The sequence below is a fragment of the Blautia sp. TM10-2 genome, from assembly GCF_003480845.1.
Taxonomy (GTDB): Bacteria; Bacillota; Clostridia; order Lachnospirales; family Lachnospiraceae; genus Fusicatenibacter; species Fusicatenibacter saccharivorans.
In genome coordinates this window covers 113,210-280,857 of the sequence record NZ_QUJZ01000001.1, presented here as the reverse complement: position 1 = coordinate 280,857, position 167,648 = coordinate 113,210, and the positions used below count along the sequence as shown (strand labels likewise).

The 167,648-nt window shown below is 49.0% G+C and carries 150 protein-coding genes, 1 tRNA gene, 1 other RNA gene and 6 pseudogenes (1 of these 158 cut by a window edge); 140 read left to right on the top strand and 18 right to left on the bottom strand.

The window, feature by feature from the left end; translation table 11 throughout:
- The 9 genes and pseudogenes from DXD92_RS01485 to DXD92_RS01440 form a co-directional block, all read left to right on the top strand.
- Positions 1–412: pseudogene (locus DXD92_RS01485) on the top strand (ParB/RepB/Spo0J family partition protein); the annotation flags it as partial.
- Between the two features lie 12 nt (positions 413–424).
- Entirely contained in the window at positions 425–715 is a 291-nt protein-coding gene (locus DXD92_RS01480; RefSeq protein ID WP_118639936.1) for a DUF5720 family protein, read from the top strand.
- 67 nt (positions 716–782) lie between these two features.
- Positions 783–935: pseudogene (locus DXD92_RS01475) on the top strand (helix-turn-helix domain-containing protein); the annotation flags it as partial.
- Positions 935–1,501: pseudogene (locus tag DXD92_RS01470) on the top strand (DUF4368 domain-containing protein); the annotation flags it as partial. The pseudogenes DXD92_RS01475 and DXD92_RS01470, both read left to right, overlap by 1 nt.
- A complete protein-coding gene (locus tag DXD92_RS01465) occupies positions 1,498–1,842 on the top strand; it encodes a TnpV protein (RefSeq protein WP_118639935.1) in 345 nt (114 codons plus the stop codon). The pseudogene DXD92_RS01470 and the gene DXD92_RS01465, both read left to right, overlap by 4 nt.
- A 374-nt stretch (positions 1,843–2,216) precedes the next feature.
- Complete coding sequence (locus tag DXD92_RS01460) at positions 2,217–2,969, top strand: heparan-alpha-glucosaminide N-acetyltransferase (protein ID WP_117509146.1); 753 nt, start codon at positions 2,217–2,219, stop codon at positions 2,967–2,969.
- A 545-nt stretch (positions 2,970–3,514) separates the two neighbouring features.
- Positions 3,515–3,874: a DUF3847 domain-containing protein gene (locus DXD92_RS01450; RefSeq protein WP_117509145.1), complete on the top strand. Its 360-nt coding sequence runs from the start codon at positions 3,515–3,517 to the stop codon at positions 3,872–3,874.
- Positions 3,840–5,336, top strand: coding sequence for a MobQ family relaxase (gene mobQ, locus DXD92_RS01445; protein ID WP_118639934.1), 1,497 nt, complete (start codon positions 3,840–3,842; stop codon positions 5,334–5,336). The genes DXD92_RS01450 and mobQ overlap by 35 nt, the downstream gene beginning before the upstream one ends.
- Positions 5,333–5,748, top strand: a pseudogene (locus tag DXD92_RS01440) (AAA family ATPase); the annotation flags it as partial. The gene mobQ and the pseudogene DXD92_RS01440, both read left to right, overlap by 4 nt.
- Positions 5,749–6,006: 258 nt before the next feature.
- On the opposite strand, the pseudogene DXD92_RS19145 reads toward DXD92_RS01440, so the two are convergent.
- Both DXD92_RS19145 and DXD92_RS01425 read right to left on the bottom strand, forming a co-directional pair.
- Positions 6,007–6,207: pseudogene (locus tag DXD92_RS19145) on the bottom strand (transposase); the annotation flags it as partial.
- Between the two features lie 177 nt (positions 6,208–6,384).
- Positions 6,385–6,540: pseudogene (locus DXD92_RS01425) on the bottom strand (winged helix-turn-helix transcriptional regulator); the annotation flags it as partial.
- Positions 6,541–6,813: 273 nt separating this feature from the next.
- Here DXD92_RS01425 and DXD92_RS01415 point away from each other — a divergent pair.
- Complete coding sequence (locus DXD92_RS01415; RefSeq protein WP_442857661.1) at positions 6,814–6,951, top strand: hypothetical protein; 138 nt, start codon at positions 6,814–6,816, stop codon at positions 6,949–6,951.
- A gap of 95 nt (positions 6,952–7,046) precedes the next feature.
- On the opposite strand, the gene DXD92_RS01410 is transcribed toward DXD92_RS01415, so the two are convergent.
- Genes DXD92_RS01410 through DXD92_RS01400 form a run of 3 tightly spaced genes read right to left on the bottom strand, consistent with a single transcriptional unit; the run spans position 7,047 to position 9,048 of the window.
- Positions 7,047–8,069, bottom strand: a complete 1,023-nt coding sequence (locus DXD92_RS01410; RefSeq protein ID WP_118639933.1) for a helix-turn-helix domain-containing protein — start codon at positions 8,067–8,069, stop codon at positions 7,047–7,049.
- Positions 8,066–8,452, bottom strand: a complete 387-nt coding sequence (locus DXD92_RS01405; protein WP_055228485.1) for an ArsR/SmtB family transcription factor — start codon at positions 8,450–8,452, stop codon at positions 8,066–8,068. The genes DXD92_RS01410 and DXD92_RS01405 overlap by 4 nt, the downstream gene beginning before the upstream one ends.
- A gap of 53 nt (positions 8,453–8,505) precedes the next feature.
- Positions 8,506–9,048, bottom strand: coding sequence for an Rrf2 family transcriptional regulator (locus DXD92_RS01400; protein WP_243104816.1), 543 nt, complete (start codon positions 9,046–9,048; stop codon positions 8,506–8,508).
- 127 nt (positions 9,049–9,175) lie between these two features.
- Here DXD92_RS01400 and DXD92_RS01395 point away from each other — a divergent pair, with 127 nt between their 5' ends.
- From DXD92_RS01395 to DXD92_RS01380, 4 genes are read left to right on the top strand one after another with little or no spacing between them, the layout of a single operon-like run.
- The gene (locus DXD92_RS01395) at positions 9,176–10,156 is read left to right on the top strand and encodes an NAD-dependent protein deacetylase (protein ID WP_173829423.1); all 981 of its coding nucleotides are present in this window, start codon (positions 9,176–9,178) and stop codon (positions 10,154–10,156) included.
- Complete coding sequence (locus DXD92_RS01390) at positions 10,153–11,034, top strand: NAD-dependent protein deacetylase, SIR2 family (protein WP_118639932.1); 882 nt, start codon at positions 10,153–10,155, stop codon at positions 11,032–11,034. The genes DXD92_RS01395 and DXD92_RS01390 overlap by 4 nt, the downstream gene beginning before the upstream one ends.
- 16 nt (positions 11,035–11,050) lie before the next feature.
- Positions 11,051–11,887: an NAD-dependent protein deacetylase, SIR2 family gene (locus DXD92_RS01385; protein ID WP_118639931.1), complete on the top strand. Its 837-nt coding sequence runs from the start codon at positions 11,051–11,053 to the stop codon at positions 11,885–11,887.
- A 33-nt stretch (positions 11,888–11,920) separates the two neighbouring features.
- Positions 11,921–12,484 (top strand): DNA-3-methyladenine glycosylase I, encoded by a 564-nt coding sequence (locus tag DXD92_RS01380; protein ID WP_118639952.1) that lies wholly within the window; start codon positions 11,921–11,923, stop codon positions 12,482–12,484.
- 85 nt (positions 12,485–12,569) lie between these two features.
- Here DXD92_RS01380 and DXD92_RS01375 read toward each other — a convergent pair whose 3' ends face one another.
- Entirely contained in the window at positions 12,570–12,923 is a 354-nt protein-coding gene (locus DXD92_RS01375; protein ID WP_117800764.1) for a winged helix-turn-helix transcriptional regulator, read from the bottom strand.
- Positions 12,924–13,077: 154 nt separating this feature from the next.
- Between DXD92_RS01375 and DXD92_RS01370 the strand changes: the two genes are divergently transcribed.
- The 10 genes from DXD92_RS01370 to DXD92_RS18415 all read left to right on the top strand — a co-directional run bounded on the left by DXD92_RS01370 (position 13,078) and on the right by DXD92_RS18415 (position 21,616).
- Positions 13,078–13,581 carry a flavin reductase family protein gene (locus DXD92_RS01370; RefSeq protein ID WP_118639930.1) on the top strand — a complete coding sequence of 168 codons (504 nt, stop codon included), beginning with the start codon at positions 13,078–13,080 and terminating at the stop codon, positions 13,579–13,581.
- A 254-nt stretch (positions 13,582–13,835) separates the two neighbouring features.
- Positions 13,836–14,753, top strand: coding sequence for a radical SAM mobile pair protein B (locus DXD92_RS01360; protein ID WP_118639929.1), 918 nt, complete (start codon positions 13,836–13,838; stop codon positions 14,751–14,753).
- 302 nt (positions 14,754–15,055) lie between these two features.
- On the top strand, positions 15,056–15,946 hold the full coding sequence (locus DXD92_RS01355; protein WP_022462480.1) for a LysR family transcriptional regulator: 891 nt from the start codon (positions 15,056–15,058) through the stop codon (positions 15,944–15,946).
- Positions 15,947–16,059: 113 nt separating this feature from the next.
- Positions 16,060–16,254: a DUF4224 domain-containing protein gene (locus DXD92_RS01350; RefSeq protein WP_022462481.1), complete on the top strand. Its 195-nt coding sequence runs from the start codon at positions 16,060–16,062 to the stop codon at positions 16,252–16,254.
- 20 nt (positions 16,255–16,274) lie between these two features.
- Entirely contained in the window at positions 16,275–17,618 is a 1,344-nt protein-coding gene (locus DXD92_RS01345; RefSeq protein ID WP_117760428.1) for an MATE family efflux transporter, read from the top strand.
- Positions 17,619–17,756: 138 nt separating this feature from the next.
- On the top strand, positions 17,757–17,921 hold the full coding sequence (locus DXD92_RS19230) for an oxidoreductase Fe-dependent alcohol dehydrogenase family (protein ID WP_022462483.1): 165 nt from the start codon (positions 17,757–17,759) through the stop codon (positions 17,919–17,921).
- 467 nt (positions 17,922–18,388) lie between these two features.
- Positions 18,389–19,405, top strand: coding sequence for an O-acetyl-ADP-ribose deacetylase (locus DXD92_RS01335; RefSeq protein WP_118639928.1), 1,017 nt, complete (start codon positions 18,389–18,391; stop codon positions 19,403–19,405).
- Between the two features lie 186 nt (positions 19,406–19,591).
- Positions 19,592–20,242 carry a vWA domain-containing protein gene (locus DXD92_RS01330; protein ID WP_117814036.1) on the top strand — a complete coding sequence of 217 codons (651 nt, stop codon included), beginning with the start codon at positions 19,592–19,594 and terminating at the stop codon, positions 20,240–20,242.
- A gap of 4 nt (positions 20,243–20,246) precedes the next feature.
- The gene (locus DXD92_RS01325) at positions 20,247–21,281 is read left to right on the top strand and encodes an alcohol dehydrogenase (protein WP_055228476.1); all 1,035 of its coding nucleotides are present in this window, start codon (positions 20,247–20,249) and stop codon (positions 21,279–21,281) included.
- Positions 21,282–21,454: 173 nt separating this feature from the next.
- Positions 21,455–21,616 (top strand): hypothetical protein, encoded by a 162-nt coding sequence (locus tag DXD92_RS18415; protein WP_158565074.1) that lies wholly within the window; start codon positions 21,455–21,457, stop codon positions 21,614–21,616.
- A gap of 49 nt (positions 21,617–21,665) precedes the next feature.
- Here the strand turns inward: DXD92_RS18415 and DXD92_RS01320 are convergent, their stop codons facing one another.
- Positions 21,666–22,508: a 4Fe-4S binding protein gene (locus tag DXD92_RS01320; protein ID WP_118639951.1), complete on the bottom strand. Its 843-nt coding sequence runs from the start codon at positions 22,506–22,508 to the stop codon at positions 21,666–21,668.
- Positions 22,509–23,125: 617 nt separating this feature from the next.
- On the opposite strand from DXD92_RS01320, the gene DXD92_RS01315 reads away from it, so the two are divergent.
- The 15 genes from DXD92_RS01315 to DXD92_RS01235 all read left to right on the top strand — a co-directional run bounded on the left by DXD92_RS01315 (position 23,126) and on the right by DXD92_RS01235 (position 38,632).
- Positions 23,126–24,427, top strand: coding sequence for an MFS transporter (locus DXD92_RS01315; protein ID WP_118639927.1), 1,302 nt, complete (start codon positions 23,126–23,128; stop codon positions 24,425–24,427).
- A gap of 134 nt (positions 24,428–24,561) precedes the next feature.
- On the top strand, positions 24,562–24,930 hold the full coding sequence (locus tag DXD92_RS18825) for a hypothetical protein (protein WP_243104815.1): 369 nt from the start codon (positions 24,562–24,564) through the stop codon (positions 24,928–24,930).
- Positions 24,931–25,200: 270 nt separating this feature from the next.
- Positions 25,201–25,416 (top strand): hypothetical protein, encoded by a 216-nt coding sequence (locus DXD92_RS01300; RefSeq protein ID WP_022462490.1) that lies wholly within the window; start codon positions 25,201–25,203, stop codon positions 25,414–25,416.
- A gap of 416 nt (positions 25,417–25,832) precedes the next feature.
- Positions 25,833–26,828, top strand: a complete 996-nt coding sequence (locus DXD92_RS01290) for an asparaginase (protein WP_117509129.1) — start codon at positions 25,833–25,835, stop codon at positions 26,826–26,828.
- Between the two features lie 333 nt (positions 26,829–27,161).
- On the top strand, positions 27,162–27,434 hold the full coding sequence (locus DXD92_RS01285; protein WP_191892600.1) for a hypothetical protein: 273 nt from the start codon (positions 27,162–27,164) through the stop codon (positions 27,432–27,434).
- 48 nt (positions 27,435–27,482) lie between these two features.
- Positions 27,483–28,127 (top strand): pyroglutamyl-peptidase I, encoded by a 645-nt coding sequence (gene pcp, locus DXD92_RS01280; RefSeq protein ID WP_117509128.1) that lies wholly within the window; start codon positions 27,483–27,485, stop codon positions 28,125–28,127.
- Positions 28,128–28,266: 139 nt separating this feature from the next.
- Positions 28,267–28,749 carry a LeuD/DmdB family oxidoreductase small subunit gene (locus tag DXD92_RS01275; protein ID WP_055218301.1) on the top strand — a complete coding sequence of 161 codons (483 nt, stop codon included), beginning with the start codon at positions 28,267–28,269 and terminating at the stop codon, positions 28,747–28,749.
- A gap of 5 nt (positions 28,750–28,754) precedes the next feature.
- Positions 28,755–30,005: a 3-isopropylmalate dehydratase large subunit gene (locus DXD92_RS01270; protein ID WP_117509127.1), complete on the top strand. Its 1,251-nt coding sequence runs from the start codon at positions 28,755–28,757 to the stop codon at positions 30,003–30,005.
- A 45-nt stretch (positions 30,006–30,050) separates the two neighbouring features.
- Positions 30,051–30,542 (top strand): LeuD/DmdB family oxidoreductase small subunit, encoded by a 492-nt coding sequence (locus DXD92_RS01265; RefSeq protein WP_022462500.1) that lies wholly within the window; start codon positions 30,051–30,053, stop codon positions 30,540–30,542.
- A gap of 18 nt (positions 30,543–30,560) precedes the next feature.
- On the top strand, positions 30,561–31,808 hold the full coding sequence (locus DXD92_RS01260; RefSeq protein ID WP_117509126.1) for a 3-isopropylmalate dehydratase large subunit: 1,248 nt from the start codon (positions 30,561–30,563) through the stop codon (positions 31,806–31,808).
- Positions 31,809–31,842: 34 nt separating this feature from the next.
- A complete protein-coding gene (locus DXD92_RS01255) occupies positions 31,843–33,369 on the top strand; it encodes a Na+/H+ antiporter NhaC family protein (protein WP_117509125.1) in 1,527 nt (508 codons plus the stop codon).
- 330 nt (positions 33,370–33,699) lie between these two features.
- Positions 33,700–35,472 carry an ABC transporter ATP-binding protein gene (locus DXD92_RS01250; protein ID WP_158554957.1) on the top strand — a complete coding sequence of 591 codons (1,773 nt, stop codon included), beginning with the start codon at positions 33,700–33,702 and terminating at the stop codon, positions 35,470–35,472.
- A 2-nt stretch (positions 35,473–35,474) separates the two neighbouring features.
- Positions 35,475–37,373: an ABC transporter ATP-binding protein gene (locus DXD92_RS01245; RefSeq protein ID WP_117509123.1), complete on the top strand. Its 1,899-nt coding sequence runs from the start codon at positions 35,475–35,477 to the stop codon at positions 37,371–37,373.
- A 249-nt stretch (positions 37,374–37,622) separates the two neighbouring features.
- Positions 37,623–38,315, top strand: coding sequence for a YoaK family protein (locus DXD92_RS01240; protein WP_242991102.1), 693 nt, complete (start codon positions 37,623–37,625; stop codon positions 38,313–38,315).
- A 35-nt stretch (positions 38,316–38,350) separates the two neighbouring features.
- Positions 38,351–38,632 carry a hypothetical protein gene (locus DXD92_RS01235; protein WP_022462506.1) on the top strand — a complete coding sequence of 94 codons (282 nt, stop codon included), beginning with the start codon at positions 38,351–38,353 and terminating at the stop codon, positions 38,630–38,632.
- Positions 38,633–38,731: 99 nt separating this feature from the next.
- Here the strand turns inward: DXD92_RS01235 and DXD92_RS01230 are convergent, their stop codons facing one another.
- Positions 38,732–39,619, bottom strand: coding sequence for a LysR family transcriptional regulator (locus tag DXD92_RS01230; RefSeq protein WP_117509122.1), 888 nt, complete (start codon positions 39,617–39,619; stop codon positions 38,732–38,734).
- A 253-nt stretch (positions 39,620–39,872) separates the two neighbouring features.
- Between DXD92_RS01230 and DXD92_RS01225 the strand changes: the two genes are divergently transcribed.
- The 3 genes from DXD92_RS01225 (at position 39,873) to DXD92_RS01215 (ending at position 44,106) form a co-directional block, all read left to right on the top strand.
- A complete protein-coding gene (locus DXD92_RS01225; RefSeq protein WP_117509121.1) occupies positions 39,873–42,413 on the top strand; it encodes a heavy metal translocating P-type ATPase in 2,541 nt (846 codons plus the stop codon).
- Between the two features lie 193 nt (positions 42,414–42,606).
- Positions 42,607–43,773, top strand: a complete 1,167-nt coding sequence (locus DXD92_RS01220) for a GNAT family N-acetyltransferase (protein ID WP_117509120.1) — start codon at positions 42,607–42,609, stop codon at positions 43,771–43,773.
- Between the two features lie 27 nt (positions 43,774–43,800).
- The gene (locus DXD92_RS01215) at positions 43,801–44,106 is read left to right on the top strand and encodes an acylphosphatase (RefSeq protein WP_022462510.1); all 306 of its coding nucleotides are present in this window, start codon (positions 43,801–43,803) and stop codon (positions 44,104–44,106) included.
- Here the strand turns inward: DXD92_RS01215 and DXD92_RS01210 are convergent, their stop codons facing one another.
- A complete protein-coding gene (locus tag DXD92_RS01210; RefSeq protein ID WP_022462511.1) occupies positions 44,107–44,358 on the bottom strand; it encodes a YlmC/YmxH family sporulation protein in 252 nt (83 codons plus the stop codon).
- A 142-nt stretch (positions 44,359–44,500) separates the two neighbouring features.
- On the opposite strand from DXD92_RS01210, the gene nrdR reads away from it, so the two are divergent.
- The 12 genes from nrdR to metA all read left to right on the top strand — a co-directional run bounded on the left by nrdR (position 44,501) and on the right by metA (position 55,542).
- Positions 44,501–44,953 carry a transcriptional regulator NrdR gene (gene nrdR, locus DXD92_RS01205; protein ID WP_022462512.1) on the top strand — a complete coding sequence of 151 codons (453 nt, stop codon included), beginning with the start codon at positions 44,501–44,503 and terminating at the stop codon, positions 44,951–44,953.
- Between the two features lie 14 nt (positions 44,954–44,967).
- Positions 44,968–45,603, top strand: a complete 636-nt coding sequence (locus tag DXD92_RS01200) for a DUF3786 domain-containing protein (protein ID WP_117509119.1) — start codon at positions 44,968–44,970, stop codon at positions 45,601–45,603.
- Positions 45,604–45,733: 130 nt separating this feature from the next.
- Positions 45,734–47,092, top strand: a complete 1,359-nt coding sequence (locus DXD92_RS01195) for a citrate/2-methylcitrate synthase (protein ID WP_117509174.1) — start codon at positions 45,734–45,736, stop codon at positions 47,090–47,092.
- Between the two features lie 104 nt (positions 47,093–47,196).
- Positions 47,197–48,084 (top strand): patatin-like phospholipase family protein, encoded by an 888-nt coding sequence (locus DXD92_RS01190; RefSeq protein ID WP_055218274.1) that lies wholly within the window; start codon positions 47,197–47,199, stop codon positions 48,082–48,084.
- 74 nt (positions 48,085–48,158) lie between these two features.
- A complete protein-coding gene (locus DXD92_RS01185) occupies positions 48,159–48,683 on the top strand; it encodes a YqeG family HAD IIIA-type phosphatase (RefSeq protein WP_117509173.1) in 525 nt (174 codons plus the stop codon).
- A gap of 84 nt (positions 48,684–48,767) precedes the next feature.
- Positions 48,768–49,325 (top strand): elongation factor P, encoded by a 558-nt coding sequence (gene efp, locus DXD92_RS01180; protein ID WP_022462517.1) that lies wholly within the window; start codon positions 48,768–48,770, stop codon positions 49,323–49,325.
- 269 nt (positions 49,326–49,594) lie between these two features.
- Positions 49,595–50,506 carry a DUF5688 family protein gene (locus DXD92_RS01175; protein ID WP_147399280.1) on the top strand — a complete coding sequence of 304 codons (912 nt, stop codon included), beginning with the start codon at positions 49,595–49,597 and terminating at the stop codon, positions 50,504–50,506.
- 127 nt (positions 50,507–50,633) lie between these two features.
- Positions 50,634–50,706: transfer RNA gene (locus DXD92_RS01170), tRNA-Arg, on the top strand.
- 144 nt (positions 50,707–50,850) lie between these two features.
- On the top strand, positions 50,851–51,729 hold the full coding sequence (locus DXD92_RS01165; RefSeq protein ID WP_118639925.1) for a hypothetical protein: 879 nt from the start codon (positions 50,851–50,853) through the stop codon (positions 51,727–51,729).
- A gap of 75 nt (positions 51,730–51,804) precedes the next feature.
- Positions 51,805–52,506 (top strand): pseudouridine synthase, encoded by a 702-nt coding sequence (locus DXD92_RS01160; RefSeq protein WP_118639924.1) that lies wholly within the window; start codon positions 51,805–51,807, stop codon positions 52,504–52,506.
- Positions 52,503–54,458: an NAD-dependent DNA ligase LigA gene (ligA, locus tag DXD92_RS01155; RefSeq protein ID WP_055228463.1), complete on the top strand. Its 1,956-nt coding sequence runs from the start codon at positions 52,503–52,505 to the stop codon at positions 54,456–54,458. The genes DXD92_RS01160 and ligA overlap by 4 nt, the downstream gene beginning before the upstream one ends.
- 151 nt (positions 54,459–54,609) lie before the next feature.
- On the top strand, positions 54,610–55,542 hold the full coding sequence (gene metA, locus DXD92_RS01150; protein WP_055228462.1) for a homoserine O-acetyltransferase MetA: 933 nt from the start codon (positions 54,610–54,612) through the stop codon (positions 55,540–55,542).
- 88 nt (positions 55,543–55,630) lie between these two features.
- Here the strand turns inward: metA and DXD92_RS01145 are convergent, their stop codons facing one another.
- Positions 55,631–55,864 carry a helix-turn-helix domain-containing protein gene (locus DXD92_RS01145; protein WP_022462523.1) on the bottom strand — a complete coding sequence of 78 codons (234 nt, stop codon included), beginning with the start codon at positions 55,862–55,864 and terminating at the stop codon, positions 55,631–55,633.
- A gap of 237 nt (positions 55,865–56,101) precedes the next feature.
- Between DXD92_RS01145 and DXD92_RS01140 the strand changes: the two genes are divergently transcribed.
- The 27 genes from DXD92_RS01140 to rny all read left to right on the top strand — a co-directional run bounded on the left by DXD92_RS01140 (position 56,102) and on the right by rny (position 87,031).
- The gene (locus DXD92_RS01140; RefSeq protein WP_117509116.1) at positions 56,102–56,875 is read left to right on the top strand and encodes a DUF6062 family protein; all 774 of its coding nucleotides are present in this window, start codon (positions 56,102–56,104) and stop codon (positions 56,873–56,875) included.
- Positions 56,876–56,906: 31 nt separating this feature from the next.
- Complete coding sequence (locus tag DXD92_RS01135; RefSeq protein ID WP_118594690.1) at positions 56,907–58,976, top strand: LTA synthase family protein; 2,070 nt, start codon at positions 56,907–56,909, stop codon at positions 58,974–58,976.
- Between the two features lie 121 nt (positions 58,977–59,097).
- Entirely contained in the window at positions 59,098–60,729 is a 1,632-nt protein-coding gene (locus DXD92_RS01130; RefSeq protein ID WP_022462526.1) for an ABC-F family ATP-binding cassette domain-containing protein, read from the top strand.
- A 2-nt stretch (positions 60,730–60,731) separates the two neighbouring features.
- Positions 60,732–63,095 (top strand): DUF2298 domain-containing protein, encoded by a 2,364-nt coding sequence (locus DXD92_RS01125; protein WP_118639923.1) that lies wholly within the window; start codon positions 60,732–60,734, stop codon positions 63,093–63,095.
- A 116-nt stretch (positions 63,096–63,211) separates the two neighbouring features.
- Positions 63,212–63,886 (top strand): polysaccharide deacetylase family protein, encoded by a 675-nt coding sequence (locus tag DXD92_RS01120; RefSeq protein ID WP_158581749.1) that lies wholly within the window; start codon positions 63,212–63,214, stop codon positions 63,884–63,886.
- A gap of 113 nt (positions 63,887–63,999) precedes the next feature.
- Complete coding sequence (locus DXD92_RS01115; protein ID WP_118639921.1) at positions 64,000–65,322, top strand: replication-associated recombination protein A; 1,323 nt, start codon at positions 64,000–64,002, stop codon at positions 65,320–65,322.
- A 14-nt stretch (positions 65,323–65,336) separates the two neighbouring features.
- The gene (locus DXD92_RS01110) at positions 65,337–66,284 is read left to right on the top strand and encodes a TIGR01212 family radical SAM protein (RefSeq protein WP_118639920.1); all 948 of its coding nucleotides are present in this window, start codon (positions 65,337–65,339) and stop codon (positions 66,282–66,284) included.
- Positions 66,281–66,799 (top strand): DUF4364 family protein, encoded by a 519-nt coding sequence (locus DXD92_RS01105; RefSeq protein ID WP_022462531.1) that lies wholly within the window; start codon positions 66,281–66,283, stop codon positions 66,797–66,799. Before DXD92_RS01110 ends, DXD92_RS01105 begins: the two co-directional genes overlap by 4 nt.
- A gap of 107 nt (positions 66,800–66,906) precedes the next feature.
- Entirely contained in the window at positions 66,907–68,499 is a 1,593-nt protein-coding gene (locus tag DXD92_RS01100) for a peptide chain release factor 3 (RefSeq protein ID WP_022462532.1), read from the top strand.
- Between the two features lie 38 nt (positions 68,500–68,537).
- Positions 68,538–69,221 (top strand): L-serine ammonia-lyase, iron-sulfur-dependent subunit beta, encoded by a 684-nt coding sequence (gene sdaAB, locus DXD92_RS01095; protein ID WP_055218253.1) that lies wholly within the window; start codon positions 68,538–68,540, stop codon positions 69,219–69,221.
- Complete coding sequence (gene sdaAA / locus DXD92_RS01090) at positions 69,211–70,083, top strand: L-serine ammonia-lyase, iron-sulfur-dependent, subunit alpha (protein WP_055228454.1); 873 nt, start codon at positions 69,211–69,213, stop codon at positions 70,081–70,083. The genes sdaAB and sdaAA overlap by 11 nt, the downstream gene beginning before the upstream one ends.
- 70 nt (positions 70,084–70,153) lie before the next feature.
- On the top strand, positions 70,154–70,546 hold the full coding sequence (locus DXD92_RS01085; protein ID WP_022463352.1) for an Asp23/Gls24 family envelope stress response protein: 393 nt from the start codon (positions 70,154–70,156) through the stop codon (positions 70,544–70,546).
- A gap of 127 nt (positions 70,547–70,673) precedes the next feature.
- A complete protein-coding gene (gene nusB, locus DXD92_RS01080) occupies positions 70,674–71,111 on the top strand; it encodes a transcription antitermination factor NusB (RefSeq protein ID WP_022463351.1) in 438 nt (145 codons plus the stop codon).
- The gene (gene xseA, locus DXD92_RS01075) at positions 71,101–72,327 is read left to right on the top strand and encodes an exodeoxyribonuclease VII large subunit (RefSeq protein WP_118639919.1); all 1,227 of its coding nucleotides are present in this window, start codon (positions 71,101–71,103) and stop codon (positions 72,325–72,327) included. Before nusB ends, xseA begins: the two co-directional genes overlap by 11 nt.
- A 22-nt stretch (positions 72,328–72,349) precedes the next feature.
- On the top strand, positions 72,350–72,595 hold the full coding sequence (xseB, locus tag DXD92_RS01070; protein ID WP_226906307.1) for an exodeoxyribonuclease VII small subunit: 246 nt from the start codon (positions 72,350–72,352) through the stop codon (positions 72,593–72,595).
- Positions 72,573–73,487 (top strand): polyprenyl synthetase family protein, encoded by a 915-nt coding sequence (locus DXD92_RS01065; RefSeq protein WP_330410087.1) that lies wholly within the window; start codon positions 72,573–72,575, stop codon positions 73,485–73,487. Before xseB ends, DXD92_RS01065 begins: the two co-directional genes overlap by 23 nt.
- Before the next feature lie 11 nt (positions 73,488–73,498).
- Positions 73,499–75,376 (top strand): 1-deoxy-D-xylulose-5-phosphate synthase, encoded by a 1,878-nt coding sequence (dxs, locus tag DXD92_RS01060; RefSeq protein ID WP_118594694.1) that lies wholly within the window; start codon positions 73,499–73,501, stop codon positions 75,374–75,376.
- Positions 75,373–76,182 (top strand): TlyA family RNA methyltransferase, encoded by an 810-nt coding sequence (locus DXD92_RS01055; RefSeq protein ID WP_022463346.1) that lies wholly within the window; start codon positions 75,373–75,375, stop codon positions 76,180–76,182. The genes dxs and DXD92_RS01055 overlap by 4 nt, the downstream gene beginning before the upstream one ends.
- 19 nt (positions 76,183–76,201) lie before the next feature.
- Entirely contained in the window at positions 76,202–77,059 is an 858-nt protein-coding gene (locus DXD92_RS01050; RefSeq protein WP_117804022.1) for an NAD(+)/NADH kinase, read from the top strand.
- A 29-nt stretch (positions 77,060–77,088) separates the two neighbouring features.
- Entirely contained in the window at positions 77,089–77,565 is a 477-nt protein-coding gene (gene argR, locus DXD92_RS01045) for an arginine repressor (RefSeq protein ID WP_022463344.1), read from the top strand.
- 64 nt (positions 77,566–77,629) lie between these two features.
- A complete protein-coding gene (gene recN, locus DXD92_RS01040; protein ID WP_117509106.1) occupies positions 77,630–79,321 on the top strand; it encodes a DNA repair protein RecN in 1,692 nt (563 codons plus the stop codon).
- Between the two features lie 165 nt (positions 79,322–79,486).
- On the top strand, positions 79,487–80,707 hold the full coding sequence (spoIVB, locus tag DXD92_RS01035; protein WP_158554956.1) for a SpoIVB peptidase: 1,221 nt from the start codon (positions 79,487–79,489) through the stop codon (positions 80,705–80,707).
- Positions 80,708–80,913: 206 nt separating this feature from the next.
- Positions 80,914–81,714 carry a sporulation transcription factor Spo0A gene (spo0A, locus tag DXD92_RS01030; protein WP_055218233.1) on the top strand — a complete coding sequence of 267 codons (801 nt, stop codon included), beginning with the start codon at positions 80,914–80,916 and terminating at the stop codon, positions 81,712–81,714.
- 192 nt (positions 81,715–81,906) lie between these two features.
- The gene (gene glgA / locus DXD92_RS01025) at positions 81,907–83,349 is read left to right on the top strand and encodes a glycogen synthase GlgA (RefSeq protein WP_117760400.1); all 1,443 of its coding nucleotides are present in this window, start codon (positions 81,907–81,909) and stop codon (positions 83,347–83,349) included.
- A gap of 273 nt (positions 83,350–83,622) precedes the next feature.
- Positions 83,623–84,690: a recombinase RecA gene (gene recA, locus DXD92_RS01020; RefSeq protein WP_022463338.1), complete on the top strand. Its 1,068-nt coding sequence runs from the start codon at positions 83,623–83,625 to the stop codon at positions 84,688–84,690.
- Positions 84,691–85,317, top strand: coding sequence for a regulatory protein RecX (locus tag DXD92_RS01015; protein ID WP_055218226.1), 627 nt, complete (start codon positions 84,691–84,693; stop codon positions 85,315–85,317).
- 148 nt (positions 85,318–85,465) lie between these two features.
- A complete protein-coding gene (gene rny, locus DXD92_RS01010) occupies positions 85,466–87,031 on the top strand; it encodes a ribonuclease Y (protein ID WP_117800851.1) in 1,566 nt (521 codons plus the stop codon).
- Positions 87,032–87,143: 112 nt separating this feature from the next.
- On the opposite strand, the gene DXD92_RS01005 is transcribed toward rny, so the two are convergent.
- Positions 87,144–87,974, bottom strand: a complete 831-nt coding sequence (locus DXD92_RS01005) for an AraC family transcriptional regulator (RefSeq protein ID WP_118639918.1) — start codon at positions 87,972–87,974, stop codon at positions 87,144–87,146.
- Between the two features lie 187 nt (positions 87,975–88,161).
- On the opposite strand from DXD92_RS01005, the gene DXD92_RS01000 reads away from it, so the two are divergent.
- The 3 genes from DXD92_RS01000 to xerD all read left to right on the top strand — a co-directional run bounded on the left by DXD92_RS01000 (position 88,162) and on the right by xerD (position 92,527).
- Positions 88,162–90,744: a glycoside hydrolase family 3 protein gene (locus DXD92_RS01000; protein ID WP_118639917.1), complete on the top strand. Its 2,583-nt coding sequence runs from the start codon at positions 88,162–88,164 to the stop codon at positions 90,742–90,744.
- A 214-nt stretch (positions 90,745–90,958) separates the two neighbouring features.
- The gene (locus DXD92_RS00995; protein WP_055267028.1) at positions 90,959–91,534 is read left to right on the top strand and encodes a stage II sporulation protein M; all 576 of its coding nucleotides are present in this window, start codon (positions 90,959–90,961) and stop codon (positions 91,532–91,534) included.
- A 111-nt stretch (positions 91,535–91,645) separates the two neighbouring features.
- A complete protein-coding gene (gene xerD, locus DXD92_RS00990) occupies positions 91,646–92,527 on the top strand; it encodes a site-specific tyrosine recombinase XerD (RefSeq protein WP_117509101.1) in 882 nt (293 codons plus the stop codon).
- A 98-nt stretch (positions 92,528–92,625) separates the two neighbouring features.
- Here the strand turns inward: xerD and DXD92_RS00985 are convergent, their stop codons facing one another.
- On the bottom strand, positions 92,626–93,660 hold the full coding sequence (locus DXD92_RS00985) for a 3-deoxy-7-phosphoheptulonate synthase (RefSeq protein WP_118639916.1): 1,035 nt from the start codon (positions 93,658–93,660) through the stop codon (positions 92,626–92,628).
- Positions 93,661–93,827: 167 nt separating this feature from the next.
- Positions 93,828–95,189 carry a polysaccharide biosynthesis protein gene (locus tag DXD92_RS00980; RefSeq protein WP_055218215.1) on the bottom strand — a complete coding sequence of 454 codons (1,362 nt, stop codon included), beginning with the start codon at positions 95,187–95,189 and terminating at the stop codon, positions 93,828–93,830.
- Positions 95,190–95,347: 158 nt separating this feature from the next.
- Between DXD92_RS00980 and DXD92_RS00975 the strand changes: the two genes are divergently transcribed.
- The 26 genes from DXD92_RS00975 to DXD92_RS00845 all read left to right on the top strand — a co-directional run bounded on the left by DXD92_RS00975 (position 95,348) and on the right by DXD92_RS00845 (position 125,035).
- Complete coding sequence (locus tag DXD92_RS00975; RefSeq protein WP_022463329.1) at positions 95,348–95,803, top strand: RrF2 family transcriptional regulator; 456 nt, start codon at positions 95,348–95,350, stop codon at positions 95,801–95,803.
- A gap of 6 nt (positions 95,804–95,809) precedes the next feature.
- Positions 95,810–96,991, top strand: coding sequence for a cysteine desulfurase NifS (gene nifS / locus DXD92_RS00970; RefSeq protein ID WP_022463328.1), 1,182 nt, complete (start codon positions 95,810–95,812; stop codon positions 96,989–96,991).
- A gap of 107 nt (positions 96,992–97,098) precedes the next feature.
- Positions 97,099–97,536 (top strand): Fe-S cluster assembly scaffold protein NifU, encoded by a 438-nt coding sequence (nifU, locus tag DXD92_RS00965; protein ID WP_022463327.1) that lies wholly within the window; start codon positions 97,099–97,101, stop codon positions 97,534–97,536.
- Between the two features lie 2 nt (positions 97,537–97,538).
- On the top strand, positions 97,539–98,633 hold the full coding sequence (mnmA, locus tag DXD92_RS00960; RefSeq protein WP_117509091.1) for a tRNA 2-thiouridine(34) synthase MnmA: 1,095 nt from the start codon (positions 97,539–97,541) through the stop codon (positions 98,631–98,633).
- Complete coding sequence (locus tag DXD92_RS00955) at positions 98,630–99,430, top strand: histidinol-phosphatase HisJ family protein (RefSeq protein ID WP_022463325.1); 801 nt, start codon at positions 98,630–98,632, stop codon at positions 99,428–99,430. Before mnmA ends, DXD92_RS00955 begins: the two co-directional genes overlap by 4 nt.
- Positions 99,431–99,693: 263 nt before the next feature.
- Positions 99,694–100,707 carry a type I glyceraldehyde-3-phosphate dehydrogenase gene (gene gap / locus DXD92_RS00950; RefSeq protein WP_022463324.1) on the top strand — a complete coding sequence of 338 codons (1,014 nt, stop codon included), beginning with the start codon at positions 99,694–99,696 and terminating at the stop codon, positions 100,705–100,707.
- Between the two features lie 214 nt (positions 100,708–100,921).
- On the top strand, positions 100,922–102,115 hold the full coding sequence (locus DXD92_RS00945; protein WP_022463323.1) for a phosphoglycerate kinase: 1,194 nt from the start codon (positions 100,922–100,924) through the stop codon (positions 102,113–102,115).
- A gap of 35 nt (positions 102,116–102,150) precedes the next feature.
- Positions 102,151–102,903, top strand: coding sequence for a triose-phosphate isomerase (gene tpiA, locus DXD92_RS00940; RefSeq protein WP_022463322.1), 753 nt, complete (start codon positions 102,151–102,153; stop codon positions 102,901–102,903).
- A 246-nt stretch (positions 102,904–103,149) separates the two neighbouring features.
- Entirely contained in the window at positions 103,150–104,430 is a 1,281-nt protein-coding gene (locus DXD92_RS00935; RefSeq protein WP_442859502.1) for a type I restriction endonuclease subunit R, EcoR124 family, read from the top strand.
- An 84-nt stretch (positions 104,431–104,514) separates the two neighbouring features.
- Positions 104,515–106,023, top strand: a complete 1,509-nt coding sequence (locus tag DXD92_RS00930; RefSeq protein WP_117814072.1) for an ATP-binding protein — start codon at positions 104,515–104,517, stop codon at positions 106,021–106,023.
- A 347-nt stretch (positions 106,024–106,370) separates the two neighbouring features.
- On the top strand, positions 106,371–106,754 hold the full coding sequence (locus DXD92_RS00925; protein ID WP_055218381.1) for a RidA family protein: 384 nt from the start codon (positions 106,371–106,373) through the stop codon (positions 106,752–106,754).
- Between the two features lie 11 nt (positions 106,755–106,765).
- On the top strand, positions 106,766–108,055 hold the full coding sequence (locus tag DXD92_RS00920) for a homoserine dehydrogenase (protein ID WP_055267016.1): 1,290 nt from the start codon (positions 106,766–106,768) through the stop codon (positions 108,053–108,055).
- 180 nt (positions 108,056–108,235) lie between these two features.
- Positions 108,236–109,777 (top strand): 2,3-bisphosphoglycerate-independent phosphoglycerate mutase, encoded by a 1,542-nt coding sequence (gene gpmI / locus DXD92_RS00915; protein ID WP_022463319.1) that lies wholly within the window; start codon positions 108,236–108,238, stop codon positions 109,775–109,777.
- Positions 109,778–110,330: 553 nt separating this feature from the next.
- On the top strand, positions 110,331–111,674 hold the full coding sequence (gene eno, locus DXD92_RS00910) for a phosphopyruvate hydratase (protein WP_022463318.1): 1,344 nt from the start codon (positions 110,331–110,333) through the stop codon (positions 111,672–111,674).
- 86 nt (positions 111,675–111,760) lie between these two features.
- A complete protein-coding gene (gene secG / locus DXD92_RS00905; protein WP_117760392.1) occupies positions 111,761–111,997 on the top strand; it encodes a preprotein translocase subunit SecG in 237 nt (78 codons plus the stop codon).
- Between the two features lie 223 nt (positions 111,998–112,220).
- Positions 112,221–114,050, top strand: coding sequence for a ribonuclease R (gene rnr / locus DXD92_RS00900; RefSeq protein WP_442859501.1), 1,830 nt, complete (start codon positions 112,221–112,223; stop codon positions 114,048–114,050).
- 19 nt (positions 114,051–114,069) lie between these two features.
- Positions 114,070–114,540 (top strand): SsrA-binding protein SmpB, encoded by a 471-nt coding sequence (gene smpB / locus DXD92_RS00895; protein WP_022463315.1) that lies wholly within the window; start codon positions 114,070–114,072, stop codon positions 114,538–114,540.
- Between the two features lie 128 nt (positions 114,541–114,668).
- Positions 114,669–115,026, top strand: a transfer-messenger RNA (tmRNA) gene (gene ssrA / locus DXD92_RS00890).
- A gap of 199 nt (positions 115,027–115,225) precedes the next feature.
- The gene (locus tag DXD92_RS00885) at positions 115,226–115,702 is read left to right on the top strand and encodes an LURP-one-related/scramblase family protein (RefSeq protein ID WP_022463307.1); all 477 of its coding nucleotides are present in this window, start codon (positions 115,226–115,228) and stop codon (positions 115,700–115,702) included.
- A 186-nt stretch (positions 115,703–115,888) separates the two neighbouring features.
- Positions 115,889–116,797 (top strand): aminoglycoside phosphotransferase family protein, encoded by a 909-nt coding sequence (locus DXD92_RS00880; protein ID WP_118639915.1) that lies wholly within the window; start codon positions 115,889–115,891, stop codon positions 116,795–116,797.
- Positions 116,798–117,110: 313 nt separating this feature from the next.
- Entirely contained in the window at positions 117,111–118,661 is a 1,551-nt protein-coding gene (locus DXD92_RS00875; protein WP_118639914.1) for an ATP-binding cassette domain-containing protein, read from the top strand.
- 223 nt (positions 118,662–118,884) lie between these two features.
- Positions 118,885–120,174 (top strand): ATP-binding protein, encoded by a 1,290-nt coding sequence (locus DXD92_RS00870; RefSeq protein ID WP_118639913.1) that lies wholly within the window; start codon positions 118,885–118,887, stop codon positions 120,172–120,174.
- Between the two features lie 550 nt (positions 120,175–120,724).
- A complete protein-coding gene (locus DXD92_RS00860) occupies positions 120,725–121,828 on the top strand; it encodes a glycerol dehydrogenase (protein WP_118639949.1) in 1,104 nt (367 codons plus the stop codon).
- Positions 121,829–122,087: 259 nt separating this feature from the next.
- Complete coding sequence (locus DXD92_RS00855; protein ID WP_117804030.1) at positions 122,088–122,771, top strand: response regulator transcription factor; 684 nt, start codon at positions 122,088–122,090, stop codon at positions 122,769–122,771.
- Entirely contained in the window at positions 122,768–124,366 is a 1,599-nt protein-coding gene (locus tag DXD92_RS00850; RefSeq protein WP_243104813.1) for a sensor histidine kinase, read from the top strand. Before DXD92_RS00855 ends, DXD92_RS00850 begins: the two co-directional genes overlap by 4 nt.
- A 120-nt stretch (positions 124,367–124,486) precedes the next feature.
- Complete coding sequence (locus tag DXD92_RS00845) at positions 124,487–125,035, top strand: TetR/AcrR family transcriptional regulator C-terminal domain-containing protein (protein ID WP_055218182.1); 549 nt, start codon at positions 124,487–124,489, stop codon at positions 125,033–125,035.
- 21 nt (positions 125,036–125,056) lie between these two features.
- Here the strand turns inward: DXD92_RS00845 and DXD92_RS00840 are convergent, their stop codons facing one another.
- Positions 125,057–126,079, bottom strand: coding sequence for a hypothetical protein (locus DXD92_RS00840; protein ID WP_118639912.1), 1,023 nt, complete (start codon positions 126,077–126,079; stop codon positions 125,057–125,059).
- Positions 126,080–126,375: 296 nt separating this feature from the next.
- Here DXD92_RS00840 and DXD92_RS00835 point away from each other — a divergent pair, with 296 nt between their 5' ends.
- The 11 genes from DXD92_RS00835 to DXD92_RS00785 all read left to right on the top strand — a co-directional run bounded on the left by DXD92_RS00835 (position 126,376) and on the right by DXD92_RS00785 (position 141,450).
- Entirely contained in the window at positions 126,376–127,176 is an 801-nt protein-coding gene (locus DXD92_RS00835; protein ID WP_055218178.1) for a PHP-associated domain-containing protein, read from the top strand.
- Between the two features lie 93 nt (positions 127,177–127,269).
- Positions 127,270–128,442, top strand: coding sequence for a metallophosphoesterase (locus tag DXD92_RS00830; RefSeq protein ID WP_118639911.1), 1,173 nt, complete (start codon positions 127,270–127,272; stop codon positions 128,440–128,442).
- Between the two features lie 387 nt (positions 128,443–128,829).
- The gene (gene aspS, locus DXD92_RS00825; protein ID WP_330425640.1) at positions 128,830–130,164 is read left to right on the top strand and encodes an aspartate--tRNA(Asn) ligase; all 1,335 of its coding nucleotides are present in this window, start codon (positions 128,830–128,832) and stop codon (positions 130,162–130,164) included.
- Between the two features lie 323 nt (positions 130,165–130,487).
- Complete coding sequence (locus tag DXD92_RS00820; protein ID WP_117800885.1) at positions 130,488–130,946, top strand: hypothetical protein; 459 nt, start codon at positions 130,488–130,490, stop codon at positions 130,944–130,946.
- A 230-nt stretch (positions 130,947–131,176) separates the two neighbouring features.
- Positions 131,177–132,634 carry a radical SAM protein gene (locus tag DXD92_RS00815; protein WP_118594711.1) on the top strand — a complete coding sequence of 486 codons (1,458 nt, stop codon included), beginning with the start codon at positions 131,177–131,179 and terminating at the stop codon, positions 132,632–132,634.
- Positions 132,635–132,819: 185 nt separating this feature from the next.
- The gene (locus DXD92_RS00810; protein WP_117800888.1) at positions 132,820–133,731 is read left to right on the top strand and encodes an AAA family ATPase; all 912 of its coding nucleotides are present in this window, start codon (positions 132,820–132,822) and stop codon (positions 133,729–133,731) included.
- A gap of 11 nt (positions 133,732–133,742) precedes the next feature.
- Positions 133,743–135,530 carry a cobaltochelatase CobT-related protein gene (locus DXD92_RS00805; protein WP_118639910.1) on the top strand — a complete coding sequence of 596 codons (1,788 nt, stop codon included), beginning with the start codon at positions 133,743–133,745 and terminating at the stop codon, positions 135,528–135,530.
- Between the two features lie 236 nt (positions 135,531–135,766).
- A complete protein-coding gene (locus DXD92_RS00800; protein WP_242991099.1) occupies positions 135,767–136,228 on the top strand; it encodes a MarR family winged helix-turn-helix transcriptional regulator in 462 nt (153 codons plus the stop codon).
- Positions 136,222–137,970, top strand: a complete 1,749-nt coding sequence (locus DXD92_RS00795; protein WP_118639909.1) for an ABC transporter ATP-binding protein — start codon at positions 136,222–136,224, stop codon at positions 137,968–137,970. The genes DXD92_RS00800 and DXD92_RS00795 overlap by 7 nt, the downstream gene beginning before the upstream one ends.
- 3 nt (positions 137,971–137,973) lie before the next feature.
- A complete protein-coding gene (locus DXD92_RS00790) occupies positions 137,974–139,899 on the top strand; it encodes an ABC transporter ATP-binding protein (protein WP_118639908.1) in 1,926 nt (641 codons plus the stop codon).
- A 240-nt stretch (positions 139,900–140,139) separates the two neighbouring features.
- On the top strand, positions 140,140–141,450 hold the full coding sequence (locus tag DXD92_RS00785) for a M18 family aminopeptidase (protein WP_118639907.1): 1,311 nt from the start codon (positions 140,140–140,142) through the stop codon (positions 141,448–141,450).
- 94 nt (positions 141,451–141,544) lie between these two features.
- On the opposite strand, the gene DXD92_RS00780 is transcribed toward DXD92_RS00785, so the two are convergent.
- The 3 genes from DXD92_RS00780 to DXD92_RS00770 form a co-directional block, all read right to left on the bottom strand.
- The gene (locus DXD92_RS00780) at positions 141,545–145,138 is read right to left on the bottom strand and encodes an ABC transporter ATP-binding protein/permease (protein ID WP_118639906.1); all 3,594 of its coding nucleotides are present in this window, start codon (positions 145,136–145,138) and stop codon (positions 141,545–141,547) included.
- A gap of 189 nt (positions 145,139–145,327) precedes the next feature.
- On the bottom strand, positions 145,328–145,651 hold the full coding sequence (locus tag DXD92_RS00775) for a helix-turn-helix domain-containing protein (RefSeq protein WP_117800904.1): 324 nt from the start codon (positions 145,649–145,651) through the stop codon (positions 145,328–145,330).
- 215 nt (positions 145,652–145,866) lie between these two features.
- Complete coding sequence (locus DXD92_RS00770) at positions 145,867–146,235, bottom strand: DUF1292 domain-containing protein (protein WP_118639905.1); 369 nt, start codon at positions 146,233–146,235, stop codon at positions 145,867–145,869.
- Between the two features lie 278 nt (positions 146,236–146,513).
- Here DXD92_RS00770 and DXD92_RS00765 point away from each other — a divergent pair, with 278 nt between their 5' ends.
- From DXD92_RS00765 to DXD92_RS00730, 8 genes are all read left to right on the top strand, one after another.
- Complete coding sequence (locus tag DXD92_RS00765) at positions 146,514–147,578, top strand: branched-chain amino acid aminotransferase (RefSeq protein ID WP_117509070.1); 1,065 nt, start codon at positions 146,514–146,516, stop codon at positions 147,576–147,578.
- A 114-nt stretch (positions 147,579–147,692) separates the two neighbouring features.
- Entirely contained in the window at positions 147,693–149,153 is a 1,461-nt protein-coding gene (locus DXD92_RS00760; protein WP_158576401.1) for an aminotransferase class I/II-fold pyridoxal phosphate-dependent enzyme, read from the top strand.
- Between the two features lie 81 nt (positions 149,154–149,234).
- A complete protein-coding gene (locus DXD92_RS00755) occupies positions 149,235–149,990 on the top strand; it encodes an exodeoxyribonuclease III (protein ID WP_117509068.1) in 756 nt (251 codons plus the stop codon).
- A gap of 96 nt (positions 149,991–150,086) precedes the next feature.
- Positions 150,087–151,982 carry an alpha-amylase family glycosyl hydrolase gene (locus DXD92_RS00750; protein ID WP_117804038.1) on the top strand — a complete coding sequence of 632 codons (1,896 nt, stop codon included), beginning with the start codon at positions 150,087–150,089 and terminating at the stop codon, positions 151,980–151,982.
- Positions 151,960–152,577: a DUF5662 family protein gene (locus tag DXD92_RS00745; RefSeq protein WP_243104817.1), complete on the top strand. Its 618-nt coding sequence runs from the start codon at positions 151,960–151,962 to the stop codon at positions 152,575–152,577. The genes DXD92_RS00750 and DXD92_RS00745 overlap by 23 nt, the downstream gene beginning before the upstream one ends.
- A 387-nt stretch (positions 152,578–152,964) precedes the next feature.
- Entirely contained in the window at positions 152,965–154,083 is a 1,119-nt protein-coding gene (locus DXD92_RS00740; RefSeq protein ID WP_118639903.1) for a GntR family transcriptional regulator, read from the top strand.
- A gap of 32 nt (positions 154,084–154,115) precedes the next feature.
- Positions 154,116–155,708 carry a xylulokinase gene (locus DXD92_RS00735; protein WP_334294899.1) on the top strand — a complete coding sequence of 531 codons (1,593 nt, stop codon included), beginning with the start codon at positions 154,116–154,118 and terminating at the stop codon, positions 155,706–155,708.
- A gap of 34 nt (positions 155,709–155,742) precedes the next feature.
- Entirely contained in the window at positions 155,743–156,438 is a 696-nt protein-coding gene (locus DXD92_RS00730; RefSeq protein WP_022461490.1) for an L-ribulose-5-phosphate 4-epimerase, read from the top strand.
- Positions 156,439–156,552: 114 nt separating this feature from the next.
- On the opposite strand, the gene DXD92_RS00725 is transcribed toward DXD92_RS00730, so the two are convergent.
- A complete protein-coding gene (locus DXD92_RS00725) occupies positions 156,553–157,581 on the bottom strand; it encodes a LacI family DNA-binding transcriptional regulator (RefSeq protein ID WP_055266684.1) in 1,029 nt (342 codons plus the stop codon).
- A 312-nt stretch (positions 157,582–157,893) separates the two neighbouring features.
- Here DXD92_RS00725 and DXD92_RS00720 point away from each other — a divergent pair, with 312 nt between their 5' ends.
- The 11 genes from DXD92_RS00720 to DXD92_RS00670 form a co-directional block, all read left to right on the top strand.
- Positions 157,894–159,267: an ABC transporter substrate-binding protein gene (locus DXD92_RS00720; RefSeq protein WP_117760371.1), complete on the top strand. Its 1,374-nt coding sequence runs from the start codon at positions 157,894–157,896 to the stop codon at positions 159,265–159,267.
- Positions 159,268–159,294: 27 nt separating this feature from the next.
- Positions 159,295–160,167 carry a carbohydrate ABC transporter permease gene (locus DXD92_RS00715; RefSeq protein ID WP_022461493.1) on the top strand — a complete coding sequence of 291 codons (873 nt, stop codon included), beginning with the start codon at positions 159,295–159,297 and terminating at the stop codon, positions 160,165–160,167.
- Positions 160,167–161,027 (top strand): carbohydrate ABC transporter permease, encoded by an 861-nt coding sequence (locus DXD92_RS00710; RefSeq protein WP_022461494.1) that lies wholly within the window; start codon positions 160,167–160,169, stop codon positions 161,025–161,027. The genes DXD92_RS00715 and DXD92_RS00710 overlap by 1 nt, the downstream gene beginning before the upstream one ends.
- Before the next feature lie 117 nt (positions 161,028–161,144).
- Positions 161,145–162,464, top strand: coding sequence for a glycoside hydrolase family 32 protein (locus DXD92_RS00705; RefSeq protein WP_117801219.1), 1,320 nt, complete (start codon positions 161,145–161,147; stop codon positions 162,462–162,464).
- 134 nt (positions 162,465–162,598) lie between these two features.
- Positions 162,599–163,918, top strand: coding sequence for an aspartate kinase (locus DXD92_RS00700; protein ID WP_117800910.1), 1,320 nt, complete (start codon positions 162,599–162,601; stop codon positions 163,916–163,918).
- 9 nt (positions 163,919–163,927) lie between these two features.
- Complete coding sequence (locus DXD92_RS19595; protein WP_118639901.1) at positions 163,928–164,245, top strand: helix-turn-helix domain-containing protein; 318 nt, start codon at positions 163,928–163,930, stop codon at positions 164,243–164,245.
- Between the two features lie 58 nt (positions 164,246–164,303).
- Entirely contained in the window at positions 164,304–165,002 is a 699-nt protein-coding gene (pyrH, locus tag DXD92_RS00690) for a UMP kinase (RefSeq protein ID WP_022461497.1), read from the top strand.
- A 210-nt stretch (positions 165,003–165,212) separates the two neighbouring features.
- Positions 165,213–165,731, top strand: a complete 519-nt coding sequence (gene frr, locus DXD92_RS00685; protein WP_373141022.1) for a ribosome recycling factor — start codon at positions 165,213–165,215, stop codon at positions 165,729–165,731.
- A gap of 67 nt (positions 165,732–165,798) precedes the next feature.
- A complete protein-coding gene (gene uppS / locus DXD92_RS00680) occupies positions 165,799–166,536 on the top strand; it encodes a polyprenyl diphosphate synthase (protein ID WP_118639900.1) in 738 nt (245 codons plus the stop codon).
- Positions 166,537–166,541: 5 nt separating this feature from the next.
- Positions 166,542–167,333 carry a phosphatidate cytidylyltransferase gene (locus tag DXD92_RS00675; RefSeq protein WP_022461500.1) on the top strand — a complete coding sequence of 264 codons (792 nt, stop codon included), beginning with the start codon at positions 166,542–166,544 and terminating at the stop codon, positions 167,331–167,333.
- 50 nt (positions 167,334–167,383) lie between these two features.
- Positions 167,384–167,648, top strand: the start of a protein-coding gene (locus DXD92_RS00670; protein ID WP_117760369.1) for a 1-deoxy-D-xylulose-5-phosphate reductoisomerase. It continues 890 nt past the right edge of the window; 265 of the gene's 1,155 nt are visible here — the first part of the coding sequence; its start codon is at positions 167,384–167,386; its stop codon lies beyond the right edge, outside the window.

Below are 167,648 nucleotides of genomic sequence, written 5' to 3'. Positions count from 1 at the left end.
TCAGAGTAAAAACCAGATTTTTCGCTATATCCGTCTGACAGAGCTGATTTCTGAATTGATGGATATGGTGGATGAAAAGAAGATTGCCCTGAACCCTGCCTATGAGCTGTCCTTTCTCAAAAAGGAGGAACAGGTAGACCTGTTGGACGCGATGGACAGCGAACAGGCTACCCCTTCTCTTTCTCAAGCCCAGCGGCTCAAGAAATACAGTCAGGAGGGGCATCTGACCCTCGATATGATGCGTGTCATCATGGGTGAGGAAAAGAAAAGCGATCTGGACCGAGTGACATTTACCTCTGACACCTTGCGGAAGTATTTCCCTAAAAGCTATACGCCCCAGCGGATGCAGGAAACCATCATCAAGCTGCTGGAGGCATGGCAGAAAAAGCGTCAGAGAGACCAGGAACGATGAAAGGAGCCGCCTATGATGGATATTTCAGCAAGGGAGCTGAAAGGACATAACATTCTTGCCGTGGAACGCTTTGAGGACAGCACCCGATGGATGATTGAGTTTGTTGTTCTCCATCCGTGTAGTGCTTACGGGAGCAGAGGTGATGAAATGCGTCTGTTTCTTGCAGAGGACAGCTATCAGAATGCTCTCCAAGACCAGCAGCGCCGGAAAATCAAAATCAAGCGGTATGCCCGTGTTGTTGAGGGACACATCCTCGACTTTAAGCCGGGAAAGAAACGCACAAGAAAATATAGAGAAAGTTGAACGCCACAATTCTTTGATTTGGGATTGTGGCTTTTTTTATATCCAAAAGTCGGAAGGAGTGAGGTCGATGGCCGTTTTTCGCATTGAACGGACCCGTGATTATACTGTGATGAGCAATCATCATTTACGAAATGCAAACCTGTCGTTAAAAGCCAAGGGGCTGCTTTCCATGATGCTGTCTTTGCCAGAGGACTGGAATTACACCACCCGTGGTCTTGCAAGCTGTCCGACAGCAGATACGCCACTCTGGACGCTCAATACGAAAAGGAACAGTCCGAGCTTACCGCTGAAATCTCTGTTCTGGAAAAGGCTGTCAAGAGCTATGAGAAGCACGAAAAGGACGCTGATCGTTTTATCGCTCTGATTGACAAGTATGAGAACTTCGACAAGCTGACCATTGCTATGCTCAACGAGTTTATCGAGAAAATCCTTGTGCATGAGCGTGACCGTAAAGGCAGTATACAGACCACACAGGAGGTCGAGATTTACTTCAATTTTGTTGGGCGATTCGTTCCCCCGGCGTTTGGAGAAGCGGAGCTTACCCCGGAGGAATTAGAGGAAATCCGCAAGCGTGAGGAACGCAAGGACAGGCTTCATCAGAACTACTTGAAGCGGAAAGCCAGCGGAGCGCAGAAGCGATACGAGGACAAAATCAAGAAGCGGAAAAAGGCAGAAATTGAAGCTAAGAAAGCCGCCATTCGTGCGGAGGACATTGCAAAGGGCGTGTTCGTCCCTGTCAGCAGTTTACCGCAGAGAGAGCCGATGAAAGGAGTACAAACAGCATGAATATCACTTACACACGGAACGGAGATTATCTTATCCCGAACATCGTTATCCGCAAGACCAAGCCCATCGGACACTACGGCAGACTTCGCAAGGCGTATCTGGAAATGCACCGCCCGATACTGTTCAATGAACTGGTGCTATCCGACAAGCTCTTTGAACATTGTGCCGAGATTGACGAAGCGGCACGAAACCGCATGGAGCAGATCGTGCGGTCACTGGCAGAGCAAAACGGTGTGACTGAGCAACTGAAAGCCGATAATCAAATGGAATGGGTGCGGCAGATGAACGCTTGCAAGGCACAGGCAGAGGAGATTGTGAAAGCGGAATTGATTTATGATTGAGCGAGGAAGTCCGGGCAGAAAACTGTTCGGACTTTTCTCATATAGTCCAAAGTTGCGGTAGAACTGTTCACAAGTTTTATGGTACAATTTGAATACGAAAAGTGAGCAACAAATGGAGGCTGGCTGACACATTTGTCTGCGGGCGTGATGTCCCAATCGGAAATTTCGTCAGACCATATCTCCATTTTAAAAGAAAAGAGCAAGGCCGGATAGACCTTACTCTTACATTATGAATCGGAATTTACGAAAGAGGTACAGAACATGAAGAAAATCAGAGGATTGCGTAGCTCCGGCAGAGCCGGAACGGCAGCAGCCAGAGTCGCCCCGGAGCTGGTGGAGCCGATTTTGGAGTAAATAAAAGGGGTGATGAAATTTTGCTGGAAACAACGCAAATAAAGCAGCGTTTACCGTTTATTGATTTGATAAGAGGTATAACCATTATTGAAATGATTTCGTATCATTTCTTATGGGATTTAGTTTATCTGTATAATGCAGATATTCCATGGTATAAGTCCCACGGTGCCTATATTTGGCAGCAATCCATTTGCTGGACTTTTATTTTGCTGGCTGGGTTCAGCTGGCATTTAGGAAAAAAACACATGAAAAGGGGATTGTGGGCGTTTGGTGGTGGTGTGGTCGTTTCGCTCGTTACCGCCATAGTTCTTCCCAATGATCGGGTGCGCTACGGTGTTCTAACGCTTATTGGCAGCTGTATTTTGATATGGATTTTACTGGATAAGGTTCTGAAAAAAATCCCGGCTGGGGTTGGGGTAAGTGTTAGTTTTGTGCTATTCCTCATTCTCAGAAGTTGGACGAAGCAAGACCCTATCCAACTATCTGATAATTTGCTGAATGTTACATGGTTGAAATCGGTATTAGCTTATATTGGATTTCCGCAAGCTGGCTTTTCATCTACCGACTATTTTCCGTTGCTCCCATGGATTTTCTTATTTGCAACAGGATATTTCCTGTACAGTTTCTTACAGGAAAAGGGGCTGATTAACCGGCTATTTGGAAAATGGAAAGTTCCAGGTATTAACTTTTTAGGGAAACATTCGCTTATTATTTACATGATACACCAACCGATCTGCTATGTTGTAGCGTTCTTGGTTTCGGAGATTTTTTAATATTGAGCCGTTGATCGGTGGAGTAAACAAGAAAGGAAGCCCCCAAAAAGGGGGCTTCCTTTCTTTAATATCGGCAAATGTGTTTATTTTTGATTATCACAGTTTGTAGCCGGTGATGTATCGGTCGCTACCAACTTCGCCAGCGAAGAAATCGTTAAGGGAGCTGCAAGCGAAGAATCTCTAATACGACAGATTCAAGTTTGGCGAACTGATAAAATCCCTTTAGGAACTAAAGGGTGCACTTCTATACTCTCCTATCGGGAGTATCGTGCGTCCTGCGGAGCTTCATTCTCTGTCAGCAGAAAAAAGCTGCATGACCGAGAATGTTTCGTCACTTCGTTCCGTCAAGGTGGCTACACCCCCTTGCGCTGCTAATGCGGCTATCCCTTGTGTACTTGCCGTCCGCAAACGGTTTTGACAAACCGTTCGCCGCCAGCAAGTTTGGAAAAACAAATACCGAAAATCAGACCGTTGACTGGTCGCACTATGCGAAAAGTTGACGGTCTTTTTTTATCCCCAAAATCAAAAATAGGAGGTCAATCACAATGACAAAACCGAAAACCCTTGACCAGCTCCGAGCCGAAAAGGAACGGGCCGAGACGCAGCTTGCACAGGAACAGCACAAGCTCAACCGTCTTGAGAACAGAAAGAAATATCTGGAGAAAGGCGAAAGGCAGAAACGCACCCATCGTCTTTGCAATCTGGGCGGCACGATTGAGAGCCTTGCCCCGGAGGTCAAAGATCTCACACGCACCGAAATGACAGAGCTGATGGAACAAATCTTTTCTTTGTCCGAAGTCCAGCGAGCCGTCCGTCACATGACGATTACCCACATCAGCCAAGCAAACGGAGAAAAGGAGTTGAAAGCCGATGGCACTATTTCATCTGAGCGTCACGCAGACTAAGCGAAGCGCAGGACAGTCCGCTATCGCTTCTGCTGCCTACCGAGCCGGGGAGCGATTGTATAGCGAGTATTACGGCGAATACAGCGACTACACCCGCAAGGGCGGCGTGATCTGCTCTGACATTCTCTTGCCGTCCCATGCACCGCCAGAATACGCAGACCGCCAAACCCTATGGAACGCCGTGGAAAAAGCCGAGCGTGGAAAGAACGCCCAGCTTGCATACAGCTTTGACATTGCCTTGCAGAATGAATTTTCCCTTGAGGAAAACATCGCTCTTGCAAGGCAATTTTTATTGGAGAACTTTGTGAGCCGTGGCATGGTGGTTGACTTCGCCGTACACCAGCCAGACCGGGAGGACGGCGGCGTACCCAATCCGCATTTTCATGTGCTTTGCCCCATCCGCCCCATCGAGCAGAACGGCAAATGGGGACTAAAGCAACGCCGGGTGTATGAGCTGGACGAGGACGGCAACCGTATCCGAGACGCAGACGGAAAGTTTGTGTTCAACGCCGTTCCCACTACCGACTGGGGCAGTCCCGAAACGCTGGAACATTGGCGTGAAGCATGGGCGGAGCTATGCAATGCCAAGTTTGCGGAAAAAGGTATTGATGTTCGTATCGACCACCGGAGCTATGAGCGTCAGGGCGTGGAGCTTTTTCCCACCGTCCATGAGGGCGCAACCGTCCAGGCAATGGAGAAGAAAGGCATACGCACCGAGAAAGGCGAGTTCAACCGCTGGATCAGAGCCACCAATGCCGTTATCCGGGACATCAAGAAGAAAATCGCTCTCCTGTTTGATTGGATTGCCGAAGCAAAAGCGGAGCTTGCCAAGCCGCAGGCACCCGACCTTGTTTCGCTGCTGAGCGCCTATTACACCCAGCGCAGAGCCGGGGCATATTCGCAGAAAGGCAAGGTCAGCAATCTAAAGGAGATGAACGAGACTTTCAATTATCTCCGGGCAAACGGCATTTACTCCCTTGAAGATTTGGAAAGCCGTGTCAGCGAACACAGTGCTGCCACAGAGAGCTTGAAGAAAACGCTGGACGAACAGACCGCCCGAATGAAAGCAATTAAGCAACTCTATGACAGCTCCGCCGCTTTCCAGAACTTGAAGCCTGTCTATGACGGCTTGCAGAAAATCAAGTTTGAGAAGCCCAGAGCCAAGTACAAGGCAGAGCATGAAGCGGAACTGATACAGTTCTACGCCGCCAGACGAAAGCTGACCGAGGAGTTCCCGGACGGCAAGGTGGATATGAAAAAGCTGTCCGACGAGTATGACGAGCTGGAACAGGCACACGAAAGCACCTACGGCGAGTTTAAGGCTGTCAGAGACGATTTACACCGCCTTTGGAAGGTCAAGTCATGTGTAGATACTGCCGCCCGATTTAACGAGCGTACAGAGGAACAAAAGCTCCAAAATCGACCCCAAACACGACAGAAAAAGGAGGAACTATCCCGATGAATTATACCCAAGCGCAGATTGACCGGGCAAATGCCGTCAGTCTGGAAGATTTTCTCCGCACACAGGGAGAGACACTGATAAAAAGCGGACGAGAATACCGCTGGAAAGAACATGACAGTCTGACCGTCCGGGGAAACAAGTGGTTTCGCCACAGCCAGAGCAAGGGCGGCTATCCCATTGATTTTGTCATAGAGTTTTACGGCAAGTCCTTTCCCGAAAGCTGACAATTATCCAGGGTAATCCCGGCGAGGGCAAGACCTACTTTGCCATGCGCCTTGCGGCGGCTTGCACCAATCGAAAGCCTTTGCCCGGTATGGAGACACTTGAACCTTTCAATATCATCTATCAGACCGCCGAGGACGGTCTGGGCGATACGGTCAAGCCCCGATTGATGGAAGCAGACGTAGCCCTTGCGCTGTAATTCTTTTTCAAGTTTTCTGCGTTCTTTCTCAGAATCCTTAAGTTCGCGGTTAAGCCGGGAAGCTTCTTTAGCGATGCCACCATTGGCATTCATGCAGGCATCTTTCCAGGCTTTGATCTGCTCGATATAAAGACCTTTTTTACGGGCATACTCGGCAAGTTCCGTTTCATTCATACCTGCTGTTTCAACAACAACTAAAAATTTATCCTGTGTACTCCAGTCATCAGGAACAGCATCCGTACCAGGAGCAGCATAGCCTTCCTTTCTGGCTTTATCCCGCCAGTTACGAAGTGTCTGTTCAGAGATTCCTTCTTCTCTGGATATCTTGGTAATAGATTCATTGTTTGGTGGAAGCATCCTCCTGAGGAGTGCATCCTTTAATTCTGGACTATCCTTTCGACATTTGCCCTGTCTCTTTTTTTGCCAATACCATAGACAGTTTTCTTTCATTTGCTGTTGTCTCCAATCTCCATACACTGATATGGATAAAGCCTGCCAAGTATCATGCTGATACAGCACCCGGCAGTGCTTTCTGAAAATATGGTTTCTCTGTACTTTTTCTTATCACCCCAGAGATGTAGGATTTCTCACAGGCGGCAGTGTGCTTCACTGCTCCATTGGAAGTTGTCACTCTGTCAGTCGATTCTCCTCGCCCCAGACACAGAGCTGATCCAGCACAGTCATCAGCGTTTTTCCTCGTTCCGAAAGCGTATATTCCACCTTCGGCGGAATCTGCGGATACTCGGTGCGGACGATCAGTTTATCCGCTTCCAGCTCCTTGACAGTCTACATCTGCATTTTTAAAAATATGCGTTTCAAGATTTTTTGAAAGTAAGCGCAAAATAATTCGACGGATTGTGTTGCCCTAAAAATCAATTCATAATAATCATTAGAGAATGCAAGCATTTCACTTCATTTTCTCTTGCTTGAAATGATAGATGCGAGCATTTTACTCTATTCAAGTTATCCCTGTGTGTTAGGATAGTTGTCAGTGAAAGATAATTACTTTTGTGGTAGTATGTAGCTATCACAGGAAGGGAGCTTTCGCTATGAACTATGACGAAGAAGGCGATGGATAAACTGATTACAAGGAAGGAAGCAGCCAGTATACTGGGAATCAGCGTAAAAACACTGGATGCTGTAAGAACAGACGGTTTGATCTCCTATGTTCAGTATGTGGAAAACGGCTGCTGATGCAGTCAGCACAGATTAGGATGACAACGCTGATTGACTATACATCAAAAGTGAAGAACTTGGCTTTGTTGGCAGTAGTCTACCAGAATTTTTCATTACAGTGTTTTGCTAAAGGAATCCGATGGAGCTATACCCTGGATTTTTCTGTATTCTCTGGGTGACATTTTGACTATAGACTGAAAAGCGCTTGAAAATTTCCCCTGGGTTTGGTAGCCTACCTGGGAAGCAATATCCGCGATAGTGTCATTTGTTTCCCGTAATAATTTCATAGCCTGACGCACTCGAAATTCCTTCATATAGGTGGCGATAGGCTGGCCGTAGACTGCCTTGAATATCTCCTTTAGAGTGGAGGTATTTATCAAATACTGTTTGGAAAGTTCTGCGATCGTAAATCGTTGATCCAAGTGCTCTGTCAACTGTTGATGAATTTCTTTTATCAATTCGGTTTGCTGGGAGAAGTATTGAGTCAATTCTTTATGCTCCGATTTCATGTTGCTCAAATAAATCAAAATTTCCAGCACCTTCAATTTCAAGAGGGAAATTCGAACGGATACAGGAGCAGAAAAGAGTGGGGCAAAAATGTGCTCTAAATCGGAACAGGACGGGATTGCGGATGGTTTTCCGGAGCAAAATCGATCCCGTAACTGGTCTGCCTCCACACCGGCATTCTTTAAAACTTCCGGGCAAATGGAAGAGAGCTGTTTCAGATCCACGGAAATGGAAATTCCCTCTGAATATCCTAGGGGAAACATCATGGCGGAATCCGCGCAGCAGGCCATACTGTGTGCTGTCACATCACCTGTACCTAAATAGACGGCAGTACCGTCTTGCATATTCCAACCCACGCGACCACTGCGACAATAGTAAATTTCTAAAACAGAATCCGAAGCATCATGCTGAAACTTGATCTCTGAAGCAAGAAAAACATTGAAGGATACCTCTATTCCAGGAAAAGTTTCATATGCCTCCATACCCCCTTTTCCAGCGGTAACCGCTCGAAACTGTTCTCCAAAGAGTGTGGTACCCGTTCCGCCAGCACGGCAATGCTTCAAGGCGAGTGTGCCGTTTGGAATCTTTTGAAATTTTTGAGCGATAACTTTGGATTCTTCTTTTTTCATGGCGTTCCTTTTTGTTTTTCTACTTGCGACGGACAGGCGATTTTTACAAGCCACTCAATCATGTGATGGAAATTTCGGGCCTGCTCGGTATCGGCCGCTTTATAATAGACCTCTTTTCCGTCCCGGCGGCTAACGATCAGACCTGCTGATTTCAACTGCTTGAGATGGTGAGAAACTGCAGGACTGCTCATATTTACCATGGCTGAAAGATTGATAACACATTCCTCACAGTGGCAAAGCAACCAAAAAATGCGAATACGGCTGCCATCCCCCAGCTGCTTGAAAATATCAGCTACGGTTTGAAAGTTTTCTACGCTGGGCATATGTTCCAGTTCCTGCTCGATAGTTTGTCCGTGGTCGTGTGGTAAGGGGTTCTGAATCATTTAGCACTCCTCCTTAAAGTCTATCTTACCATAGGCTGAAGGAAAAAGAAACTTTACTTCTGAAATATTTCTGGTTCAGGACCAGCGTCATGGGTGTAATCCAAGATACGGACACCATCACCTATCTCTTTCTGCACCAGCTCCCGCATACGTTTGGCAAAAGGACAGGGGTAACCAATGGGAGTCATGTGATATTGTTCCAGCACATCTTTCAACGTGATTCCTTGCATTCTTTGTTCCGCTGTTTTTTGAATGTCCAAGTAAAAATCCCGCAGCACCAGTTGAATATTTACACTCACGCCACAGGCAGGATTGGTGTGGATGTCCTGATGGAGCAGGGGCTTGTTGCCCTCTACTGCCCGATAGGCATCCAGCAGAGTGATTTTCTCCGGCTCACGAGCCAGAGCAGGTCGGGGATGTCCCTTCACGCTGACCAGCAGTCCTCCCTTCCGCAGGGCGGACATGAGCTGGCGCACATAGGCAGGATTCGTCTGAATGCTCTCTGCCAGCTTGTTACTGGTCAGGTCGCAGTTTGGGTACAGAGCGATAAAAGCCAGAATATGAACAGCATCGCTAAGGCGGGTAGAATATTTCATAGCCTGATCTCCTTTTTTACTTTGATGTTATTTTTATTATAACAACATATTGACAGTGACGCAAGAGGATGCTAAAATAATTTGAAGTAAGAATAAAAATAACACCCACTTGAAAGGAATGGTGACAATGAACTTCTATGATGATCTGGTCATGCAGACCCAGATGAATTATTCCAGGCACTATCATATCTATGCTTCCGGCGGTACGCCTTATCAGCTGACTGACAAAAAGCCGCTGCCGTATAGCGAACAGATCCATCGTTTGGTACAGGAGGTAAAGGAAGCTGACTGTGTGGTAGTGGGCGGAGCCTCCGGCCTGTCCGCTGCCGGTGGTGGAGATTTTTACTACGAGGACAACGACTCTTACCGCAAATACTTCCGCCCTTTTGCCGAGAAGTACCACTTCAAAGGTGCTTTTGCAGGGATGATGCACCCCTGGAAGACAAGGGAAGAGTATTGGGGGTATCTCGCCACATTCCTTCACACCACCCAGACCGCACCTGTGCGTCATTCCTATTTGGATTTAGACGCTTTGCTGAAAGGCAAGGACTTCTTCATCCTCACCACGAACCAGGATACCCAGTTTGTCAAACTCTACCCGGAGGAGAAGGTGGCAGAGATTCAGGGGGATCACCGCTTCTTCCAGTGTGCCGCCTGTTGTACCGATGACACTTGGGATGCGGTAAAGCCGGTGGCTGATATGGTAGCCGCTATGGGGAGTGACACGAAGATTCCCACGGATCTCATTCCCCGATGCCCCCACTGCGGCGGCGAGGCATTCCCTTGGGTGCGAGGATATGGGAATTTTCTGCAAGGAAAGAAATACGAAGAACAGTACGAAAAAATTTCTCGCTATGTGCTGGAACACAAAGACAGCAAAATTTTGTTCCTGGAGCTGGGCGTGGGCCGAATGACTCCCATGTTTATCCAAGAACCTTTCTGGAACATGACCCTCAGCTTTCCCCATGCTCGATATATTGCTGTCAACAACAAGTATAACTTCCTGCCCAAGCAGTTGGAGGACAAGGGCATGACCATTGTGGCCGACATTGCTCAAGTGCTACGGGATGCACGGGATACCATGGACAGCGGAGATAACGATCGATGAGGGGTGGAAACCAAGCGACGCTTCAGGAACTTGCTGAGCGTATTGATCAAGCAGATGCCGTTGTGATCGGAGGCGGCTCCGGCCTGTCAAGCGCGGCTGGATACGACCACTACCATTGGTCCCCGGCACTTTCGGAGGCATTGGCTCCCTTTCGCGAACAGTATGGCTTTACCTCTCCGCTGGCTGGATTCTACCATTGCTTTTCCAGCTATGGGGAACAGTGGGGGTATTACAGTCAATATATCCGCTTCATGTGGGAAGCCCCTACTGGGCAGCCCTATCTGGACCTGCAGGCGCTTGTTGCGGACAAACCTGCTTTTGTTCTGACCACCAATGTGGATCAGCAGTTTTTTCGAGTATTTCCCCAGAAACAAATTTGCGCCTTTCAGGGAGAATTTAGCTACTGCCAATGCAGTCAGCCCTGCCGGGATGATATTGGGGAAAACCGCGAACTGGTGAAGGAACTGACTGGTTGCCTGGCAGGTGTTCGCCTGCCGGAGGAGGCTGTTCCTCGTTGCCCGGATTGCGGGCGGGTGCTGGTGCCCTGGGTACGAGATGATACCTTTCTGGAGGGAACCTTCTGGCAGGATAGTCTGCATCGCTACCATAGATTCCTGCGACACTGGATAATGGATCAGTCCGACAAAAAAGTCCTGCTGTTGGAACTTGGCGTGGGTGAGATGACACCCAGTATCATCAAATTGCCCTTCTGGGAACTTACTGCCAAAAACGAAAACGTCTTTTATGCATGTCTTAATCGAGAGGCAGCTCATAGGCCAGAGCATCTGCGGGGACGCAGCCTGTATCTGCAAGGAGATTTGGCGGAAACTCTGGCTGCCCTCCGGCAGGAGCGATCCATCGCAGCAACCATAAAATAGAAAGGAGCGAACAAATATGGTTGATTGGAACCCTATTGCGAAAAAATTCAGAGAAGCGGACGCTATCCTGATCGGAGCCAGTAACGGCCTGTCCATCACCGAAGGACTGCATTTGTTTGCGGACAATGCGACTTTTGAAAGACTGTTTGGGGATTTCAAACAAAAATACGGCTTACGTTGTATTTTGCAGGGCATGATGGCCGGATGGCCCAGCGAGGAGGAAAAATGGGCCTTCTGGGCCCGGCTCATCCATCGTTACTGTGGGCAGTACCAGCCTACGCCGGTGATGAACGATTTGAAGGCCATTGTAGGAGAAAAAGATTACTTTGTCGTCACATCAAACGGAGAAGGTCACTTTGAACTGTGTGGCTTCGATCCGACGAAAATCTATGAGATTGAGGGCAACTGGATTACTATGCAGTGTGCCCGCCCCTGCCACGATACCCTCTATTCAAGTTTAGAGGTGGCCGAAAAATTATCGGCTGCCGAACAGGGCGGCCATGTGCCTACAGAGTTGGTGCCGCGTTGTCCCAAGTGCGGAGGTCCCATGGACATCCACATGGGCGCGGGTCAGAGAATGATCCCGGATACCTCTGCCCAGGCACGGTTCCAAAACTTTCTGAAAACCTACCACGGAAAGAAACTGGTGGTTCTGGAGCTGGGCATTGGCTGGCGCAATCAGCTGATCAAGGCCCCGATGATGCGCCTGGTGGCCGGCGAGCCAAACGCCACTTATGTGACCCTCAATCTTGGTGAGATCTACATTACGGACAATATCAAAGAAAAGTCCTTCGGTCTGGACGGGCGGCTGGATGAGCTGCTGCCTGCTCTCCGGGAGGCGTGCGAGGCATAACGATTTCGGAGCAAGTTCAAAATGACTATACGAATGCAGTGGACAGATGGAAAGATTCGATGCCATTGGGTGAGCCCGACTAATACCACTTATCTGCGATACCATGACGAGGAATGGGGCAGACCGGTCCACGATGACCAGTTGCTGTTTGAAATGTTGATTTTGGAGAATTTTCAGGCAGGCCTCACCTGGGAATGTGTCTTAAATAAACGAGAAGCATTTCGCCGTGCTTTTGCCGGGTTTGATTTACGGAAGGTGGCATCTTATAGCGAAGAAAAATTGACGGCTCTGCAAGCTGACTCTGGAATCATCCGTAACCGGCTGAAAATACGAGCTGCAGTGGTCAACGCACAAGCGTTTCAAAAGATACAGCAAGAGTGGGGCAGTTTTGACCGATACTTATGGCATTGGACAGATGAAAAGAGCATCCAAGAAGTAGACAAGGTCAGCTCACCATTATCGGATGCTATCTCAAAAGACTTGAAAAAGCGAGGCATGAAGTTTGTGGGGACCGTAATCATCTATGCCTATTTGCAGGCGGTGGGAGTTATCAACTCTCATGAATCAGGTTGCTTCCTGAATCCTTTGCAGCAGTAGAAAATGCAGAAAATAAAACGCCGGGAAGTTGACTCAAATCGTCAATGCCTCCCGGCTATTATCTTGCGGATTAGTATAGTTAGAATCATGGTATATATTTCATTCCCCATTGGGAAATGGCGTAAAAGACCGGCAACAGATCCCGTCCTTTCTCGGTGAGGGAGTATTCCACTCGTAGGGGCATTTCATTATATTGGATGCGCTGGATCAATTCATCCGCTTCCAGCTCCTTCAGGGCGTTGGTCAGGGCTGTATTGGTGATGGGCTTGAGAACTTTTTTCAGTTCCCCAAACCGCATGGGACACTTGATGCATAGTTCATAGAGAATTTGGAGTTTCCATTTGCCCTGCAGCATTTGAACCACCGGTGTGACCGGGCAGTTTCCATCATCGGTTAGAATGACACTGCCAACCTTTTCTTTGAATTCTTCATAAGTCATGATTGGATCTTTCCTCGTCTTTTGCAGTATACTTTTTGATACCAGGTACAAATAATTTGCGTACTTGAACAAAAATTGCTGTCAAGTATAATAAATATATCACTGGTTGGCCATGCAGTCAACGACTGAAATTTCTCAGAAAGGTCTGAATGATATGAAAGAACTGAACATTATGGAGGCTACTGTTCTGACCTCCCCCAATCCGCTGACATTGATCTGCTCTAAAAAGGAGGATGGTTCTACGAACCTGGCTCCCATTTGCTTTGTGTCTTACCTCTCCTTCAATCCGCCTATGGTGGGTTTCGCCACTGGCAAACAGTCCCACACCGGCAAGCGTGTGCGTGAGACCGGCAAAGTCATTGTCACTGTTCCCTGTGAGAGTCTGGCAGGCGCAGTAATGGCCTGCGGAGCATCTACCGGTGCCGAGACCGACAAGGTGGCCGCCAACAACATCGAGATGATGGCTGTGGATGGCAGTGATATCCAGATTCCGGTGGATACTCGTCTGGCGATGGTGGCCACCCTGCAGCAGTCGGTGGAAGTTGGCGACCATATCCTGCACATCTGTCAGGTGGACAAGTTCCTGGGCGATGAGGACAAGAAGGGGCTGTATGCCTGGAACGGCTTCGGGAAAGTTGCACCTGCGGCAGAAGGCTAAATCTTAAAACGGTAAGGAGGCATCAGCGGTGGCCGTTTGTATTAAATTGAGTGGATCGTCATTGGGACTGAGACCGGACATAGGAAGGGCAAAGCCGTATCGAAACCGGAATGGGTGTGGAACCTGACACATCAGGCCCATGAGCTTGGCATCCCTGTATTTATGAAGGAAGATCTGCTTCCTATCATGGGAGAGGCACAGATGGTACAAGAATTTCCCCCGGCTTTTTACCGGGTATTGGAGGAACAGAAGACATGACAGAAGTAAAAGAGAGCAGCATTCTGATTCAGGATGTAGAAACCAAAAATATTATGACAAAATCCGCCCTGCCGGTGGGAGGCTATTCCGTCAATCCTTATGTGGGCTGTACCCATGGCTGCAAATACTGCTACGCCTCGTTTATGAAGCGATTTACCGGGCACACCGAACCGTGGGGTACATTCCTGGATGTGAAACATTGGCCAGCAATCAAAAATCCGCAAAAGTACAAAGGGCAACGCGTAGTCATCGGTTCTGTGACCGATGGCTATCTGCCCCAGGAGGCTCAGTTTCAGAACACCCGAAAGCTTCTTGAACAGCTCCGGGGCAGCGAGGCGGAAATTCTCATCTGCACCAAGTCAGACTTGGTAATCCGTGACATCGATCTTCTGAAAGAACTGGGAAAGGTCACGGTCTCTTGGTCGATCAATACGCTGGACGAGGATTTCAAAAACGATATGGACAATGCCGTCAGCATCAAGCGACGGCTGGATGCCATGAAGCAGATCTATGATGCGGGCATTCGCACCGTCTGCTTTATTGCCCCTGTCTTTCCGGGTATCACGGATTTTGAGGCTATCTTCCATCAGGTCAGAAATCAATGCGACCTGATATGGTTAGAAAATCTAAACCTGCGAGGCGGATTCAAAAAAGACATCCTTGACTATATACGTAAAAAACATCCTGACTTGGTTCCGCTGTACGACGCTATCTACAACAAGAGAGACAGAAGCTACTTCCGTGGTTTGGAGGATCAAGCGGAACGGCTGGCGAAAGAAAACAGCTGTCCCTTCGTGGACAACGAGCTGCCCTACGGACGAGCAGAGCCTGGGCACCCGGTCATTGTGGATTACTTTTACCATGAGGAAGTGCGTGGCTCGGAAAACACCGGGCGACGCAACCCCCAAAAATAATTTGTGAAATAAATGGGTTCTGACATGGAGCTGTGCTTCAATGTCAGAACCTTTTTTAGCACTGTTTACCCATTCAGAAGTTTTCTTATCCCTCTTGGAAGGACTTGTACTCCGTCCATTGTTTTTCGATTTTCCCCGCTCTACAATGTAGACAGAACGATTAAATGATAGGTGTTTATCAAGTTTTACATAAAATTATATTACCGGTAAGCATACGATGAGCAGATGTTTTTTATTGCCTTTCGAGTATAGATACGTTAAAATATACTTATTAAGCATGATGAATTTGGGAGGTATTTTTCGTGGAAATTAGAGTTCTTCGATATTTTCTGACTGTAGTAAGGGAAGAAAGTATCACAAAAGCCTCAGAAGTTTTACATATCACGCAGCCGACACTTTCACGTCAGCTTGCACAGATGGAGGAAGATATTGGTGTAAAGCTGTTTGATAGAGGGACACGGAAAATCAAATTGACAAATGAAGGAATACTTCTTCGCCGTCGTGCGGAAGAAATTTTGCAGCTTGTAGATAAGACAGAAAAAGAATTAGTGGAGCAAGAGGAACAGGTGGAAGGTAAAATTTCCATTGGGTGTGGAGAAATTGCTGCTGTACAACTTCTTCCTAAAATAATTGAGTCCTTTCGTCGGAAATATCCCCGTGTTACTTTTGACATTTTTACAGCCACAGCAGATTTGGTAAAGGAACAAATGGAGAAGGGACTACTGGATATTGGTTTGCTTCTTGAGCCGGTTGATATGGAAAAATATGAATTTATTCGCTTGAATATAAGGGAAAAATGGGTGGTTCTGATGAAATCGGATGATCCACTCTCCAAGAAAGAAACGGTAAGCGCAAAAGATTTGTCTGTACTGCCTTTGATTCTTCCTAGGCGTATGAATGTGCAGAGTGAGTTGGCAAGTTGGTTTGGCAACTACTATGAGAAACTGGATATTGTTTTTACCAGCAATTTAAGTACGAACAGCGCAATTATGGTGAATGGAGGCTTGGCATATTCATTGGTGATTGAAGGGGCTGTACCGTTCTGGAATCAATCAAAGGTTACATTCAGACCGCTTGATCCGCCACTTACAGCAACAAGTGTATTAGCATGGAAACGTGGTCAGCCGTTTAGCTTAGCAACCACAAAATTCATCAAACATATTCAATGCTTTTTAGGCATGGACAAACCATAAAAACTAAGTATTTGATATAATTCAATTAGAAAATTATAATATAGGTGTAGAGATAAAGCAAACAGCTTTAATTTCTGCACCTATATTTTTTATTGAGGAGGGAGTGCCATTTCATGAAACCGGATTATGATTCCCGTATAAACGCCGGATTAAGCAAAGAAGAAATCGCAAAAATTTCAGGATGCGAAGATCAAGAAATGCAGATAAGGATGTTGCGAAAATATCGGTACAAATTGCTTGATGAGGTACATGAAAAGCAGCAGTCACTTGATGCAATCGATTATATGATCTGTAAAACAAAAAAATAACAATAAGAGGAGGAAAAGGCGTGAATCAGCAAACAACTCTGTTTTCAAACGAGAAGTTGATGGCTATGATTATTCCCCTGTTTTTAGAGCAGCTGCTGATAATGCTTGTAGGGATGGCGGACACACTGGTGGTCAGCTACGCAGGAGAAGCGGCAGTATCCGGTGTTTCACTGGTAAATCAGTTCAATACTATTTTTATTTATCTGTTTACAGCATTGGCATCTGGAGGGGCGGTTGTGATCAGCCAGTATATTGGTAGAAAGAAAAATGATGACGCTGGAGAATCCGCCAGTCAGCTTCTTTCATTTTCTGCGATTTTTTCCATACTGATCGTAGTGATGGTTCTAATTGGAAATGAAGGGATGCTTCGTCTGATGTTCGGTAAAGTGGAAGATTCTGTGATGCACTCTTGTATTACATACCTTAGGATTTCTGCATATTCCTATCCGGCATTGGCGGTTTACAATGCTGGCGCTGCCCTTTTTCGCAGTATTGGAAAAACCAGTGTGACCATGTATTTGTCGGTAATTTCCAATATCATCAATGTTATTGGAAATTTCATTGGTGTACTTGTTTTGCGTGCAGGTGTTGCAGGTGTTGCATACCCTTCACTGATCGCTCGGACATTTTCAGCCGTGATGATTACAGTACTTTGTTTTCAGAGAAAAAATGAAGTGTTCTATCGCTGCAAGTGGATTTTCCGGTGGAATGTGGATTTCATGAAACAAATTCTAAAAATCGCTATTCCAAATGGGATGGAAAACGGTATATTCCAGTTAGTCAAAGTAGCATTAAGCGGTATCGTTGCACTTTTTGGAACATATCAGATTGCTGCAAATGGTGTTGCACAAAGTATCTGGTCATTGGCTGCGCTGGCGGGAGTCGCTATGGGTCCCGTATTTATAACGGTCATTGGACAGTGTATGGGAAATGGGGATGCAGATGCTGCGGAGCATTATTTTAAGAGATTGACAAGAATCACATTGCTGATTTCATCGGCATGGAATCTTTTGATTTTTCTTCTGACTCCATTCTTTATGAAATTTTATGCTTTGCAGCCGGAGACCAAACGGCTTGTAATCTGGCTGGTTTTAATCCATAACGTGTTTAATGCAGCAGCATATCCCTTTTCCGGTGCGCTTAGTAATGGGCTGCGGGCAGCGGGTGATGTGAAATTTACCATGTATGTTTCGGTTATCTCCACGATAGCGGTGCGTCTGCTTTTATCATGGCTCTTGGGAATTGTTTTGAAAATGGGCGTGATCGGGATTGCTATTGCAATGGTTTGTGACTGGAGCATTCGGGCGGTCATTTTCTTCTGGAGGCAGAAGTCCGGAAAATGGAAAACATTTCAGGTGATATAGATTCATTTATAATAAGTTCAATATCGGTATATTATGCCTTATGGTCTTAGCAAGTTTTGCCGTTTTGCTGTGAATGTGTGGGAGGTCAATCCTGCTGGAAAAGCTGATGAACAGGTTGCCAGAGAAGGGCTTTCCTGTATGGAAGTTTGGATGAAAGAACTGGGACTTACAATGAATCTCCATGAGTTGGGGGCAACAGAAGAAATGTTGCATGGTATTGCAAATGGAACCATCATCATGGAAGGTGGATATAAGGTGTTGAATCATGATGAGGTATTGGAGATTTTGAAGAACAGTTTGTAAGCATTCAAGTAGGAGCTTTTATAACGATAATATAATAGAAAAAGGCAAGTGCTGTGAAAGAAATTTTTCTTTGATGTTGCTTGTCTTTTTTTAATTCATCACTTGACATTGTGGCAAAGAAATCCTGAAAGGGGACGAGTAGAAAAAAGAGCAGCTGCATGAGCAGGAAGAAGAAAATAGACAGAGCAGTTGATGATGTGGAATGTCCGGTGCAGTGTGGGTGTAATGCTCATGTTGCATCGGACTTTTTTCGAAAATGATTTTTAATAATGTTGATTTTCAACTACTTTTAACTCAAATATTGCATCTTAACTTAAAAAGAGTTAAGATTGCAAGTAATGACATGGAATATCTCGATAAAGTTCCTGGAGTCAAGAATCAAAGTGTTTTTAAAGAAGCTTATGTTATGGGATATTTTATTTACTAATGTTGATTTTCAACTGCTGGACGAATGGGAGGGGTGCTTCATGCCGTTGCAAATGATCAGAAACGATATTACAAAAATGAGTGTTGACGCAATCGTCAATGCTGCCAACACGTCCCTTTTGGGCGGCGGAGGTGTGGACGGCTGCATTCATCGTGCGGCCGGACCGGAACTGCTTGCAGAATGCCGTACGCTGCATGGCTGCGAAACCGGCAGTGCAAAAATTACAAAGGGATACCGTCTGCCCTGCAAATATGTGATCCATGCAGTCGGTCCGCGCTGGCGGGATGGCAGGCATCGGGAGCAGGAGCTTCTGGAATCCTGTTATCGGACATCTTTGAATCTGGCGAAAGAAAATGGCTGTCAGTCTGTAGCCTTTCCGCTGATTTCCTCCGGTGTTTACGGCTATCCAAAAGACCAGGCTCTGAAGGTTGCAGTCGATACCATCAGCGAATTTTTGCTGGAAAACGAGATGATGGTCTATATCGTTATTTTTGACCGAAAGACATATCAGATTAGCGGAAAGCTGTTTGATGACATCGCAGTGTACATAGATGACAGGTATGTGGAAGAACATACCGACAGGAGGGCAGAACAGAGTCGGTGTTCCGAAGCATGGCAAGAGGAATCCTGCTTTGAAGCTGCATCTGTCCCGCTGCCGCCCGAAGCAATCTGTAAATCCTGCAGCAGTCAGTCTCTGGAAGAGGCGCTGGGGCAGATGGATGAGAGCTTTTCAGAAATGCTGCTTCGAAAGATTGAGGAAAGCGGTATGACGGATGCACAGTGCTACAAGAAAGCAAATATTGACAGAAAGCTCTTCTCAAAAATCCGTTCGGATAGATTCTATAAGCCATCCAAACCTACGGTGCTGGCATTTGCCCTCGCTTTGGAGCTACCGCTTGCCCAGATGCAGGAGATGCTCGGCAAGGCAGGATTCACATTGTCCCATTCAAGTAAATTTGACATCATTGTAGAATATTTTGTCGAACGGGGAAACTATAATGTGTATGAAATTAACGAGGCACTGTTTGCCTTTGACCAGAGTCTGATCGGTACATAAGGAAAAAGAAATGTCGCTTTCCATGCGACCACTCCGCAAAAGAAAATCGCTATACTATGGCTGTAAGGTACGAAATCGAGCAGTCATTTGCGTGAGGAATGAGCCAAAGCTCGAGCTTGCTCGAAACCTTGGCGAATACTGCGACAGCGAGCCCGTAAGGGCGAGATCTTTTAGGAGGATAAGCATATGAGAAAGAATTTAACAGAGATCGTTTTTATCTTAGACCGCAGCGGTTCTATGAACGGACTGGAACGGGATACCATCGGCGGATTCAATTCCATGATTGAGCAGCAGAAAAAAACAGAGGGCGAAGCACTGATTTCAACGGTACTGTTTGACAATGTGAGTGAAGTCCTGCACGACCGTGTAGATGTAAAGAAAATCCGACCGATGACCGACCGGGATTATACAGTTCGCGGATGCACAGCGCTCTTAGATGCCATCGGCGGTGCGATTCATCACATTGGAAATGTTCATAAGTATGCAAGACCGGAGGATGTACCGGAACACACCATGTTCGTAATCACTACGGACGGAATGGAAAATGCCAGCCGCCGGTACAACAGCGAAAAAGTGAGGCAGATGATCGAGCGGCAGAAAGCGAAATACGGTTGGGAGTTTTTGTTCCTCGGTGCTAATATTGACGCGGTAGAGACCGCAAGCCAGTTCGGAATCGGTGCAGACCGTGCAGTCAACTATCAGTGCGACAGCGAAGGAACTGCGTTGAATTATGAGGTGGTCAGCGAAGCAATCAGCTCTGTCCGGTGCAGTGCCCCGTTGAACGCAGACTGGAAAAAACGTATAGATGAGGATTATAAAAAACGTGGAGGAAAATAGAAATATGCAGGCGTATACCTACGTTTCAAAAGGAAAATTCGAATTAAGAGAGAAGCCAAAACCGACCCTGATGCAGGAGCGGGATGCTATTGTCAAAGTGACACTCGCCAGCATTTGCTCCAGCGATCTGCATATCAAGCATGGCAGCGTTCCGCGGGCAGTACCCGGGATCACGGTTGGCCATGAGATGGTGGGGATTGTGGAAGAGGTTGGAAAGGCAGTTACCAAGGTAAAACCGGGAGACCGGGTGACAGTAAACGTGGAGACCTTCTGCGGTGAATGCTTTTTCTGCAAGAAAGGGTATGTGAATAACTGTACAGATGAAAATGGCGGTTGGGCGCTGGGCTGCCGGATTGATGGCGGCCAGGCGGAATATGTGCGTGTGCCCTTTGCAGATCAGGGACTGAATAAGATTCCGGATGGCGTTACGGATCGACAGGCATTGCTGGTGGGCGATGTTCTGGCTACCGGTTACTGGGCAGCGCGTATTTCAGAGATCTCAGAGCAGGATACGGTGCTGATCATCGGAGCCGGCCCCACCGGTATCTGTACCCTGCTTTCGGTAATGCTGAAAAAACCAAGACGGATTATTGTGTGTGAAAAGGATAAAAATCGTCTGCAGTTTATCCGACAGCATTATCCGGAGATTTTGTTGGTTTCTCCGGAGAAGTGTGAAGCGTTTGTACGGGCAAACAGCGATCATGGGGGAGCTGACGTTGTGCTGGAGGTTGCGGGGGCGGAAGCTACCTTCCGTCTGGCCTGGGAATGCGCGAGACCCAATGGTCTGGTGACGGTGGTTGCTCTTTATGATCAGGCACAGATCCTGCCGCTTCCGGATATGTATGGAAAAAATCTTACCTTTAAAACCGGAGGGGTGGATGGCTGTGACTGTGAAGAAACATTACGGTTGATTGCAGAGGGAAAACTGAACACAGAGCCGCTTATCACCCATACCTATCCATTAGAAAGGATAGAGGAAGCCTATGAACTCTTTGAAGGTAAGCGGGACGGTGTAATTAAGGTAGCAGTAGAATGCTAAAAGAAGATATAGATAATTCCAATCATTAATGTACTATATATGGTATGATAATGATTGGAATTTTGTTATAACAGGGGGGATTTCCAACCATTAGTATATACGATCCATGAAAAATCAGGTAAAATTATGTATAGGTAATTAAGGGATCGGTTTTATGAATCCGCTGGGTCCGGATGTGGCGACAATCCGTACTTCTGGCTGTATCGTCTTTTCGCATGGAGGCAATGGCTGCCGGAGGATTTGCCGGAGAATATGAACGATGGATGGATATGGCAGATCTGCCGACCGAAGAGGAAGAGAAGGAATTAATTGCCACGCTGTTTTCTCTGAGCTGAATGATCTGACGGCCGAAGCGAGGAATAAATTTACGGAAGAGAAAAACGGTTAATGCAGTGCTTTTGAGGGACAAACTTTCGTGCATTCATAGCAGAGAATACACTCTGTTCCGTTTTTCCGCTTGCGGGTTTCCTTATTAACCTCCACGTTCATGGGGCAGACCTGCAGACACTTCCTGCAATGGACACACTTATCCTCATCACAGTGGACGCGCAGAAGAGAGAAATAGCTCATAGGTTTGAGAAAAACCGTAATGGGACACAGGTACTTGCAGAATGCCCGGTTATCTTGAAACAGGAAGGCGAACACAATACCGACAAGGTAATAAAGCGCATTTCCGGCCAGGAAAAGCCAGAACATGATTTGCTCCAGATGTGCCACCTGCATCAGAAACAGCCCAGACACCAACGCCAGAGACAGAAGAAACATCACATAGCGAAGGAAGCCCAGCTTTTCTTTTCGTGGCTTCTGCGGCTGATTGTAGGGCAGAAAGTCCAGCACCATAGCTGTCCAGCAGGCGTAACCGCACCAGCCACGCCCAAAAAGCAACGGTCCGAAAATTTTTGCAACCGCGTAGTGGATAGTTGCTGCTTCGAAAACGCCGAGAAACAGGTAGTACCAGAACCCTTCGATCTGCATATTTTCACGGGAAATCACGCCAAGGTACAGCAACATATAGCTGCCCACCGCCAACTGGACGAAATGCCGGGCATACCGTTTCCCGGCGGTAAACAGTGCCGTTCCAAGCCCAAGGCAGGCTCCGATGTAGCTGAAATTCAGCAGATAGAAAAAATTGTCCTTTGTGAGCCACAGCGTAACTGCCACTGCTTCAAACAGCAGAAACAGCAGCATAGATGGCACGTATTTGTGAAGTCTGTGATAGATTCTCATGTTCTCTTTGATCCTCTGCTTTCTTGCTTTTTTCAATACACTGACTGCCGGGCCGGTGCAACGCCCGACATCTTATTATAAGTATAGCAGAGAAATGAAAAAATAGTAATCAGATTCTTATAAAACATCTGCAAAAAAAGTGAAACGATTACAGGCGCAGACGGTTATGACCGCCTGCGCCTGTAATCGTTTGGAGTCATGCCAGACTGTTTTTAAAAGCTGTCTGGAAATGGCCTGGACTGGAAAAGTTTGATGTATTCCTATGCATAGGGTATAATGTCTTTAGGAAAAAAGATATGATTACGAAAACAAAATATTCCGCAAACATGATAGAGAAAGCAGGTATGCTATGAAAAGAAAAATTATGATTGCTGCAGTGGCAGCTGCTGTGATTTTTGCGGTGATTGCGATTCTTTCCGTTTTGGCGCAGACACCGGCATTAATCTGAGAAATCGAAATGATCTGCTGTGAAATTTCCGGCGGATCATGGAAGGATGGGAAAACTGGCGTTTCGCAAATGATTTTGCCTGTTTTCATACAAAAAATACTTTGAATATCAAGAAATCTATGCTACACTGATACTGCACGACAAAATAAAAGAAAGTGGGGATTGGAGTATGAGTGGTCTGTTTCGTGCTCTTCATCGGACAAAAGTGTTTCGAAATCTGACGGAGCAGGAGTTTGCATGGGTTTTATATGATGTGGGAAATTCGGCATTTATTATGCTTGCCTGTTCGCTGATTCCGATCTGGTTTAAGAGTCTGGCAATCGGTACAGGGCCGGGAAAAATCAGTTCGGATCAGGCGACGGCGTATTATTCGATTGCCATTTCCATTGTTACGGTGGTGGTGGCACTGATCGGTCCTGTCTGCGGTGTGCTGGCAGATCATAAGGATAAGAAAAAGATCTTTTTTACCACAACGGCAGGTCTTGGCATCACAGGATGTGTGCTGAATGGCGTTGCAACGAGCTGGGTGCTGTTTCTGGTCATTTACATTGTGACAAGAGTCTGCTATAATGCATCGCTGACGATTTACGATTCCATGCTGAATGACGTGACGACGGAGGAACGTATGGATGAGGTATCCTCCTATGGCTATGCGTGGGGATACCTGGGATCCTGCATTCCGTTTCTTGTAGCACTGATTGCTTATGTGTTGGGGCCGGATATGGTCGGGGTGTTGCCGGATTTTGTCTCTAAGATGATTGGCTTTTGCGTAACGGCTCTCTGGTGGCTGGTGGTGACGCTGCCGTTGCTGAAGGAGTATCGGCAGAAGAATTACGTGGAAATGAGAACGGTTACCGTCGGTCAGACATTTGGAAAAATATTCAGAACTCTGAAAAAAATCGCAGTTTCGGACCGGAAAGTATTTTTCTTTCTGATTGGATTCTTTCTCTATATTGATGGGGTCGGAACTATCATTGACAACTGCATCAACATCGGAACCGATCTGAACCTGAATACGGTCGGACAGGTTGTTTTTCTGCTTGCCACGCAGGTTGTCGCTTTTGGAGGATCTCTGTTTTTTGCAAAACTGTCGCGGAAAAAAGATACGGTATCCCTGATTCTGATCTGCATCGCAGGCTATTTTGTCATCTGCCTCTATGCGCTGACACTGCGGACGCTGGTGCACTTTGCGATTCTGGCATTTGGAGTGGGATGCTTTCAGGGATCAATTCAGTCGTTGTCGCGGTCGTATTATTCCAAAATTATTCCGGCGGAGAATTCGGGAGAATATTTTGGCATCTACGATATTTTTGCCAAGGGCGCTTCCTTCCTTGGATCTGTAGTCATTGCAGTTGTAAAGCTGGCGGGAGGAACGATCAACGTAGCGGTTGCATGTCTGGCGGTTTTCTTTGCACTTGGATTTGTTTTTCTGAAAATTGCAGACCATCAGCCGATGGCGGGTGAAAAATAAAAGATACACAGCATAAAAAAATCTCAAAACCAGGAGAACAAGAGCAACTGGTTTTGAGATTTTTTACTTTTGACTCCGGGGTTTCACAAAGAGAGGTTACGTGTTACGATAATCAGTGAGTCGGGCTGCCGGGAATGTGGCTGCCTGAAAAAAGCACAGACAGGCCAGATCCGGAAAGCCGGAAGAGTCGATCACAAGGATGCGTTTCTGGACAACGAGGAGCTGCACATTGGTACCAGACCCCATTACACTTCTATCTGCAGACCCCGATTGCACAGATTCATGATTACAGCATGGCGCAGTTTGAGCATTGGACGAAAGAAACATTCTCTGCCAATTTTCGCAAAATGCTGACGCTGGAACAATACCGCGATCCAAAACTTGCGCAGCTTCATCATGATTATCTGGCGGGCGGACCATTGAAATATATGGCGGTGATTTTTCGTAAGCTGGCGGATTCTGATGAAACGGCCATGCAGCTGGCGTTGGAGTTTTATCTGTGACAAGAACCCGGAAGCTTTTGAAAAATTTGAAGCCGCATTCCCCAAAAAGGAAAAGCTGAAACTGCTGGGGCAGCTGTTCTGATTCGAGCGATAAAGTTTGGCAGCAGAACGATGCTGAGGGGTAAGCAGGTGTGTGATAAAAGGAGAACAGGACAATGGGGGAATCCCGTGTCCTGTTTTTTTGCCCCTGAAAAGTGGAAATTTCCTATCCCCTCTGCATACAATACAGGTAGAGTATCTTTTCAAACCCGTTCAGAAAGGATGATCATTATGACGAAAGGCATTGTAAAAATAAAGAAAAACCGTGCATTTGTAGAGCAGCAGAACGGCGAGGTGGAAGTGGCTTCCGGGCAGTATGTGTATCTGAAAGTGGAAAATTGCTGGATTCCGGTGGTGGTGCGGTATTCGGCGCGGAGGAAGAAGTGGTATTTTAAGTATCTCGAGGAAATCCCGGTCTGCGGGCAGAAGGTGTTGCTGAAGGCGTAGCCGGTAAAGGGCGTTTCACGTATGTTTAACATGTGTTTAATCTTTCTGAGTCAGAAATTCATTATGCAGCTCCTGGATTCTGCGCTGTTCGGCAGCTTCCTGTTTTTCACGCTCCGATCAATACGAAGATCCCGCAAGCAGAGCGCAGATCAGCGTCAGACCGAAAACAAGAAGAAAAGAATAAAGATATGGATGACCGGGATGATTTTCATGATTCATAGGAAGCCTGGCTTTCTGAATGTAAAATTCGTAGATAAGGATTTTCTGTGTCTAAAATTCAGTATAGCAAACGGAATTTTTCGCGTCAATGGAAAGGATTGGTTTCTCGATTTCCAAATTCATCATTTACGCCGTCCCCAAAGTCTGCTAAGATAAAGAAAACTTGTTACCAAACGAGAAAACAGGAGTGATTTACATTGAAAAAGATTTTATTTATCGCAACCGGCGGCACAATCGCTTCGAAGAAGACGGAAAATGGTCTGACTCCGCAGATTACGCCGGAGGAGTTATTGTCTTATATTCCGGAGGTGGAAGGCCTCTGTGAGATTACGGCGGTGAATCCGTTTAATCTGGACAGCTCGAATGTGGTTCCGGAGAACTGGAGCACGCTGGTGAAAGTGGCGAAGGAGCATTACGAGGATTACGACGGTTTCGTCATCGCGCACGGAACTGATACGATGGCGTACACCGCGGCGGCGCTTTCCTATATGATTCAGAATTCGGAAAAGCCGATCGTCATCACCGGAGCACAGCGGCCGATCAATTTGGATATCACGGATGCAAAGACAAACCTGTCCGATAGCTTTTATTACGCCTGTGATGATGCATCCCAGGGTGTACAGATTGTGTTCGACGGAAAAGTCATCGCGGGAACGCGCGCGAAGAAGGTGCGGACGAAGAGCTACAATGCCTTTTCCAGCATCGATTTCCCGTACCTTGCGGTAATACAGGACCGCAGGATTCTGCGGTATCTGCCGATGCTGCCGTATGAAAAGCCGGTTCGTTTTTATGAAAACTTAAGCGATAACGTTTTTCTCTTGAAACTGATCCCGGGAATCAGCCCGGTATTGCTTCCGGCGATTTTTGAGCACTACGATGCGATCATTGTGGAGAGCTTCGGTGTCGGCGGTATTCCGGCGAGCATCAAGGAGCCGTTTTACGAGCTCTGCCAGAAGTACCCGGAAAAACTCATCATCATGTGTACCCAGGTTTCTCACGAGGGAAGCGATATGACCGTCTATGAAGTCGGCCATGAGATGAAAACCCTGTGCAACATTCTCGAGTCATACGATATGACCCCGGAGGCAGTCGCAACTAAAACCATGTGGCTTCTCGGCAACCGTCCGGATGATCATGAGAGCCGGGAAAAAGCATTCTATAAACCGATCAACTACGATACGGTCTGGAAATAAGAAAAAGAAAGACGGCAAAAAGGCTGTCACGGTCCGCAGGAAAGAAATGTTTCTGCTGGCTGTGAACGCCTCTTTTTCTTTTTGAGGAAAAAGAAATTTTCTGCAAAATTTTCAGACAGTACGGACGCAAAATTGATTTTTATTGGAAGAATTGTGCAAATTTCATAGAAAAATCAGAAACAGGTTGATATCTTTTGAACATTTTAGTAGAATTGAATTCATGATGCAGTGCGGAAAACGGCGGATTTTGGATGACGAATCCAACCGCTGGTTACAGTTACAACATATGTCGATATCGAGGAGACACCGACCGGCATCCGCTTAAAGAAGTATATGGAGAAATATTTCGATCCACGGATTTATATCGCAGGAGAGCTTGGCATCGGACTGAATTCGTGCTCGAACTGCCTCGGCAACTGCTACATTGAGGATGAATCCGCGTATGGAACTTTCCACGTAGGGCTTGGACGCAATATCGCGCTCGGCGGCGTGCAGAATGCGAAAGGCCACTTCGACCTGGTCTGCCGGGAACCCGATATTTTTACCGATAACCGTCAGATTATGGACCGGGGAAAGATTATTGCACCCGAGCCTGTGTTATACTAAAGGACAGAACCAGGAGACAAAAATTAAGAGACAAAAGGAGAAAAGACGATGAAAGTTTTATTAACAGGATTTGACCCATTTGGAGGAGAGAGCGTGAACCCGGCATTCGAGGCCATCAAACTTCTGCCGGATACCATCGCCGGAGCAGAGATCGTAAAAGTTGAGATCCCGACCGAGTTTACCAGAAGTATTTCCTGCGTGGAAGCAGCCATCAAAGAGCACAATCCGGACGTTGTCATCGATGTCGGACAGGCAGGCGGACGCGCATGCGTAACCGTAGAGAAAGTCGGCATCAACCTTGCAGACGCAAGAATCCCGGACAACGCCGGAGAGCAGCCGTCCGATGAACCGCTGCAGGCAGACGGCCCGACCGCATACTTTGCAACGATTCCGGTCAAAGCAATGGTTCAGAACGTCCGCGAACACGGCCTTCCGTGCCACGTATCCTTCACCGCAGGCACCTACGTATGCAACTGCGTCATGTACAATGTGCTTCACCTGTGCGCAACGAAATATCCGAACATCCGCGCAGGCTTCATCCACGTACCGTTCGCATGCGAGCAGGTAGTCGGAAAAGCAAGCACCATGGCAAGCATGCCGCTGGAAACGATTGCAAAATCTCTGGAATACTGCATCGAGGCAGTCGTAACCAACAAAGAAGAAGTAGAAGAAGCAATGGGAACTACCCACTAAAACAGACTTTCAGACCGTCGTACCGGAATTTTGGTGCGGCGGTCTGCTTTTTTTGCTATTTTCTCTTTTGCAAACTATATCTTTTGTGATACAATAAGATTCGTCAGAATTTTTATGCGAAAGGAACGAAAGAAAGAAAATGGAACAGGGTAAAATTTTTAAATTTCATAATGACCTTGATACAGACCAGATCATCGCATCCCAGTATCTGCTTCTGCCGAATCTGGATGAGATGAAAGGTCATGCGTTTGAATCGTTAGATCCGGACTTTGCAAAAAAAGTAAAACCGGGAGATTTTGTCGTAGGAGGAGAAAACTTTGGCTGTGGTTCCTCAAGAGAGCAGGCACCGGGCGTTTTAAAGGCACTTGGTGTACAGGCTGTTATCGCAAAATCCTTTGCCAGAATCTTTTTCCGCAACGCCATCAACATCGGTCTGCCGGCGATTGTCTGTAAAGACCTGCCGGATGCCGTAGAAGACGGGGACACCATGGTCCTCCATATGTCCGAGGGAACCGCAGAGGTGAACGGCAAAACGTACACCTGCACCAAACTGCCGGAATATATGCAGAACATACTGAATCAGGGAGGCTTGATTGCCTCTTTGAACCGCGAGGAGGAGTAAGAACCATGGGAATGACAATTGCAGAGAAAATTATCGCCGCTGCAGCCGGCGTTCCGGAAGTAAAACCGGGAGATATCCACACCGTAACACTGGATCGTCTGATGAGCAACGACGGAACAACTCATCTGACGGTTGATATGTACCGCAACAAATTAAACCACCCGCACATTGCGGATCCGAAAAAGCTCGTTTTCATCGTCGACCACAACGTGCCGTCCGACAGCCCGAAAACAGCAGCATCCCAGAAAAAGATGCGTGATTTTGCAAGAGAGAACAACATTGACTTCTGGGAAGGAAAAGGCGTATGCCATCAGGTGATGATCGAGAACTATGTCCGCCCGGGCGAGCTGATCTTCGGCGCTGACAGCCATACCTGCTCTTACGGAGCACTCGGCGCATTCGGCACCGGTGTCGGCTGTACCGATTTCCTGTACGGCATGGTAACGGGAACTTCCTGGGTACTCGTACCGGAAAGCGTAAAATTCAATCTTGTAGGAAAACTGCCGGAGGGCGTTTATGCGAGAGACCTGATCCTCACCATCATCGGCGAGGTCGGCGCAAACGGATGCAACTACCAGGTGATGGAGTTTACCGGTGAGGGTGCAAAAACGCTGAGCATCAGTGACCGTATGGCACTTTGTAATATGGCAGTCGAAGCCGGCGCCAAGACCGGTATCTTTGAGGCAGATGAGAAAGCCATGGAATACCTGAAAGAGCACGGAAGAGAGCCAAAAGAAGTCTTCCACAGCGACCCGGATGCAAAATACGTCCGAGAGTATACCTTTGACCTCTCCAAAGTCCGCCCGGTTGTTGCAAAGCCAGACTTTGTGGACCGCGTTGTTCCGGCAGAGGAAACGTGCGGAACGCCAATCAATGAGGCATTCCTTGGTTCCTGCAACAACGGAAGAATCGAAGACCTCCGTGTCGGCGCAGAGATCATCCGCGGAAAGAAGGTCGCAGAGGGTGTCCGTTTCCTCGTTGTTCCGGCAAGCCAGACGATCTACCGTCAGGCATTAAAAGAAGGCATCATCGACACCTTCATGGAGGCCGGAGCCATCGTCATGAACCCGAACTGCAGCGTCTGCTGGGGAAGCTGCCAGGGTGTCATCGGCGAGAACGAAGTGCTGATCAGCACCGGAACCCGTAACTTCAAGGGCCGTGCCGGTCATCCAAGCTCCAAAGTATACCTGGGATCCGCTGCTACGGTAACCGCATCCGCGATTGCCGGAAAGATTGCGACGGCAGATCAGATCTGACCATTTTCTTTGAGGGATACATAATATTTTTGGGAGAATAAACATATGGAAGCATTTACAGGAAAAGTATGGGTGCTTGGAGACGATATTGATACCGATATCATTATCCCGACCGAGTATCTTGCTTTAAAGACAATTGACGATATGAAACAGTACGGCTTTTCCCCGCTCCGCCCGGAACTGGCCGGACAGATCGAAAAGGGCGACATCATCGTGGCAGGAAAGAACTTCGGCTGCGGCTCCTCGAGAGAGCAGGCACCGGAGATCATCAAGGCGCTCGGCATTTCCTGCGTTATCGCGAAATCCTTTGCTCGGATCTTTTTCCGCAACTCCATCAATAACGGCCTTCTTCTGATCGAGCAGCCGGATCTGCACGATGATATCAAAGAGGGCGACACCATCACCGTCAAGATGAATGAGCATGTTGATTACAACGGAAAAACATACCCGATCGCAGCTCTGCCGGAGAACCTGATGGATATCATTCAGGCAGGCGGCCTGGTAAAGGCAATGCGCAAGCGCAACGGATTGGATTAAGAGCGGGAGGAAGAAACGATGGGCAATACAGTAATTGAAAAAATCATCCGCCACAACACCGGAAAAGACGTAAAACCGGGCGACATTGTGACGGTCAACGTGGACAGAGTCATGATTCATGATATCTTCATCCCGTTTGTCGGCGATAAATTCGAGGAGATGGGCTTTACCAAACTGTGGGACCCGGATAAAGTCGTTCTGATCTACGACCACCTCGTTCCGACAAGCCAGGTGGACGATACGAGACATTTCCACAAAGGCGATGAATTTGCAAAGAAATATGGCATGAAAAACGTACACAGAAGCGACGGAATCTGCCATCAGTTAATGACAGAGGCAGGTTACGTAAAACCGGGCGACGTTGTTTTCGGAACCGACAGCCACACGACGACATACGGCTGTGTCGGTGCATTCTCTTCCGGAATCGGCTACACAGAGATGGCGAGCATCCTTGGAACGGGTACGATGTGGATCAAAGTGCCGGAGACGATCAAAGTTGTCATCGAAGGCGAGCTGCCGAAAAATGTGATGTCAAAAGACATTATCCTGCGTCTGATCGGTGACCTCGGTGCAGACGGCGCAACGTACCGCGCACTGGAGTTCTCAGGAAGCACCGTAGAAAATATGACCGTGGCAAGCCGTATGACGATTGCCAACATGGCGATCGAGGCAGGTGCCAAATGTGCACTTTTTACCCCGGATGAGAAGACCGCAGAATACTGCGAGATCGAACTCAATGACTATCAGAAGAGCTTAAAAGGCGATGAGGATGCAAAATATCTGTGCACCATCACCTACCGCGCCGAGGATTTTGTGCCGGTTATGGCATGCCCGTCCCAGGTAGACAAGATCCGTGATACCAGCGTTCTCGAGGGAACCCCGATCGATCAGGTCTTCATCGGTTCCTGTACGAACGGCCGTCTCGAGGATCTGCAGGCGGCAGCCGAGGTTTTAAAAGGCAAAAAAGTAGCCGACTACGTAAAACTGATCGTAACACCGGCAAGCCGCAAGATTTATCTGCAGGCAAGCAAAATGGGCATTCTCGATACACTGGCAGAGGCAGGCGCCATGATTACACATCCGGGATGCGGCCTGTGCTGCGGAAGAGCGGGCGGAATCCTCTCTGACGGCGAGCGTGTTGTAGCAACGAACAACCGAAACTTTCTTGGAAGAATGGGTACTTCTAAAGTTGAAATTTATCTGGCATCTCCAAAGACAGCGGCAGCATGTGCAGTAGCTGGAAAAATTGTGACGCCGGAAGTGTAAACGAACTTAACAGCAGAAAGGGAAAACAGACGACATGAATGGTTCAATGTTTATCGGAACCTGGTGGGCACTCGTCCCGCCGCTGCTTGCAATTCTGCTTGCATTTGTCACAAAAGAAGTTTACAGTTCCCTGTTCATCGGATCGGCAGTCGGTGTCCTTTTGTACACCGGCTTCCATCCGTGGGATGCGTTCACAAGCTTCTTTGAAATTTTACGGAACAGCATGAACATCAACATTCTGATCTTCGATATCCTGCTTGGCATGGTTGTCGTGCTGATGGCGAAATCCGGCGGCTCGGCGGCGTATGGAAAATGGGCGGGGACGAAGATCAAAACGAAGCGGAGTGCGCTTCTGGCAACGATGGGGCTTGGTGTTCTGATTTTTGTGGATGACTATTTCAACTGTCTGACAGTCGGCTCTGTCATGCGCCCGGTCACGGACAGCCACAAGGTTTCCCGCGCGAAACTCGCATACATCATCGACTCCACCGCAGCGCCGATCTGTATTATCGCGCCGATCTCAAGCTGGGCGGCAGCCGTCAACTCGTATGTGCCGGCGGATGCGGGAATCAGTGGATTCCAGCTGTTTCTGCGGACAATTCCGTATAACCTGTATGCGATCCTTACAATTGCGATGGTCTTTTACATCTGCTACACCGGCTTTGATTTTGGTCAGATGAAGCTCCACGAGGATAATGCCGCCAAAGGTGATCTTTTCACGACCGGAGGCGAGGAGTTTGAGCAGGTTTCCGAGCAGGAGGTCAATCCGAACGGAAAAGTCATCGACCTCGTGCTCCCAGTTGCCGTGCTGATTGTATCAGCGATTGGAGCGATGGTTTACACTGGCTTCCTCGGCGGCGCGGACAATGTGATTTCCGCGTTCGCAGGATGTGATGCAGAGACGAGTCTGATTTTTGCCTCCGTCGTGACGATCCTGTTTATGATGGCGCTGTATCTGCCGCGGAAGGTCATCACCTTCAAGAGCTTTATGGACAGCCTGTCCGAGGGCTTCAAGCTGATGGTTCCGGCGGTTACGATTCTCGTCTTTGCGTGGACCTTAAAAGGCGTCGGTGATGCGATGGGCCTGGCCCAGTTTGTCGGAAGCGTCGTGGGAGACCATGCATCCGCAAGTATTTTTATCCCGGTGGTGCTGTTCGCCGTGGCGGTGTTCCTTTCCTTTTCGACGGGAACCTCCTGGGGAACGTTCGCGATTCTTGTGCCGATTGCAACGGGCATGTTCGCCGCCGGAACAAATCTGGAGATGATGATTATCTCGGTATCCGCCGTCCTGGCAGGGGCGGTCTGCGGTGACCATATTTCGCCGATCTCGGATACGACGGTTATGTCAAGTGCGGGTGCGCAGAGCAACCATCTGAACCACGTATCGACGCAGATGCAGTATGCGGCCGTTACGGCGTGTGTCTGCCTGGTGGGATATCTGATTGCAGCCGTGACCAGAACGTGGTGGATCACACTTGGCGTCAGCCTTTTTCTTCTTTTGGCTGTTTTAACCGGAATGCGCAGATTTTGCGCAAAAAAAGCGGAAAACGGCAAAAAATAAAAAAGAAAACAGAAAAACGCGTGAAATGCTTGACGGGAGAGAAAAAGAACCGTATACTAAAAAATAGAACAAACATTCACAGGACAACGGTGTCCTGCAAAGAAGAAGCGGAACGCTTTTGGAGCAGGAATGTGAATTGGAACAGAAGGAATTGGATTTTTCAAAGTCCAGTTCCTTCTGTTTATCTCTGTTAAAATTGCATCGGAGCTGTGAAATGCAGGAGAAGAAAGGAGGCATTCCGGGGCGAAAACGCTTTGGAAAAGGGAAGGACTGTTATGGTCAGAAAGATCATAGCAGACAATGGCAAAAACAAAAAGAGGGAGAAAATATATGATATTTGGAAAGTACATTAACAAATACTACCTGAAGAATGCGCCCATTCTGATTCTCGGTCTTGCAGCGCTGATTCTCGTAGATTATTTCCAGCTTTTCATACCGGAGCTGTACCGCATGGTCATCAACGGCATGAACGGCGACCCTGTTCTGGTCAACGGCCAGGCGGCGGTGTTTGATATGGAATTTCTGCTGGATCAGGTCTGCCGGCCCATGATTATTACCATTATCGTCATGGTAGTCGGCCGTTTCCTGTGGCGAGTCTGCTTTTTCGGCTCCGCGATCCGCGTGGTGACCGATCTTCGTACCTGCATGTTCGCGCACAGCAAGGAGCTGTCCCAGGAGTATTATCAGGTCAACAAAGTCGGAAACCTGATGAGTCTTTACACGAACGATCTCGATACCGTGCAGGAGTGCTTCGGCGACGGTATTCTGATGTTCTGCGATGCGCTGTTTTTAGGCCTGCTTGCCGTGATCAAAATGTGGCGCATGAACCACTTCCTGACCGGCCTTTCCATGATCCCGATGGCATTTCTGATGGCCGCCGGCACAACGCTCGGCAAATACCTGATGAAAAAGTGGGAAGAGCGCCAGGCGGCCTTTTCCGAGCTGTCCGATTTCGCGCAGGAAAACTATTCCGGTCTTGCTGTCATCAAAGCATTCGTCAAAGAGACGAAAGAGCTGATGATGTTCCGCAGACTGAACCGCGAGAACGAGGACATCAACGTAGAATATACCAAAATTTCCACACTGCTGAACATTATGGTAACGCTGTTCGTCGAGTCCGTCATCTGCGTAATCTTAGGCTACGGCGGCTATCTCGTTTACTGCGGAAGCTTCGACGCCGGCCAGCTTGTCGAGTATATCGGCTATTTCTCGGCCGTTGTATGGCCGATCATGGCGGTCTCCATGCTGATTGAGAAGACATCCCGTGGAAAAGCGTCCTTAAATCGTATTACGGAACTGCTTGACGCAAAAGTCGATGTGAAGGACCGCGGCGGTGTGCAGGATCTGCCGTTCATCCATGGAAAAATCGAGTTCCGCAATCTGACCTTCCGCTATCCGGACGGGGAGTACGATGTGCTGAAAAACGTATCGTTTACCATTGAGCCGGGCGAGAGTGTCGGCATCGTCGGAAAGACCGGTTCCGGAAAAACGACCATCGTCGATCTGCTGCTCCGCACCTACAACGTGCCGGACGGAATGCTGTTTATTGATGACCACGATGTCAACACCGTTTCCATTCACTCCGTGCGTGAGGGCTGTGCCTACGTGCCGCAGGACAACTTCCTGTTCTCCGACACGATTTCCGGCAATATTTCCTTCGCCTTTGATGACGAAAACCAGGAGGCCATTGAGGATGCGGCGATGATGTCCGATGTCCATGACAATATCGCAGAGTTCAAAGAGGGCTACCGCACCGTTCTTGGCGAGCGCGGTGTGACGGTTTCCGGCGGACAGAAGCAGCGAATCTCGATTGCGCGTGCGCTGATGAAACACGCACCGATTCTGATTCTCGACGATTCCGTCTCTGCGGTCGATACCAAAACAGAGCGCACGATTCTCGACAATCTCAAAAAACGTGAGGGACTGACGACAATTCTGATCGCACACCGGATTTCAACGGTGGAGCAGATGGACAAGATCGTGTTCGTCGAGGACGGAGAAGTCCATGCAGTCGGAAAACACGAGGATCTGTACCGGACCTGCACGGCGTACCGCAAGATGGTCGATCTGCAGAAACTTGAAGAGGAAGCGGGGGAGGAGTAGAAATGCACAATTATTATCCGATTCTCTGGGTCGGCGCGATCATCGGCGTGATTTCCACCCTGCTGATTGTGGCCGCGTTTGTAGTGAAAGATGGAGAAAAAGAAACCGGCTTTGAGCGGAACATGAAAGACAGTGAAATCATGCAGCGTCTGATGGATTACGCAAAGCCGTTTTACCGCCAGTTTATCGTTGTTGGTTTTCTGATGCTGTTTTCGATCGCGTACGATATCATTTCGCCGCTGATCGTCGGCAAAATTGAGGAGCTCGTCGTTGGAAAATTCGCGCTGAATGCCCTGTTTCTGTGGGTAGCGGGCTATGCGGCAATCCTTCTTGTCTCGATGGCGTGCACGTATTTCCAGGCCGTGATTCTGCAGAAGACGGGTCAGAAAATTATTTCCAATATGAGGGAGGATCTGTTCGTCCACATCGAGCGCCTTTCCCACGAGCAGTTAAATGAGATTCCGGTCGGAAAGCTTGTCACGAGAACGACAAACGATACGAACGCGATTTCGCTGATGTTCACCAACCTTCTGGTCAATCTTCTGAAGAACTTCTTCGTGATCATCGGTATTCTGATTGCGATGCTGTTTCTGAACTATGAGCTGACGCTGATGGTGCTCTGCTTCGTGCCGTTTATCATGCTGTTCTCGATTATTTTCCGCAAATTCTCGCGAAGAGCACACCGGAAAGTAAAAGACTGTACTACGGACATCAACACGTATCTGTCGGAGAACCTTTCCGGTATGAAAATCACACAGATCTTCAATCGCGAGGATGCCAAGATGCGCGAGTTTACCGACAAGAGCAACGCACTCGGCCGCGCACAGCAGGAGCAGATTTTCGTGTTTGGTATTTTCCGTCCGCTCGTCTACATGCTGTATATCAGCTCCGTGCTCTGCCTTTTGTATTTAGGCGGCAAGGGCTATCTGGAGGGAACGTCGTTCCTCGGCCAGACGCTTACCAGCGGTATGATCGTCAGCTTTTACATGTATATTTCAAAATTCTTCAACCCGATCCAGAACCTGGCGGAGCAGTTCAACTGGCTGCAGTCCGCATTTGCATCCGCCGAGAAAGTATTCTCGATTCTGGATCTCGAGCCAAAAATGCAGGATGCGCCGGATGCGATCGAGCTTACCGACATCAGGGGCGAAATTGAGTTCCGCGACGTATGGTTTTCCTATATCCCGGGCGAGTGGGTGTTAAAAGGCGTTTCATTCCACGTCAACCCGAAAGAGACAATCGCATTTGTGGGTTCCACCGGTTCCGGAAAATCGACGATTCTTTCCCTGATCTGCCGGAACTACGAGTTCCAGAAGGGTGAGATTCTGATCGACGGCATCGACATCCGAAAGATCAAGATCGATTCCCTGCGGAAAAAATTCGGCCAGATGCTGCAGGATGTCTTCCTGTTCTCGGGAACGATCCGTAGCAACATTATTCTCCGCGAGGAGGGGATTTCCGATGAAGAGATCATGGACGTCTGCCATTACGTGAATGCTGACCAGTTTATCAACAAGCTGGATTACGGCCTCGACGAGCCGGTGCGGGAGAGAGGAAACAACTTCTCCGCCGGACAGCGCCAGCTTCTCTCGTTTGCGCGTACCATCATCCATAAGCCTTCGGTCATGATCCTTGACGAGGCGACGGCGAACATCGACACCGAAACCGAGCTTCTGATCCAGGATTCCATGGAAAAGATGAAGAACATCGGAACGATGCTGATCGTAGCGCACCGTCTTTCGACGATCCAGCATGCGGATGAGATTATCGTACTGTCCCACGGAAAAATCGTGGAGCATGGAACGCATCAGGAGCTTTTAACAGCGCAGGGAAGATATTACCAGCTCTACACGCTGCAGTACCACCGCGAGCAGAGTGAGAAACAGAGAGGAAGAAAGTAAGAAAATTTTAGAACAATAAAGACAATTTACAAAAAGGGAGAAATTTTGTTTGTGCAAAGTGACAAAATTTCTCCTTTTTTTACGGTGTATCATATTAAAATGATTTTAAATCAATATAGTCATATGAAAAATATATGAGCATAATACGATATCCGTTTTTCCATCTCAAAAAGCGGGCGGTTATAATAAGGGAAGCAAAACGGCAGGCACCAAAAAGCCGGGCCGTCTGTTGAAAGAAAGGGAAAATTTATGGAAAAGAAAGCAAGCCTTGTAGGACGCCTGCTCTCGGAAAATCAGATGTCGGAAGCATTTATCAACAGTATGTTTCTGGCGCTGTCCGGCGGTTTTCAGGATGCCTACACGTACAATTGCAGAGATGAAGTATTCTCAAATGCCCAGACGGGAAACGTTGTGCTGATGAGCCAGAACTTTCTGGAAGGAAACTTTACGGCAGGTCTTCGGTATCTCTTCCCGATCCTCTTTTTTGCGATGGGTGTATTTCTGGCAGAAAATTTCCAGGAGCATTACCGGTATGCAAAGAGGCTGCACTGGCGGCAGGTACTTCTCGCGGCGGAAATTGTGATCCTTGCGATCGTCGGATTTATTCCGTCTTCTTATAATATGCTCGCGGCGATGCTTGTATCGTTTGCGTGCGCGATTCAGGTACAGACCTTCCGCAAGGTCGGCGGTTATTCGTATGCAAGCACCATGTGCATCGGAAACCTGCGAAGCGGAACCGCAGCGCTGTCTATGTATATGCGGGATAAGAAAAAAGAACAGCTCCGTCAGGCCGGATACTATTTCGGCGTGATTCTGGCTTTCGCCATCGGCGCCGGAATCGGAGGCGTGTTCTCCATGCTGTATGGAATCCATGTAATCTGGATTTCCTGCGGACTTCTTCTGGTGAGCTTCCTTCTGATGTCACTGGAAAAGTACCGCTGAGAAATAAGAGAGAGTGAAGAAAGAAGGCTGAAAAAATGGAAGTATTTCTGGAGTGCTGTATGACACTATTCTTTTCAGCGGCCATGCTGCTGCTGATCGTCCGCCTGGCAAAGGGTGAGGAGAAAAACATGATGTTTGCGCGTGTGTTCTCCCTGGCGTCCAACGTCGGTTTCTGGATTGGAATTGTCCGCATCGCTGTGCTGAACCGGAGCGGATTTCTGATGTTCTTCTACATCACAGGCGCAATGCTTTCCTACACGGCGATGGTATTTGCCATGCCGCATAAAAAAGAGCAGATTGCCGGACAGCAGGCATAAATAAAAAAGAGACCCTGTATACGGGAAGGATGGAGCAGCGATGTTCCGTCCGCCGGTAGACAGGGTCTTTTTCTGTTTCAAACAAAAGTTCATAAAATCTTATACGCGTTCCAGAAGCTCCTCGATCAGCTCTTTTGCCGCCGCGTTCTGGTGCTGCCGCGGGTTGATGATAAGACAGATTTCACGTTTGGGGGCCTCCTCGATGAGCGGAATCCGACAGACGGTACGGCTCTTTAAGGCATCGCGTGCCAGCTCCTCCGGATAAAATCCGATGCCGAGGTTATACTCGACCATAGGAAGAATCTGATCCGTTGTCGCCGCCTCCATATCGGGGTGGAAGGCGAGGTTGTGATTCAGAAAGTACTCGGCGTACAGCTCCCGCGTGCCGGTGTCTTTGGCAAGCGAGATAAAAGGATATTCTGACAATTCGCCGAGATGATGCGGCTCTGCGGAAAGGGATGCATATTTCGATCCGCCGATCAGAATTTCCTGGAATGGGAAAATCGGGATCTTGTGCAGCGGTTTGCGGATTTCCACCGGGCTTGTGACGACTGCGAAGTCGACCAGACCGTTTTCGAGCGCCTGGATGGCCTGCGGCGTCGAGTGGTTGGAGATGCGCAGGCGGACGTGCGGATAGCGGGTGTGGAAGTGCTCCAGGCGGGAGAGCAGCATCAGACGAAGTGCCGTCTCGCTCGCACCGATTGTGATAAGGCCGCTCTCAAGAGACCGCTCAAGAGCCAGCTCCTCCTCAACCGTGCGGAGCTGTTCGTAGGCAACGGCCACACGCTCATACACCTTTTCGCCCTCCGCTGTCAGTGTGACACCCTGGTGGGAACGGATAAAAAGTTTGCAGCCAAGCTCACTTTCCAGATTGTTCATGCACCGTGTGATGTTGGGCTGGTTGTTTTTCAGAATTTCCGCGGCTTTTGTAAAGCTGTGATATTGTGCTACGAAGTAAAAAATGCGATAATAATCATATGTAATCATAAAAACCTCCGAAGGATGAAGAAGAAAAAATCATCCATGATTGCTTCAATATAAAATACATGCGCCGGGTTGTCAAGGGATTTCTGAGGATGGTCCGGCCGGATTGTGCGGGGGATGGCAGAAGAGAAGTGGAAATTTTTTGAAAAAACACTTGCAAAATACCCGGACAGGGTATATAGTGTAGAAGAAAACAAGATACCCCATTAGGGTATATGAAATAGAAAATCCAGAACTACAGAAAGGAAGACATACGATGGAACAGTACAATGTAACCGGCATGAGCTGCGCCGCCTGCCAGACCCGTGTCGAAAAAGCCGTGTCAAAGGTACCCGGTGTCACATCCTGCGCAGTCAGCCTTCTGACAAATTCCATGGGCGTGGAGGGAACGGCCTCCCCGGCAGAGATTATTGCCGCCGTGGAAAATGCAGGCTACGGTGCGTCGAAAAAAGGCGAGAAGGGAAGCACATCACAGTCGGCTTCCACAGCAGAATACGAAGAGATGCTGAAAGACAAGGAAACACCGGTCATGAAACGCCGTCTGTTGAGCTCCGTTCTTCTTTTGATTCCGCTCATGTATTTCTCCATGGGCCATATGATGTGGGGATGGCCGCTGCCGAAATTCTTTGAAGGAAATCACATCGCAATGGGACTGGTACAGCTCCTGCTTACCATTGCGGTCATGGTCATCAACCAGAAATTCTTTATCAGCGGTTTCAAGAGTCTCTGGCATAAAGCACCGAACATGGACACGCTGGTAGCGCTTGGTTCTACCGCATCGTTTGTATACAGCGTCTACGCCCTGTTTGCCATGACGGGAGCGCAGGTACAGGGGGACATGGATGCAGTCATGAGCTATATGCATGAATTTTACTTCGAGTCCGCAGCCATGATTCTGACCCTGATTACCGTCGGAAAAATGCTGGAGTCGATTTCCAAAGGAAAAACGACCGATGCGTTAAAGAGTCTGATGAAGCTGGCTCCGAAGACCGCCGTTCTCTTAAGAGACGGAAAAGAAGTGGAAGTCGGCATTGATCAGGTGAAAAAGGGCGATCATTTCATCGTCCGCCCGGGCGAAAATATTCCGGTGGACGGCGTTGTCCTGGAGGGAACGAGTGCCGTCAACGAATCCGCGCTGACTGGCGAGAGTATTCCGGTGGATAAAGAGGCCGGCGACCGCGTATCGGCGGCGACCTTAAACCAGTCCGGTTTCCTGACCTGTGAGGCGACGAGAGTCGGAGAAGACACAACACTCTCCCAGATCATTCAGATGGTCAGCGATGCGGCAGCGACAAAAGCGCCGATCGCCAAAGTGGCCGATAAAGTTTCCGGTATTTTTGTGCCGGCCGTTATCTGCATTGCACTTGCTACGATTGTGATCTGGCTGTTTGCAGGAGAGAGCGTCAGCTTTGCTCTTGCAAGAGGTATTTCCGTTCTCGTTATCAGCTGCCCGTGTGCGCTCGGCCTTGCAACACCGGTTGCGATCATGGTCGGAAACGGAATGGGAGCAAAACACGGAACGATGTTCAAAACCGCAGTTTCTCTCGAGGAGACAGGAAAAACACAGATCGTTGCACTCGATAAGACTGGAACCATCACAAGCGGAGAGCCGCAGGTAACCGATCTTGTCCCGGCGGACGGTGTAAGTGAGGAGGAGCTTTTAAAAGGTGCCTTTGCACTGGAGCAGAAAAGTGAGCATCCGCTGGCCCGTGCGATTCTTGCACTTGCAGAGGAAAAAGGCCTGGCCCGCGAAGAAGTCAGTGATTTCTCTGCGCTTCCTGGAAACGGCCTTGTGGCAAAACGGAACGGAAAAGAGCTCTGCGGAGGCAACCGCGCACTGATTACGAAAAAAGCGGTTCTCTCGAAACAGATGGAAGAGCAGGCAGCAAAACTTTCCGAAGAAGGAAAGACACCGCTGTTCTTCAGTGAAGACGGAAAGATGCTCGGTATGATCGCGGTTGCGGATGTCATCAAAGAGGACAGCCCGCGTGCGGTGAAAGAGCTGCAGAATATGGGAATCCGTGTCGTGATGCTGACCGGAGACAATGAGCGCACCGCGCGTGCCATCGGCGCTGAGGCAGGTGTGGACGAAGTCATCGCAGGCGTTCTGCCGGATGGAAAAGAAGCGGTCATCAGCCGCCTGAAAGAAAAAGGAAAAGTAGCGATGGTAGGAGACGGCATCAACGATGCACCGGCTCTGACCAGTGCGGATATCGGTATTGCCATCGGAGCAGGAACCGATATCGCGATCGATGCGGCAGACGTTGTCCTGATGAAGAGCCGCCTCTCCGATGTACCGGCAGCGATCCGCTTAAGCCGTGCGACCCTCAGGAACATTCACGAGAATTTGTTCTGGGCCTTCATTTACAATATCATCGGTATTCCGCTGGCTGCGGGCGTATGGATCCCGCTGTTCGGCTGGAAGCTGAACCCGATGTTCGGTGCGGCGGCGATGAGCCTTTCGAGCTTCTGCGTTGTGACAAACGCCCTGCGTCTGAATCTGTTTCGGATGCACGACGCGTCAAAAGATAAAAGAATCAAAAACGAAATTCTAAAGGAGGATCTGAACATGACAACAGAACAGGGAATGGTAAAAACCATGACAATCGAGGGCATGATGTGCGGCCACTGCGAGGCAAGAGTGAAGAAAACACTTGAGGCAATCGAGGGTGTTGCATCCGCAGAAGTAAGCCATGAAAAAGGAACAGCCGTTGTAACACTGACAGCTCCTGTATCAGACGATGTGCTGAAAACAGCCGTAGAGGCACAGGATTACACCGTAAAAGGAATCCAGTAAAACAGGAAACGTTGAGAAAAGGGAAACGCGCCTGGAATGAAAATTTCCGGGCGCGTTTCTTTTTTTTACCAGATATAGCAAAAATATTGCAATTTGTTCGGAATTTTCGTGACAAAAGGACAAAAATCCGTTAGGATAGAGAAAAAGAAGAGCAAAAACAAAAGGGTTTTTAGGATCAGGAGGTTTTTACATTATGACAGAGTACAGACTTGCAAAGCCGGAAGAGTGGGAGGACTGCATCGAACTTGCAAACTACGTGTTCAGCACGGCACACCGTCCGCACGACTTTGAGCAGTTAATTCCAAGGGTTTATCAGGCAGGACCGGAAATGGCACGGATCCACCGCGTCGCTGTTGCGGAAAACGGCAGACTCCGGGCCGAGATTGCGGTGCTTCCGCAGCAAATGGCAGCAGGGGGTAAGCTGCTCCGCGCAGGATATGTGGGAAGCGTTTCCGTGCATCCAAAGGCAAGGGGCGAAGGCCACATGAAGCGTCTTCTTGGCGACTGGATTACGGATCTGGAAGGAACGTGTGATCTTCTGGCACTGGACGGCCAGAGACAGCGGTATGCCTACTTTGGCTTTACGCCGGGAAGTGAAAAATACACGTTTTACCTGGATGTGGCAAATGTGCGCCATACCTGGAAAAACGGGGAACTCTCCGCTTACACCTTTGCGCCGCTGTTTCCGGAAAACGGCGAAGCGGACGAAGAGGCGGCAGCCTTTGCAAAGAAGCTGAATGAGGAAAAACCGCTTTACGTGGTAAGAGAGGATGTGAAAGCCTGCCTGAAAACGTTCGGCGAGCAGGCAATTGCAATCTGGAAAAACGGTGAGCGGATCGGATATCTGGCACTTTGCGGCGGAAACCAGGTTGTGGAAGCAGAAGTGTTGGAGGAACAGGATTTCGTTCCTGCACTTGCCGCTTATTTAAAAGAAAATGCGCTTGACTCTCTTTTCATTTCCATTCCGGTGTATGAGACCGGAAAAGCAGCAGCGTTATCGGAAGTCTGCGAAAGCTTCACAAAAGAGCGCTGCGGTTCCGCGATGTACCGTATTTTCCAATTTGCAGACGTCATCGAGGCAATGCTGACCATGAAAGCAGAGACGATGGGCATCAGCGATGGAACGTGGTCTGCCGTACTGGAGGGACAGCCGCTGACCGTGACGGTAAAAGATGGAACTGTGACCGTGACACGGGAAGCCCATCCGGGGGCAGATGTACTCAACCGGGAGCAGGCGCAGGAACTGCTTCTTTCACCGCTGGCAAGTAAGGGAAGCAAGGTTCCATCTGAAATCTGGAAGAACATTCCATCCGACTGGTTCCCGCTTCCGCTGTACTGTGCGACGGCAGACGAATTTTAGGCAATGACTGTTGGGAGGCAGAGAAATATGAACGAGACAGCGAAACGAGACAGAAGAGACGAAAAAGAAGAAATCCGGTACCATGTGATTTTCTACGGCCAGGTGCAGGGCGTGGGGTTCCGTTACCGGGCGTATTATGCTGCCTACCAGCTCGGGCTGACAGGCTGGGTGAGAAACTGCTGGGATGAGACGGTGGAGATGGAGGTGCAGGGTGATGAGGAGACGATCACGGAGATGATCAAAAGGATCCGCACCTCCAGCTACATCGAAATCACGGATGCAAAATGGACGAAGATTCCGCTGGAATCGGAATTCGGTTTTCATATCCGTTGATCAGGGCTGTTTTTTCTCTTTTTCCGGAATTTCGACGAGAATGATATCGTTGCCGATCTGGCAGATGCGGTCCCATGGGATCACAAAATCCTCGCCGTGGCAGAAAAAGCCGCAGAATTTCACAGGACCCGGAAGAACGAGTCCGGTAAGATGTCCCGTTTTTGGATTGAATTCCACATCAATCGGACAGCCGAGCGTTTTGCAGGTGCAGATATTGATAACTTCTTTCTGGCGGAGATCTACAACGCGCATGCGGTGCTCCTTTTTACTGATTCCTATGGAAAAACATATGCGAAAATGTTGCTGCAGTTGACTTGAATTTCACGGAAAAATGCGTATACTGTAAAAGTAGAAAACTTTCCGAAATACTTATTTAGAAACGAGGACGAAAGATATGAGATGTCCATTTTGTAATCAGGATAATACCCGGGTTGTGGATTCACGCCCGATTGAAGACAGCAATGCGATCCGCCGCCGCCGGATGTGCGATGTCTGCGGCAGACGCTTTACGACATACGAAAAAGTGGAGACGATCCCTTTGATCGTCATCAAAAAAGATATGAACCGCGAGCAGTATGACCGCTCGAAAATCGAGACCGGTATCCTGCGCGCCTGCCACAAACGGCCGGTGTCCGCCGAGAAGATCAACGAGATGGTCAACAAGGTGGAGACGGAGCTTTTCAACGGCGAGGAACGCGAGATTCCAAGCTCTGTGATCGGAGAGAAGGTCATGCATTACTTAAAAGACCTGGATCAGGTGGCGTACGTCCGCTTTGCGTCGATTTACCGTGAGTTCAAGGACGTCAACACGTTCATGGACGAGCTGAAAAAGATGCTCGACAAATAGCGGGAGGCAAAAAAATGGAAGTGTCGAACTATATTAAAATGCGTGATCAGATGCAGGAACGTTTTCTGACATACGATCAGAAGGAGATCGAAGGAAAGTATGGCTTTGCGTTTGATGGCGATTATTTCTATGTGCCGTATCTTTTTGAAGAATGGAGAGTGAACCGCCATACCGGCGTTGTAGAGGGATCAAAAGACCATTTTCTTCATGTACATCAGGGCAGTTTCAATGAGACGCTGACGATTTTCGACCTGCTCTGCTGCGGAAAGAAGGAGATTGTGCTCGCCGGCACGTATGCGCGTACCAATTCCTTAAAGGGAACGATCAAAGGCCGCACGATTGCGTCCGGCGTTCACGACAGCCGCGCCGCACGGTATGACGGGCATGTGGAACAGCTGAAAAAAGCATGCGTTTCCCTTGGCGGAAAACCATATTTCCCGGGAGACGCTGCTTTTGTTTTTCATGTCTTTCCGTTTCTGCCGCTCGTCTTCCAGTTCTGGGAGTCCGATGAGGAATTCCCGCCGGTGCTGAAGTTTATGTGGGATGAAAACGTCCTCGATTATCTGCGGTTTGAGACGCTGTATTACGTGATGGGAGATTTCCTGGACGCACTGGATCAAGCCTTCGATGCATGTAAAACAGAAGCCTGATACCTTTTGTGAGACAAAATCTTACGAAAATTTTTCGAATGTTTATAAAAATTTCAGTATACGAATCCCTTGGTTTAATGCTATAATGAGCGAAAGTGAGTAAAAAAAGAGAAGAGAAAGGGGAATGCATATGGCTTTTAGCATGAAAGTAACACCGGAAATAGAGGAACTGACAAACATCTGTCTGGATAACTCCAAAATGGATGTTTCGCTGTATGGGCAATACGATGTAAAACGCGGACTGCGCGATGTCAACGGCGTTGGCGTCCTTGCGGGACTGACACAGATTTCAAACGTTGTGTCTTCGGATATCATTGACGGCGTCAAAACACCGTGTGACGGACGTCTGTACTACCGCGGCATCAACGTGGAAAAACTGACCCAGGGATTTTTGAGTGAAAACCGTATGGGATTTGAAGAAGTCGCTTATCTGCTCCTGTTTGGAAATCTGCCGAATGAAGAGCAGCTTAAGCATTTTAAGACGATTTTAAAACAGCAGCAGTCCCTGCCGAAGAACTTTGTGCGTGACGTTGTTATGAAAGCGCCGACCAAGGACATGATGAACACTCTGTCCCGAAGCGTTCTGACCCTGTACGCGTACGACAACCACGCAGATGATACCTCCCTTCCGAATGTGCTTCGCCAGTGCATTAACCTGATTTCTGTTTTCCCGATGCTGTCCGTCTATGGCTATCAGGCGTACAACCATTATATCAAGGGAAAAAGTTTATATATCCACAATCCGTCGAAGAAGCTTTCCACCGCAGAAAACATTCTGCTGATGCTCCGCCCGGATCAGAAATACACCCCGCTGGAGGCGAAGATCCTCGATCTTGCCCTCGTCCTCCACATGGAGCACGGCGGCGGTAACAACTCAACCTTTACAACACATGTTGTTTCTTCTTCCGGAACCGATACGTACTCCGCAATTGCAGCGGCGCTCGGCTCCTTAAAGGGACCGAAGCACGGCGGTGCAAACATCAAGGTTGTGCGGATGTTCGACGATATGAAGTCACACGTCAAAGACTGGACGGATGAGGAAGAAGTATCGAATTACTTAAGAAAGCTGCTGCACAAAGAGGCGTTCGACCAGAAAGGTCTGATTTACGGTATGGGCCATGCGGTTTACTCCATTTCCGACCCGCGTGCGCGCATCTTCAAGACCTTCGTTGAGCAGCTGGCAAAAGAAAAACACAGAGAGAAAGATTACCGGCTGTACGCTATGGTCGAGGAACTGGCTCCGAAGATCATCGGCGAGGAGCGCCATATTTACAAAGGTGTATCCGCAAACGTCGACTTCTACAGCGGCTTCGTTTACAGCATGCTGGATCTTCCGCTGGAGCTCTACACCCCGATGTTCGCCTGCGCGCGTATCGTCGGCTGGAGTGCACACCGGATGGAGGAACTGATCAACACCGACAAGATCATCCGCCCGGCGTACAAGAGTGTCAAAGATGAAGTGGACTATGTTCCGCTGGAAAACAGATAAAACAGGCAGAAGGGCCGGAGCGTGTCGGGATTTTCCGATCTGCTCCGGCATTGCTCTGTGCAGGAAGTAATGTGTCATTGTGAAAAATAGGAGAGTGCAGGAGAATGAATGAGACAAAAAATTACAGCATAACAAAATCCGGAGCAGTCATATTGGAAGGAGGGGCCAATCGCGGCGTCTTTACAGCAGGAGCGCTGGACTTTCTGATGGAGCAGGAGTATTATATCCCTCATGTGATCGGCGTTTCCGCCGGAGCCTGCAATGCGCTGGACTATGTATCGCGCCAGATTGGCAGAACGAGGGACTGTATGATTGTCACGGATGAGAAAAACCGCTACGTCAATAAGAATATCAAGACAATCGTTGAGAAAAAAGCACTGCTCGACATGGATATGGTGTTCGAACGGTATCCGTATGAGATTTTTCCATTTGATTTTGATACGTATTTTGCATCGCCGCAGACGTGTGAGCTGGTTGTGACAAACTGTGAGACGGGACGCGCGGAATATCTGGATGACCGCGAAAATAAAGAACGTCTGCTTGCAATTGGCCGTGCATCATCGAGCATGCCGATCGCCTGCCCGATGGTGGAGATCGACGGAAACGAGTACGTCGACGGCGGTGTTGCCGATTCGATCCCGATTATCCGTTCCTTAAAGACGGGACACCGAAAAAATGTCATTATTCTGACACGGAATTTCGGTTACCGCAAAAAAGAGGGAACGAGAGGCTGGGAGCTGTATGTGGCGGCATTCCGCAAATACCCGAATCTCGTGCGTGCGCTTGTAAACCGCGCGAAACATTATAACCAGGTACTCGAATGCATCGAAAAATGGGAAGAAGAAGGCTCCGTCTTTGTGATCCGCCCGGAGATACCGGCGGTATCGCGTCTCGAAAAGGACGAGGAGAAGCTGCGGGAATTTTACCAGCACGGCTATGACCAGATGAAAGCAAATTTTGAGGCTCTGCAGGAGTTTCTGAAAGAAGAATAAAGTTACTGTATAAACGAAAAGAGGATTGGAGAAAGAAGATGAGTGGAAAAAACCAGAAGAACCGGGGAACTATACTGATGCGGATGTTTTACCCGGACCGGAGAGAAAAAAGTGCCTATACGATCGATTACGCGGATCTGTACCGGAAAGGATACCGGGGCGTGATTTTTGATATCGATAATACGCTTGTTCCGCACGGTGCGCCGGCAACGAAGGAGGCGGCTGCGTTCTTTGCGTCTCTTCGGGAGACTGGTTTTTCCACCTGTCTGCTTTCCAACAATCAGAAACCGCGTGTGGCTCCGTTTGCCGATGCGGTCGGTTCTATCTATATCGAAAATGCGCACAAGCCTTCGGTGAAAAACTACCAGGAGGCATGCCGGAGAATGGGGATCAAAGAGGAGCAGGCGGTCTTTGTCGGGGATCAGCTTTTCACCGATGTGTACGGTGCAAAACGGACCGGACTTTACAATATTCTGACCGAGCCGATCAATCCGAAAGAGGAAATTCAGATCGTTCTGAAACGGTATCTGGAGCACATTGTACTGTTCTTTTATGAGCGTGATCTGGCCCGCGGCAGGATTACGAAAAAAAACAGTTGAAAAATCGGGAAAAATATTATATTATAAGATAAGCCTATGGTGCGCATTTGGCGCATCGTACTATGTTAAGGAGGAAAAATCAGAATGATTTCAGCAGGAGATTTTAGAAACGGCGTTACCCTCGAGATCGATGGTCAGGTCGTTCAGATTCTTGAATTTCAGCATGTAAAACCTGGTAAAGGAGCTGCATTCGTAAGAACAAAATTAAAAAATGTCATCAACGGTGGTGTGGTAGAGCGTACCTTCCGTCCGACTGAGAAATTCCCGCAGGCTCGTATCGAGCGTGTAGACATGCAGTATCTGTACAGCGATGGTGATTTATTCTACTTCATGAACGTAGAAAACTATGAGCAGATCGCTCTGAACGAAGAGACCATCGGAGATGCTCTGAAATTTGTAAAAGAAAACGAAATGGTTAAAGTATGTTCCTACAACGGAAATGTATTCGCAATCGAACCGCCTCTGTTTGTAGAGCTTGAGATCACCGAGACTGAGCCAGGCTTCAAGGGAGATACCGCACAGGGTGCTTCCAAACCGGCTACCGTTGAGACTGGTGCTACCGTAAGCGTTCCGCTGTTCGTAAACCAGGGAGACAAAATCAAAATTGATACCAGAACAGGTGAATATCTGTCCCGTGTATAAGTAAGACTGTTCCCGCCGTTGTCCGTCACAACTTTCTTTGTGGCGGACACGGTTTTCTAAATAAATAGAATATTCGTCTGAAAAATGGCTGATAAAGGCTGTCGGAAGCAGTCCGGGCCCGTTTTTCTCATCGTTCGAAGTTCCGCGAACCAACGAATCTCTGGCATATACAGATCTGTACAGAGGTTTTTAAGTTGTGTTTTTCGGAGCTTTTTTTGTTCCGTAAAGCAAAAATACAAAAGGCAATCAAACAGGAAAGGTGGGAAAAAATGGACTATCAGATGTTCAAAGAGCAGCTTGCCGCGCTGCTGAAAAGAAAAGCCGGCGATGATTTTGAGGTGAAGATAGAATCGGTGCAGAAGCTGAACGGTATCGAAAAAGAGGCGTTTGTCATCAGCAGAAAGAAGGACTGGATTGCACCGACGATTTACGTGGAGCTTCTGTATGAATGCTGTCTGCAGGGCGTGCCGCTTTCTCAGATTGCAGAAAAGGTACTGGAGCAGTACCGGAAGGTGGAAGCGGAGGCGAGAAGACCGGAGAAAGCTGTCTTTTTTACCAACTGGAAAAATGCTGCGCCGCAGATCTACTGCGAGCTCATTCATGCGGAGAAAAACCGTACGCTGCTCTCCGAAGTTCCGCACAGAAAATTTCTCGATCTCGCGGTCGTGTACTATTACCAGATGCGGGGAAACCGCGTGCCGGATGCGACAATTCTGATCCACGAGACGCACCGGGAGCTGTGGGGAATTTCGGCGGAGGAGCTGGATGCCCGTGCCTGGGAGAACACCCTGCGGGATCTGCCGGTGCGCACAGACAGCCTTATGGTGTATTTGAAAGAGGAGTACGGGGTAACGTTTCCCCGGTTCGAGCTTGGTCCGCTGGCGGAACAGTTTTACCTGGTCAGCAACCGCAGAGGAAAGCTGGGTGCAATCTGCATGTGCTATCCCGGCGTGCTGGAGAGTCTTTCGCAGCGCTTTGAGGCAAGTCTTTATGTGATTCCGAGCAGTATCCACGAGTGCATGGTGATTCCGGATTATGATGTGTTCCCGGAGGAGTGTCTTTCCGACATGGTACGGGACGTGAATGAAAAGACGGTCAAGCCGCAGGAGATTCTGTCGGATCACGTTTATTATTACCACCGGGAAAGCGGGGAACTGACGCTGTGTGAGGAAGAAACGTAAGCTGTGTGGCAGAATAGTCTGCGAATAATTTAAGAAAAAAATGGGCGGCTGGGTGGGAAAAATACTTTACAATTGCAGGAGTCTGTGGTAAACTGTCATAGTGTGGTTGAGAAAACAGATCACATCAGCGTCTGTAGCTCAGGGGATAGAGCAACGGTTTCCGGTACCGTGTGTCGGGGGTTCGAATCCCTCCAGACGCGTTTTTGCTACATGGCATGCTGCGGCGGGCAGGACCGGCGCAGGACAAGGAAAGCCCCTGCTTCGGTGTGAAGTAGAGGTTTTTTTGCTTACTGAGCATATCAATAACTGATCCGGCGGATCAGTTTTGATGAAGGAGGAAAAATATGGCAAGACCAATGACAACAAAAGATAAAATTCGGGAATGGATTTCCGATAATCTGCGCTACATGCTTCTGATCGGAGCAATTCTCCTGATTGTGGCAGCGGTTCTTCTCATCGTTCATCTGGTATCACCAAAAAACGATGGAAAATCGAGCGGCGGAACCGTAACAAGCAGCAGCACCGGAAACAATGTGCCGGATAAAAAGACACAGGTAAAAGCAGACAGCAAAGCAGATTCTGAGGACAGCACAGGCATTTCATCGGACGTTTCGGATTCCGCGAATGATTCCAGTGCAGATGCTTCCAGTACCGATACTGCCAGCGCGCCGGATGCAGAGGCTGAGCCGACAAGTGAGCCGGAAGCGGCAGACGATACCAGTAATACAGAGAATACCGATAATACGGCTGTCTCCTTTGACGCGGACAATGTCCCGGAAGTAAGCACCGTGCTGGAGCAGTATTACACCGCGCTCGGTGCAAGGAATATCAACGGTCTTTTTGCAGTAACAGATAATCTGACCGCGGAGGAGCAGGCGCAGATTGAGGCAGAAAGCGATGTGGAGTCATACGGAGATGTAAAGGCCTACACGATCAGCGGTCCAAATGACGGAACGTACATCGCGTTTGTCAGCAGCAGATGCAAATATCTGGGAATCAACCAGACCCTGCCGATGCTTTCGGAGTATTATCTCTACACGACAGAAGACGGCAGCCTGAAAATCATGGATGATACCGACAGCGATGCGGCCGTAACCGAGGCTATGAAAGCGGCGCTCGAAAACGAAGAAGTCAAAAATCTGATCGAACAGGTTCAGAACGATTATCAGAATGCACTCGATGCAGATGCTTCCCTGAGAGCATATGTAGAGAGCATTCAGTAGGAACAATAGAATAATACAAAACAAAAAAAGCAGTTTCTGGTTTTTATGAAACTGCTTTTTTGGAAGGATAAAACTATGCGCTTAAACAAATACTTAAGTGATGCGGGCGTCTGCTCGCGGCGGGAGGCGGACCGTCTGACAGAAGCGGGCGAGATTACTATAAACGGAAAACGCGCGGAAACCGGCATGCAGGTGGAGCCTGGCGACGTTGTTGTTGTGAAAGGCAAAACCGTTGTCCCGGAGGAGAAAAAAGTCTATCTCGCCTTCAACAAACCGCGCGGCATCGTCTGTACTGCGGAAAAACGGGAGAAAAACAACGTCATCGATTATCTGTCCTACCCGGTGCGGATTTACCCGGTGGGAAGACTCGATAAAGATTCCGAAGGCCTCCTTCTGATGACGAATGACGGTGCGATTGTAAATGGTATCATGCGTGCCAGAAACCGCCACGAAAAAGAATACCAGGTCGAGGTAAACAAAGAGATTACACCGGAATTTCTGAAAAAAATGGCATCCGGCGTGCCGATTCTCGATACCGTGACGCGCCCGTGCCGGATCCAGAAAACGGGAGAGCGCAGCTTTACGATTATTCTGACGCAAGGGCTGAACCGTCAGATCCGGCGGATGTGCGAAGCATTAGGATATCGTGTCACAAAGCTGAAACGTGTGCGGATCATGAATATTCACTTGAAAGACCTGAAAACAGGGGAGTACCGCCCTTTAACGGAAAAAGAATTAGCAGAACTGAAAAAGCAGATCGGGGAGGAAAAGCGATGAACGAGACAGAACGGATGAAGGAACTGGTCAAAAAGCTGAACGAAGCGGCAAAAGCCTATTACCAGGAAGACCGGGAGATCATGAGCAACCTGGAGTACGACACGCTGTATGACGAACTGCAGGTATTAGAGGAAAAAACAGGCGTAACACTCGCCGGAAGCCCGACCACAAAAGTCGGCTACGAGGCGATGGACGAACTGCCGAAAGAAGCGCACGAGTCACCGATGCTTTCCCTTGATAAAACGAAAGATGTGGAAGTGCTCCGCAGCTTCATCGGGGATCACAAAACGCTGCTATCCTGGAAGATGGACGGTCTGACCGTCGTTCTGACGTACCGCGGCGGTACCCTCGCAAAGGCCGTCACCCGTGGAAACGGCGTGATCGGAGAGGTTGTCACGAACAATGCAAAAGTGTTTGAAAATATTCCCTTAAAAATCCCGTACCAGGGAGAGCTGGTTCTGCGCGGCGAGGCGATCATCCGCTATTCCGATTTTGAGAAGATCAACGAGGAGATTGAGGATGTCGATGCGAAATACAAGAATCCGAGGAACCTCTGCAGCGGTTCTGTGCGCCAGCTGAACAATGAGATTACGGCAAAACGCCACGTTCATTTTATGGCATTTGCGCTTGTGAGCGCTCCGGAACAGGATTTCGAAAATTCCAGAATCCGTCAGATGGAGTGGCTGAAAGAGCAGGGCTTCGAGGTGGTGGAATACAAGGTTGTCACCAAAGATAACCTCGACGAGGCGATGCAATATTTCTCCACGAAAATCGAGACAAACGATTTCCCGTCCGATGGCCTTGTCGCGTTGTATGACGATATCGCCTACGGAGAATCACTCGGCACAACCGCGAAATTCCCGCGGAACGCTTTCGCCTTCAAATGGGCGGATGAACAGAAGGAGACCACTCTGCTTGAAATTGAGTGGAGCCCGTCGAGAACCGGTCTCATCAATCCGGTTGCGGTTTTTGAGCCGGTCGAGCTGGAAGGAACTTCGGTTTCCCGCGCAAGCGTCCACAACATCAGTATCATGCGTTCGCTGGATCTCGGTGTGGGTGATAAAATCCTTGTCTACAAAGCAAACATGATCATTCCACAGATCTCAGAGAATCTGACGAGAAGCGGTGTGCGCGATATTCCGGAAACGTGTCCTGCCTGCGGCGGTGCCACCCGGATTCAGATGATGAACAATGTCGAGACCCTCTACTGTACGAATCCGGAGTGCCCGGCAAAATTCATGAAGGCATTCACCCTGTTTGTAAGCCGCGACGCGATGAACATCGACGGCATGTCGGAGGCAACGCTCGAAAAATTCGTGGGCCACGGCTTCATCCGTGAGTTTGCCGATATTTTCCGTCTCGACCGCTACCGCGACGAGATTGTGGAGATGGACGGTTTCGGTGAAAAATCATACCAGAATCTGATCGATAGCATCGAGCGCGCGAAAAATACAACGCTGCCCCGTCTGATTTTCGGACTTGGCATCTTAAATATCGGTCTTGCAAACGCGAGAATGATCTGCAAAGCCTTCGATTTCGATCTCGACCGGATCCGGAATGCATCGGCGGAGGATTTCGCGCAGATCGACGGTGTCGGAGAAGTGATTGCAAAAAGCATCGTGGATTACTTTGCGGATGAGGAAAATAAAGAACGCCTTGAGCGCCTTCTGTCGTATCTGACGATTGAGAAGCCGCAGGCAAGCCAGGAAGAACAGAAATTAGCCGGTCTTACCTTCGTTATCACCGGAAGTGTGGAACATTTCCCGAACCGGAATGCATTAAAGGCAAGAATCGAGGAGCTCGGCGGAAAAGCCACCGGAAGTGTAACGGGAAAGACGAGCTATCTGATCAACAACGACACGACATCCAGTTCCTCCAAAAACCGGAAAGCGCGCGAACTCGGCGTGCCGGTGATCTCAGAAGAGGAATTTCTGAAGATGACAGAAGAATAACGAAATATCTGCAAAGGCGGTTTGCATCCCGCGCGGGAATCTGCTATAATCGGAAACAGACGGCAGAAATTCCTGCCGGAAAAAGCAAACCGCCTGTCTGCGCAGAGAAAAGCGCGGCAGATCAAGAAGAATAGAAACGAGGAAAAAGAATATGCCGGTTAAAGTTCAGGCAGATTTACCTGTAAAAGAAATACTCGAAAGCGAAAATATATTCGTCATGGACGAGACAAGAGCGGTTCATCAGGACATCCGTCCGCTGAAGATTATGATCCTGAATCTGATGCCGCTCAAAGAAGATACCGAGCTGCAGCTTCTGCGCTCCCTTTCCAACACCTCCCTGCAGGTTGATGTCACCTTTCTGATGGTGGCAAGCCACGAGGCGAAAAATACATCGACCAGCCATCTGAACACGTTCTATGTGAAATTTGAGGATGTGCGGAAAAATTATTACGACGGTATGATCATCACCGGTGCACCGGTCGAGCAGATGGAATTTGAAGAAGTTGACTACTGGGATGAACTGACAAAGATCATGGACTGGACGAACACACACGTTACCTCCACGATGTTCCTCTGCTGGGGAGCCCAGGCGAGTCTGTATCATTTCTACGGACTGAAGAAACGGATGCTTCCGGAGAAGAAATTCGGGCTGTTCTGGCACAAAGTCAACAACCGCAAGATCCCGCTTGTGCGAGGCTTCGATGACGAGTTTTTGGCACCGCATTCCCGCCACACAGAAGTACCGATCGACGATATCCGTGCCTGCAAAGATGTCACGATTCTCGCAGAGTCCGACGAAGCCGGATTCTATCTTGGCATGGCGGAAGAGGGAAGAAAGATTTTTGTGATGGGTCATCCGGAGTACGACCGTATGACGCTCGACGGCGAGTACCACCGCGATAAAGACAAAGGACTCCCGATTGAGATTCCGAAGAACTATTATAAAAACGACGATCCAAATACAAAACCAGTGCTTTTATGGCGGTCACATGCGAACAATCTGTACACGAACTGGCTGAACTACTATGTATACCAGGTGACCCCGTATAATCTTGACGGAACTCCGGATTTTTCGGGAAAATAAGAGAGAAAAAGCCCCCCGCACCGGGCGCACACCGGCTGCGGGGGGTTGCTGTAAAAATCTGCTATAAAAAACGGAAAGCTTTCCGGGCTTACCGTTTGAAATCAAATAATGTTTTCAGCGGAATTTCGAGTGCTTCCGCAATATCCATCAGCTTGTTTAGAGACAGAGAGGTATGACTGTTTGGCGCTTCGATGTTGCTCATATGTGTACGGCTGATCTGGACAGCTTCGGCAAGCTCACTTTGCGTTAATCCGCGTGCTCTGCGATAAAAAGCGATGGTAAGACCGAGGAGGCGCATCTCCTCCGTATGACGTTCTCCCATTGCTATGGCTCCTTTCTGAACAGAGTGATACAAAGACTTATATAATATTTATCTTAAACGATTAAATACCAAAAAGAAACAACTTTAAATTTTTATAATGCACATGTAAATTGTGCAAAATATAGAAATTATCCATCAGAATAATAGGAAAACAGGAAAAAGAGTTCTTTTGACAAATGAGAGGTTTTTGTGTATGCTGTAGAAAGCACCAACAAATAAAATCGGAGGTTTTTGCATATGAAAGAGTCGATCCATACCATTCCGCTGATGGATGCATTCAAGGCGGAAGATGAGTGCCCGTTCTGCTATCTGGAGCGGGAAGCAGAGCAGCATGCGATTTCGTTTGCGCTCGGTTCCGGCGCATCCTATATGGAGGATGATGTGCGTGCGGAAACAGACGCGATGGGATTCTGCCGCCACCACTATAAAATGATGTACGATTACGGAAACCGTCTCGGAAGCGGTCTGATTTTATCCACCCATCTGAAAAAACTGAACCAGGAGCTTGCCGCACAGATGGATCTGTTTGCACCGGGAAAATCCTCGGTGTTCAAGCGGATGCAGAAGACATCCCTCGACAAACAGGGCCGTGAGACTGCGATCGGCCAGTGGATTGATGAGAAGACGCATTCGTGCTACGTCTGCGATCACTTCAAGGCAAACTATAACCGCTATCTTGATACGTTCTTTGATCTCTACAAAAAAGACGAGGAGTTTGCAAGACTGTTCCGCGAGGGAAAAGGCTTCTGTCTGCCGCATTTTGCGGATCTGGTAGAAACGGCGGAGAAAAAGCTGAATGATAAACAGAAAGCGGAATTTTACCCGACTCTGTTCAAAATCATGAAAGAAAATTACCAGCGGCTGCAGGAAGAGGTAACATGGTTTACTGACAAATTCGATTACCGCAACAAGGATAAGGACTGGGGAAATTCAAAAGATTCCATCCAGCGCTGTATGCAAAAATTAGGCGGCGGCTATCCGGCGGACGAGCCGTTTACGGAAGGATTATAATTCTTGTTTATAAAAGGAGCATAAAGTTTCGATGCAGAAGTTTTATCAGAGATTAAAAGAGAATCAAAAGGAGCGCGCCCGGTGCGCGTTTCTTGTTTTGTATTTCGGCGTGCTGGCGGTGCTGCTGTTTCTGGCGCGCCCGCTGCTGGATACGACGGCGGCAGACCGGGAGTGGAGTATTCACTTTCTGTTCCCGTGCCTGCTGGCGTGTATCATACTGACGACAGTCGTCAGTTTCTGCCGGTTTGCTGCAAAGCCGGACCAGAAACCAAAACCGCGCTATGTGGGATGGAAACAGCCGATTCTGATGCTGGCAAACGCAGCCTATCTGTTTGCCACACTGGAATTTGTCACAAACAGCCAGTTCCGGGAGATGAAATGGTATTATGCGTTGTTGAATATCGGTGTCATTTTCGTACTTTCCATTCTCGTTTCCCTCTTTCTGAACTCCATCCGCCGCGCGATGATTTTCATGAACATCTTTTATTTCTGCATGAGTCTGGTATTCTACTATGTTTATCTGTTCCGCGGAGAAGCGTTCCAGCTCATCGATCTGTACAGCATTGCGACGGCGGCGGACGTAGTCGGCGGCTACAAATTCGAGATCACAGGTGAAATCGTGACTTCGTTTATCACGATGATGCTCGTTGTGCGCCTCTGGCTGCAGAGCCGGGAATACCGTTTTGCACGGAAAACGAGAAATAAAATTCTGCTCCGCGTGGCTGCTGCTGCGCTGACGCTCGGAACATACCTGGCGTACATGAATCTGAACTGGAACGCCGAGTTCGGTGTCATCAGTGACCTCTGGAATCCGGCGAAGACATACCGCCAGTACGGAACGACAGTCGGTTTTACCGCGGTCGCCAAATACATGCGCCTGACACCGCCGGACGGCTATTCGAAAGACGAAGTGACAGCGATTGCCGATACGAGCGAGAAAGAGACGAAAACAGAAGATCTTCGAAAAGATAATGCGGATAGCGTGACACCCGTCAACATCATCGCGATCATGAACGAGTCGTGGTTTGACTACCGTTCCGTCGGCGATCCGCAGACGAGCGAGAGCTACATGCCGTTCCTCGACTCGCTGACCGAAAATATTATCAAAGGGCACACGCTGACGTGTACCAAGGGCGGCGGAACAGCAAAAACGGAGTATGAGTTCCTGACCGGAAACTCCTGCAAGCGGTTCCCGGGCATGGTGCCGTACGTCAGCTACTTTACGCACAGCCAGTATTCCCTTGTCACGACGTTAAAAGACCAGGGTTATCAGGCAATTGCGATGCATCCGAACAAGGCGACAAACTGGAAGCGGAGCACGGCATACCGTTTCCTTGATTTTGATGATTTCATCTCGATTGATCAGTTCTCCGATACGGCCAAGCGGTACCGCGGCATGATCAGCGATCAGGCGAACTATGAGAAGATCGTGGAAACCTACGAGAACAAGGAGCCGGGCAGCCCGTTCTTCCTCTTTGATGTGACGATGCAGAACCACAGCGGCTACACGAACCGTTATTTCCAGGCGGATATCAACTGCAACGGCTACGACAGTGATGAGGCCGATCAGTATTTCTCCCTGTTAAAGCTTTCCGATGAGGCAATTTCCTATCTGATCCGGTATTTCCAGCAGGTGGACGAGCCGACAATGATCATTATGTTCGGCGATCATTCCCCGAAACTGCCGGATGCGTTTGAAACATGGATTGCCGGAGACGCTTATCAGAATCTTTCGGTCGAGGATCAGGAGAAGTTCTATGGAACCCCGTTCTTCATCTGGACCAACTACAGCATGAAATCCGAGAGCAATGTCTGGATCAGCACAAACTATCTCTCAAGCTATGCGTTAAGCCTTACCGGCCTGGAACTGACACCGTACAACGAGTATCTGCTTGACCTGCGCGAGAAGATGCCGGCGCTCAATCACCTCGGCTTTTTAGCAAGTGACGGAACCTGGTACCGCTGGAACGACAGCGATGCGCCGGAGGAGGATCTCGAGTACGAACGGCAGTATGAATGCCTGCAGTACAATGAACTGATCGACAAAAAAGACCGGGATGACAGCTTTTTTACAATTTCCGGTGAAAAAGACGAAGAATAAGGGCTTTCCCTACTTGCCAGAAAACGGAAACCTATGGTAGACTATACTCCGTATGACCGGGAAACCCCGGCGGTAACTTCACGATTACAATTAAGAATAAGAAAATGAGGTTTTAAAAAGTATGATTGCAGCAAATAATGTGACACTTCGTGTCGGAAAAAAAGCGTTGTTTGAAGATGTCAATATCAAATTCACCGAGGGAAACTGCTACGGCATGATCGGTGCCAACGGAGCGGGAAAATCAACCTTTCTGAAAATCTTGTCCGGCCAGCTTGAACCGACAAACGGAGACGTAACCATTACACCGGGCCAGCGTCTTTCCTTCCTCGAGCAGGACCACTTCAAATACGACAGCTATCCGGTACTCGACACCGTTATCATGGGAAATGCTCGTCTCTATGAGATCATGAAAGAGAAAGAGGCGCTGTACGCAAAAGAAGACTTCACCGATGAGGACGGTATCAAAGCGAGCGAGCTCGAGGGTGAGTTTGCAGAGATGAACGGCTGGGAGGCAGAGACCGATGCAGAGCAGCTCTTAAACGGCCTTGGCATTGAGCCGGAACTGCACTACGCACAGATGGCAGACCTGACCGGCAGCCAGAAGGTCAAAGTTCTTCTTGCAAGAGCCCTGTTCGGAAATCCGGACATCCTTCTTCTCGACGAGCCGACCAACCACTTGGATCTCGATGCGATCGAGTGGCTTGAGGAGTTCCTGATCAACTTCGAGAATACCGTTATCGTTGTATCCCACGACCGTTACTTCCTGAATAAAGTCTGCACCCAGATCGCAGATATAGATTACGGAAAAATCCAGCTCTATGCCGGAAACTACGACTTCTGGTTTGAGTCCAGCCAGCTGCTGGTAAAACAGATGAAAGAGGCGAACAAGAAGAAAGAGGAGAAGATCAAAGAGTTACAGGACTTCATCTCTAGATTCAGCGCCAACGCATCGAAGAGTAAACAGGCTACTTCCCGTAAGAAAGCCCTGGAGAAAATCCAGCTCGACGATATCAAACCGTCCAGCCGGAAATATCCTTACATCGATTTCCGTCCGAACCGTGAGATCGGAAACGACGTTCTGCAGGTAGAGGGACTGACCAAAACCGTAGACGGCGTGAAAATCCTGGATAACTTAAGCTTCACCCTCGGAAGAGAAGATAAAGTTGCTTTCGTCGGAAGCAACGAGCAGGCGATCACCATGCTGTTCAAGATTCTGACCGGAGAAGAAGAGCCGGATTCCGGTTACTACAAATGGGGCGTAACCACCACACAGGCTTACTTCCCGAAGGACAACACCGCAGAATTCGACTGCGACCTGACGATCGCAGACTGGCTGACCCAGTATTCCGAGATCAAGGACGTAACGTATGTCCGCGGATTCCTCGGAAGAATGCTTTTTGCCGGTGAGGACGGTGTGAAACGTGTCAGAGTCCTTTCCGGAGGAGAGAAAGTGCGCTGCCTGCTCTCCAAGATGATGATTTCCGGTGCAAACGTTCTCGTTCTTGATGAGCCGACCAATCATCTGGATATGGAGTCCATCACTGCACTGAACAACGGTCTGATCAAATTTCCGGGCGTGCTCTTGTTCACCTGCCACGACCATCAGTTTGTACAGACCACAGCAAACCGTATCATGGAGATCCTTCCGAACGGCGCGCTGATCGATAAGATGACCACCTACGACGAGTATCTTGCAAGCGATGAGATGGCAAGAAAACGTCATGTCTACACAATGACAGAGGAAGATAATTAAAGATGAGCAAAAAGACGACAGTTTCCGGCATTCTGCTGGTGTTGCTTGTGCTGGCCACAACGCCGCTTCTTGGAACGGACAACGTTTCGTTCCTGAAGTGGTGGCTTATGACCCTGGTGCTCGGTATTGGATTTTATCCGGCTGCCGCAGCGCTGTTTCCGCGGTTTCATGACCGGGGATGGATGTTTTCTAAAGTGCTTGGCATCGTTGTTTCCGGTTTTGCTGTATTTGCTCTTGGAAGCTTCGGACTGGTTCCGTTTACCGCACCGGTCTGCCTGATCACAGTCGGTGTACTGATCCTGGCTTCTTGGATTTTCGGATGCTTTAAGGTACGCGTCCATGCGCCGGAAATCGACTTCCTGATGATGGAAGAAGTGTTGTTTTTCGCCTTTTTCCTTCTCTGGACCTACCTTGCGGGCTTTCACCCGGAGGCACACGGAACCGAAAAATTCATGGATTATGGTTTTATGAAGGCCATGATGCGCAGCACCGCCGTTCCGGCAGAGGATCTCTGGTACAGCGGAAGCGGTATTAACTACTATTACGGCGGCCAGTTCTATGCCGTATTTCTGACGAAGATTACCTTCACGGATGTAAAGCAGACGTACCATCTGATGCGTACGATGGTGGCATCGTTCGCGTTTGTTCTGCCGTTTTCGATCACCTACCATCTGGCAGAGTCGCGTGCGTGCCACTGCATCCGGAAAGAGGGCGGCAATAAAAGCCAGATTGCACCGGTGATTGGCGGTCTTCTTTCGGGAGGCGCCGTTTCCCTTGCAGGAAATATGCACTATGTGATTTACGGCTGCATCCGACAGTGGCTGGGACTGAACGAATCGGCTTACTGGTTCCCGAGTTCGACCCGCTATATCGGGTATGACCCGCTTGTGGAAAATGACCGCACGATTCATGAGTTTCCATCGTATTCCTTTGTGCTCGGCGACCTGCATGCCCATGTGGTGAATGTCATGTTCGTCCTGCTGGTGCTGGGCCTTTTATATTCCTACGTGAAAAATACCTGCCGTGATCCGGAAAAAGAGTGGAAATGGTCGTTAAAAGACGTTCTGCTTCAGCCGCAGATCATCGCGGCGGGCTTTCTGATCGGTGTGTTCCACTGGTCCAACTACTGGGATTTTGTTATCTATTTCGTCGTGATTGCAGGCTTCTCTCTGTACGGTGCGCTGTACCGGTATCATGCGCGGGCGAAAGAGACGATCGGAACGGTTCTCCTGCAGGCTGCAGAAGCTTTTGCAATTGGAACGATTGTCGCCCTTCCGTTTACAATGAAGTTTGAGACGATGGTTTCCGGTGTCGGCATTGCCAAGCACCATTCGATGCTGTATCAGCTGGCGATTCTCTGGGGCCTTCCGACGGTGCTCGTTGTGCTGTTTATCGCAGCCGTTCTGCTAGCATGGCGGAAAAACTGTCATCTTCCGGGCATGGAGCGGCAGGGACAGATTGTACTTGCCGATGGAAAGACGCAGGAAGAGGTGGAAGAGCAGGCCGTTGCCCTGATTCTGGGAGAGAAAAAACCGGAGCCGGGCGAAAAAGAAACGGCGGAAAAGCCAAAAAAAGTTTCTGCCTTCTGTAATTTCTGGAGAGAGATTGCGGTGAGCGATATGGTGATCGGTATTTTAGGCCTCTGTGCCATCGGCCTTATCATCATTCCGGAGCTCGTCTATGTGCGCGATATCTACGAAGAATCGTATGCGCGCTCCAACACGATGTTCAAGCTGACGTATCAGGCATTTATCCTGTTCGGTATCTGCATGAGCTACATCATCACGCGGTTCCTGCTCTGGAAAAAAGAGCGGATTCTGCAGGTGTTCGGCGGAATCGGGCTGGTACTGCTTTTATGGACGTTCGGCTATTTTGGAACGAGCGTGTACTCTTGGTTCGGAAATGTTTTCGATCTGTCCGAGTACCGCGGACTCGATGCGACAGCATATCTGGAAAATGTCTTTTCCGAGGACGCAGGTGCCATCCGCTGGCTGGATGAAACAATAGAAGGACAGTCGGTTGTGCTTGAGGCGAACGGCGACAGCTACAGCGATTACGAGCGTGTTTCCGCAATGACCGGCCTTCCGACCGTGCTTGGATGGTATGTCCATGAATGGCTCTGGAGAGGGGATCCCGCAGACTTAAATGTCCGCGCCGAGGACGTGAAACAGATGTACACCTCGACCGATACGAATGAAGTGCTGCGCCTGCTGGAGCAGTATCATGTGACCTACATTTTTGTGGGAAGCAAAGAAAAGGAGAAATACGGCGATGCACTGAACGAATCGCTGCTGCAGTCCATCGGAGATATCGTTTACCAGGATACTGCGTCCGGTACGTATATTCTTCAGGTGCAGGATACATAAAGAACAAAAACAGGAGAAAAGAACCGCCGGGTGCGGCATCTTTTCTCCTGTTTTTCATATAATACAGGGAATGCAGAAGAAAGTGCGAAGGGCAGACCATGCGGAGATTCCGAAAAGTGCGGCACGTTCCTCTGCCGCTTCTGGCTGTGATGATGGCGGCTATTCTGTTTGCAGAGCTGGCACGGTGTGAAAGAGAAGGCGCGAAAGAGACAGCGGCGGAAGCAGAAAAAAGTGTGCCCCGCCGTGCGGCGCTGACATTTGATGACGGGCCGAATGCGTGCTATACGCCGGAGGTGCTTGAAATTTTAAAAGAAAATGAAATTCCGGCAACGTTTTTTCTGCAGGGGCAGTGTCTTGCCGGAAACGAAGAAATCGTCCGCCGGATGCATGCGGAAGGCCATCTGATCGGAAATCATACGTTTCATCATGTTCAGCTTACGAAAGTATCAGAAGAGGAAGCGAGGGAGGAGGTCGTGAAAACAAGCAATGCAATCTACGAGATCACAGGGGAATATCCTGTCTATATCCGTCCGCCGTTCGGGGAATGGAGAGAGGGGCTGGACCTTGTAGTGACGATGATCCCGGTACTCTGGGATGTGGATTCCCGCGACTGGGAGAGCCAGAACACCGCGTCGATCTGCAGCGAGGTGCTTCCGAATGTGAAGGATGGCAGCATTATTCTCATGCATGACGGCTACCGCGCGACAGTGGAAGCGCTGCGGCGGATCGTAAAAGAATTAAAAGAAGAGGGATACACGTTTGTGACGGTGCGTGAGCTGATTGAAGAATAGCTTCCGCGGATTCCATCGAACATAGTTGCGGAGAATCCGAGATTAAGGGGTTGAGGATACCCGCCAAAATGTGATAAGATAAATGGCAGGAAGAAAAATGGGGTGAAAAATACATGGATTTGTTTGATTATATGAAAGAAACCACAATGGAAAAAGAGTCCCCCCTCGCATCGCGCATGCGCCCGACAACGCTGGACGAGGTGGTTGGACAGGAGCACATCATCGGCCCTGGAAAGCTGTTGTACCGTGCGATCAAGGCGGATAAACTCGGCTCCGTCATTTTCTACGGCCCTCCGGGAACGGGAAAAACGACGCTTGCCCGCGTCATCGCCAATACGACAAGCGCAGAGTTTACCCAGCTGAATGCCACGACAGCCGGCAAAAAGGATATGGAAGAAGTCGTAAAAGAAGCGCAGCAGCGGATCGGCATGTACGGCAAAAAGACGATTCTTTTTGTTGACGAGATCCACCGCTTCAACAAGGGGCAACAGGATTATCTGCTTCCGTTTGTGGAGGACGGCACACTCGTTCTGATTGGCGCGACGACGGAAAACCCGTATTTCGAGGTCAACGGGGCGCTGATTTCGCGTTCCATTATCTTTGAATTAAAGCCGCTCGAAAAAGCGGACATCGAAAAACTGCTGGAGCGCGCGGTGACGGACCCGGTAAAGGGGCTCGGGACGTACAACGTTGTGCTCGATGAGGATGCAAAAGAGTTCCTCGCCGACATCGCAGGCGGTGACGCGAGAGCGGCCTTAAATGCAATCGAGCTGGGCGTCCTCTCGACGGAACGTCAGGCGGACGGAAAAATCCATATCGATCTCGAAACGGCATCGGAGTGCATCCAGAAGCGCGTCGTGCGGTACGACAAGACGGGCGATCAGCATTACGATACGATCTCTGCATTTATCAAGAGCATGCGCGGTTCTGACCCGGATGCGGCGGTCTTTTATCTGGCCAAAATGCTGTATGCCGGGGAGGATATCAAGTTTATCGCCCGCCGCATCATGATCTGCGCGGCGGAGGATGTCGGCCTTGCCGATCCGAATGCCTTAAATGTAGCAGTTTCCGCGTCCCTTGCCGTGGAACGCGTCGGCATGCCGGAGGCGCAGATTATTCTGGCGGAGGCAGCCACGTATGTTGCCTGTGCACCGAAGAGTAATTCTTCGTGCGAGGCAGTCTTTGCGGCGATGAAGACGGTCGGAAGTGTGCGGACGTCGGTTCCGCCGCATCTGCAGGACGCCCATTACAAAGGTTCTGCCAAACTCGGCCACGGTCAAGGCTATCAGTATGCACATGATTACCCGAATCACTACGTCGAGCAGCAGTATCTGCCGGACGAGATCTTAGGAAGCCGTTTCCTTCATCTTGGAACGAACGGCTATGAGCAGAAAATCCGGGAAAACTTCAAAAAAATTGGAAAAGACATCGAATAAAAGGGGAAGAAACCATGACAGACTGGCTTGGAAAGCCGTATTATTCGCTGGACGCCTATCTGAAAAAGACGTTCGGGGAAAAAGTGTACAAGCTCTCGCTCGACGGCGGGATGACGTGTCCGAACCGGGACGGCACCTGCGGTGACCGGGGCTGCATTTTCTGCAGTGCGGGCGGCTCCGGTGATTTTGCCGGGGACAGAAACAAATCCATCCCGGAACAGATCCGGGAGCAGAAATCCCTCCTGCAGCAAAAGCGGCCGGTGCATAAGTTCATCGCCTATTTCCAGGCGTATACGAACACGTACGCGCCGGTGGAATATCTGGAAAAAATTTTCCGGGAGGCAATTTCGGACGAGGAGGTCGTGGTCCTTTCGATCGGAACGAGACCGGACTGCTTAGGGGAAGAGGTTCTTTCTCTGTTAGAAGAGCTGAACCGGATCAAACCGGTCTGGTTGGAGCTGGGACTGCAGACGATGCATGAAAAAACGGCACAGTATATCCGAAGGGGCTATCCGCTTTCCTGTTTTGAACAGGCAGTAAACGATCTGCACAGGCGGGGGATTCCCGTGATTGTCCACACGATCCTCGGTCTGCCGGGGGAGGGACAGGAAGAAGTCTTTGCAACAATGGATTACCTGAATGGACTTTCCATTTCCGGCATCAAGCTTCAGCTGCTTCATGTGCTGAAAAACACGGATCTTGCGGCGGACTACGCGGCCGGAAAATTTGAGGTGCTGGAGCAGGATGCGTATCTTACCCTTGTCATCGACTGCCTGCGGCGCCTCCGTCCCGATCTTGTGATCCACCGTGTGACGGGAGACGGCCCCGGGGATCTTCTGATTGCACCAACATGGAGCCAGGCAAAACGCGCCGTCTTAAATGAGCTGCATCATCGCATGAAAGAAGAACATGCGTATCAGGGACAGCTTCTGGACGAAGAAAAAGGAGGAAACACACCGTGATTGAATCATCCTTTACGTTATACAAACTGATTATTCTCTACATGCTGCAGAATGTGAATTTTCCGCTGTCAAATACACAGATTTCGGATTTTATCCTGGAAAAAGAGTACACGAACTACTTTCATCTCCAGGAGGCGTTAAGCGAGCTGCAGGATACAAAGCTGATCGAGATCGAGAAGGTGCGCAACACCTCGTACTACCACATGACTGAGGAGGGCAGCAAGACGCTTTCCTTCTTCGAAAACGAGATCTCTCCGGAAATCCGGGAGGAAATCGACCGCTATATGAAGGAACACTCCTATGAACTGCGAAAAAAAGCGTCCGTTGTGGCCGATTACTACAAGACCGCGGGAGATGACTACGAGGTCCGCTGTCAGGCAAGAGAGCGGAAGACGACTATTTTTGAGATTGTCGTGACGGTTCCGTCCGAGGAGGCGGCCAAAAAGATCTGCAGCAACTGGGAAAACCGGAGTCAGAAGATTTATGCTTCGATTATGAATGAACTGTCAAGATAACGATTGACAGGAATGGTGGCATATAATAGAATAAATTAGTATGTCTAAAAAGCATAAACATGGAAAACATAGTAAATAAGATTTTATATTCCAAAGGAGATAAAACTGTGCCTGATTATACAAAAGAAATTGAAAGACGGCGTACCTTTGCCATCATTTCCCACCCGGATGCCGGTAAAACCACACTGACTGAGAAATTCCTGCTGTACGGAGGAGCGATCAATCTCGCCGGTTCCGTAAAAGGAAAAGCGACTGCGCGCCATGCCGTATCCGACTGGATGGAGATCGAGAAAGAGCGTGGTATTTCCGTTACCTCTTCCGTTCTGCAGTTCAATTACGACGGCTACTGCATCAACATTCTGGATACCCCGGGACACCAGGACTTCTCGGAGGATACGTACCGTACCCTGATGGCAGCCGATTCCGCCGTCATGGTTATCGATGCATCGAAGGGTGTCGAGGCACAGACCAGAAAGCTGTTTAAAGTCTGTGTCATGCGCCACATCCCGATCTTTACCTTCATCAACAAGATGGACCGCGATGCGAACGATACCTTCGAGCTGCTCGACGAGATCGAAAAAGAGCTCGGCATTGCAACCTGCCCGATCAACTGGCCGATCGGTTCCGGAAAGAAATTCCGCGGTGTTTACGACCGTGACAAAAAGAAAGTCCTTACCTTCTCCGATACAATGAAGGGAACGAAGGAAGGTATCGAGGAAGAAATTGATATCGACGATCCGCATCTTCTCGATGTGGTCGATGAGGACCAGAAAGAACAGCTTATGGATGAGATCGAGCTGCTCGACGGCGCAAGTGCAGAGTTTGACCAGGAGCTTGTCAGCAAGGGAGAGCTCTCCCCGGTATTCTTCGGATCTGCGCTCACCAACTTTGGTGTGGAGACTTTTCTGCAGCACTTCCTCACGATGACGATGCCGCCGCTTCCGCGTACGGCAGACTGCGGCGTGATCGATCCGGTCAAAGAGGATTTCTCTGCGTTTGTCTTTAAAATCCAGGCAAACATGAACAAAGCACACCGTGACCGTATCGCATTCATGCGCATCTGCTCCGGCAAATTCGACGCCGGAATGGAAGTCTTCCATGTGCAGGGAGGAAAGAAAATGCGTCTTTCCCAGCCGCAGCAGATGATGGCGAGTGACCGTCATATTGTTGATGAAGCATACGCCGGCGATATCATCGGTGTATTTGACCCGGGTATCTTCTCCATCGGAGATACGATCTGTATGCCGGGCAAAAAATTCGCATACGAGGGAATTCCGACCTTCGCGCCGGAGCATTTTGCAAGAGTGCGCCAGCTCGATACGATGAAGAGAAAACAGTTCGTCAAGGGAATTTCCCAGATTGCACAGGAAGGTGCGATCCAGATTTTCCAGGAGTACAAAGGCGGCATGGAGGAGATCATCGTCGGCGTTGTCGGCGTCCTGCAGTTTGACGTTTTAAAATACCGTCTGGAGAACGAGTACAACGTGGATATCCGTCTGGAGAACCTGCCGTATGAGCACATCCGCTGGATCGCAAACAAAGAGGAGATCAACCTGGACCGTATTCAGGGTACATCCGATATGAAGAAGGTCATGGACCTCAAGGGAAATCCGCTGCTTCTCTTTGTCAATCCGTGGAGTGTCGGCATGGTACAGGATCGAAACAAAGACCTTGTGCTGACCGAATTCAGCAAAAACTAAGAACAAAAGCGCGGGATGCCGCTTAAAAAGGAGAAGGAATGAACTTATTCGATATTCTGGGCCCTGTGATGGTCGGTCCGTCGAGTTCGCACACAGCGGGGGCAGTGCGGATTGGATGGATGACGCAGAAACTTCTCGGGGAACAGCCGGTGGAAGCAAAAATACTGATGTACGGTTCCTTTGCCGCAACGGGAAAGGGCCATGGAACGGACCGCGGTCTCGTCGCGGGTCTTCTCGGCATGCGGCCGGATGACGAGCGGATTCCGGACAGCTTTGAAATTGCCCGGAAGATGGGTCTTTCCTATTCATTCGGCATCGCCAATCTGACGAGTGCCCATCCGAACAGCGTTGTTCTGGAAGTAAAGGGAAAGAGCGGCCGGACGCTCGAGGTGCAGGCGTGCTCCCTTGGCGGCGGCCGTATCATGATCAACCGCCTCGACGGGCTGGATGTCAACTGCAGCTGCGAGATTCCGACCCTGATCGTCCACAATCTGGACCAGCCGGGCCACGTAGCCGAGGTTACGTCGATGCTGGCACATAAGTCAGTCAACATTGCGAATATGTCCCTCTACCGCGACAAGAGAGGCGGATCGGCCGTCATGGTCGTGGAGATGGATCAGCCGCTTCCCAAAGAGTCGCTGGAATGGCTGGAGCATCTTGAGGGCATTGTAAAGGTAACATACATCAACGTAACGGAAGGAGAAGAGGACGATGTCTTATAATTCACTGGAAGAAATTGTCCGGGAGTGCCAGGAAAAAGACCTGCCGTTTGATGAAGTCATCCTTCTGGACGATATGAATGAGAGAAATGTAAGCCGCGAAGAGTCCATTGAGACGATGCGCGGCATGTGGGAAGCCATGAAAGGCGCTGAACGGAATTATGACGGTTCGCTGCAGTCGAGAAGCGGTCTTGTGGGCGGCGCCGGAAAGACGATGCGCGCGTATGTCGAGAGCGGGAACACGCTCTGCGGACCGTTTGTCGGAAAAGTTATGGCATCTGCACTTGCGATGGGTGAGTCAAACGCCTGCATGAAGCGGATCGTTGCAGCACCGACCGCAGGAGCGTGCGGTGTGCTTCCGGCTGTGCTCGTGAATTACCAGAAAGAGAAGGGGACAGCGGATGAGCAGATCGTGCGTGCGCTCTACACGGCAGCCGGTATCGGCCAGGTCGTTGCGGCGCGGGCCTACATTGCGGGCGCTTCCGGCGGCTGCCAGGCCGAAATCGGAACAGCAAGCGCGATGGCGGCAGGCGCACTGACCGCACTTGGCGGCGGCACTCCGTCCCAGATCACGCATGCGGCAGCGATGGCATTAAAGAACCTGCTCGGTCTCGTGTGTGACCCGGTCGGCGGTCTTGTCGAGGTCCCGTGCGTCAAGCGGAATGTGATCGGTTCCGTGAATGCACTTTCTGCGGCGGACATGGCACTTGCGGGAATCATAAGCCGCATTCCGCCGGATCAGGTGATCGATGCGATGCGGGAAGTCGGCGACCAGATGCATCCGAGTCTGCGCGAAACCGGCCAGGGCGGCCTTGCCAACACGCCGGCAGCACGCGAGTGGTGCGCGGCACAGGAAGAAGAATAAAAAAAACTTTTATTTTCGGAAAACTTTTGGTATAATAAAGGAAAGTCAGCCAAGGAGGAGGTTCTTTAAGATGGCAGAGGCAAAAATTCAGAAAAGAAACACTTATACGATATATGATGACGAAGGAATCGGAACCGTGCAGATTGCAGACGAGGTGGTAGCTATTATCGCAGGACTTGCGGCAACGGAAGTGGACGGGGTAGCCTCCATGGCCGGAAATATTACCAACGAACTAGTCAGCAAGCTTGGCATGAAAAATCTTTCCAAGGGTGTCAAAGTTGATGTACTCGACGGCGTTGTCTGCGTGGATCTTGCCCTCAATCTCAAATATGGATACGAGATTCCGGCAACCTGCAAAAACGTACAGGAAAAAGTAAAAACAGCGATCGAGAATATGACAGGCCTGGAAGTTTCCGATGTCAATGTAGCCATTGCAGGCGTGAATATGGAACAGACGAAATAAAAAACAACGAACCGCGAGGGAATAAGGCGACCCCTTACAACCCCGCGGTTCTTGTTAACTATTCAGAGCCAGATGAAATGGAAGAAAAATAGTTAATTAACTATACAGGAAGGAATTAAAACAGACAATGAACAGAAGCAAACTTCGCGAAAATATTTTTAAACTTCTCTATACCGCAGAGTTCCAGGAGAAAGAGGAGATGCCGCAGCAGATGTCTCTTTACTTTACGTACTCTGACGACAACGACGAGGATGAAGAAGTAACCGTAAGCGAAAAAGATCAGACCTATATGGAAGAGAAATACCATCATGTGACCGAGCACATCCCGGAAATCGACGAGATGCTGAACCGTACTTCCGAGGGCTGGAAAACGACCCGTATGGGAAAAGTAGACCTGGCGATCCTGCGTCTTGCCGTTTACGAGATGAAATTCGACGAGGACGTTCCGGTCGGTGTAGCCATCAACGAGGCCGTTGAGCTGGCAAAACGCTTCGGCAGAGACCAGTCTCCGTCCTTTATCAACGGTATTCTTGGAAAACTGGCAAGAGAAGAAGATGAGAAATAAAAATCAGAATGTTTACACCGTAGGCCAGGTCAATTCATACATCAAAAACATCTTTGACCAGGACTATATGCTCTGCCGGATTTGCGTCAGCGGAGAAGTAAGCAACTGTAAATACCATCCGTCCGGCCATATCTATTTTTCCTTAAAAGATGCGGAAGGAACCATTTCCTGTGTCATGTTCGCCGGTTCGCGGCGCGGCCTTGCCTTCCCGATGCGGGACGGCGATAACGTGATTGTCGGCGGCAGCATCAGCGTCTATGAGCGGGACGGAAAGTATCAGATCTATGCAAAAGAGATCACAAAAGAGGGCGCCGGCCTTTTATACGAAAAGTATCTGGCCCTAAAAGCAGAACTGGAAGAGATGGGCATGTTTGCCCCGGAGTACAAGCAGCCGATTCCTGCGTATGTAAAGAAAATCGGCGTTGTCACAGCACCGACGGGAGCTGCTGTGCAGGATATCAAAAACATTGCACTCCGCCGGAATCCCTTTGTCCAGATCATCCTCTACCCGGCCCTGGTGCAGGGAGAGGGAGCGGCGGACAGCATCGTGGAGGGCATACGCCGTCTGGACGTACTGAATCTGGATGTGCTGATCGTGGGCCGCGGAGGCGGTTCGATCGAGGATCTTTGGGCGTTCAATGAGGAAAAAGTAGCGCGTGCCGTTTTTTCCTGCCATACGCCGGTGATCTCCGCCGTCGGCCATGAGACCGACACAACGATCATCGATTTCGTGGCAGATCTGCGCGCCCCGACCCCGTCCGCAGCGGCGGAGCTGGCGGTCGCTGATGTCCGCGCGGTACTCAACACACTGGAAAATTATAAAAGCCGCATGAACCATGCGATGGCAAACCAGACGCAGAGAGCGAGAAGCCGCCTTCTGCAGTACGAGACAAAGTGGAAGTATCTCGGACCGGAAAATAAGATCCGTGACCAGAGAGCACGCCACGCCGAGCTGGAGCGTCGGTATACAGATGCGATGGAAGAAAAGCTCAAAGAAGCGCGCCACCGCCTTGCCCTTTACATTCAGGCGATGAAGGGTCTGTCCCCGCTGGACAAGCTGAACCAGGGCTATTCCTACGTGGAAAAAGAAGGAAAAGCCATCACTTCGGTGCAGGATGTCAAAGAAGGTGATCTGCTCGAAATCTGTGTATCAGACGGAAAGATCACAGCGCGCGCAGAGAAGACATCGGCCGTATCCTGGATGGAACAATCGTGAAAAAGCAGAGAATCGAGAAAACATGGGAAATATGGAAGCAGAAGAGAGAAAAGAAGAAGGAACCCCTTCCGGTGAGACACTGGAAGCAGCATTTGGAAAACTGGATCAGATGCTCGAAACGCTGGAGAGCAGCGATGTCAGCCTGGAAGACTCCTTTCGTTTATACAAGGAGGGAATGGAGCTTTTGAATGAATGCAGTCAGAAAATTGACCGCGTCGAGAAAAAAATGCTCCAGATGAATGAGGATGGAACATTCAGAGAATTTTAAAGCGGTACTCGAAGAAAAAACGCGGGAAACGGAAAGTATCATTGCCGCTTACCTGCCGAAAGAGGAAGGCTTTGCAAAGGAACTGGCAAAAGCCATGAATTACAGTATGACAGCGGGCGGAAAGAGGCTTCGTCCGCTGCTTTTGCAGGAGAGTTTCCGTCTGTTCGGCGGAACCGGGGAGGCAGTAAAACCATTTATGGCAGCCATGGAGATGATTCATACCCATTCCCTGATCCACGATGATCTCCCTGCGATCGACAACGACGATTACCGCCGCGGCAGAAAAACGACCCATGTCGTCTTCGGGGAGGCCGTCGGCGTGCTGGCAGGAGATGCCCTTTTAAACTATGCATACGAGACAGCCTGGAAAGCCTTTCCACTGGAGGAGCACACCGACCGCGTAGTGCGTGCTTTTGGCATTCTCTGTCAGAAAACCGGAATTTCCGGCATGTTGGGCGGTCAGAGTGTTGACGTGATGAATGAAAAAGCCGGCCATTTCGCCATCGACCGTGAGATGCTGGACTACATTTACGAGAACAAGACTTCGGCGCTTTTAGAGGCTGCCATGATGGCAGGTGCGGCACTTGCAGGAGCAAACGACGATGATCTTGACGCGCTCTGCCGGATTGCCTCCAAAGTCGGAATCGCGTTCCAGATCCGGGACGACATCCTGGATGTCACATCCACGATGGAGGAGCTTGGAAAGCCGGTTTTCAGCGATGAAAAGAATGAAAAAACAACGTATGTGACGATGTTTGGCACAGACGGGGCGGAGCAGGAGGTAAAACGGCTCACGAAAGAGGCCGTGGACGAACTGAAAAATCTGTCCTGTCCGGGAGATAAAATATTTCTGGAAGAGCTGTTTGAATCTCTGACTTCCAGAAAAAAGTAAGGGATGATTTCATGTTAGAAAAAATACAGAAACCAAACGATATTAAGAAGATTCCGGCGGACCAGCTTCCGGCGCTTGCAGAGGAAATCCGGGAATTTATTATCGAGTCTTTGAGTAAAACCGGCGGCCATCTGGCGTCCAATCTTGGTGTCGTGGAACTGACGATTGCGATGCACCGCGTCTTCGATCTTCCAAAAGACAAGCTGATCTGGGATGTGGGACACCAGTCCTACACGCACAAGATTCTGACCGGGCGGAAAGACGGGTTTGAAACGCTGCGCCGGGAAGGCGGCATCAGCGGATTCCCGAAGCGGAGCGAGAGTGACTGCGATGTATTCGACACCGGCCACAGCTCGACCTCGATTTCCGCAGGCGTCGGCTATGTGCGTGCACGGGAACTGAAAAAAGAAAATTATTCCGTTGTTTCGATCATCGGAGATGGTGCGCTGACCGGCGGCATGGCGTACGAGGCGCTGAACAATGCGGCCAGCCTGAAATCGAATTTTATTATCGTTTTAAATGACAACGAAATGTCGATCACCGAGAATGTCGGCGGTATGTCATCGTACCTGTCCGGCCTTCGGACGGCATCGGCGTACACGGATTTCAAGATGGACGTCACAAAGGCATTGAACCGCATTCCGGGCATCGGACCTGGCATGGTGGATGCGATGCGGAAGACGAAAAGCAGCATCAAACAGATCATCATTCCGGGCATGCTGTTTGAGGATATGGGACTTACGTATTTAGGTCCTGTGGACGGCCACAACATTCCGCAGCTGATCAAGACCTTCCAGGAAGCAAAACGGTTTGAAGGACCGATTCTGGTGCATGTCCTGACACAGAAGGGCCGCGGCTATGAGCCGGCGATGCGCCACCCGGCAAGATTCCACGGTGCGGGTCCGTTCGATGTGAAAACAGGATTGCCGGTTGGAAAATCCAATCCGACGTACACGGATGTCTTTTCCACGGTCATGCGGAAAATGGGAGATCGAAGAAAGGATGTTGCGGCAGTCACGGCGGCGATGATGACCGGTGTCGGACTGAAACGCTTCTCCAACATGTTCCCGGACCGCTGTTTCGATGTGGGAATCGCAGAAGAGCACGCGGTGACATTTGCAGCGGCACTGTCACTCGGCGGCATTACGCCTGTCGTTGCGATTTATTCTTCATTCCTGCAGCGGGCGTACGATCAGATCATGCATGACGTTTGTATGCAGAATCTCCATGTCGTCTTTGCGATTGACCGCGCCGGTCTTGTGGGCTACGACGGGGAGACACACCACGGCATTTTCGACCTTTCCTATCTGGGTTCGATGCCGAATATGACAATTCTTGCACCGAAGAACCTCTGGGAGCTTTCGGATATGATCAAATTTGCGGTCGATTACGACGGCCCGATCGCGGTGCGCTACCCGAGAGGGGAAGCGTATACGGGATTAAAAGAGTTCCGTGCGCCCATCTGCCTCGGAAAATCAGAAGTGATCCATGAGGGAAGCCGTGTTGCACTTCTTGCCGTCGGCAGTATGGTAAAAATGGCAGAAGAAGTGCAGAAACAGTTAAAAGAGCGGATGGATATGGATGCGGCGCTTGTGAATGCGCGGTTCGTCAAACCAATCGATGAAGAACTTCTTCGAAGCTTTGCCGATACGTATGAGCTTGTCGTAACACTCGAGGAAAATGTAAAAGACGGCGGCTTTGGAGAGCGCGTCCTTGCTTTTGCCGAGGAAGAAGACCTTCCGTTCGGCGTGGAGATCATTGCACTGCCGGACCGCTTTATTCCGCACGGAAGTGTATCATACCAGATGAAACAGGTCGGCTTTACGCCGGAAGATATCTGCGGCAGAATTGAGGAATACTACAGAAAACAGGGGCAGGAAGAAAGATGAAAAAACGATTAGATGTATTACTGGTAGAACGGGGCCTTGCCACATCGCGGGAAAAAGCGAAAGCCATGATTATGGCAGGAGAAGTTCTGGTGGACAATGAGCGGGAGGATAAAGCCGGTTCCATGTTCCCGGAAGAAGTGGAGATTGTCTTAAAAGGAAAACCACTGCCGTATGTGAGCCGCGGCGGCTTAAAATTAGAGAAAGCAATGAAAAACTTTAACCTTACCCTGGATGGAAAGGTCTGCATGGATGTCGGAGCATCCACCGGCGGCTTTACCGACTGTATGCTGCAGAACGGCGCCGTCAAGGTATATTCCGTGGATGTCGGCCACGGCCAGCTCGACTGGAAGCTGCGGAACGATCCGCGCGTTGTCTGCATGGAGCGCACGAACATCCGTTACGTCGTGACGGAGGATATCGAGGAGAGACCGTCCTTCGTATCGATCGACGTATCGTTTATCTCCCTGACCAAGGTGCTGCTTCCGGTCCGGAATCTGATGGAAGAGAACGGCGAAATTGCAGCTCTGATCAAGCCGCAGTTTGAGGCAGGACGCGAAAAAGTCGGCAAAAAAGGTGTTGTCCGTGATCCGGCTGTACACAAAGAAGTCATTGAGATGGTCATTTCCTATGCGAAAAGCATTTCCTTCGGCGTGCGCCATCTGGAATTTTCTCCGATCAAAGGACCGGAGGGAAATATCGAGTATCTCGTTCACCTTGTCCGGCTGCCGGACGGCGTGACAGAGGAAGAGACCAATGTCGATGTAGACGCCGTTGTAAAGAGCGCACACGATACACTGGATAAATAAAAGGGTTAAGGAGCATGATATGGAGCGATTTTACCTGATCACAAACAGAGCAAAAGACCCGGACCTTACCGTGACAGACCAGATCAGGCAATATCTGGAGGAGCGCGGAAAAACGTGTCTTCTCTGCGATAACAGCGAAAAAGGGGAAAAATACCATTATACGGATCCGGCGAAGGTTCCGTCAGATATCGACGGCATTCTGGTGCTCGGTGGTGACGGCACGCTTCTGCAGGCAGCAGGCGACGTGGTGGATTTACAGATTCCACTGCTCGGCATCAATCTGGGAACGCTCGGCTATCTTGCGGAAATCGACCGTGACACGCTTTATCCGGCGCTGGATCATCTGATGGCGGATGAGTATACGATTGAGCACCGCATGATGCTCTGCGGATCGATTTACCGGGACGGAAAGCTGATTGCGGAGGACACGGCACTCAACGACATTACGATCACCCGTGAGGGAAACCTGCGTGTCGTCCGGTTCGACAATTACGTTAACGGGGAGTTTTTAAATTCCTACAGCGCCGATGGCATCATCATCGCAACGCCGACCGGTTCGACCGGCTACAGCCTCTCCGCGGGCGGCCCGATCATCTCACCGTCAGCCAGCCTGATGCTGATGACACCGCTTGCCCCGCACACCCTGAATACGAGAAGCATTGTCTTTCCGGCAGAGGATGTGATCGAGGTGGAGCTCGGGCCTTCGAGAGACGGCGGCATTGAACAGGGCATGGCATATTTTGACGGCGACACCCGCGTTCCGATGAAAACCGGCGACCGGATCGTGATCAAAAAGGCCAGACGGGACACTCTGATTGTGAAGATCAGCAACATCAGTTTTCTGGAGACATTAAGAAAGAAAATGGCAAACATTTAAGATATAGTTACTGGGGAAGGATGCTTGAAATGAAAATCGCGAGACATGCACAGATTATCAAATTAATTAACCAATATGACATTGAAACACAGGAGGAGCTGGCAAAGAAGCTGGAGGAGAGCGGCTTTGCCGTAACGCAGGCGACGATTTCGAGGGATATCCGCCAGCTGAAGCTCACAAAAGTACCAAAAGAGAACGGCGGAAGCCGCTATGCGGTTCTGCAGAACGCACCGTCCGAGGTTGGGAGCCGCTATGCGCGCGTGTTAAAAGACGCGTATATTTCCGTTGATCTTGCCAAGAATATTCTGGTCATCAAAACCGTGTCTGGAATGGCGATGGCGGCGGCAGCGGCTTTCGATGAGATGAACTGGAATGAAATTGTCGGCTGCATCGGCGGAGACGATACGATTCTCTGCGTGGCAAGAGACGATGATGCGGCGCTTGTGGCAGCAGAACGACTGAAAAAAATGGTGGACGGCATGGAGGAGACGGGCGAAGAGTTCTAAAGAACGCACGTCTCTGCAAAAAGAGACAAAAAGATGACAGCAGGTGTGACACCGGAGGAAAAGAATGCTCACAAACTTACACGTAAAAAATCTGGCCCTGATCGACGAAGCGGAAGTGGAGTTCGGTCCGGGCCTGAATATACTGACCGGAGAAACCGGAGCCGGAAAATCCATCCTGATCGGTTCGATCAACGCGGCGCTTGGAAAGAAGATATCCCGCGAGATGATCCGGACGGGAGAGACAAGCGCGCTGGTGGAACTGGTCTTTGAAACCGAAAATCCGCATGTGCTGGAGCTGTTAAAAGAGATGGATCTCGAGGCGGAGGAGGGTCAGGTGATTATTTCCAGAAAGATCACCGGATCCCGCAGCGTCTGCCGCATCAATGGCGAGGCATGCAATATCTCGCAGGTAAAAGCTCTTGCGTCCCTGCTGCTCGACATCCACGGCCAGCATGAGCACCAGTCGCTGCTCTATCCGGACCGGCAGATCGCGATTCTTGACGCGTTTGCGGGAACCGAGGCGGCCACGGCAAAAGGAGAGGTCCGGGCGCTGTACCAGGAGTGGAAGAATGTCCGAAAGGAGCTCTCGGCGTACGAACTCGACGAGGAGGCAAGAAAGCGGGAGGCAGCATTTCTTACGTTTGAAATCAACGAGATTGATCAGGCAGAGCTAAAAGAGGGCGAGGACGAAGCGTTGGAAACTGCGTACCGGAAAATGGGCCATGCGAAAAAGATCGCGGAATCTCTGCAGACGGTATATGCGATCACCGGCTACGGTGCAGAGAACAGCGCTGGGGAGCAGGTCGGCCGCGCAATCCGGGAGCTGCAGCAGGCCGCGGTGTACGACGATGCACTTTCCGGTCCGTCGCAGACCCTTTCCGATATTGACGGACTGCTGAATGATTTCAACCGCGAAATTTCCGCATATCTTTCCGAACTGACCTTTTCCGAAGAAGAGTATTACGAGACGGAAAAGCGGCTCGACGAGATCAACCGCCTGAAAGCAAAGTATGGAAAGACGATGGAAGAGATCGCCGCATACCGCGAAGAACAGCAGAAAAAACTGGAAAAACTGGAAAATTTTGAGAGCTGCCGCGCCGCACTGCAGGAGCAGTTACAGAAAACGGAGCAGAAACTGGATGCGGCCGCACATAATCTGTCCAAAATCCGCAGAAACTATGCAAAACGGCTCGAAACACAGATTATCGAAGGTCTGCGCGACCTGAATTTCCTGCATGTCGCATTTGAAATTTCATTTGAAAAGACAAAAAGCTACACCGAAAACGGAACCGATGCTGTGGAGTTCTTAATCTCCACAAACCCGGGCGAAGCGATCCGTCCGCTGGCGAAAGTTGTTTCCGGCGGTGAACTGTCGCGAATCATGCTTGCAATCAAGACGATTCTTGCCGACCGCGACGAGACAGAAACCCTGATTTTCGATGAAATCGACACCGGAATCAGCGGAAGGACGGCGCAGAAAGTTTCCGAAAAAATGGCACAGATCGGGCAGCGCCATCAGGTCATCTGCATCACCCATCTGCCGCAGATCGCAGCGATGGCAGATTCTCATTTTGAAATCGAAAAAAACGTCGAAGAAAACGAGACCGTCACATCGATCCATCCATTATCCGAGGAAGATTCTGTCAGAGAACTGGCAAGAATGCTTGGCGGCGCGAAAATTACGGATTCTGTTCTGGCAAATGCCAGCGAGATGAAGGAATTGGCACAGGTACAAAAATCTGCAAGACTCAAATAAAGAGAAGTCCGCATACTAAGAGGGAAATCACGAAACAAAGCGTGGTTTCCCTCTTTTTCGCGGGCGGCGAGTCAAAGTCCGTGCCTGCACGAGAACTTGACGACCGCCGCGAAAACAAAAGAAATGCCGCAGTTCTGCCCTGCGGCGGAAAGGATGGGAATGCAAATGACGAGAAAACAAAAATACCGAAGAGTCCTGCTTGCGCTGGCGGCGCTGTTTCTGATCCTCGCTGTTCTTCTTGGCTACGATGCCATGCGCGAATCCCTGCCGGATACGATGTATGTGGATGAGAACAGCGAAAGCCCGTTTCAGCCGCTCACGAAACATCCGCTTCTGACAATTTCGGAAGATACGAAGGAAGCAGAAAAAAACGAATTCGGAGAAACGGGTGAAACGGTTGTAGAATGTTCCGCCGCCGGGATCCCGCTGAAAAAGATCCGTGTGATCCAGGAAGAACGGCCGAAAGTTGCCGTCTGCGGCGCGCCGGTCGGTATCTATATGGAGACCGACGGTGTGATGGTGATCCGTACAGCCGAAATCCGTTCGTCCGACGGAACCGTCAGCCGTCCGTCAGAAAATATTCTGCGGGAAGGCGACTATATCACAAAAGTAAACGGACAGAGCATCCGCAGCAAGCAGGAGCTGATTGATGCAGTAAAAGTATCAAACGGTTCCCCGGTGTGTCTTTCCCTGCTTCGGGACGGGGAAACGATCGAAGTGCAGGTGACACCGCAGAAAAGCCAGGACGGCACCTGCCGCCTCGGGGCCTGGGTCCGCGACAATATGCAGGGAATCGGAACACTGACTTTCGTGGAACCGGACGGAACCTTTGCAGCGCTCGGCCATGGAATCAGTGATGTCGATACCGGAAAAATGCTCCAATTGAACGGCGGAGAACTGTATCTGACACAGATTCTGTCTGTGATCCCGGGAAAAGCGGGTGTACCGGGTGAACTGCAGGGTGTGATCCATTACGAAGAAAAGAACCGTATCGGATCAGTGGCGGAGAATACCATCTACGGTATCCACGGCGTTCTGGACAGGGAAAAAAGCAGTGCACTGCCGCTTACCGTGACGGAAATTGCCTATCGGCAGGAGATCGAGACGGGCCCGGCCACCGTACGGATGTGCGTGGACAATACGGTAGAAGAGTATGAGGCGGAGATTACAGAAATCGATCTTGGAAGCGAGAATACGAACAAAAATTTTGTGCTCGAAATTACCGATCAACGGCTGCTACAGAAAACCGGCGGCATCGTACAGGGAAATTCCGGCTCGCCGGTGCTCCAGAACGGAAGGCTGATCGGCGCCATTACCCATGTTTTCGTAAACCATCCAGAAAAAGGCTACGGTGTCTTTGCGGAAAACATGCTTGCACGGAACTGAAAAAATATGCGTTAATTTGGTTGGAATTGTTACAAACTTCCGAATTTTTACGGAAAATGTCGATCGAATTTTCAAAAAATTACGGGAAATATATTGAAAATGCGAAAAAATAAAATTATAATGTCTGTGTGATTGGAAAAAGTTCAGAAGAAAACGGATGCAGTGAAATTCCGGAAAGACTATGAGTTTTTGCAAAGGAGAGCTTTATGGAAAAGATCAACATTGCCATCGCGGATGATAACGAACGCATGCAGGAAATGCTTGGGAACGTCATAAAACAGGATGACACGCTTGAACTGATCGGGCAGACCGGAAACGGAAATGATATCTACAGTATCATCCGCGACAAAGAACCGGACGTCGTACTGCTTGACATTTTCATGCCGAAGATGGATGGTCTGACTGTAATGGAGAAAGTCAATGAGGATAAAAATCTGAAAAAAAGACCTGCCTTTATCGTTGTCTCCGCCGTAGGAGAGGAGAGGATCACCGAAGATGCGTTCCGGCTCGGCGCTTACTATTACGTCTTAAAACCGTTCGACAACGAAACTCTTCTGAACCGGATCAAAGCAACAAAAGGAATGACAGCAGTAAGAAGATACCATCCAAGAAATTTTACAAACCCCGGAAAAGAGCCGATCTGTCCGCCGGAAAACAGTCTGGAAATCGATGTGACAAATATGATCCACGAGATCGGCGTTCCTGCCCATATCAAAGGATACCAGTACCTGCGCGATGCGATTCTGCTTTCCGTAGAGGACACGGAAATGCTCAATTCCATTACCAAGATTCTCTATCCGACCATCGCGAAACGCCACCAGACAACGTCAAGTCGTGTCGAGCGTGCCATCCGCCATGCGATTGAAGTGGCCTGGAGCCGCGGCAAAATGGACACAATCGACGAGCTGTTCGGCTATACCGTGAACAACCGCAAGGGTAAACCGACAAATTCTGAATTTATTGCATTAATTGCAGATAAAATACGTCTTGAACTGAAAAATCAGTAAAAAGTAACAAAAAAATCCGAACAAACGGAGAAATTACAGAAGTTTAGACTTTTTTTTCTGGACAAAGTACGGTATAATACAGACAGGACGTTGATTATCCTTTCGCGTTTCATAGGATCGTGACAAAAAGGAAGGAATTACAGAAAAACAAAGATGCGATAATCAGCATGAAATTACAGGAGGATTCTTTTCATGAAAAATATTTTGTTCGTGGCTTCAGAGTGTGTACCGTTCATCAAAACAGGCGGTCTGGCGGATGTAGTAGGTTCTCTGCCGAAGTACTTCCCGAAAGAGTATTTTGATGTGCGCGTGGTGATTCCAAAATACGCAGGAATCAAAGAACAGTTTAAAAATCAGATGCGGTATGTGACAAACTTCTACATGGATCTGAACTGGAGACAGCAGTATGTCGGCATTTTCGAGATGGAATATGAAGGCATCAAATTCTACTTTATCGACAACGAGGAGCATTTCGGAGGAAGCACTCCATATGCGGGCATGCCGTGGGATCTGGAAAAATTTGCTTACTTCAGCAAAGCAGCGCTTTCCATTTTACCGACCATCGGCTTCCGCCCGGACCTCATCCACTGCCACGACTGGCAGACCGGTCTCGTTCCGGTTTACCTGCACGAGCGTTTCCAGGCAGATGAATTCTATCGGGGAATCAAAACCGTCATGACGATCCACAACCTGAAATTCCAGGGCATCTGGGACCGCAAGACGATTCAGAGCATTACCGGCCTTTCCGACTACTACTTCACACCGGATAAGCTGGAGTTCAAACACGATGCCAGCTACTTGAAGGGCGGTCTGGTTTACGCAGATGCGATCACCACCGTCAGCAATACATACGCGCAGGAGATTCAGACCCCGTTCTATGGCGAAGGACTCGACGGTCTGATGTGTGCAAGAGCAAACGATCTGCGCGGTATTGTAAACGGACTCGACTACAATGAGTGGAACCCGGAGACAGACGCTCAGATTGCAAAGAATTTCAATGTAAAGAACTTCCGTAAAGAGAAAGTGAAAAATAAACTGGCACTGCAGGAGGAGTTAGGACTCGAGGTCAATCCGAAGACGATGATGATCGGTATCGTATCCCGGCTGACCGATCAGAAGGGCTTCGACCTCATCAGCTATATGATGGATGAGATGTGCCAGGATGCCGTACAGTTTGTGATCCTTGGAACCGGCGAGGAGCGCTACGAGAACATGTTCCGCCACTTCGCATGGAAATACGACAAGAAGGTTTCGGCAAACATCTACTATTCCGATGCAATGTCACACAAGATCTATGCATCCTGCGATGCCTTCCTGATGCCGTCCCTGTTTGAGCCATGCGGACTCTCCCAGCTCATGAGCCTCCGCTACGGAACCCTTCCGATCGTCCGCGAGACCGGCGGCCTCAAAGACACCGTAGAGCCGTACAATGAGTACGAGGGAACAGGAACTGGATTCAGCTTCACAAACTACAATGCGCATGAGATGATGGGTACCGTGCGGTACGCAGAGCGCATCTATTACGACAAAAAACGCGAGTGGAACAAGATGATCGACCGCGCAATGGCACAGGATTTCTCCTGGGCGAATTCCGCAAAACAGTACGAGGAAATGTACAACTGGCTGATCGGATAAGCTGGTCTGCATTCTGAAAAATAAGAAAAAAATCCCGAAATGGCAGAAGAGGAAAGAAAAGCCGTTTCGGGATTTTTTTGCAGTATTTTTGGGTTGCGGCAGGAGAGTGGAATATGCTACACTTGTGCATAAGGATATATTCGAAGCAGCTCCGGTGCAGAGGATTTGGGGGCTGAAAAAAGACACAAGAAAAACAGTTGACAACAAAGCAGATTTGTAATAGTATGTATACAGAAGCGAACGAACGTTCGCATGGTAAGGAGAATATTCAGTATGGGAAATAATAACGAAGATAAACTGCGTGCACTCGATGCCGCACTTGGACAGATTGAAAAACAGTACGGAAAAGGAGCTGTCATGAAGCTCGGAGATTCCGCAGCAAACATGAACGTGGAAACCATCCCGACCGGCTCTTTAAGCCTGGATATCGCACTCGGCCTTGGCGGTGTGCCGAAGGGAAGAATCATCGAGGTATATGGACCGGAGTCTTCCGGTAAAACAACCGTAGCGCTCCACATGGTAGCCGAAGTACAGAAACGCGGCGGAATCGCCGGCTTCATCGATGCAGAGCATGCGCTCGATCCGGCCTATGCCAAAAACATCGGTGTTGATATTGAAAACCTTTATATCTCACAGCCGGACAACGGCGAGCAGGCACTTGAGATCACCGAGACGATGGTTCGTTCCGGTGCGGTAGACATCATCATCGTGGACTCTGTTGCAGCCCTCGTTCCAAAAGCCGAGATCGACGGCGACATGGGAGATTCCCACGTCGGACTGCAGGCGCGTCTGATGTCTCAGGCACTCCGGAAACTGACTGCAGCGATCAGCAAATCCAATTGTATTGTTATCTTTATCAACCAGCTGCGTGAAAAAGTCGGTGTCATGTTCGGAAATCCGGAGACTACAACCGGCGGCCGTGCACTGAAATTCTATTCTTCCATCCGTCTTGATGTCAGAAGAATTGAAGCCTTAAAGCAGGGCGGAGAGATGGTCGGAAACCGTACCAGAATCAAAGTCGTGAAAAACAAAGTAGCTCCGCCGTTCCGCGAGGCAGAATTTGATATCATGTTCGGAAAAGGAATCTCCAAAGAAGGAGACGTTCTGGATCTGGCAGCTTCCGTCGGCATCGTACAGAAGAGCGGCGCATGGTTCGCATACGGCGGCGACAAGATCGGCCAGGGACGCGAAAATGCGAAAGCATACCTGCGCGAGCATCCGGAAATCATGGATGAGATCGAGCACAAAGTGCGCGTGGCTTACGGCCTGATCAAGGAAGAAGCGCCGGAAGGCACAGAAGAAACAGCAGCAGTTCCGGAAACCGAAGGAGACGACGAATAAATGTTTGTGACAGAGATTCGTCCTCTGAATAAAAAGAAATCACGGATCCTCTTCGATGACGGAGAGGATCTGGTTCTTTATAACGGGGAAATCCGCGCTTCCCGCATCAAAGAGCAGGAGGAGCTTCCCGATGAGGTTTACGAAAAGCTGGCAGGGGAAGTGCTGACTAAAAGGGCCAAACACCGCGCGATGTATCTGCTGCTCGGACAGATGCGGACGAAAAAAGAGCTGGAAGATAAGTTACGAAAAGACGGCTATCCCGAGAGAGCCATTGAAGAGGCTGTCTCGTACGTGGAGAGCTTTCACTATATCGACGACCGCGCATACGTGGAGCAGTATCTTGCGGGCAGCGGTGCGAAAAAAGGGAAAAAGGCAGTCCTCTATGCGCTGGCACAGAAAGGCGTGGACCGGGAACTGGTGGAATCCGTCCTGGAAGAGCAGGAGGATGCCCGCGATGAGTATGAACTTGCAAAAAGTGCCGCCTTCGCAAAGCTCGGCACGCCGCACCGGCTGGATGAAAAAGAGTACCGCCGTGCTGCCGGTTTTCTGACGCGGAAGGGATTCGGCAGTTCCGAAATCCGTCGGGCACTGGAAGAATACCAAGATTCCGCTGACGAAGAATCCTGAATATTCCCGGCGATTCCGCCACATGCCGCGAAATTATGTGCAATAAATTACATGAATATTTTTAAAACATTGACAAATTTGTGAAAACAGTATAAAATTGTAGTGTTGTAAATGTGCAATGAAAACTAAATAAGGAGGTGCTCCGGTAATGAGTACAGGTATTACAATTCTGCTGGTATTCATTGCTGTAGTAGTCACGCTGCTTATTGCGGTTCCTGTTACCAGGAAAATTGCTGTGGACAATAAAATCAAGCAGGATGCTGAAAAAATTGGCACAGCGGAAGAAAAGGCGAGAAACATCATAGATGAAGCACTGAAAACTGCCGAAACTAAGAAACGGGAAGCCCTGCTGGAGGCGAAGGAGGAGTCTCTTCGTACCAAAAATGAAGTAGAAAAAGAGACCCGAGAGCGCAGAGCGGAACTGCAGAAATATGAAAAGCGCGTTTTATCGAAAGAAGAATCTGTAGATAAGAAAGCGGACGTATTGGAGCGTCGTGAAAACGAAATTGCAGCAAAAGAGGCAAGCGTCAGAAAGAAAGAAAAGGAAGTAGACGGTCTACACGAAAAAGGAGTACAGGAACTGGAAAGAATTTCCGGTTTTACCTCCGAGGAAGCAAAAGAGTATCTGTTAAAATCTGTGGAAGACGAAGTAAAAATCGACACAGCAAAGCTCTACAAAGAGCTGGAGAGCAGAGCAAAAGAGGAAGCAGGCCGTAAGGCAAAAGAGTATGTGGTAACAGCTATTCAGAAATGTGCTGTCGATCACGTATCCGAGAGTACCATCTCCGTGGTACAGCTTCCGAGCGATGAAATGAAAGGCCGCATCATCGGCCGTGAAGGACGAAACATCCGTACACTCGAAACCATGACAGGCGTTGACCTGATCATCGACGATACACCGGAAGCAGTCGTTCTTTCCTCGTTCGATCCGATCCGCCGTGAGGTGGCAAGAATTGCTCTGGAAAAACTGATCGTAGACGGAAGAATCCATCCGGCCCGCATCGAAGAGATGGTAGAAAAGGCCCGCAAAGAAGTAGAACAGAATATTCGTGAGGAAGGCGAGGCAGCCGCACTGGAAGTCGGTGTACACGGACTTCATCCGGAGCTGATCCGTCTCCTTGGAAGAATGAAATTCCGTTCCAGCTACGGACAGAATGCATTAAAGCATTCGATCGAGGTAGCACAGCTTTCCGGTCTCCTCGCAGGAGAGGTAGGATGCGATGTCCGCATGGCAAAACGTGCCGGGCTGCTTCATGATATCGGTAAATCCATCGACCATGAGGTAGAAGGATCTCACATTCAGATCGGTGCAGATCTCTGCAAAAAGTACAAAGAATCTCAGATTGTGATCAACACAGTAGAATCACATCACGGGGATGTAGAGCCCCAGTCTCTGATTGCATGTATCGTTCAGGCAGCGGATGCAATTTCCGCAGCAAGACCGGGTGCAAGAAGAGAAACACTCGAAACATATACCAACAGATTAAAACAGTTGGAAGACATCACGAATTCGTTCAAGGGTGTCGAAAAATCTTTTGCTATTCAGGCTGGTAGAGAAGTCCGCATCATGGTTGTTCCTGAGCAGGTATCCGATTCTGAAATGGTACTGCTCGCAAGGGATATCTCGAAACAGATCGAAGCTGAACTGGAATACCCGGGACAGATCAAGGTCAATGTTATCCGCGAGAGCCGTGTAACGGATTATGCGAAATAAAAGACTTTCTACAAAACAATTTAATAACGAAATCAAAAAGAGGCTGTGGACATGAGCAATCATGTTCCACAGCCTTTTCAGTGTGTATAAGAACAGTAAGTTTCAAAAGAATTTATACGTGCCGTATCCGGTTCGAGCGCATTTTCTGAGGTGTAGAGCCATACAGCTTTTTGAAGGTCCGCATAAAAATTTTGTAATTCGACAGCCCGTTTTTCTCCATCAGTACCGTGATCGTTTCGTCGGAATTCTGTAAATCTTCGTACAGGTGCATCGTGCGCACATCGTTCAGATATTCGAGAAAGGTCTGTCCGGTATACTTTTTAAAGAGCCGGCAGAAATACTCCTTCGAGAGTGCCAGGGAATCTGCGGCTGTTTCGAGGCTTAACGGTTCCGGGTAATGCACTTTCACCCAGTTCATAACGTGTGTCACGCGCTGCAGATCGCGCTGTGAACCCGTGAGGGATGCCGAAGGGATCTGGTGGGAATACGACCGGCAGAGATGGTACAGAAATTCGTACAGTCGTGAGGTAAAGAGAAGCTGGTATGAATCGGAAGGATTCTGCCGGATCTCGTTCATCTCCGAGAGCAGTGCGGGGAGCGGAGCCGGCTGTTCCGAGCAGGGAATGATCGTGTCGAAACGCATCGTATCAAAGTCCGGCAGATATTGGCGCATCTGGCTTGCGGAAATCTGCAGCAGAAGATATGTACAGGTGTTGGAGCGCGTCATATGGAGGTCGCCGGAGTTGATGATAATCAGATCACCCTCGTTTAACTGATACTCCGTTGCCTGGACAATCGCGGAAAACTGTCCCCTGATCAGATAGAGAATTTCCACATATTCATGCCAGTGCGCGGGAAAAACAAAAGTGAGTGCATCCAACTGTTCAAAACGGACATGCAGCAGATCGGTTTCGTGGATTGTTTCGTAAAAGCAGGATTCCATAAGTACCTCCAGGATGTGATAGAAATATACGTCAATTATAATCAAAAAAGATAAGAATATTGTACCAGAAATTGGGCGAAATATCAATATCAACCAGAGAAAGGACAAGAAAGGAACTAGAAGTTACACGAAAAAGGGAAGATAATGGAGACATTAGCACGAAACAAAGTTTGGGAGGAACAAAGACATGAAAGCAAAGGTAAGAACCTTTAACGGAACTACATCTCCGGAAGTAACCCAGCGTGAAACAGATCACCGCAAACTTGCCCGCGAGGCAGCAGCAGAGGGATTCGTTCTTCTGGAAAACAAAGATCATTTCCTGCCGCTGGCAAAGGGCAGCAAGGTAGGTCTTTACGGAGCAGGTGCGATCCGCACCATCAAAGGAGGCACCGGTTCCGGCGATGTCAATGAGCGTGACAGCGTTAATATTTTCCAGGGCATGAAAAATGCAGGCTACGACGTAACAAGCAGTGAATGGCTGGAGGATTACGATAAACTCTACGTACAGGCAAGACTGGACTGGAAAAATGAGATTTTCACAAAATTGAACGGAGACGACACAAAATTCTTTGATGCTTACTCTGCAACCCCGTTCTTTATGCCATCCGGAAACCCAATCGATGAAGAGAAAGCAGCAGCCGACGGTGCAGACACCGCATTCTTCGTTCTGGCACGTATCGCAGGAGAGAACAAAGACCGTTTTGATACGGAGGGTGACTACTTCATCTCCAAAGAAGAGAAAGCTATTCTGGCACAGGTTTCCAGATGCTATAAAAACGTTGTTCTTGTTATCAACACCGGCGGCCTGATGGATCTGGCATTCGTAGAAGAATTTGACAATATCCGCTCTATTTTACAGTACGTACAGGCAGGCCAGGAAGGCGGAAATGCATTTGCTGATGTTGTAAGCGGCGATGTAACCCCATCCGGAAAAATGACAGATACCTGGGCAAAAGATTACTATGATTATCCGGGTGCAGAGGTTTACAGCTACAAGAGCGGCGACCTCATGAAAGAAAAATACGAAGAGGGTATCTTCGTTGGATACCGTTACTTCGATACCTTTGAAGTACCAGTCCGTTACTCCTTCGGTTACGGTATGTCCTACACCGATTTCGAGATCAGAACCGATGACATCAAAGTAAGCGGCCGCGGTATGATGAATCCGAAAGTAAGCGTGACTGTTACCGTTACCAACACCGGCGATACTTATGCAGGAAAAGAAGTTGTACAGATCTACGCTTCCTGCCCGCAGGGCAGACTGGTGAAAGAGTTCCGCCGTCTGGCAGGCTTTGGAAAAACAAAACTGCTGGCTCCGAAGGAATCCCAGACCATGACCATCACCTTCCCGCTGTATCAGCTGACTTCCTATGAGGAGGAAAGCGCATCCTGGATTCTGGAGCCTGGCATGTATGGTATCTGGATTGGAAATGATCTGAATACATCTGTTCTCTCCGGCGCGCTGGAGCTGGACGAGAAAGCAGTCATGACAGCGTGTGAAAATATCTGCCCGCTGAAAGAGAAATTGAATGAGATTGTTCCTGATGCAGAAAAAGTTCAGGCAAGAGAGGCTGCATGGCAGAAGGAAGTAAAAGAAAAGAGAATGAGCGTGATCGAGCTCAAAGCATCTGAGATCCCAACTGAGAAAGTAGATTACCAGCCGGTACCGGAAGAGCTTCCTGGAAAAGCAGGAAAGATTGTGGAATCCCTTTCTGTGGATCAGCTGGCACTCCTTGCAACCGGTGATCCGGGAAGAGCACAGGGCAACGCGCTTGGCTCCGCAGGAATTTCTGTTCCGGGAGCAGCAGCGGAGACATCCCCGTGTGCTTCGGAGGAGCCGTGGAATGTAACCACGATTGCTCTGGTCGACGGACCTGCAGGTCTTCGTCTGAAGAGAGAATACCAGGTAGACAACGGAGAGATCGTAGCGAGCGATTTCCTGGCGGCACTGGAAGGCGGATTCTTCAGCAAACCGCAGGAAAAACGCGGAACAACCTATTATCAGTTCTGTACCGCAATTCCGGTTGGAACACTTCTGGCACAGAGCTGGGATGTAGAACTGATCAAGAGAGTCGGCGAGATGATCGGCCATGAGATGGAGCTGTTCAACGTAACACTGTGGCTGGCACCTGGCATGAACATCCACAGAAATCCGCTCTGCGGAAGAAACTTTGAATATTATTCCGAGGATCCGCTGCTTGCCGGTATGATGGCGGCTGCTATGACGCTCGGTGTACAGAAGGTACCGGGCTGCGGAACCACGATCAAACACTTCGCATGCAACAATCAGGAGGATAACCGTATGGGCTCCGATTCCATCCTGTCCGAGCGTGCACTGCGTGAGATCTATCTGAAAGGCTTTGAAATCGCAGTCAAAGATGCACAGCCGATGTCCATTATGACATCTTACAACCTGATCAATGGTGTGCACACTGCAAACTGCTACGATACCTGCACGAAAGCAGCGAGAGATGAGTGGGGATTTGCAGGAGCTATCATGACCGACTGGACAACCACCAACGTACAGATCCAGGGCGAGTGTACGGCAGCGGGCTGCATGAGAGCCGGAAATGACATGGTAATGCCGGGTCTGCCGGAGGATCACGAGAACATCAAAAAAGAACTTGCAGATGGAACTCTGACGATGGCAGAACTGAAACGCTGCATCTATAACACGGTAAATATCGTACTGCAGTCCAATATGTACGAGGGCGCAGTCAGCTACCTTGATCAGTTCGATGATCTGGATACCTATCTTGTCGTGAAATAAAAGAAGTGAAAAATATCTTATGGGGATATACAAAAAGCAGGGTTTGAAATGAACGGACATTTCGGTGCGTGAGACATTGGGGGACCCTGAAAAGAGGAAAGAAGTGCCATTCGCAGATGGGGGTCTGCGGAGCAGGCACTTCTTTTACGTATATTGTCTATGAACCGTGAATACATTGACAGTAAGGCAGAAAATAAGGAGGCGCAAAAAGCAAATGAGAGAACGGGATGAGAATGCATATATTCGTTTTTTTGCCCTCTGGTTTGCGGCCGGTATGACTCTCGGTGTACTGCTGCTGCTTGCGGCATCCCACACGGGAATGAAGGAGGGAAATAGCGTCCGCCTCTTTCAGGCGGAGGCGTTTTTTGGAAGAAAAATTTCCGCAAAGGCCTGCTTTTCCTATCTTCTAAAGGTACGGTTAGCACCGGCATTTGCGGGACTTCTCTTTGGATTGACGGCAATCGGTGCGTATTTTGCCACTGCTGCCGTTTGGGCATATGGTTTTCTGTGTGGCGTCTTTCTCTCGGCTGCCTATCTGCAGAACGGAATGGCAGGTCTTTTATTCTTTTTTCTGGCTCTTTTTCCGCAGATTTTCCTCTACCTTGCCGCGTTATTTCTGATGGCTGCTGCGTGCAGCCGGATGGCAGAGACGAATCACCTTGCCGGCGGCATACAGAAAAAGGAATATTTTTGCTTCGGCGTGCGCTACTTCTTTGCAATGATCCTGCTTCTGTGGGGTATTCTGCTTGAGAGTTATGTCAATCCGTGGTTTCTTGCGAAAATCCTGTAAAAACGGTCTGAAAAGGGAATTGCATTTTTGAAAAAACGTGTATATAATTAAAAGCATTGTTACCCTTTATCGGGCAGTGAGAGGGAGAAAAAAGCAAAAAGGAAAAAAGCTATGCAGGAAACGATACAGTCATTTACGGACTATCTACAGACGGAAAAGAAAGCGTCAAAAAATACAGAAGTCTCCTATCAGCGCGATCTTCGAAAGCTGGCAGTTTTTTTGAAGGAGCACGGAATAGAAAAACCGGAGCAGATGAATGCAACGGTTTTAAATTCTTATTTATTATATCTGGAGCGGGAACACTTCTCCCCGGCAACGATCTCGCGCAGCATTGCGGCGATTCATATGTTTTGCCAATATGCATGTCAGGAGGGAAAAATGGTATCTGACCCGTCGAAAGCACTGCAGCCACCGAGGGTTGAGCGGAAAATGCCGGAGATCCTTTCCATCGCAGAGGTCGATCTGCTGCTTCGCCAGCCAAAAACCGACACGCCAAAGGGGATCCGCGACAAAGCAATGCTGGAAATGCTGTATGCGACCGGTATCCGCGTCAGTGAGCTGATCCATTTGAAGATACAGGATGTCAACCTTATGATGGGCTACATCACCTGCCGCGATGAAAAGGAGCGGATCGTTCCGTTCGGCGGACCGGCGAAAAAGGCGTTGGAGCAGTATCTGGGGAGTGCGCGCGCAGCCCTGATGCATGGACGGGATGATGATGTATTGTTTGTCAACTGCTCCGGAGGTCCGATGAGTCGTCAGGGATTCTGGAAAATTCTGAAATCCTATGCGAAATCCGCAGGCATTACGGCGGATATTACGCCGCATACCCTGCGTCATTCGTTTGCAACCCATCTGCTGCAAAACGGTGCGGACTTAAAGAGTGTCCAGGAGATGATGGGACACGCCGATATTTCGACGACGCAGATGTATCTCCACCTTGGTGTGAATAAAATCAGGGATGTGTACCGGAAGGCACATCCGAGAAAGTAAAGGTGGAACAGAAAAGTAAAACGATAGAAAAACCTCCGCCGCAGACTGGTGAAAAACTGCAGCGAAGGTTTTTGATGTTTTTAGGGTGTTGAGAAAATTTAGCACTCCTCAGCGATATCATAAATCAGGCGTTCGGTCTGATCCCAGCCAAGGCACGGGTCAGTGATGGATTTACCATAGACATGATTTCCGCATCCGATTTTCTGATTGCCAGGCTCCAGATAGCTTTCGATCATAACACCTTTTACGAGACTTTCGATATCCTTGTTGCATCGTCTTGTGTGCAGAACGTCTTTGACGATACGGATCTGCTGCTCGTATTTCTTTCCGGAGTTGGAATGGTTGGCATCGATGATGGTAGCCGGGTTTACGAGATGTGTTTCGTTGTATTTCTCCAGCAGAAGCTGAATGTCCTCGTAGTGATAGTTCGGCACGGAGTTGCCGTGCTTGTTGGTTGCACCGCGGAGAATGGTGTGCGCCAGCGGATTTCCGCTTGTCTTTACCTCCCAGGTACGGTAAATAAAGGAGTGGGAGCCCTGTGCGGCAATGACGGAGTTGATCATAACAGAAAGATCACCGCTGGTCGGGTTTTTCATGCCGGCCGGAATGTCGATGCCGGAAACAGTCAGACGGTGCTCCTGGTTTTCTACGGAACGTGCGCCGACCGCAACATAGGAGAGAATATCGGACAGATAGCTCCAGTTGGACGGATACAGCATTTCGTCTGCAGAAGTCAGATCAGTCTCTTCTACTACACGCATATGCATTTTACGCATGGCGATCAGGCCGTGCAGCAGGTCCGGCTTTCCTTCCGGGTCCGGCTGATGAACGATACCTTTGTAGCCTTCACCTGTGGTACGCGGTTTGTTGGTATAGACACGCGGGATGATGATCAGTTTGTCGGATACTTTGTCGGCAACCTTTGCCAGACGGTGATTGTACTCCAGAACAGCGTCTTCGTTGTCTGCGGAGCAAGGTCCTACGATAACAAGAAATTTATCGGAATCCCCGGTAAAGACTTTTACGATTTCAGCGTCACGCTGTTTTTTGATTTCGGTTGCGCGGGCGCTTAAGGGATATTGTTCCCGGATCTCTGTTGGGGTGGGAAGTTTTCTTACAAATTCAAGGCTCATTTTCGTTCTCCTTTATCTTAGATGCACTTCTTTTCTAGCTGCGGACAGAGGAGCGTTCTTGTGTGCCCCGTCGCAAACTATCTATAAATTATAATACATAACGCGAAGATTGTCGATATTTTTTCGGCGAAAATTCTGTTTCTCTTAAAAAAGATAGAAAAAAGGTATCAATGAACAGCAAATCCGTTTGCAGATTCCCGATGCAGGAACAAAAGTGCCATTGTCATAATGGTAAGTTCACTTGCAAGAATACCATAGAGATAGCCACGGATGCCGAAAACCGGGACGAGAAAAAGAATTGCAAGAATACGAATTACATCTCCGGCAAGGTTCTGGAAAAAAACGAGAGAAGTTTTTCCAAGGCCGTTTAAAATGCTTCCAAGTGTCGTTTCTAGATAGAGAAAAGGACTTAAAAATGAAAGGATACGCAGAAAAACGCCGACTTCTTCGTTTTGAAAAAGGAAACGTCCAAGCCACGGACCGAAAAAGAAAAAGGCAAAAACAGCGGAAGTGCCAAGCAGCACACAGAAAGAAATTGTATAACGGATCGTGTCTGATATTTGCTCCGGCGTACCGTCGGCCTGCTGTTTTGCTACGCCGGGCAGAAGCATGACGGACACCGCGTGGGTGATGGCAGATGGAAAAAAGATCATAGGAAGTGCCATACCGGTGAGAATGCCATACTGCGAGAGCGCTGCTTTCCGGGAAAGACCGAAGGTGACCAGACAGCCGGGGAGCAGAGCACTTTCAATGCTGTGGAGGACATTCAGAAGAATACGGTTCAGCGTAAGCGGAAGATTCAAAACGGCAAGCTCTCGGAAGGTATCGTACCAGAGGGTCTTTTCTTTGAAAAAAACAGAAATCGGGCGGTGTTTCTGAGGGGACCTGCTGTGCGAGACGGACAGGCAGGCCATCAGAAAGAGACACGAAAAGAGTTCGCCGGCGGCAGTACCGAATGCAGCGACAGCGGCAGAGGGGAGGCTTGTGGAAAGACAGAAAAGCCAGGCAAGGTAGGAAGCGCCCATGCGCACGAACTGTTCCAAAAGCTGGCAAAAAGAAGGCAGTGCCGTCTGATTCTGGCCAAGATACCATGCCGAGAGACAGTTGTGGATCCCGGAGGGGAGAATGCCGAGTGATAAAATCCGGAGGAGCAGAATCGTCCGCGGCTCAAAAAGAAGCCGTGTTCCGATAAAATCCGCGCTGAAAAAGAGAAAGATGGAGGCGGAGAAGGAAAGTATCACTACAATGCCGCATCCGGCCGCCAGACAGATCTTTGCCCGTCTGGAATCCTTTTTGGCAAGGTACGATGCGACAAAGCGCGAGAGCACCGTCTGCATGCCGCCTGCGCCAAGGGAGAGCATCAGTGCGTAGAGTGGTGTGGCGAGCTGGTAGATACCAAAGGCTTCCGCACCGATCCGGCGCGACAGGAATATTCTATAGAGAAATCCAAGAATTCTGCAGATGATCCCGGACGCGGTCAGGATCAGTGTGCCAAGAAGAAGCGTGTTCTTTCTTGTGATTTTCAGCATGGGATAGACTCCTTTCACGGCATTGCGCAGATAGTCTAAAATATGCGAAAAAACTCCTTGACAGAACCCCGTGATAGGTGCTATTCTGAGTGAGAAATAAATCCGATTAAAACTGTCGGAATTGGAAAACGACAGCACAGGAAAAAGGAGAACCAGGAATGAAATTATCGACCAAGGGAAGATATGGCCTGCGTGCCATGATCGATCTGGCGAGTCACGAAGAAGAGGGTGCAGTGTCCATTGCCAGCATTTCAGAACGCCAGAATATCTCAGAGAGCTATCTGGAGCAGCTGGTGCGTCCGCTTCGAAAAGCCGGATTCATTGAGAGTGTGCGGGGAGCAGGCGGTGGATATGTACTTGCAAAACCGGCAGATTCCATTTCGGTAGGAGATGTTCTCCGTGTGCTGGAGGGCGGACTCGAGGCAGTCACGTGCTCGGTCAATGAAGGCCTGGGCGGCTGCGATGCGGCCGATTTCTGCGTCACGCGTTTTGTGTGGCAGAGGATCAATGAGGGAATTACGAACGCTGTGGATTCCATCAGCCTCGGAGAGCTGGTTCAGCAGAGCCGGCAATTAGAGAAAAACAGAAACAGCGATAGAAATGACAAGGAGTGAACAACAATGATTTATCTGGACAATGCGGCAACAACAAAAACAGCCCCGGAAGTTGTCGAGGCTATGCTTCCTTATTTCAGCGAATACTACGGAAATCCATCCAGTATTTATGCAATTGCAGGAAAAAGCAAAGAAGCCATCACCAAAGGAAGAGAGCAGATCGCAAACGTGCTCGGCGCAAAACCGGAGGAAATTTATTTCACAGCCGGCGGCAGCGAGTCCGATAACTGGGCGTTAAAAGCTACCTTTGAAGCATATAAAAATAAAGGAAACCACATCATCACCACAAAAATCGAGCATCATGCGATTCTTCATACCTGTGAGTATCTGGAAAAAGAGCGCGGTGCGAAAATCACCTATATCGGCGTCGATGAGAACGGCGTTGTCAATCTGGATGAACTCGAAGCAGCCATCACACCTGAGACCATTCTGATTTCCGTTATGGCGGCAAACAACGAAATCGGAACGATTCAGCCGATCAAGGAAATCGGAAGAATTGCAAAAGAACACAATATTTTATTCCACACAGATGCCGTACAGGCATTTGGTCAGATCCCGATCAATGTGGATGAGTGTAATATTGATATGCTCAGTTCCAGCGGTCATAAGATTAACGGACCGAAAGGAATCGGCTTCCTTTACATCCGAAAGGGTGTGAAAATCCGCTCCTTCGTACACGGCGGTGCGCAGGAAAGAAAACGCCGTGCCGGAACAGAAAATGTACCGGGCATCGTAGGATATGGAGTTGCGGCAGAGCGTGCGGCAAGAACTATGGCGGAGCGTACCGCAAAAGAAATCGAAGTACGTGATTATCTGATCAACCGTATTTTAACCGAGATTCCGAACTGCCGTCTGAACGGCGATCCGGTAAAACGTCTGCCGAACAACTGCAACATCAGCTTTGAATTCATCGAGGGAGAGTCCCTTCTGATCATGCTGGATATGAAAGGTATCTGCGCATCCAGCGGTTCTGCATGTACTTCCGGATCCCTGGATCCGTCCCATGTACTGCTGGCCATCGGACTGCCGCACGAGAAAGCACACGGTTCCTTACGTCTGACTTTAAGTGAGGAGATCACAAAAGAGGACGTTGATTTTGTTGTAGAGCAGATTAAAGCGATCGTAGACCGTCTGCGCAGCATGTCCCCGCTGTATGAGGATTACATCAAAAAACAGCAGGGTAAATAAGTTTAAAAAAATAAGACAGTCCATCCAGAAAGCCGGTACAGAAAAATTCAGGTAAAAGCTGTGCCGGAGGAGGACTGCTTTGAAATAGTTCAGGAGGAAGAATAACAATGTACAGTGAAAAAGTAATGGATCATTTCCAGCATCCGAGAAATGTAGGAGAAATTGAGAACGCAAGCGGTGTAGGTACCGTTGGAAATGCAAAATGCGGCGATATCATGAGAATGTATCTTGACATCGACGATAACGGCATCATTCAGGACTGCAAATTCAAAACCTTCGGCTGCGGCGCCGCAGTTGCAACCAGTAGTATGGCAACCGAGCTGGTAAAAGGAAAAACCATCCAGGAAGCTCTGGAAGTAACCAACAAAGCTGTTATGGAAGCACTCGACGGACTTCCGCCGGTCAAAGTTCACTGTTCTCTGCTTGCAGAAGAAGCAATTCACGCTGCACTCTGGGATTACGCAGAGAAACACCACATCAAGATCGAAGGTCTTGCAAAACCGAAGTCTGATATCAGCGAGGGCGAGGAAGAGGAAGAATACTAAGTATGGGAAAAAAGAAAGTAGTCGTTGGAATGTCCGGCGGCGTAGATTCCTCGGTGGCAGCGTATCTCCTGAAAAAAGCAGGATACGATGTCATCGGGGTGACCATGCAGATCTGGCAGGATGAGGCCGAGACAGTCCAGGAGGAAAACGGGGGCTGTTGCGGCCTTTCTGCTGTTGATGATGCAAGGCGCGTGGCACAGGTGCTGGACATTCCGTATTATGTCATGAACTTCAAAAAAGAGTTCCGTGAGAACGTCATGGACTATTTCACGAACGAATATCTCTGCGGCAGAACACCGAACCCGTGTATCGCCTGCAACCGTTATGTGAAATGGGAAGCGTTGCTTCAGCGCAGTCTTTCCATTGGAGCGGACTACATTGCGACTGGACATTATGCAAGAATCGAACAGCTTGCCAATGGACGGTATGCGATTGCAAATTCGGTAACAGCGGCAAAAGACCAGACGTATGCACTGTATAATCTGACCCAGGAGCAGCTTTCGCATACGCTGATGCCGGTCGGAGACTACACAAAAGATCAGATTCGTGAGATTGCAGCAAAAATCGGTCTTCCGGTAGCAAAAAAGAAGGATTCCCAGGAAATCTGCTTCGTGCCGGATCAGGATTACGCTTCCTTTATCCGGAACGAGACAGGAATCGTGGCACCGAAAGGCAATTTCGTGAATACAAAGGGTGAAATCCTCGGTACCCATGAGGGGATTACCCATTACACCGTAGGACAGCGCCGCGGACTCGGCCTTCCGATGGGACACCGCGTGTTCGTACTGGAAATCCGTCCGGAGACGAACGAGGTTGTGGTCGGCGAAAATGAAGAGGTTTTCGCAAAAGTAGTAAAAGCAAACAAAGTAAACTATATGGCAATTCCGCCGCTGGAACTTGGAGAAGAGCTCTCCTGCACCGCAAAAATCCGGTACGGGCACAAAGGCTCCCCGTGCGTGATCAAACGGACCGGGGAAGATGAGATTACCTGTACCTTCCCGGACGGCGTGCGTGCTCCGACACCGGGACAGGCTGTTGTCTTCTACGTGGACGGCTGTGTCGGCGGAGGCGGAACGATTACGGAGGCCGAAAGATGAAAATAGCGGACTGTCATATGCACAGTTTCTTTTCAAGTGACAGCGAAGCACCAACAGAAGAGATGGTAAAACGGGCAGTCGAGCTGGGACTTCCGGCAATCTGCCTGACGGATCACTACGATATGGATTACAGTACCGGCGAGTTCCAGCTCGATACACCGGCATATGCGGCAAAAATCCGGGAACTGCAGGAAAAATACCACGACAGAATCGATATCCGATTCGGCGTGGAACTGGGACTGCAGCTCCACTTAAAAGAACGGATGGAAGAGTATGTAAATGCGTGGCCGTTCGACTATGTGATCGGCTCCATGCATGTCATTGACGGAAAAGACCCCTATTATGAGGATGCTTTCCCGGACTGGACAGCAGAAGAGCTGTACCGGGCGTATTTTCGGGCTACAGCAGAAAATATCCGGTTCTTCCACAATTTCCAGACGCTTGGTCATCTGGATTATGTGGTACGCTACTGCAGAGAAAAGGGAAAAGATTACAGCTACCGCGCATTTGCGGACGAGATCGATACCATTTTAAAAGAGCTGATTCAGTACGATATCGCGCTGGAAATCAACACCGGCGGCTACAAGGCAGGCCTTGGCGTGCCGAATCCGACGCCGGATGTCATCAGAAGATACCGGGAACTGGGCGGCGAAAAGATCACCTTCGGTGCCGATGCCCACAAACCGGAACATATAGCGTTTCATTTCGCGGACGCGGCAGCTATCGCGCAGGAAGCCGGATTCCGGTACTACGTGCGGTTTAAAGAGAAAAAGCCGGAATATCTGCCGATCCAATAGAAAATACGCAGGAAAAGCCGGAAAAAGCCCCAGAAAGGCTGGATTCCGGCTCTTTCTGCAATAGACGGATCTTTCGAAATTTTGCAGAAATACGGATTGGCATCCGGCTTCTTCACAAATTTTAGAAATAATTTCGTATTTTCTTGAAAATAGAACTTGAATTTTCCGACGAAATTAGGTATTATACAGATAAGGTTGATGTTTCTTTAACAAAGTACAGAGACTCAAAATTAAAATTCACTTTTTAGGAGGAATTGAAAATCATGGCAGTAAAAGTAGCAATCAATGGTTTTGGCCGTATCGGACGTCTTGCATTCAGACAGATGTTTGGAGCAGAAGGTTATGAAGTAGTAGCAATCAACGATTTAACATCCCCGAAGATGTTAGCTCATCTGTTAAAATATGACTCTTCTCAGGGAAAATATGCTCTGGCTGATACCGTAACATCCGATGAAGATTCCATCACAGTAGATGGCAAAAACATCAAAATCTATGCTTTCCCGGATGCTAACAACTGCCCATGGGGAGAGCTTGGCGTAGACGTAGTTCTGGAGTGCTCCGGATTCTACACCTCCAAAGCAAAAGCTCAGGCACACATCAATGCAGGCGCTCGTAAAGTAGTTATCTCCGCTCCGGCTGGTAACGACCTTCCGACCATCGTTTACAATGTAAACCATGAGACCCTGACAGCAGACGACAACATCATCTCCGCTGCATCCTGCACCACAAACTGCCTTGCACCTATGGCAAAAGCTCTGAACGAACTGGCTCCGATCAAATCCGGTATCATGGTTACTATCCATGCTTACACTGGAGATCAGATGACTCTGGACGGACCGCAGAGAAAAGGCGATCTGAGAAGATCCCGTGCAGCTGCAGTTAACATCGTTCCAAACAGCACCGGTGCTGCAAAAGCAATCGGCCTTGTTATTCCGGAACTGAACGGCAAACTGATCGGTTCTGCACAGCGTGTTCCAACCCCAACCGGTTCTACCACAATCCTTACAGCAGTTGTAGAAGGAACTGTAACTGTTGACGAGATCAACGCAAAAATGAAAGCATCTGCAACCGAGTCCTTCGGATACAACACAGATGAAATCGTATCCAGCGACATCGTTGGTATGAGATATGGTTCTCTGTTCGATGCAACTCAGACCATGGTTCTTCCGCTGGACAACGGAACAACAGAGGTACAGGTTGTTTCTTGGTATGATAACGAGAACTCCTACACAAGCCAGATGGTTCGTACCATCAAATACTTCAGCGAGTTAGCATAATTTAACAAACTGAACGGCAAAATTTCAGAGCCCAAAGGGTCCGGTCTGTTAAGGACCGGGCCCTTTTTGCGAATGCGGCGGAAAAATACGGCACAAAAACAGCCCTTTTCCGTGTGCAAAAATTATAAACTGCATTTTTAAATAAGGACCGCGATGCCGCAAAAACAAAGAAACGGCGCGGCAGATGCAGTTGGATATATGGAGGGAAACGCCCATGTTAAACAAAAAAACCGTAGATGATATCAACGTAAAAGGAAAAAGAGTCCTTGTAAGATGCGACTTCAACGTTCCGCTGATCGATGGAAAAATCACAGATGAGAACCGTCTGGTAGCTGCTCTTCCGACGATCAAAAAACTGATCGCTGACGGCGGAAAAGTAATTCTCTGCTCTCATCTTGGAAAACCGAAAGGAGAACCAAAACCAGAGCTTTCTCTTGCACCGGTTGCAGTTCGCCTTTCTGAGCTTCTCGGACAGGAAGTTAAATTTGCAGCAGATCCTGAGGTTGTAGGACCGAACGCAAAAGCAGCTGTTGAGGCTATGAAAGACGGAGATGTAATCCTTCTGGAGAACACCCGTTACCGTGCAGAAGAGACCAAAAACGGTGAGGAGTTCAGCAAAGAACTGGCTTCCCTGTGTGACGTATTCGTAAACGATGCATTCGGAACCGCACACCGTGCTCATTGCTCCAATGTTGGTGTTACCAAATATGTTGACACTGCTGTTGTTGGTTACCTGATGGAGAAAGAGATCGCATTCCTTGGAAATGCTGTCAACAATCCGGAGCGTCCGTTTGTTGCCATCCTTGGTGGATCCAAAGTATCCAGCAAGATTTCTGTTATCGACAACCTGATCGATAAAGTTGATGTCCTGATCATCGGCGGTGGTATGGCTTATACCTTCGCAAAAGCAGCAGGCGGCACCGTTGGTGATTCTCTGCTTGAGATGGATTATCTGGATTATGCAAACAAAATGAAAGAAAAAGCAGCAGCAAAAGGCGTGAAACTGCTTCTTCCGGTAGACAACGTTGTTGCAGATGCATTCTCAAACGACGCAAATACACAGGTTGTTCCGGCCGGACAGATTCCGGATGGCTGGGAAGGTCTGGATATCGGACCGGAAACTGCAAAACTGTTCGCTGATGCTGTTAAAACTGCTAAAACCGTTGTATGGAACGGACCGATGGGATGCTTCGAGATGCCGAATTTTGCAGCAGGAACCAAAGCAGTTGCAGCAGCACTGGCTGAAACAGATGCAGTTACGATCATCGGCGGCGGAGATTCCGCAGCAGCTGTAAACCAGCTTGGATATGGCGATAAGATGACTCATATCTCCACTGGCGGCGGCGCTTCCCTGGAGTTCCTGGAAGGAAAAGAACTGCCGGGCGTTGCAGCAGCAAACGACAAATAAGAATTTATATTCAAAACTAAGGAGATCAAACGATCATGGCAAGAAAGAAAATTATCGCCGGAAACTGGAAAATGAACATGACTCCGAGCGAGGCAGTAGAATTAGTCAATACATTAAAACCACTGGTAGCAAATGACGACGTTGACGTTGTTTTCTGCGTACCGGCCATCGATATCATCCCGGTTGTAGAGGCTGCAAAAGGCTCCAACATCCAGATTGGTGCTGAAAATATGTATTTTGAGGAGAAAGGTGCTTTCACAGGCGAAATCTCCCCGGCTATGCTGACAGACGCTGGCGTGAAATACGTTGTACTTGGCCACTCTGAGAGAAGAGAATACTTCGCAGAGACCAGCGAGACCGTAAACAAAAAAATGCTGAAAGCTTTCGAGCACGGCATCACCCCGATCATGTGCTGCGGAGAAACTCTGGAGCAGAGAGAGCAGGGTGTAACGATGGATTTCATCCGTCAGCAGGTAAAGGTTGGATTCCTGAATGTAACAGCAGATCAGGCAAAAACAGCCGTTATCGCTTACGAGCCAATCTGGGCAATCGGAACCGGCAAAACTGCTACAACAGAGCAGGCTGAGGAAGTTTGCAAAGGCATCCGCGAGTGCATCGCTGAAATCTATGATGATGCAACAGCAGCAGCTATCCGTATCCAGTACGGCGGCTCTGTAAACGCAAAAACCGCACCGGAACTGTTCGCACAGGAGAACATCGACGGCGGCCTGGTAGGCGGAGCATCCCTGAAACCAGATTTCGGAGCTATCGTAAACTACAATAAATAATTGATTTTGTACGAAATCAATCAATAAAACGGGCTAAAACGTCACCAAACACGGTGAATTCGGCAGAAATGCTGAAGGTGAGATGTTTGGTGGCGTTTTGCTGTTTTTTATGCAACATATAACCCTTGATTTAGCTATAGAGAGTGCCAGTTTGTGCAAAAAGAAATCACTTCGTTTCTGTGTTTTGAAGCGGAGTGATTTTTTGCGCGGATTGAAAAATTCACGTTTTCGTGATATGCTTGTTTTATATCTGTCGACCAGCCGTCCAGAGAGTTTCTGGAAGAAGTAATCAAGGATTATAACAAAATGTTCCATACGAACTACGATACCTCAAGTGATAAATTCCAGAATTATTATAAAGATGTGTCGCTTCGCATGAAGAATAAGGAATTGGACATTCTGATCGTAGTCAATATGTTTCTTACCGGTTTTGATGCGACGACTATGAATACGCTGTGGGTAGATAAAAATCTGAAAATGCACGGACTGATACAGGCGTTTTTCCGTACAAACCGTATTCTGAATTCTATCAAGACCTTTGGAAATATTGTATGTTTCAGAAATCTGCAGAAGCGAGTAGATAGTGCCATTTCCTTGTTTGGGGATAAGAATGCCGGGGGCCTTGTTTTGCTGCAGAGCTTTAAGGATTACTATTACGGATATGAATCCGTAGATGGTAAGCCAATGCCAGGGTATGTGGATCTGATGGAGGAATTGAATCATAAGTTTCCGCTGTCAGAACCGCAGATTGTCGGAGAGCAGAACCAGAAGGATTTTATTGCTTTGTTTGGTGCTATTCTTCGTATGAGAAACCTTCTGCTTTCCTTTGACGAATTTAAGGGGAATGAGCTGATTTCTGAGCGCAATTTGCAAGACTACCTTGGACGTTATCAGGATTTGCGTGACGAGTGGAAACGGAAACGCCGGGAAAGTACGGATATTACAGATGATGTGGTGTTTGAAATTGAATTGATCCGGCAGGTAGAAATCAACATTGATTATATTCTGATGCTTGTAAAGAAGTATCATGATACCCACTGTGAAGATAAGGAAGTGCTGATAACCATCAATAAAGCGATTGATGCCAGCCCGGAGCTGCGCAGCAAGAAACAGCTTATTGAAACCTTTATTGCAGGAATCAATGATGTGGACGATGTTATGGATGAGTGGCATGAATTTGTTGTGGAACAGCGTGATTATGATCTTAATGTAATTATTGCGGAAGAAAAATTGAAGCCGAAAGACACACGAAAGTTCATAGAGAATGCGTTTCGGGACGGAGAGATCAAAACAGCGGGAACGGATATAGATAAAATCATGCCGCCAATTTCTCGTTTTGGTGGTGGCGGAAGAGCCAAGAAAAAACAGAGAGTCATTGAAAAACTGAAAACGTTTTTTGAAAAATATTTCGGTATCGGTGGTTCGTATTCCTTTAATGAGCCAGAGCATAAAGCCGTGACATACGATCTGAGCGATCAGGAAACAGTGTTGATGGCGGCAGAATCTGAAGCACCATACGGAAAATAGTCATAAATGAATGGAACCACATTGGAAGCAAAAAGCAAAATAATAGAGTCATCATGGACAAAACTTAATCATGGAGGTGATCGGATGACAATAGAAGAAATCCTTGCTGGAGAATCCAAGAACGTTGAATTCAAAGTACAACGTCCAGACAAGAGCATGAAATATATGAAAACGGTTGTTGCTTTCGCTAACGGAAAAGGTGGGAGGATTATATTTGGTATTGACGATAAAACAAGAGAAGTTGTTGGCATTCCGGAGGATAAAGTTTTTCGGGAGATTGATGCGATTACGAATGCTATTTCTGACAGTTGTGAACCTACAATTATCCCGGATGTTTATTTGCAAAATATAAATGATAAACCTGTAATTGTTGCAGAAATCAGGACGGGACGTCGGAAACCATATTATATTAAGGCAGAGGGGCTGGAGAATGGCGTATATATTCGAGTTTCTGGAACAACACGCCCTGCTGACCGTGATATGTCAAGAGAATTATATTATGAATGCGATGCCCGCTCTTTTGATTCAATAATCCGCAGAGATATAGAAGTGACCGATGAAGATATTAAAAGTCTCTGTGAACAAATGAAGGAAGTTGCTATTGCCAACTGCAAATCCAATCTTCAGCGATCAGCAGTTAAAGATGTAACGAAAAATGTTTTGCTCAGTTGGGGAATTTTGAAAAAAGATGAGAATGAAAAAATCTATCCGACAAATGCGTATATTTATTTAACGGGACAAGGTGGACTCCGTTCCATGATACAGTGCGCTGTGTTTAAGGGAACGACGCGAGCTGTCTTTTTGGATCGACGTAATTATGAAGGACCGCTTTGGAAGCAAGTAGAGGAAGCGGTGCAGTTTGTCCTTAGAAATATTCGTATGGGATGTCGGCTGGAAGGAGTATATCGACAGGATATTTATGAACTGCCGCCGGATAGTATCCGTGAGTTGATCGTTAATGCAGTTATGAATTGCAGTTACATTCAGAATTCTAATATTCAGGTGGCAATTTATGATGATCGCTTGGAGATCACATCTCCTGGTGGACTGCTTCCTGGCGTAACGATTGAGTTGATGAAGGAAGGATTTTCAAAAATCCGAAATCGTTCGCTTGCCAATGCTTTTGCCTATATGAACCTTGTGGAAGCATGGGGAAGTGGTATTCCGAAACTTATGCAGGCTATGCAGGAATACGGATTGCGTGAACCGGAATTTATTGATATGGAAGTAGCTTTCCGCATCAATCTTTATCGCGGCCAGAATGAGGTCATTGAGGTCAAAAATCGAGATCATGACCTCAATCATGGGTCAAATGATCTCAATCGTGAGCCCGATAATCTCAATCATGAGCCTGTTGACCTCGATCGAGATCCCAATGACCCCAATCATGATCCCAAAGATGACCTTGAAATTCAATTGTCAGAAATGATTTATAAAAATCCGAAACTGACTCAGAAAGAATTAGCAAAAGCGCTTGCAGTTTCTACGGCAACGATTAAGCGTATGCTTACAAAAATGCAGCATGAAGGTAAAGTTATCCGTGAGGGGTCTAATCGAAAAGGAAAATGGATATTGACGGATAAAATGAAATAGGATTGATGATTTGATTGGAAAAGGCAAATGAATTTACCGGCTTTTTTAAGAAAATCAGACGAACTTACAGAACAGTTATCAAAGAAACAAGTGATTGCTGTTATGTCGACATATCACAAAAGATATCCTAGACGGAGTGCGTTCATATATGAATTAATAGAATTTGGATATGTGAAATGAACGATTCTGAACTTTTCTTGTGTCCGGGAGCGGCTTTTTCGCACTTGCGGACATCTCCCACATGTGATATGATGGGAACGACAAAAGTGTCGGAAAAACCGCATGATAGAGGGAAAAAACGCGGCAAATCAGACGACGCGAAAGAAAGCATAAAGGAGAATATGATTATGGCAAGAGAAATCATTAATACAGAAAAAGCACCGGCAGCAATCGGACCTTATGTACAGGCGGTCGCAGACAACGGCCTTTTATTTATTTCCGGACAGCTTGGCTTTGATGTAGAGCATGGCAGCGTGATCCCGGAAACCGTAGAAGAGCAGGCAACCCTCTCTTTAAAGAATCTGGACGCAATCATGACAGCAGCAGGAACTGACCGCACGAAAGTGATGAAAACAACCATTTTCCTGACCGATATGAACGATTTTGCCAAGGTAAATGAAGTATACGGTGCTTTCTTTGGTGAGTCCAAACCGGCTCGTTCCTGTGTAGCAGTTGCCGCTCTTCCGAAAGCAGCAAAAGTGGAAATTGAATGCATCGTATCCCTGAAATAAGAGAGATGAGTATGGCAGAGGAAAGAGTAATTAAAATCGGAATGCTGGGTCTTGGTACTGTCGGTACCGGTGTGTATAAAGTGCTGAAAAGCCAGCAGGAGGAAATGCTTCCGAAGCTGGGAGCACGTGTAGAGCTGAAAAAAATTCTTGTGCGCAATGTGGAAAAAGCAGCTGCAAAGGTTGACGATCCCTCCATCATTACCACCAGCTTCGAGGAGATTGCCAATGACCCGGAAATCGAGATTGTTGTTGAGGTTATGGGTGGAAAACAGCCGGCCATGAATTACATTCTTGCCTGCCTGGATGCTGGAAAGAATGTTGTAACGGCAAATAAAGATCTGGTGGCATCCGAGGGCAAAAAAATCCTTGCAACAGCAAAGAGAAACGGAAAAGATTTTCTCTATGAGGCATCCGTGGCGGGAGGAATTCCGATCATCCGTCCGGTGAAACAGTGCCTTGCCGCCAATCATATCACAGAGCTGATGGGTATTTTCAACGGTACCACAAATTTCATTCTCACAAAAATGTCGCAGGAAGGCATGGAGTTTGGTGATGCGCTCCGTCTGGCGCAGGACATGGGCTATGCAGAAGCAGACCCGACCGCAGATGTGGAAGGTCTTGATGCCGGCCGCAAGGTAGCAATCCTGGCTTCGGCAGCGTTCAACTCCAGAGTGACATTTGAAGATGTTTACACCGAAGGCATTACCAAAATCACGGCGACCGATATCGAGTACGCAAAAGAGATGGGATGCACGATCAAGCTGCTCGGCGTGGCAAAAGATACCCCGGAAGGAATCGAAGCCCGCGTTCATCCGATGCTGATCGACAGCAATCATCCGCTTGCGACTGTCAATGATTCCTACAATGCCGTATTCCTGACAGGCGATGCCGTACAGGATACGATGTTTTACGGACGAGGTGCCGGAGAGCTTCCGACTGCGAGTGCCGTTGTGGGCGATATTTTCGATGTTGTGCGCAATATTTTATGGAACTGCTGCGGCAGAATCGGCTGCACATGCTACCGGGAATGCCCGATCAAGCGTGTCGGCGAAATTAAGTCGAAATATTTTGTACGCATGCAGATTGAAAATCGGTATGGAACGCTGGCATCGGTAGCTTCTGTCTTTGGAAACAACAAGGTTTCGATTGCACAGATGCTTCAGAAACGTGTCAATGGAAAATACGCCGAGATCGTCGTCATTACGGACGAGGTCAAAGAGCGCCATTTTGAGGATGCCATGCAGATTTTAGGCGGAATGTCGATGATCCAGGAGATTTCTTCGACAATCCGGGTATACTAACAAAATGTAACAATTCAGAGCCATGCGAAATGGAAGAAAAATCGCGAATCCTGCTTGCATGAAGGAGCGCTTTTTCTGGAGTTTCATATGGCGAAAAGCAACATCGAGATGCAGCGTAAGCGGAATCGAGACGGGGCTCTGGATTGTTACCCAAAATTTAAGTAAAGAAGGGAATTCACAATGAGTAAAAAACCAACCGTATTAATGATTCTTGACGGATATGGACTGAATGACAAATGCGAGCATAACGCTGTCTGCGAAGCGAAAACTCCGATTATGGACCAGCTGATGAGCCAGTGCCCGTACGTAAAAGGACAGGCCAGCGGACTTGCTGTAGGTCTTCCAGACGGACAGATGGGTAACTCTGAGGTAGGCCATCTGAACATGGGCGCAGGCCGCGTTGTATATCAGGAGCTGACCAGAATCACGAAAGCAATCCAGGACGGCGATTTCTTCGAGAATGAAGAGCTGGTAAAGGCTGTTGAAAATGCAAAAGCAAATAATTCCGCACTGCACCTGTTCGGACTTCTCTCTGACGGCGGTGTTCACAGCCACATCACCCACGTATTCGGACTTCTGGAGCTGGCAAAACGTAAGGGTCTCGAGAAAGTTTATGTACACTGCTTCCTGGATGGCCGTGACACTCCTCCGGCATCCGGAAAATCTTATGTAGAGCAGCTGCAGGCAAAAATGGATGAGATCGGTGTCGGCGAAATCGGCGTAATCTCCGGCCGTTACTATGCAATGGACCGTGATAACCGCTGGGATCGTGTCGAGCTGGCTTACAAAGCGCTGACAAAAGGGGAAGGCGTAGAAGGAACTGATGCGGCAGAGGCTGTTCAGGCTTCCTATGATGCTGAAAAAACTGATGAGTTCGTTCTGCCGACCGTTCTGAAAAAAGACGGAAAACCGGTTGCAACGATTCAGGATAAAGATTCTGTGATTTTCTTCAACTTCCGCCCGGACCGTGCAAGAGAGCTGACAAGAGCATTCTGTGCAGATGAGTTCACCGGATTTGAGAGAGAAAAACGTCTGGATCTGACCTACGTATGCTTCACGGAATACGATGAGACTATCCCGAACAAATCCGTTGCATTCAAAAAAGAAGAGATCACCAACACCTTCGGTGAGTATCTGGCAGCACATAACATGACTCAGGCACGTATTGCTGAGACCGAGAAATATGCACATGTAACCTTCTTCTTCAATGGCGGCGTTGAGGAGCCAAATAAAGGTGAGGATAGAATCCTTGTAAAATCCCCGAAGGTTGCTACTTATGACCTGAAGCCGGAGATGAGTGCTTACGAAGTATGCGACAAGCTGACGGATGCTATTCGTTCCCAGAAATATGATGTTATCATCATCAACTTTGCAAATCCGGATATGGTTGGCCATACCGGTGTTGAGAGCGCAGCAATCCAGGCAGTTGAGGCTGTTGATGAGTGCGTAGGCAAGGCAGTTGATGCATTAAAAGAGGTTGACGGACAGATGTTCATCTGTGCGGACCACGGAAATGCAGAGCAGCTTGTAGACTATGAGACCGGCGAGCCATACACCGCTCATACTACCAATCCGGTTCCGTTCATTCTGGTTAATGCAGACCCATCCTACACGTTAAGAGAGGGCGGATGCCTGGCAGACATCGCACCGACCCTGATCGAGCTGATGGGAATGGAGCAGCCAAAAGAAATGACAGGAAAATCCCTGCTGATTAAGAAATAAAGAGAAATCGTGAAAATGTCCCTGCCGGATTCGTTTTGAAACGGGTTCGGCAGGGATATTTTATTATAATAATCTGAAAATAAAAATAATTACGCAATAAGAGACGGAATAAAAATGAAAAACAGATAAAAAATCAAAATAAAGTGTTGACAAACGGTGAGAAAACTGATATAGTAAAGTCAACAAAAGAAAACGGAAGAAAAAAACAGAAAGAGAGGACGGACCACCGAGAACATAACGAATTACCCCATAAACTAAGAAAGCGAAGGTATGGACCCAAGAAAACGTAACGAAGTACCCCAAAGCGAAACAAAAGAACAAAAAAAGAAAGGATTCAGTCCAATGCACAGTTCTAACTTATGAAAGCCATCCGAAAATGGAAAAATCGGATGGCTTTCATATTGCGTTTTTTTATGTTTGAAAAGAATAAGGACTGGAAAAAAGAGGTTTCGACAGAGAGAGCAACATATTTTTCCCATAGCACGGTCATACTGTGAACGCAGAGAAGAAACTTGGTTACTGTTCACTTTGCAGCAAAACAGGAGGGAAAACTATGTTTCGATATTTACCAATTCGAAGCGTGACAGGAAGAGAAATTCTGGATTCGCGCGGAAATCCGACCGTAGAGGTGGAAGTGGCCGTCGGGGAGGGGATTCTCGGGCTGGAAGGCCATATGGGGCGTGCCCAGGTGCCGTCCGGGGCATCGACAGGAAAATTTGAGGCACTGGAAAAAAGAGATCAGGAAGTGCGCTATCTGGGGCAGGGCGTGAGAAAGGCTGTAGAAGCGGTCAATACCGTGCTGGCCGATGCCGTTGTCGGCGAGAATGCGCTCGAGCAGGAGCGGATTGACCATATCCTGTGCCAGGCAGACGGAACCGAAACGAAAGAAAACCTCGGGGCAAACGCCATTCTCGGTGTCTCACTTGCTGTGGCGCGCGCGGCGGCAAATGCGCTTCATCTGCCGCTGTACCAGTACCTGGGCGGCTGCCACACAAGCCGTATGCCCGTGCCGATGATGAATATTTTAAACGGCGGCCGTCATGCCGACAACACCGTCGATCTGCAGGAATTTATGATTATGCCGTGCGGCGCTCCCTCATTCCGGGAGGGTCTTTCCATGTGCGCGGAGATTTACCATACGCTGAAGCAGCTCCTGAAGGAGAAGGGATACTCGACTTCTGTCGGCGATGAGGGCGGCTTTGCGCCGGATTTAAAGGATTCCGATGAAGCACTGCAGCTCATTGTCAATGCGGTCCAGAAAGCCGGCTATGCGCCCGGAAACGACGTGATGATCGCGATCGATGCGGCGGCAAGCGAGCTCTACGAGGAGAGCAGGAACGTCTACTACTTTCCCGGGGAATCCCGTCAGTGCGGAAAGACAGTATTTCGGGATACCGCAGAAATGGTTGCCTACTATGAGGAACTGATCGAAAAATACCCGATCGTATCCATCGAAGACGGGCTGTGCGAGGACGATTTCGAAGGCTGGAAACAGATGACGGAAGCGCTCGGGAACAGAGTACAGCTGGTCGGGGATGATCTGTTTGTGACGAATGTAAGAAGGCTTTCCTGCGGCATTGCACTTGGCACGGCAAATGCGGTTCTGATCAAGGTAAACCAGATCGGAACGCTCTCTGAGGCGCTGGATGCGGTGGAGATGGCGCAGAGAGCAGGGTACCGCGCCGTCATTTCCCACCGGTCCGGAGAGACAGAGGATGATTTTCTGGCAGACCTTGCCGTCGCGACAGGCGCCGGCCAGATCAAAACCGGAGCACCGTGCCGGTCGGAGCGGAATGCGAAATACAATGAGCTTCTCCGCATCGAGGAACGCCTCGGTGAGGAAGCGAAATACCGGAATCCGTTCCCGCAAAAGGGAACCGGCGTAAGAGAATGGTGAAAAACGGCGTAAAATAGGCAAATAACAGTTGAAATCGTTCTTCCGCTATGGTAAAATAATATAAGTTGGCCGTAGGAGGTGTAATTGTGGAAATTTTAAGAACGATTTTGACAGTCATTTATGTCATTGATTGTATTGCTTTAACCGTTGTTGTATTGATGCAGGAAGGAAAACAGCAGGGTCTCGGTGCTATCGCAGGTATCTCAGACACTTACTGGGGAAGAAACAAAAGCCGTTCTGCAGAAGGAACTCTGATCCGTGCAACAAAAATCATGGCAGTTCTGTTTGTTGTACTGTCGGTTGTATTAAACATGAATTTTTAGCAAAGTAAAGACATCCTTATTCCCACGAGAAGGCGTAAGGGTGTCTTTTTCTACAAAGAGGAGATAATAGATGAAAGATAATAAGAAGAAAAAAGATCGGAGGAAATATCCGCAGGGCAGCGCGGCGTCCCATGCAGGACAGAACAGCGGGAACCATGGCGGTCATGCGGGCCATCCGCGTTCCAGAAGTTCGAAACTGCTGAAAAACCGCAAGACGCTGCTCATGGATCTCGTAAGCTCGAAAAACTATGAGCCGATGCGTCTGAAAGACATTGCCATGCTGCTGCAGGTGCCGAAAGCAAAACGGTCGGAGCTTGCGGAGGTTATGGAAATCCTGATAAAAGAAGGAAAAATCGATGTGATCTCCGACGGCCGTTACCAGAAGAGCCGCGGTGCATCCACAACGACGGAAAAACGGGAAAAAAGAGACCGCCGCGCCGGAGAGCAGGGCAGAAGAGGACGCGATGACCGATTCCGCAGAAAGAATGGAAAGGACGGCGACACAGAGAAGAAGCCGCGTATCCAGACTGTCGATATCCAGGCAGTCGTGGACGCTTACCAGATCCCGGAGGAGTTCCCGGCACGCGTGATCACACAGGCAGAAAAATGCCCGGAGGAAGTAATTCCAAACGATTACAACGGCCGCCTCGATCTAAAAAGCTGGCAGATGGTGACAATCGACGGCGAGGATGCCAAAGACCTCGATGACGCCGTATCCGTCACAAAAGCGGGCGATACGTGGACGCTTGGCGTTCATATCGCTGATGTCAGCAACTATGTGCAGGAAAATTCCGCCCTCGACCGTGAGGCGTTAAAGCGCGGCACCAGTGTCTATCTGCCGGACCGCGTCATTCCGATGCTGCCGAAGCGTCTGTCAAACGGCATCTGTTCCCTGAATGAAGGACAGGAGCGCCTGGCACTCTCCTGTATTATGACGATCAACGAGAAAGGCCGCATGATCGGCCATCAGATCGCTGAGACGGTGATCCGCGTGGACCGCCGCATGACCTACACCGCCGTCAATGCAATCCTGACCGAGCCGGAAGCACATCCGGAGCTGCTGGAGGAATATCATGAGCTGGTTCCGATGTTCCGCCAGATGCAGGAACTGTCTGCACTGATCCGGAGCTGTCGGAAAGAACGCGGAGCAATTGATTTTGAATTCCCGGAGAGCAAAGTAATTCTTGATGCAGAAGGGACGCCGGTGGAGATCCGCCCGTATCCGTCGAACGTGGCAACACGGATGATCGAGGACTTCATGCTGATGGCGAACGAGACCGTGGCAGAGGAATACTGCACACGCGAAATCCCGTTCTTATACCGGACGCATGACAAGCCGGACGGAGACCGCATGGAGGCAACGCTGACGCTGATCCGTGAACAGGGCATCAAAGTCGAAAAGCGTTCCCATGAGATTACGCCGGGTGAGGTGCAGAAGATTCTCACCAGCATCGAGGGAACCCCGGAAGAGCCGCTGATCAGCCGCCTGCTGCTCCGGTCGATGGCAAGAGCCATTTATACCCCGGAATGCAGCGGCCACTTCGGACTGGCAGCGTCATATTACTGCCATTTTACCTCACCAATCCGCCGTTACCCGGATCTGCAGATCCACCGCATTATCAAGGATGATCTGCGGGGACGTCTCGACAAGGGCGGCAGAATCGGCAAATATTCGTCCATTTTGCAGCATGTGGCGGAGCAGTCGAGTGCGATGGAGCAGCGTGCTGCAGAGGCAGAAAGAGAGGCTGTGAAGCTGAAGAAAGCCGAATATATGCTGGAGCATGTCGGCGAAGAGTACGACGGCGTCATTTCCGGCGTGACCGGATGGGGCTTCTATGTGGAGCTGCAAAATACCGTTGAGGGACTCGTTCACATCATGACACTGAAAGACGATTATTATAATTTTGATGAAGAAAATTACCGTCTGGTCGGAGAGCAGCACGGAAGAGTATTCCGCCTTGGTGAGCCGGTGCGTGTCCGTGTACGAAACGCCGAGCCTGCCAACCGGACAATCGATTTTACGTATGTAGAAAAAGAAACCGAGACAGAATAAATCCCTGGAGGAAAAAGCTATGGCAAAACAAAAAGGAAATCGAATGATTGCCAACAATAAAAAGGCATATCATGACTATTTTATCGAGGATAAATACGAGGCCGGCATCTCCCTTGCCGGTACCGAGGTAAAATCCCTCCGCATGGGAAAATGCAGCATCAAGGAATCCTTCATCCGCATTGAGCGTGATGAGGTATTCATCTACGGCATGCACATCAGTCCGTACGAGAAGGGCAACATATTCAATAAAGACCCGCTGCGCATCCGGAAACTGCTGCTACACGACTATGAGATCCGCAAACTTGAGGCGCAGATCAAGGAAAAAGGCTACACGCTCGTTCCGCTGCAGGTGTATTTTAAAGGCAGCCTCGTAAAAGTCGAGATCGGTCTGGCACGCGGTAAAAAACTGTATGATAAACGGCAGGATATCGCAAAGAAGGATCAGAGACGTGAGGCGGAGAGAGATTTCAAAGTTAAAAATCTGTATTAAAAATCCTTGACAAAAAGTATGGGGAAAGACTATAATACAATATACGGCAGTTGAAAGAGAGTTTTCACTGCACCGGGACGATCTGTTTGCGTCCCCGTATCAAAGAAAAGCGTCTGTAGAACCAGCACGGGCTTGTACTGGTTTCGACGGGGGTTTTGAAGTTTGGGAAGCCATTCGTGGACTCCGGGACCGCGTCATCAACCTGGAACCTAAATTTAAACGCAGACGATAATTACGTAGCGTACGCTGCCTAAGTGCGGCGTTGTCAGCTGAATAGTTTTCCGCGGCTATTCTCCTGGCATCAAACAGATGCGGAGCACTTCGTTTCCAAAGCTTTGCGGAGATGGAAGATTTTATGAAGCTACCGAAGCGGCAAGCCTGTCATCCGGCGTGCCGATGGGGGAACCTTTAATAGAATGACTGTAATGGGAGATGCCTGAATGAATAGGCTTTCGGACAGGGGTTCGATTCCCCTCAGGTCCATACCTGAAAAACCGCTAAAATCCAGTGTTTTAGCGGTTTTTTTGTACATTTTGGGTAGAAAAAACAGGGCAAAAATAGCGTTTTAGACCGTTTCAGACCGAAAAAAATGGGGTCAAAATCGCGGTCGAAAATTAAGGGGAAAAGGAAAAATTTTCCATAAAAAAGTCGATTTTCTGATAGAAAAATGAAAAGGGGAGCAGATATGCAGTTACTAATCAAACAACGTGTATTTTCCTGGTCAGACACGTATGATATCTATGACGAGCAGGGGAACCAAAAGTATTTTGTGAAAAATGAATTTATCTCGCTGGGACACCGTCTGCATGTGTACGATGCGGCGCATAATGAAATTGGGTTTATCAAACAGAAATTATTTTGCTTTCTTCCGACTTTCGAAATTGAATGGAACGGGCAGTTAATGGGACATATCGAAAAACGTTTTGCACTGTTCCGTCCCAAATACGATGTAGATTTCATGGGATGGCGTGCAGAAGGTGACTTCATGGGATGGGATTACGATGTATATGAAGCCTGCAGTGCAGTCGTCCACGTACATAAAAAACTTCTGAGCTGGGGTGACACGTATGTCATCGAGTATGATAATCCGAGCAATGAAATTCCGGCATTATTACTGGTGCTGGCGATCGATGCGGCAAACTGTTCACAAAATAATGGATAGCTGGCAGTGTCTGGAATGGCGGCAGGGGAGCTGGCAAGGCTCTCGTTTATGCCGTTTGGAGCAAGCGTAATTGGATAAAAAAGCATATGGAAAAAATTGAGTTACTGGAAGACAGAATGACAAAAGCATCACAGATGTGATGTAGTACTGGAATAAAGTGAAAATGGGAAGGATAAAACAAAAGAGATGGAGTTAGGAAATTTTCAGAAACCGGTAGAGTCAGATGAAATCCGAAAAATGGCATCAGACATCACCGGAGAATCGGTAAAAGCAGTTTCCCGCATCTGCGAGCAGTGGGGCGAGGCGGAAGATGAAGTGCGGGAGTACGATGTGTATGTGATCGAGACAGATGCAGGAAAATATACACTGAAGAAAACCGGCAGCAAAGAAGCGCAGATTTATGCGCAGTATCTGTCAAAAGGAGAGTTTCACGTACCGCAGTATGTCGGCATGCGGCAGGCAGAGGATGCGGACTGGATCTGCATGAAGTATGTAGAAGGAAACGACATGCGGGATATGACGGACGAGACAACAGAAAAAGCGGCAGAAACCTTAAGTAAAATTCAGTCGTATTTCTGGACACCGTCGATGGACAAAGCGCCGGAAAATGAAGTGGAGCAGAGATTTGTCGAATACTGGAAACGCGTTCTGCGCCGAGCATCGTCCGTAGCGGATGATCCAATTCTGCGGAAAGCGTATCAGATGTTCCTGGACCGCCAGCTGACTTGTCCATGTACGGTGTCAAACGGTGATTTCCTGCAGTGGAATGTGATCTATGACGGCGAAAATGTTGTCATGATTGACTGGGGATTTGGTGGAATGATGCCGTATTCTCTGGACATTGCAAGATTCCTGGCACATGCGACCGAGACACGGAGTGCTTTCCCGTTCTACATGAACAATGCACAGAAAGAGCTGTTTCTGGATCGGATGTATGAAGCGTTAAAGACAAAGATTTCACGCGAACAGTTCAATCTGGATGTGAAGCTGGCCACGCTGAATGAGTATATCGAGTTTGTGGAAGCAGAAGAGGACGAAGACGGCTGGTATCTGGAGCATGCACAGGCGCTGGCAGAGGAACTTCTCAATTTGTAAAAAAACGGATTGCATTTATCTGTAAGTTGTCCTATAATAGGGAACAGAAAATAAAAAGAAAGAGCACCATTGGTGTAAAGGTGAGGGAATGTTTCTGCGATAATCGACTTTAAGAAAAACACAAAGAACGGACAGCCTGGAAAACAGGCCTGTTTTTCGTGTACGCTTAAAGACGAGAATCGCTGAATCATTTCCCTTTTTTATGAGAATAGAACAGGGATATTTTTTTGCGGGTCTGTTTTGCGTACGCAGGACAGGCTCGTTTTGCGTAAAAAAGCAGAAAAGAGGCTGCCGGAGCAAAGGGGGCTTCTGTATGATGCAGATAAAAAAATTAACACTGACACATAAAAAAGATCTGCGAGTGATTCTCGAAGATTTTCAGCTTGTACTGAATGACGGTGATAAGGCCGTTATCATTGGAGAGGAGGGAAACGGAAAATCGACGCTGCTGAAGTGGATGTACGATCCCGCACTGACGGAAGATTACATCGAATCCACAGGCGAGCGCATCATCGGAAAGGAGCGGCTTGGATATCTGCCGCAGGAACTTCCGGAGGCGGAGAAAACGAAGACGGTGTATGAGTATTTCTATGAAAAAGAAAAGTTCTGGGATCAGACACCGAAGGATCTGGCGGTGCTGGCAAGAAAATTTGGTCTGACGGAAGAGTTTTTCTATCGGGATCAGCAGATGAGTGAGCTTTCCGGCGGCGAGAAGGTGAAAGCGCAGATGATGCGTCTTCTCATGGAGGATGTCACGGTCCTTCTGCTGGATGAGCCGTCAAATGATATTGATCTTGCGACACTGGAACTTCTGGAGAAACTGATCCGCGAATGGGAGCATATTGTTGTTTTTATTTCGCACGATGAAACGCTGATTGAAAACACGGCAAATATGGTCATTCATATTGAACAGATTGTGCGGAAGACAAAATCGAGATACACGGTTGCGAAACTTCCCTATCGGACGTATGTAGAGGAGCGCCTGCAGAATTTCGAGCGCCAGGAACAGAAGGCGCAGAGTGACAGGAGAGAGAAAGCGCTGCGCGATGAGAAATACCGAAAGGTATACCAGAGCGTGCAGAACGCCTTGAACAACTGTTCCCGTCAGGCACCGTCCGTGGCGAAAAATCTGAAGGACAAAATGCATACCGTAAAGGCGATGAACCGCAGATTTGAAAAAGAAGATGCCCGCATGACAGAAATGCCGGAGCAGGAGGAAGCGATTTACTTCCAGCTTGGAGGAGCAGAGGCAACCATGCCCGCCGGGAAAACGGTCATCGAATATCAGCTTCCGAAACTGGAAACGCCGGATGGGGAGCGGGTTTTGGCGGAAAATATCACCTTAAAGATAAGAGGACCGGAAAAAATATGCATTGTCGGCCCGAACGGGGCAGGCAAGACAACACTGCTGAAAAAGATTGCGGCAGAGCTGAAAGAACGGGAGGATCTCCGCGTAGATTATATGCCGCAGAATTATGAGGATCAGCTGGATCTTTCCATGACGCCGGTCGATTTTCTGGATTCCACCGGGGAGAAGAGTGAGAGGACGAAGATTCGGACGTATCTCGGATCGCTGAAGTACACGGCAGACGAGATGGATCACCCCATCCGCGAACTGTCCGGCGGCCAGAAGGCAAAAGTATTGCTTCTGAAAATGAGCCTTGGCAATGCCAATGTGCTGATTCTGGATGAACCAACCCGAAACTTTTCACCCTTATCGGGACCGGTCATAAGAAAAATGCTCCGCGAATTTCCAGGCGCCATCATCAGCATTTCGCATGACAGGAAGTATATCGGAGAGGTGTGCGGGAAGGAGTATCTGCTGGAAAAAGACGGACTCAGACTGATCAGAGAAGAAAAATAAAAATATTCGATAACGAAAAATACGACGGTGGCTGGCCGTCGTATTTTTCCGTAGAGAGATTATGTTTGTCTTAAGAGAAGGTTTCGCAGCAGATTCTGTTCCGGTGAAGTCGGGAAAAATGTTGATTTTATATTGAATTAAGTCGGGAAAAATGTTAAATTAGGGTAAGAATAACACAGGAAAAATGTGAAATAATAAAAAAGAGAAATGGAGGAAGATCAGCATGCGTCGATTTGCAATGGATAAACTATTAGACTGGAAGAAAAAAAGTAACAGAAAACCACTGATTTTAATGGGAGCCCGGCAGGTTGGTAAAACGTGGTTAATGAAAGAATTTGGTAAGACATATTATGAAAAAACCGCCTACATTTCTTTTTACAATAATCAGAGAATGCAGGCGGTTTTCGATACGGATTTCGATATAAAACGTATTATTATGAACCTCAATATTGAATCAGGTGTAGCGATTACCCCAGAGAATACATTGATTGTTCTGGATGAAATTCAAAATGCACCGAAAGCGTTGGAATCTTTGAAATATTTTTGCGAAGAAGCACCGGAATATCATGTAATAGCAGCAGGTTCACTTCTTGGCGTGGCGCTTCATGAGGGAATATCCTATCCGGTGGGAAAAGTAGATTTACTGGATTTATATCCATTCAATTTTAGAGAATTCCTGTGCGCTATGGACGAAGAAGGGCTGGAAAGTGCATTGGAAACAAAGGATTACAATTTAATTGACAATTTTGCGGATAAATATTTGTTCTGGTTAAAAAATTATTATTATACAGGAGGCATGCCAGCAGTTGTGGATGCATTTCGGCTGAACAAAGATTATGCAGAAGTACGACAGATACAGAGTGATATTGTACGGCAGTATGAGGGTGATTTTGGAAAGCATATTGAAGCAAAAGTTCTCCCAAGAATACGAATGGTATGGGATTCTATTCCGAGGCAGCTGGCGAAGGAGAATAAAAAATTTTTCTTTGGACAGATAAAGAAAGGAGCCAGAAGCAGCGAATTTGAAATAGCAATTCAGTGGCTTCTGGATTGTGGATTAGTATATAAAGTCAACCGGGTAAATGAGCCTCATATGCCGCTGAAGGCGTATAAAAATATGAATGCATATAAATTATTCGTACTGGATGTAGGACTGCTCGGAGCAATGAGTGAACTGCCAGCAGAATCCATATTGGAGGGTAACGATATTTTTGTTGAATTTAAAGGCGCGCTTACAGAACAGTACGTTCTGCAGCAGTTGATTTCAGATACCCCTTATACGCCATATTATTATGGAAATGAAAAAGCAACTTTCGAGCAGGATTTTCTGATTCAGAAGGCAAAGAGTATTGTGCCGATTGAAGTAAAGGCGGAACAGAACATTCGATCCCATAGTCTTAAAACATATTGCGAAAAATTCCAGCCGGAAGAAGCAGTTCGATTTTCAACATTGAAGTATAAAGAGCAGGAGCGGATGGTAAATATGCCATTATACGCTGTTTGCAACTTATAAATTAAAACAGCTATAAATCCCACGAAAGAAGGTGATCCCCATGCCATTTAAAATCATCCGAAACGACATCACAAAAGTTCATGCCGATGCGATCGTCAACACAGCCAACCCTTAGCCAATTTACGTGAAAACGTATCAGAGGGGCGGTTACTTTAATCAAAGCCAGACGTTCCACCCGTTTTACCAGCCGGAGAAGATCAAAAAGGAAGAACTGGACAAAATTCTCGAAGCCGACAGTATCGCTGATGACAGCACAATCCAGAATGCTTTTTACGATGCCCCGACAGTTGTCTATCTGTTTGCACCGTATACCTACCCAAACGACGCACAGGACTGCTGCGTTGCAAAATCATTTACGATCAGGCAGAATAAACCGAAAAATCCCGGGGAAATATGTGAACTTCCGGGGTTCATTTTGGATGGAAATATTCTTGCAATTTTACAACGCAGTTATTATAATAAAGACAAGTTCTGCGGTAAACTCATTTTTCGCAGAAAACGCCAGAAGCGGAGGCTGACGTTCAAAAAACAAAAAAGGAGCGTAAGAGAAATGGCAAAAATTTTAATTAGCCCTTCTAAATATTTACAGGGCGCAGGGGAAATGAAAAACATCGGAACATATGCGGCAAAATACGGAAAGAAAGCACTGGTTCTGATCAGCCAGGGAGGCTACAGACGGATCGGAGCAATGATCGAAGAAAGCTTTGCGGGAAGCGACTGCGACGTTGTTTTTGATTATTTCAACGGCGAGTGCTGTGAGAGTGAGATCAACCGTCTGGTTGCTATCGTGAAAGAAAAAGGCTGTGATCTGGTTATCGGTGTCGGCGGCGGCAAAATTTTTGATACCGCAAAAGCAGTTGCCTACTACGCAGAAACACCAGTATTCATCTGCCCGACCATTGCATCGACCGATGCACCGTGCAGCGCACTGTCTGTTGTATACACAGAAGAGGGTGTATTCGAGAGATACCTCTTCCTTCCGGCAAACCCGAACCTGGTTCTGATGGACACTGACATCATCGTAAAATCTCCAGTCCGCCTGACCGTAGCCGGAATGGGTGATGCACTTGCCACCTATTTTGAAGCAAGAGCCTGCCAGAGAAGCGGAGCTACTTCCTGCGCCGGTGGAAAAACAACCGAGGCAGCGATGGCACTCGCGAAACTCTGCTTTGACACTCTGATGGAAGAAGGTGTAAAAGCCAAAATCGCTCTTGAAGCCGGCGTATGCACCCCGGCAGTCGAGAAAGTCATCGAGGCCAACACCCTCCTTTCCGGAATCGGTTTTGAAAGCGCAGGCCTCGCAGGAGCCCACGCCATCCACAACGGCTTCACCGTACTCGAAGAGTGCCATCATATGTACCACGGTGAAAAAGTAGCCTTCGGAACCCTGACTCAGCTCGTCCTGGAAAACGTACCGCTCGATGAACTCGAAGACATCATCTTATGGTGCATCGAAGTCGGTCTCCCAGTCACCTTGGCTGAACTCGGTGCCGGAAACGTAACCGACGACCAGCTCATGGAAGTAGCCAAAACCGCATGCGCAGAGACCGACACCCTCCACAATATGCCATTCGAAGTAACCCCGGAGACCGTCTTCGCCGCCATTAAAGCAGCCGACGCCTACGGTAGATACTATCTCGACGAAGAAGAATAACCCGTATGAAAAAAGATCTCCTGTCAACCCCAGGAGATCTTTTTTCATACCCAAATTTAATCAATACAAAAAATAGAAGTTTCCAACTCCCTTCCTATATGTTAAAATAAACTCACCCCATTTCACAGAAAAAACATAAACCCATGTTAAAGTAAAATGGTAAAAATATCAAACATAAAAACACAACGAGATCAGGAAAAAGCACGAGCGGGCGGGCAGCCGGGCGTTTTCTGTCCGTCATATAAAGGAGACAAAACTCATGGAAAAATTAAAAATCCTAGTAGTAGACGACGAAAGCCGCATGCGCAAACTCGTCAAAGATTTCTTAGTAAAAGCCGGATACGACGTCATCGAAGCCGGTGACGGCGAACAGGCTGTAGACACCTTCTACGCCCAGAAAGACATCGCCCTCATCATCCTCGACGTCATGATGCCCAAAATGGACGGCTGGCAGGTCTGCCGCGAAATCCGCCAGAACTCCAAAGTCCCGATCATCATGCTCACCGCCAAAAGCGAAGAACGCGATGAACTCCTCGGCTTTGAGCTCGGCGTAGACGAATACATCTCAAAACCATTCTCCCCGAAAATCCTCGTCGCCCGCGTCGAAGCCATCCTGCGCCGCAGCGGCAAAACCGGCGAAGACGACGTATTAGAAGCCGGCGGCATCCGCATCGACAAAGCCGCCCACATGGCATCCATCGACGGAAAACCAATGGAGTTAAGCTATAAAGAATTCGAACTCCTCACCTACTTCCTCGAAAACCAGGGAATCGCCCTCTCCAGAGAAAAAATCCTGAACAACGTCTGGAACTACGACTACTACGGCGACGCACGCACCATCGACACCCACGTCAAAAAACTCCGCAGCAAAATGGGCGACAAAGGCGATTTAATCAAGACCATCTGGGGCATGGGCTATAAATTCGAGGCGGACGAATCATGAACGGAACAGAAAAACAAAATGAGACTTCCATGGAGATGCCTGCAGAAGATTCCCGTGTGACAATGGGAAACCAGACGGAGAAAAAGCACCGGTTTCATTTGAAAATGCCACAAAAGGGAAGAAAACACTCCGTCAAAAAACGAATTGCCTACACTTTTATTGCGACCATGGCAGCTACCCTGCTTATCATCGGCCTGATCAATTACTTCTTTCTCGGGTCCTTTTATATCCGGGATAAAGAACACATTCTGGCAGAGAGCTTTCAGAAACTGAATGCGACAGGCGGAGACAGCGACAATATCCCTGATACCTTCGAGCAGTTCTGCGCTACCAACAACCTGAAAGTCATTATTACCGGACCGGAGCTCAGCAGCTTCGTCTATTCCAACGCAACCGACCGCCAGAGCCTCCAGACCCTGATCTTCGGCCTGATCAGCGGAAACGAGCAGGCAAATACCAAAGTCGTTGACAGCAAAGACAACTATCAGATCCAGAAATTCTACGACAGCCACGCCGATGCCGAGTATCTGCAGATCATCGGCTGGTTTGACAATGGAAACTGCTACTTTGCAAGATGCCCGCTGGAGAGCATCACGGATGCGGTCGGCCTTTCCAACCAGTTTTACCTCTTTATCGGCATTCCGATCATCATCATCGGTGCCATTGTGATCTGGATCATCACCCGCCAGATCGTCCGTCCGGTGCAGGAGCTGACCGAAATTTCGAAAAAAATGGCAGCCCTTGACTTCGATGCCCGTTACGTGAGCGGCGGAAAAGACGAGATCGGCGAGCTTGGAAACAACTTCAATGTCATGTCCGAACAGCTTGAGCAGGCGATTTCCGAGCTGAAAAGTGCGAACGTTGAGCTGCAGAAAGATATTGACAAAAAAACGCAGATTGATGAAATGCGCCGCGAGTTCCTCTCAAATGTCACACATGAGCTGAAAACCCCGATCGCTCTGATTCAGGGTTATGCGGAAGGCCTGAAAGACAACATCAACGACGATGAGGAAAGCCGCGAGTTCTACTGTGATGTCATCATCGACGAGGCGGCAAAGATGAACGAGATGGTCAAAAAACTCCTGAACCTGAACCAACTCGAGTTCGGTGAGGATCAGGTCAATATGGAACGGTTCGATCTGAACGCCGTGATCAGAGGCGTGCTGCAGTCCTCCGACATCCTGATCCGCCAGAAAGAGGCAAAAGTGCTCTTTACCGGCGGCGACCCGCTCTATGTCTGGGGCGATGAATTCAAAGTCGAGGAGGTTATCACCAACTATCTGACGAATGCCCTCAACCATCTGGACTACGACCACACGATTGAGATCACCTGCAAAAAAGAAGGGAATGTCGTAAAGACAACCGTTTTCAATACCGGGGACCCGATCCCGGAGGAGGATCTCGACAAGGTATGGGTGAAATTCTTCAAGGTGGACAAAGCGAGAACAAGGGAATACGGCGGAAGCGGCATCGGCCTTTCCATCGTAAAAGCCATTATGGATTCCTTCCAGCAGCAGTGCGGCTGCCAGAATTACGACAACGGTGTGGCATTCTGGTTCACACTGGAGGCAGATGGAAAAACGGAAGAAGCATGATTGCAAAAAGCGTGCCAGAAAAAGGAAATACAGCCTTTTCCTGGTGCGCTTTTCTTGCATAAAGGAAAAAGATGGTGTAGAATAATAGCACAAACGGTCGAAAAGAGAGGGAGAAAAGAGATGGCGGATTCCAACAGTACAAAGAGTGCGCTTGCAGATGCAATGAAAAAATTGATGGTATGCAAGTCTTTTGCGAAAATCAGTATTTCAGATCTCTGCGAGGAATGCGGTCTGAACCGGAAAAGCTTTTATTATCATTTTAAAGATAAATACGATCTGGTAAACTGGATCTTTTATGTGGACTTTCTGACAAACATGGGCGGAAAGAACTTTGAGAATGAATGGGATGTGCTGGTGGCGGTCTGCAATATTTTCTATCAGAATAAAGCATTTTACCAGAGTGCCCTGAGGATCGAAGGGCAGAACAGTTTTAAGGATTACTTTTACGAGATGCTCGAGCCGGTCATGGCGTTTTTTGTACAGGATCTCTTTCAGGTACAGAATCAGAAACTGTTTGTAACGTTCTTCTGTGATGCCTTCCTGACCGCGGTTCTGCGCTGGTTTTCCATGGAAAGCGAGCTGGAACCGGAAACGTTTGTCGAAGAACTGAAAGAAGTGATATGCAGATCATCAGAAAAAATAGCAGCCAAAGCGGAACCAAAGAAATAAAATTCCGCTTTGGCTGTACTTTTATGCATCTGCGAGCAGTTCACGGTAAAATATATTCCGAAGAGACAACTCTTCAAAGGAAACGGTGGGCGTATCGAGTGTGCGGGCCATGTGATCCGGCAGAAGCAGCAGATACGCCGGATGGGCGGTGATAATCTGCTCAATTTTGCGGGAGTCTTCCTGCACTTCGATCGGGAAGAATGGCTGTATGGGGGTGAAGCGGTACTGTTGAACAACATCGGAAACAGCCCGGATACTTTCTTTTGAGCACGAATCATCTGCGACCAGAAAGAAAAAGACACTCTGTTCCATCTGGGAATACAGGTGGTCAAAAGAGAGCAGATAAGCGGCAGCATCTGCATCCTGATAGACTTTGTGCATACCGAACAGCGTTTTCTGACGGCGCAGGGCTTTTGCCATGGAAACCGTTGAGGGGGCATCAATTGGAAGAGAAACCATCAGGTTCGGGCAGGATAAAAGCAGTTTCTGCTGTTTTTCGGTAAGCGGCGTATTGGAAAGAAACCAGAGAAACGCGCATTCCGGATGCGACTGGATGACGGCAAGGTAGGATTCCATATCCTCATGATGATCCATGGAGCGGAGCTGATAAGAGTAGATGCCGTATGTCAGACCGGTTCTGACCACGGATGCAAAAAACGAGGAATCGTAAGTGTCCGGGATGCGGCTGTCGAGACGGAGCTTGACAACCCAGGGAACAGCAAAGGAAAGTTCTTTCTGCTTCTGGCGCAGAATCTGCGCACCGTAGGTAAAACTGTTGTAGCCGATGTTGATGCCGAACTGACGAAGCGCTTCCGGATCGTTGCTGCGCAGCAGAAAGTCGATCGCCTGATAATACGGGCTTTCATCGTTGCGCAGAAGATCCTGAAAAATGGCAAAAATCTGATTCTGAAAGCGGCCGCGGGAAAACTGGCGGCCAAGATCGCAGAGCTTGCGGACGCTGCGTTTCGGATCTGCGTCCATCTCCACCATCGCGCGTGCAACTGTTGTGTCGATCAGTGCGCGGGTGATGTCCTGTGAATTCATAATGTGTTCCTCCGATCAAGTAAAATAAGCTGTTTTTATCATAGCAAAAAGAACACGGTAAAAACAGGGACAAAGAACAGGAATTGTCTAAAAACTCCATTCCTTAAGGAAAATTTACCAGATCTTCAGAAGAAATTTCTTTTTCTTTTGTGGAAAAAGTGGTAAAATAAAGTTAGATGGTACAAACTATCGATTCTGCCGCGCCAAAAACGCGGCGGAACCATCCGAAACAATTCCAGAAAAATAGGAAAAACGAAATGGTTTTCGAACATGGAAGATAAAAGGAGGCGTTTTGCATGAAATTTGATATGCACTGCCACACAAAAGAGGGTTCGATGGATGGAAAAGTCATGATTGAGGAGTACATCCGAACACTGAAACGAAAAGGATTTGGAGGAATGTTGGTATCCGACCACGATTCCTATGACGGATACCGCGAGTGGAAGAATGCCATCAAGGGAAGAGCACACCAGGATTTTGTGGTATTAAAAGGTGTTGAGTACGATACGTGCGACTGCGGCCACATTCTTGTGATTATGCCGTTCGGCGTAAAATTAAAAATTCTGGAGCTGCGCGGCCTGCCGGGATCGATCCTTGTCAAGATCGTCCATGCGTACGGCGGAATTTTAGGACCGGCGCATCCGTACGGCGAAAAATTTATGAGCATGATCAGCACGAATGAACGGAAGAAAAAGTATCAGCAGCGGATTGCCCAGCTTCTCCCGCAGTTCGATTTTGTTGAAATTTTCAATGCGTGTGAGAGCGCGGAGACGAACGCAAAAGCGAAACGGCTGGCGGAGAAATTCAATAAGCCCGGCTTTGGCGGAAGCGATGCGCACCGGTTGGACTGCATCGGAAAAGCGTATACCGAGCTGCCGGATACTATCAGAAGTGAGGATGATCTGATCGCCTACGTAAAAACGTGCCCGCAGATCGAATGCGGCGGCGAACATTACAACGGAACGACGAAAGACCGGATCGGCCGCCTGAACATGGTGCTTGTGGATTCGTTCTATTTCTATAACAAACTTGCAAATGGCTGGCGTTGGCGGAAGCGGAGACGTGAGCTGTTTGATATCATAGAGAAAAAACTCTGATGAATGCCTGGCAAAAAAGCGTGCCGGAAACGTTTCGTTCGGCACGCTTTTTCCTGCCCTGTATTTGAATCGAAAAAGAGAGGAAACATACGTATGCTTGCAATATTTCTTGCGCCGGTCTACATACTGGCAAATGTATTTACCGCCTACTGGCTGCTGCGGTGGATGAAGGAGGTGCATCCTTTGTTCCGCCATCCGGCCGTGCTGGGTGTCATTTTGGTGCTGTATGCATTTTTTGCACTTTCCCTGCTGACGAGCTTTCTGATCAAAAGAGATCCCGTTCACCGGATTTTAAAGGTCATCAGCAACTGCTGGCTTGGCATGTATCTGTATTTTCTTGGCTTCACCGCGATTCTGGTGCTGCTGCGCTTCATTTTTGCGCATACGGCACTGACGAAAACTTGGCTGTATTCTCCGATGGGATTGAAAGCGGTCGGCCTTGGCGCGATCCTTTTTGTGACGGGAATGTGCATCTACGGAATGGTGCATGCAGTCCATATTTACACGACACGATATGAGGTTCCATCGAAAAAGGATGCACATCTGAAAATTGCGCTCGTCGCAGATCTTCATCTGGGGTACAGCATCGGCAGTCATCAGATGGAAGAGATGGTGGAAAAAATCAATGCTGAGGAGCCGGATGTCGTTGTGATTGCCGGGGATATTTTTGATAATGAGTACGATGCCATCTATGAGCCGGACCGCGTGGCGGATCTTCTGACGGGCTTAAAGAGCCGGTACGGCACGTACGCCTGCTACGGCAACCACGATCTCGATGAGAAGATTCTCGCGGGCTTTACGTTTGAGACGAAGGAGGAGCGCATCGCCGACCGCCGGTTCGGTGAGTTTCTGGACCGCGCGAAGATTCATCTGCTGGAGGATGATGTGGTCTGTATCGATGATGCCTTTTATCTGGCGGGCCGAAAAGATCCCGACCGGATCCGCAAAACGCAGGAGACACGCGACACGCCGTCCGAACTGCTTACCGGACTGGACCAGTCGCTTCCAGTTTTTGTGATTGACCACCAGCCATCGGAGCTGACCGAGCTGGCAGAGGCAGGCGCAGACCTTGATCTTGGCGGCCATACGCACGACGGACAGCTCTTCCCAGGCAATATCCTTACCGGCCTGATGTGGGAGAATGCCTGCGGGATGAAGAAAGTCGGAGACATGTACAGCATCGTCACATCCGGCGTGGGTCTCTGGGGACCGCCGATGCGGATCGGGACGAAAGCGGAAGTGGTGATCATCGATTACGGAAAATAAGGGTTGACAAAACCGGAACGCAGAATTATAATACAACAAAACTACGAAACAGAGGTTATCAACGATGAACGAGATGCACAGCGTACAGATGCACAGGGACGACGATTGATAGCGCTTGTATCAAAGTGAAGACTACTATACTTCACAGGTACAGGCGCTGATTGTGTTGTACCTGTGTGGAAGATAAGGCAAAGGGAAACCACACCGGGAGAAAAAGAAATACCCCGTGTGGTTTTTCTTTGCCATTTTTTATCCATGCGGGAATGACTTGAAATTTACATCAGAGAAGGGTTGTGATCGTATGGGACATACAGATTATGTCCATATGGATTTTCTGCTGATTTTGCGGCGATAAAGAAAAATCAGAACAGAAAGGCAGAAAAGACTATGAAGACAGAAATGAATACCGTAAAAGTAAGAAAAACAGAGGAACTCGAAGCAGAGCAGTTAGGAGCACACATCGGCGAAATCGTGCGGCTGCATGGAAGCATTTACAAAATCCGAAAAATGAGCTCATTTGCATTTGTGCTGCTTCGGACGAAACGGCAGATGGTACAGTGCGTGTACGAGCCGGCGTATGCCCGGTTTGCATTGGAGGAATTAAAAGAAGAGGCGTGTGTCCGGTTTACCGCGGAGGTGATCCGTGAAGAGCGTTCCAGAAGCGGGTATGACCTGCATCTGTTAGACGTGGAAATCCTCTCCGAGCCGGAAGAAGTACCGCCGGTTGTCATCAACCAGAAGCGGGTCAACACTTCCATCGAGAACCTGCTGGACTACCGGCCTATCACGCTGCGAAATGAAAAAGAGCGCGCGGTTTTCCAGATTCAGGCCAGGATCTGTCAGGCGTTCCGCGAATTTCTGGATGGACAGCACTTCACCGAAATCCACACACCGAAGCTCGTAGCAGCGGGAGCCGAGGGCGGAGCTAATATCTTCTCCCTGTCGTATTTCGGCGAACAGGCATATCTGGCGCAGAGCCCGCAGTTTTACAAGCAGATGATGGTCGGCGTCTTCGAGCGTGTCTACGAGATCGCACCGGTCTTCCGGGCGGAGAAGCACGACACGGCGCGTCATCTGAACGAATATACAAGCGTGGACTTTGAGATGGGCTATATCGAGAATTTTGAGGACATCATGGCGATGGAGCAGGAAATGCTGCGGTACACATTTGGACGGCTGCAGGAGACATGCGGAGCGGAGCTTTCGCTTTTAAAAGCAGAGGTGCCGGTGATCACGGAGATTCCGAGAATCCGTTTTTCCGAGGCGAAAGAGCTGGTGAGCCGCGTATACAAAAGAGCCTTTTCGGAGAAACTGGACTTTGAACCGGAGGAGGAAAAACTGCTGTGCGAATACGTGAAGAAAACGACAGGCAGTGACTTCGTATTTGTGACACATTATCCAAGCGCCAAGCGCCCGTTCTACGCGATGGACAGCAGAGAAAATCCGGCAGAGACGGAAAGCTTTGACCTTCTGTTCCGCGGCCTTGAGGTGACGACCGGCGGCCAGCGCATCCACAATTACCGGGAGCAGGTGGAAAAGCTCGAAAGCCGCGGCATGCATGTTGAAGCGTTTGAGAGCTATCTAATGATGCACCGCTGCGGCATGCCCCCGCACGGCGGCCTCGGTCTTGGGCTGGAGCGGTTTACGGCACGGCTTCTCGGATTTGAAAATGTGCGGAACGCATCCCTGTTTCCAAGAGACATTCACCGTCTGATTCCGTAAACCAGAAGAGTGTAAAAAACTCCGGCGAAGCCGTGGCGCAGATCCACGGGCTTAGCCGGAGTTTCATAAGATTTCCCTCCCTTTTGAAAGATAGCGTAACCGTTTGGATATTTCTGTTATACATCAGGGGAGTGAAAATGACAAATTGTTTATTGCAGATAGGATTGCTGTATAAAAGTCAGAATTTTTGCAGAAATGAGCCTTGTAAAGCGTCCGAAAATAGGCTATACTAAACAAGGTTTGGCTGCCGGCAGAATCTGGCAGTATCGGCAAATATTGGAAAAAAGAAAGACGGGAGTTTCCCGGTTTGAGGATAGGAAAATATGAAATTATATGACATTTCCGGAGAGCAGTTTTCCGCAATGGACGCGCCGCGTCATCTGATGACGGAGGAAGGAACGGCGCAGACGACGCTCGACCGGTCACTTGGCATCTGTCAGGTGGCGGAGCTTGAGGGAAAAGTGACAAGAGAAGTGCTCGAGGAGGTCATGGAAGAAGACTGTGAACGTCTCCTGATCCGCGGCGATGCGCAGATTACACGCGATGGGGCAGATTACCTGGCAGAGAAAAAACTGGTGCTACTCGGTGTGGAGCAGGAAACCGTCGGAAATGAGACATCAGGGAATGATGTTCATCAGCAGTTACTGAAAAAAGGCACGGTGATTGTTGAAAATCTGAATCTGGAGAAAGTGACCTCTGGTCATTATTTTCTCGTGGCTGCGCCGATCCAAAAGAAACACCAATACGGCGGCCCGATCCGTGCGGTTCTGATCGAAAATTAGGAAATGCCCTGTGTGAATCCGAAAATGCAATGTGAAACATAACAGAAAGAGAAAAACAGGAAAAAGTGTTCCCTCGTGGGACACTTTTTTTGATATGTCCAAAACGAGGAAATTTTGGGTTGTATTTTCCAAATATGGAGAATATAATGGGAAAAAGCCAGGATGTGGTATTCAAAACCAGATCAATTCCGGGCGAAAATATTAAACTATTACAAAGGAGATCGTGAACAATGGATGCAAAAATGAAAGTAGAAAGAGCCGCTGCAGGCGCTGCGATCGATGGTGTTTTAAAATATGTGAACCACGGAGATGACAGAACAAAAGCACTGCTGAATCTGACGGATTTTGTACAGAAATTTACCGGAAATATGTTTGCGGAGAAAACGTTCGACAATATCCGCACCATGCTGCAGAATCCGGACAACAAATGGGTACAGTATGTCAACCGCGGACTGGACGAGCTGGATCCGCAGGTGATCAAAATGACTGCTTTGAACCTGGGATTCCAGGCAGCTTTCGTCGGAACGAAACAGATCCGTATGAACCGTGAAAAATACAACTGCAACATCCCATGGACGATGCTGATGGACCCGACAAGTGCCTGTAACCTGCACTGCACCGGATGCTGGGCAGCAGAATACGGCCACAAGCTGAATCTTTCCTATGAGAAACTTTCTGATATCATAAGCCAGGGAAAAGAGCTGGGAACCTACTTCTACATGTTCACCGGCGGCGAACCGCTTGTGCGCAAAAAAGACATCCTGCGTCTGGCAGAAGAGCATCATGACTGTGAATTCCACTGCTTCACCAATGGAACCCTGATCGACGAGGAGTTCTGTGAGGCGGTTCAGAAGCTCGGCAATATCTCCTTCTCCCTGTCTCTGGAAGGCTTCGAGGAGGTCAACGACGGACGCCGCGGCGAGGGTATTTTCGATAAAGTTCTGGCAGCCATGGATCTGATGAAAAAACACGGTCTGCTTTTTGGTACTTCCATCTGCTACACAAGAGCAAACCTCGAGACCGTTACAAGTGACGAGTTCCTGGATCTTTTGATCGAGCACGGATGCCGTTACAGCTGGTATTTCCACTTCATGCCGGTCGGCATGGACGCTGCACCGGAGCTGATGCCGACGGTTGAGCAGAGAAAATATATCTATCACAGACTGCGTGAGATCCGTTCCGATAAGAGTGACAAACAGATCTTTGTTATGGACTTCCAGAACGACGGTGAGTTTGTCGGAGGCTGTATCGCAGGAGGAAGAAACTACTGCCATATTAATGCAAACGGCGATGTGGAGCCGTGTGTTTTCATCCATTACTCCGGCGCCAACATCAACGAAGTTTCCCTGATCGAAGCACTGCAGCAGCCGCTGTTCCAGGCATACCGCGATGGACAGCCGTTCAACCGCAACCACCTGCGTCCATGTCCGATGCTCGAAAATCCGGAACTGCTGCGTGAGATGGTAGAGAAGACCGGCGCGAAGTCAACCGACCTGCAGTCTCCGGAGAGCGCAGAGCATCTGTGCGGAAAATGTGATCTGTATGCTGCTGAGTGGAAAAAAGCCGCAGACGAGCTGTGGGCAGAGAATCCGCATCACAAACAGAGATATGAGAACTATAAGAAAGAGAACCTGGACGAGGAGGCAAAAGCTTCCACAGAGGAGATTCTTTTCGGAATCCGCGGATAATGCGATCGATGAATCGAAGATAAAATAGAAGCAAGACACCGGAAAATGGGACGAAAACCTGTTTTCCGGTGTCTTTTTGTGCGGGCAGTGAGCCAAAGTCCGACCTTGCAGAAAGCGGCCGGATCCCGTATACTATAGAGAAGCAAAGCGATATTTTAACGACAGAGAGGATTAAAAAATAGAAGATGAACGATTCATTTTTACAGGAACAGGGCGTAAGCGGGGCGTTAATTGAGAGTGTGCGGAAATTCCGCGAGAGCTATCCGGTGGCGGAGGGCTTAGAGAACCGCATGAGCACGCCGGAAATCCCGTTTTTCGGAAAAGAGATTCTGGAGATGGCAATTGCCGCGCTGCTGCAGGGCGAAAATCTGCTGCTGACCGGCGAGAAGGCAACGGGAAAAAACGTGCTGGCAGAGACACTGGCGTATGTTTTCGGAAGACCGACGTACAACGTTTCCTTCCATGTAAACACAGGAAGCGCCGAGCTGATCGGAACAGATACGTTCCAGAACCAGGAGGTCACACTCCGGAAAGGCAGCATTTACCGCTGTGCAGAGGAAGGCGGTTTTGGCATTCTCGATGAGATCAACATGGCGAAAAACGATGCGGTCAGTGTTCTTCACGCCGCGCTCGACTACCGCCGCATCATCGATGTGCCGGGCTACGATAAAATTCCGCTTCACCCGGCGGCGCGGATGATCGGAACGATGAATTACGGCTATGCGGGAACGAGGGAGCTGAATGAAGCGCTGGTGTCCCGCTTTCTGGTGATTGACATGCCGCCGCTTACAGAAGAGACACTGTTTTATCTGATGCAGTCAAAATTCCCGGATCTGAAACCGGCGGCACGCGAAGCGCTGGCCGGCCTTTACCTCGATCTGCAGAAAAAGGCAAAACAGGCGGAAATCACCACGCGCGCGCTCGACCTCCGCGGTCTGTTCGGAGCGATCGGCACGATGCGCCAGGGGCTGTCCCCGTATCTTGCGGTGCAGATCGGCATTGTCAATAAATGCTTTGACCTGTTTGAAAAAGAGATCGTGCGGGATGTCGTGCGCACGCGGATTCCGGAAGAGTGGACGCCGCAGGATATTTTTTAGAGGAAATACATATGGTGACAGAGGAAACATTAAAAACGCATGAGATGGAGCTGGAAAGCCGGATCCGCAATCTCGTCTGGACTGTCAGCGGCGACTACACGCTGAAGCTGAACCCGGATGTGGAGCGGTATGCGAAGGAGCCGGATACGGTACTGTACGACACAATCCGCCAGGGCGCCTTTTCGTGTTACTTTGGTCGGGAAGCCTACAGCCTGTATCTGGTGAAGAAGGTTTACAGCGGCGCAGCGGAGGGAGAACTGATGATGCTCGCCCAGCTGGTGACGGAGGAGGCCGTATCGAAGCGGCTCGAAAGCGAGCGCCCCGGTGTCAAGGGCTTTCGAAGGAGAGCAGCGGAGGAAATACTGGACCACTCTTTTGAAACTCTATCCAGAAATGAGACAGGCCGCCTGAAACTGGAGTATCTACGCGGAAGAAGAGAGGAGGACGAGGGAAAAAGCCCTTCATACTCGGGGAAAACGCGGGAGTGGATGGAGCTGCTGAAGCACGCATCCGAAACAGCGGATACAATGGAACTGATCCGGGTGACGGACGAGCTGTACAATAAGGTCGTCGATCCCGTATTTGTGAAAAAGCACGGTGATCTTGCCTCGGTTCTTGCGGTAACGATCGAGGAGCTCACCGAGTATTCCTGGAAGGATTTCCTTTCGGAGGAACTGTACGAGGACGGGCTCGAGACATATCTGGAGCGAGTTTCGCTTGATATGACAAATTTCACATCAAAAGAGGCGGAAGAGAAGAAAGAAAAAACAGCGGGAAGCGATACCAAAAAGATCGTTGTCGTCGATGAGAAAGCGCTGGCACGGATGTATCAGTACATTCAGCGCAATTACGGAAAAACGTGGCTCTCGGAGAGTGAGGAGAAAAGCCGGAATTACCAGCTCTGCCGCGGCATTCACAGCGACTGCAGCCTCTATTACACGGAGGGTGTGCTGAAAAATCCGGTCGGAAAGTATTATCAGCTCTCCTACGCGCAGAAGCAGAAGGATAAAAACCTTCATGCCTATTACGACCAGCACCGCGCGGTGCGGCAGAACATTTCGCTGCTGTATCAGGAACTGAAAAAAGCGATGCTGCTGCAGGAGGATCAGTCGTTTGCGGATGCAGACCACGGAATTTTACAGCCCGCGCGGATGTGGAAGGTGGGACGGAGCCAGAATGCGGATCTGTTCCGGCTGGAGCAGCGGCGGAATTCGCTGGATTTTGTCGTGGATATTCTCGTAGATGCGAGCGGTTCCCAGCGGCCGCGCCAGGAGAATGTGACACTGCAGACGTACATTCTGGCGGAGACCTTAAGCCGCCTGCACATCCCGTTCCGCGTGATGAGCTTCTGTACGTTCTGGGATTACACGATCCTGCACCGGATGCGCGATTACGACGATCCGCGGGAGAAGAACAGCAATATTTTTGAGTATATCACATCCTCAAACAACCGCGACGGGCTTGCTGTCAAGGCGGCGGGGATGGATCTTTTAAAACGCCAGGAGGACCGGAAGCTGCTGATCCTCTTAAGCGACGGAAAGCCGTACGATGTGCTGGTGAACCGGCCGAATGCGAGAAATCCAAAGCCGTACCGGGATGACTATGCACTGCATGACACGGCAACTGAGGTGCGGCGCCTCAGGCAGCAGGGTGTCTCGGTGCTTGGGGTCTTTGTAGGCGAGGAGACGGAGCTTATGGCGGAGCAGAAGATTTTCGGCAAGGATTTCGCGTATGCGCGCGATATCCGCAACTTTTCCCATATGGTGGGAAGCTATTTAAGAAGAAAAATCGAAGAATAAACGAGCGGAATGCTCCGGGCGGAAAGTGAAAAACTTTTATCCGGAGCATTTTTTTCGATTTTTTTACGCAAACAGGTTGACATTTCCCACAAAATCTCCTAGAATGTTCTATAGCGAACTGTTTAATATGAAACAGTCATCTATAGAACAGTTGCTTATGGAACAGTCCTTATTCAAACAGTTTTATAACGAACAGATGGGGACGGCAGCAAAGGGGAAAGGAGGAAAAAAGCAGCGTGTGTTGTAAAAAAAGAAAAATCGGCCACGAACTGCGGACGCTGGACAATATGATGTCACGGAACCTGATGGCAGCCGCCAGAGAGCGGGGCGTCGATGAACTGACGGCCATGCACGGGTGGATTTTGGGCTATCTGTGCAGGAACGAGCACAAAGATATTTTCCAGAAAGATATTGAAGCGGAATTTAAGATCTGCCGCTCTACCGTGACCAACATTTTAAAGCTCATGGAGAAAAAGGGCTACATCAAACGGGAGTCCGTTCCCTATGACGCGCGGCTGAAAAAACTGGTGCTGACCGATACCGGAAGAGAGCTTCACGAGAAGACGAAAGATATGATCGATATGCTGGAAGAACAGACGGTTGCGGGAATTTCAAAAGAAGATCTTGACACTTTCTACCGTGTCATCGATCAGGTCAAAAACAACGTAAAAAATATGTTAGGAGAGACATCATGTTAAAAACACTTGGAGCACAGGTAAAAGAGTTTAAAAAAGCCTCCATTGCCACTCCGATTTTCATGATTCTGGAGGTTATCATGGAGATGATCATTCCTCTTATGATGGCATCCATTATCGATGACGGTGTAGAAAAAGGCGATCTCCATCACATTTACGTGGTGGGAGCATTCATGGTAGTGGCAGCAGCCATCGGTCTGTTTGCAGGTATCATGGGCGGAAAATATGGAGCAAAGGCATCTGCCGGATTTGCAAAAAATCTGCGTCAGGCCATGTTTGAAAATATCCAGGAATATTCTTTTTCCAATATTGACAAATTCAGTACAGCAGGTCTTGTCACCCGTCTGACCACAGATGTGACGAATCTGCAGAATGCATATCAGATGATCCTTCGTATGTGCATGCGTGCACCGGCGAGTATGATCATTGCAATGATTATGTCGTTTTACATCAATGCACGCCTTGCGAGCATTTATCTGGTGGCCGTTATTCTTCTTGGAACGTGTCTGTTTCTGATCATGCGGTCTGCAACCAAATATTTCGAGCAGGCATTTCCAAAATATGATGAATTAAATGCGAGTGTGCAGGAAAACGTATCCGCAATCCGTGTGGTAAAAGCGTATGTGCGCGAAGATTATGAGACAGGAAAATTTCACAAAGCGTCCGAAAATATTTATAAAATTTTCTGTAAAGCAGAAGAAAATCTTTCCTTTAATGCACCGCTGATGCAGCTGACCGTGTACAGCTGTATTCTTCTGATCAGCTGGCTTGGCGCCAAAATGATTGTCGGAAGCAGTCTTTCGACCGGAGAACTGATGAGCCTTCTGACCTATTGCATGAACATTCTGATGAGCCTTATGATGCTTTCCATGGTATTCGTTATGATCACAATGAGCCTTGCAAGTGCGCGCCGTATTTCAGAAGTCCTGAATGAGAAGAGTGATCTCGATAATCCGGAGAATCCGGACTTTTCGATTCCGGATGGAAGCATTACCTTCGATCATGTCTATTTCAACTACAAAAAAGGAGCCGGCGAGCCGGTTCTTTCGGATATCAATCTTTCCATCCAATCGGGTGAGACAATCGGTATTATTGGCGGAACCGGAAGTGCGAAGACAAGTCTTGTCAACCTGATCAGCCGTCTGTATGATGTAACAGATGGATCCGTTAAGGTCGGCGGAAAGGATGTCCGCTCCTACGATATGGAAACGCTGCGAAATGAAGTAGCCGTTGTTTTACAGAAAAATGTGCTGTTTTCCGGTACTATTCTCGACAACCTCCGATGGGGTGATAAAAATGCTTCGGAAGAAGAGTGCAAGCGTGTCTGCCGTCTTGCCTGCGCCGATGAATTTATCGATCGGATGCCGGAGGGCTATAACACCTACATCGAGCAGGGCGGATCCAACGTATCCGGCGGTCAGAAACAGCGCCTCTGTATCGCGAGAGCACTGCTGAAGAAACCAAAGGTGCTGATTCTGGATGACAGTACAAGTGCTGTCGATACCGCAACCGACGCGAAAATCCGGAAGGCATTCCTGACCGAGATCCCTGAAACGACAAAGCTGATCATTGCACAGCGTATTTCCAGTGTGCAGGACGCAGACCGCATTATTGTCATGGAGAACGGAAAAGTAAATGGTTTTGGAAGCCATGAGGAATTACTGAAAACCAATGAAATTTACCGCGAAGTATATGAGTCTCAGACCGGTGGCGGCGGAGACTTTGACGAAAAGAGAGGTGAGTAAGGAATGGCAGAGAGAGTACAGCAGGTAAAGGGGCCGGGAGCAAGACCTCCAAGAGGGGTGAAAACGCAGGTCAAGAATCCGATGAAGATCTTTACCAGAATTATGAAATATGTATTAAAGGATTATACGGTACACTGCATCGCTGTTGTCATTGCGATTTTTGTCAACGTCCTGGCAAATGTACAGGGAACGATGTTTATGAAAACGCTGATTGACGGCTATATCACGCCGATGCTGACCCAGCCGGATCCGGATTTTGGCCCGCTGCTCCACGCAATTTTGCGGGTGGCCGGATTTTACGGAATCGGTATTGTGGCTGCGTTCGTTCAGAACCGTACCATGATTTATGTATCCCAGGGAACCCTGCGGAATCTGAGAAATGATCTGTTCGGCAATATGGAAAAGCTGCCGATCAAATATTTTGATACCCATGCGCACGGCGACATCATGTCGATTTATACAAATGATATTGATACCCTGCGTCAGATGATCAGTCAGAGTATCCCGCAGATCATCAACAGTGCAATCACGATTGTCAGTGTCTTTGTCAGTATGCTGATTCTGAACATCCCGCTGACGATTACAACGCTGGTTATGGTATCTATCATGCTGGGAGTGACAAAAAAGGTGGCCGGATTTTCCGGAAATTTCTTTGTAAAACAGCAGAGGGATCTTGGTAAAGTCAACGGCTTTATCGAAGAGATGATGGATGGCCAGAAGGTTGTCAAGGTATTCTGTCATGAAGAGGAGAATATCGAAAAATTCAAAGAAATTAATAACAATCTGTATGAGAGTGCTTACAATGCCAATGCGTTTGCAAATGTTATCGGACCGATCAATGCACAGCTTGGAAATATGAGCTATGTTGTCTGTGCAATTGTAGGCGGTGCACTTGCCCTTGGCAGCGTCGGTGGCTTTACGCTCGGTGGTCTGGCAAGCTTTCTGACCTTCAACAAGAGTTTTAACATGCCGATCAACCAGGTCAGCCAGCAGCTGAACGCAATTGTTATGGCACTTGCAGGAGCGGAACGTATTTTCCGACTGATGGATGAAGAGCCGGAGCTGGACGAGGGGTATGTAACGCTTGTCAATGCGAAGGAAGAAAACGGAAAACTCACCGAGACGAAAGAGCGTACCGGAAAATGGGCATGGAAGCATACGCACCAGGCAGATGGATCTGTGGATTACCGCGAGCTGCAGGGCCGTGTGGTATTCGAACATGTTGATTTCGGCTACAACCCGGATAAAATTGTTTTGCACGATGTATCGCTGTTTGCAGAGCCGGGTCAGAAGATCGCGTTTGTCGGTTCTACCGGAGCCGGAAAGACAACCATTACCAATCTGATCAACCGCTTCTATGATATTCAGAAAGGTAAGATCCGTTACGATGAGATCAACATTGGAAAGATCAAAAAAGATGACCTGAGAAGATCGCTTGGCATTGTTTTGCAGGATACACATCTGTTTACGGGAACGGTAAGAGAAAATATTGCCTTCGGAAAGCTCGATGCGACGGAGGATGAGGTTGTAGCAGCAGCAAAACTGGCGAATGCGCACGGATTCATTATGCGTCTGCCGCAGGGCTATGACACAATGCTGACCGGAGACGGTGCGAATCTGTCCCAGGGTCAGCGGCAGCTTCTTGCGATCGCGCGTGCAGCCATTGCAGATCCGCCGGTACTGATTCTCGATGAGGCGACAAGCTCCATCGATACCCGTACCGAGCGCATTGTTCAGGATGGTATGGATAAGCTGATGAGCGGAAGAACAACCTTTGTTATCGCACATCGTCTGTCCACCGTACGAAACGCCGATTGTATCATGGTTCTTGAGCAGGGACAAATTATTGAGCGCGGTACCCATGATCAGCTGATGGAACAGAAAGGAAAATATTACCAGCTGTATACCGGAAATCAGGTTTCCGCATAGCAGAAAAAACGGAAAAAGTAAGTCCCGCACGACAGAAAATAAAAATCTGTCTGTGCGGGATTTTTTTGCGAAGCAGCGGCTGGTTTTATGTGCGAGTAGCGAAGCGGATTGCGAATATCCGCTTCGAAATGATGATTGCGAGTGATACAGTAAGTTCCCGCAGGTTTTTGGGTCTTGAAAAAGACAGCGGGATTTTATAAAATAGAAGAAGCGTTTGAATATATGCAAAGGAGAAAAACTATGGAATACCTGAATACAGCGCAGGAGCTGCTCAATTTTATCATGCGGTGCAAAAGCCCGTTTCATGTGGTAAAAGAAGCCGGCGATCTGCTGAACGAAAATGGATATACAAAACTGGAGGAGACAAAAGAATGGAGTCTCGTTCCGGGCGGAAAATATTATGTGACGAGAAATGAATCCTCGGTGATTGCGTTCCAGATCCCTGAGAGCGCATTTTCCAGCTACCAGATCATCGCAAGCCACAGCGACTGTCCGACGTTTAAAGTAAAGGGAGAGGACCCATTCGTGACGGATGGTCATTACACCCGCCTGAACGTGGAGGGCTACGGCGGAATGATCCGTTCCCCATGGTTTGACCGTCCGCTTTCCCTGGCGGGCCGCATGGTGGTACGTGACGGAAACAGCGTGAAATCCGTGCTGGTTGATGCCGGACGAGATCTGGTGACGATCCCGAATCTGCCGATTCATCTGAATCGTGACATCAACAACGGAATCAAATACAGTGTGCAGACCGACATGCTCCCGATTCTCGGTGATGAGACAGCGAAAGATCATTTTTATGAGCTGTTTCTGCCGGATACCGCAAAAGAGGATATTCTCTCCATGGAGCTTTATCTGTATAACCGAGTGGAAGGATCCATCTGGGGTGCCGGAAAAGAGTTTTTATCCAGTGGGCGTCTGGATGACCTGCAGAGCGCGTTTGGCTCCTTAAAGGGCTTTCTTGCTGCAAAGGCAACAGGCCAGGTCAATGTCTGCGCAATCTTTGACAATGAGGAGGTAGGAAGCCTCACAAAGCAGGGTGCGGATTCTTCGTTCCTGACAGAGACACTGCAGCATATCAATGCAGCCTGTGGAAAAGACACGATTGCATATCACAGAGATCTTGCGGGAAGCTTCCTTGTTTCTGCTGACAATGCACATGCCTTCCACCCGGCACATGCGGAGAAATACGATCCGAAGAGCCGCGTATACATGAACGGCGGCGTAGTCATCAAACAGAGTGCAAACCAGAAATACACGACCGATGCTGTTTCGGAAGCCGTAACAAAGATGATTTGCGAGAAGGCCGGCGTACCGTGCCAGGTATTCGCAAACCACGCCGACATTCCGGGCGGAAGCACGCTTGGCGCAATTCTGAACTCTCTTGTCTCGGTGACAAGCGTGGATATCGGAATGGCTCAGCTTGCGATGCATTCCCCGTATGAGACGGCAGGCGCCAAAGATACTGCTTATCTGGTGCAGTTCGCAAAGACCTTCTATGAGACGACACTGGTGCGGACAGAGCATGGATTTTCTCTGGAAGAAAAATAAAAGTTTAAGATAGAAAAAAGCGGCCGGCGGGACTTTTGAAAAGCCTCTGCCGGTCGCTTTTTGCGTACTTGCAAAGTGTGTTTTAAGGATCAGATTATTCTGTCCGGAGTGCCGTAACCGGATCGCTTTTTGCCGCTTTCTTCGACGGAATCAGACCGCCGATCAGGGTCAGAACGACGCTGAGTGCAATCAGAACAAGCGCCGGGACGAGCGGAAGAGAAGCACTGACCTTCGTCGTATCCGCCAGACGGTGGATCAGAAGGTTACCCGGAATCATCAGAAGCAGCGAGAGCCCGATGCCGATCAGTCCTGCACAGAGTCCGATGATGAAAGTTTCGGCATTGAAGACCTGCGAAATATTGCGTTTCGAAGCACCGATCGCGCGCAGGATACCGATCTCTTTCTTACGTTCCAGAACACTGATATAGGTGATGACGCCGATCATAATCGAGGAAACCACAAGGGAAATGCCGACGAAAGCGATCAGCACGTAGCTGATAATGTTGACGATATCCGTGACGGAGGACATCAGAGTGCCGACTACATCGGTGTACGAGATTACCTGCTCGTTTTTGCCTTCTTTTTCCATCGTGTCATTGTAGCCGTCGAGGATGGAGACAACGTGTTCCTTGCTCTCAAAGTTTTTCGGGTAAATGCTGATCGAAGAAGGTTCGTCAAAATCAGCGTAGCCCAGTTTCTGCAGATTGCCCTCATAGGTGGAAGAGCCGGAAGAACTAAGAGAAGCGAAGAGCTCCTTCATATCATCCTCAGTCATATTCATCTGGAAGGCACTTGCAAAGGCATCGGTGTCAATCTTCATGGCATCGCCCATCGAATCCTGCAGAGAATTCCCGACCTGCGTCATGGCGCGCTCCATCTCGGACTGAATTGCAGAGGCCATCTGCGTCATCATCTGTTCCATCGCGGAAGTGATCTGTGTCTGCAGAACCGAGGCGACAGAAGCGGAGTAGCTTCCCATAACGCCTGCCATATAGTTTGTGAGCGCAGAAGAAACCTGGGACTGCAGTCCGTCGAGATCGACGATTTTTGTGATACCGCTGTTCAGCCGCTGCTGGCCGTCCGCCGTGTTCAGATAGGCGATAAAGTGCTGGCCCATCTCCGTCGGATCCGGCAGGCCGTTCTCCTTCACGTAAGCGAGATAACCGTTGGAAAGCTCCGTCGCAAGCGCAGTGAGCTGGTCGGATGTGATTTCGATATTGCCGTTGTTCTGCATCACCTCGGAAATCCAGTCGTTGATGATCTGAACAGCTTCTTCGGTCTGCAGATACTCCGCAAGATAAGCATCAAACTGTTCCGGATCGGTGTAGCCCATCTTGATCAGGTATGCCTGATACCCTTTGAAGATCCGCTGAATGAGTTCCTGGATCTGTTCCTGTGTAATGGAAACACCGCCGCCGTCTGCAATGATGGTCTGGATGTGGCGCCGCAGGATTTCCTGTGCTTCCGTGGAATTGATGTAGGAGACGAAATCCTCCTGTAAATGGGAATAATCCGCCTCCGGGTGCTCCGAGGCGTAGCCTTGATAGCCCTCCATGAGACTGGAAGCTAGTTCCTGCATGCCGTCTTCGCTGACATTGAGAGTAAGTCCGGATAAAATCTGGCCAAGATCAAGCTGCGGCAGTCCGTCGAAATTAAGAGAGATCTGACTGAGGTCAATCGCACCCGCGAGATCCATGCTGCTTCCGGCGTCCGCAAAGGCACTGGATAAATCAAGGTTCATGGAATCACCGGAAAAAGCACCGGAGAGTGCGGAATCGTCGAACTGGAAAGCGTTCTGCAGCTTGTCCTCATTGACAGTGATAAAGGAATCCATATCAAGACCGCTGTTCTGATCCACGGTGCCGAATTCCTGATTCGTAAAGATATCGATGGAGGAGTCCGCCATCTGCTGTTTCACAATCTCGGATTTCTTTGCTTCCTCCACAACGTGGCGGGTCAGCGATGCCGGGTAATTGATGCCGGCGGTCAGGGCAGAGGCGGCAGAGTCAGGGGACGGCTGGACAATACCGGTGATTGTGAGCTTTTCGCCGTTGGCAACGAGCTTTTTCATATAGTCTTCGTTGTCGCTTTTATCTTTCCAGACCTGATACTGACTGTCGTATTCGTAGCAGTCTGCGCTGTTCACAAGACGGAACGTGGTGCCGAGAATATCATCGTAGGAATACGTGCCGATAGAGGAAGGGGTCTCGACGGTTTCTTCATTTAAAAACTGGCGGACCATCTCATCCAGCTCGAGTGCATCGCGGAGTCCCAGGGTGTAGAGCAGAAAATCACTCATTCCGCCGTCGGAAGTGAGGACAAGCACACATTCGTTATAGTTTTCCGGCCAGTGTCCGGCTTTTAAGTCGTACTGGTTCTCGTACAGGGAAGCGGTGTCCGGCATCTCGTAAAAGACGTTGGTGCTCATCATGGATGACATGATGCTGTTGGAGCTTGCGCCAAGGCCGAGCGAGCGGAACGACTGGTCCGGGTGCACCTGGCGGATGGAATCGCCGTCTTCGCGGTAGATCTGCGGCGTGACGGAGTAGGAATATTCGATGGCATTTGTGTAGTCGGAAATGCCGTCCGCACCGCCGTCAAGGTACTTTTTCAGGGAAGCGAGATCGTTGGAGTTCATGGTGGAGAACATGTTGGTCACGACTTCCTGGACTTTGATTTCATTCTTTTTGCCGGAATCTTTTGCGTCTTTGCCGGCATTCTGTGAGCCGACCATCATCGAAGTGAGGTCAAAGCCGGTGCTCTGGATCTGAAGCGGATATTCGGAGAGAGTTTCCTCTTCCATATTCTGAATATACTCGTTGACACCAGAGGAGAGTGCCAGAATCAGTGCAATGCCGATGATGCCGATTGAGCCGGCAAACGAGGTGAGCAAGGTCCGCGCTTTCTTGGTGCGCAGGTTATTAAAACTTAAGGAGAGCGCCGTCAGAAAGGACATCGACGATTTGCCCATGTTTTTGTGCTTGGGAGGAAGCAGGGTTTCGGAATCCGGCTCAAACGGGTTCGTGTCGGAGCAGATCACACCGTCGCGCAGGGTGACGATCCGGTTGGCGTAAAGCTCGGCGAGCTCTGGATTGTGTGTGACCATGACGACAAGGCGTTCTTTGGCAACTTCCTGCAGCAGGTCCATGACCTGAATACTGGTGTCGGAATCGAGCGCGCCGGTCGGCTCATCGGCAAGCAGAATTTCCGGGTCATTGACAAGAGCGCGGGCGATGGCGACACGCTGCATCTGACCGCCGGACATCTGGCTCGGCCGCTTGTGGAGCTGTTTTCCAAGACCGACCTTTTCAAGTGCCGCGATTGCTTTTTTGCGCCGCACCTCTTTGGAAACACCGGAAATGGTAAGCGCCAGCTCTACGTTTGCAAGGACGGTCTGGTGCGGGATCAGGTTGTAGCTCTGGAAGACAAAGCCGATCGTGTGGTTCCGATAGGAATCCCAGTCGCGGTCCTTATACTTTTTCGTGGAAATGCCGTTGATGATCAGATCGCCGCTGTCGTAGCGGTCGAGGCCGCCGATGATATTCAGAAGCGTCGTCTTTCCGGAACCGCTCGGCCCTAAAATAGCGACAAACTCGTTGTCGCGCAAATTTAAGGACACATCGTCGAGCGCTTTCTGTACCAGCGTCCCGGTCCGGTATTCTTTTTTGATATGCTGAATCTGTAGCATGAAAGGGTAACTCCTTCTGTGATTAATATGTGAACAGTTGTCCTTTATTCTACAACGAAATACGGGAAAAGTCCCGGGCTTTAGAAAAATTTAAGAAAAGTTTATCGACAGAAAAAAAGTTCCGCCTCTGTTTTGGAAAAACAAAAAACGGAACTTTCTTTATCTGTGATACTTATGATGCCGGAAAAGTCAGACTTCCATCAGAAGACCTTTCATATAAGCCTTTAAGATTTTCTTTTTCTCCAGCGAAAGATTATTGTAAAGCGTAATGATTTCCTGCTGTCCTTCGGTGAGCTGCAGAGCGTCCGGCTCATCGAGAAAGAAATCGGCAAGTGTAATGCCAAAGGCGTCGCAGAGCTTCTGCAGGGTAGGGATGGTTGGGATATTGGTGCGGTTTACCATATTGTTTAAGGTAGAATAGGGAATGTCTGCCTCTTTTGCAAGGCGGTAATAAGTCCAGGAGCGCTCGCGGCATAAATCCTGGATATGCTGTATCACATCTTTATCTCTCATAAAAAGATACCTCGTATTCCTATGTAATGTAGCAGTATGAAAAATACTACTCACATATATTATACTTCTGTAAAAGAATAGAAACAGATCTTAAAGAGAGATGCAGAAAAGCTGTACAAATAAGAAATAACTGGATCGTGAGAGGGAAAAAGAAAAACCCGGCAGGAAAACAAGGTCTCCTGCCGGGTTTTGAAACGGTTTCAGATTCTGTGCGCTTACTCTTCGGTGGAATTTTCTTCCAGCTCGTTGAATTCCTCCGTATCCATCAGTTCGTCGAATGCGTCTGCTGCGATTTCGTACTCTTCATCCGAGTCGATATTGTCGAGGTTTGGCTGGCCGTTCTCTTCATAATAGCGGTACAGATAAACTTCGCCGTCCCCGTTCTCGCCGTTTTCATCGAGCGGCAGAAGAGCGATGTACTCTTTCTGGTTCGGGGCCGGGAAAATGGTCAGTACGGCACATTTTACTTCGGTATCGTCGTCCAGTGTCAGGGTAACGGTCGGCTGATCCAGATCCTGGCAGTCGCTGCCGCAGTCTGCGCAGTCTCCGCTGCAGGATGCGCTGTTGAATAATTCTTCACTCATTTGTATTACCTTCCTTTTTCGTGTTCAAGTCTTATCAGGTTCTTGACTGCCATTCTAACAGATAATAAAAAAAAACACAATGGCTGTGCCGGGAAAGCAGAAAAAATGCGGCTGATACAGGAAAATACGGAAAAGATACAACAAATAAGAACGAAAAAATGAAAAATTAGTCGTATTTTCTATTGACTGTTTTCGGGTACAGTTTTATACTATCACTATTGAATCTAAATATACAGGCAGCTGAACAAACTTATCCTCAACTGCCGGGGAGGCAAAAAATGGATATCAGATTTGAAAAAAGAGAACATTTACAGGAAAAACCGGATCAGAAAAATCTTGGATTCGGAAAACACTTTACAGACTATATGTTTGTCATGGACTGGGACAAAGAGCAGGGATGGCATGATGCAGCAATCGTACCGTACGGCGGAATCCCGATGGATCCTGCAACCATGGTACTTCACTATGCACAGGAAACGTTCGAGGGACTGAAAGCCTACAGAACAGCAGAAGGAAAGATCCAGCTGTTCCGTCCGGAAATGAACGCACGCCGTATGATTAAATCCAACGAGAGACTCTGCATGCCGGGCGTACCGGAGGAGATGTTTGTAGAGGCTGTCAAAGCACTGGTTAAAGCACAGGAAGACTGGGTACCGTCTGAGCCAGGTACATCTCTTTACATCCGTCCGTTCATGTTCGCTACTGAGGCAAGCCTTGGCGTACATATGGCAAAATCCTACAAATTCGTTATCATCACCACTCCGGTTGGAGCATACTATGCAGAGGGCATCAACCCGGTTAAGATCCTGGTTGAGGATGAATATGTTCGTGCAGTCAAAGGTGGCACAGGATTTACAAAATGCGGCGGTAACTATGCAAGTTCCATCGCAGGCCAGGTAAAAGCAGAGAAGATGGGATGCACCCAGGTTCTGTGGCTGGACGGCGTACATCGTAAATATGTAGAGGAAGTTGGAACCATGAACATCATGTTCAAGATTGCCGGCGAAATCTACACCGCACCGCTGGAAGGAACTGTTCTTCCGGGCGTAACCCGTGATTCCCTGATCCATATCTTAAGAGACTGGGGATATAAAGTAAACGAAACACATCTGTCGGTTGACGATCTGATGAAAGCAGGTCATGACGGCACACTGGAAGAAGCATTTGGTACTGGTACAGCAGCAGTTGTATCTCCGGTTGGTGAATTTGTATACAAGGACGATTCTGTTGTTGTAAATGACTTCAAGATCGGTGAGCTGACCCAGAAACTGTACGATACCCTGACCGGTATCCAGTGGGGTAAACTGGAAGATAAATATGGCTGGACTACTCCGGTAGAATAAACCATATAAAACAGAAAAATGCAGATAAGGGGGTCCTTCCCGCACAGCGGTGCGGGGAGGATTCTTTCGCTTCAGAAAAAGATTCAGAAATCGTTTGAAAGGAAACAAAGCAGAATGGATCAGAATCGAATGCCTCTTGTGGAGGCGTTACAACAGTTCCGGGAGGAAGCACCGGCCTATTTCCGTATTCCGGGACACCGGTTTGAGCGCGGGCTGGATGAGACGTTAAACGGAGCGTCGCTTGCGGCGTATGACCTCTCGGAGGCAGAAGGGCTTGACGATCTGCATCACGCGGAGGGCGTGATTGCAGAGGCGCAGAAACTGGCGGCGGAAACGTGGAAGGCAAAAAAAACTTTTTTTCTTGTCAACGGCACAACATGCGGCAACGAGGCGATGGTGCTTTCGTCTGTGAAAGAGGGCGAAAAAATCATTGTTCCGCGAAACGTGCACAAATCGGTGCTGATGGGCCTGATTTTAAGCGGAGCCACACCGGTTTATGTGATGCCGGAGTACAGCACGAAATGGCAGATGTGGGGCGGCGTAACGCCGGAGACGATCGAAAAAGCCTTCGCGGAAACGCCGGATGCGAAAGCCGTACTTCTGGTCAGCCCGACGTACTACGGTCTTTGCAGTGATCTGCAGGCGATCGCAGAAATCTGTCACTGCCACAACGCAGCGCTTCTTGTCGATGAAGCACATGGATCGCACCTCTATTTTTCCGAACAGCTTCCTCTCGGCGCACTGGAAAGTGGTGCGGATGCCTGCGCGCAGAGTATCCACAAAACGGCGGGTTCCTTTACACAGAGCTCCTTCTTATCACTCGGTTCTGGCCGTCTCGATGAGGCAAGAGTGGCCGCCAATCTGCAGATGGTACAGAGTACATCGCCGTCCTACCTTCTGATGGCATCCCTCGATGCGGCGCGGCGCGGGATGGCGCTGCACGGAAAAGAGCGAATGGAACGCGCGCTGGAACTCGGCCAGAGGGCGCGGCAGGAGCTTGCAAAGATCAAAGGAATCGAAGCTCTTGGGACTGAGATGGAAGGAACGTGCGGCGTATGGAAGATCGACCCGACGCGTCTTGTATTCTCGGCAAGAGAACTTGGTATTTCCGGCTACGATCTGCAGGTGCGTCTGTACGAGGAATACCGCGTCAGTACAGAGCTTGCCGACGAGGAGAACGTGGTCTGCGTTATTACCTGGGCAAACAGCGAGGAAGATATCACACGGCTGATCGATGCGCTGGCAGGAATTTCGGCAGCAGAGAGCGGGAAAACGACGGGGCGGACGAAGTTTACAGAAAAGCAGTGGCTGTTCCGCAGCCTGCCGGAGATGGTAAAGACACCGCGCGAGGCATATTTTGCGGAGAAGGAAGCCGTTCCGTTTGCAGAAGCGGAAGGACGAATTGCAGCCGAGATGGCAGCCCCATATCCGCCGGGAATCCCGCTCATCTGCCCGGGCGAGCGGTACAGCAGAGAAATGTTGGAACTGATGCGCCAGTATAAAGCAGACGGCTGCGAATTTCACGGACCGTCGGATGCGTCGCTGGAAGTGCTGTATGTTCTGAAAGAGGAATAAAAGAAAACGGAAGTCGGTTCCAAGCGTTTTGCAACAGAAACCGCAGAGAACAGACTGTCAGGAAAAGGAGATGAATTGCGTATGAAAAAAATGATATCCTGGAACGTAAATGGACTGAGAGCCTGCATGAAAAAAGGTTTTCAGGAATACTTTGAGGCGGCAGATGCCGATATTTTCTGCCTGCAGGAGACAAAGCTGCAGGAAGGACAGATCGACCTTGAGCTGCCCGGCTATCATCAGTATTGGAATTATGCGGAAAAGAAAGGATATTCCGGCACGGCCCTGTTTACCAAAGAGGAGCCGATTTCTGTTCGCTATGGTATCGGAATCGAAGAACATGATATGGAAGGCCGTGTGATCACGGCAGAGTTTCCGGAATACTTTGTTGTAACCGTCTACACACCGAATTCGCAGGATGAATTAAAACGCCTTGCCTACCGGATGGAGTGGGAGGATGCGTTTCTTTCTTACTTAAAAGGACTGGAGCAGGAAAAACCGGTGATTTTCTGCGGAGATCTGAACGTCGCAGCGACCGAGATGGATATCAAAAATGCAAAGGCAAATGAGAAAAACGCCGGCTTTACGAAAGAGGAGCGCGAAAAATTTGCTGTGATCAAAGAAAAAGGCTTTGTTGATTCCTTCCGTATGCTGTATCCGGACACCGTGACGTATTCCTGGTGGTCATACCGCTTCCAGGCACGCCAGCGGAATGCAGGATGGCGGCTTGATTACTTTATGGTATCAGAGTCCTTAAAAGATGCAGTTGCAGATGCCAAAATCCATACCGAAATTCTCGGTTCCGACCATTGCCCGGTGGAACTGGATTTAGAGGTATAACAATTGGTAACATTGGTCAATTGACAATTTTATTCAAATGATTTACATTAATAGTATGACAATTGCAACAAATTATAAAAAATAAGGGCGGGAATTATGATACAGACAAAAAACAGAGGAAAATATCGAATTTTACCGGGAAATCCGGAGAAAATGGGCGCATCGGCGACGAAAGACGGATACAATTTTGCCGTAGAAGTATCAGATGGAAAAAAAGCAGAGCTTCTGCTGTACCGGAAAGGTCACCAGAAACCGTTTCTTACCGTGCCGCTTCCGGAAGAGGAGCGCACTGGCGTGATCAGTTCCGTGGAAATCACAGGCCTGACGGTAGGAAAGTTTTCGTATGCCTACCGGATGGATGAAGTTTTCTGCTTGGATCCGTATGCGGGAGCAGTAGAAGGAAGAGAAACCTTCGGTGCACCGATGGAAAAAGAAGAGGGCGCCTGCTGCTGCATTCTCCCGGAGTACCCGGTAATGCGCACCACCTCACTGCACCGGCCGTATGAGGAGACGATTCTGTATAAGCTCCATGTGCGCGGCTTCACCAAAGACGGAAGCTCCCGTGTAAAGAACAAGGGAACGTTCCGCGGCGTGATCGAAAAAATTCCATACTTAAAAGAACTCGGTATCAATGCAGTAGAGCTGATGCCGTCCTACGAGTTTTTTGAGTGGACCTCCCTTACGGAGCCGGCCTATGTATATCCGGCGCCGGCGGAAGAGAAGCGCGTGAATTATTGGGGATACGGCACAAAGGCCCTGTATTTTGCTCCGAAAGCTTCGTATGCTGCATCCTCAGATGCCGTCGCAGAGTTCGCAGAGATGGTCGATGCCCTGCATGAGAATGGTATCGAATGCCTGATGGAATTCTGTTTTGCCCCGGGAACGCCTTCTGGTTTTGTCCTGCAGGTTCTGCACCACTGGCAGCTCCGCTATCAGATCGACGGTTTCCATCTGGTCGGCGATGCATCGCTGGCAGAAGAAGCGTCCAAAGATGCACTCCTTCGGAAGACGAAACTGATTTTCCTCGGTTTTGACGGCGCACGGATCTATCAGGGAAAACGCCCGTGGTTCCGGAATTTAGGGGAACACAATCAGGGCTACCAGTACCATATCCGCCGCTTCTTAAAAGGCGATGAGGGCAGCCTTTCCGACTTCACCTATTATCTGAGAAGAAGCCCGGAGACACACGGTGTGATCAATTATCTTGCGGATCACGACGGTTTTACCCTGTATGACAGCGTTTCCTACGAACAGAAACACAATCTGGACAACGGCGAAGACAATATGGATGGTTCCAACGAAAACCTGACCTGGAACTGCGGCGCAGAAGGCGTGACCCGGAAACTGGCTGTGCGCGCGCTGCGTCTCCGCCAGCTGAAAAATGCCGTTCTCATGCTGATGACAAGCCAGGGAACACCGCTGATTTACGGCGGCGATGAATTCGGCAACAGCCAGAAGGGCAACAACAACGCCTGGTGCCAGGACAACAAAACCGGCTGGATCGACTGGAAAGCAGCCGCCCGGAATCCGGAGTTTGCCGCCTTTGTAAAAGCAGCAATCGCCTTCCGGAAAGCGCATCCGGCGCTGCACGGCGAACGCGAGCCGCGCCTCATCGACTACAAATCCTACGGCTGCCCGGATATGTCCTTCCACAGCCAGAGAGCCTGGTTCTCCCAGATGGAAAATACGTGCCGTTTTATCGGTGTGATGTACTGCGGAAGTTATTTCCAGGACAAAGACGGAAACAAGGACGACGACCTCTATATTGCCTACAACATGCACTGGAATCCGCATGAGCTGGCACTGCCGTCCCTCCCGGAACAGAAGGTCTGGTATCTGACGGCCGACACCAACACACCGGAAGTATTCCTGACAGAAGAAAATCAGAAAAAAGTCAGCGCAAAAACGGTCATCGTGCCGCCGCGCAGTATCATAATTTTAACAGGAAAGCAGGAGAAGAGACAGAATGATGAAAGCATGGCAGCACTTTAAAACCATTACCACACACAAAATATGGGTCATGCGGTACTGCTTCAAAATAGGACTGTACTGGCAGGGACTGACGCACGACCTCTCGAAATATTCGCCGACGGAATTTCTGGTCGGCATGAAATACTATCAGGGCGACCGGAGTCCCAATAACGCCGAGCGCGAAGACACCGGCATGTCAAAATCCTGGATGCACCATAAAGGGCGCAACAAACATCATTTTGAATACTGGATTGATTACGGTATCAATTGTGACACCATCATCAAAGGCGTCCCAATGCCGCGCCGCTACGTCGCCGAGATGATTATGGACCGCATCAGCGCGTCCCGCGTCTACCTCGGAGACGCTTATACCGATCAGGCGCCGTACCAGTATCTCAAAAAAGGAATCGGCCACCTCTGGTTCGTCCATCCCGAGACACTCTCGCAGCTCGAATTTCTGCTGCGCATGCTCTCGGAACGCGGCGAAGACGATACCCTCTACTATATCCGCCACCACTTCCTCAAAGGAGATCCCGTCCCGCGGATGCACCGGTCTGCAGAATGCACCGCCTATGAAGAAGCCATCCGTAAAAAAGTGTTCCCGTCCACTCATTAAGGTATTGGACCCACCCGCCCGCCCATTTACTCTATTGGTGAACCAAGGGAAGCCACCGCAGGACCGCTTCCCTCCATTTACGGGGCCAAAGTCAGCTCAGGAGCATCGGGTGTCCGGGGCGTGGCATTTGCAGGAGGCGTAGGAACCCTTAGGGCGTGGAAATTTGCGTTATTCCCCCAAATCAAACTGTCTGAGCGTATGCGAGTTTTTGATTTGGGGGAATGCTTTTAGCAAATTTTCACACCCTTAGAGTTCCTAGCCTCCGAAACAGCCACACCCCGGACACCCGATACTCCTGAGCGTCCCTTCCCCACAACAAAAATACAACTTGTCACAACAACCGTACAAGTTGTATTATAAATTCCAGAAAGGGGAATCACCAATCACATGGAACCAACCACCGGCAAAGCCAAATACTACACCCTGATGGAAGCCCTAAAAGAGCAGATTCTCTCCGGAACCATAAAACCCGGCCAGAAGCTTCCCTCCGAAAACGAACTGACCCGGGAATACGCCCTCTCACGCCACACTGTCCGAAAGGCCCTCGCTCTTCTCGAAAATGAAGGCTACATCACCGCTCGGCACGGCAAAGGAACCTTCTGCTCCGAGCGCGTAATCCAGCGTCATAATTCAAAAAACATCGCCGTCACCACCACCTACCTGTCCGACTACATCTTCCCCCGCCTCATCCAGGGAATGGATCGAGTGCTGAGCGAAAACGGCTACAGCATTATCTTAAAGAACACCTGCAACAGCCGCTCCAAAGAAGAAAAAGTCTTAAAAGAACTCCTCGACAAGCCCATCGACGGCCTCATCATTGAGCCGAGCAAAAGCCAGATCCTCTGCCGCCACATCAACTTGTACGAAATGCTGGACAAGTACCAGATCCCGTATGTCTTCATCCAGGGCTGCTACCCCCAGATGGCAGACAAGCCCTGCATTCTGATGGATGACTGCAAAGGCGGCTATCTGCTGACCCGGCACCTTTTAGAGACCGGCCGACGAAACATCATCGGCATCTTCAAGGCCGACGACAGCCAGGGCGCCCAGCGCCATAAAGGCTACGTGCAGGCGCTGCAGGAAAGCGGAATCCCGTACGATCCCGAAAACGTCATCTGGTTTCACACCGAGGACCGGAAAACCAAACCGTCCCTGATGCTTTCCATGCTGCTCGACAGCAAAAAGTCCGTCGATGCCGCCGTCTGCTACAACGACCAGATCGCGCTCGCCGTCATCTCCATGCTGGAAGAAAAGGGAATCTCCGTGCCGGAAGACATCGCCGTCACCGGATACGACAACTCGCTGATCGGCCAGAGCAGTCCGATCGGGATCACGACCATTGCCCATCCGCAGGAAAAACTCGGTGAGATGGCAGCAGAGCTCATTCTCGAAAAAATCAGAAAAGTCCCAGAAGAAGAAAGCAGCGTCAAACGCCTGATTTCCCCGGAACTCATCGTAAGAGAATCCACTGCAGGAAAAAATCTGTCAACAGAGACGAAAAAATAGAAAAGAACCCAAGGGAGGAAAAAGCAATGGGAATGGATGCAAAAACAGCAATCCTCGAACAGAAAACAGCACTTGGCATTGAGTTCGGCTCAACCAGAATCAAAGCCGTCCTGATCGGCGCAGACAACGCCCCGATCGCATCCGGAGATCACGAGTGGGAAAACCGCTATGACAACGGCGTGTGGACCTACACCCTCGAGGACATCTGGACGGGCCTGCAGGATGCCTATACCAAAATGGCAGCTGATGTCAAAGAAAAATACGACATTACCCTGACCCGCGTCGGAGCCATCGGCTTCAGTGCCATGATGCACGGCTATATGGCATTTGACAAAGCAGGAAACCTCCTCGTGCCGTTCCGCACCTGGAGAAACAATATCACAGAAGAAGCAAGCGAGAAGCTGACCGATCTTTTCGGATTCCACATCCCGCAGAGATGGACTATCGCCCATCTGTATCAGGCAATCTTAAACGGTGAGCCGCATGTGGCAGATATCGACTACGTGACAACCCTTGCCGGATACATTCAGTGGAAAATGACCGGCGAGCGTGTCGTTGGTGTCGGCGAGGCATCTGGAATCTTTCCAATCGATTCTGAAACCAACACTTACTTTGCCGACATGATCGCCAAATTTGACGAGGCAGTCGCAGACAAAGCATATTCATGGAAAGCACTCGATGTTCTGCCGCACGTTCTGAACGCAGGTGACAATGCCGGTGTTCTGACAAAAGAAGGTGCCGCACTTCTCGACATGTCCGGAAATCTGGAAGCAGGCATTCCGCTCTGCCCGCCGGAGGGAGATGCCGGAACAGGTATGGCAGCAACAAACAGCGTCCGCGTCAGAACCGGAAACGTGTCTGCCGGAACTTCCGTTTTTGCTATGATCGTTCTGGAGAAGAACCTTTCCAAAGTATACCCGGAGATCGATATGGTAACAACCCCGTCCGGTCATCCGGTTGCCATGGTGCACTGCCAGAACTGTACTTCTGATCTGAATGCATGGGTCAATCTCTTCCGTGAATTTGCGCAGACCTTCGGCATGGAAATCAGCACGAATGATCTGTTCGGCAAGCTGTACAACAAAGCCCTGGAGGGCGACGCAGACTGCGGCGGACTCCTTGCCTACAACTACTTCTCCGGCGAGCACGTAACCGGATTCAACGAGGGCCGTCCTGTCTTCGCGCGTACTCCGGATGCGAAATTCAATCTGGCAAACTTTATGAGAGTCAACCTGTTTACTTCCCTTGGCGCCCTGAAAGTCGGCCTTGATATCCTGATGAAAGAGGAGCATGTTCAGGTCGACCAGATTCTCGGCCACGGCGGTCTCTTCAAGACAAAAGGTGTCGGCCAGAAGATCCTCGCAGGTTCAATCGACGCACCGGTTTCCGTCATGGAGACAGCAGGAGAGGGCGGAGCCTGGGGCATCGCACTGCTGGCTTCTTATATGATCAATAAAGAAGAGAATGAAACACTCGAGGATTACCTCGATGCAAAAGTCTTCGCAGGAAATGCTGGAACCAAGATGGATCCGGACCCGGCAGACGTCGCTGGATTTGAAGTATTCACCGAGCGCTACAAAAAAGGCCTGCCGATTGAGCGTGCAGCAGTAGAGAGCTTAAAATGAACCATCGTTTGGGAAAGACAGAAAGGACAACACAATGTTAGAAGAACTGAAAAAAAGAGTATACGAAGCCAACATGCTTCTTCCAAAATACGGACTGGTTACCTTTACCTGGGGAAATGTCAGCGAGATTGACCGGGAAAGCGGTCTGTTCGTCATCAAACCAAGCGGCGTGGATTACGACCTGCTGACACCGGACGATATGGTTGTCATGGATCTGAACGGAAACAAAGTAGAAGGACGCTACCGTCCGTCTTCTGACACCCCGACCCATCTGGAGCTGTACAAAGCATTTCCAGAGATCGGCGGCATTGTTCACACCCATTCCTCCTATGCGACAAGCTGGGCACAGGCGGGAAGAAGCATTCCGTGCTACGGAACAACCCATGCAGACTACATCTACGGTGAAGTACCGTGCCTGCGCTGCCTGACAAAAGAAGAGATTGACGAGGCATACGAGGAAAACACCGGCCATCTGATCGTCAATGAGTTCAAACGGATGGGAAAAGATGTAAAAGCCGTTCCGGCCGTTCTTTGCAAGAACCACGGACCGTTCACCTGGGGCAAAGATGCGCATGAGGCTGTTCACAATGCTGTTGTCCTCGAAGAGGTTGCCAAAATGGCATACCGTGCCGAGACCATCAACCCGAGAATCCAGCCGGCACCGCAGGAGCTGCAGGATAAACACTATTACCGTAAACATGGTGCAAATGCTTATTACGGACAGAACTAAAAAAGAGTAAGAAGATAAGAAAAGTGTCATCCACAAACTGCAGGGCACACAGCCCGCAGGTGGATGACACTTTTTTGATAAAAACATTTTTATGATAGAAATCTGCTTTTAAAATCAAGTGGTCGTCTGACGCCGGATCAGAAGCGGCGGAACGGTCTTGTGAACCGGCTCGGCAAGCGGCACCGGGTGGCGTTTTTTCCGTTCCTGCATCTGGGAGACCAGAAGGGAAACAGCCTCGTCTGCAATCTGGTCAATCTGCTGGCCGACAGTGCTGATCGGATAGATAGCCTGCTCGGAAATCGGCGCACCGTCGAAGCCGATGAGTTCGTAATCGTCCGGCAGGGTATGGTATTTGCGGATCAGAAGATTTAAAAGAATATTGGCATGATCATCGTTGGAGAGGAAGATGCCCTTTTTCTGACCGGCATATTTTTGTTCGATGTTGTCAAAGATTTCCTGCAGCGGTGCTGCGGCTTCCTGATAGGAGAGTCCAAAATCCCGAATGATAACCTTGTGCGGTACACCGGCCTTTACACAGGCATCCTGGAAACCGGCGAGACGGCGGTAGGCAGGAACATTTTCTTTGGTCGGTGAGTTCAGATGAATCAGGACATCACAGTGGTTATGAATCAGAAGCGAAGTCGCTTCGTACGCGCCGAGGTAGTTGTCTGTATTGACACTGCTGACGAACTGGTCTTCGCGCTCAATTGCAACGACCGGGATCTGCAGATCGGAGAGTTCGCGGGAGGAGAGTGTATGGGAGAGGACGATGAGGCCCTCGATTTTGTACGACATCAGCTCCTGAATGTAGCGGTGCTCCGTCTCGTCGTGGCCGTTTCCGGCGAAGACGAGGAATTTATAGCCATATTTCTCATAAGAAGCAAGAATCTGATTCAGCATCTCGGAATAGTAGTTCATGGAGAGACTCGGGATCAGGACGCCGACAAATTCGGTCTGTCCGTTCGCGAGAATTTTTGCCACTTTGTTTTCTTTATAGTTCAGTTTATCCAGTGCATCGGAAATGATCTGCTGATTTTCCGGTGTCAGGGAATCCGGGTTGTTGAAATACCGGGAAATGGTTGTTTTGGAAAAATGCGTATACTGTGCAATATCATTAAAGGTTACATTTTTTTTTCGTGCCATAAGTTCAAGTGTCCTTCCCTTCAAAAGTGTTGCGTGAATCATGTAAGCTTTCAGAAAAAAACAAATAATATATGAATATAGTATAACATTTCTCGCCCGCCGGAACAAGCGGGAATCGGTTAAGTAACCGGTTTTGTAAAAGTTCCACAAAAGCCAAAAACAAAATTATGGAAAATCACGAAAAGTAAAGAAAATATTGACGAAACCCACTGTCAATGCTATGATAAAGACAACGAAAGTAACCGGTTACTTGACCGGTTACACAAAACGAAGGACAGGACCAGCTGTCCAGAGATAACAGGAGGAATTGTGATGAGAAAGAAATTTAGTGCCAGGGCGGCAGCTCTTGGAATGTCCGGCGTGCTTCTTACTTCTGCACTGACCGGATGCACCTTCGGCTTCGCAAGCGATCCGGATGACCCGAACGCAGTAAAAGAAGAAGTGCCGATCGACATGACCACTGATACCTTCCAGTACGATACGTCGCTTTCCGGAACGAGTATCGTCATCATGAACACAAAAGCAGAAATCCAGACAGCACTGGAAGAGATTGCAAAAGTGTTCGAGGAGAAAGCAGGCGTACATATTGAGATCATGCCGGTAACGGACGGCGATTCTCCTTATACCAAAGTAGTCAGCCTCTACAACTCCGGAAACCCGCCGACACTTTCCATTCTGGATACGACCGATGTCATTGCACTGGCAGAAGAAAAAGCAGCCGACTTAAGCAATGAAGCATGGACCGGCGAGGCAGAAGAGTACCTGACCAAAATCAACGGAAAGGTTTACAGCTTCCCGCTCTGTATCGAGGGCCGCGGTATTATCTACAACAAGAGCGTGATTGAAGATACCTTAGGTACCGAGTTCGATCCATCCGATATCAAAACCCAGGACGATTTCGCAGCACTTCTCCAGAGCCTGCGGGACAACGGAATGAAGAATCCGATCTCCATGGCAAAAGAAGACTGGTCCCTTGGAGCACACCAGCTGCAGTACATCTACGAGACATACAACGGAACCTCCGACGGTGCAGCAGAAGTCATCAACGAGCTGAAGGACGGAACCTTATATCTGCCGGACTACACCCGCATGAACGAGTTCCTGAATACCTTTGACCTGTTAAAAGAGTACAACGTAGCAAAGGGCGATCCACTCGGCGCAGATTACGATGAGATGGCAATTGACCTGGCAGACGGAAAAACCGCTTTCTGGTTCAACGGAAACTGGGCATGGCCGAACCTTGAGGAGGCAGGAGCCGAGACGACCGACGAGTACGGTTTCCTTCCATACTTCCTGAACAATGATCCGGACGACTTCGTCAACAGCAAAATCCAGGCATCCCCGTCCAAACAGATCATGCTGGATGATATCGTGGCTACCGACGAGCAGAAAGCAGCAGCAAAAGAGTTCCTGAACTGGCTGGTTTACAGTGAGATCGGACAGCAGATGGTTGTAAAGACCTGCAGCCTGATCCCTCCGTTTAAAAACAACCCGAACGAGCCAAGCGATCCGTTAAGCCGCGACATTTACGAAAAAGTACAGAACGGCGGAGCATTCAACGCATCTGCGATCGTGCCGAACGATCACTGGTCTGTCCTTGGTGCGGCAATGCAGAAATATCTGGCCGGAAGAAGTGACCGCGAGGAACTGATAGATTCCATCCAGGCATACTGGGATGAGCAGTAAGCCGGAGGATATGAAGGAGGAACGAAAATGAAATCAAGCAACAAGGGAAAAGATTTCTGTGTATTTGCGCTGCCGGGCCTGTTCTGCTTCCTGGCAGTCGTCATGGTACCGTTTATCTACGGTATTTACCTGACCTTAACCGACTGGAACGGTGTTTCCAGCGTGAAAAACTTTGTAGGACTTTCCAACTTCGCAGCCGTTATGCGCGACGCGCAGTTCTGGAAATCCCTGCTGTTAACCTTTAAATATGTCATTGCGGTTGTTGTTCTCGTCAATGTGATCGCCTTTTTACTGGCTTATATCCTGACCCGCGGCATCAAAGGTCAGAACTTCTTCCGCGCCGGATTTTTCACCCCGAACCTGATCGGCGGTATCGTACTTGGATACATCTGGCAGTTCGTATTCTCCCGTGTTTTCGTCAGCATCGGTGAGACCACAGGATGGAGCCTGTTTGAAATTTCCTGGCTTTCTACCCCGAACAAAGCATTTGCAGCGCTGGTGCTCGTTTCAGTATGGCAGCTGGCAGGCTATATGATCCTGATCTACGTCGCCGGCTTTATGGGACTTTCCGAGGACGTGCTCGAGGCGGCAAGCATCGACGGTGCATCCGGCTGGGTAAAAATGAAAAACATTATCCTTCCGCTGATGATGTCCTCCGTTACTATCTGCCTCTTCCTGACCCTGTCCCGTGCGTTCATGGTATACGATGTCAACCTGTCCTTAACCGGCGGTGCTCCGTACGGAACCACCGAGATGGCAGCCATGCACGTATATGAGAAAGCATTCACATCGAGACAGTTCGGTGTCGGCCAGGCAGAAGCCTTTATCCTGTTTATCATTGTAGCCTGCATCAGTGGTATTCAGGTATACACCACCAAGAAGAGGGAGGTTGAAGCATAATGAATCAGAAGAAAATTGGCGGAACAAAGAAAAAAGTAACTGACGCGCTGGCTATGCTCCTTATGATCATCGTTTTCTGTGCGTTCATGTTCCCGTTTGTCATGGTTATCATCAACTCCTTAAAACAGAAACGTGATATCATCAAGAGCCCGTTCTCCTGGCTGTTTACGATCAAAGGTCTTTCGTTTGACAACTTTGTAAAAGCATTCAATCAGATGAACTTCCTGAATGCCTTCAAGAACTCTCTGGTTGTAACCGTAACAGCAACCGTACTGGTTACGGTACTCGCAGCCATGCTGGCTTACTACATCGTGCGTAATGTCAACGTATTTTCCAATATCATCTTTGCACTGATGGTTGCATCCATGATCATTCCGTTCCAGGCAATCATGATCCCGCTTGTCAGTGTATACGGCGGAACCTTAAACATTCTGAACCACAGACTGACCCTGATCTTCATGCACACCGGATTTTCCATGGCGATGTCCGTGTTCATGTTCCACGGATTCATCCGCGGAAGTATCCCGCTGGCGCTGGAGGAGGCCGCTTACATCGACGGCTGTACCCACACCCAGACCTTCTTCCGCATCGTGTTCCCGCTGTTAAAGCCGATCATTTCCACCATGGTAATCATGAATGCGATGGCATTCTGGAATGACTTCCTGCTGCCGTCCCTGGTGCTGACCGACAAAAAGCTGCTGACTCTGCCGCTTTCCACCTACAGCTTCTACGGAACTTACTCCGCAGATTACGGAACCATCATGGCAGGTCTTCTGCTCTGCGTCATCCCGATCCTGATTCTGTACGTGGCACTGCAGAAACAGATCATCAACGGTGTCGTAGCCGGAGCAGTTAAATAAGTAAATCATAGAAATCAAGAACAAGCCGGGCAAAGGAGGGCGGAATTAAAAATGCTTTCTTTTTCCGGCTTTTCTTATCAGAGACAACAAGAAAGAGACAGAAAGGAAATCAAACACATGAAAAACAGATTACACGTAAAAGCGCCGGGCAACTGGGTGAATGACCCGAACGGCATGATTTATTATAAGGGACAGTATCATCTTTTTTATCAGCATTTTCCGTACGCGCCGCGCTGGGGCACCATGCACTGGGGCCATGCGGTGAGTCCGGATCTGATTCACTGGGAGCATGTCGGCGTTGCCCTGTTCCCGAGTCTTTCCGAGGACCAGAACGGCTGCTTTTCCGGAAGCGCAGTAGAAGAGAACGGCGTGATGCATCTCTTTTACACGGGTGTTCACTATAATCAGGTAAATCCGAAGGATATTCATCAGTGCCTTGATCAGGATTTTACCTCGGCGCAGCTTCACCTTACTTCGAAGGACGGTATGCATTTTGATGTCTTCGGGGATAAGGAGGTTGTTATCCCGGCACTCACCGATCCGGAAATCGGCGACAATACGCACACGCGTGACCCGAAAGTCTGGAAGGGAAGCGACGCATGGTATATGGTGCTTGGAAGCACGACGAAGGATCACAAGGGCGAGGCATTATTCTATAAGAGTGAGGATCTTTCCCACTGGCATCTGGCCGGACAGGCGACGACGAAACAGAAGCTCGGCTGGATGTGGGAGTGCCCGGATCTCTTTAACGTAAACGGACGCAGCGTCTTTGTATTCTCCCCGATGGAACTGATCGAGGACCCCGACGGCTATGCGGATCGGGCGATCTGTATGCTGCCTGAGTTTGATGAAAAAACCTGCACAATGAAATTTCCGGAGAACTGGCAGCTTCTGGACTGCGGCGGTGACCTCTATGCACCGCAGACCATGACGGATGCGGACGGAAACCGGATTTCCATCGCATGGCTTCGGATGCCGGAACCGGTAGATGGTATATGGCAAGGCATGTTCTGCCTGCCGCGTGTGGTGGATGTACAGAACGATCATATTTACTTCCGTGTTCTGCCTGCGATCCGCGACGGATTCTGCAAAAAGACGGATTCCCTCGTTTCGGCATGCGGAGAGTGTGCCATGATCCGCGCCGAATTAAAAGAGGGTGAGAGCCTGGAAATCGGCGGCTATAAGATCTGGCGGCAGAGCGGAAAAGTCTGCGCAGACCGCACGGATGTCTATCCATCCGGTGCAAAAGGATGGCTTCATGCCGAGACGCCGCAGTTAAAAGAGGGCGATCTTCTTGAGATTTTCGTGGATCCGAATATGATCGAAATTTATGCAAACAACGGCGAGTACGTATTAAGCCAGGCGGTTTACGGGCTTGGAGAGACATTCTCCTATAAAATGGAGAAAAAACCGGAAATTTATCTGTGGAATGAATGAATCAGCCCAAAAAGTTCTTGACGCATACGGGATTTTGTTCTAATCTAGTACGTAACAGCTTTCTAACGTTAAAGTGACGGGCTGAAAAACGAGATTTCGAAAGATATCCGAAAAGAACGCAAGGAGAGATTATTATGAAGAAAGTAGTAAAATTCGGCGGCAGCTCCCTCGCGAGCGCAGAGCAGTTTAAGAAGGTCGGAGACATCATCCGCGCAGATGAGGGAAGAAGATACGTGGTACCTTCCGCTCCTGGAAAACGAAATTCTGCTGATACGAAAGTAACCGATATGCTGTATGACTGCTATCGCACTGCAGTTGCTGGAAGAGATTTCAAGAAGAAACTGCAGAACATCAAAGCGAGATATCAGGAGATCATCGACGGTCTGAACCTCAGCCTGGATCTTTCCCCGGAATTTGAAAAAATCGCAGAAAACTTTGCCGCAGCAGCCGGAGAGGACTACGCCGCATCCCGCGGAGAGTACCTGAACGGTATCGTGATGGCAAATTATCTGGGATATACGTATATTGATTCTGCAGAAGTGATCTGCTTCGACGAGAACGGAAACTTCCTTGCAGACAAGACTGACGAAGTGCTCTCCGAGCGTTTAAAAGATCTGGATAACGCAGTCGTTCCTGGATTCTACGGCGCAAAACCGGACGGAAGCGTAAAAACCTTCTCCCGCGGCGGATCCGATATCACTGGTTCCATCGTGGCAAAGGCCGTACACGCTGACATCTACGAGAACTGGACCGATGTTTCCGGTTTCCTGGTAACCGATCCGCGTATCGTCAAGGATCCGGAAGTCATTTCCACCATTACCTACCGTGAGCTGCGTGAGCTTTCCTACATGGGAGCTACCGTCCTTCATGAGGACTCCATCTTCCCACTCCGTCAGGAGGGAATCCCGATCCACGTGCTGAACACCAACGCACCGCAGGATCCGGGAACCATGATTGTGGAGAACACCTGCAGCAAACCGAAATTCACCATCACCGGTATCGCCGGAAAGAAAGGCTTTGCATCCATCACGGTTGAGAAGAGCATGATGAATACCGAGATCGGCTTTGGCAGAAAAGTGCTCGGTGTTTTTGAGGACAACAATCTTTCCTTCGAACATATGCCGTCCGGCATCGATACCATGACGGTATTTGTTCATCAGAGTGAGTTTGCAGCAAAAGAACAGCAGGTTATCGCAGGACTGCATCGTGCCGTACAGCCGGATTCTATTGATCTTGAATCCGATCTGGCGCTGATTGCTGTTGTAGGACGCGGCATGAGAAGAACGAGAGGCACAGCCGGAAGGATTTTCTCCGCACTGGCGCATGCACACGTTAATGTCAAGATGATCGATCAGGGTTCCAGCGAGCTCAACATCATCATTGGCGTTGAAAACCGCGACTTTGAAACAGCAATCAAAGCAATTTATGATATCTTTGTCGTAGCGCAGATCTAAAATGAATCTATAAAAAATCTCTGTCAGGAGTCTGAACTTCCGACAGAGATTTTTTTATGGTTTTTATGCCGCCGTATCGCGGGATTCTTTTCGAATGGTGAATGTAAAAATACAGATTACCACACAGCAGATGATCCAGGTCGTCGGTTCGCAGAAGCCGCCGCAAGCGTTCACCTCTCTCCACGGGAATGTCAGCGGATTTTCAAAGCGTATCTGCACCGGACGCCGATGGAATATCTGCAGTGGAGACGGATTCTCGCAGCGGCAGACGATCTGCGGAACACAAACGAATTTTGCCCTTGTCGTTTTTGGGAACAGATGGTATAATCATTTCATAAATGCAAGACATTTGTGAAAAAATATCATAAAGGAACGAGGATGCAAGATGAAACGACGAGTATTACTGAAATTGAGCGGAGAAGCTCTTGCAGGAGAGAAACACACCGGTTTTGACGAGCCGACCGTCACAAAAGTGGCAAAACAGGTAAAAACTCTGGTAGACCAGGGGATTGAAGTCGGCATCGTAATCGGAGGAGGAAACTTCTGGAGAGGACGCAGTTCCGAAAATATCGACCGTACCAAAGCAGACCAGATCGGTATGCTGGCAACCGTTATGAACTGTATCTATGTATCAGAAATCTTCCGTTCCCAGGGAATGATGACCGCAGTTCTGACTCCATTCCCATGCGGAGAGTTCACAAAAGGATTTTCCAAAGACCGTGCAAACAAATATTTCCAGCACAACATGGTTGTATTCTTTGCCGGCGGTACAGGCCATCCATATTTCTCAACCGATACGGCAACCGTACTTCGCGCGATCGAGATCGAGGCAGACGAGATTCTGCTTGCAAAAGCAGTAGACGGTGTCTACGACAGCGATCCGAAAACAAACCCGGATGCAAAGAAATTTGACGAGATTTCCATTCAGGAAGTCATTGAAAAGGATCTGAAAGTGGTAGATATGACCGCATCCATCCTTTGCAAGGAAAACAAAATGCCGATGCTGGTATTTGGTTTAAATGAAGAGAACAGCATTGTAAATGCTGCAAACGGAAAAATCAACGGCACAAGAGTGACGGTATAATTAATAAAAATTCAGCAGTAAAACACTTGCTGTTTTACTGCGTAAGAAAATGATTCAGGTGTGAGCAGCTCTCCTTTTGCGAAGCAAAACTTTAAATGAGAGCTGCGAATGTCACAGTTCGCAGAACTGTGACCGTATAAGAGATAGCAGGAGGACAAATTTAATATGGCAAATCAGATCGACGAGAGAGTAAAACCGTTTGAGGTAAAAATGGGCAAATCCATTGCAAGCCTCGATTCCGAATTCGGAACCATCCGCGCAGGCCGTGCAAACCCGCACGTACTGGACCGCATTACTGTAGATTACTATGGAACACCGACTCCGCTGCAGCAGGTGGCAAACATCTCTGTTCCGGAAGCACGTATGATCCAGATCCAGCCGTGGGAAGCATCCCTGGTAAAAGAGATCGAAAAAGCGATCATGATGTCTGACCTTGGCATCAACCCGTCCGATGACGGAAGAGTCATCCGTCTGGTATTCCCGGAGCTTACCGAGGACCGTCGTAAAGAGCTGGTAAAAGAGGTAAAGAAAAAAGCAGAGGGCGCAAAGGTAGCCATCCGCAACATCCGCCGCGATGCCAATGATGCGTTCAAGAAACTTGCCAAAGAGGACGTTTCCGAGGACGAAATCAAAGAGCTCGAGGAGCAGACCCAGAAATTAACAGACAAATACATCAAAGAAGTAGATCAGATGGTGGACGTAAAATCCAAAGAAATTATGACCGTGTAATACAAAGAAAACGAGGGGCTGCCTGTCATTTGCAGGCAGCCTGTTATCGTTTACGGAGGAAAAAAGTATGGATAATGAATTAAAAGTGCCGAATCACATCGCCATCATCCTGGACGGAAACGGCAGATGGGCGAAAAAACGCAATATGCCGCGCGGCTACGGCCATATCGTCGGATGCGACAATCTGGAAAAAATGTGTGACGTGATCAAAGACATGGGTGTCAAATATCTGACCGTCTATGCGTTCTCAACCGAGAACTGGAAACGCTCCCGCGCCGAGGTGGAGGGCCTCTTAAAGCTGTTCCGCCAGTATCTGAAACGATGCATCAAAAAAGCACATAAAAATCAGATGCGCGTCAAAATCATCGGAGATCCGAGCGCATTCCCGCAGGATATTCAGGACAGCATTCATGAACTGGAGGAGTGCTCCAAAGATTACGATCACATGTACTTCCAGATCGCAATGAACTACGGTTCCCGCGATGAGATTCTGCGCGGCATGACCCGCATGATCGAGGATGTGAAAGACGGAACTCTCGCAGAGAATGCGTTTGATGAGAACGGAAAACTGACGGAGCAGTGTTTTGAGAGCTACCTCGACACCGCCGGAATCCCGGATCCAGATCTTCTGATCCGTACAAGCGGCGAGCAGCGCCTTTCCAACTACCTGATGTGGCAGCTTGCCTACACGGAATTTTACTTTACCGAGGTTCCGTGGCCGGATTTCCACGAAGAGGAATTGAGAAAAGCCATCGAACAATATAATAACAGAGACCGGCGTTACGGCGGCGTGAAGGAGGAATAAAAAAGATGTTTAAGACAAGACTGTTAAGCGGCATCGTGCTCGTCCTTGTGGCGCTGCTTACGATCTGCAGCGGCGGAACCGTGCTCTATATGACGGTTCTGTGCCTGTCGCTGATCGGTGCAGGAGAGCTGTTCCGCGTGATGAAGGTAAGAGAAGATAAATGGAATCTGTTGGAAATTACGGGCTATGCGGGCGTTGTGATTTTCTATCTGTCCCTGCTGCTTCATGACCCGATGTACCAGATGCTCGCGCTGATCCTGGATCTCGTGCTTCTGATGGCAGTATACGTATTTACTTATCCGAAATACAACGCCAATCAGGTGATGCCGGCGTTCTTTGCGATTGTCTATGTCGGCGTAATGCTTTCCTATGTATATCAGACCCGTATGCTGGACGGCGGAAAATTCCATGTATGGCTGATTTTCCTGTGCTCCTGGGGCTGCGATACGTGTGCATACTGTGTCGGCGTACTCTTTGGAAAACATAAAATGGCGCCGGTTTTAAGCCCGAAAAAATCCGTAGAAGGAGCTGTCGGCGGTGTCGTCGGAGCGATTCTGCTCGGCATCATCTATGCGGCTGCGACAAAGGGCGGCATGGTGGAATACGCCATCATCTGCGGTGTCGGCGCGCTGATCTCCATGGTCGGAGACCTTGCGGCATCCGCAATCAAACGAAATCAGGGCATCAAGGATTACGGAAAGCTGATTCCGGGCCACGGCGGTATTCTTGACCGCTTCGACAGCGTGATCTTTACCGCACCGATCATCTATTTCCTGTCGGTGCTTCTGATTCATTAAAAAAGCTTCCCCTACAGCATAAACGGGAAGCAGATGGGAGAAACTGGAATATGAAGAAAATAGCAATTCTTGGTTCAACCGGTTCGATCGGAACCCAGACCCTCGATGTCGTGCGTGCCAACGGCGATCTTGAGGTGGTCGGCATCAGCGCCGGAAGTAATATTACACTGCTCGAGCAGCAGATCCGGGAATTTCATCCGAAGTTTGCGGCAGTCGGCGATGAGGCGAAAGCGGCAGAACTCCGTGACAGAGTGAAGGATCTTCCTGTAAAAATCGGCAGCGGCATGGACGGCATGATCGAGCTTGCCACGATGC

Bases quoted from the DNA above. Each gene is read 5' to 3' on its own strand.
- DXD92_RS01415 (WP_442857661.1), top strand. From the start codon at position 6,814: ATGACGAAGAAGGCGATGGATAAACTGATTACAAGGAAGGAAGCAGCC.
- DXD92_RS01050 (WP_117804022.1), top strand. From the start codon at position 76,202: ATGGAGCGATTTTACCTGATCACAAACAGAGCAAAAGACCCGGACCTT.
- recN (WP_117509106.1), top strand. From the start codon at position 77,630: ATGCTCACAAACTTACACGTAAAAAATCTGGCCCTGATCGACGAAGCG.
- DXD92_RS01195 (WP_117509174.1), top strand. From the start codon at position 45,734: ATGGCTTTTAGCATGAAAGTAACACCGGAAATAGAGGAACTGACAAAC.
- DXD92_RS01285 (WP_191892600.1), top strand. From the start codon at position 27,162: ATGGAGAAATATTTCGATCCACGGATTTATATCGCAGGAGAGCTTGGC.
- nifS (WP_022463328.1), top strand. From the start codon at position 95,810: ATGATTTATCTGGACAATGCGGCAACAACAAAAACAGCCCCGGAAGTT.
- rnr (WP_442859501.1), top strand. From the start codon at position 112,221: ATGGATCTCGTAAGCTCGAAAAACTATGAGCCGATGCGTCTGAAAGAC.
- DXD92_RS00745 (WP_243104817.1), top strand. From the start codon at position 151,960: ATGAAAGCATGGCAGCACTTTAAAACCATTACCACACACAAAATATGG.
- DXD92_RS01450 (WP_117509145.1), top strand. From the start codon at position 3,515: ATGACAAAACCGAAAACCCTTGACCAGCTCCGAGCCGAAAAGGAACGG.
- smpB (WP_022463315.1), top strand. From the start codon at position 114,070: ATGGCAAAACAAAAAGGAAATCGAATGATTGCCAACAATAAAAAGGCA.
- DXD92_RS01350 (WP_022462481.1), top strand. From the start codon at position 16,060: ATGAAACCGGATTATGATTCCCGTATAAACGCCGGATTAAGCAAAGAA.
- DXD92_RS00885 (WP_022463307.1), top strand. From the start codon at position 115,226: ATGCAGTTACTAATCAAACAACGTGTATTTTCCTGGTCAGACACGTAT.
- DXD92_RS00770 (WP_118639905.1), bottom strand. From the start codon at position 146,235: ATGAGTGAAGAATTATTCAACAGCGCATCCTGCAGCGGAGACTGCGCA.
- DXD92_RS00880 (WP_118639915.1), top strand. From the start codon at position 115,889: ATGGAGTTAGGAAATTTTCAGAAACCGGTAGAGTCAGATGAAATCCGA.
- nusB (WP_022463351.1), top strand. From the start codon at position 70,674: ATGAACAGAAGCAAACTTCGCGAAAATATTTTTAAACTTCTCTATACC.
- metA (WP_055228462.1), top strand. From the start codon at position 54,610: ATGCCGGTTAAAGTTCAGGCAGATTTACCTGTAAAAGAAATACTCGAA.
- DXD92_RS01145 (WP_022462523.1), bottom strand. From the start codon at position 55,864: ATGGGAGAACGTCATACGGAGGAGATGCGCCTCCTCGGTCTTACCATC.
- DXD92_RS01130 (WP_022462526.1), top strand. From the start codon at position 59,098: ATGATTGCAGCAAATAATGTGACACTTCGTGTCGGAAAAAAAGCGTTG.
- DXD92_RS01065 (WP_330410087.1), top strand. From the start codon at position 72,573: ATGGAACATTCAGAGAATTTTAAAGCGGTACTCGAAGAAAAAACGCGG.
- DXD92_RS01380 (WP_118639952.1), top strand. From the start codon at position 11,921: ATGCAGTGGACAGATGGAAAGATTCGATGCCATTGGGTGAGCCCGACT.
- DXD92_RS01375 (WP_117800764.1), bottom strand. From the start codon at position 12,923: ATGACTTATGAAGAATTCAAAGAAAAGGTTGGCAGTGTCATTCTAACC.
- DXD92_RS18825 (WP_243104815.1), top strand. From the start codon at position 24,562: ATGTGGCTGCCTGAAAAAAGCACAGACAGGCCAGATCCGGAAAGCCGG.
- DXD92_RS01405 (WP_055228485.1), bottom strand. From the start codon at position 8,452: ATGATTCAGAACCCCTTACCACACGACCACGGACAAACTATCGAGCAG.
- DXD92_RS01250 (WP_158554957.1), top strand. From the start codon at position 33,700: ATGATATTTGGAAAGTACATTAACAAATACTACCTGAAGAATGCGCCC.
- DXD92_RS01400 (WP_243104816.1), bottom strand. From the start codon at position 9,048: ATGAAATATTCTACCCGCCTTAGCGATGCTGTTCATATTCTGGCTTTT.
- spoIVB (WP_158554956.1), top strand. From the start codon at position 79,487: ATGACGAGAAAACAAAAATACCGAAGAGTCCTGCTTGCGCTGGCGGCG.
- DXD92_RS00975 (WP_022463329.1), top strand. From the start codon at position 95,348: ATGAAATTATCGACCAAGGGAAGATATGGCCTGCGTGCCATGATCGAT.
- DXD92_RS00930 (WP_117814072.1), top strand. From the start codon at position 104,515: ATGACAATAGAAGAAATCCTTGCTGGAGAATCCAAGAACGTTGAATTC.
- DXD92_RS01395 (WP_173829423.1), top strand. From the start codon at position 9,176: ATGAACTTCTATGATGATCTGGTCATGCAGACCCAGATGAATTATTCC.
- DXD92_RS00755 (WP_117509068.1), top strand. From the start codon at position 149,235: ATGAAAAAAATGATATCCTGGAACGTAAATGGACTGAGAGCCTGCATG.
- nifU (WP_022463327.1), top strand. From the start codon at position 97,099: ATGTACAGTGAAAAAGTAATGGATCATTTCCAGCATCCGAGAAATGTA.
- DXD92_RS01200 (WP_117509119.1), top strand. From the start codon at position 44,968: ATGGAAGTGTCGAACTATATTAAAATGCGTGATCAGATGCAGGAACGT.
- pcp (WP_117509128.1), top strand. From the start codon at position 27,483: ATGAAAGTTTTATTAACAGGATTTGACCCATTTGGAGGAGAGAGCGTG.
- DXD92_RS00715 (WP_022461493.1), top strand. From the start codon at position 159,295: ATGAAATCAAGCAACAAGGGAAAAGATTTCTGTGTATTTGCGCTGCCG.
- pyrH (WP_022461497.1), top strand. From the start codon at position 164,304: ATGAAACGACGAGTATTACTGAAATTGAGCGGAGAAGCTCTTGCAGGA.
- DXD92_RS01265 (WP_022462500.1), top strand. From the start codon at position 30,051: ATGGAAGCATTTACAGGAAAAGTATGGGTGCTTGGAGACGATATTGAT.
- nrdR (WP_022462512.1), top strand. From the start codon at position 44,501: ATGAGATGTCCATTTTGTAATCAGGATAATACCCGGGTTGTGGATTCA.
- spo0A (WP_055218233.1), top strand. From the start codon at position 80,914: ATGGAAAAGATCAACATTGCCATCGCGGATGATAACGAACGCATGCAG.
- DXD92_RS01015 (WP_055218226.1), top strand. From the start codon at position 84,691: ATGTTTGTGACAGAGATTCGTCCTCTGAATAAAAAGAAATCACGGATC.
- DXD92_RS00845 (WP_055218182.1), top strand. From the start codon at position 124,487: ATGGCGGATTCCAACAGTACAAAGAGTGCGCTTGCAGATGCAATGAAA.
- DXD92_RS01085 (WP_022463352.1), top strand. From the start codon at position 70,154: ATGGCAGAGGCAAAAATTCAGAAAAGAAACACTTATACGATATATGAT.
- DXD92_RS00850 (WP_243104813.1), top strand. From the start codon at position 122,768: ATGAACGGAACAGAAAAACAAAATGAGACTTCCATGGAGATGCCTGCA.
- DXD92_RS00835 (WP_055218178.1), top strand. From the start codon at position 126,376: ATGAAATTTGATATGCACTGCCACACAAAAGAGGGTTCGATGGATGGA.
- DXD92_RS01175 (WP_147399280.1), top strand. From the start codon at position 49,595: ATGGACTATCAGATGTTCAAAGAGCAGCTTGCCGCGCTGCTGAAAAGA.
- DXD92_RS01330 (WP_117814036.1), top strand. From the start codon at position 19,592: ATGAGAAAGAATTTAACAGAGATCGTTTTTATCTTAGACCGCAGCGGT.
- DXD92_RS01110 (WP_118639920.1), top strand. From the start codon at position 65,337: ATGACAGACTGGCTTGGAAAGCCGTATTATTCGCTGGACGCCTATCTG.
- DXD92_RS01325 (WP_055228476.1), top strand. From the start codon at position 20,247: ATGCAGGCGTATACCTACGTTTCAAAAGGAAAATTCGAATTAAGAGAG.
- DXD92_RS00945 (WP_022463323.1), top strand. From the start codon at position 100,922: ATGTTAAACAAAAAAACCGTAGATGATATCAACGTAAAAGGAAAAAGA.
- DXD92_RS01315 (WP_118639927.1), top strand. From the start codon at position 23,126: ATGAGTGGTCTGTTTCGTGCTCTTCATCGGACAAAAGTGTTTCGAAAT.
- DXD92_RS00870 (WP_118639913.1), top strand. From the start codon at position 118,885: ATGCGTCGATTTGCAATGGATAAACTATTAGACTGGAAGAAAAAAAGT.
- DXD92_RS18415 (WP_158565074.1), top strand. From the start codon at position 21,455: ATGTGGCGACAATCCGTACTTCTGGCTGTATCGTCTTTTCGCATGGAG.
- DXD92_RS00740 (WP_118639903.1), top strand. From the start codon at position 152,965: ATGGAACCAACCACCGGCAAAGCCAAATACTACACCCTGATGGAAGCC.
- DXD92_RS00875 (WP_118639914.1), top strand. From the start codon at position 117,111: ATGATGCAGATAAAAAAATTAACACTGACACATAAAAAAGATCTGCGA.
- DXD92_RS00775 (WP_117800904.1), bottom strand. From the start codon at position 145,651: ATGAGAGATAAAGATGTGATACAGCATATCCAGGATTTATGCCGCGAG.
- DXD92_RS01165 (WP_118639925.1), top strand. From the start codon at position 50,851: ATGGCAAGACCAATGACAACAAAAGATAAAATTCGGGAATGGATTTCC.
- DXD92_RS00710 (WP_022461494.1), top strand. From the start codon at position 160,167: ATGAATCAGAAGAAAATTGGCGGAACAAAGAAAAAAGTAACTGACGCG.
- DXD92_RS01410 (WP_118639933.1), bottom strand. From the start codon at position 8,069: ATGAAAAAAGAAGAATCCAAAGTTATCGCTCAAAAATTTCAAAAGATT.
- ligA (WP_055228463.1), top strand. From the start codon at position 52,503: ATGAACGAGACAGAACGGATGAAGGAACTGGTCAAAAAGCTGAACGAA.
- DXD92_RS01230 (WP_117509122.1), bottom strand. From the start codon at position 39,619: ATGATTACATATGATTATTATCGCATTTTTTACTTCGTAGCACAATAT.
- efp (WP_022462517.1), top strand. From the start codon at position 48,768: ATGATTTCAGCAGGAGATTTTAGAAACGGCGTTACCCTCGAGATCGAT.
- argR (WP_022463344.1), top strand. From the start codon at position 77,089: ATGAAAATCGCGAGACATGCACAGATTATCAAATTAATTAACCAATAT.
- recA (WP_022463338.1), top strand. From the start codon at position 83,623: ATGGGAAATAATAACGAAGATAAACTGCGTGCACTCGATGCCGCACTT.
- DXD92_RS01210 (WP_022462511.1), bottom strand. From the start codon at position 44,358: ATGCGCGTTGTAGATCTCCGCCAGAAAGAAGTTATCAATATCTGCACC.
- DXD92_RS01335 (WP_118639928.1), top strand. From the start codon at position 18,389: ATGCCGTTGCAAATGATCAGAAACGATATTACAAAAATGAGTGTTGAC.
- xseA (WP_118639919.1), top strand. From the start codon at position 71,101: ATGAGAAATAAAAATCAGAATGTTTACACCGTAGGCCAGGTCAATTCA.
- DXD92_RS00820 (WP_117800885.1), top strand. From the start codon at position 130,488: ATGAAATTATATGACATTTCCGGAGAGCAGTTTTCCGCAATGGACGCG.
- DXD92_RS01320 (WP_118639951.1), bottom strand. From the start codon at position 22,508: ATGAGAATCTATCACAGACTTCACAAATACGTGCCATCTATGCTGCTG.
- uppS (WP_118639900.1), top strand. From the start codon at position 165,799: ATGGATAATGAATTAAAAGTGCCGAATCACATCGCCATCATCCTGGAC.
- dxs (WP_118594694.1), top strand. From the start codon at position 73,499: ATGTTAGAAAAAATACAGAAACCAAACGATATTAAGAAGATTCCGGCG.
- DXD92_RS01300 (WP_022462490.1), top strand. From the start codon at position 25,201: ATGACGAAAGGCATTGTAAAAATAAAGAAAAACCGTGCATTTGTAGAG.
- sdaAB (WP_055218253.1), top strand. From the start codon at position 68,538: ATGAACTTATTCGATATTCTGGGCCCTGTGATGGTCGGTCCGTCGAGT.
- DXD92_RS00730 (WP_022461490.1), top strand. From the start codon at position 155,743: ATGTTAGAAGAACTGAAAAAAAGAGTATACGAAGCCAACATGCTTCTT.
- DXD92_RS00675 (WP_022461500.1), top strand. From the start codon at position 166,542: ATGTTTAAGACAAGACTGTTAAGCGGCATCGTGCTCGTCCTTGTGGCG.
- DXD92_RS00920 (WP_055267016.1), top strand. From the start codon at position 106,766: ATGGCAGAGGAAAGAGTAATTAAAATCGGAATGCTGGGTCTTGGTACT.
- DXD92_RS01235 (WP_022462506.1), top strand. From the start codon at position 38,351: ATGGAAGTATTTCTGGAGTGCTGTATGACACTATTCTTTTCAGCGGCC.
- DXD92_RS01005 (WP_118639918.1), bottom strand. From the start codon at position 87,974: ATGGAATCCTGCTTTTACGAAACAATCCACGAAACCGATCTGCTGCAT.
- DXD92_RS01385 (WP_118639931.1), top strand. From the start codon at position 11,051: ATGGTTGATTGGAACCCTATTGCGAAAAAATTCAGAGAAGCGGACGCT.
- DXD92_RS00785 (WP_118639907.1), top strand. From the start codon at position 140,140: ATGGAATACCTGAATACAGCGCAGGAGCTGCTCAATTTTATCATGCGG.
- DXD92_RS01115 (WP_118639921.1), top strand. From the start codon at position 64,000: ATGGATTTGTTTGATTATATGAAAGAAACCACAATGGAAAAAGAGTCC.
- DXD92_RS00790 (WP_118639908.1), top strand. From the start codon at position 137,974: ATGGCAGAGAGAGTACAGCAGGTAAAGGGGCCGGGAGCAAGACCTCCA.
- DXD92_RS01390 (WP_118639932.1), top strand. From the start codon at position 10,153: ATGAGGGGTGGAAACCAAGCGACGCTTCAGGAACTTGCTGAGCGTATT.
- DXD92_RS01215 (WP_022462510.1), top strand. From the start codon at position 43,801: ATGAACGAGACAGCGAAACGAGACAGAAGAGACGAAAAAGAAGAAATC.
- DXD92_RS00795 (WP_118639909.1), top strand. From the start codon at position 136,222: ATGTTAAAAACACTTGGAGCACAGGTAAAAGAGTTTAAAAAAGCCTCC.
- DXD92_RS00985 (WP_118639916.1), bottom strand. From the start codon at position 93,660: ATGAGCCTTGAATTTGTAAGAAAACTTCCCACCCCAACAGAGATCCGG.
- DXD92_RS00860 (WP_118639949.1), top strand. From the start codon at position 120,725: ATGGCAAAAATTTTAATTAGCCCTTCTAAATATTTACAGGGCGCAGGG.
- DXD92_RS01270 (WP_117509127.1), top strand. From the start codon at position 28,755: ATGGGAATGACAATTGCAGAGAAAATTATCGCCGCTGCAGCCGGCGTT.
- DXD92_RS01140 (WP_117509116.1), top strand. From the start codon at position 56,102: ATGAAAGAGTCGATCCATACCATTCCGCTGATGGATGCATTCAAGGCG.
- DXD92_RS01225 (WP_117509121.1), top strand. From the start codon at position 39,873: ATGGAACAGTACAATGTAACCGGCATGAGCTGCGCCGCCTGCCAGACC.
- DXD92_RS01220 (WP_117509120.1), top strand. From the start codon at position 42,607: ATGACAGAGTACAGACTTGCAAAGCCGGAAGAGTGGGAGGACTGCATC.
- DXD92_RS00980 (WP_055218215.1), bottom strand. From the start codon at position 95,189: ATGCTGAAAATCACAAGAAAGAACACGCTTCTTCTTGGCACACTGATC.
- DXD92_RS00805 (WP_118639910.1), top strand. From the start codon at position 133,743: ATGGTGACAGAGGAAACATTAAAAACGCATGAGATGGAGCTGGAAAGC.
- sdaAA (WP_055228454.1), top strand. From the start codon at position 69,211: ATGTCTTATAATTCACTGGAAGAAATTGTCCGGGAGTGCCAGGAAAAA.
- DXD92_RS00780 (WP_118639906.1), bottom strand. From the start codon at position 145,138: ATGCTACAGATTCAGCATATCAAAAAAGAATACCGGACCGGGACGCTG.
- gpmI (WP_022463319.1), top strand. From the start codon at position 108,236: ATGAGTAAAAAACCAACCGTATTAATGATTCTTGACGGATATGGACTG.
- frr (WP_373141022.1), top strand. From the start codon at position 165,213: ATGGGCAAATCCATTGCAAGCCTCGATTCCGAATTCGGAACCATCCGC.
- DXD92_RS01000 (WP_118639917.1), top strand. From the start codon at position 88,162: ATGAAAGCAAAGGTAAGAACCTTTAACGGAACTACATCTCCGGAAGTA.
- DXD92_RS00735 (WP_334294899.1), top strand. From the start codon at position 154,116: ATGGATGCAAAAACAGCAATCCTCGAACAGAAAACAGCACTTGGCATT.
- DXD92_RS01240 (WP_242991102.1), top strand. From the start codon at position 37,623: ATGGAAAAGAAAGCAAGCCTTGTAGGACGCCTGCTCTCGGAAAATCAG.
- DXD92_RS01370 (WP_118639930.1), top strand. From the start codon at position 13,078: ATGAAAGAACTGAACATTATGGAGGCTACTGTTCTGACCTCCCCCAAT.
- DXD92_RS01125 (WP_118639923.1), top strand. From the start codon at position 60,732: ATGAGCAAAAAGACGACAGTTTCCGGCATTCTGCTGGTGTTGCTTGTG.
- DXD92_RS19230 (WP_022462483.1), top strand. From the start codon at position 17,757: ATGGAAGTTTGGATGAAAGAACTGGGACTTACAATGAATCTCCATGAG.
- mnmA (WP_117509091.1), top strand. From the start codon at position 97,539: ATGGGAAAAAAGAAAGTAGTCGTTGGAATGTCCGGCGGCGTAGATTCC.
- DXD92_RS01055 (WP_022463346.1), top strand. From the start codon at position 75,373: ATGAAAAAACGATTAGATGTATTACTGGTAGAACGGGGCCTTGCCACA.
- DXD92_RS00925 (WP_055218381.1), top strand. From the start codon at position 106,371: ATGGCAAGAGAAATCATTAATACAGAAAAAGCACCGGCAGCAATCGGA.
- xseB (WP_226906307.1), top strand. From the start codon at position 72,350: ATGGGAAATATGGAAGCAGAAGAGAGAAAAGAAGAAGGAACCCCTTCC.
- DXD92_RS01190 (WP_055218274.1), top strand. From the start codon at position 47,197: ATGAATGAGACAAAAAATTACAGCATAACAAAATCCGGAGCAGTCATA.
- DXD92_RS00705 (WP_117801219.1), top strand. From the start codon at position 161,145: ATGAAAAACAGATTACACGTAAAAGCGCCGGGCAACTGGGTGAATGAC.
- DXD92_RS00720 (WP_117760371.1), top strand. From the start codon at position 157,894: ATGAGAAAGAAATTTAGTGCCAGGGCGGCAGCTCTTGGAATGTCCGGC.
- eno (WP_022463318.1), top strand. From the start codon at position 110,331: ATGTTTCGATATTTACCAATTCGAAGCGTGACAGGAAGAGAAATTCTG.
- mobQ (WP_118639934.1), top strand. From the start codon at position 3,840: ATGGCACTATTTCATCTGAGCGTCACGCAGACTAAGCGAAGCGCAGGA.
- xerD (WP_117509101.1), top strand. From the start codon at position 91,646: ATGCAGGAAACGATACAGTCATTTACGGACTATCTACAGACGGAAAAG.
- DXD92_RS00840 (WP_118639912.1), bottom strand. From the start codon at position 126,079: ATGAATTCACAGGACATCACCCGCGCACTGATCGACACAACAGTTGCA.
- DXD92_RS00725 (WP_055266684.1), bottom strand. From the start codon at position 157,581: ATGGCACGAAAAAAAAATGTAACCTTTAATGATATTGCACAGTATACG.
- glgA (WP_117760400.1), top strand. From the start codon at position 81,907: ATGAAAAATATTTTGTTCGTGGCTTCAGAGTGTGTACCGTTCATCAAA.
- DXD92_RS00815 (WP_118594711.1), top strand. From the start codon at position 131,177: ATGGATGCAAAAATGAAAGTAGAAAGAGCCGCTGCAGGCGCTGCGATC.
- DXD92_RS00765 (WP_117509070.1), top strand. From the start codon at position 146,514: ATGGATATCAGATTTGAAAAAAGAGAACATTTACAGGAAAAACCGGAT.
- DXD92_RS00750 (WP_117804038.1), top strand. From the start codon at position 150,087: ATGATACAGACAAAAAACAGAGGAAAATATCGAATTTTACCGGGAAAT.
- DXD92_RS00955 (WP_022463325.1), top strand. From the start codon at position 98,630: ATGAAAATAGCGGACTGTCATATGCACAGTTTCTTTTCAAGTGACAGC.
- tpiA (WP_022463322.1), top strand. From the start codon at position 102,151: ATGGCAAGAAAGAAAATTATCGCCGGAAACTGGAAAATGAACATGACT.
- rny (WP_117800851.1), top strand. From the start codon at position 85,466: ATGAGTACAGGTATTACAATTCTGCTGGTATTCATTGCTGTAGTAGTC.
- DXD92_RS00995 (WP_055267028.1), top strand. From the start codon at position 90,959: ATGAGAGAACGGGATGAGAATGCATATATTCGTTTTTTTGCCCTCTGG.
- DXD92_RS01245 (WP_117509123.1), top strand. From the start codon at position 35,475: ATGCACAATTATTATCCGATTCTCTGGGTCGGCGCGATCATCGGCGTG.
- DXD92_RS00700 (WP_117800910.1), top strand. From the start codon at position 162,599: ATGAAGAAAGTAGTAAAATTCGGCGGCAGCTCCCTCGCGAGCGCAGAG.
- DXD92_RS01480 (WP_118639936.1), top strand. From the start codon at position 425: ATGATGGATATTTCAGCAAGGGAGCTGAAAGGACATAACATTCTTGCC.
- DXD92_RS01260 (WP_117509126.1), top strand. From the start codon at position 30,561: ATGGGCAATACAGTAATTGAAAAAATCATCCGCCACAACACCGGAAAA.
- gap (WP_022463324.1), top strand. From the start codon at position 99,694: ATGGCAGTAAAAGTAGCAATCAATGGTTTTGGCCGTATCGGACGTCTT.
- DXD92_RS01160 (WP_118639924.1), top strand. From the start codon at position 51,805: ATGCGCTTAAACAAATACTTAAGTGATGCGGGCGTCTGCTCGCGGCGG.
- DXD92_RS01275 (WP_055218301.1), top strand. From the start codon at position 28,267: ATGGAACAGGGTAAAATTTTTAAATTTCATAATGACCTTGATACAGAC.
- DXD92_RS00760 (WP_158576401.1), top strand. From the start codon at position 147,693: ATGGATCAGAATCGAATGCCTCTTGTGGAGGCGTTACAACAGTTCCGG.
- DXD92_RS01465 (WP_118639935.1), top strand. From the start codon at position 1,498: ATGAATATCACTTACACACGGAACGGAGATTATCTTATCCCGAACATC.
- DXD92_RS01135 (WP_118594690.1), top strand. From the start codon at position 56,907: ATGCAGAAGTTTTATCAGAGATTAAAAGAGAATCAAAAGGAGCGCGCC.
- DXD92_RS00830 (WP_118639911.1), top strand. From the start codon at position 127,270: ATGCTTGCAATATTTCTTGCGCCGGTCTACATACTGGCAAATGTATTT.
- DXD92_RS00810 (WP_117800888.1), top strand. From the start codon at position 132,820: ATGAACGATTCATTTTTACAGGAACAGGGCGTAAGCGGGGCGTTAATT.
- DXD92_RS01360 (WP_118639929.1), top strand. From the start codon at position 13,836: ATGACAGAAGTAAAAGAGAGCAGCATTCTGATTCAGGATGTAGAAACC.
- DXD92_RS00855 (WP_117804030.1), top strand. From the start codon at position 122,088: ATGGAAAAATTAAAAATCCTAGTAGTAGACGACGAAAGCCGCATGCGC.
- DXD92_RS01255 (WP_117509125.1), top strand. From the start codon at position 31,843: ATGAATGGTTCAATGTTTATCGGAACCTGGTGGGCACTCGTCCCGCCG.
- aspS (WP_330425640.1), top strand. From the start codon at position 128,830: ATGAAGACAGAAATGAATACCGTAAAAGTAAGAAAAACAGAGGAACTC.